The sequence below is a fragment of the Stutzerimonas stutzeri RCH2 genome, from assembly GCF_000327065.1.
Lineage (GTDB): Bacteria > Pseudomonadota > Gammaproteobacteria > Pseudomonadales > Pseudomonadaceae > Stutzerimonas > Stutzerimonas stutzeri_AE.
On sequence record NC_019936.1, the window covers coordinates 110118 to 337469 of the forward strand.

The 227352-nt window shown below is 64.0% G+C and carries 202 protein-coding genes, 1 tRNA gene and 1 other RNA gene (2 of these 204 running past the window's edge); 98 read left to right on the forward strand and 106 right to left on the reverse strand.

All coding sequences use genetic code 11. The features are described from left to right. Positions 1–347, forward strand: partial view of a D-amino acid dehydrogenase gene (locus tag PSEST_RS00555; protein WP_015275138.1) — the final stretch only. It extends 913 nt beyond the left edge of the window; the window shows 347 of its 1260 coding nt (coding positions 914–1260); its start codon lies off the left edge, out of view; the stop codon is at positions 345–347. 332 nt (positions 348–679) lie between these two features. Here the strand turns inward: PSEST_RS00555 and PSEST_RS00560 are convergent, their stop codons facing one another. The 3 genes from PSEST_RS00560 to PSEST_RS00570 are packed head-to-tail and all read right to left on the reverse strand — an operon-like array spanning position 680 to position 2863. After that, complete coding sequence (locus tag PSEST_RS00560; protein ID WP_015275139.1) at positions 680–1597, reverse strand: LysR substrate-binding domain-containing protein; 918 nt, start codon at positions 1595–1597, stop codon at positions 680–682. Between the two features lie 58 nt (positions 1598–1655). Beyond that, the gene (locus tag PSEST_RS00565; protein WP_015275140.1) at positions 1656–2297 is read right to left on the reverse strand and encodes a DUF1109 domain-containing protein; all 642 of its coding nucleotides are present in this window, start codon (positions 2295–2297) and stop codon (positions 1656–1658) included. Next, the gene (locus tag PSEST_RS00570) at positions 2294–2863 is read right to left on the reverse strand and encodes a sigma-70 family RNA polymerase sigma factor (protein WP_015275141.1); all 570 of its coding nucleotides are present in this window, start codon (positions 2861–2863) and stop codon (positions 2294–2296) included. The genes PSEST_RS00565 and PSEST_RS00570 overlap by 4 nt, the downstream gene beginning before the upstream one ends. Before the next feature lie 191 nt (positions 2864–3054). Here PSEST_RS00570 and PSEST_RS00575 point away from each other — a divergent pair, with 191 nt between their 5' ends. The 4 genes from PSEST_RS00575 to PSEST_RS00590 are packed head-to-tail and all read left to right on the forward strand — an operon-like array spanning position 3055 to position 5417. Next, positions 3055–3327, forward strand: coding sequence for a DUF2282 domain-containing protein (locus PSEST_RS00575; protein ID WP_014818595.1), 273 nt, complete (start codon positions 3055–3057; stop codon positions 3325–3327). 16 nt (positions 3328–3343) lie between these two features. Further along, positions 3344–4171, forward strand: coding sequence for a DUF692 domain-containing protein (locus PSEST_RS00580; RefSeq protein WP_015275142.1), 828 nt, complete (start codon positions 3344–3346; stop codon positions 4169–4171). Beyond that, positions 4168–4959 (forward strand): DNA-binding domain-containing protein, encoded by a 792-nt coding sequence (locus tag PSEST_RS00585; RefSeq protein ID WP_015275143.1) that lies wholly within the window; start codon positions 4168–4170, stop codon positions 4957–4959. Before PSEST_RS00580 ends, PSEST_RS00585 begins: the two co-directional genes overlap by 4 nt. Beyond that, positions 4956–5417, forward strand: a complete 462-nt coding sequence (locus tag PSEST_RS00590) for a DoxX family protein (RefSeq protein ID WP_015275144.1) — start codon at positions 4956–4958, stop codon at positions 5415–5417. Before PSEST_RS00585 ends, PSEST_RS00590 begins: the two co-directional genes overlap by 4 nt. A gap of 21 nt (positions 5418–5438) precedes the next feature. Here PSEST_RS00590 and PSEST_RS00595 read toward each other — a convergent pair whose 3' ends face one another. Further along, positions 5439–5645 carry a hypothetical protein gene (locus PSEST_RS00595; RefSeq protein WP_015275145.1) on the reverse strand — a complete coding sequence of 69 codons (207 nt, stop codon included), beginning with the start codon at positions 5643–5645 and terminating at the stop codon, positions 5439–5441. Positions 5646–5774: 129 nt separating this feature from the next. Between PSEST_RS00595 and PSEST_RS22000 the strand changes: the two genes are divergently transcribed. Further along, positions 5775–6152 (forward strand): hypothetical protein, encoded by a 378-nt coding sequence (locus PSEST_RS22000; RefSeq protein WP_157372357.1) that lies wholly within the window; start codon positions 5775–5777, stop codon positions 6150–6152. 52 nt (positions 6153–6204) lie between these two features. Here the strand turns inward: PSEST_RS22000 and PSEST_RS00605 are convergent, their stop codons facing one another. The 31 genes from PSEST_RS00605 to PSEST_RS00755 form a co-directional block, all read right to left on the reverse strand. Beyond that, positions 6205–7452: a LysM peptidoglycan-binding domain-containing protein gene (locus PSEST_RS00605; RefSeq protein WP_015275147.1), complete on the reverse strand. Its 1248-nt coding sequence runs from the start codon at positions 7450–7452 to the stop codon at positions 6205–6207. 5 nt (positions 7453–7457) lie between these two features. Then, positions 7458–8312, reverse strand: coding sequence for a DUF4123 domain-containing protein (locus PSEST_RS00610; RefSeq protein WP_015275148.1), 855 nt, complete (start codon positions 8310–8312; stop codon positions 7458–7460). Next, the gene (locus tag PSEST_RS00615; RefSeq protein WP_015275149.1) at positions 8285–10384 is read right to left on the reverse strand and encodes a type VI secretion system tip protein VgrG; all 2100 of its coding nucleotides are present in this window, start codon (positions 10382–10384) and stop codon (positions 8285–8287) included. The genes PSEST_RS00610 and PSEST_RS00615 overlap by 28 nt, the downstream gene beginning before the upstream one ends. Before the next feature lie 15 nt (positions 10385–10399). Next, positions 10400–11908, reverse strand: a complete 1509-nt coding sequence (locus PSEST_RS00620) for a sigma-54 interaction domain-containing protein (protein WP_041756856.1) — start codon at positions 11906–11908, stop codon at positions 10400–10402. A gap of 10 nt (positions 11909–11918) precedes the next feature. After that, positions 11919–14510, reverse strand: coding sequence for a type VI secretion system ATPase TssH (gene tssH / locus PSEST_RS00625; RefSeq protein WP_015275151.1), 2592 nt, complete (start codon positions 14508–14510; stop codon positions 11919–11921). A gap of 11 nt (positions 14511–14521) precedes the next feature. After that, positions 14522–15529 carry a type VI secretion system baseplate subunit TssG gene (gene tssG, locus PSEST_RS00630; RefSeq protein WP_015275152.1) on the reverse strand — a complete coding sequence of 336 codons (1008 nt, stop codon included), beginning with the start codon at positions 15527–15529 and terminating at the stop codon, positions 14522–14524. Further along, the gene (gene tssF / locus PSEST_RS00635) at positions 15493–17283 is read right to left on the reverse strand and encodes a type VI secretion system baseplate subunit TssF (protein ID WP_015275153.1); all 1791 of its coding nucleotides are present in this window, start codon (positions 17281–17283) and stop codon (positions 15493–15495) included. The genes tssG and tssF overlap by 37 nt, the downstream gene beginning before the upstream one ends. Before the next feature lie 52 nt (positions 17284–17335). Next, the gene (locus PSEST_RS00640) at positions 17336–17698 is read right to left on the reverse strand and encodes a hypothetical protein (RefSeq protein ID WP_015275154.1); all 363 of its coding nucleotides are present in this window, start codon (positions 17696–17698) and stop codon (positions 17336–17338) included. Then, positions 17685–18320, reverse strand: a complete 636-nt coding sequence (locus PSEST_RS00645; protein WP_015275155.1) for a DUF2931 family protein — start codon at positions 18318–18320, stop codon at positions 17685–17687. Before PSEST_RS00645 ends, PSEST_RS00640 begins: the two co-directional genes overlap by 14 nt. Next, a complete protein-coding gene (locus tag PSEST_RS00650; protein ID WP_015275156.1) occupies positions 18317–20239 on the reverse strand; it encodes a PAAR domain-containing protein in 1923 nt (640 codons plus the stop codon). Before PSEST_RS00650 ends, PSEST_RS00645 begins: the two co-directional genes overlap by 4 nt. A gap of 11 nt (positions 20240–20250) precedes the next feature. Beyond that, positions 20251–20658 (reverse strand): type VI secretion system baseplate subunit TssE, encoded by a 408-nt coding sequence (gene tssE / locus PSEST_RS00655; protein WP_015275157.1) that lies wholly within the window; start codon positions 20656–20658, stop codon positions 20251–20253. 4 nt (positions 20659–20662) lie between these two features. Next, positions 20663–22141 (reverse strand): type VI secretion system contractile sheath large subunit, encoded by a 1479-nt coding sequence (tssC, locus tag PSEST_RS00660; RefSeq protein WP_008567242.1) that lies wholly within the window; start codon positions 22139–22141, stop codon positions 20663–20665. 26 nt (positions 22142–22167) lie between these two features. Then, positions 22168–22674, reverse strand: coding sequence for a type VI secretion system contractile sheath small subunit (gene tssB, locus PSEST_RS00665; RefSeq protein WP_008567243.1), 507 nt, complete (start codon positions 22672–22674; stop codon positions 22168–22170). A gap of 16 nt (positions 22675–22690) precedes the next feature. Then, positions 22691–24253, reverse strand: a complete 1563-nt coding sequence (gene tssA, locus PSEST_RS00670) for a type VI secretion system protein TssA (protein WP_015275158.1) — start codon at positions 24251–24253, stop codon at positions 22691–22693. Positions 24254–24631: 378 nt separating this feature from the next. After that, complete coding sequence (locus PSEST_RS00675; RefSeq protein WP_015275159.1) at positions 24632–25534, reverse strand: D-hexose-6-phosphate mutarotase; 903 nt, start codon at positions 25532–25534, stop codon at positions 24632–24634. Between the two features lie 109 nt (positions 25535–25643). Continuing rightward, positions 25644–26333 carry an ABC transporter permease gene (locus PSEST_RS00680; protein WP_015275160.1) on the reverse strand — a complete coding sequence of 230 codons (690 nt, stop codon included), beginning with the start codon at positions 26331–26333 and terminating at the stop codon, positions 25644–25646. Then, positions 26330–27025, reverse strand: coding sequence for an ABC transporter permease (locus PSEST_RS00685; protein WP_003281309.1), 696 nt, complete (start codon positions 27023–27025; stop codon positions 26330–26332). The genes PSEST_RS00680 and PSEST_RS00685 overlap by 4 nt, the downstream gene beginning before the upstream one ends. 64 nt (positions 27026–27089) lie before the next feature. Beyond that, on the reverse strand, positions 27090–27845 hold the full coding sequence (locus tag PSEST_RS00690; protein WP_015275161.1) for an ABC transporter substrate-binding protein: 756 nt from the start codon (positions 27843–27845) through the stop codon (positions 27090–27092). Positions 27846–27860: 15 nt separating this feature from the next. After that, positions 27861–28634, reverse strand: a complete 774-nt coding sequence (locus PSEST_RS00695; protein WP_003281313.1) for an ABC transporter ATP-binding protein — start codon at positions 28632–28634, stop codon at positions 27861–27863. Positions 28635–28922: 288 nt separating this feature from the next. Continuing rightward, positions 28923–30980 (reverse strand): BCCT family transporter, encoded by a 2058-nt coding sequence (locus PSEST_RS00700; protein WP_015275162.1) that lies wholly within the window; start codon positions 30978–30980, stop codon positions 28923–28925. 154 nt (positions 30981–31134) lie between these two features. After that, on the reverse strand, positions 31135–31902 hold the full coding sequence (locus tag PSEST_RS00705) for a substrate-binding periplasmic protein (RefSeq protein WP_015275163.1): 768 nt from the start codon (positions 31900–31902) through the stop codon (positions 31135–31137). Positions 31903–32051: 149 nt separating this feature from the next. Beyond that, complete coding sequence (locus PSEST_RS00710) at positions 32052–32534, reverse strand: thermonuclease family protein (protein WP_015275164.1); 483 nt, start codon at positions 32532–32534, stop codon at positions 32052–32054. Between the two features lie 223 nt (positions 32535–32757). Further along, a tRNA-Phe gene (locus tag PSEST_RS00715) sits at positions 32758–32833 on the reverse strand. Between the two features lie 92 nt (positions 32834–32925). Further along, positions 32926–33198, reverse strand: a complete 273-nt coding sequence (locus PSEST_RS00720; protein ID WP_003280779.1) for an oxidative damage protection protein — start codon at positions 33196–33198, stop codon at positions 32926–32928. Next, entirely contained in the window at positions 33195–34262 is a 1068-nt protein-coding gene (mutY, locus tag PSEST_RS00725; RefSeq protein WP_015275165.1) for an A/G-specific adenine glycosylase, read from the reverse strand. The genes PSEST_RS00720 and mutY overlap by 4 nt, the downstream gene beginning before the upstream one ends. Next, entirely contained in the window at positions 34259–36484 is a 2226-nt protein-coding gene (locus tag PSEST_RS00730; protein WP_015275166.1) for an AsmA family protein, read from the reverse strand. The genes mutY and PSEST_RS00730 overlap by 4 nt, the downstream gene beginning before the upstream one ends. A 191-nt stretch (positions 36485–36675) precedes the next feature. Further along, positions 36676–37074, reverse strand: coding sequence for an aspartate 1-decarboxylase autocleavage activator PanM (gene panM, locus PSEST_RS00735; protein ID WP_015275167.1), 399 nt, complete (start codon positions 37072–37074; stop codon positions 36676–36678). An 88-nt stretch (positions 37075–37162) separates the two neighbouring features. Then, the gene (locus PSEST_RS00740; RefSeq protein ID WP_014818627.1) at positions 37163–37945 is read right to left on the reverse strand and encodes an ABC transporter ATP-binding protein; all 783 of its coding nucleotides are present in this window, start codon (positions 37943–37945) and stop codon (positions 37163–37165) included. Positions 37946–37956: 11 nt separating this feature from the next. Beyond that, complete coding sequence (gene ntrB / locus PSEST_RS00745; RefSeq protein ID WP_015275168.1) at positions 37957–38826, reverse strand: nitrate ABC transporter permease; 870 nt, start codon at positions 38824–38826, stop codon at positions 37957–37959. Positions 38827–38852: 26 nt separating this feature from the next. Continuing rightward, complete coding sequence (locus tag PSEST_RS00750; RefSeq protein ID WP_015275169.1) at positions 38853–40184, reverse strand: CmpA/NrtA family ABC transporter substrate-binding protein; 1332 nt, start codon at positions 40182–40184, stop codon at positions 38853–38855. A gap of 357 nt (positions 40185–40541) precedes the next feature. Beyond that, positions 40542–41852, reverse strand: coding sequence for a nitrate regulatory protein (locus PSEST_RS00755; protein WP_015275170.1), 1311 nt, complete (start codon positions 41850–41852; stop codon positions 40542–40544). A 129-nt stretch (positions 41853–41981) separates the two neighbouring features. Here PSEST_RS00755 and hisB point away from each other — a divergent pair, with 129 nt between their 5' ends. The 7 genes from hisB (at position 41982) to PSEST_RS00790 (ending at position 46936) form a co-directional block, all read left to right on the forward strand. Next, complete coding sequence (hisB, locus tag PSEST_RS00760; RefSeq protein WP_015275171.1) at positions 41982–42575, forward strand: imidazoleglycerol-phosphate dehydratase HisB; 594 nt, start codon at positions 41982–41984, stop codon at positions 42573–42575. Beyond that, a complete protein-coding gene (gene hisH, locus PSEST_RS00765; RefSeq protein ID WP_015275172.1) occupies positions 42575–43213 on the forward strand; it encodes an imidazole glycerol phosphate synthase subunit HisH in 639 nt (212 codons plus the stop codon). The genes hisB and hisH overlap by 1 nt, the downstream gene beginning before the upstream one ends. Beyond that, complete coding sequence (locus PSEST_RS00770; protein WP_015275173.1) at positions 43214–43474, forward strand: DUF2164 domain-containing protein; 261 nt, start codon at positions 43214–43216, stop codon at positions 43472–43474. Between the two features lie 36 nt (positions 43475–43510). Beyond that, positions 43511–44254: a 1-(5-phosphoribosyl)-5-[(5-phosphoribosylamino)methylideneamino]imidazole-4-carboxamide isomerase gene (hisA, locus tag PSEST_RS00775; RefSeq protein WP_014818633.1), complete on the forward strand. Its 744-nt coding sequence runs from the start codon at positions 43511–43513 to the stop codon at positions 44252–44254. A gap of 98 nt (positions 44255–44352) precedes the next feature. Further along, on the forward strand, positions 44353–45123 hold the full coding sequence (hisF, locus tag PSEST_RS00780) for an imidazole glycerol phosphate synthase subunit HisF (protein WP_014818634.1): 771 nt from the start codon (positions 44353–44355) through the stop codon (positions 45121–45123). 86 nt (positions 45124–45209) lie between these two features. Further along, positions 45210–45959: a substrate-binding periplasmic protein gene (locus tag PSEST_RS00785; RefSeq protein ID WP_015275174.1), complete on the forward strand. Its 750-nt coding sequence runs from the start codon at positions 45210–45212 to the stop codon at positions 45957–45959. Between the two features lie 230 nt (positions 45960–46189). Continuing rightward, complete coding sequence (locus PSEST_RS00790; RefSeq protein WP_015275175.1) at positions 46190–46936, forward strand: substrate-binding periplasmic protein; 747 nt, start codon at positions 46190–46192, stop codon at positions 46934–46936. A 3-nt stretch (positions 46937–46939) separates the two neighbouring features. On the opposite strand, the gene PSEST_RS00795 is transcribed toward PSEST_RS00790, so the two are convergent. From PSEST_RS00795 to gpmI, 4 genes are all read right to left on the reverse strand, one after another. Then, positions 46940–47731: a divergent polysaccharide deacetylase family protein gene (locus PSEST_RS00795; protein WP_015275176.1), complete on the reverse strand. Its 792-nt coding sequence runs from the start codon at positions 47729–47731 to the stop codon at positions 46940–46942. A 2-nt stretch (positions 47732–47733) separates the two neighbouring features. Continuing rightward, positions 47734–49053, reverse strand: coding sequence for a S41 family peptidase (locus PSEST_RS00800; RefSeq protein WP_015275177.1), 1320 nt, complete (start codon positions 49051–49053; stop codon positions 47734–47736). Positions 49054–49124: 71 nt separating this feature from the next. Beyond that, entirely contained in the window at positions 49125–50387 is a 1263-nt protein-coding gene (locus tag PSEST_RS00805; protein ID WP_015275178.1) for a murein hydrolase activator EnvC family protein, read from the reverse strand. 114 nt (positions 50388–50501) lie between these two features. Beyond that, complete coding sequence (gene gpmI / locus PSEST_RS00810) at positions 50502–52049, reverse strand: 2,3-bisphosphoglycerate-independent phosphoglycerate mutase (RefSeq protein ID WP_015275179.1); 1548 nt, start codon at positions 52047–52049, stop codon at positions 50502–50504. 140 nt (positions 52050–52189) lie between these two features. Between gpmI and PSEST_RS00815 the strand changes: the two genes are divergently transcribed. The 3 genes from PSEST_RS00815 to secB all read left to right on the forward strand — a co-directional run bounded on the left by PSEST_RS00815 (position 52190) and on the right by secB (position 53419). Further along, positions 52190–52603, forward strand: a complete 414-nt coding sequence (locus tag PSEST_RS00815; protein ID WP_014818641.1) for a rhodanese-like domain-containing protein — start codon at positions 52190–52192, stop codon at positions 52601–52603. Positions 52604–52605: 2 nt separating this feature from the next. Further along, positions 52606–52860 carry a glutaredoxin 3 gene (gene grxC, locus PSEST_RS00820; RefSeq protein WP_015275180.1) on the forward strand — a complete coding sequence of 85 codons (255 nt, stop codon included), beginning with the start codon at positions 52606–52608 and terminating at the stop codon, positions 52858–52860. A gap of 64 nt (positions 52861–52924) precedes the next feature. Beyond that, complete coding sequence (secB, locus tag PSEST_RS00825; RefSeq protein WP_003303313.1) at positions 52925–53419, forward strand: protein-export chaperone SecB; 495 nt, start codon at positions 52925–52927, stop codon at positions 53417–53419. Positions 53420–53470: 51 nt separating this feature from the next. Here secB and PSEST_RS00830 read toward each other — a convergent pair whose 3' ends face one another. Beyond that, a complete protein-coding gene (locus PSEST_RS00830; protein WP_015275181.1) occupies positions 53471–54451 on the reverse strand; it encodes an NADPH:quinone oxidoreductase family protein in 981 nt (326 codons plus the stop codon). Positions 54452–54664: 213 nt separating this feature from the next. On the opposite strand from PSEST_RS00830, the gene PSEST_RS00835 reads away from it, so the two are divergent. Continuing rightward, positions 54665–55066: a flagellar basal body-associated protein FliL gene (locus tag PSEST_RS00835; RefSeq protein WP_015275182.1), complete on the forward strand. Its 402-nt coding sequence runs from the start codon at positions 54665–54667 to the stop codon at positions 55064–55066. Position 55067: 1 nt separating this feature from the next. Here the strand turns inward: PSEST_RS00835 and PSEST_RS00840 are convergent, their stop codons facing one another. After that, positions 55068–55517 (reverse strand): EVE domain-containing protein, encoded by a 450-nt coding sequence (locus tag PSEST_RS00840; RefSeq protein WP_015275183.1) that lies wholly within the window; start codon positions 55515–55517, stop codon positions 55068–55070. 197 nt (positions 55518–55714) lie between these two features. On the opposite strand from PSEST_RS00840, the gene PSEST_RS22235 reads away from it, so the two are divergent. Then, on the forward strand, positions 55715–55867 hold the full coding sequence (locus tag PSEST_RS22235) for a hypothetical protein (protein ID WP_015275184.1): 153 nt from the start codon (positions 55715–55717) through the stop codon (positions 55865–55867). Between the two features lie 28 nt (positions 55868–55895). Here the strand turns inward: PSEST_RS22235 and PSEST_RS00845 are convergent, their stop codons facing one another. The 4 genes from PSEST_RS00845 to PSEST_RS00855 form a co-directional block, all read right to left on the reverse strand. After that, positions 55896–56498: a 5-formyltetrahydrofolate cyclo-ligase gene (locus tag PSEST_RS00845; protein ID WP_015275185.1), complete on the reverse strand. Its 603-nt coding sequence runs from the start codon at positions 56496–56498 to the stop codon at positions 55896–55898. 6 nt (positions 56499–56504) lie between these two features. Further along, positions 56505–56683, reverse strand: a non-coding RNA gene (ssrS, locus tag PSEST_RS21585) — 6S RNA. A gap of 33 nt (positions 56684–56716) precedes the next feature. After that, on the reverse strand, positions 56717–57031 hold the full coding sequence (locus PSEST_RS00850; protein WP_015275186.1) for a cell division protein ZapA: 315 nt from the start codon (positions 57029–57031) through the stop codon (positions 56717–56719). After that, on the reverse strand, positions 57028–57237 hold the full coding sequence (locus tag PSEST_RS00855; RefSeq protein ID WP_015275187.1) for a TIGR02449 family protein: 210 nt from the start codon (positions 57235–57237) through the stop codon (positions 57028–57030). Before PSEST_RS00855 ends, PSEST_RS00850 begins: the two co-directional genes overlap by 4 nt. A gap of 129 nt (positions 57238–57366) precedes the next feature. On the opposite strand from PSEST_RS00855, the gene PSEST_RS00860 reads away from it, so the two are divergent. The 10 genes from PSEST_RS00860 (at position 57367) to gcvP (ending at position 69706) form a co-directional block, all read left to right on the forward strand. Continuing rightward, a complete protein-coding gene (locus PSEST_RS00860) occupies positions 57367–57921 on the forward strand; it encodes a YecA family protein (protein WP_015275188.1) in 555 nt (184 codons plus the stop codon). 16 nt (positions 57922–57937) lie between these two features. After that, positions 57938–59272, forward strand: coding sequence for a Xaa-Pro aminopeptidase (pepP, locus tag PSEST_RS00865; protein ID WP_015275189.1), 1335 nt, complete (start codon positions 57938–57940; stop codon positions 59270–59272). Between the two features lies 1 nt (position 59273). Next, on the forward strand, positions 59274–60452 hold the full coding sequence (gene ubiH, locus PSEST_RS00870; protein ID WP_015275190.1) for a 2-octaprenyl-6-methoxyphenyl hydroxylase: 1179 nt from the start codon (positions 59274–59276) through the stop codon (positions 60450–60452). 23 nt (positions 60453–60475) lie between these two features. After that, positions 60476–60964 (forward strand): DUF4442 domain-containing protein, encoded by a 489-nt coding sequence (locus tag PSEST_RS00875; RefSeq protein WP_015275191.1) that lies wholly within the window; start codon positions 60476–60478, stop codon positions 60962–60964. After that, entirely contained in the window at positions 60964–62184 is a 1221-nt protein-coding gene (locus PSEST_RS00880; protein WP_015275192.1) for a 2-octaprenyl-3-methyl-6-methoxy-1,4-benzoquinol hydroxylase, read from the forward strand. The genes PSEST_RS00875 and PSEST_RS00880 overlap by 1 nt, the downstream gene beginning before the upstream one ends. 110 nt (positions 62185–62294) lie before the next feature. Then, a complete protein-coding gene (locus PSEST_RS00885; RefSeq protein ID WP_015275193.1) occupies positions 62295–63296 on the forward strand; it encodes an extracellular solute-binding protein in 1002 nt (333 codons plus the stop codon). 120 nt (positions 63297–63416) lie between these two features. Then, positions 63417–65033: an ABC transporter permease gene (locus tag PSEST_RS00890; RefSeq protein WP_015275194.1), complete on the forward strand. Its 1617-nt coding sequence runs from the start codon at positions 63417–63419 to the stop codon at positions 65031–65033. 212 nt (positions 65034–65245) lie between these two features. Then, positions 65246–66328, forward strand: a complete 1083-nt coding sequence (gcvT, locus tag PSEST_RS00895; protein ID WP_015275195.1) for a glycine cleavage system aminomethyltransferase GcvT — start codon at positions 65246–65248, stop codon at positions 66326–66328. Between the two features lie 52 nt (positions 66329–66380). Further along, complete coding sequence (gene gcvH, locus PSEST_RS00900; protein ID WP_015275196.1) at positions 66381–66770, forward strand: glycine cleavage system protein GcvH; 390 nt, start codon at positions 66381–66383, stop codon at positions 66768–66770. A 59-nt stretch (positions 66771–66829) separates the two neighbouring features. Further along, a complete protein-coding gene (gcvP, locus tag PSEST_RS00905) occupies positions 66830–69706 on the forward strand; it encodes an aminomethyl-transferring glycine dehydrogenase (protein WP_015275197.1) in 2877 nt (958 codons plus the stop codon). Between the two features lie 183 nt (positions 69707–69889). Here the strand turns inward: gcvP and yihA are convergent, their stop codons facing one another. Continuing rightward, entirely contained in the window at positions 69890–70543 is a 654-nt protein-coding gene (yihA, locus tag PSEST_RS00910; RefSeq protein WP_015275198.1) for a ribosome biogenesis GTP-binding protein YihA/YsxC, read from the reverse strand. Positions 70544–70808: 265 nt separating this feature from the next. Between yihA and PSEST_RS00915 the strand changes: the two genes are divergently transcribed. The 5 genes from PSEST_RS00915 to PSEST_RS00935 all read left to right on the forward strand — a co-directional run bounded on the left by PSEST_RS00915 (position 70809) and on the right by PSEST_RS00935 (position 75926). Next, positions 70809–71441 (forward strand): c-type cytochrome, encoded by a 633-nt coding sequence (locus tag PSEST_RS00915; RefSeq protein ID WP_015275199.1) that lies wholly within the window; start codon positions 70809–70811, stop codon positions 71439–71441. Positions 71442–71624: 183 nt separating this feature from the next. Further along, positions 71625–72254, forward strand: a complete 630-nt coding sequence (locus PSEST_RS00920; RefSeq protein WP_015275200.1) for a thiol:disulfide interchange protein DsbA/DsbL — start codon at positions 71625–71627, stop codon at positions 72252–72254. A 6-nt stretch (positions 72255–72260) separates the two neighbouring features. Continuing rightward, on the forward strand, positions 72261–73130 hold the full coding sequence (locus PSEST_RS00925) for an endonuclease/exonuclease/phosphatase family protein (RefSeq protein ID WP_015275201.1): 870 nt from the start codon (positions 72261–72263) through the stop codon (positions 73128–73130). Then, positions 73127–75025, forward strand: a complete 1899-nt coding sequence (locus PSEST_RS00930) for a GGDEF domain-containing protein (protein WP_015275202.1) — start codon at positions 73127–73129, stop codon at positions 75023–75025. The genes PSEST_RS00925 and PSEST_RS00930 overlap by 4 nt, the downstream gene beginning before the upstream one ends. Before the next feature lie 112 nt (positions 75026–75137). Continuing rightward, the gene (locus tag PSEST_RS00935) at positions 75138–75926 is read left to right on the forward strand and encodes an N-acetylmuramoyl-L-alanine amidase (protein ID WP_015275203.1); all 789 of its coding nucleotides are present in this window, start codon (positions 75138–75140) and stop codon (positions 75924–75926) included. Between the two features lie 2 nt (positions 75927–75928). Here PSEST_RS00935 and PSEST_RS00940 read toward each other — a convergent pair whose 3' ends face one another. From PSEST_RS00940 to algB, 3 genes are read right to left on the reverse strand one after another with little or no spacing between them, the layout of a single operon-like run. Then, positions 75929–76333, reverse strand: coding sequence for a DUF1330 domain-containing protein (locus PSEST_RS00940; protein ID WP_015275204.1), 405 nt, complete (start codon positions 76331–76333; stop codon positions 75929–75931). Positions 76334–76354: 21 nt separating this feature from the next. Then, positions 76355–78142: a KinB sensor domain-containing domain gene (locus PSEST_RS00945; RefSeq protein ID WP_015275205.1), complete on the reverse strand. Its 1788-nt coding sequence runs from the start codon at positions 78140–78142 to the stop codon at positions 76355–76357. Then, positions 78139–79485 carry a sigma-54-dependent response regulator transcription factor AlgB gene (gene algB / locus PSEST_RS00950; protein ID WP_015275206.1) on the reverse strand — a complete coding sequence of 449 codons (1347 nt, stop codon included), beginning with the start codon at positions 79483–79485 and terminating at the stop codon, positions 78139–78141. The genes PSEST_RS00945 and algB overlap by 4 nt, the downstream gene beginning before the upstream one ends. Before the next feature lie 307 nt (positions 79486–79792). On the opposite strand from algB, the gene PSEST_RS00955 reads away from it, so the two are divergent. From PSEST_RS00955 to PSEST_RS00970, 4 genes are all read left to right on the forward strand, one after another. Continuing rightward, a complete protein-coding gene (locus PSEST_RS00955) occupies positions 79793–80224 on the forward strand; it encodes a ferritin-like domain-containing protein (protein ID WP_015275207.1) in 432 nt (143 codons plus the stop codon). Positions 80225–80402: 178 nt separating this feature from the next. Continuing rightward, positions 80403–80639: a hypothetical protein gene (locus tag PSEST_RS00960; RefSeq protein WP_015275208.1), complete on the forward strand. Its 237-nt coding sequence runs from the start codon at positions 80403–80405 to the stop codon at positions 80637–80639. A 110-nt stretch (positions 80640–80749) separates the two neighbouring features. After that, positions 80750–80920, forward strand: a complete 171-nt coding sequence (locus PSEST_RS21590; protein ID WP_003282841.1) for a DUF1328 domain-containing protein — start codon at positions 80750–80752, stop codon at positions 80918–80920. A 390-nt stretch (positions 80921–81310) separates the two neighbouring features. After that, positions 81311–82540: a nucleoside recognition domain-containing protein gene (locus PSEST_RS00970; RefSeq protein WP_015275209.1), complete on the forward strand. Its 1230-nt coding sequence runs from the start codon at positions 81311–81313 to the stop codon at positions 82538–82540. 131 nt (positions 82541–82671) lie between these two features. Here PSEST_RS00970 and PSEST_RS00975 read toward each other — a convergent pair whose 3' ends face one another. Beyond that, positions 82672–85224: a TRAP transporter permease gene (locus PSEST_RS00975; RefSeq protein WP_015275210.1), complete on the reverse strand. Its 2553-nt coding sequence runs from the start codon at positions 85222–85224 to the stop codon at positions 82672–82674. Between the two features lie 121 nt (positions 85225–85345). Continuing rightward, positions 85346–86311 (reverse strand): TAXI family TRAP transporter solute-binding subunit, encoded by a 966-nt coding sequence (locus tag PSEST_RS00980; protein ID WP_015275211.1) that lies wholly within the window; start codon positions 86309–86311, stop codon positions 85346–85348. Positions 86312–86909: 598 nt separating this feature from the next. On the opposite strand from PSEST_RS00980, the gene PSEST_RS00985 reads away from it, so the two are divergent. The 4 genes from PSEST_RS00985 (at position 86910) to PSEST_RS00995 (ending at position 92706) form a co-directional block, all read left to right on the forward strand. Beyond that, the gene (locus tag PSEST_RS00985) at positions 86910–88496 is read left to right on the forward strand and encodes a PAS domain-containing methyl-accepting chemotaxis protein (protein ID WP_015275212.1); all 1587 of its coding nucleotides are present in this window, start codon (positions 86910–86912) and stop codon (positions 88494–88496) included. Positions 88497–88777: 281 nt separating this feature from the next. After that, the gene (locus PSEST_RS22240; protein WP_015275213.1) at positions 88778–88942 is read left to right on the forward strand and encodes a hypothetical protein; all 165 of its coding nucleotides are present in this window, start codon (positions 88778–88780) and stop codon (positions 88940–88942) included. A 120-nt stretch (positions 88943–89062) separates the two neighbouring features. Next, on the forward strand, positions 89063–90643 hold the full coding sequence (locus PSEST_RS00990) for a PAS domain-containing methyl-accepting chemotaxis protein (RefSeq protein WP_015275214.1): 1581 nt from the start codon (positions 89063–89065) through the stop codon (positions 90641–90643). 131 nt (positions 90644–90774) lie between these two features. After that, positions 90775–92706, forward strand: a complete 1932-nt coding sequence (locus PSEST_RS00995) for a sensor domain-containing diguanylate cyclase (RefSeq protein ID WP_015275215.1) — start codon at positions 90775–90777, stop codon at positions 92704–92706. On the opposite strand, the gene PSEST_RS01000 is transcribed toward PSEST_RS00995, so the two are convergent. Both PSEST_RS01000 and PSEST_RS01005 read right to left on the reverse strand, forming a co-directional pair. Then, on the reverse strand, positions 92687–94087 hold the full coding sequence (locus tag PSEST_RS01000) for a sensor histidine kinase (RefSeq protein WP_015275216.1): 1401 nt from the start codon (positions 94085–94087) through the stop codon (positions 92687–92689). The two genes, PSEST_RS00995 and PSEST_RS01000, sit on opposite strands and share 20 nt — an antisense overlap. After that, positions 94080–94751, reverse strand: a complete 672-nt coding sequence (locus tag PSEST_RS01005) for a response regulator (RefSeq protein ID WP_015275217.1) — start codon at positions 94749–94751, stop codon at positions 94080–94082. The genes PSEST_RS01000 and PSEST_RS01005 overlap by 8 nt, the downstream gene beginning before the upstream one ends. 182 nt (positions 94752–94933) lie before the next feature. Here PSEST_RS01005 and PSEST_RS01010 point away from each other — a divergent pair, with 182 nt between their 5' ends. The 5 genes from PSEST_RS01010 to PSEST_RS01030 all read left to right on the forward strand — a co-directional run bounded on the left by PSEST_RS01010 (position 94934) and on the right by PSEST_RS01030 (position 100266). Continuing rightward, positions 94934–96196 carry an OprD family porin gene (locus tag PSEST_RS01010; protein WP_015275218.1) on the forward strand — a complete coding sequence of 421 codons (1263 nt, stop codon included), beginning with the start codon at positions 94934–94936 and terminating at the stop codon, positions 96194–96196. Positions 96197–96223: 27 nt separating this feature from the next. Then, positions 96224–97198, forward strand: a complete 975-nt coding sequence (locus PSEST_RS01015; RefSeq protein ID WP_015275219.1) for a tripartite tricarboxylate transporter substrate binding protein — start codon at positions 96224–96226, stop codon at positions 97196–97198. Between the two features lie 78 nt (positions 97199–97276). Continuing rightward, on the forward strand, positions 97277–97720 hold the full coding sequence (locus PSEST_RS01020; protein ID WP_015275220.1) for a tripartite tricarboxylate transporter TctB family protein: 444 nt from the start codon (positions 97277–97279) through the stop codon (positions 97718–97720). A gap of 1 nt (position 97721) precedes the next feature. After that, positions 97722–99236, forward strand: coding sequence for a tripartite tricarboxylate transporter permease (locus tag PSEST_RS01025; RefSeq protein ID WP_015275221.1), 1515 nt, complete (start codon positions 97722–97724; stop codon positions 99234–99236). A gap of 1 nt (position 99237) precedes the next feature. After that, positions 99238–100266 (forward strand): AbrB family transcriptional regulator, encoded by a 1029-nt coding sequence (locus PSEST_RS01030; RefSeq protein WP_015275222.1) that lies wholly within the window; start codon positions 99238–99240, stop codon positions 100264–100266. Here the strand turns inward: PSEST_RS01030 and PSEST_RS01035 are convergent. Further along, a complete protein-coding gene (locus PSEST_RS01035; RefSeq protein WP_015275223.1) occupies positions 100263–101948 on the reverse strand; it encodes a Na/Pi cotransporter family protein in 1686 nt (561 codons plus the stop codon). The two genes, PSEST_RS01030 and PSEST_RS01035, sit on opposite strands and share 4 nt — an antisense overlap. Before the next feature lie 140 nt (positions 101949–102088). Next, the gene (locus PSEST_RS01040) at positions 102089–102985 is read right to left on the reverse strand and encodes a cache domain-containing protein (RefSeq protein ID WP_015275224.1); all 897 of its coding nucleotides are present in this window, start codon (positions 102983–102985) and stop codon (positions 102089–102091) included. A 226-nt stretch (positions 102986–103211) separates the two neighbouring features. Here PSEST_RS01040 and recC point away from each other — a divergent pair, with 226 nt between their 5' ends. From recC to PSEST_RS01060, 4 genes are all read left to right on the forward strand, one after another. After that, entirely contained in the window at positions 103212–106511 is a 3300-nt protein-coding gene (gene recC / locus PSEST_RS01045; RefSeq protein WP_015275225.1) for an exodeoxyribonuclease V subunit gamma, read from the forward strand. Beyond that, positions 106508–110056 (forward strand): exodeoxyribonuclease V subunit beta, encoded by a 3549-nt coding sequence (gene recB / locus PSEST_RS01050; RefSeq protein ID WP_015275226.1) that lies wholly within the window; start codon positions 106508–106510, stop codon positions 110054–110056. Before recC ends, recB begins: the two co-directional genes overlap by 4 nt. A 70-nt stretch (positions 110057–110126) precedes the next feature. Next, positions 110127–111974: an exodeoxyribonuclease V subunit alpha gene (gene recD / locus PSEST_RS01055; protein ID WP_015275227.1), complete on the forward strand. Its 1848-nt coding sequence runs from the start codon at positions 110127–110129 to the stop codon at positions 111972–111974. Between the two features lie 130 nt (positions 111975–112104). Then, positions 112105–112548 (forward strand): hypothetical protein, encoded by a 444-nt coding sequence (locus tag PSEST_RS01060; protein WP_015275228.1) that lies wholly within the window; start codon positions 112105–112107, stop codon positions 112546–112548. Here PSEST_RS01060 and PSEST_RS01065 read toward each other — a convergent pair whose 3' ends face one another. Further along, a complete protein-coding gene (locus PSEST_RS01065; RefSeq protein ID WP_015275229.1) occupies positions 112549–113457 on the reverse strand; it encodes an AEC family transporter in 909 nt (302 codons plus the stop codon). A 166-nt stretch (positions 113458–113623) separates the two neighbouring features. On the opposite strand from PSEST_RS01065, the gene PSEST_RS01070 reads away from it, so the two are divergent. Then, positions 113624–114838: a GGDEF domain-containing protein gene (locus PSEST_RS01070; protein WP_015275230.1), complete on the forward strand. Its 1215-nt coding sequence runs from the start codon at positions 113624–113626 to the stop codon at positions 114836–114838. A 9-nt stretch (positions 114839–114847) separates the two neighbouring features. Here PSEST_RS01070 and PSEST_RS01075 read toward each other — a convergent pair whose 3' ends face one another. Then, on the reverse strand, positions 114848–115249 hold the full coding sequence (locus tag PSEST_RS01075; RefSeq protein WP_003303235.1) for an acyl-CoA thioesterase: 402 nt from the start codon (positions 115247–115249) through the stop codon (positions 114848–114850). A gap of 223 nt (positions 115250–115472) precedes the next feature. Here PSEST_RS01075 and PSEST_RS01080 point away from each other — a divergent pair, with 223 nt between their 5' ends. The 5 genes from PSEST_RS01080 (at position 115473) to phoU (ending at position 122429) form a co-directional block, all read left to right on the forward strand. Beyond that, entirely contained in the window at positions 115473–116441 is a 969-nt protein-coding gene (locus PSEST_RS01080; RefSeq protein WP_015275231.1) for a PstS family phosphate ABC transporter substrate-binding protein, read from the forward strand. Between the two features lie 209 nt (positions 116442–116650). After that, complete coding sequence (locus PSEST_RS01085; RefSeq protein WP_015275232.1) at positions 116651–118927, forward strand: ABC transporter permease subunit; 2277 nt, start codon at positions 116651–116653, stop codon at positions 118925–118927. Between the two features lie 27 nt (positions 118928–118954). Further along, positions 118955–120625 carry a phosphate ABC transporter permease PstA gene (pstA, locus tag PSEST_RS01090; RefSeq protein WP_015275233.1) on the forward strand — a complete coding sequence of 557 codons (1671 nt, stop codon included), beginning with the start codon at positions 118955–118957 and terminating at the stop codon, positions 120623–120625. A gap of 101 nt (positions 120626–120726) precedes the next feature. Beyond that, positions 120727–121554, forward strand: a complete 828-nt coding sequence (gene pstB, locus PSEST_RS01095; protein WP_015275234.1) for a phosphate ABC transporter ATP-binding protein PstB — start codon at positions 120727–120729, stop codon at positions 121552–121554. Positions 121555–121700: 146 nt separating this feature from the next. Next, positions 121701–122429, forward strand: coding sequence for a phosphate signaling complex protein PhoU (phoU, locus tag PSEST_RS01100; protein WP_015275235.1), 729 nt, complete (start codon positions 121701–121703; stop codon positions 122427–122429). 123 nt (positions 122430–122552) lie between these two features. Here phoU and PSEST_RS01105 read toward each other — a convergent pair whose 3' ends face one another. Beyond that, the gene (locus PSEST_RS01105; protein ID WP_015275236.1) at positions 122553–123467 is read right to left on the reverse strand and encodes a LysR family transcriptional regulator; all 915 of its coding nucleotides are present in this window, start codon (positions 123465–123467) and stop codon (positions 122553–122555) included. 87 nt (positions 123468–123554) lie between these two features. On the opposite strand from PSEST_RS01105, the gene PSEST_RS01110 reads away from it, so the two are divergent. Further along, positions 123555–124466 (forward strand): DMT family transporter, encoded by a 912-nt coding sequence (locus PSEST_RS01110; RefSeq protein ID WP_015275237.1) that lies wholly within the window; start codon positions 123555–123557, stop codon positions 124464–124466. 29 nt (positions 124467–124495) lie between these two features. On the opposite strand, the gene PSEST_RS01115 is transcribed toward PSEST_RS01110, so the two are convergent. The 3 genes from PSEST_RS01115 to PSEST_RS01125 all read right to left on the reverse strand — a co-directional run bounded on the left by PSEST_RS01115 (position 124496) and on the right by PSEST_RS01125 (position 128464). Next, positions 124496–125869, reverse strand: coding sequence for a DUF3482 domain-containing protein (locus PSEST_RS01115; RefSeq protein WP_015275238.1), 1374 nt, complete (start codon positions 125867–125869; stop codon positions 124496–124498). Further along, on the reverse strand, positions 125862–127256 hold the full coding sequence (locus tag PSEST_RS01120) for a DUF2868 domain-containing protein (protein ID WP_015275239.1): 1395 nt from the start codon (positions 127254–127256) through the stop codon (positions 125862–125864). Before PSEST_RS01120 ends, PSEST_RS01115 begins: the two co-directional genes overlap by 8 nt. 92 nt (positions 127257–127348) lie before the next feature. Continuing rightward, positions 127349–128464, reverse strand: coding sequence for a glycerophosphodiester phosphodiesterase (locus PSEST_RS01125; protein WP_015275240.1), 1116 nt, complete (start codon positions 128462–128464; stop codon positions 127349–127351). A gap of 148 nt (positions 128465–128612) precedes the next feature. Between PSEST_RS01125 and PSEST_RS01130 the strand changes: the two genes are divergently transcribed. Together PSEST_RS01130 and PSEST_RS01135 are read left to right on the forward strand one after the other, a co-directional pair. Further along, positions 128613–129131 (forward strand): dihydrofolate reductase, encoded by a 519-nt coding sequence (locus PSEST_RS01130; protein WP_041756858.1) that lies wholly within the window; start codon positions 128613–128615, stop codon positions 129129–129131. A gap of 87 nt (positions 129132–129218) precedes the next feature. Then, complete coding sequence (locus tag PSEST_RS01135) at positions 129219–129866, forward strand: YitT family protein (RefSeq protein WP_015275242.1); 648 nt, start codon at positions 129219–129221, stop codon at positions 129864–129866. Here the strand turns inward: PSEST_RS01135 and PSEST_RS01140 are convergent. Further along, positions 129859–130314, reverse strand: coding sequence for a metallophosphoesterase family protein (locus PSEST_RS01140; RefSeq protein ID WP_015275243.1), 456 nt, complete (start codon positions 130312–130314; stop codon positions 129859–129861). The genes PSEST_RS01135 and PSEST_RS01140 overlap by 8 nt on opposite strands. 97 nt (positions 130315–130411) lie before the next feature. Here PSEST_RS01140 and PSEST_RS01145 point away from each other — a divergent pair, with 97 nt between their 5' ends. Beyond that, positions 130412–131530 (forward strand): NAD(P)/FAD-dependent oxidoreductase, encoded by a 1119-nt coding sequence (locus tag PSEST_RS01145; protein WP_015275244.1) that lies wholly within the window; start codon positions 130412–130414, stop codon positions 131528–131530. A gap of 98 nt (positions 131531–131628) precedes the next feature. Beyond that, positions 131629–133362 (forward strand): DUF4153 domain-containing protein, encoded by a 1734-nt coding sequence (locus PSEST_RS01150; protein ID WP_015275245.1) that lies wholly within the window; start codon positions 131629–131631, stop codon positions 133360–133362. A gap of 67 nt (positions 133363–133429) precedes the next feature. Here PSEST_RS01150 and ilvD read toward each other — a convergent pair whose 3' ends face one another. Continuing rightward, on the reverse strand, positions 133430–135268 hold the full coding sequence (gene ilvD / locus PSEST_RS01155) for a dihydroxy-acid dehydratase (protein WP_015275246.1): 1839 nt from the start codon (positions 135266–135268) through the stop codon (positions 133430–133432). Positions 135269–135768: 500 nt separating this feature from the next. Between ilvD and PSEST_RS01160 the strand changes: the two genes are divergently transcribed. Next, the gene (locus PSEST_RS01160) at positions 135769–136617 is read left to right on the forward strand and encodes a hypothetical protein (RefSeq protein WP_015275247.1); all 849 of its coding nucleotides are present in this window, start codon (positions 135769–135771) and stop codon (positions 136615–136617) included. Positions 136618–136679: 62 nt separating this feature from the next. On the opposite strand, the gene PSEST_RS01165 is transcribed toward PSEST_RS01160, so the two are convergent. Both PSEST_RS01165 and PSEST_RS01170 read right to left on the reverse strand, forming a co-directional pair. After that, a complete protein-coding gene (locus tag PSEST_RS01165) occupies positions 136680–137876 on the reverse strand; it encodes a class I SAM-dependent rRNA methyltransferase (RefSeq protein WP_015275248.1) in 1197 nt (398 codons plus the stop codon). 102 nt (positions 137877–137978) lie between these two features. Beyond that, positions 137979–138518: a type 1 glutamine amidotransferase domain-containing protein gene (locus PSEST_RS01170; protein WP_015275249.1), complete on the reverse strand. Its 540-nt coding sequence runs from the start codon at positions 138516–138518 to the stop codon at positions 137979–137981. A gap of 129 nt (positions 138519–138647) precedes the next feature. Between PSEST_RS01170 and PSEST_RS01175 the strand changes: the two genes are divergently transcribed. From PSEST_RS01175 to PSEST_RS01190, 4 genes are all read left to right on the forward strand, one after another. Beyond that, entirely contained in the window at positions 138648–139514 is an 867-nt protein-coding gene (locus PSEST_RS01175) for an HDOD domain-containing protein (protein ID WP_015275250.1), read from the forward strand. 56 nt (positions 139515–139570) lie between these two features. Next, positions 139571–140383, forward strand: coding sequence for a bifunctional DNA-formamidopyrimidine glycosylase/DNA-(apurinic or apyrimidinic site) lyase (mutM, locus tag PSEST_RS01180; RefSeq protein WP_015275251.1), 813 nt, complete (start codon positions 139571–139573; stop codon positions 140381–140383). 115 nt (positions 140384–140498) lie between these two features. Next, entirely contained in the window at positions 140499–140840 is a 342-nt protein-coding gene (locus PSEST_RS01185) for a hypothetical protein (protein WP_015275252.1), read from the forward strand. A 148-nt stretch (positions 140841–140988) separates the two neighbouring features. Beyond that, complete coding sequence (locus PSEST_RS01190; RefSeq protein WP_051035510.1) at positions 140989–142779, forward strand: Na/Pi cotransporter family protein; 1791 nt, start codon at positions 140989–140991, stop codon at positions 142777–142779. Here PSEST_RS01190 and ggt read toward each other — a convergent pair. From ggt to PSEST_RS01220, 6 genes are all read right to left on the reverse strand, one after another. Then, complete coding sequence (gene ggt / locus PSEST_RS01195; protein ID WP_015275254.1) at positions 142763–144496, reverse strand: gamma-glutamyltransferase; 1734 nt, start codon at positions 144494–144496, stop codon at positions 142763–142765. The two genes, PSEST_RS01190 and ggt, sit on opposite strands and share 17 nt — an antisense overlap. Then, a complete protein-coding gene (locus tag PSEST_RS01200) occupies positions 144496–144747 on the reverse strand; it encodes a YfhL family 4Fe-4S dicluster ferredoxin (protein WP_003303200.1) in 252 nt (83 codons plus the stop codon). Before PSEST_RS01200 ends, ggt begins: the two co-directional genes overlap by 1 nt. Before the next feature lie 107 nt (positions 144748–144854). Continuing rightward, entirely contained in the window at positions 144855–145337 is a 483-nt protein-coding gene (gene coaD / locus PSEST_RS01205; RefSeq protein WP_003303199.1) for a pantetheine-phosphate adenylyltransferase, read from the reverse strand. 105 nt (positions 145338–145442) lie between these two features. Next, on the reverse strand, positions 145443–147038 hold the full coding sequence (locus tag PSEST_RS01210) for a GMC family oxidoreductase (RefSeq protein ID WP_015275255.1): 1596 nt from the start codon (positions 147036–147038) through the stop codon (positions 145443–145445). A gap of 15 nt (positions 147039–147053) precedes the next feature. After that, positions 147054–147584, reverse strand: a complete 531-nt coding sequence (locus PSEST_RS01215; RefSeq protein ID WP_015275256.1) for a hypothetical protein — start codon at positions 147582–147584, stop codon at positions 147054–147056. A gap of 14 nt (positions 147585–147598) precedes the next feature. Further along, positions 147599–149011 (reverse strand): coniferyl aldehyde dehydrogenase, encoded by a 1413-nt coding sequence (locus PSEST_RS01220; protein WP_015275257.1) that lies wholly within the window; start codon positions 149009–149011, stop codon positions 147599–147601. 129 nt (positions 149012–149140) lie between these two features. Between PSEST_RS01220 and PSEST_RS01225 the strand changes: the two genes are divergently transcribed. The 5 genes from PSEST_RS01225 to PSEST_RS01245 all read left to right on the forward strand — a co-directional run bounded on the left by PSEST_RS01225 (position 149141) and on the right by PSEST_RS01245 (position 157166). Next, the gene (locus tag PSEST_RS01225; RefSeq protein WP_015275258.1) at positions 149141–149785 is read left to right on the forward strand and encodes a TetR/AcrR family transcriptional regulator; all 645 of its coding nucleotides are present in this window, start codon (positions 149141–149143) and stop codon (positions 149783–149785) included. A 175-nt stretch (positions 149786–149960) separates the two neighbouring features. Then, positions 149961–151151, forward strand: a complete 1191-nt coding sequence (gene wecB / locus PSEST_RS01230; RefSeq protein ID WP_015275259.1) for a non-hydrolyzing UDP-N-acetylglucosamine 2-epimerase — start codon at positions 149961–149963, stop codon at positions 151149–151151. Beyond that, positions 151148–153334 (forward strand): glycosyl transferase family protein, encoded by a 2187-nt coding sequence (locus PSEST_RS01235; RefSeq protein ID WP_015275260.1) that lies wholly within the window; start codon positions 151148–151150, stop codon positions 153332–153334. Before wecB ends, PSEST_RS01235 begins: the two co-directional genes overlap by 4 nt. A gap of 35 nt (positions 153335–153369) precedes the next feature. After that, complete coding sequence (locus PSEST_RS01240; RefSeq protein WP_157372360.1) at positions 153370–156336, forward strand: NfrA family protein; 2967 nt, start codon at positions 153370–153372, stop codon at positions 156334–156336. Positions 156337–156371: 35 nt separating this feature from the next. Further along, on the forward strand, positions 156372–157166 hold the full coding sequence (locus PSEST_RS01245) for a DUF4434 domain-containing protein (RefSeq protein WP_015275262.1): 795 nt from the start codon (positions 156372–156374) through the stop codon (positions 157164–157166). On the opposite strand, the gene PSEST_RS01250 is transcribed toward PSEST_RS01245, so the two are convergent. Continuing rightward, on the reverse strand, positions 157156–158142 hold the full coding sequence (locus tag PSEST_RS01250; protein WP_015275263.1) for a hydrolase: 987 nt from the start codon (positions 158140–158142) through the stop codon (positions 157156–157158). The genes PSEST_RS01245 and PSEST_RS01250 overlap by 11 nt on opposite strands. Before the next feature lie 173 nt (positions 158143–158315). On the opposite strand from PSEST_RS01250, the gene PSEST_RS01255 reads away from it, so the two are divergent. Beyond that, entirely contained in the window at positions 158316–158720 is a 405-nt protein-coding gene (locus tag PSEST_RS01255; RefSeq protein WP_015275264.1) for a hypothetical protein, read from the forward strand. A gap of 11 nt (positions 158721–158731) precedes the next feature. On the opposite strand, the gene rsmD is transcribed toward PSEST_RS01255, so the two are convergent. Genes rsmD through PSEST_RS01270 form a run of 3 tightly spaced genes read right to left on the reverse strand, consistent with a single transcriptional unit; the run spans position 158732 to position 162232 of the window. Beyond that, positions 158732–159346 carry a 16S rRNA (guanine(966)-N(2))-methyltransferase RsmD gene (gene rsmD, locus PSEST_RS01260; protein ID WP_015275265.1) on the reverse strand — a complete coding sequence of 205 codons (615 nt, stop codon included), beginning with the start codon at positions 159344–159346 and terminating at the stop codon, positions 158732–158734. Then, on the reverse strand, positions 159346–160887 hold the full coding sequence (locus PSEST_RS01265; protein ID WP_015275266.1) for a M16 family metallopeptidase: 1542 nt from the start codon (positions 160885–160887) through the stop codon (positions 159346–159348). Before PSEST_RS01265 ends, rsmD begins: the two co-directional genes overlap by 1 nt. After that, positions 160880–162232, reverse strand: coding sequence for a M16 family metallopeptidase (locus PSEST_RS01270; RefSeq protein WP_015275267.1), 1353 nt, complete (start codon positions 162230–162232; stop codon positions 160880–160882). The genes PSEST_RS01265 and PSEST_RS01270 overlap by 8 nt, the downstream gene beginning before the upstream one ends. A gap of 229 nt (positions 162233–162461) precedes the next feature. Here PSEST_RS01270 and ftsY point away from each other — a divergent pair, with 229 nt between their 5' ends. The 4 genes from ftsY (at position 162462) to rpoH (ending at position 166393) form a co-directional block, all read left to right on the forward strand. Further along, on the forward strand, positions 162462–163742 hold the full coding sequence (ftsY, locus tag PSEST_RS01275; protein WP_015275268.1) for a signal recognition particle-docking protein FtsY: 1281 nt from the start codon (positions 162462–162464) through the stop codon (positions 163740–163742). Then, positions 163739–164410 carry a cell division ATP-binding protein FtsE gene (gene ftsE / locus PSEST_RS01280; protein WP_015275269.1) on the forward strand — a complete coding sequence of 224 codons (672 nt, stop codon included), beginning with the start codon at positions 163739–163741 and terminating at the stop codon, positions 164408–164410. The genes ftsY and ftsE overlap by 4 nt, the downstream gene beginning before the upstream one ends. After that, a complete protein-coding gene (gene ftsX / locus PSEST_RS01285) occupies positions 164407–165426 on the forward strand; it encodes a permease-like cell division protein FtsX (RefSeq protein WP_015275270.1) in 1020 nt (339 codons plus the stop codon). The genes ftsE and ftsX overlap by 4 nt, the downstream gene beginning before the upstream one ends. A gap of 112 nt (positions 165427–165538) precedes the next feature. Continuing rightward, positions 165539–166393, forward strand: a complete 855-nt coding sequence (gene rpoH / locus PSEST_RS01290) for an RNA polymerase sigma factor RpoH (protein WP_015275271.1) — start codon at positions 165539–165541, stop codon at positions 166391–166393. A gap of 83 nt (positions 166394–166476) precedes the next feature. On the opposite strand, the gene PSEST_RS01295 is transcribed toward rpoH, so the two are convergent. From PSEST_RS01295 to mtgA, 3 genes are all read right to left on the reverse strand, one after another. Continuing rightward, positions 166477–169047 (reverse strand): CHASE domain-containing protein, encoded by a 2571-nt coding sequence (locus PSEST_RS01295; protein ID WP_015275272.1) that lies wholly within the window; start codon positions 169045–169047, stop codon positions 166477–166479. A gap of 185 nt (positions 169048–169232) precedes the next feature. Beyond that, on the reverse strand, positions 169233–171161 hold the full coding sequence (dibA, locus tag PSEST_RS01300) for a phosphodiesterase DibA (RefSeq protein ID WP_015275273.1): 1929 nt from the start codon (positions 171159–171161) through the stop codon (positions 169233–169235). Between the two features lie 120 nt (positions 171162–171281). Further along, positions 171282–172010, reverse strand: coding sequence for a monofunctional biosynthetic peptidoglycan transglycosylase (mtgA, locus tag PSEST_RS01305; protein WP_015275274.1), 729 nt, complete (start codon positions 172008–172010; stop codon positions 171282–171284). A 68-nt stretch (positions 172011–172078) separates the two neighbouring features. Here mtgA and PSEST_RS01310 point away from each other — a divergent pair, with 68 nt between their 5' ends. From PSEST_RS01310 to PSEST_RS01330, 5 genes are all read left to right on the forward strand, one after another. Further along, on the forward strand, positions 172079–172453 hold the full coding sequence (locus tag PSEST_RS01310) for a DUF423 domain-containing protein (RefSeq protein ID WP_015275275.1): 375 nt from the start codon (positions 172079–172081) through the stop codon (positions 172451–172453). 73 nt (positions 172454–172526) lie between these two features. Continuing rightward, the gene (thiS, locus tag PSEST_RS01315; RefSeq protein ID WP_256378042.1) at positions 172527–172742 is read left to right on the forward strand and encodes a sulfur carrier protein ThiS; all 216 of its coding nucleotides are present in this window, start codon (positions 172527–172529) and stop codon (positions 172740–172742) included. A 74-nt stretch (positions 172743–172816) separates the two neighbouring features. Beyond that, positions 172817–173611: a thiazole synthase gene (locus PSEST_RS01320; RefSeq protein WP_015275277.1), complete on the forward strand. Its 795-nt coding sequence runs from the start codon at positions 172817–172819 to the stop codon at positions 173609–173611. Between the two features lie 65 nt (positions 173612–173676). Further along, positions 173677–174393 carry a tRNA (guanosine(46)-N7)-methyltransferase TrmB gene (gene trmB, locus PSEST_RS01325; protein WP_015275278.1) on the forward strand — a complete coding sequence of 239 codons (717 nt, stop codon included), beginning with the start codon at positions 173677–173679 and terminating at the stop codon, positions 174391–174393. Positions 174394–174622: 229 nt separating this feature from the next. Further along, entirely contained in the window at positions 174623–175960 is a 1338-nt protein-coding gene (locus PSEST_RS01330; RefSeq protein ID WP_015275279.1) for a DUF1329 domain-containing protein, read from the forward strand. Positions 175961–176010: 50 nt separating this feature from the next. Here PSEST_RS01330 and arcC read toward each other — a convergent pair whose 3' ends face one another. The 4 genes from arcC to arcD form a co-directional block, all read right to left on the reverse strand. After that, positions 176011–176934, reverse strand: a complete 924-nt coding sequence (gene arcC / locus PSEST_RS01335) for a carbamate kinase (RefSeq protein WP_015275280.1) — start codon at positions 176932–176934, stop codon at positions 176011–176013. 29 nt (positions 176935–176963) lie between these two features. Beyond that, positions 176964–177974, reverse strand: coding sequence for an ornithine carbamoyltransferase (locus tag PSEST_RS01340; protein WP_015275281.1), 1011 nt, complete (start codon positions 177972–177974; stop codon positions 176964–176966). Between the two features lie 52 nt (positions 177975–178026). Continuing rightward, positions 178027–179283 (reverse strand): arginine deiminase, encoded by a 1257-nt coding sequence (gene arcA, locus PSEST_RS01345; RefSeq protein ID WP_041756401.1) that lies wholly within the window; start codon positions 179281–179283, stop codon positions 178027–178029. Positions 179284–179374: 91 nt separating this feature from the next. Next, a complete protein-coding gene (gene arcD / locus PSEST_RS01350) occupies positions 179375–180802 on the reverse strand; it encodes an arginine-ornithine antiporter (protein WP_015275283.1) in 1428 nt (475 codons plus the stop codon). A 133-nt stretch (positions 180803–180935) separates the two neighbouring features. Between arcD and PSEST_RS01355 the strand changes: the two genes are divergently transcribed. After that, the gene (locus PSEST_RS01355; protein WP_015275284.1) at positions 180936–181349 is read left to right on the forward strand and encodes a DUF5064 family protein; all 414 of its coding nucleotides are present in this window, start codon (positions 180936–180938) and stop codon (positions 181347–181349) included. Here the strand turns inward: PSEST_RS01355 and PSEST_RS01360 are convergent. From PSEST_RS01360 to PSEST_RS01405, 10 genes are all read right to left on the reverse strand, one after another. Further along, the gene (locus PSEST_RS01360) at positions 181346–181669 is read right to left on the reverse strand and encodes a DUF3392 domain-containing protein (protein WP_015275285.1); all 324 of its coding nucleotides are present in this window, start codon (positions 181667–181669) and stop codon (positions 181346–181348) included. The genes PSEST_RS01355 and PSEST_RS01360 overlap by 4 nt on opposite strands. Positions 181670–181678: 9 nt before the next feature. Further along, a complete protein-coding gene (hemW, locus tag PSEST_RS01365) occupies positions 181679–182881 on the reverse strand; it encodes a radical SAM family heme chaperone HemW (protein ID WP_080602162.1) in 1203 nt (400 codons plus the stop codon). Continuing rightward, positions 182878–183471 carry an RdgB/HAM1 family non-canonical purine NTP pyrophosphatase gene (rdgB, locus tag PSEST_RS01370; protein WP_015275287.1) on the reverse strand — a complete coding sequence of 198 codons (594 nt, stop codon included), beginning with the start codon at positions 183469–183471 and terminating at the stop codon, positions 182878–182880. Before rdgB ends, hemW begins: the two co-directional genes overlap by 4 nt. Next, entirely contained in the window at positions 183468–183890 is a 423-nt protein-coding gene (locus tag PSEST_RS01375; RefSeq protein WP_015275288.1) for a DUF4426 domain-containing protein, read from the reverse strand. The genes rdgB and PSEST_RS01375 overlap by 4 nt, the downstream gene beginning before the upstream one ends. A 26-nt stretch (positions 183891–183916) precedes the next feature. Beyond that, positions 183917–184516: a methionine biosynthesis protein MetW gene (metW, locus tag PSEST_RS01380; protein WP_015275289.1), complete on the reverse strand. Its 600-nt coding sequence runs from the start codon at positions 184514–184516 to the stop codon at positions 183917–183919. Positions 184517–184525: 9 nt separating this feature from the next. Then, positions 184526–185665: a homoserine O-succinyltransferase MetX gene (gene metX, locus PSEST_RS01385; protein WP_015275290.1), complete on the reverse strand. Its 1140-nt coding sequence runs from the start codon at positions 185663–185665 to the stop codon at positions 184526–184528. 128 nt (positions 185666–185793) lie between these two features. Then, positions 185794–187761: a dynamin-like GTPase family protein gene (locus PSEST_RS01390; protein WP_041756404.1), complete on the reverse strand. Its 1968-nt coding sequence runs from the start codon at positions 187759–187761 to the stop codon at positions 185794–185796. Positions 187762–188031: 270 nt separating this feature from the next. After that, on the reverse strand, positions 188032–188622 hold the full coding sequence (locus PSEST_RS01395; protein ID WP_015275292.1) for a YggT family protein: 591 nt from the start codon (positions 188620–188622) through the stop codon (positions 188032–188034). 9 nt (positions 188623–188631) lie between these two features. Beyond that, positions 188632–189456 carry a pyrroline-5-carboxylate reductase gene (gene proC, locus PSEST_RS01400; protein WP_015275293.1) on the reverse strand — a complete coding sequence of 275 codons (825 nt, stop codon included), beginning with the start codon at positions 189454–189456 and terminating at the stop codon, positions 188632–188634. Between the two features lie 10 nt (positions 189457–189466). Next, entirely contained in the window at positions 189467–190156 is a 690-nt protein-coding gene (locus PSEST_RS01405) for a YggS family pyridoxal phosphate-dependent enzyme (protein ID WP_015275294.1), read from the reverse strand. A gap of 66 nt (positions 190157–190222) precedes the next feature. Here PSEST_RS01405 and pilT point away from each other — a divergent pair, with 66 nt between their 5' ends. Together pilT and PSEST_RS01415 are read left to right on the forward strand one after the other, a co-directional pair. Then, on the forward strand, positions 190223–191257 hold the full coding sequence (gene pilT / locus PSEST_RS01410) for a type IV pilus twitching motility protein PilT (RefSeq protein ID WP_003303153.1): 1035 nt from the start codon (positions 190223–190225) through the stop codon (positions 191255–191257). A 59-nt stretch (positions 191258–191316) separates the two neighbouring features. Continuing rightward, the gene (locus PSEST_RS01415; RefSeq protein ID WP_015275295.1) at positions 191317–192462 is read left to right on the forward strand and encodes a PilT/PilU family type 4a pilus ATPase; all 1146 of its coding nucleotides are present in this window, start codon (positions 191317–191319) and stop codon (positions 192460–192462) included. Here PSEST_RS01415 and PSEST_RS01420 read toward each other — a convergent pair. Beyond that, positions 192459–193295: a TIGR03915 family putative DNA repair protein gene (locus tag PSEST_RS01420; RefSeq protein WP_015275296.1), complete on the reverse strand. Its 837-nt coding sequence runs from the start codon at positions 193293–193295 to the stop codon at positions 192459–192461. The genes PSEST_RS01415 and PSEST_RS01420 overlap by 4 nt on opposite strands. Then, positions 193295–194506, reverse strand: coding sequence for a putative DNA modification/repair radical SAM protein (locus PSEST_RS01425; protein WP_015275297.1), 1212 nt, complete (start codon positions 194504–194506; stop codon positions 193295–193297). Before PSEST_RS01425 ends, PSEST_RS01420 begins: the two co-directional genes overlap by 1 nt. A 133-nt stretch (positions 194507–194639) precedes the next feature. Here PSEST_RS01425 and PSEST_RS01430 point away from each other — a divergent pair, with 133 nt between their 5' ends. Further along, entirely contained in the window at positions 194640–195035 is a 396-nt protein-coding gene (locus PSEST_RS01430) for an NINE protein (RefSeq protein WP_003282737.1), read from the forward strand. A gap of 67 nt (positions 195036–195102) precedes the next feature. Here PSEST_RS01430 and PSEST_RS01435 read toward each other — a convergent pair whose 3' ends face one another. From PSEST_RS01435 to gshB, 7 genes are all read right to left on the reverse strand, one after another. Further along, positions 195103–196377, reverse strand: a complete 1275-nt coding sequence (locus PSEST_RS01435; RefSeq protein WP_015275298.1) for a dihydroorotase — start codon at positions 196375–196377, stop codon at positions 195103–195105. Beyond that, positions 196377–197393: an aspartate carbamoyltransferase catalytic subunit gene (locus PSEST_RS01440; RefSeq protein WP_015275299.1), complete on the reverse strand. Its 1017-nt coding sequence runs from the start codon at positions 197391–197393 to the stop codon at positions 196377–196379. The genes PSEST_RS01435 and PSEST_RS01440 overlap by 1 nt, the downstream gene beginning before the upstream one ends. Positions 197394–197450: 57 nt before the next feature. After that, positions 197451–197963 carry a bifunctional pyr operon transcriptional regulator/uracil phosphoribosyltransferase PyrR gene (gene pyrR, locus PSEST_RS01445; RefSeq protein WP_015275300.1) on the reverse strand — a complete coding sequence of 171 codons (513 nt, stop codon included), beginning with the start codon at positions 197961–197963 and terminating at the stop codon, positions 197451–197453. A 22-nt stretch (positions 197964–197985) separates the two neighbouring features. Next, a complete protein-coding gene (ruvX, locus tag PSEST_RS01450; RefSeq protein ID WP_015275301.1) occupies positions 197986–198414 on the reverse strand; it encodes a Holliday junction resolvase RuvX in 429 nt (142 codons plus the stop codon). Continuing rightward, positions 198411–198980 carry a YqgE/AlgH family protein gene (locus tag PSEST_RS01455; protein ID WP_015275302.1) on the reverse strand — a complete coding sequence of 190 codons (570 nt, stop codon included), beginning with the start codon at positions 198978–198980 and terminating at the stop codon, positions 198411–198413. The genes ruvX and PSEST_RS01455 overlap by 4 nt, the downstream gene beginning before the upstream one ends. Before the next feature lie 63 nt (positions 198981–199043). Further along, positions 199044–199937 carry an energy transducer TonB gene (locus PSEST_RS01460; RefSeq protein ID WP_015275303.1) on the reverse strand — a complete coding sequence of 298 codons (894 nt, stop codon included), beginning with the start codon at positions 199935–199937 and terminating at the stop codon, positions 199044–199046. Positions 199938–200024: 87 nt separating this feature from the next. Continuing rightward, a complete protein-coding gene (gshB, locus tag PSEST_RS01465; RefSeq protein WP_015275304.1) occupies positions 200025–200975 on the reverse strand; it encodes a glutathione synthase in 951 nt (316 codons plus the stop codon). Between the two features lie 236 nt (positions 200976–201211). On the opposite strand from gshB, the gene pilG reads away from it, so the two are divergent. From pilG to PSEST_RS01505, 8 genes are all read left to right on the forward strand, one after another. Further along, a complete protein-coding gene (pilG, locus tag PSEST_RS01470) occupies positions 201212–201619 on the forward strand; it encodes a twitching motility response regulator PilG (protein ID WP_003282729.1) in 408 nt (135 codons plus the stop codon). A gap of 43 nt (positions 201620–201662) precedes the next feature. Further along, positions 201663–202028 (forward strand): twitching motility response regulator PilH, encoded by a 366-nt coding sequence (gene pilH / locus PSEST_RS01475; protein WP_003297216.1) that lies wholly within the window; start codon positions 201663–201665, stop codon positions 202026–202028. Between the two features lie 41 nt (positions 202029–202069). Next, positions 202070–202606, forward strand: coding sequence for a chemotaxis protein CheW (locus tag PSEST_RS01480; RefSeq protein WP_015275305.1), 537 nt, complete (start codon positions 202070–202072; stop codon positions 202604–202606). Between the two features lie 76 nt (positions 202607–202682). Further along, positions 202683–204731, forward strand: a complete 2049-nt coding sequence (locus tag PSEST_RS01485; RefSeq protein ID WP_015275306.1) for a methyl-accepting chemotaxis protein — start codon at positions 202683–202685, stop codon at positions 204729–204731. Positions 204732–204791: 60 nt separating this feature from the next. Beyond that, positions 204792–205658, forward strand: coding sequence for a CheR family methyltransferase (locus PSEST_RS01490; protein WP_015275307.1), 867 nt, complete (start codon positions 204792–204794; stop codon positions 205656–205658). Between the two features lie 11 nt (positions 205659–205669). Continuing rightward, complete coding sequence (locus PSEST_RS01495) at positions 205670–212896, forward strand: Hpt domain-containing protein (protein WP_015275308.1); 7227 nt, start codon at positions 205670–205672, stop codon at positions 212894–212896. Next, positions 212889–213941, forward strand: a complete 1053-nt coding sequence (locus PSEST_RS01500) for a chemotaxis protein CheB (protein WP_015275309.1) — start codon at positions 212889–212891, stop codon at positions 213939–213941. The genes PSEST_RS01495 and PSEST_RS01500 overlap by 8 nt, the downstream gene beginning before the upstream one ends. After that, entirely contained in the window at positions 213938–214408 is a 471-nt protein-coding gene (locus PSEST_RS01505) for a chemotaxis protein CheW (RefSeq protein ID WP_015275310.1), read from the forward strand. Before PSEST_RS01500 ends, PSEST_RS01505 begins: the two co-directional genes overlap by 4 nt. Before the next feature lie 24 nt (positions 214409–214432). Here the strand turns inward: PSEST_RS01505 and PSEST_RS01510 are convergent, their stop codons facing one another. After that, a complete protein-coding gene (locus tag PSEST_RS01510) occupies positions 214433–215149 on the reverse strand; it encodes a 16S rRNA (uracil(1498)-N(3))-methyltransferase (RefSeq protein ID WP_015275311.1) in 717 nt (238 codons plus the stop codon). Positions 215150–215239: 90 nt separating this feature from the next. Further along, positions 215240–216643, reverse strand: a complete 1404-nt coding sequence (locus tag PSEST_RS01515; protein WP_015275312.1) for an adenosylmethionine--8-amino-7-oxononanoate transaminase — start codon at positions 216641–216643, stop codon at positions 215240–215242. A gap of 161 nt (positions 216644–216804) precedes the next feature. On the opposite strand from PSEST_RS01515, the gene PSEST_RS01520 reads away from it, so the two are divergent. The 5 genes from PSEST_RS01520 (at position 216805) to PSEST_RS01540 (ending at position 223938) form a co-directional block, all read left to right on the forward strand. Further along, complete coding sequence (locus PSEST_RS01520; RefSeq protein ID WP_015275313.1) at positions 216805–217359, forward strand: cytochrome b; 555 nt, start codon at positions 216805–216807, stop codon at positions 217357–217359. A gap of 25 nt (positions 217360–217384) precedes the next feature. Beyond that, entirely contained in the window at positions 217385–217960 is a 576-nt protein-coding gene (locus PSEST_RS01525; protein ID WP_015275314.1) for a YceI family protein, read from the forward strand. A 262-nt stretch (positions 217961–218222) separates the two neighbouring features. Next, positions 218223–219365, forward strand: coding sequence for an efflux RND transporter periplasmic adaptor subunit (locus PSEST_RS01530; protein WP_015275315.1), 1143 nt, complete (start codon positions 218223–218225; stop codon positions 219363–219365). A gap of 14 nt (positions 219366–219379) precedes the next feature. Further along, positions 219380–222517: an efflux RND transporter permease subunit gene (locus PSEST_RS01535; RefSeq protein WP_015275316.1), complete on the forward strand. Its 3138-nt coding sequence runs from the start codon at positions 219380–219382 to the stop codon at positions 222515–222517. Next, the gene (locus PSEST_RS01540; protein WP_015275317.1) at positions 222514–223938 is read left to right on the forward strand and encodes an AdeC/AdeK/OprM family multidrug efflux complex outer membrane factor; all 1425 of its coding nucleotides are present in this window, start codon (positions 222514–222516) and stop codon (positions 223936–223938) included. Before PSEST_RS01535 ends, PSEST_RS01540 begins: the two co-directional genes overlap by 4 nt. A 93-nt stretch (positions 223939–224031) precedes the next feature. On the opposite strand, the gene PSEST_RS01545 is transcribed toward PSEST_RS01540, so the two are convergent. The 3 genes from PSEST_RS01545 to ahcY form a co-directional block, all read right to left on the reverse strand. Further along, positions 224032–225849, reverse strand: a complete 1818-nt coding sequence (locus PSEST_RS01545) for a DEAD/DEAH box helicase (protein ID WP_015275318.1) — start codon at positions 225847–225849, stop codon at positions 224032–224034. 236 nt (positions 225850–226085) lie between these two features. Continuing rightward, positions 226086–226937, reverse strand: a complete 852-nt coding sequence (metF, locus tag PSEST_RS01550; RefSeq protein WP_041756405.1) for a methylenetetrahydrofolate reductase [NAD(P)H] — start codon at positions 226935–226937, stop codon at positions 226086–226088. A gap of 164 nt (positions 226938–227101) precedes the next feature. Next, positions 227102–227352 carry the 3' portion of an adenosylhomocysteinase gene (ahcY, locus tag PSEST_RS01555; RefSeq protein WP_015275320.1) on the reverse strand. It continues 1156 nt past the right edge of the window, so 251 of the gene's 1407 nt are visible here — the last part of the coding sequence; its start codon lies off the right edge, out of view; it ends in the stop codon at positions 227102–227104.

Sequence of the window (227352 nt, forward strand, 5' to 3'; positions counted from 1 at the left end):
GCCGCCTCGGCGACGACCGCTTCCGCGTCGCCGGCACCGCCGAGTTCAACGGCTACAACCGCGACATCCGTGCCGATCGTATCCGCCCGCTGGTGGACTGGGTCAACCAGTGCTTCCCTGGCGTCAACACCCGCAGCGTGGTGCCCTGGGCCGGCCTGCGGCCGATGATGCCGAACATGATGCCCAAGGTCGGCCGCGGCAGCGCGCCTTGCGTGTTCTACAACACCGGCCACGGCCACCTGGGCTGGACGCTGAGTGCGATCACCGCGGACATGATCGGTGACGTCGTGGCGCAAAGCCTGGGCCGCCCGGCTCCGGTAGCGTCCGGGCAAACAGCCGTCGCCTAGCGCAATCGGCGTAGGGTGGAAGACGGCGAAGCCTCTTCCACCGTTGCGTGCCCGATCGTCGCAGTGCCATGGCCGGCCTCACGCGAGGCGCAGGCATCTGCGTTCCGGCGTGCCGTTAGTGTCCGTGTGAGGCTTGGGCGCATGCAATCCGGCGGCGTCGTAAAAGATTGCGTGGATAAGCTTCGCGTTATCCAGCCTACGTTGCGCCAAACACAGTGGTCGTAGGGTGGAAGACGGCGAAGCCTCTTCCACCACTGCTGCGACGATCATCCGGCCCGTCTGGCCATATGCCGATGCGTGGAAAGCCGCTGCGCGGATTTCCCTACACCGCTTCAGCTCGGGTGTTTCAGGCTGTACATCCGGCATTCGGCGAGCAGCGCCAGCAGGTTGGGGTCGCGCTCCTTGGCCTTGAGGAACACCACGCCGATATGCTGTTGCAAGTGATAACGCGCCTGCAGCGGGATCAGCCGCACCCGCGATTCGTAGACCATGCCCACGCGCCCCGGCAGCAGCGCGTAGCCGACCCCGGAATTGACCATGCTGAGCAGGGTGAAGATGTCGTTCACCTGCATCGCCACCTTCGGCTCGAAACCCGCCAGCTGGAACACCCGGTTGCCGTCCTGATGGGTGGCGAAACCCTGCGACAGGGTGATGAAGGTGGCGTCGCGCAGGTCGCTGAGGTCCACTTCGCTCTGATTGGCGAAAGGCGAGTCGGCCGGCGCGGCGAGGAAGATGTCGTCGGAAAACAGCTGCACCTGGGCGCAGTCCGGGTCGGCCACGCTTTCGTTGAGCGACACCAGGATGGCGTCCAGCTCCATGTTCTTCAGCTTGTAGAGCAGGTCGACGTTGGAGCCGAGGATCAGGTCGATGTTGAGTTCGCTGCGGCGCAGTTTCAGACCCATGATCAGCTGCGGCACGGTCTTCACCGTCAGCGAATACAGCGCGCCGAGCTTGAAGCGCTCGGCCGAGAAACCGGCGGCCTCGCGGGTCTGGCGCACCGTCTCGAGCACGTCCTTGACCAGCTGCTGGGCGCGCTCTTCCAGCACATAGGCGCTTTCCAGCGGAATCAGGCTGCGCCCTTCGTGCTTGAACAGCGGGCAGCGCAGCGCGCTTTCCAGGGAGTGGATGGCGCGGTGCACGCTGACGTTGCTGGTGTTCAGCTCCACCGCCGCCTTGCCCAGATTGCCGCTGCGCATGAAGGCCAGAAACACTTCCAGCTTCTTCAGGGTCAGTTCTTCGTCGATCTGCATGGCGTTGGCTCCGCGGGCGGGTCGACGATTATGCCGGACGGGCGCGCACTGCGGCGCCTCACCAGCGCAGCAGGCGCGGCCCGAGGAGTGTACCGAGCACGCCGGGCAGCAAGATGCCGAGCAGGTACCAGAGCGCCCAGAACGGCACCGCCATCTCCGGGCAGTGCAGGCTGTAGGCGAGGGCTGCGATGCTACCGGCGAGCAGGCCGGCAGCGCCGCCGGCCAGGCGCGGGCGTGTCGGTGCCAGCCCGCGCAACGCCCAGAACGCGGCGATGAACGCGGGGATCGACAGCAGCGCGATGTTCGCCAGGCACTCGCGCCAGGTGTTGCCGAGCAGCAGCGGCATGCGTGCGTCGGCCGGGGCGGTAATCAGAATCGTCAGTGCGGCGACCCAGACGATCACCACCGGCGCCGCCAGCAGCGCCCAGCTGTGACCCACCGGCGTGCCGGGGCGGGCCATGCGCGTGGTCAGCAACAGCGCACCGAAGAGCAGGGTCGCCGGCAGTGCCAGCTTGGCCCAGAACAGTGGTGTCCCGGCGATGGTCGCCAGGTCGGCGCGAATGCCATAAGCGGTCACGATCAGCAACAGCGCGCCGGCCAGGCCGCACAGCAGCGCCGTGGCGAAGCGCTTGGCGACGACGTGCCGGTCTACCGGCGCAACCTCGCTGGCGAGCAGGGCAATCAGGTCATCGGTTTTCATGCGCCACCTCGAATCTTCGCCGCCAGGGCCTTGAGCCCGCGATGGATGCCGACCTTGATCGCCGAGCTGGAAAGCCCAGTCAGACGCGCGGTTTCTTCCACCGAGCGGCCCTCCAGTTTGACGTGAACGATGGGTAACCGCTGGCGTGGCGGCAGCTGCTCTAGCAGCTTGCCCAAGTCACGGCAGGCCTCGGCCTGCGCGTTGTCCTGTACGGCGAGCAGCTCGTCGGCCTCGTCCAGCCAGTCCATTTGCGCGGCCTGCCGGCCACGGGCGCGGTAGTGGTCGGCCAGCTTGTAGCGACAGATCGCCTGCACCCAGACCGTCAGCGGCTGCTCCGCGCGATAGGTCTGCCGCGCATTGTGCACCGCCAGCAGTACCTCCTGCAGAACGTCCTCCAGCTCGCTCGACTGCGACAGGCGGCGACGCAGAAAACCGCGCAGATGGCCGCCAAGCTGATCAAGGAATGCCCGATAGGCCCTCGCATCGCCATCGAGCCCGCGCAGCAGCAGCGCGCGCAGCTCGTTCTCGCGGGCCTGGAGTGTCTCCTGAGAGGTAGTTCGTTCCATCGGCTGCTCTGGTTACAGGTGGAACCGCGAAATGTCCGCCGCCCGTCGACCAGGGTCACGGTAGGGACGTCGCGAGGAAATCTCAAAATAATTTTTCGCTGGCTGTAACCACCACGACTGACGCAGCGAATTACCTGAAGAGCCATCTGCAGATTCGCCGATGGCCACTCAACGATTGCGGAGAATCCAACATGAAGGCTCTCAACCTTGCGGCTGCCGCCATTGCCCTGGCTTCGATCGCCGCTGGCGCTCAGGCAGGCGAGAACGACAAAGGCGACATGGAAAAATGCTACGGCGTCGCGCTGGCCGGACAGAACGATTGCAAGGCCGGTGCCGGCACCAGTTGCGCCGGCAGTTCCAAGCGCGATTACCAGGGCAACGCCTGGAAACTGGTGCCCGCTGGTACCTGCACCTCGATCGAGACGCCCAAGGGAATGGGCTCGCTGACGCCGGTCGAGCGCTGAGCCTAGCGTGCCGGCCATGCAGATCCTCGGAGCAGGACTAGGGCTGAAACCCGAGCATTACGCGGACGCCTGTGCCAGCGTGGCGGAGGGGCTGTGGTTCGAGGTCCATCCGGAAAACTACATGGTCGGCGGTGGCCCGCGGCTCGACTGGCTGGAGGCGGTGGGGGCACGGCACCCGCTGTCGCTGCATGGTGTGTCGCTGTCGCTGGCTGCCGACTGTGCACCGGACGAGACGCACCTGCAGCGACTCAAGGCGCTGGCCGAGCGTGTGCGGCCGGCGCTGATCTCCGAACACCTGGCCTGGTCGAGCTGGCGCGGCAACTACCATCCCGACCTGCTGCCATTTCCACGGACGACGGCGGCTTTGAGACGAATCGCAGCGAACATCGAGTGGACCCAGGAGGTGCTTGGGCAGCGCATCGCCATCGAGAATCCCAGCCACTATTTGCGCTTCGAGCAACATGAGTGGGACGAGATCGACTTTCTCGCCGAACTCAGCCAGCGCACCGGCTGCGGCCTGCTGCTGGACGTCAACAACGTGCAGGTCAGCGCACACAACCTGGGTTTCGATGCGGCCGCCTACCTGCGGCGCTTTCCGGCCGCGCCGATCATGGAGATCCACCTGGCCGGGCACAGCCGGGATGACGCGTCTTCGCTGCTGATCGACTCCCACGATGCGCCGGTGGACGCGGCGGTCTGGGCACTTTATCGGCAACTGATCGAGCGTATCGGCCCGCGCCCGACGCTGATCGAGCGCGACGACCAGCTGCCGGCTTTCGACACGCTAATGGTCGAGCGCGATCGTGCCCAGCAGACGCTCGATGAAGTGGCGGGCTGGCAATGAGCGGCTCGCTGGCTGCATTTCAGGACGCCTTCGTCGCGGCGCTGACCGGCGCGCCCGATAGTGCGGCGGGCGAGGTCGCTGCGCTGGTCGGGCAGCCGGGTTTCGCGGTGTATCGCAACACGCTGGCGAAGGGTTGTGTCGATGCGCTGCGCGCCAATTTCCCTGCCGTCGAACGGCTGGTGGGGGAGGAGTGGTTTGCCGCCGCCGCGACGCTGTACGCGCGCGCGATGCCGCCGCGCAGTGGCCCGCTGCTTGAGTACGGTGAAAATTTTCCGGCCTTTTTGCACGGTTTCGAACCGGCGCGCGAGCTGCCCTATCTGTCTGGTGTCGCGCAGCTGGACCGGCTATGGCTCGAGGCATTCAGCGCCGTGGAACAACCGGTTCTCGTCCTCGCTGCCCTGGCGACACAAACCCCGCAGCAGCTGGCCCGGCAGGCCCTGGTGCCGCGCGCGGCGCTGCGCTGGCAATGGTTCGCCGAGCTGCCGGTGTACAGCATCTGGAGTTGCACCCGCGAGCAGCGCGAGGTGCCGACGACGCTGGTCTGGCAGGGCGAAGGAGCACTGCTGAGCCGAAGCGCCAGCTGCATCGGCTGGCAGCCACTCGAACGCGGCGGCTGTGTATTTCTCGATGCCTGTGCCGCTGGCCGCTCGCTGGAGCAGGCCTCGGAACTGGCGCTAGCGGTCCAGCCGGAACTCGACTTCAACGACCTGCTCGGCCGGCTGCTGGCGGCAGGCGCGTTCGCCGCGCTGGTGCCGACGACGCAATCCACATTGAGGAAACCGTCATGAACGTCATGCACAACCTGCCGCTGCGTTTGCGTCAACAATGGAACGGGGTCGCGCAGCGGATGCAGCAATTGCTCGGCGATTCGCTGCTGCATCTGCTGGCACGCTTGGCCATCGCGGCGATCTTCCTGCTCTCCGGGCGCACCAAGGTGAGCGGGGTGTTGGACATCACCCCGGGCACGTTCGAGCTGTTTCGCAGCGAATACGCATTGCCGTTGCTACCGCCGCCTTTCGCGGCGCACCTGGCGACCTATGCAGAGCACCTGTTCCCGCTGTTGCTCGTGCTTGGCCTATTCACGCGGCTGTCGGCGCTGGCGCTGTTGCTGATGACACTGGTGATCCAGCTGTTCGTCTACCCGGACGCCTGGTCGACTCACCTGAGCTGGGCGGCGCTGCTGCTACTGCTGATAGGGCGCGGCGCCGGCCGGCTCTCGCTCGATCACCTGTTGGGGATTCGCTAGCGCCGGCCTGGAGTCGCCACGTCAGGCGGGCACGACGTCTTCATCCTCGGGAATCTCATCGGTGACGAACACAGTGGCGTGATCGCTCAGCGCGTCGTCGATGCGCAGGCCGAAGTAAAGGGCATCATTGGCGTCCCAGAACGCCTCGACCTGCTCAAGAGAGGCCTGCTCGAGCAGGACCTGGCCGGTGTGTTCGAGGATGATGGAATAGCGGCGATTGGCAGACATGAAAGTGACTCTGATCATCGGAAGAGCTGCACCCCGCAGCTGTGATGTCATTTTGTCACTTTGAAAGGCTTAATCCCTGCCCGTTCATCGCCCGAGCGCTTTTCTCTGCCGAACGGTTAGTGAGCGGTGGTGACCAACACCACTACATCCCGCTCATTGCCAGTTGGCTTATTTGTAGGCCCGAAAAGGATTGCAATCGAATGCAGTTTGCAATCAGGAGATAATATTTATATCGAATTGATGACGAAGGAAGCCGATAAACATACTGATCCAGTACACGGTAAGTGTTATGCAGGTGAAGTAAAGCCAAGCAGTTATAGGGCGGCTTACCTTTGGTCGAGTCACACCGAAGGCGTAAAGAAAACTATATCGGTGCATTCGGCAGAAGGTATCAAACGGACTATAGGATTCCCACTTGACATTGGGCAGCCGAGAGAAGTACGGGTCGAGCCGACGAATTCCGTGGAAGCAGATATAAATGCCATTAATGCCTCCGGCTACGAATAGTAGCAGCCATCCCAGATATAAGATTCGCTCAAGCACCAAGGCTGCGTTCATATCAGTAAATTCCCCGATAAATAATAGTGCCCACCTCTTCGCCAAAACTGCCGCCTTCAGACCCTCCGTAATAGGCGCCGGCAGCGGCGCCAGCGATTGCGATCACTGCGAGGACAGGAGCTCCAATCGTGACACCGAACGCAAGTGCAATTCCTCCCACCACGGCAGTCGCTACTTTGGCACCTGCGAAACCTCCTACGGCACCCCCTCCCGCACTGCCAAAGAATCCGGTTACCTGCTTGAAGCTAGTTTGAGTACAGACTTGGTCATTGCCCACCGTGCAGGCTTCTTGAATCGCATTCAATCGAACGCCTCCGTCGATGGCGATGCCCAAATAACCTAAGCGGCTAGCACCCTTCGCCCAATTCGAAACCGTATTGATGCGTTGCCCAAGCTGCGGAACTTCGCCTCTTTCAGTAATCGCAGAGGCGTTATGCAGGATCGATTTTGTAGATAGTCCGAGTGTGGTCTTGATGCTGTCGTAATTACGGATATTGATAGTTGAAAGGGTCAGACGGCCAAGGGAGTGATTTAGCTGGCCGAAGAGTTGCTGACGCTTTGCATAGAACTCCGGCGAAAATCGGTTGGGGTTTCCGGTGCGGCTGAGCTCGTCGACATACGCGACGTTGATCTTTTCCAGCGTGCTCCTGACGTTCCCTAGCTGGCGTCCGGCTGCGGCACTCAGTACACCCAGCGCGGTGCTCTGGTGGGATGCGACGGTTTCCAACGAGACGTAGTCCAGAACTTCCAGATGTCGCTTGACCGTCATGGCTTCGGCGGGTGTCAGCTGTTGGATGCCTTCACTTGCGAGCCGCGCCTGTGCCCTGAGGGCTTCCAGGCGTTGTCGGTCGGCGTCGGTGCGCGGCATGTTGGAGATGATGACGATCTCTCCAGGCAGTACCGTCTCGTTGAGATGCTCGTTGTTTCGCTGGAACAACGAGCGGTGGAGGAAGTGCATTTCACGTCCGTAGATCGCCTCATAGATCGCTTGGCGGCTCTGCACCTCTTCGTTCCAGTAGAAGGCGACGTCGAATGCAGCCCCGCTGCACTGGCTGTCCTGCATGATCTGTCCCGCGGTGCAGCCGGGGCGTGCCGGGCTGCTCGTTGCAGGCATGCGTAACATCTGGCCAGCCTGGATCTGGTTGGGGTCTTCAATCTGCGGGTTCAGGCGTAGCAGGCTGCTGACGGTGGTGCCGTGATCGCTGGCGATCCGGGTCAGGGTGTCGCCCCTCTGTATCGTGTATTCCATTCGCTTTATCCATGCAGTCCAAGCAAGCTGGCTTCGATTCGAGCCAGCCGGTGCTCGGCAGGTTCTTCCATGTTGGCCAGTCCGGTGCGTATCTCAGGTCTGTCGATGGTCTCAGGAAATTGCAGCGCCAACTCAACGTAGGCGAACAGCTGCTGTTCGGAGCTGATGCTGAGCGTCTCAGCTTCCGCTACGCGCTGATCAACGATCACTTCCAGTTCCGAGGCCGACTTTCCATGAAAGTCGTCTGCAGAAAAGTGGTTTACCAGGCGCTGGTTGAAGCGCTGTCGCTCCTGTTGTTGCCAATGAGCGAGGTGCTCGGGATGGATCGAAAACCAGCCCTCGTCGTCAGCAGTTCTGCCGGGAGAAATCTGGTTTGTGGTGAATCCTCGCCATTCGCTCTGCTCGGTGGTCAGCCAGATGCCGCTGATCGGGCCGAGCCAAGCGCCCAGCTCTTCTTGCGTAAGGCTGTCGAAGAAGCGCTCGCTCAAGGCCGGTTCGTAGAACCTGCAGAACGCCAGTTCACCGGAGGGCAATCTGACGCTGAGAAGGCTGCGCAAATGGTTCGCCAGATCATCGATGCTCGCCGCGCTTTCCAACAGCAGCCCTGCCGATTGCCAGCGCTCCCGGTTCTGCCACATCAGATGCTGCCCGGCGAGGCTGTACAGCACGGGGCTGCATTCCAGCATGGACTCATGACGCGTGCCTCGGTACAGCGGCTCCAGGCGGGGTTCGTCGTCGTGCTGGTAGATGATCTGCAGAGCCGGTAATGCGGCACCATCGAGCAGCAGGTAGAGGTCGTCTCGCTCGATATCCGGTTCTTCTACAGCCTGCATCAGACGGTGCTCGCGTTCTTGCCGCATGGGCAAACCTCCAACTGGCATGAGCCATCGGCTTGCATTCCGCACTGCTTGACCAACAGCAGCTTGGCGGCCGCGGCCTGTTTGAGTTGCCGCGACATGTTGATCAGGGCAGGCAAGGTGAGGCTGCCGGCAACGGCGCTGGTTGCCAGCCATGGCAATACCGGCGCCAGAATCTTCAGCCCCGACCCCTTTCCGGCAGCGCCACCCGAATTCATCCGGATCGTCGCACCGCTCAGCGTCACGCCGCTGGGGTCGAGCTTGAGAAAACTGCCGCCGCCGGAGGCGGTGAGTTCCATGCCAGCGTCGATGACGACCTTGCTGCCGGCGTAGTAGTGGATTTCGTTGCCCGCCTCGATGAATTGCCCGGTGCCGATCTTCAGGTGCTGGCTATTGCCCACGGTGAGGTGGTCGTTGGCGCGGATTTCGGTCTTGCGATCGGCGTGGGTGGTGCGGTGTTCTTCGGCCTTGAATTCGCTGTAGCTGTTGGCTTCCACCGTGTCGTGGCGTTCGTGACCGACGCGGATCTTCTGGTCGTGCTCGATGTTCTCGTCCCAGTCGCGCTGGGCGTGGAGGTAGATCTGTTCGGCGCCCTTGCGGTCTTCGATGCGCAGTTCGTTGTAGCCGCCACCGCCCGGGCTGCTCAGGGTCTTGAACACCGTGCGGGTCTTGTTCGCCGGCAGGTCGTAAGGAACCTGGTGGTCCTTGTGATACAGACAGCCGGTCACCAGCGGTTGGTCGGGGTCGCCTTCGAGAAAGGTCACCAGCACTTCCATGCCAACGCGCGGGATCGCGATGCCGCCGTAGCGGCCGCCGGCCCAGCTGGAGCTGACGCGCAGCCAGCAGCTGGTCTTGTCGTCGGCCTGGCCTTCGCGATCCCAATGAAATTGAACGCGTACGCGACCGTACTCGTCGCAATGGATTTCTTCGCCGACGGGGCCGGTGACCACGGCGGTCTGGCTGCCGAGCACCTTCGGTTTCGGATGCTTCAGAGCCGGGCGGAAGGGGATGTCCCAGGGCGTGGCGATGAAGTGGTTGCGGTAGCCCTGGATGAAGCCGTCACCGGTATCAACATGACTGGTGACCGATTCCTCCAGCACCTGTGGCTGCTTACCTTCATGCAGCACCTCGGTCAGCAGCCAGAGCTGGTTCCAGTCGCTGCGGGGGTGTTCGCCGAGCGGGAGGAAGTGCCCGCTCGCCAGTCGCGGCTGGTCGCTTTCGCCTTCGGCCAGTTCGTAGTCGTGGCGGTGGCGCTCCAGGGCGCGTTGCGACAGGTGCTTGCCGCGGGCGCGCTCGGTGAAGCGGCCGGGGTAATCGTAATCTTCAAGGTCGGGCTGGAAGTCGCTGTGGAACGAGGCTTCCATGGTCAGACGTGGCTTTTCGAAATCGTAATCGCGGCGCGTGACGCGGCTGGTGCGGGTTTCCAGGCGCAGGCCGAAGCGCTTGATCACCGGCTGGTCGGCGACCAGGCCGCTGTCCTGCTGGTAGGCGGTGGCGGCGAGCCTGGGGAAGACCGTCTGGTCGTCGCCGAAGACCAGGGCATGACCGGCCGCGCTGTGCTGGAAGTGATAGTGGATGCCCTCTTCCTCGCACAGGCGCTGGATGAAGTGCAGGTCCGATTCGTCGTACTGCACGCAATATTCGCGCGGCGGATAGATCACCGGGCCGAGCTGGAAGCGGTAGGCATCGGCCTGGATGCCATGCTCCTCGAGCACCTGGGCGATGATCTGCGGCACCGTCAGGTGCTGGAAGATGCGCTGGTTGGTGCGATGGGCAAGATAGGCCAGCTGCGGCACGAGCGTGAGCCGATAGCGGGTCAGGCGCTGGCCGGATTCACCCTGAGCGGCCTGATGTACCAGCCCATGAATACCGCTGCCGTCCGGCGCCAAGGCGAGGAAGGCCGGGCGATGCAGCAGGCTTTCCAGATCCAGGTCGGAGCGCTCGCTGACCAGTTCCAGGTCGAAACGATAGGGCTGGCTGATGGCCTCGCGGCCCTGGAATTCGAGCACCTTGAAGTCGTGCTCGACGCCTTCGAGGGAAAGTGTGAAGTGGGCCTGGTTGGCGGGGTTGAACATGGCGTCTTTCCTTCCTTAGAGATCGGCCGGGCTGATATTCAGCCGTTCCATGCGATACAGCAGGGTGCGCCGCGGCAGGCCGAGTTCGCGGGCAGCCTGGCTCTGGTTGCCGCCGTTCTTGCGCAGGCAATCCATGAGCAGGCTGCGTTCGACCCGCTCCATGCGTTCGCGCAGGTTCAGGCTGCTGTCCAGGCTTGCTTCCACATGCAGATTTAAGTGTTCCGGCAGCAGCTCACCGCCCTCGCAGAGCAGCACTGCACGCTCCACCAAGCCCTTCAATTCCCGCACGTTGCCGGGGAAGGCGTAGCCTGCCAGACGTTCGAGCGCGGCGTCGGACCAGCGACACAGATCGCGCTGCAGGAACGCGCAGGCCTTGTCGGCGAAATGCCGGGCCAGGCGCAGGATGTCCTCGTCGCGCTCGCGCAGCGGCGGCAGTTCGATGGGGAAGTGCGAGAGGCGGTAGAACAGATCCTCGCGAAACAGGCCGTTCTCCACCTGGCTGCGCAGGTCGCGGTGGGTGGCGGCGACGATGCGCACGTCGACCTTGTGGGTTTCGGTGGAGCCCAGCGGGCGCACTTCGCCTTCCTGCAGCACGCGCAACAGCTTGGCCTGCAGCAGCAGCGGCATGTCACCGATCTCGTCGAGAAACAGCGTGCCGCCGTTCGCCGCATCAAGCAGGCCGCTGCGGTCGCGGTCGGCACCGGTGAAGGCGCCCTTGCGGTAGCCGAACAGTTCGCTTTCCAACAGCTGCTCAGGCAGCGAGGCGCAGTTCTGTACGACGAAGGGCTTGCTGCGGCGAAACCCGCAATCGTGAATGGCACGCGCCACCAGTTCCTTGCCAGTGCCTGTTTCTCCCGTGAGCAGCACGTTGACCGGGCTGTGCAGCACCTTGCCGATCAACTGGTAGACCGCGCGCATGCGTGGGCTGTCGCCGATCAGGCCGTAACCGCTGGCGCAGGGGCTGACTGGCGCGGCAGGTGGCGTGGTGCTGCCGGGCGCGCGCAGGCGTTGGAGCAGATGCAGCTGGGTGAGGCCGAAAGCGCCGAGCTGGGACAGCGAACCGCTGAAGCCGTGCAGCTCGCGCGACTCGGTACTGGCCGTGAGCAGCAGGCCGGCGACGCGCTGCTGCTCGTCCTGCAGCGGCAGGCAGAGCAGGCTGCGCCACGGTTTCGGGCTATCCGGCAGGAAACCCGAAGCATGCAGGCTGCTGTCCAGTTCGCTGAGGCAGAGGGTCTGGTTCTGGCACAGACAATACTGCAGCAGCTGCTCGCCGTCGTAATCACTCGGCAGACTGGTGGCTTCGCGTGGCTGCAGCAGGCCGTTGTGCCATTCAGCGCAGAGCGTCAGGCGAGTGTGGGTGGCGTCCAGCAGATAGAGCTGGCTGAGCTGGCAATCGCTTAGCTGCGCTGCGGTTTCCACCAGCCCACCGAGCAGGCTGTCGGCATTCGCCGCGCGTGCCAGACCGGCGAAGCGACCGAGCAGGGCCTCGGCATAGCGCAGTGGTTGCGGCACCTGATTGAACATCGCGGACATCTCAGGCGAACTCACAGACCAGCGCGCCGTCGCCATTCAGCGTGGCATGCACCTGCTGCAGCGGCTCGCCACTGGCCATGGCATCGAGCAGACGGTCCACCACCAGCGGTTGCAGGTGCTGCTCGATCAGATGGTCGATCAGGCGCGCACCGCTGTCGCTGTCGTCGCAGCGCTCGGAAAGGTGCGTGACCAGCGCCGGGCAATGGCTGAACTGCAGCTGGCGCCGCTGCAACCGCTCACCGAAGCGCACAAGCTTGAGCGCGACCAATTCGTCGAGCACCGCGCCAGCGATAGGGTAGTAGGGGACCACCCGCATGCGCCCCAGCAGCGCCGGCTTGAAGTGCTGCGACAGCTGTGGGCGTATCGCCAGTTCCAGGTCCTCGGCAGTCGGCCGCTGCCCGGCGGTGCAGAAACTGGCGATGCGCTCGCTGGCGAGGTTGCTGGTCATCAGGATCAGGGTGTTGCGGAAGTTGATCTCGCGGCCTTCGCCGTCATTCGCCACGCCCTTGTCGAAGATCTGATAGAAGACGTTCATCACATCCGGATCGGCCTTCTCCACCTCGTCGAGCAGGATCACCGAGTAGGGTTTCTGCCGCACCGCTTCGGTGAGCATGCCGCCTTCGCCGTAGCCGACATAACCCGGAGGTGCGCCGATCAGGCGGGAAACACTGTGCTTCTCCTGGAACTCGGACATATTGATCACGGTGAGGAAGCGCTCGCCGCCGTACAGCAGGTCGGCCAGCGCCAGGGCGGTTTCGGTCTTGCCGACGCCGCTGGGGCCGACCAGCAGGAACACGCCCACCGGAGCGTCGGGCTTGTTCAGCCCGGCCGCTGCCGCGCGCATGGCGCGATCCAGCGCTTCCACAGCCTGTTCCTGCCCGCGCACGCGGGCGCGCAGGTCGGCGGCGAAGTTGGCGACCTGCGCGTTGTGTTCACGGGCCAGCTGCGCCAGCGGCACACCGGTCCAGTGGCTGATCACCTCGGCCACCAGGCGCGGACAGACCTCATGGCTGACCAGTCGCTGCTTGGCCTGGGCTGCGGCAAGTTCGGCCTGTACGGCGCGCAGTTCGGTCTCCAGCTCATCGAGCGATGGGACCTCGCCGTCCTCGTTTGCAGCGCTGCGGGCTTCGGCCGTGCGCTTGCGCAGGTCGAGCAGGCGCTCGGCGAGCAGGCGCTGCTTGGCCCAGCGGGTTTCCAGCTGCTCGATCTCGTCCCCCGCCGCGATCAGGCGCTGCTCCAGCCGCTCGAGGGCGGCCGCGTCGACCGGCAGGCCGACGGCCAGATCGCGGCGCATGGCTTCACGTTGACGCTCGCCTTCGGCGACCTCGCCACGCAGGCGTTCCAGCGCCTCGGGCGCGGCGGCGAGGCTGATGCGCACCCGTGCGCAGGCGGTATCCAGTACGTCCACTGCTTTGTCCGGCAGCTGTCGGCCAGCTAGGTAGCGAGCCGATAGCTCGGCGGCGGCCGCGACCGCATCGTCGCGCAGGTAGATGCCGTGGCTCTTTTCATAGACCGGCGCCAGCCCGCGCAGAATGGTGACGGCTTCCTGAACGCTCGGCTCGTGCAATTGCACCGGCTGGAAGCGCCGGGCCAGGGCCGGGTCCTTCTCGAAATATTTCTTGTACTCGCTCCAGGTCGTCGCAGCGATGGTGCGCAGCTCGCCGCGTGCCAGGGCCGGCTTGAGCAGGTTGGCCGCATCGCCACTGCCGGCCTGGCCACCGGCGCCGATCAGGGTGTGCGCCTCATCGATGAACAGGATGATCGGCTTGGGTGAGGCTTTCACTTCGTCGATAACGCCCTGCAGACGGCGTTCGAATTCGCCCTTCACGCTGGCACCGGCCTGCAGCAGGCCGAGGTCGAGGCAGAGCAGCTCGACGCCCTTGAGTGTCGCAGGCACTTCCCCGCTGGCGATGCGCAGCGCCAGGCCTTCGACGATGGCGGTCTTGCCGACCCCGGCCTCGCCGACCACGATCGGATTGTTCTTCCGCCGCCGGGCAAGGATGTCGATCATCTGGCGGATTGCCGAGTCGCGGCAGAGCACCGGGTCGAGCTTGCCGTCGCGGGCCTGCTGGGTGAAGTTGTGGGTAAAGCGCGCCAGGTTGGATTCGCCACCGGCGGCAGGTTTGCCCGTGCTGCCTTGCGGCTGCTGGCTGAGAGCGAAGTCGCGCAGGCGCTCGGCATCCAGCCGGGCCAGCAGTGGCTGGTAATGGCTGCCTGCATAGCGCAGCGGATTGCGCAGCAGCGCGAGGATCAGCGCAGCCTGGTCGATCTGGCTCTGCCCCAGCTCCAGGCTCGCCACCAGCAGGGCATCCTGCAGCCATTGCACCAGTTCGGTGGAGAACACCGGGTTGCGCGACTCGCTGTGCTCGCCTCGCGGCTGCAGCGCCTGAGCCAGTGCGCCGGCGTCCACCTCGGCATCCAGCAAGGCTCGCTTGAGCAATCCATCGGAACGCTCGAGCAGGCCAAGCAGCAGGTCCTCGACGAGAATCTTGCTGCCGCCACGCACCACGCAGCGTTCGGCGGCGCCTTCCAGATCGCGCTTGGTCTCGGCGTCCAGCGCCTGTACCAGCTGTTGCAGATCGACGTTGATCATTTTCATCTTCCTTAATGAGTCTGGCTGCCCAGGGTGACCAGGCCGTCGGCGCGTTCACGCCCGAGCCAGCTGGTCCAGCCGAGGCGGCAGTTGTTGTCGGCGCCGATGCGCAGTTCACGGATCTCGTCCGGGCGAAGCTCCAGGCGCAGGTCGTAATCCAGCGGATCGCGCAGGGTGAAGCGCACCAGCGCACAGAGCGGCTGGTAGCCGCTGCCGATGGGGAGGAATTCGTGGAAGCGGTTCCAGTCCAGCTGGCGGATATGGATGCGGAATTTGCCGCCGCGGTCGCGGACCCGCTCGCCGAGCACCAGGCTTTCGCCCAGCTGGCTGTTGGCCTGGCCGAGACGGTTGCGTTGCTCGCCGAGGATTTCCACCTGGCGCTCCAGACATTGCTCAATGTTCAGCTCGGCGTGCTTGAAGTAGTAGCGCAGCACCGATTCGATCAGTGCCGCCGAGTGCGCGCGCAAGCTCAGTAGGCCGAGATAGGGCAGCAGGCGCTTCCAGTTCAGCTCCGGCGCGTTGCGGATCGCCTCGCCGCTGAGCCCGACCAGGGCGAACAGCTGCTCCGAGAAGGGGTCATGGGCGCCGCTGGTGAAGCGGGCGCGGTAGCGGTACTTCTGCCAGATCGGCAGCAGCAGGCGCTGCAGGCGATTGTTGAACAGGTCGAGAAAGTCGCGGGTCGGGTTGCCGTCCTCGCTGTCGCCCAGTGCCTGTTCGCCATAGAAGGCTGGCAGCGGCGATCCGGCGCCGAACAGGCTGACCAGGTTGATGCGCAGGCGCGCGCGCCACTCGCCATGCTCCTGGAGGAACTGCACCTGCTCGATATCGCTGCCGGGAAAGCCCAGGCTCGGGTTGGCCTGAAACTCCAGGCGCTCGTAGAGCGCCTCGTCGTCCAGGCCGGGATTGAGCTGGCGCAGGCGATCGAGCACCAGCAGCACGCCCTGGAACAGGCTGTACTCGCGGATGCCGCGGTTGAGCGGTTTCAGAGCAGCGGTTGCTGACCCATGCGCGGCGTCCATTGGTACACCTCTCCCTGTGTGCTCTGCACGCGCAGCTCGTGATACGAGTTGAGGCTGGCGTAGAGAGCGAAGAATTCGTTGAGCACCGAGGCGAAGAGGAACAGATCGCCCTCACCGATGAAGCCGTCCTGGTTCATGGTCAGTTCGGTGCGTACGCCGCGCACCGGCAGCCCGCGATGCAGGCGATCGACGTGCTGGTGGGCGATGTGCGTCAGGCCGCCGAGGCGCCGCCGGCTGACGTTCTCGGCGTGCTTGTCGTAATAGCGCGGCAGGTCGTAGGTCTCGAGGATCACCTTGAGCGCCTCGACGTTGGCCAGCGACAGGTAGTTCAGCGACATGTTGCTGATCAGCTTCCACAGATAGTCGCGCTGCAGCGGAGGGGCGTAGCTCGGGGTGACCGCCGAGATGTTGCGGAAGCTGAGGAACTCCGGGGTGTCTTCGCTGGGCTTGCAGATGTCGCCGAGCTTCAGTTGGCGCGGCAGGTTCTGGTTGGTGCAGGTCAGCTCGATGGACAGCGTCTCGTGCTGGTCGAGGTTGCGCAGGCCGAAGCTGAGCCAGGTTTCCTGCCCTTCTCCGAGCAGCGAAGGCTGCTGGCGCACGCTGTAGTGCGGGCGGGCCACCGGCACATCGAAGCTGGCGTCATGTTCGAAGGATTCGAACGGCACGTATTCTTCGTAGCCCATGCCGCCGGGTTTCCAGCCGGTCACCCGATCCACCGAGAACACGCCGCATTGTTGCGTATCGTACTCGGCTGGCAGTAGCAGGTACTGGTCCTGCTTGCCGTCCAGGCGGATCGGGATGGCATCGTGCGGGAACAGGTTGACCACCGGTGTGCAGTACAGGCGCACGTTGTCCAGCGTCGGACGTATGCGCTGCACGCCGGCCTTGTGAATGTCGAAGCGCAGCTCCAGACCGCGGGCCTGCTTGAGCAGATCCTCGGGGATGCGCTGGATGACCTCCAGACCCTTGAGGTCGACGAAGAGGAACTTGTCCGGGAAGGCGAAATATTCCTGCAGGTAGCGATAGCCGCGGAAGGTGTTGAGCGGGTAGGGGATCAGCGCCTCATCCTCGGCGAATCCCACCGGTTCGACCTGCTTGGCGTTGAGCTGCAAGGGCGTCAGCGGTCGGCCATCGGAGCCGGTCAACGGTTTGCCCTGCTCGTTCAGCGGCACCAGCTCGATGCCGCCAAGGTGGCGTAACAGGCTGAGGTAGAGCAGCTGGCTGATATAGGGCTCGCCCGCCAGATGCAGGCGCAGATGGCTGAGTCCGATCTCGCCGAGATGGCCATCGGCGCTCATCTGCAGGCGCAGGCTGAGCAGCGCGCCGGTGCCCTTGACCGAATACTCCAGCGCCTGCAATGCCAGCGGCAGCACCTCGGTGGCGTAGGCGGTGCGAAAGCAGCAACTGACGCCCTGCACCGGATTGGATTCCACCGGCGTATTGCGCGGCACCGTCAGCGCCGGGCCGGGTCGTTTCAAAGTATCGAACTGCAGCATGCTGAAGGCCGGCAGCGGGCGCATGTAGTTCGGCCACAGCAGATGCATCAGCGAGTGGGTCAGCTCCGGCAGCTCGTCATCGAGCTTCTGCCGCAGCCGCCCGGTGAGAAAAGCGAAACCTTCGAGCAGACGCTCGACATCCGGGTCGCGCCCGGCCTGCCCGAGGAACGGCGCCAGTGCCGGACTGCGCTCGGCGAAGCGCTTGCCTAGTTGGCGCAGGGCGGTCAGTTCGCTCTGGTAGTAATGGTTGAAAGACATGTCTAACGATTCATCCTTGTCGTTCCGTGTCCGGCGCTTGCGCGGATTGCGTCTAGCGTCGGCGGTAGCATCCCGTGGAGGTATCCATATCCACGAGCAGGCAGTTGCCGCTTGGCACGAGTCTCATCCCGTCAAAAAACGCCCTCAGACCGCGTTCGCTCAACTCGATCTGCCCGTCCACCATTGCCCAGCGTCCTCGACCCTGGATGTCGAGGCTGCCGTAGTAGAGCACCGCCTCGAACGTGCCCTGTTCATGGAGCAGCAGCTGCGAGCCCATTTCCACCACGCCGACCAGTTCGTAGCGCCCGGCCAGTTCGCGCGGTGGTGGAGAGGTGCTGGTGCAGGCGGTCAAAGTCAGCGCGAGGGCTACCAGCGCCAGGCGGGCGCAGCGTGAGGAGGTTTTACCACGAGCCATAGGGCACCCCGTGTTGCTCGATATAGGCCTTGGCTTTGTCGGAGAGCGGACGATGTTCTCCGTTGGATTTCCCGCCGTACGGCCCGACCTTGCTGATGGCCGCTTCGAAGCGACCTATTTCGATGGATTGCAGGCAGGGACCGCCTACCCAGGCCTTGGCGATGCCTCCAGGGGCCACGCCGATGGTTATAACCCTGCGATACATCCCTTCGACGACTCTTTTCTCGCCACGGCAGTAAGGAGCCTGAGGCTTGAGCATCTCCTCACGCACCCATTCGGGAACATTGATGCGCACGTTATAGGTCTGCGGTTCGACCAGTGATTGCCAGCGCACAAAGATGATCTCCGGTAGGTCGATGCCACGTAGGCCCTTCCCGGCGGTTCCCGCCGGATGCGATGGCCATCCGGCTACGACGCTTGCATAGGATGGCACGCCGCCACCGACTCTTTCGTAAGCCAGTCCACGGCGGTCGATTACATCCACGCTCTCTACCCAGACTTCCATATAGTCGGGCGCGATAACGCCCGCATACCAAGTGTCGAAAGGCAGCCTGGGTTGGGCCTGGCTGCTCGCGCAGCCACTGAGCAGGACGAGTACGCAAGCGAGAAAGAGATTCTTCATTCGGGGTAGCCTTGCTGTGGCTGGTTGTTGTAGATCAGACGGACGTTGGGTGCAGGCTTGCTGATAAGCAGACCGCCAGAGGGCTTCCAGTTCGCTGACAGGTGGATGTAGTTTCTCCGAAGCAAGCGTTCTTCATTTTTATCCAGGTCGTAACGGCCTCCTTTGGAAAAAGCCATCAGCTTATCGGCAATTTTCTGAAGCTCCTTGGGCAGTGCGATTGCTCTTTCCCTTTCATCGATGAAGTCGAAAGGAACGTCTTGCTGCACTGCTAGTTCCCGCATCACACGCAAATACACCAGCGCCAACTCGCCGCGTATCTGACGGTCAATAGTTACCAGGCCTAATACCCAGTCCTCCGGTGGATGGTTGACGCCGCGGGGGTTGAGTTTGCGGATGCGGCGAACCTCTTTTTTAAGCTGATCTTCCGGTAGCCCGAGAGCCATCCACTTCTCGTATTGACGGCTGGTTTCACGCCAGGCGTGCGTGCTTTCAATAGGCGTACCAGCGGGCACCGTGGAGCTGACAGGACGACTCAAGATCAGCTTTTCCCGGGCAATCGGAAGATAGCCACCACCGATATCCGAGTGCGCGCCGGGAAGCGCTATCTCCTGGTGATGCGGAGCCACGCTATTGAGCGCGAAGTTCCAGCGCATCTCATCTCGAGCCGTGAGCTGGATTACCTTGCGTGCGCAACCCGGAGGCAGGTACAGGTTGATGCCTCGATTGAGATGGTCCGCAGGGCTGAAGTCCCACCCCATTGGGTCGACCACTGCTGCCACCGTATCGAACAGACCGATAAAGTTGATGCAGGCCTGGCCGCTCCATTCGAAGTCTTCTGACAGACCGAACTGGCCTGGCCGCAGGAGCTCAGCCAGCACCCCACCGTTGGCTTTGAGTACCTCATTGGCGAAGTGGCGGGCTGCTGCTGCACCGCGGCTAAATCCGAAAATATCGAACTCCAGCGCGTCGATCTGCACGTTGGGATTGCTTTCCGCAAATAGGCCCAGCTGTACGCGGATCGTGTTCGGGCTCTGGATCACCCGAGCCCCCACACCGGTATCGCCCATGCCTGTAGCCTGCCCGTATATCGAGTCCGCAGCACCGCTGCTGGTGCCGATGCCTTCGAGATAGGCCTTGATGCTGGCGCTACGCTCGTCCTTCGCCAAGCTCCGGGTCGCATCGTCCTGGTACAGGTCGAACAACTGCGCTACGTTGCTCGGCGCGTTGCCGTAGCTGTTGTCGGGCGTCTGGGTGAAGAAACCGTTGCCTTCGCTGCCGCCGAAGCCATGAGCCCGGCAGTAGTCGACGACTTCGCCAAGGGTGCGCTCGTCCAGCAATGTCAGGTCGTCGCGGCGGCACTTTTCGGTCACGGCAGCATTGGCCAGGTTGTTGCCGGTGCCGTCGAAGAACACGCCGATTCGCAGGGTGATGCCCTGGCGCGCCTGTTGCTGCGGCTGCTCGACCAGTTCCTCTTCCTCGTCTTCTTCTTCCAGGCCCAAAGGCGCTAGGTCCCCCGGCTCTTCCTGCCAGGCGCGGGCTAGCGGTGTGGCCGGAAGAAGGGACTTGACCGCGCTGGTTGCCGCAGCAATTGCAGCGGTCGCAATGCCAAGCGCTTCGGGTGCGAGGAAAGGCGCCGGGCTGTGACCGCTGCCGATGATCACCGTCCCCGAGCCTGCGGTGACGACATTGCCGTGGTTCCCCACACTGCCCACCACCGCCGCTGGTTTGCCATCAATCAGCACGTTGGGAATCACCGCGCTGGCCATCGCACCGCCGCAGGCGGAGGCGTCGCCTTGGCGCGCGGCCGGCAGGCCGTCGAACAGCACGTCGGGTGAGCCGACGGCAATGGGGTTGGTGCCATGGCCTGTCTTCGGACAGGCTGTGGGGTCGCCCAGGCGGGCTGCGGGTTTGCCGGACATCCGTTGTCTCCTTACTGGACCTTGACCTGTCCGCTGCCATCCAGGCTGGCGGAAAAGCTGACCTGGCGCTTGAGGCCATCGACCTCCAGCAGGCCTTCAATGGTGAAGGCGAGGCTCAGTGGGTCGTGGGTTCGCGGCAGTGACAGCACCCGCACCCGGGTCAGCCTGGGTTCGTACGCTTCGATGAAGCGTTCGATGGCGATACGCGCCTGCTGCAGCGAGTCGTGCAGCGACAGGCGCATATCGTTGAGATCGGGCAACCCGTAGTCGGGCAGCGTCTGCACGCTGCCCGCCCGGGTGCTGAGCATCTTGGCCAGATGGGCAGCCACCGAGGCCATTGCCGCGACTTCGCGGCTCCAGCCGGAACGCCGCGCGGCGTCGCCGCCGAGGCGTTCGAAAAGGCTGCCGTATCCGTTCAAGTGCTTATTCCTTGTCCAGCTTGCCGACCAGCGACAGGGTGAAATCCGCGCCCATGTACTTGAAGTGCGGACGCACGCTGAGGCTGACGCGGTACCAGCCCGGTTCGCCCTCGACGTCGCTGACGTTGACCTGGGCGGCGCGCAGCGGACGACGGCTACGTACTTCGGAGCTCGGGTTCTCCTGGTCGGCGACGAACTGGCGGATCCACTTGTTCAGTTCCAGTTCGAGGTCGGTGCGCTCCTTCCAGGCGCCGATCTGCTCGCGCTGCAGCACCTTCAGGTAGTGCGCCAGGCGGTTGACGATGAACAGGTAGGGCAGCTGGGTGCCGAGCTTGTAGTTCAGCTCGGCGGTCTTGCCTTCCTCGCTGTTGCCGAAGAACTTCGGCTTCTGCGCCGAGTTGGCGGAGAAGAACGCGGCGTTGTCGCTGCCCTTGCGCATGGTCAGGGCGATGAAGCCTTCCTCGGCCAGCTCGTACTCGCGGCGATCGGAAACCAGCACCTCGGTCGGGATCTTGGTCTCGATCTCGCCCATGCTCTCGAAGTGGTGCAGCGGCAGGTCTTCCACTGCGCCGCCGCTCTGCGGGCCGATGATGTTCGGGCACCAGCGGAACTTGGCGAAGCTGTCGGTCAGGCGGCTGGCGAAGGTGTAGGCGGTGTTGCCCCACAGGTAGTGCTCGTGGCTGCCGGCGACGTTTTCCTTGTAGACGAAGCTCTTCACCGGGTTGTCTTCCGGATCGTAGGGGTTGCGCAGCAGGAAGCGCGGCACGGTCAGGCCGACGTAGCGGGCATCCTCCTGCTCGCGGAAGCTCTGCCACTTGGTGAACTGCGGGCCCTCGAAGTGATCCTTGAGGTCCTTCAGGTCCGGCAGGCCGGTGAAGCTTTCCAGGCCGAAGAATTTCGGACCGGCCGCGGCAATGAATGGCGCGTGGGACATGCTGGCGACGCTGGCGACGTACTGCATGGTCTTGACGTCGGGCGCGCTGGGGTCGAAGAAATAGTTGGCGATCAGTGCGCCGACCGGCTGGCCACCGAACTGGCCGTACTCGGCGGTGTAGATGTGCTTGTACAGGCCGGACTGAACGATCTCCGGGCTGTCCTCGAAGTCATCCAGCAGGTCCTGCTTGGAGGCGTTGAGCAGCTCGAGCTTGATGTTCTCGCGGAAGTTGGTGCGATCGACCAGCAGCTTGAGGCCGCGCCAGGAGGATTCCAGCGCCTGGAACTGCGGGTGATGAAGGATCTCGTCCATCTGCTGGCTGAGCTTGGCGTCGATCTCCGCGATCATGCGGTCGACCATGGCCTTCTTCACCGGCTCGTTTTCGTTCTGCGGCTTGAGCAGTTCTTCGATAAAGGCCGAGACGCCGCGCTTGGCGATGTCGTAGGCCTCGTCGTCCGGGGTCAGGCGGGTTTCGGCGATGATGCGGTCGAGGATGCCGCCTTCGGCGAGGTGGTTGCCGTGCTCGACGGCGGCTGCGCTAGTGGTCATGTAGATGTGCTTCCTTGTCGGTGATATCAGGCGTCCAGCTTCTCTTTGGCCGCCAGGCCCAGTTCGCCGAGTACGCGGTCACGCGAATCGTCGTCGGCGAGTACGCTTTCGATGGCCTTGCGGAAGGCCGGAGCATTGCCCAGCGGGCCCTTGAGTGCGACCAGGGCGTCGCGCAGTTCCATCAGTTTCTTCAGCTCCGGAACCTGCTCGACCAGATTGGCCGGGTTGAAGTCCTTCATCGAATTGATGCGCAGCTGCACGGCCAGTTCGTCGTCGGTCTGCTCGTCCTGCAGACGGTTCGGCACGCCGAAGGTCAGGTTCAGCTCCTGCTTGGCCAGGACCTCGTCGAAGCTGTTCTTGTCGATGGCGATGGGCTTGCGGTCCTCGATCTTGCGGTCGTCGGCGCGCTGGGTGAAGTCGCCCAGCACCATCAGCTTGAGGGGCAGCTCGACCTCTTCCTGAGCGTTGCCGGTGGCCGGCTTGAACGTGACGTTGATGCGTTCCTTGGGTGCAACCGAGCCTTCTTTGGCCATGGTGTTCTCCTTTGCGTTAATCCAGCACCACTTCGAGATCGAGGTGGCACAGCCTGCGGTAAATCTCATCCTTGCTTTCACGCACGGCGTGGTTCTGCGGCAGCAGCTCGCAACAGCTGTGCAGCAGGCGCAGTACCTCGAGGGCGAGATCGGGTTCCCAGCTGCCCAGGCCGCTGGCCTCAAGCTGCTGGTCGAGTGCTTCGAGCTGGGTTTTGGCCAGCTCGTATTTCTTCGCCTGGTAGCAAAGGCGGGCGAGGCTCAGCTGCCAGAAGAAGCGCTCGCGGCCGCCACGGGCGCGAGCCAGGCCCTGCTTGAGCTGCTGCACGGCAGGTTTGAGCCCCTCCTTGCGCAACAGCGGCAGCGCTTCCTGCAATGCCAGCTCCCAGCTCGGCTGCACGCTGCCAGCAGCAGGCGGCTCTTCCTGTCTTGTGGTGGCGGCACGCTGCACATGGGGCATGACCTGGCCGCTGATCCAGGCGCGGGTTTCGGCATCGGCGAACGGGATGCCGTCGTGAAAGCGCAGCTCCTCCAGGCGCGGCAGCCGCTGCAGGAACAGCGCGAGCTGAATCTCCACTTCGCGCATGGCCTGTTCGGCCGCCAGCTCCTGCAGGCACTCCCAGGCCAGGCGCTGGCCGTCCAGCCAGAACGGGGCACGCGCGGTGCTGTTCTCCAGATCCACCAGCAGGTCCGCGTACAGACCCTGGGCGAAGCGTTCGCGGTAGTTGGCCAGCTTGTCGGCAGGTATCCCACGCAGGGCGGTGACCTGCTCGCCGTTGTGCTCCGGCAGGCTGTCGATACTCAGCCAGAGCAGGGTGCGTGAGAGGCGCAGCGGGCGCAGATCGCTGGTGCGCTGCTTGAGCCACCAGGCCGTCAGCGGGCGCGCCTGTTCCTGCAGGTTGCGCACCGCCTTGAGCGCTTCCTTGTCATTTTCGATCGGTGAGCCGGGGGCGAAGACCTGGCTGGCGACCTGCTTCACCTGGGCGATAGCCGCGCCGACCGTCCCGGGCTGGGCCTGCCCCTGACTGGCGCGCTTGACCATGCCGTCGAGTTGGCGGCACAGCGGCAGCAGCAGCGGTGCGTCTTCGCCCAGATGGCCGGACAGGCATTGTTCCAGTGCGTGCAGCTGCTCGGCGAGGCCACGGAACAGCGGTAGCTGTTCGCCGACAGGGACGTCTTCGGAAAAGGTCTGCTCCAGGCGCGGCAGCAACCAGTTGATCGCGGCGGCACGGGTGCGTGGCTTGCGCGGATGCAGCTCGGCCCAGTGATTGCTGCACAGGTACTGCAGAACGCTTAGACCGGCCTGCAAACCGGCGAAGGATTCACGCTGGAACAGGCTCCAGGTCAGCCAGGCGGCGGCGCGCAGGTCCTTGGACAGCGAGGTGAGCAGCATCTCGCTGCCTTCGCGGACCTTCTGCCAGTCGATACCGGTGGTCTGGTGCAGCGCCCCGGCCTTTGCCAGCTCGGTTTCCAGCAGTTCGAACTCGCTGCTGTAGCGAATATCGTCGCCAGCGAAATTGCTGTCATTGACCGGTTTTCTGGCAAGTTCCAGATAATGCTTGCTGAGTGCGCTGGCGTGCATTGGTCTTCCGTGACGCTCAAGTTCGATCCGTGAACTTTTGAAACAGCCGTAAATAATAAGAGCGGCATGTTTCGAGAAAGGAGTGCGCAACTTCTTGCGCACCTTCCCTGCGCAATAAATTGCACAGGGCCTTATGGGGTGGGCATCCTAGACGGGGGGTATGCCTCATTCAAGGCGAGAAGTGTGATCTCTGTTGCAGTGAGAAATATTAGCCGGCTATCGACGGAACTAATTCAAAAGTGCAGGGAAAGTTGCCTCTGCGATCTATTTAAGCGTGTGCGAAATAAGCCAGTTTCATGTAAGTCATCACTTACATACAACTATCTACTCGATCACAGAAAGATGATTGGTAGTGTTATAGCCGATAGCGGCGGCTGGTCAGTGCGCGGGGTCTGCGGTGATGGATACGCCTAACAGGTGCTGCTGGCCTGGCTGCAATACCACCACGTCGTCCAGCACGTTGGCCGTCTCGATGCAGGCCATGCGCTGCCAGGCGTCGTCGGCGTAGCTGGACAGGCGCTTGGCCTTGTCGATCCACGGGTTCCACAGTACGGCGGAGCGCGAGCCGCGAGTGGTCAGCCGGATGCTGCGTTTCCATGCCGGGTCGATGAGCTGCAGGGTTGTCGGAAGCTGCAAGTAGATGCGGTCGGTTTCGCCGTTGAACGCCAGGTCACCGTTCTGCTGCTGGCGCTGCTGCCAATCCAGCAGCGTATCGATGTAGGGGCAGCCGGCCAGGCCTTCGACGCGCACCTGATGGATGTCGCTGACAGCGAAGTAGCTGTGCAGGGCCTGGCTGATACTGATCGCCTCCACGCCGACGTTGCGGCTGCTGAGGCTGAGCTCAAGCTCATCGGCCAGACGGATCTGCAGCGTCAGTTCGACCCGATGCGGCAAGCCCGGCAGCTCGCCGAGCGCCTGCGGGCAGTGGAACTCGAGAATCGCCGTATCGCCTTCGCTGCGCTGCTCCCGCAATTGCCAGGGCAGGGCGCGTACCAGGCCGTGGAAGGGTGCGGGTTGCTCGCCGCTGTAATTCGCCTGCACCGCTTGCGGGTTGCGCGCCAGGTCGCCGAACCATGGCCAGCACACTGGCACACCGCCGCGTACCGATTGGCCCTGTTCGAAGGCGGCCTCCTCGCTGAGCCAGATGATCGGCGGCGCATCGCCCTGGCGATAGCTGAGGATCTGCGCGCCCTGTTCGGCGATCAGCAGTTCGTCCTCACCGCGACGTACTCGCCAGCAGACAAGCTGGTTCATTTCGATGCGTTGGATATCGACAGGCATGGGGAATCTCGTAAGGGTTCGGATTTGCGTCTGACCGCAGAGTGAAGGCGGGATTCAGCCGGAGCGGTCAAAGGGTCACTGCCTCCTTGCGCAGGAGGCAGTGCGGGAGTCAGCGTCCCTGGCAGGCGTCGACTCGCAGCCAGCGCTCAAGCAGCTTGAAGCCTTGCATGAGGATAAAGGCGATCAGCAGGTAGATCAGGCCGGCGGTGAGGAACATTTCCTCGTGCAGGTAGGTGCGTGCAGCGATCTTGCGCGCCATGCCGGTCAGTTCCAGCAAGGTGATGGTGCTGGCCAGCGCGCTGGCCTTGAGCATCAGGATCACTTCGTTGCTGTAGGCCGGCAGGCCGATGCGCGTGGCACGCGGCAGGATGATGTGCAGCAGTGCCTGGCTGCGCGACATGCCCAGCGCGCGGGCGGCTTCGATTTCGCCGTGAGGCACGTTCTGGATCGCGCCGCGGATGATCTCGGCGATATAGGCTGCGGTGTGCAGCGTCATGGTGATGATCGCGCACCAGTACGGGTCACGCAGGTATGGCCAGAGCGCGCTCTGGCGCACCACGTCGAACTGCGCCATGCCGTAGTAGACCAGGAACAGCTGGACCAGCAGCGGCGTGCCGCGGAAGAAGAAGATGTAGCCGTAAGGCAATGCACGCACCGCCAGGTGCCGGGACGAACGGGCTATGCCCAGTGGCACGGCGACGATCAGGCCGGCGATGACCGATACGCCGACCAGTTGCAGAGTCAGCCAGGCGCCGTCGATAAAGCTAGGCAGCCACTTGATGAAGATTTCCCAGGTCATGCTGCGCTCCGCACGAAGCCGCGGCCGGCACGTTTTTCAAGGAAGTGCATACCGACCATGGCGACGATGGTCAGGCACAGGTAGATGAAGGCCGCCACCAGGAAGAAGGTGAAGGGCTCCTTGCTGGCGGTCACGGCAATCTGCGAGCGGCGCATGATCTCTTCCAGGCCGATGACAGATACCAATGCCGTGTCCTTCATCAGGATCATGAACAGGTTGCCGAGGCCCGGCAGGGCCAGGCGCCACATCTGCGGCAGGATCAGGCGGGTGAAGATGCGCCGTTTGCCCAGGCCCAGCGCCAGGCCGGCTTCACGGTGGCCCTTGGGAATGGCCAGCAGTGCACCGCGGAACACCTCGGTGGCGTAGGCGCCGAAGCACAGACCCAGGGCGATGGTACCGGCGGCGAACGGGCTGAGCGCGAGGTTCTCGATGCCGAACAGCTCACCGATGCCGCGAATCATGCTGATGGTGCCGAAATAGATCAGCAGCACCCAGAGCAGTTCGGGTACACCGCGCACGATGGTCGAATAGGTACCGCCCAGCCAGCGCAGCGCGCTGTAGGGCGAGGTCTTGGCGAGTGCGCCGAGCAGACCGAGCACCAGCCCCAGCGCCAGGGAGGCGAGGGCCAGTTGGATGGTCATCCAGGTGCCGGCGATCAGGGCCGGACCGAATCCGTGAAGGTCAGGAATCATAGGAACTCAAACACCGAAGCCCGATCGGCCAGCAGGCTGGCGATCGGGCTTCGGTTCGGTTGGATCAGTAAATGCTGAACGGGAAGTACTTGTCGTTGATCTGCTTGTAGGTGCCGTCGGCGATGATTTCCGCTAGCGCCTTGTTCAGCCGTTCGCGCAGTTCATCGTTGCCCTTGCGTACGGCGATGGCGATCTTGTCGTCATCGAATACCGGCTCGCCCTTGAACTCGAAGTTCTTGCCGGCGTCGCTCTTGAGCCATTCCCACTGCACGAAGGTGTCGGCGAGGATGCCGTCGACGCGACCGGACGCCAGGTCCAGATAGGCGTTTTCCTGGGTGTCGTAGAGCTTGATGTCGACGACGCGGTCCAGGTTGTCTTCCAGCCAGGTGCCGGCGATGGTTGCGCGCTGCGCACCGATCACCTTGCCTTTCAGATAGCCTTCGTCAGTCTGGAACTCGACGTTCTTCGGCGCCACGAACTGCAGCTTGTTGGTGTAGTAATGGTCGGTGAAGTCGACGGCGTTCTTGCGTTCCTCGGTAACCGACATGGAAGCGGCGAGAAAGTCGAACTTGCCGGCGTTCAGCGCAGGGATGATGCCATCCCAGTCGGAAGTGACCACTTCGCACTCGACCTTCATCTTGGCGCACAGGGCGTGGGAGATATCCAGGTCGAAGCCGACCACCTTGCCGCTGGCGTCGATCAGGTTGAAGGGTGGGTAGGCGCCTTCGGTACCAATCCGTAGTTTTTCCGCCGCGAATGCCTGAGTGCCGATGATCAGCGAGGCAGCAGCGGTCAGCAGGATCTTCTTATAGCTCTTCATGCGGTGTTGCTCCATTTAGCGATGGCTGGACATGAATTGTTTACAGCGCGCCGATTGAGGATTGTCAAATACCTGCTCGGGCGTTCCCTGTTCCTCGACCAGACCCTGGTGGAGGAACACCACTTCGCTGGATACCTGCTTGGCGAAATTCATTTCGTGGGTGACGAGCAGCATAGTCCGGCCTTCCTCGGCGAGCGACCGGATCACTGCAAGCACTTCTTGTACCATTTCCGGGTCCAGCGCCGAGGTGGGCTCGTCGAACAGGATCACCTTGGGCTGCATCGCCAGCGTGCGGGCGATCGCCGCGCGCTGCTGCTGGCCACCGGAAAGCTGATTGGGGTAAACGTGGCGCTTGTCGGCGATGCCGACCTTGGCCAGCAGGGCTTCGGCCACCTCGGTGGCTTCGGCCTTGCTCTGGCCTAGCACGCGGCGCGGTGCCTCGATGATGTTGTCGAGGATGGTCATGTGCGGCCAGAGGTTGAAGTTCTGGAACACGAAGCCCAGCTCGCTGCGAATCCGGTTGAGCTGCTTGCCGTCGGCGGCGACCAGGTCACCCTGCTTGTCGCGCTTGAGCTTGAGCTGCTCACCAGCCACCAGAATCTCGCCCTCGTGGGGGTTTTCCAGAAGGTTGATACAGCGCAGGAAAGTGGATTTTCCGGAGCCTGAAGAGCCGAGGATGGAAATCACATCGCCGTCACGGGCGGTCAGCGAGATGCCTTTGAGAACTTCCAGATCGCCGTAGCGCTTGTGCAGGTTGCGGATTTCCAGTGCAGGGATGGCCTCGGCCATGAGGGGTCCTCTTACAGACCGGCGAAGGCCGCCATGGTCTAGATATCTGATGGTGCGCTCCGCGCGAACTGCTCGCCGTCCTGGCGAGGCGCAAACCTAGCATGCGATGCGGCATGCGCCAAGCGCGATGCGGCGTTGAGCGGTATGACCGATCGGTCACGTTTCCCTGGCCAACAATGCGATTCCATCTGTATAGATGAAATCGACGCTGCACGCGCAGGCGCATTCCGGTGCGTGGCGCAAATGGCAGGATCGGCCCGTTCCGTGCGGGCGGAAGCTGAAACGGTCTCAGCTCGCTTCCGGCTTCGGCGCGTCCTGTTCGTCGGAAAGCATTTCGTCGTGCTCGGCCATCTTCCACGGCAAGCTCCCCGGCGAGATGTGCAGGAAGTGCAGATACTTCTCGAACTGATCGAGTATGTCGCTAATGATGTCCGCCTGGTCGTATCCGTAGACGTCGTAATGCTGACCGCCGCGGCGCAGGAACACTTCGGCGCGGTAGTACTGCTCGTCGGTCTCCGGATCCTCGGTCAGCGCGAACGCTGGCATCGCGTAGCCGACCGCGCGGATCTCGTAGATGAAGTCCACCTGGTCGTCCTTGATGACCTCCAGGTAGAGCCGCGAATGGGCTTCATCGGTGTGCACTTCGGCAGCCCATTCCTGGCCGCTGAGTTCGCGCTGCACGCGGCGCATGGCTTTCAGTACCGTGGTGTTCATGAAGCCGTCGACCTCTTCCCGGCTGGGGAAGCTGACCATCCCAGCCAGGCGCTTCTTCCACAGCCCGGGTCCGGCGTTGCTCGCCAGCCGACTGCCCTGCATGTGGCTTTGCAGACTGGTTTCGTGGTGGCCTTCGATGACCAGTGCGCGCCACATGCCCAGCGCGGCGATCATCATGATGATCGCGAAGGGCAGCGCGCTGGCGATGGTCATGGTCTGCAGCGCGCTGAGGCCGCCGGCGAGGAGCAGTGTGGATGCCACGATGCCCTCGATGCTGGCCCAGAACACTCGTTGCCATACTGGCGTGTGCAGCGCGCCGCCTGCGGCCAGCGAGTCGATCACCAGAGAGCCGGAGTCCGACGAGGTGACGAAAAAGGTGATGATCAGCACCACCGCGAGGAACGAGGCGATGGACGTCAACGGCAGCAGTTCGAACAGTTTGAACAGCGCGATGGCGTTGTCCGCCTGCACATCCGAGATCAGCGAGGTATAGCCCTCGACCATGATCATGTGCAGTGCGGTGTCGCCGAACACCGAGAACCAGAGGAAGGTGAAGATGGTCGGCACGAACATCACGCCAAACACGAACTGGCGAATGGTCCGGCCACGGCTGATCTTGGCGATGAACAGGCCGACGAAGGGCGACCAGGCGATGGTCCAGCCGAAGATGAACAGCGTCCAGTTGCCGATCCAGTCGCTGCGGCTGTAAGCCTGCAGGTTGAAGGTGCGCTCGATGATGTTGTTCAGGTAGCTGCCGGTGTTCTGCAGGAAGGTTTCGAGAATGAAGATGCTCGGCCCGACCAGAAACACGAAGAGCATCAGGCCGATCGCCAGGACCATGTTCAACAGCGAAAGGTTCTTCACACCCTTGTCCAGGCCGGCGACCACCGAGCAGATCGCCAGGCCGGTGATGATCGCGATGGCGATGATCTGCACGTTGATGCTGATCGGTATCGACGGCCAGAGGTAGTTGATGCCCGCGTTGATCTGGGTAACCGACAGGCCCAGCGTGGTGGCAATACCGAACAGCGTGCCGAGAATGGCGAAGATGTCCACCACATGGCCAATCGGCCCGTGGATACGTTCGCCGATGATCGGGTACAGCGCCGAGCGCATCGACAGCGGCAGACCGTGGCGGAACGAGAAGTAAGCCAGCACCAGACCGGTAAGGCCATAGATGGCCCAGATATGAAAGCCCCAGTGGAAGAAGGCAATCTGCATCGCCTGCTTGGCCGCGTCGACGGTTTCTCCAGCTCCCGCGGGTGGCGAGGCGTAGTGCAGCACGGGTTCGGCCACGCCGAAGAACAGCAGGGCGATGCCGTAGCCGGCGGAAAAGAGCATGGCGAACCAGGCCGGGAAGCTGTATTGCGGCTCGGCGTGATCCGGGCCCAGCTTGATGCTGCCCCAGGGAGTCATGGCGATGCCGACGATGAACACCAGGAAAAAGGCCACCGAGAGCATGTAGAACCAACCGAAGTTGGTGGTGATGAAAGCCAGCGTCGAGCTGAACACTTCACCGGCCAGTTCCGGATTGCTGATGGTTCCGATCACCAGCAGCAGTGTGACGATCACTGCTGGAATGAACACGGGGAACAGAATGATGGCCTTGGGCAATTTCCTAGCGGCGTCCATGGGCGGTCAGCCTCCGTTTGCGCGGGTGATGAGCGGGATGTACGCGGCGAAACCTCCGGATTGCCCGAACGCTGCCTTCTGGGTAGACGGCCAGAGGCACGGAATGATTCAGAGAAAAGATGCGATGGGAAGTCGATCGGGCCAGCCGTAGCCGCTAGAAGGCGGGTTGCAGCCCGTATCGGCGCAGGATACGGGAGACCGTGCCGTCGGCGATCAGCGACTCCAGAGCCTGGTTGAAGCGCTTGAACTCAGCTTCGCTCACCGCTGCACGAGAAAGCCCGATGGCATAGGACACCGCTTGCAGTTCGCCTGCCTCGTGGATATCCGCCAGCCGCTCCTGCTCGATCAGGTGCCAGGCCACGTCCTGGTTGACCACCGCCACGCCCTGCTCGCCGAAGCGCCCAGCCTGCAGCATGCGCATCAGCCGGCGGTTGTCCGATTCAAGAATGAGCTCCACATCGGCCACTTTCGTCAGATGCTGGCCCAGCACGAACGAGGTACCGGACGGCCCGTAGACCGCCACGGTACGCCCGGCCAGATCCTCCGGGCGATGGAACACGAAGCGACTGGCCGAGCGCGCATAGACGCCATAGCGCGAGGTGACCAACATGCGGGTTAGGTGGAAGGCGCGTTCGCGTTCCGGTGAGCGGATCACAGTGAAGATGCCGTCCACCTCGCCGCCCTCGGCCAGCGCCAGTGCGCGGCGCCAGGGCAGCAGCTGGATCGGACAGTCGATTCGCAGCTGGGCGCATACCGCGCCAATGACGTCGACGAATGGGCCGGCAGGCGTATCAATTGGAGCAGTCGTCGCTGCGAAGGTGAACGGCGGGAAATCCTCGGTCACGAATCGCACTTGTTCGGCGTGGCTGTAGCCGACAGGCAGGGCGAGCGCCAGCAACATCGCAGTCCAGCGTACAGGCATGGTGATAGCTCCAGAGCGCGGCGACAGCTGCGGTCGCTTGTCCGTCATTGTTCCAGGCTAGCGCTTCGCTGGCGGCAACGCGACCCGGGCGTGGCAAACGCCTATGCGGTGCGGCTGAAATTGACGCCTTGAGCAGCGTCGAGACGTGGCTAACGAGCGGCGCTGCGCGTTTGCTTGCGCCACTCCCATGGTGGCTGCTGTTCCGATTTGTGCAGGGACCAGATGCCACGCTTGAACTCCCTTGCGACAGCCTCGAGATCGAGCAGGGTACGGTCATTCAGCTGGCCGCGGTATGCCCACGCCGTGCCGGTCCTGACCATGTCGGAATTGACGTCGACATCTCCGGCTCTGACGCGCGCCAGGGTTCGCCCCTGCTCGTCGCGGCCTTTGATCGTGAGAAAGACGTCCTTGCCGAATACATGGCTCGAAAGCGTCTGCCGGGCCTGGCTGCCGTACGGCTGTTTGAGATCGGGCGCGTCGATCTCCGCCATCCGCACCCTGAGCCTTTGGCCTTCGGCGGTGCGACAGCTGAAGGCGTTGCCATCGGCGATACCGATCACGCGACAGGTAATTACCTCGGCGCTGACGGGCATGGTTGTGATGAGCAAGGCGGCGAACAGATAGCGCTGCATGATGGCGTCCGTGCGGTTCAAAGGCAGGCGAGGGTAACAGCGCGCTTTTCCGTCGGACCGGAGCCAGGTCTCAGATGGCTCGCCTTGCTTCAACGAACGGGCAGGCGGTCACGTAGAGCGTTGCGGCGCCAGAGGAGAACAAATCGCAGGCAACAAAAAGCCCGCACTCGGCGGGCTTCTTGTGGGTTTTCAGGTAATGCTGACACCACCTGAAAACGAAAGGTGGTGCCCAGGGACGGAATCGAACCGCCGACACGGGGATTTTCAATCCCCTGCTCTACCGACTGAGCTACCTGGGCAACGGGGCGCTATTAGACGGATTTGGCTTTTGCCTGTCAAGCGCGCGCCGGAAAAATATTTAATCCGGACGGGCGCTTAGCGCAGCCGAAGGTCATTCACTCGGCGGTACGTAGCCTTCGGCCTTGGCGTAATCCTCGCCGGAGAAGAACTTGTCCATTTCGCCCTGGAGGAACTTGCGGTCCTCGGCGTTCATCATGTTCAGCCGGCGCTCGTTGATCAGCATGGTCTGGTGCTTCTGCCAGTCGTCCCAGGCCTGCTTGGAGATGTTGTTGTAGATGTCTTCGCCTTTCTGGCCGGGGAAAGGCGGGCGCTCAAGGCCGGGGAGTTCTTCGTTGTACTTGCGGCAATTCACGGTGCGGGTCATGGGTTTTCTCCTGCATGCAATTCAGCGGCGGCGCGCTTGAGCAGTGTCTTTACCGGCGCGGCAAGGCCGAGGCGCGGCGGGGTGGCGAGGTTATACCAGAGCCAGTCGGCCTCGGCCACGGCGTCAGGCGCGGACTTGACCCTGATCAGCCAGGGCTCGATAGCCAATTGGAAATGGCTGAAGGTGTGGGTCAGTCCGGGCAGCTCGCGGCGCTCTTCCAGCTGCAGCGCATGCCGTTCGGCCAGCGGATCGAGGGCGGCGAGGTCGTCCAGTTCCGGCAGGCTCCAGAGTCCGCCCCACAGGCCAGTGGATGGGCGCCGGTAGAGCAGGATGGCGCCGTCGCGATTGGCCAGCAGCGGCATCAGCGTGCGCTTCTGCGGCAGCGCCTTGCGTGGTTTGGGCACTGGAAAGTCGGTTTCGCGCCCGAGCAGATGGGCGCGGCAGCCGTCCTTGAGCGGGCAGAGCAGGCAGCTTGGGCGGCTGCGCGTGCACAGCGTGGCGCCGAGATCCATCATCGCCTGGGTGTAATGGTTGACGCGCTGCTGCGGGGTGAAGCGCTCGGCCACCTCCCACAGCTGGCGGGCCACTTTCGGCTCGCCGGGATAGCCTTGCTGGGCGACGTAGCGGGCCAGCACGCGCTTGACATTGCCGTCGAGGATCGGTGCCCTCAGGCCCAGGCTGATGCTGGCAATGGCGCCGGCCGTGGAGCGGCCAATTCCAGGCAGTTCGGCGAGTTTGTCGACGTCGGCCGGAAACACGCCGCCATGTTCGACGACGATCAGCTTGGCGGTCTTGTGCAGATTGCGTGCGCGGCTGTAGTAGCCGAGGCCGGTCCAAAGGTGCAGGACTTCATCTTCCTCGGCGGCGGCGAGCGCCTCGACGCTGGGCAGCGCGTCCATGAAACGGTCGAAATAGCCGAGCACGGTGCTGACCTGGGTCTGCTGCAGCATGATCTCCGACACCCACACCCGGTACGGCGTGATGCCCTGCTGCCAGGGCAGATCCTTGCGGCCGTGACTGTCGAACCAGTCGAGGACCGCTGTGCCGAACTGCTCCGGACTCATCGCTTGAACAGGCCCTTGAGCGCGTCCTTGAGTTCCGGGCTGACCTTGTCGCCGAGCTTCTCTTCGATCTTCTCGTTGAGTTTTTCCCCAGCCAGCCGCGCCGCGACCTTGCCTAGCGCGTCGTTGTCGAAGCGGCAGGCCTTGGCGCCCAGCTCCAGCGGGCCGCGGCAGCGCAGCGGCCATTCGATGCCGACGTAGCGCTCGTTGACCTGGCAGGCCGGGTCCGGCATGGCGCCCTTGTCGCCTTCGATGAGGATGCCGACGCGGTAGTCCATGCCCAGCACGCGCAGGTCGACATCGCCCTTGCCGTTGACGGTCAGGCCGGGAATGCTGGCCTTGAGGTCGGGGTTGCTGGCCACGCCGTTGCGTAGCGTCAGGTTGCCCTTGAGTTCGCGGAACGGCGTGTCCTTGCTGCGTGGGTCGCTGGCGAGTGGCTTGCGATTGAGCGTGGCGATGGCGCGGCACAGCTGCTGCTCGAGGTTGGCATCGACCAGCACACCGTTGTCGATGATGAAGCCGACCTTGCCGTTGAGGTTGTCGATCCAGGCCTTCTCGCTGTTGCCCTGGGTGCGCAGGTCGGCATCCAGGTTGAGCAGCCCCTTGACCACCACGTCCTCGCCCTGGCTTTCCAGCAGGCGCTCGACCGGCACGCCATTGAAGCGGTTCTGCACGGTCAGCAATGGCAGTGCCGGGCGTACGTCGAGACTGGCCGAGCCATCCAGGCGACCGCCATACAGGCCGGCGCGCATTTCCTGCAGGGTCAGCAAGCCGTTGCGGGTGCGTGCCTTGAGATTGAAGCCGTCCAGCGGGATTTTCATCGCGGTCAGGCTGCCGATGGCCAGGTTGACCTCGGTATCGAGCTTGCGCAGTTGCTCTAGCGGCAACACGGTCGCATCGCTCCAGGCCTGCTGGGTTGGCGCGTTGGGCAGTGGTGTGGTGCCGCTGCCGATTGCGCTGGCCTGGGTGCTCTTGACCTCGCTCTTGCGCGCTGCCTCGGCCGCCTGCTCCTTGCTCGGCGGCGGCAGGTAGCGATCCAGATTGAAGCGGTCGCCCTTGAGGTCGACGCGCAGCGCCTGGCGGGCGAAGTCGCTGACGGCGAGGCGGCCGGTGAAGGTGCTGTCGTCGAGTTTCAGGGTCAGCTCTTCCAGCGCGATGCTGTTCGGCGTGCCGCTCAGGCGGCTGACCAGTTCGGCTTTGCTCAGCGTTGCGCCATCGGCCATTGCCGGCAGTTTCTGGCCGGTGCCCTGGAGGAATTCGCGCAGGTTGAACTGCGCGACGGTCAGCGCGCCACTGATCTTCGCTTCCTTGTCCAGATCACGCGCCTTCAGTTCGCCCAGGCCGCGCAACTGGTTGGCGGTGAACTTGAGGCTGTTCCATTCGGCAATCTGCGCGGCAAGGTCGACCAGCAGCTGGCCCTGGGCGCTGAAGGTCAGCGTCTGGCCTTGCAGCGGTTCGCCGGAAGCCTCGCCGGACAGGCGCATGTCTTCGAACTGATAGCGTTTGAGCTGGTTGTCGAAGCGCAGCGCGCCCTGCAGTTCGGTACGTGCACGCATGACCGGTTGATTGCTGCCAAAGAAGGCGTTGAGCTTGACCGGGATCGAGCTGCCTTCGCGAATGGCGCCGGTCGTCAGCTCGATGCTTTCGGCGCTGTATTGCTGGCCGGTCTTGGCGTCGTGGTAGGTGACCCGCGCGTCGCTGACGGTCAGGCTGTCGATATCCAGCGTCAGCGGCTTGTTGCGCGAAGCTGGCGCTTGGTCGGCCTGTTCTGGGCTTGGCTCGCTGGCCTTCGGGGTTTGCGCGGGCTGCTCTGGTTGTTTGGCCGGCTGGCCGACGCCCTCCCAATTGCCGCGACCCTTTTCATCACGGTTCAGCGTCAGGTTGAGGCCGTTCACCTTGATATCGCTCATCTGCACTTCGCGGCTGAGCAGCGGCATTACTCGCACCGACAGGCCGAGCATGCGCAGGTCGGCGAAAGGCTGCTCCGGTGTCTGGGCGCTGGCCAGGGTGGTCTCGTGCAGCTCCAGACCGAGCCAGGGGAACAGGCTCCAGCCGATGTCGCCCTTGATGTCCAGTTCGAGGCCGGCTTTGCTGCGCGCCAGATCGCGGATCTCGTCCTTGTAGTCGTTGGGATCGAACAGGTGAGTCAGGGCGAAGCCTGCCGCCACCAGGATCAGCAACAGCCCGAGAAAGACCAGACCCAGGATTTTGCCGAGCGATTTCATGGACGAGTCCTTGTAGAAGAGCGATCTGAAAGGTGCCGAGTATAGCCCCGTGCCTGCGCTTGTCGGGAACGCGGTCGGCGTTGGAGTGGCATCAGGGGTGCGGGTTCCGCAGCTGGCCGCCGTACAGGGCAGCTGCGCCCTGTGGCAGTGAATCAGGCCGAGCGCGACGGTTGTGGTGCAGTCATGGGCAGTTAGAGCGAATCCAGCGGCAAATGGGTGCGCGCCGCCAGGGCGCTGGCTTCCAGATGCCCTGCAGGCGCGGCCAGGCGCAGTGGCTTGCCGGCTTCGCTGGCCTGACGCTGGGTTTCTTCCAGCAGGCGGCGGCCGACGCCGCGTTTGCGGGTGACTTTGCGTATGCACAGATGCGACAGGCGCCAGGCATCGTCGCCGCGCCGCAGCAGGGCGGCGCCGAGTAGGCGGTCATTGAAGCGACCGGCGATCAGGCTGCCATCGGCCAGAGCGGCCTCGATCAGCGCTTCAGCATTAGCGTAGGGCTCCAGCAACCACGCCGGTGCATCGGCGTAGATCTTCGCCAGATCGGTTAAATCCTGCGGGCTGGGCTGGGTGACGGATTCGACGTAGACGGGCATGGCGACCTTGCGACGGCTGAGCAGAAGTGCCGGCAAGGATACGCCGAACCGCCGCCAGCGCACGAGACGCCGGCGGTGGACGCGCCCGTCAATGCAGGCGGTGGCGCTCGTGGAGAAAGCTCAGCACTGCACGGCGGTAGTGGTTGTACTCCGGGTCGTCGGCCAGGGCGATGCGGTCGCGTGGGCGCGGCAGTTTCACCTCGAGGATTTCGCCGATGGTCGCCGAGGGGCCGTTGGTCATCATCACGATGCGGTCGGAGAGCAGCACGGCCTCGTCGACGTCGTGGGTGATCATCATCATGGTGTTGCCCAGGTCTTTCTGGATCTTCATCACCTCATCCTGCAGGTGCGCGCGGGTCAGTGCATCGAGGGCGCCGAACGGCTCGTCGAGCAGCAGCACCTTCGGTTTCATAGCCAGTGCACGGGCAATGCCGACGCGCTGCTTCATGCCGCCGGAAATTTCCTGCGGATACTTGTTCAGCGCATGCCCCATGTTCACCAGCGCCAGGTTGTGCTCGATCCACTCGCGCCGTTCGCGCTTGTTCATGCTGCGCTTGAACAGCTTGTTCACTGCGACTTCGACGTTCTCGTAGACGGTCAGCCAGGGCAGCAGCGAGTGGTTCTGGAACACCATGCTGCGGTCCGGGCCAGGGCCGCGGACTTCCTTGCCGTCGAGGATCACGCCGCCGAGGCTGGGGTCGAGCAGCCCGGCGACGATGTTCAGCACCGTCGACTTGCCGCAGCCGGAGTGGCCGATGATGGAGATGAACTCGCCCTTGGCGATGTTCAGGTTGATGTCCTTGAGCACCTGCGAGGCGAGGTTGCCGCGCACGAAACTCTTGTCCAGGTGTTCGATGGAGAGATAGCTCATGGCGTTGCTCCTCAGTTGGCCGGAATGCCGCGGGTGATGCGCTGGCCGACGAAGGCCACCAGGCGATCGAGCACGAAGCCGACCACGCCGATGTAGACGAGCGCGAGGATGATGTCGCTGATGCGCGAGGCGTTCCACGCATCCCAGATGAAGAACCCGATGCCGACGCCGCCGATGAGCATCTCCGCGGCGATGATCGCCAGCCACGACAGGCCGACGCCGATGCGTAGGCCGGTGAAGATGTACGGCGCGGCGGCCGGCAGCATGATGGTCTTGAAGTACTCGAAACCGTTGAGCTGCAGCACCTGAGCGACGTTGCGGTAGTCTTGCGGGATGTTGCGGATGCCCACTGCGGTATTGATGATGATCGGCCAGATCGCGGTGATGAAGATGACGAACAGCGCCGAGGGATGGCTGTCCTGGAAACCCGCCAGCGACAGCGGCAGCCAGGCCAGTGGCGGCACGGTGCGCAGCACCTGGAAGATCGGATCGAGGCCGCGCATGGCCCAGTCCGACTGGCCAATCAGCACGCCGAGGCCGACCCCAGCGACCACCGCCAGCAGATAACCCACCGCCACCCGCTGCAGGCTCGCCAGCAGTTGCCAGGCCAGGCCCACGTCATTGCCGCCATTGTCGTAGAACGGATCGATGATCAGCTCCCAGGTTTCCGCGACCACCTGCGAGGGCGGCGGCAGCGCGGCGTCCGCGCCGGAGCAGAGCATCTCCCAGATCACCCCGAGCACCAGCAGGATCACCAGCGGTGGCACCAGCTGCTGCACAGCGTAGCGGCCGCTGCGCCGAGCCAGTGCGGCGAGGCGGGAAGGGCGGACGATGGACACCGGCTCGGCGCTGGCGGGCTGCAGTTTGACGTTGGCATTCATGGGCTTTTCCTCGCGGGTTGCGGTTATCAGGCCATGGCCTTGATGGTCAGGCTGTCCAGGTAGGCTTGCGGGTTCTCGGGGTCGAAGACCTTGCCGTCGAAGAACTTCTCCACGCCGCGGGAGGTGGAGGTCGGTATCAGCTCAGCGGGCAAGTTCAGCTCGCCGGCGGCGGCACGCCAGATGTCTTCGCGGTTGACCTTGGCGATCAACGCCTGGCTGTCGAAGTCCGTTGGCAGGTAGCCCCAGCGCTTGTTCTCGGTGAGGAACCAGAGGTCGTGGCTCTGGAACGGATAGGACGCGTGGTCGTCCCAGTAGCGCATCTGCTCGGGATGGTTCTCGATGACTTTGCCGGTGCCGTAGGCGAAGTTGCCCTTCATGCGGTCGACGATGTCCTTGTAGGGCGCGCCGATCCACTTGCGCTGCGAGCAGATCTTCGCCACTTCCTCCTTGTTCTCGGCCTTCTCGCAGAACTGCTGGGCTTCCATGATCGCCATGGTCAGCGCCTTGGCCGCGTTGGGGTTGGTCGCCACGTAGTCGCTGCGCAGGGCAAAGGCCTTTTCCGGGTGGTTGTGCCACAGCTCGCCGGTGGTGTTGGCGGTGTAGCCGATCTTCTGGTTGATCAGCTGCGCGTTCCAAGGCTCGCAGACGCAGAAGGTGTCCATGCTGCCGACCTTCATGTTGGCGACCATCTGCGCTGGCGGCACGACGATGGTGTTGATGTCGGCATTCGGGTCGATGCCACCGGCCGCCAGCCAGTAGCGCATCCACAGGTCATGGGTGCCGCCGGGAAAGGTCATTGCTGCGCTGACTTTCTTGCCGCTGGCCTTCTTCGCTTCCAGTGCGGCTTTGAACGGTGTGCTGTCGAGGCCGATCTTCAGGTCGCGATATTCCTCGCCGACCGAAATGCACTGGCCGGCCAGGTTCAGCCGCGCGAGGATCGACATGGCCACCGGCTGGTTGTTCGGCGTGACGATGCCGGCACTGATCAGGTAGGGCATCGGCGTGAGGATGTGCGCGCCATCGATGCCGTTCTTCGCCGAACCGAGCACCAGGTTGTCGCGGGTGGTGCCCCAGGACGACTGCTTGAGTACTTCGACTTCGGTCATTCCGTACTTGGCGAAAAGGCCCTTCTCGGCGGCGACGAACAACGGTGCGGCGTCGGTCAGGGCGATAAAGCCGAGCTTGGCCTTGCTGGTTTCCACGTCACCGCCCGCCGCCCAGGCGGCCGAACGCATTCCCAGGGACATGCCGCCGAACAGGGCGACGCCGCTGGCGGCGATGATCGATTGCTTGAGAAAGCTGCGGCGCGAGGCCAGCGTTACGCTGCTGGGCTGGTCGTTGTTCGGCTTGTCGGTCATGGTCGGGTTTTCCTTTGGGCGAAAAAAAACGGCGCCACACCGCCCGGCTGGAGCCGGAGAGCGTGGACACCGTTGTCCTGATGAGGAGTTGTGAAAGCCGAAGGATCCGGCCTTGCCTGAGCTTTGCGAAAGCTGTGCCAGAACTGCTCCGGCGGCGCGGAGCGGGTGCTGCCGCGGCATGGAATCACCGGGTGGTCTCCATCGAATCAAGCACTTGCGGCGCAGCGCAGACCGAGCGCGCCCAGCTCGGTGATTGGCTTGATCAAGATGAATTGCGCTTGGCGATCCTGCGGGGCTGGCGGCGCATGCACATCCGCGGGGCAGGCATGCTGGTCCGATGGTGCGGCGTGCCTGTTTTCAGTGCCTGGAGCGCTGGCCCAGGGTGCGGGCTGGGGCGTGATCGGCGGGCTGTGCCAGTGCCAGTAGGCGCTGGGCGACCTCCTCCAGCCGCAGGCCCTGATTCATTGCCGCCTGACGCAGCCAGCTGTAAGCCTCGCCTTCGGAGAAGCCCTGCTGGCGCATCAGCTGCTGCTTGGCCCGCTCGACCTGTTTGCGCTCGTCCAGCGCCTGACGCGCCTCGCGCAATTCTTCATTGAGGCCCTGCAGGCGTACGCTCTGGGTGAGCAGCAGCTCAAGGGTCGAGCGCGCCACCATCGCGGTCATGCCGTCCGGCGGTGGCGCGTCAAGGTCGCTAGCCTGCACACTGAACAGCTTGGCCTGCTCGGCGGCGGCATGCATGTCGGCGATGCCGTCTAGCAGCTTGCGATGGCTCTGCAGGTCCTTGCGGATACGCTCGATGCTGTACCGGCACTGTTGCAACAGGTCCTGCTCCAGGCGCGTCTCGACCTGCTTCATTGCGTCGATGCGGTGCGTGTGCAGCTCGAACCAGAGCTCGCACAGCTGCGGTTCGACCGCCGCGCCGGGGCTGGTGCGGCGGGCGATGTCACGCAGGCGGCAGGCGTTGATGTTTGTCTCGCTGGCGCACAGTGCTTGCCATAGCGCCTGCGCTGCCGGGCTGGCGAAGCGGCTGAAGGTGGCGAAGCAGCGCTCCTGGCCTTCGAGCAGGTGCTCCAGACGCTCCAGCATGTCCGCGCGGAAATAGCCGCTGGCGAAGCCGACCACACCGAGCGCGCGCTCCTGGCCGGCCAGTTCCTTGCCCTGCATGAAATTGAACAGCGCCACCAGGCAGCGGGTGATGTCCGGATCGGCGGCGGTGTCGGCCGCCTCGAACACCACTGCCAGCAGCCCGCCGATCAGCCGCACCAGTGTCGCCGTGGCGTCCTGCATGCTGATGGCGTGCTCGCGGATGCGCCGGCGCAGCGCCGGCAGCTCGTCGAGGCTGTGCAGGGCATAGGCGATGCGGGTGAACAGGCGGGTCTTCTCGGCGCTGCTGACGGCGTCCAGATCGATGCGATCCAGATCCAGGCGGACGTCGCGCTCCAGCGCCTCGGCTTCCAGGCTGAGCACGTCCAACTGCTGGCGCTGATGGGCGGCGTTGCCGCTGAGGTAGATGTTCGAGTAGCCGCGCTCCTTCTGCAGCGCGTGCACCAGCTGGCTGATACGGGTGACCAGTTCGCAGGTGCGCGCCAGGTCCTCCAGGCCGAGCAGTTCGCTGCGCCGGGACGCCAGCATGAAGCGCAGGGTCGCAGGCATTTTCCGTCCGTGCATGGGCGGCACCTCCGCGGGTTGACGCGCAGGTTCCTGCAAGATGCAGTCCAGCGTGCCCTGCGCATATCCGCACTGCGGCGTTTGCGCCTATAATGTGCCCCTTTTCGCCCACGATCAGCGGAGCTGTTGATGTCCGAACGTACGGCTTACGTAGAGCGCAACACCCTGGAAACCCAGGTCAAGGTCACCATCAATCTGGATGGCACCGGCAAGGCGCGCTTCGCCATCGGCGTGCCCTTCCTGGAGCACATGCTCGACCAGATCGCCCGTCACGGGCTGATCGACCTGGATATCGAGTGCAACGGCGACCTGCACATCGACGACCACCACACCGTCGAGGACGTCGGCATCACCCTCGGCCAGGCCTTTATCAAGGCCATCGGCGACAAGAAGGGCATGACCCGCTACGGGCATTCCTACGTGCCGCTCGACGAGGCGCTGTCGCGCGTGGTGATCGACTTCTCCGGGCGCCCGGGGCTGACCATGAACGTGCCCTACACCCGCGCGGTGGTCGGCAAGTTCGACGTCGACCTGTTCCAGGAATTCTTCCAGGGCTTCGTCAATCACGCCCTGGTGACCCTGCATATCGACAACCTGCGCGGCATCAACACCCACCACCAGATCGAAACCGTGTTCAAGGCCTTCGGCCGCGCGCTGCGCATGGCTGTCGAACTCGATCCGCGCATGGCGGGGCAGATGCCTTCCACCAAAGGGTGCCTGTAATGCAGACCGTTGCCGTCATCGACTACGGCATGGGCAACCTGCATTCGGTGGCCAAGGCGCTGGAGCACGTCGGCGCTGGCCGCGTGCTGATCACCAGCGATGCGCAGGTCATCCGTGAGGCCGACCGCGTGGTGTTTCCCGGCGTCGGCGCGATTCGCGACTGCATGGCCGAGATCCGCCGGCTGGGCTTCGACGAACTGGTTCGTGAAGTCAGCCAGGATCGCCCCTTTCTCGGCATCTGCGTCGGCATGCAGGCGCTGATGGAGCGCAGCGAGGAGAACGAAGGTGTCGATTGCATCGGTCTGTTCCCCGGCCAGGTGCGCTTCTTCGGCAAGGACCTGCACGAGGACGGCGAGCACCTGAAGGTGCCGCACATGGGCTGGAACGAGGTCAAGCAGGTGGTCGACCACCCGCTCTGGCACGCGATTCCGGACAACGGGCGCTTCTATTTCGTGCACAGCTACTACATCGAGGCCGGCAATCCGCGTCAGGTGGTCGGTCGCGGCCACTACGGCAACGACTTCGCCGCCGCGCTGGCCGACGGTTCGCGCTTCGCCGTGCAGTTCCACCCGGAGAAGAGCCACACCCACGGCCTGCAGCTGCTGCAGAACTTCGCCGCCTGGGATGGTCGCTGGTAAATGAGCCGGGCCAAGCTCAAGCCGCCGGTCCTGACGCTGGATGCCGCTCAGGAGCAGGCGGCGCAACAGGTCATCAAGCGCTTTCTGCGAGACCGCTTCGAACTCGAGCTGGGCTCGTTCGAGGCGCAGGAAGTGCTCGATCTGTTCGCCCGGGAAATCGCGCCGCTGTATTACAACAAGGCGATCTTCGACGTGCAGAGCCACCTGAAGGAACGGTTCGAGAGCATCGAAAGCGACTTGTGGGCGCTCGAGAAGAGCTGACCCTTAACCGACACTTGATTTGAACAGGTTCAAGCCATGCTGATTATCCCCGCTATCGATCTCAAGGACGGCGCCTGCGTGCGTCTGCGTCAGGGTCTGATGGACGATGCCACGGTGTTTTCCGATGACCCGGTGGCCATGGCCGCCAAGTGGGTCGAGGCCGGCTGCCGCCGCCTGCATCTGGTCGACCTCAACGGCGCCTTCGAAGGCCAGCCGGTCAACGGCGAGGTGGTCACCGCCATCGCCAAGCGCTACCCGGACCTGCCGATCCAGATCGGTGGCGGCATCCGCACCCTGGAAACCATCGAGCACTACGTGCGCGCCGGCGTCAGCTACGTGATCATCGGCACCAAGGCGGTCAAAGAGCCGGGGTTCGTCACCGAGGCCTGCCGCGCTTTCCCGGGCAAGGTCATCGTTGGCCTTGATGCGAAGGACGGCTTTGTCGCCACCGATGGCTGGGCGGAAGTCTCCAGCGTGCAGGCGGTCGATCTGGCGCGCCGCTTCGAGGCCGATGGTGTCTCGGCGATCGTCTACACCGACATCGCCAAGGACGGCATGATGCAAGGCTGCAACGTCGAGGCCACCGTGGCGCTGGCTAACGCCAGCCGCATCCCGGTGATCGCTTCCGGGGGCATCCACAACATCGGCGACATCCAGAAGCTGCTCGATACCAACACGCCCGGGATCGTCGGCGCCATCACCGGGCGGGCGATCTACGAAGGCACGCTCGACGTGGCCGAGGCGCAGGCGCTCTGCGACCTGAAGTACAAGGACGAGTGATTCGCTGATCTGCGGTGGATCGGTGAAGCGTGATCCACCCTACACGCTACTTGCAGCTTGAAGCCTGCGGCTTGAAGAAGCTGCTTTCGGAGAAAGCCATGGCCCTGGCCAAACGCATCATTCCCTGCCTCGACGTGGACAACGGCCGCGTGGTCAAGGGCGTCCAGTTCGAGAACATTCGCGACGCCGGCGACCCGGTGGAGATCGCCCGCCGCTACGACGAGCAGGGCGCCGACGAGATCACCTTCCTCGACATCACCGCCAGCGTCGACAACCGTGACACCACCCTGCACACCGTAGAGCGCATGGCCAGCCAGGTGTTCATCCCGCTGACCGTCGGCGGTGGCGTGCGCAGCGTGCAGGACATCCGCAACCTGCTCAACGCCGGCGCGGACAAGGTCTCGATCAACACTGCCGCGGTGTTCAACCCGGATTTCGTCGGCGAGGCCGCGGACCGCTTCGGCTCACAGTGCATCGTCGTCGCCATCGACGCGAAGAAGGTGTCCGCGCCGGGCGAGCCGGGTCGCTGGGAGATCTTCACCCATGGCGGGCGCAAGCCCACCGGCCTGGATGCGGTGGCCTGGGCGAAGAAGATGGAAGACCTCGGCGCCGGCGAAATCCTGCTGACCAGCATGGATCAGGACGGCGTGAAGAGCGGCTACGACCTCGGCGTGACCCGTGCCATCAGCGAGGCGCTGTGCATTCCGGTGATCGCCTCCGGTGGCGTCGGCAACCTGCAGCACCTCGCCGATGGCATTCTCGAAGGCAAGGCCGACGCGGTGCTGGCCGCCAGCATCTTCCACTTCGGCGAATACACCATCCCGGAAGCCAAGGCCTACCTGGCCGCCCGCGGCATCGTGATGCGTTGATCTCAACGTGCAGCTGAACCAGGCTTAATGCCGAAATAAGGACATGTCCGCGGCTGTTGCGGACAGGCAATCAGGAGATTTCACGCATGCTCAAGACCATCGCTTCCCTCGCCGCTGCGGCGCTGCTATTCGGCGCCACGCTGGGCCATGCGCAGGCACCGGTGAAAATCGACCTGCTGACGGAGAACTTCCCGCCCTACAACATGGCGGCTGACGGCAAGAACTTCGCCCGCGACGAGCACATCAGCGGCATTGCCGTGGATATCGTGCGCGAGATGTTCAAGCGCGCCGGCATCGATTACAGCCTGACGCTGCGTTTTCCCTGGGAGCGCATCTACGGCATGGCGCTGGAGCAGGCCAACTATGGGGTGTTCGTCACCGCACGGCTGCCCGAGCGTGAAGAGCTGTTCAAGTGGGTCGGCCCCATCGGTCCGGACGACTGGGTGTTGCTGGCCCGCGGCGACAGCCCGATCAACCTGACCAGCCTGGAGCAGGCTAGCCAATACAACGTTGGTGCCTACAAGGGCGATGCGATCGCCGAGCATCTGGAAGGCCAGGGCCTGAAGCCGGTGCTTGCCCTGCGCGATCAGGAGAATGTGAAGAAGCTGATCGACGGCAAGATCGACCTCTGGGCCACCGGTGACCCCGCCGGCCGTTACCTGGCGCGTCTGGAAGGCGTAACGGGGCTCAAGCGCGTGCTGCGCTTCGATAATGCGGAGCTGTATCTGGCGCTGAACAAGCAGGTCGACGACGAGACGGTACAGAAGCTGCAACAGGCGCTCGATCAGATGCGCAGCGAAGGCCTGATCGACCAGATCAACGCACGCTACCTCTGAGCTGAGCCACCGGTCGGCGAGCATCCGCGCCCGACCTCTGTCGTGATGGCGGCGCGCCAGCTGGGTGCGTCGCGCATCCTTCTCGCGCCTTTCTGGCGCGCCCACCGCTTCGTGTTTTGGCCATCCCTGAGCTGCGCTGCCGCGCCGCTGCGCTGGTTCGCATCTTGCTTTCGACCGCTTCGGCCACGATCCGCGGAGGGGCGGGTCGTGAATCAGACAGGGAGCGAGCCATGCTGAAACGAATCCTAGCCGTCATCGTGCTGCTGCTATGCAGTCACGCCCGTGCCGAGCTACCCGACGACTATCGCGTCGTGTTGCTCACCGAGAACTTTCCGCCATTCAACATGGCCGAGGACAACAAGAACTACGCGGCCGATGCAAAGATCCACGGCATCAATGCCGATATCGTCCGCGAGATGTTCCGCCGGGCGAACATCCGCTATGAGCTGAGCCTGCGCTTTCCCTGGGATCGCATCTACAAGCAGGTGCTTGAACAGCCCGATCAGGGTCTGTTTTCCACAACCTTTACCGCCGAGCGTGAGCCGCAGTTCAAGTGGGTCGGCCCGCTGGCGAGTATCAGCTGGGTGCTGCTGGCGCCGTCGGATAGCCCGTTGCGTCTGACCGGTTTGGAGGAAGCACGCAATCTGCGCATCGGGGCCTACAAGAACGATGCCGTGAGTCAGCATCTGGAGAGCAAGGGGTTGGCGCCGATCAACTCGCTGCGCGACCAGGAGAACGTTGGCAAGCTGCTCAAGGGGCAGATCGACGTCTGGGCCACCGCCGATCCAGTCGGGCCCTATCTGGCCAAGCAGGAAGGCGTCACCGGTCTGAAGCCCGTGCTGCGTTTCAATGAGGCGCGATTGTTCCTGGCGCTAAACCGGGCGACGCCGGACGAAGTGGTCGAGCGCTTACAGCGGGCGCTGGACGCGATGCGCGCCGATGGCACGGTGGAGACGCTGCTGCAGCGCTATCTCTGATGCTTAGCGGTAGATGCCGCCGCGTCCGTGCGCGGCCATTGCCCGGTTGCTGCGGGTGGCGATCATCTGCCCGACATCGACCCATTCGATGCCCTGCGCCGAGAGGCGCGGCAGTTCGCGTTCGAGCACGGTCAGAGTGCTCTCATGAGGATGGCCGATGATGACTACCGAGCCCTGTTTGCGCGCCAGTGCGATCGCGGCTTGAAAGCGCTCGGCTACGGCAGTCGGGGATGGGTCATCGTCGAGGAAGATATCCCGCGACAGGCTGGCCAAAGCCGCGCGCTGCGCACTGGCCGCCGCCACGGTGCGCGGGCTGGTGCGGCTGTCGAGGAAGAACAGGTGGCGGCGCTGCAACTCGCCCATCAGCCAGCTCATCGGCTGTACCTGATCGGTCATGGCGCTGCCCATGTGGTTGTTCAGCCCGCTGGCATGTGGCACTGCCGCGAGCGCGGCGTCGAGCCGTCGTGCCAGTTCGTCATGGGGTAGCTGAGGATGCCAGGCGAAGCGACCCTGGGCGGGCGCCATCGGCATGTGCAGCATGACCGTCTTGCCGGCGCGATGGGCCTGCTCGGCAAGTTCACCGGCGTGGCGGGTATCGGGAAGAATCGCCAGGGCAACCGGCCCTGGCAGCTGCAGCACGCGCCGATCGCGTGCCGGGTTCTGCCCGAGGTCGTCGATTATCAGGGTCAACCGCGGTCGCGGGACATGGTCCGGCGTGGCCGCGGGCTCGTCGCCATATAGCGCCTGGCTGGCGAGCATCACCAGCGCTGCCAGGCCTGCCGCCCAGCCGGCCATCTTCACTGGCCGCGGGTGAGGTTCAATCCCTTGAGCAGATTCAAGGCCTGGCCGAGCTGGTAGTCGTCGTCCTGCGGTCGTGGCGAGTCGCTGGCGATCTGGGTGGCGGTCGGGCGGTCCGGGCCGCCGTTGCCGTTGCCCAGGTGGCCGGCCAGATCGGCTTCGCGGAAGCCGTCAGCAGCCTGTTCACGGGTCAGCTTGGCGCGTTCGACCTTGATGTCCGGCTCGATGCCCTGGGCCTGGATTGAGCGGCCGTTGGGGGTGTAGTAGAGCGCGGTGGTGAGCTTGAGCGCGCGATCATTGTTCAGCGGCAGCACGGTCTGTACCGAACCCTTGCCGAAACTGTCGGTGCCCATCACCACGCCGCGCTTGTGATCCTGCAGCGCGCCGGCAACGATCTCGGATGCCGAGGCGCTACCGCCGTTGATCAGCACGACCAGTGGCACACCTTCGCTGGCGTCGGCCGGGTCGGCATTGAAGCGCAGCTCGGAGTTGGCGATACGACCCTTGGTGTAGACGATCAGGCCCTTGGTGAGGAAGTGGTCGGAAATCTCCACTGCGGCCTGCAGCACGCCGCCCGGGTTGTTGCGCAGATCGAGGACCAGCCCGTTCAGTTTCTTGCCGTCGTTGTCCTTCTTCAGCTTGGCCAGCGCCTTGCCGACTTCCTCGCCGGAATTGACCTGGAACTGGGTGACGCGCAGGTAACCGTAGCCCGGCTCGAGGATCTGGCTGCGGACACTGCGTACCTTGATGACCGCGCGCTTCAGCTTCACATCGAACGGCTGGCCGCCCTCGCGCACCAGCGTCAGGCTGATGCTGCTGCCCGGCTTGCCGCGCATCTTGCCGATGGCGTCCATCATCGACAGGCCCTTGGTTGGCTGGCCGTCGATCTTGACGATCAGGTCGCCAGCTTCGATGCCGGCCTTCGATGCCGGGGTGTCGTCGATCGGCGAGACGACCTTGATGAAGCCATCTTCCATGCCGACCTCGATGCCGAGGCCGCCGAATTCACCGCTGGTGCTTTCCTGCAGTTCGGCGAATGCCTCGGGCTCCAGATAGGCCGAATGCGGATCGAGATTGCTGAGCATGCCTTTGATCGCATTCTCCAGCAGGGTCTTGTCATCCACCGGCTCGACATAGGCAGCCTTGATGCGGTCCAGCACCTCGGCGAAGGTGCGCAGCTCATCCAGTGGCAGGGGAGCTTTGGAGCTCGGCACCGCCGCTTCCGCCGGTGGCTGCTGGGCCCAGGCGCCGCCCTGCATCCCCAGCAATATGGCCAGAGCGAGCGTGGATGGGCGGGCGAAACGGCGCAGGTGCAACATGTCGAACTCCAGTTATGAGAGGGCGCGCTTGGCGATGCGGGCGGTTCGGCAAGCACCGAAGCCGCGGCTCGCTAGCCTTGCGCGCGACACCATTGGGCGGGGTCGCTGGGGCGGCCCTGCTGCCGAATGGCGAAATACAGTGCGGCGGTTTCCTGGCCGCCGCTGGTGCCTACTGTGGCGATCGGATCGCCGGCCTTGACGATGTCGCCGGCGTCACGCAGCAGGCTCTGGTTATGACCATACAGGCTCAGGTAACCATTTCCATGATCGAGTATCACCAGTAGTCCGGCGCCACGTAGCCAGTCGGCGAATACTACCCGGCCGCCATGCACGGCGCGGACCTGAGTGCCGACGCTGGCACCGATCAGTACGCCGTCCCACTTGGTTCGAGCGTCGCCGCCGCGCGGAGTGCCGTAGCGGGCGACGAGACGTCCGTCTACCGGCCAGGGCAGCTTGCCCTTGGCCTGGGAGAACGGCCCGCCGAAGTTGCCGCCGGCACTGGACACCAGCGGGCCGCTCGGCGCGGTGCTGGCGCCGGTCTGGGATTGTTGCTGCTGTTGCTGACGCTGGCGCTCGGCAAGCAATGCGCGCTGCCGTGCTTCCTCGGCCTCACGGGCCTGGCGAGCCAGGGTTTCTTCGATGGTCTTGAGCACGCGCTCGAACTGGGCCTGCTCCTGACGGCGCGCCTGCAGTTTCTGCTCGCGGCTGGAGAAATCGCTGTTGAGCTTGGCGAGGGTCTGCTGGCGTTCCTTGCGCACCTCGGCGAGTTGGTTGCGGCGTTCGAGCAGACCATCCTTCTTTTCTGCCAGCAGACTTTGCTGCGTGGCGATGTCGGCTTCGACGTTGGCCAGCTGGCGCAGCGTCTCGTTGAAGTTGTCGAGCTGCTCGAGACGCGCCTTGTTGAGGTAGTCGTAATAGGTGATGGTGCGGCTGAATTTTTCCGGATTCTGCTGGTTGAGCAGCAGCTTGAGGTACTCCTGCCGGCCATTCTGGTAGGCGGCACGGGCCTGCAGGCCGATCAGTCGTTGTTGTTCCAGGCGAGCACCTTCGAGCGTGGCCTTCTCGTCGTTCAGGCGCTCCAGCTCAGCCTCGCTGCGGTCGATTTCCTGTTGCAGGGTATCGACCTGCTTTTCCAGCTGGCCCATCTCGCTTTCGGTGGTCTTCAGCTGCTTCTGGACGCCGGATTTCTCCTGCTCGATCTGCTTGAGCAGCTTCTGCAGTTCGGCAACGTCCTGGCGAGCGGCTTCGATCTGCTGCCGCGCTGCGGCACGTTCGTCCGCCACGGCGGGACCGAGCAGGCAGAGGAAGGCTAGGGCGAGAAAAGTACGAGGCATTGGAGGGCGTCAACCGAGCGTTATGACCGACGTAGTATGCCTAAAAAGCAAGCTGGAAGCTTGAAGCCTGTAGCGGGAAACGGCGGCTGGCGCCATCCGCTTCCCGTCTGGCGATCAACTCAGCTCGACGATCGAGCGACCGGTCATCTCTGGCGGTACCGGCATGCCGAGCAGGGTCAGCATGGTCGGCGCGACATCGGCCAGCACGCCGCCCTGGCGGATGGTGACGTTGCGCTTGCCGATATAGACGAACGGCACCGGCTCGCAGGTATGCGCGGTGTGCGCCTGGCCGGTCATGACGTCTTCCATTTGCTCGACGTTGCCGTGGTCGGCGGTCAGCAGCGCTTCGCCGCCGACCTTGTCCAGCGCCTCGACGATGCGGCCGACACAGCTGTCCAGGCATTCCACTGCCTTGACCGCGGCTTCGAACACGCCGGTATGCCCGACCATGTCGCCGTTGGCATAGTTGACCACGATGACGTCGTAGCGCTGATTCTCGATGGCATCGACGATACGGTCAGTGACCTCGGGCGCGCTCATTTCCGGCTTGAGATCGTAGGTGGCGACCTGTGGCGACGGGATGAGGATGCGTTCCTCGCCGGGGAATGGTTCCTCGCGACCGCCGGAGAAGAAGAAGGTGACGTGCGCGTATTTCTCGGTTTCAGCGATACGCAGCTGGGTCTTGCCGTTGTTGGCCAGGTACTCGCCGAGCACGTTGGTCAGCGCCTCCGGGGCGAAGGCGGCCGGCGCGGGGATGCTTGCGGCGTACTGGGTGAGCATGACGAACTCGGCCAGTTGCGGCACGCGAGCGCGCTCGAATTCCTTGAAGCCGGGCTCGACGAAGCAGCGGGTCAGTTCGCGGGCGCGGTCGGCGCGGAAGTTCATGAATACCACGGCATCGCCATCCTCCACGCGCACCGGCTCGCCGATGCTGGTGGCCTTGACGAATTCGTCGCTTTCGCCGCGCTCGTAAGCGGCGATCAGACCATCCACGGCGTAGTCGGAGCGGTGCTCGGCCTTGCCGTTTACGATCAGCTCATAGGCCTGCTGCACACGGTCCCAGCGGTTGTCGCGGTCCATGGCGAAGTAGCGGCCGATCAGGCTGGCGATACGGCCCTTGCCCAGGCGGGTGAAGGTGGCCTGGAGCAGTTCGATGGAGTGCTGTGCGCTCTTCGGCGGGGTGTCGCGGCCGTCGAGGAAGGCGTGCAGGTAGATCTTCTCGGCGCCGCGCTGGGCAGCCAGTTCGGCCATGGCGACCAGATGATCCTGATGGCTGTGTACGCCACCGTCGGAGAGCAGGCCGAGGATGTGCACCGCCTTGCCGGCACCCACGGCCTTGTCGACTGCACCGCAGATGGTCGGGTTGGCGAAGAACTCGCCGTCGCGGATCGCCTTGGTCACCCGGGTGAAGTCCTGATACACCACGCGCCCGGCACCCAGGTTCATGTGGCCGACCTCGGAGTTGCCCATCTGCCCGTCCGGCAGGCCGACATCCATGCCGCTGCCAGAGATCAATCCGTGCGGCTGGCTGGCCAGCAGGCGATCGTAGACCGGCTTGCGCGCGGCGTGGATGGCGTTGAAGTCCGGGCTGTCGCTGTGCCCGAAGCCATCGAGAATGATCAGTACCAGAGGTTTGGGCGCGGCGGTGGGGGCGACGGACATGCTTTCGGGCTCCTTGCACGGGGGCGGAAAAGGGCGGCCAGTCTACTGGCTGGCCGGGGCGAGGTCACGAATCATCAGGGTTCAGCCGGTGGGAGGGGCTGTGTATACTGGCCCGCATTTTATCGTCCGGGTACCCGTTGATGCTCGCTAACCTGATTGAATTTGTCTCTAACCACTATGTACTCAGCAGCCTGTTCGTGGTGCTGTTGATCCTTCTGTTCATCACCGAGACACGCAAGGGTGGCAAGAGCCTGAGCAATCGCGAACTGACGGCACTGGTCAACAGTGGCGAGGGCGTGGTGTTGGACGTGCGCGTCAAGAAGGAGTTCGACGCCGGCCATATCGTCGATGCATTGAACATTCCCTACGAGAAGCTGGTCAGCCGCACAGGCGAGCTGGAAAAGCACAAGGCCAAGACCATCATCGTGGTCGACGCCATGGGGCAGCACGCCGGAACGGCCTGCCGTGAGTTGCAGAAGGCAGGCTTCACCGCCGCCAAGTTGTCGGGAGGGATTTCCAGCTGGCGCGGCGACAATCTGCCAGTGGTCAAGTAATCATGCCCAACGTCGTCATCTATACCACCGCCTGGTGCCCGTTCTGCATCCGCGCCAAGGCGCTGCTCGATCGCAGGGGTGTCGCCTACGAGGAGATCCCCGTGGATGGCAACCCGTCCCTGCGTGCCGAAATGGCCAGCAAGGCCGGACGCACCTCGGTACCGCAGATATGGATCGGCGATAAACACGTCGGCGGCTGCGACGAGCTGCACGCTCTGGAGCGCGCCGGACGTCTCGACCCGTTGCTGCAGGCCTGAGGCCGGCAGCGCGGGTCCGCGAACAACTCAAACGACACGCACAACTGGATAGAAGGTTGCAGAAATGACCGAACAAGCTAACAACGGCGGCGCAGCGTCGCAGAACGAACAGGGCGCGCAGTTCTCCCTGCAGCGCATCTACGTCCGTGACCTGTCCTTCGAAGCGCCGAAGAGCCCGGAAATTTTCCGTCAGGAATGGAATCCGAGTGTCGCGCTGGACCTGAACACCAAGCAGAAGGCGCTTGAGGGCGACTTCCATGAAGTCGTGCTGACCCTTTCGGTCACCGTGAAGACCGGCGAAGAAGTTGCCTTCATTGCCGAAGTGCAGCAGGCCGGGATCTTCCTGATCAAGGGTCTCGAAGCCGCCGCCATGAGTCACACCCTTGGCGCGTTCTGCCCGAACATCCTCTTCCCGTACGCCCGTGAGGCGCTGGACAGCCTGGTAACCCGCGGCTCGTTCCCGGCTCTGATGCTGGCTCCGGTGAACTTCGACGCACTCTACGCCCAGGAAATGGCGCGTATGCAGGGCGCGGGCGAAGCACCCAGCACCGCCCACTGATACGGATCGTGCAGGAAGCGTCTGACGCTTCCTGCATCCTCCTTCTGCGCGTCAGCGCACCTGCACCACCAGCTTGCCGACCGCCTTGCGCTGCCCCAGCGTGGCGATAGCCTTGCCGGTGTCCTGCAAGGCAAAGCGTTGCGATACCAGCGGCTTGAGCTTGCCTTCGGCGTGCCAGGCGAACAGCTGGCGGAAATTAGCCGCGTTGTCCTGCGGTTGACGCTGGGCGAAGGCGCCCCAGAACACACCGATCAGCGAAGCTCCTTTGAGCAGTGGCAGGTTCGCCGGCAGCGCCGGGATATCCCCGCCGGCAGCAAATCCCACCACCAGCATGCGGCCGTTCCAGGCGATGCTGCGGAAGGCTTCTTCGAACAGCTGGCCGCCCACCGGATCGTAGATCACATCCACGCCCTGGCCGCCGGTGAGTTCCTTCAGGCGCTCCTTCAGGCTGCCTTCGCTGTAGTTGATCAGCTCGTCGGCGCCGGCGTTCTTCGCTACCTCCAGCTTCTCGGCGCTGGAGGCGGCGGCGATGACTCGTGCGCCCATGGCCTTGCCGATCTCCACGGCAGCCAGGCCGACACCGCCAGAAGCGCCCAGCACCAGCAGAGTCTCTCCATGTTGCAGATTGGCGCGCTGGGTAAGCGCATGCATCGAGGTGCCGTAGGTCATGCTGAAGGCGGCGGCGGTGTCGAAGTCCATGCTCGGCGGAATCGGCAGCGCGTTGCCGCCAGCCACCGCAACCTGCTCGGCGAAGCTGCCCCAGCCGGTCAACGCCATGACCCGGTCGCCGACCTTGAGGTGGCTGACCTTCTCGCCGACCGCGGCGATGACGCCGGCCGCCTCGCCGCCGGGCGAGAACGGGAACGGCGGCTTGAACTGATACTTGCCCTCGATCATCAGCGTGTCAGGAAAATTGACCCCGGCGGCATGCACGTCGAGCAGGACTTCGCTCGGTTTGATCTGAGGGGAAGGGGCATCTTCGAGCACCAGGCTCTCGGGCGGACCGAAGCTTTTGCACAGGACGGCTTTCATCGTTTTTCCTTGTTCGACTGGTCGGACGCTTGCCGCCCGACGATGGATGGCTCGACTACTCAGGACTATCCAGTCTAGGAGCGCTGCGTAACGAGGCAATCAGCATCGTTCGCTGTAATGGCGGCGTATAAGCGGCGGGCAGTTGCGTGGTGGGCTTGGGTGCGCGGCGGCGACTGGTTATGCTGGCGCAGATTTTCCCTGGAGCACTGCCCCGTGAAGTACCTGATAACCCTGTTTCTTGGTTTCGCACTTGCCGGGCCGGTGCTCGCGCAAAACTCGGCTGACGAAGCGGCCCCGCAGACGCTCTACTACGCGCTGGTGCCCGCCATGGTCGGCAACTATGGTTCGGGTGAGCGGCTGAAGTACTACAAGGCTGATGTCGCGCTGCGCATCTCCAGCAAGGAGGTGGAAGATCGGGTCAAGCATCACGAGCCGCTGATCCGCCATCAGCTGGTGATGCTGTTTTCCCAGCAGACCGACGAGACCCTGAGCGGTCCCGAAGCCAAGGAGCAGCTGCGTCAGGAGGCCTTGCGCCAGGTGCGCGAGGTGCTGGAGCAGGAAGAAGGTAAGCCGTTGGTGGATGATCTGCTGTTCAACAATCTGATCATCCAGTAACTCAGCGCAGCGCCAGGATCGCCTGCCACTCGTCCATGCTGACCGGCATCACCGAAAGGCGGCTGCCTTTCTTCACCAGTGCCAGTTCGTGCAGCTCAGGCTGTGCTTTCAGGCGTGCCAGCTTCAGCGGCGACGCGAAGACTTCCACGAACTCGACATCGACTGCGCTCCACGGATTGGTCTCGTCGCTGGCCTTGCTATCGTGATAGGGGCTGGCGGGGTCGAGTGCGGCGGGATCGGGGTAGGCGCTACGAGTGACTCTGCCGATTCCGGCAATGCCGGGCTCCGCGCAACTGGAGTGATAGAAGAAGAACTGATCGCCTTCCTGCATATGCCGCAGGAAATTACGCGCCTGGTAATTGCGTACGCCGTCCCAGCGACCACGACCCAGTTTTTTCAGATCCTGGATGGAAAATTCATCCGGTTCGGACTTCATCAGCCAATAAGGCATGAACCTTGCTCTCCCGTCAGTCGGTTCGATCAGACCATGATGGCAAAATCTCCGACAGTCGGCTGCAATACCTGTTTGCGCGGTGCCGAAGCTTCACGGAAAATGCCGCGGCTGTATGGTGGCCTATCGAGTCCTAGAACGATAAATCACACCGACTCGACGCAAGCATTTCGCCTGGTAGGGGGAGGCGAACACAAATGAAACGTAAGCCCGATATTCTGTGGATTTTGGTCTTCATCTTTGGTCTCGGCGTAGTCACCACGGGCTATACGCAGAGTCTGTGGGAGCAGCAGGATGGCGCGGCCGGCATGGCCCCGGTCATTCAGGTGCAACAGGCTCAGCAGCGATGACCTCGTGCCGCATGGATGCGGCGCTTCATCATCCGACGTACCAGCCCTGGTCCGTCACCGTGCCCTGAATGGGTACATCCCAGCTTTCCAACGGTAATCGGTCGACCCGCTGACATTCGTGAGCGAGTCCCAATAACGTCGGTTTGTGACTTTTTTTGCGCATGGCGCGATACGCCAAGCTGCGATCATAGAAGCCGCCGCCCATACCCAGCCGCCCGCCATTGCCGTCGAAGCCCACCAGTGGCATCAGCAGCAGATCGAGCGCCCAGACGCGGCGTTGTCGAGCGGTCCGGATTACGGGTTCGGGAATGCCGAAACGGTTACGCCGCAGTCGCTCGCCGGGCTCGATGCGCTGAAAGACCATGCGCGTACGCGGCCATGGATTCAATACCGGGAGATAGGTCGCTTTGCCGCGGCGCTGAGCAGCGTGCAGTAGCGGACGTGGATCGATTTCACCGTCGTTGGGCAGGTACAGGGCGATATGCCGAGCGCGACGGAATAGCGGGTGCTGAGCCAACTGCCGGTAGAGTCGGCGAGCGGCCAGGCGTTGCTGCGCGGGTGTCAATTGGCGCCGGGCTTGGCGCAGCTTGCGACGTAGCGCTGGGCGCGAAAGGCCTTCGGCTACGATCATCAGAAGTGGCTCCCCAGCATGCCGCTGCCAGCGTAGGCCCTTGAACCCGAGAGTTCAAGGTGGCGACTACAGAGCACCTTAAGGCTTTCCGTCAGGCGGACATGCACACCGGCACTACGTGTAGCCTCCATGGTATTGCTTATCGGGAGAGGGTCATCGCCGACTGGCGAACATGCCAGGGAGTTGGCCGCAGTATAACGCAAACTGGCTACCGTTGATCAGTTGCCGGAAGGGTTTGGGTCGGGGGCCAGGGCGCTGTCGACGCGCTCCAGCAGCATGCGTACATGTTCGCGTGCGCTGTTGGCTTCGGCGTCGAGGCGATCATGCTTGTGCAGCAGTTCGTGAGTGATGTTCAGGGCAGCCATCACCGCCACGCGATCGGCACCGATGACTTTGCCGCTGCTGCGAATCTCGCGCATCTTGCGATCCAGGTAACGGGCCGCACCTTCCAGATTGCTGCGTTCCTCTGATGGACAGGCAATGCAGTATTCCTTGTCCATGATGTGCACGGTAACGGTGTTCGGCTGGGTCATGAGTCCTGCTCCAGGGCTTTCAGGCGCGAAATCATTGATTCGACCTTCAATCGGGCCATTTCGTTCTTTTCGATCAGATGAGCGCGCTCTTCACGCCACGCCCGCTCATTGGCCAGCAGCAGATGGTTCTGCGCCTTGAGCTGTTCGATGCGCTGAATCAACTGCTCCAGCCTGGTGGTCAGCGCTTTGAGATCGGCGTCTTCCATGGGATTCCTGTTGGGGCACTGCTGAAGACGGAGGCGATGGCCGGGGCCTTCGATGGTCTTGCCGCGGCCGCCGGTGCTAGGATACGAAGCCTTCATTCTAGTCATTGCGCCATCGTGCGCCTAGCCGCCATGTCCATTCAGAATTCCCCGTATGCCGCCTTCGCCACACTTCTGGCGGGCAGCCCGCAAACTGTTTCTCCCGCCGAATTGCACGGCCTGTTGCTCGGGCGCAGTTGCGCCGGCGCAGGTTTCGAGGTCGAGCCCTGGCTGACCGATGCGTCGGACCTGCTCGGCGAAGCACCGCAGGACAACATTCGTCAGGCATTGATCGGCCTTCAGGAAATGGTCAAGGGCGAGCTCGCCGGTGACGACATCGCCGTTGTCCTGCTGCTGCCCAGCGACGATGCGCCGCTCGCCGAACGCGCCGTGGCGCTGGGCCAGTGGTGCCAGGGCTTTCTTGCCGGCTTCGGCCTGGCCGCCGGTGATCGTGCGCTGAGTAGCGAAGCCATGGAGGTGCTGCAGGATCTGTCCGCTATCGCGCAGATCCAGGATTCGCTGGAAGAGTCCGAGGACGGCGAGACCGACTACATGGAAGTGATGGAGTACCTGCGCGTAGCGCCGCTGCTGCTGTTCACCGAATGCGCCAAACCGCTGCCCGCTGCCGCGAAACCTTCCCTGCATTGAGGACACCGTTGCGCCCATGACTCGCATCCCCAGATCGGAATACGCCCGTCGACGCAAGGCGCTGATGGAGCAGATGGAACCCAACAGCATCGCCATTCTGCCGGCGGCGCCGATGTACATCCGCAACCGCGATGTCGAGCATGTCTACCGCCAGGACAGCGACTTCCAGTACCTCTCCGGCTTCCCCGAGCCGGAAGCGGTGATCGCGCTGATTCCCGGGCGCGAGCATGGCGAGTACGTGCTGTTCTGCCGCGAGCGCGATCCCGAGCGCGAGCTCTGGGACGGCCTGCGTGCCGGGCAGGACGGAGCTATCGCTGAATACGGTGCCGACGACGCCTTTCCTATCGGTGATATCGACGACATCCTCCCGGGCCTGATCGAGGGCCGCGATCGGGTCTACTACGCCATCGGCACCAACGAAGCCTTCGATCATCGGCTGATGGAATGGATCAAGACCATCCGCGGCAAGGCGCGCCAGGGCGCACAGCCGCCCAGCGAATTCGTCGCGCTCGATCATCTGCTGCACGACATGCGCCTGTTCAAGTCGAGCAACGAGGTGAAGGTGATGAAGCATGCGGCGGAGATTTCCGCTCGTGCGCACATCCGTGCCATGCAGGCCAGCCGTGCCGGGCTGTTCGAGTACCACCTGGAAGCCGAACTGGATTACGAGTTCCGCAAGGGCGGCGCGAAGATGCCGGCTTACGGCAGCATCGTCGCCGTGGGTCGCAACGCCTGCATCCTGCATTACCGTGAGAACGATGCACCGTTGAAGGATGGAGATCTGGTGCTGATCGACGCCGGTTGTGAGATCGACTGCTACGCCAGCGACATTACCCGTACCTTCCCGGTCAACGGTCGCTTCTCACCGGAGCAGAAGGCCATTTACGAGTTGGTACTCAAGGCCAATGAAGAGGCCTTCAAGCATATCGCCCCGGGCAAGCACTGGAACGAGGCGCACGAAGCCACTGTTCGGGTGATTACCGCCGGGCTGGTCGAGCTGGGCCTGTTGCAGGGTGAGGTGGATGCGCTGATTGCCAGCGAAGCCTACAAGGCCTTCTACATGCACCGTGCCGGCCACTGGCTGGGCATGGATGTGCATGACGTCGGCGACTACAAGATCGGTGGCGAATGGCGTGTGCTCGAGCCGGGCATGGCGATGACCGTCGAACCGGGCATCTATATCGCTGTGGACAATCAGAGCGTGGCCAAGAAGTGGCGCGGTATCGGCGTGCGCATCGAGGACGATGTGGTGGTGACCCGGACCGGCTGCGAAATCCTCACTACTGGCGTGCCGAAGAGCGTCGCCGAGATCGAGGCGCTGATGGCCGCCGCTCGTGAGCAGGTCGCCTGACATGCAGAGCCTGGCGATCATCGGTGGTGGGCTGGTCGGGGCGAGTCTCGCGCTGGCATTGCAGGATGGCGCCCGTGAGCGCGGCTGGCGCATCCACCTGATCGAGCCGTTCGAACCCGGCCATGAGTACCAGCCCAGCTATGACGCGCGCTCGACTGCACTGTCCTACGGCACCCGGCTGATCTATCAGCGCCTCGGCTTGTGGGAGCGGATTGCCGAGCGTGCCGAACCGATTCTGCGCATCCACGTGTCTGAACGTGGCCGCTTCGGTGCTGCGCGGCTCGACTGCGCGAGTGAAGGCGTCGAGGCGCTGGGCTACGTGGTCGAGAACGCCTGGATCGGCCATTGCCTGTGGCAGGCGCTGGATGACGAGGTGGTGATCCGTCACTGCCCGGCGGAGATCGAGCGCCTGGAGCCCGGCGCCGCGGGCTATCGGTTGAGTTTCACCGACGGTCAGCGCCTGGAATGCGACCTCGCCGTGCTGGCCGATGGTGGTCGCTCCGGCCTGCGCGAGCAGCTCGGTATCCATGTTTCGCGCCGGCCCTACGGCCAGACCGCGCTGATCGCCAACATCACCCCGGGCAAGCCGCACGGCGGACTGGCGTTCGAGCGCTTCACCGAAGATGGCCCGATGGCGCTGCTGCCGCTGCAGGACAATCGCTGCGCGCTGGTATGGACGCGCGCCCAGGCCGACGCCGCGCGATTGGCGCAGGCGCATGAGGCGGCCTTTCTCGCCGAGCTGCAGGAAGCCTTCGGCTACCGTCTGGGCGCCTTGCAGCAGGTTGGTGCCCGGCATCTCTATCCGCTGACGCTGATCGAGGCCGAAGAACAGGTTCGCGCCGGACTGGTGGTGCTCGGCAATGCGGCGCACAGCCTGCACCCGATCGCCGGGCAGGGGTACAACCTGTCGCTGCGCGATGTGGAAGCGCTGAGTGAAGCCTTGCTGCACAGTGACGCCGCGCTGGGCGACCTTGCGGTGCTGCAGGCGTATGCGCACAGGCAGCGCCTGGACCAGCGCCTGACCGTCGGTTTTTCCGATCAGGTCACCCGGTTGTTCGTCGACTCCGGCCGGCTGGTCGCGGCGGGCCGCAACCTCGGCCTGCTCGGCCTGGATCTGACTCCTGCAGCCAAGCGCTGGTTCGCTCGGCAGGCCATGGGCCTCGGGACTCGCCTAGGCTGACGCCGCCACCAGAAGGACTCTGCATGAGTGGCTCCCGTTTGGCGCGCAAGGCGCGGTTCCTGCGCTGGGCTTTGAATTTCTACCCGCCGTACCTGGGAGCGGGCGTGCGGGTGCGACATATCAGTGCAGATCTGCGCCTGATTCAGGTAAAGATGGTGTTGCGCTGGTACAACCGCAACTATGTCGGCACGCAGTTCGGCGGCTCGTTGTACTCGATGGTCGATCCGTTCTTCGTGCTGATGCTCATGGAGAATCTGGGGCGCGACTACATCGTCTGGGACAAAGCGGCCAACATCGAATTCGTCACTCCGGGACGCGGTGCGGTGTACGCCGACTTTGCCATCAGCGACAAGCTGCTCGACGAGATTCGTGCGCACACTGCCGATGGCAGCCGCTACCTGCCGAAAATGCATGTCGAAGTGCGCGACGGCGAAGGCACGTTGGTGGCGCGGGTGCAAAAGACGCTCTACATACGACTCAAGCCGCGGGCGCGGCAGCCAGGAGAGAAATGATGCAAGCGGATCTGGTCATCGTTGGCGCCGGCATGGTTGGCAGTACTCTGGCGCTCGCCCTCGAAGGCTGCGGGCTGGACATCGTCGTGCTCGATGCGAGCCCGCTCGAAGTCGCCACCTTCGACCCGTCCGGCGACTTCGAGCCGCGGGTCAGCGCACTGTCCGCCGCCAGCCAGCGCATCCTGCAGCGGGTCGGCGCCTGGCCGGGCATGGCCGCACGGCGCGTCAGTCCCTACACCGACATGCACGTCTGGGATGGTTCCGGCACCGGCCAGATCCATTTTTCTGCCGAAACGGTGCATGCCGAGGTCCTCGGGCATATCGTCGAGAACCGCGTGGTGCAGGATGCGCTGTTGGAAACCATGCAGAGCCATGGTCAGGTGCGTTTGCTTGGCAACGCTCGCGTCGAACAACTGCTATGTACCACTGACGGCTGGCAGCTGACGCTCGTCGACGGCCGCGAGCTGCGCACGCCGTTGGTGATCGCAGCGGACGGCGCCAATTCGGCGATACGCCGCCTGGCAGGCTGCGAAACCCGTGAATGGGACTATCTGCACCAGGCCATCGTGACCAGCGTGCGCTGCCGCGATCCGCACCAGCGCACCGCCTGGCAGCGCTTTACCGATCACGGTCCGCTGGCCTTCCTGCCATTGGAGCGCGATGGCGACCGGCACTGGTGCTCCATCGTCTGCTCGGTTACCGAGGCCGAAGCCACGCGCTTGATGGCGCTGGATGATGTGGCCTTCCGTGCGGCGCTGGGGCGCGCCTTCGAGGAACGCCTGGGCGAGGTGCTCGAAGCCGATCCGCGGTTGTGCATACCGCTGCGCCAGCGCCACGCCAAGCGTTACGTGCAGCCGGGGCTGGCGTTGATCGGCGACGCCGCGCATACCATTCATCCGCTGGCGGGGCAGGGCGTTAACCTTGGTCTGCTGGATGCCGCCGTGCTGGCAGAAGTGCTCAGGGCGGCCATCGCGCGCGGCGAGCGGGTGGCCGATGTGCAGGTGCTTAGCCGTTTCGAGCGCCGCCGCATGCCCCACAACCTGGCGATGATGGCGGCCATGGAAGGCTTCGAGCGGCTGTTCGAGGCCGATCCACTGCCGCTGCGCTGGCTGCGCAACACCGGCTTGAAGGCGGTGCAGGCGCTGCCGGAAGCAAAGGCAGTTTTCGTTCGTCAGGCGCTCGGGCTGAGTGGCGATTTACCAAAGCTGGCGCGGCCCTAATAGCAAATTGATATTTACAAAACATTACCTGCACGATTTGTCGCATTGAGAAGGTAAATAACATTCACTACTATTCAGCCTCTGTTTCAACTCACCAAAGAGGCTGTTCCATGCAGGCAAGCAAAGGTTTACTCGCCGCCCTGGCGCTAACGGCGCTGTCGGGTGCTGTCCAGGCTGCCAACGAAGTAGTGGTTTACTCCTCGCGCATCGACGAGCTGATCAAGCCGGTGTTCGACGCTTACACCCAGAAAACCGGCGTCGCGATCAAGTTCATCACCGACAAGGAAGCCCCGCTGATGGCCCGCATCAAGGCCGAAGGCGCCAACACCCCGGCCGACCTGCTGCTGACCGTGGATGGTGGCAACCTCTGGCAGGCCGAAGAGATGGGCATCCTGCAGCCGCTGAACTCCCAGGTGGTCAAGGACAACATTCCGGCGCAATACCGCTCTTCCAGCGATGCCTGGACTGGCCTGTCGCTGCGTGCGCGGACCATCGTCTACTCGCCGGAGCGGGTCAAGGATGGTGAACTGAGCACTTATGAAGCGCTGGCCGACAAGAACTGGGACGGCCGTCTGTGCCTGCGCTCCAGCAAGAAGGTCTACAACCAGTCGCTGACCGCCACCATGATCGAGACTCATGGCGCTGAGAAGACCGAGCAGATCATCAAGGGCTGGGTCGGCAATCTCGCCACCGACGTGTTTGCTGACGATACGGCACTGGTCCAGGCCGTCGACGCCGGCCAGTGCGATGCCGGTATCGTCAACACCTACTACTTCGGTCGCCTGCATGCGCAGAACCCGCAGCTGAAGGCCAAGCTGTTCTGGCCGAACCAGAACGACCGTGGCGTGCACGTGAACCTGTCCGGCATCGGCCTGACCAAGCACGCGCCGAATCCGGACGCCGCGCGCAAGCTGGTGGAGTGGATGACCAGCGAAGAGGCGCAGAGCATCTTCGCCGATATCAACATGGAATACCCGGCCAACCCGAGCGTGAAGCCTTCGGCCGAAGTGGCGGCATGGGGCGAGTTCAAGGCCGATACCATTCCGGTGGAAGTGGCTGGCAAGCGCCAGGCCGAAGCCATCAAGCTGATGGATCGCGCCGGCTGGAACTGATCAGCCTGTCGCGCTTGTAGCGGTGACGTGCGGCACACCAGCCGCGACGTTTGCCGCTGCGGTTATACTCGGCGCCCCGGCCTGGTCCGGGGCGTTGTCTTTTTTGCTGTCGAGGCTTGAGTGTCCCATCCCGTCGAGCGCCGCTGGTATCCCATCACTTTTGCCGTCGCGGCGCTGGTCCTGCTGCCGCTGAGCATTCTGCTGTTCAGCTGGAGCAGTATCGATACCGAGATCTGGTCGCACCTGTGGGATACCCAGATGCCACGACTGCTCGGCAATACCCTGACGCTGCTGCTTTGGGTTGGAGTCGGTGTGGTGGTACTTGGCGTCAGCCTCGCCTGGCTGACCGCACTGTGCGAATTCCCCGGGCGCCGCTGGCTGGATTGGGCGCTGATGTTGCCATTCGCCATTCCCGCCTACGTCCTGGCCTTCGTCTTCATCGGCCTGCTGGACTTCGCCGGGCCGGTACAAAGCCTGGCGCGAGAATGGTTCGGCAGCGGTATACGCTTTCCACGGGTGCGCTCGACCGGTGGTGTCATCACCGTGCTGGTGTTGGTGTTCTACCCTTACGTCTATCTGCTGGCGCGCTCGGCATTCCTCGCTCAGGGCAAGGGATTGATGGAGGCGGCACGGGTGCTCGGGCAGTCACCCTGGCAGGCCTTCTGGCGGGTGGCATTGCCGATGGCGCGCCCCGCCGTCGGCGCCGGTCTGGCCCTGGCAATGATGGAAACCCTGGCCGATTTCGGCGCCGTGTCGGTGTTCAACTTCGATACCTTCACCACGGCGATCTACAAGACCTGGTACGGCTTCTTCAGCCTGACCAGCGCAACCCAGCTGGCCAGTTTGCTGCTGCTGGCAGTGATGCTGGTGCTCTACGGCGAGCGTCGCGCGCGTGGTGCGGCGCGCCCGGCCAACGAGCGGGCTCGCTCAGCGGCGCTCTACCGGCTGACAGGGGTGAAGGCGTTTGCGGCCAGCGCCTGGTGCGGCTTGGTATTTCTCTGTGCCTTCGTCATTCCGCTGCTGCAGTTGCTCGCCTGGCTGTGGCAGCGTGGCCGCTTCGACCTCGACGAGCGCTACGCCGGGCTGATCCTGCACACGCTCTATCTCGGCGGCATCGCCGCATTGATCGTGGTGACGGTGGCCTTGCTGCTGGCCTTCGCCAGGCGGCAGGCGCCGGTACGTTCGATCCGCAGTGCGGTGGGGCTGGCCAACCTCGGCTACGCCCTGCCGGGTTCGGTACTGGCGGTATCGATCATGCTGGCGTTCAGTTACCTCGACCAGAACCTGGTAATGCCGCTATCCAGCTGGCTTGGCGGCGCGGGCAAGCCGATCCTGCTCGGCAGTCTCGGGGCGCTGCTGCTGGCCTATCTGATTCGCTTCATGGCGGTTGCCTTCGGCCCGCTGGAAAATGCGCTGGTGCGGATTCGCCCGTCATTGCCGCAGGCGTCGCGCAGTCTGGGTGTCGGCGGCCCGGCGTTGTTCTTCCGGGTCTATCTGCCCTTGCTGCTGCCCGGCACGCTGAGCGCTGCATTGCTGGTATTCGTCGACGTGCTCAAGGAAATGCCGGCAACCTTGCTGATGCGCCCGTTTGGCTGGGACACCCTGGCCGTACGTATTTTCGAGATGACCAGCGAAGGGGAATGGGCTCGCGCCTCGCTGCCGGCGTTGACCCTGGTGCTGGTTGGACTGCTTCCGGTGGTGCTGCTGATTCGTCGCTCGGCACGGCGAATCGGCTAGCTGCACAAGCGATTGGCGCCGGCGCTGTAGCCAGCGGAGTGGCTGCTTCGGGCCACTGCGCGACCTCCAGTCTCCTGCTGCCTGATCCGCCGTGACCTGCCGCCACCTTGGGGCTACAATGCGCGCCATTCGAAAGTCGCCGGTCCCTGCAGGGCCCGGCTTTACTGACTTTTCCAATGCCGATTCGGCGACCTGCCCGGAAGGAGAAACCCATGGGTCAGCGTACTCCCCTCTACGATCAGCACCTTGCGCTTGGCGCCAAGATGGTCGACTTCGGTGGCTGGGACATGCCACTGCACTACGGCTCCCAGGTAGAAGAGCATCACCAGGTGCGACGTGATTGCGGAGTGTTCGACGTCTCGCACATGACCGTGGTCGATGTGGCCGGCGAACAGGCCACAGCCTATCTGCAACACCTGCTGGCCAACGACGTGACGCGCCTGAAAGGCACGGGTCGGGCGCTCTACACGGCGATGCTCAACGAGCGCGGCGGCGTGATCGATGACCTGATCGTCTACCTGAGCGAATGGGGCTACCGCCTGGTGGTCAACGCCAGCACCCGCGAAAAGGATCTGGCCTGGATGCAACAGCAGGCGGCCGGCTTCGCCGTCGAGGTCAAGGAGCGCCCCGAGCTGGCCATGCTGGCGATCCAGGGGCCGCATGCCCGTACGCGCACGGCCGAGCTGGTCAGCCAGGCGCGCGCCACGCTGATCCAGGAACTCAAACCATTCCAAGGCTTGGCCGAAGGCGACTGGTTCATCGGTCGTACCGGCTACACCGGTGAAGACGGCCTGGAAATCATCCTGCCGGCCGAACAGGCGCCTGACTTTCTCAGCGAGCTGGTCGGCGCCGGCATCCCGCCGATCGGCCTTGGTGCCCGCGACACGCTGCGTCTGGAGGCCGGTCTCAATCTTTACGGCCAGGACATGACCGAAGACGTCTCGCCGCTGGCGGCCAACATGGGTTGGACCGTGGCCTGGGAGCCGACCGAGCGCGACTTCGTCGGCCGTGCCGCACTGGAGCAGCAGCGTGCCCAGGGCGACCTGCCCAAGCTGGTCGGCCTGGTGCTGGAAGAGCGCGGCGTGTTGCGTGCCCATCAGGTGGTGCGGGTGAACGGCGTTGGCGACGGCGAAATCACCAGCGGCAGTTTTTCTCCTACGCTTGGCAAATCCATCGCCCTGGCACGCGTGCCGGCTGGTACAGGTGAGCGTGCGGAAGTGGAGATTCGTGGCAAGTGGTACCCGGTGCGGGTCGTGCAACCGACATTCGTGCGGCACGGCAAGGTACTGGTGTAAATTCGACCGACTGTTTTGCGCGACTGCTGTCAACAGCCTTGAGGATCCAACAATGAGCAATATCCCCAGCGATCTGCGTTACGCCGCCAGCCACGAGTGGGCCCGTCTCGAAGCGGACGGCAGCATCACCGTCGGTATCTCCGATCACGCCCAGGAAGCGCTGGGGGATGTGGTCTACGTCGAGCTGCCCGAGGTCGGGCGCCAGCTCAATGCCGGCCAGGAAGCCGGTGTGGTCGAGTCGGTGAAGGCCGCGTCCGACATCTACGCGCCGGTGTCCGGTGAGGTGGTCGCGATCAACGAGGCGCTTGCCGATTCGCCCGAGCTGGTCAACAGCGACGCCTATGGCAGCTGGTTCTTCCGCCTGCAGCCGAGCGACCCGGCGGAGCTGGACAAGCTCCTTGACGCAGCCGCCTACCAGGCCGCCTGCGACGCCGACGCCTAAGCATCATCCGCAAAAGCCCCGCTCTGTCGGGGCTTTTGTTTTTTCCGAGAGTAGCAGCCATGCCGTATATGCCGAGCCTTTCCCAACTCCAGCAACCCGATGCCTTCCTGCGCCGTCACCTCGGCCCGGATCAGGCCGAACAGCAGGCCATGCTCGACGCCCTGGGCCTGACCAGTCGCGAACAGCTGATCGAGCAGACCGTGCCGCCGGCGATTCGTCTGCAGGACGAGCTGGACCTGCCAGCGGCGCTGGACGAGCAGGCCGCGCTGGCCAAGCTGCGTGGCTATGCGGAGCAGAATCAGCTCTGGACCAGCCTGATCGGCATGGGCTACCACGGCACCATCACCCCGCCGGTGATCCTGCGCAACGTGCTGGAGAATCCGGGCTGGTACACCGCCTACACCCCCTATCAGCCGGAGATCGCCCAGGGTCGGCTGGAAGCGTTGCTGAACTATCAGCAGATGATCATCGACCTCACCGGTCTCGACCTGGCCAATGCCTCGTTGCTCGATGAGGCGACCGCAGCGGCCGAGGCCATGACCCTGGCCCGGCGCATGGCCAAGAGCAAGAGCAACCGCTTCTTCGTCGACGAGAACTGCCACCCGCAGACGCTCTCCGTGGTGCAGACCCGCGCCGAGGCGTTCGGCTTCGAACTGGTGGTCGGCACGCTGGACGAGCTGGCCGGGCAGGAGGTGTTCGGTGCACTGCTGCAGTACCCGGACACCCATGGCGAAATCCGTGACCTGCGTCCGGCCATCGAGCAGCTGCACGCGCAGCAGGCACTGGCCTGCGTCGCCGCCGATCTGCTCAGCCTGCTGTTGCTGACCCCGCCGGGCGAACTGGGCGCCGACGTGGTGCTCGGCTCGACCCAGCGCTTCGGTGTGCCGATGGGCTACGGTGGCCCGCATGCGGCCTATTTCGCCAGCCGCGACGAGTTCAAGCGCGGCATGCCGGGACGCATCATCGGCGTGTCCAAGGACGCCCGTGGCAACACCGCGCTGCGCATGGCACTGCAGACCCGCGAGCAGCACATCCGCCGCGAGAAAGCCAACTCCAACATCTGTACCGCGCAGGTGCTGCTGGCCAATATCGCCGGTTTCTACGCCGTCTACCACGGCCCGCAAGGCCTCAAGCGCATCGCCCAGCGCGTGCACCGGCTGACCGCGATCCTCGCTGCCGGACTGGAGCAGAAGGGCATCGTCCGCCTCAATCAACATTTCTTCGACACGCTGACTCTCGAAGTCGGTGGCGCGCAGACCGCGATCATCGAAAGTGCCGAAGCGGCGCAGATCAACCTGCGCATCCTCGGCCGCGGTCGTCTGGGCGTGAGCCTTGACGAGACCTGCGACGAGCGCACCGTCGAGCAGCTGCTGGCGATCTTCCTCGGTGCCGATCATGGACTCGATGTCGCCGCGCTGGATGCCGGTGAGCTGGCGGCGGGCATTCCCGCAGGGCTGCAACGCGAGAGCGGCTACCTGGAGCATCCGGTGTTCAACTCGCACCACAGCGAAACCGAGATGCTGCGCTACCTCAAGCAGCTGGAAAACAAGGATCTGGCGCTGAACCAGGCGATGATCCCGCTCGGCTCCTGCACCATGAAACTCAACGCCACCAGCGAGATGATTCCGATCACCTGGGCCGAGTTTGCCAACCTGCATCCGTTCGTCCCGCGCGTTCAGGCCCAGGGTTACAAGCTGATGATCGAAGAACTGGAAGCCTGGCTCTGCGCGATTACCGGCTTCGACGCGATCAGCATGCAGCCGAACTCCGGTGCCCAGGGCGAATACGCCGGCCTGGTCGCGATCCGCAAGTATCACGAGAGCCGCGGCGAAGGGCAGCGCGACATCTGCCTGATCCCGTCCTCGGCGCATGGCACCAACCCCGCCTCGGCGCAGATGGTCAGCATGCGTGTGGTCATCGTCGAGTGCGACAAGGGCGGCAACGTCGATCTGGAAGACCTCAAGCGCAAGGCCGCCGAAGCCGGTGACCGGCTGTCCTGCTTGATGATCACCTATCCGTCGACCCACGGCGTGTATGAAGAGAACGTGCGCGAAATCTGCGCGGCGATCCACGCCCACGGCGGTCAGGTGTACATGGACGGTGCCAACCTCAATGCCCAGGTCGGGCTGGCGCGGCCGGCGGATATCGGCGCCGACGTGTCGCACATGAACCTGCACAAGACCTTCTGCATCCCCCATGGCGGTGGCGGCCCGGGCATGGGGCCGATCGGCGTCAAGGCGCACCTGGCACCGTTCGTGGCCAACCATCCGGTGGTCGAGCTGGAAGGCCCGCAACCGGGCAACGGCGCGGTCAGCGCGGCGCCCTGGGGCAGTGCGAGCATCCTGCCGATCAGCTGGATGTATATCGCCATGATGGGGCCGCAGCTGCGCGACGCCACGGAAGTCGCCATTCTCGGTGCCAACTACCTGGCCAATCGCCTCGGCGATGCGTTTCCCGTCCTCTACGCCGGGCGCAACGGCCGCGTCGCCCACGAATGCATCCTCGACCTGCGCCCGCTCAAGGCGGCCAGCGGCATCAGCGAGGAGGATGTCGCCAAGCGCCTGATGGACTACGGCTTCCACGCGCCGACCATGTCCTTCCCCGTACCCGGCACGCTGATGATCGAGCCAACCGAGAGCGAGTCGAAGGCCGAGCTGGATCGCTTCGTCGAGGCGATGCTGAGCATCCGCGCGGAAATCGCCAAGGTGCAGGACGGCGAATGGCCGGCGGACAACAACCCGCTGGTACGTGCGCCGCATACCCTGGCTGACGTGATCGGCGAGTGGGACCGCCCCTACAGCATCGCCGAGGCGGTGACGCCGAGTGCCCACGCCCGTGCGCACAAGTACTGGCCGGCGGTGAACCGCGTGGACAACGTCTACGGTGACCGCAACCTGTTCTGCGCCTGCGTGCCGGTGGATGCGTATCGCGACTGAGTTGCGCTGATCGCAGGTGGATGTGGCTATTCACATCCATCTGCGCGGCGAATCGCTGAAACGTCATCCACTCTGTGGCGACCTGGGCGCTTCCAGCGATTGCAGGCGGGTTCATTGGAGGGTGGATGTCGCTCTTACATCCACCGGAAGCCCAGTTCGGTGGTGCGGTGACCCTGAATCATCCTACGCTTCAGGCGCTTGCTCTTCCTCGGACGCTTCGTCCAGCAAACCCAGCCAGCTCGCCAGTACCAGCTGCGCTTCTTCAACGCCCTGCCGCTTGGGCGCGGAGAACAGCTGAACGCTGACGTCAGCGCCCCAGCCTTTTTGAATGTCGCGCTGGATCGCCAGCAATGCATTCTTCGCGGCGCCAAAGGCCAGCTTGTCGGACTTGGTCAGCAGGATGTGCAGTGGCATCTGACTGGCGCTCGCCCAGTCCAGCATCATGCGGTCGAATTCGGTCAGCGGGTGGCGAATGTCCATCATCAGGAACACGCCGGCCAGGCTTTCACGACTGCCCAGGTAGGCTTCCAGATGGCGCTGCCAGTGCTGCTTGAGCGGAATCGGCACCTTGGCGTAGCCGTAACCGGGCAAGTCGACCAGTCGGCGCTCCTCATCGAGACGAAAGAAGTTGAGCAGCTGGGTGCGCCCGGGGGTTTTCGAGGTGCGCGCCAGATTGGCATGGGTCAGGGTGTTCAGCGCGCTCGACTTGCCCGCGTTGGAACGGCCGGCGAAGGCTACTTCCAGACCCTCGTCGGCCGGGCACTGATCGACCTTGGCGGCGCTGATCATGAAGGTGGCCTGTTGGCAAAGGCCGAGAATCGGGTTTTTCGGTAGCATGGTCGTTCCGGTGAGTGCCACGGGTGCGGCAATGGTTCGTTTCCGTTTCAGAAACGGGAGTATATAATGCCGCAGTTTTTATGTGCGCTTTGGCCTGATATCGTGCTGCGCGTAGGGTTCGGACGGATCCGGATGCCTGTGCGGCGGTAGCGCCGCCCTGATGCGAATGCCAAGCGTGCCACTATAACGAGCGTCGCCCGGCTCGATTGCCATGCGCGACCCGATGAATTCCCTTTCAAACCCTTAGCCGTAGTTGGATTAGCTGATGAACAAAGTACTCGTGAGTCTGCTGTTGACCCTTGGCATCACCGGTATGGCCCACGCGGCTGGAGACGCCGAAGCTGGTCAGGGCAAAGTTGCAATGTGTGGCGCCTGCCACGGTGCGGACGGCAACAGCCCGGCGCCGAACTTCCCGAAACTCGCCGGCCAGGGCGAGCGCTATCTGCTCAAGCAACTGCAGGACATCAAGGCCGGCAGCACCCCGGGTGCTCCGGAAGGCGTCGGCCGCAAGGTGCTGGAAATGACCGGCATGCTCGACCCGCTGAGCGATCAGGATCTGCAAGACATCGCCGCCTACTTCTCCAGCCAGAAGGGCAGCGTCGGCTATACCGATCCGGCTCTGGCAAAGCAGGGCGAGAAACTGTTCCGCGGCGGCAAGCTGGATCAGGGCATGCCGGCCTGCACCGGTTGCCACGCGCCCAACGGTGTCGGCAACGACCTGGCCGGTTTCCCCAAACTGGGTGGCCAGCATGCGGCTTACACTGCCAAGCAGCTGACCGATTTCCGTGAAGGCAACCGCACCAACGACGGCGACAGCATGATCATGCGTGGCGTTGCCGCCAAGCTGAGCAACAAGGACATCGAAGCGCTGTCCAGCTACATCCAGGGCCTGCACTGATCGCGACAGTAGGCTGATCGAGAAGGGCGTCCGGGCCAATAGTCCGGACGCCCTTCTGCGTTTAGGGGGCTGGCTACGCCACCTTCGTCACGGCGCGGCATGGGCAGATGAAAAACGCTGGCGAGTCCCGGCGTTTTGCTGCAGCCTGTTGCGCCATCGGTCCGTCGTAAACAGGAGTACTTCATGCGCAATTTCCTACTCACTGCCATTTTTGCCGCTGCCAGCCTGTTCGGTGCTGCAGCCCAGGCAGCGGAGTTTCAGGCCGGCAAGGAATATGTCGAGCTGAGCAGCCCGGTGCCAGTCGCCGACCCGAGCAAGATCGAGGTGGTCGAGCTGTTCTGGTACGGCTGCCCGCACTGCTACCAGTTCGAGCCGGTGATCAAGCCCTGGGTCGAGCAGCTGCCCGAGGACGTGCAGTTCAAGCGCATCCCGGCGATGTTTGGCGGGATCTGGAACGTACACGGACAATTGTTTATCGCGCTGGAATCGATGGGCGTGGAGCCGAAGGTCCACGATGCGGTCTTCGCTGCCTACCATCAGGAGCGCAAGAAGCTCGCCACGCCTGACGAAATGGCTGATTTCCTTGCCGGTCACGGCATCGACAAGCAGGCCTTTCTGAAAGCCTACAACTCGTTCGGTGTGCGTGGTCGCGTAGAGCAGGCCAAAAAACTCGGCATGGCGTATCAGATCACCGGTGTGCCGGTGATGATCGTCAACGGCAAGTATCGTTTCGATCTCGGCTCGTCCGGCGGCCCGGAGCGCACCTTGCAGGTGGCCGACTTCCTCATCGAAAAAGAACGCGCGGCGCGGTAAGCCGAAATGCTGCGTCGTTGGAGCGCGCCGCGCCATGCCGGACCCGGCAAGGCGCGCGTCAACGCGCACTGCCTGGCCAGTAGCGGTCTGCCGTCGGACGGGCGGTTGCGGCTGCTCAGCTTCAACATCCAGGTCGGCATCAGTACCGAGCGCTACCACCATTACCTGACGCGCAGCTGGCAGCATCTGCTGCCCCATCCGGGGCGGGCGGGCAATCTGCAGCGCATCGGTGAGGTGCTTGGCAACTACGATCTGGTGGCGCTGCAGGAGGCCGACGGCGGCAGCCTGCGTTCCGGCTACGTCAATCAGGTCGAGCACCTGGCTCATTTGGGTGCGTTTCCCTATTGGTATCAGCAGCTCAACCGCAATCTCGGGCGGTTCGCCCAGCACAGCAATGGTGTGCTCAGTCGTCTCGAACCTCAGGGTCTGGAAGATCATCCGTTGCCCGGGCCGTCGGGGCGTGGGGCGATCCTGCTGCGCTTCGGCGAGGGGCCGGACGCGCTGGTGGTGGTGATGATGCACCTGGCGCTGGGTGGCGGGGCGCGGACGCGCCAGCTGGCCTACATTCGCGAGCTGATCGGCGGCTACCGCCATCAGGTCCTGATGGGTGACATGAATACCCACGCCAACGATCTGCTGGAAAATTCGCCGCTGCGTGATCTCGGCCTTCTGGCGCCGCAGATCGAAGCGACCTTTCCGAGCTGGCGACCGCAGCGCTGTCTGGACCACATCCTGCTCAGCCCCAGCCTGACGCTCGAGCGCGTCGATGTGCTGGCATTGCCGATTTCCGATCACCTGCCGGTGGCCGTCGAGATCAGACTGCCTGATTCGCTGCAGGCCGATTCCTTGCCGGTTCAGGTGAAAGACACGAAATGAGCGAAGAAGCCGAACGCTGGAAGGAAAAGTATCTTCAGCTCGTCGAGCGCCAGGACCAGCTGGAAGCCCGCTGGGAACAGCGCGTGGATCTGCTACGGCGCAGTCTGGTGCGCAGCAGTCTGGCGGTGGAAGGTGCCGACCCCGCGGTCGAGCGCTGTCTGCATGCGATGCGTGAGGTGCTGCGCGAGGGCGATCTGGACGATGGCCTCAGCCAGTTGGTGCCGCGTCTGGAAAAGGCCGTACTCGATTCCGAGCGGTATCGGCAGGAGCGCGCGGTGCGGTTGACCGAGGCACTGCATCGCCTGGTCGCCCAGCTGCTGGCACTCTCGCCTCCGCCGGAACTGCGCAAGCCTATCAAGCGCTTTGCCAAACAGCTGGACCAGCGCGCCGCTCAGCTCCGCGAGCTGCCGGGGCTGCTTGGTGAGTTGAGTGTTTTGCAAGGCCAGGTGCTGACGCTGCAGGAGGATGCCGCGCCGCAGCAGGGTGGATTTCTGAAGCGCCTGTTCGGTGGCCGGGACAGCCAGTTGGCGGCGATCCCGCTCGAGACGGCGATTCCGGCTGGGCTGTCAGCTCCCGCAGAGGTGACGCTCGCGGCCGAGGCGGTTGTCGGTGGCGAGACGGCCGTTGCGTCCGCCGCGACCGAAGCGGTCGTGGCGGTCGTGGCGCCAATCTTGGCCGAGCCGGCGAACGACGAGCAGCAGGCAGTCGAGCCCGTTTCATCAGCGGCCGAGCCCGACGCGGACGCGGTCGAAGCTGGGGCCGATGCCGATGCCGATGCCGAGCTGGCGCCAGTGGCCGAGCCGCTGCCGCCGGAGTCCGCCTACGCTCTGCCGGACTCCCCCGAGCCGGCCTTCAGCGTTGTGGCTGATCGCGTGGAGGCGACGCTCAGCAATCTGCTCGACAATCTGCATCTGCCCGAACAACACCAGCCGCAGCTGCAGACGCTGCGTGCGCGTATCCAGCACGGACTGAACTGGTACGAGCTGGTGCCGGTGCTGGACGACCTGGCGATGCTGATGATTGCCTTCAGTGATCAGGGCCAGCGGGATTTCGAAAGCTATCTGCAGACGTTGAACGAGCGTCTCTCGGCAATGCAGGAGAATCTGCTCGCCGCGCACCAAGGCCACAGCGAAGGGCGCGATGCGGCGCAGGCGCTGGACGAGGAGCTGCGCGAGCAGGTGGGTGGTCTGCAGCACAGCATGCGTCAGGCCACTGATCTGACCAGTCTGAAGAAGGTGGTGGAGGCGCGCCTGGACGGGCTGCTGGATACGGTGGATACCTATCGCCAGCAGCGTAGCCAGCAGGAGCAGAAGCTCGGCGAGCGTCTGCAGCAACTGGTCAGTCGGGTCGGCAGTCTCGAACAGGCCGCGCGCGGCCTGCGCGGCCATCTGGAAGAGCAGCGGCAGAAGGCGCTGCAGGACCCGCTGACCGGGCTACCCAACCGTGCGGCCTGGAACGAGCGTCTGGATCTCGAGTTTGCCCGCTGGCAGCGCTACGGCGGCGACCTGCTGCTGGCCGTGCTGGACGTCGATCACTTCAAGCGGGTCAATGACGGCTACGGCCACCTGGCGGGTGACCGAGTGCTGAAGATCATCGGCAGTGAATTGCGCAAGCGCCTGCGCAAGACCGACTTCATCGCCCGCTTCGGTGGAGAGGAATTCGTCGTGCTGCTCCCCAACACCCCTTACGAGGCGGGGCAGCAGCTGATGGATGCGCTGCGCGATTCGATCAGCAATTGTCCGTTTCACTTCAAGGGCGAGCGCATCGTCATCACCCTGTCCGCTGGCCTAACCGCATTCGGCGAGGACGATACCACCGAGCGTGCATTCGAGCGGGCTGACGGCGCGCTTTACCGCGCCAAGAACGCGGGTCGCAATCGCGTCGAGCTGGCCTGACCGGCCGGCATGGCCACTGGCGGATCGCCCGGTATAATCACGACCCTTCTTCGCACTGGCCCGAGCTGCTGCGCATCTGCGTCATTTCGCCGTCGACACAGAGGTCGTCCCGATGAAAGCCATCACCGCCATCCTGATGCTCTTGCTGCTGGCCGGCTGCGCCAGTGGCCCGCGTATCGACACCAGTCATAGTTCGATCGGCCATGACAGCCGCAGCCAGTTCATCGTGCTGCACTACACCTCAGCCGATCTGCCGCGTTCGCTGGAGCTGCTCAGCGGTCGCGACGTCAGCAGTCACTACCTGATTGGCGAATCACCGGCGACCATTTACCGGCTGGTGGACGAGAACCGGCGTGCCTGGCATGCCGGTGAAAGCGAATGGAATGACCGCACCTGGCTCAACGCCACCTCGATCGGCATCGAACTGGTCAATCGCGGCTACGTCGAAAGCGCCGACGGACGCCGGCTCTGGCATCCCTACTCCGACGCACAGATCGACGCGCTGGTGGTTCTGCTCAAGGACATCATGGCGCGTCATGAACTCAAGCCGGGGGCCATCATCGGCCACAGCGACATTGCCCCGCAGCGCAAGGTCGATCCGGGGCCGCTGTTTCCGTGGAAGCGTCTCGCCGACGAAGGTCTGGTGCCCTGGCCCGAGGCTGGCGCGGTAGCCGTGGAACAGATGCGTTATGCATCCGAGGGCCTGCCGCCGGTCGTCTGGTATCAGGATGCCTTGGTTGCTCAGGGCTACCGGGTCCCACGGCACGGGCATCTGGATGCCGAAACGCGCAACGTCATCGCGGCCTTTCAGATGAAGTATCGGCCGGCGCGTTTCGACGGCGAGCCTGATGCCGAAACCGCTGCGATGTTGCAGGTGCTCGCCAACCAGGCGAAGCGCTGAGCTCAGTAGGCGGTGGTGCCGATCAGCCGGGAGTCTGCCAGCGCCGCGCTGCGATGCTCGGCAGCGGCCTGATAGTCGCGGTCACCGATCATCGCCAGAAAGGCTTCCTTGGATGGATAGCTGACCAGCAGCAGGTCATCCCATTGCTCGTCAGGCGGGGCGATCAGCGCCGCATGGGCCTTGGCGCGAACCTCGACCGCGCCGCCGCTGGCCTGCACCTTGGCCAGCGCCACCCGGCTGTAGCGCGCATAGGCTTCGCGGCCGCTGCAGGGGCTGTGCGGGCTGCCCGCCGGATAGGTTGCCTGGTCGTTATAGCGCAACAGGTTGAGCATCAGGATCGGAACCCCGGATGGCATCGACGCCGCGTAATCGGCGAGCTGCTCGGGGCTGGGGTTCAGGCTCGGCATGGGCTTTCCTCGAAGGTGCGCTCAGATCGGCAGCGCGACGTAGAAGATGGTGCCGTGGCCGATCCGCGAATGCACGCCGATGCGACCACCATGCAGCTGAGCGATCTCCTTGCATAAGGCAAGCCCCAGTCCGGCGCCGCCACGGCGTCGGCCGATCTGCACGAATGGCTCGAAGATTCTCGCCTGCTGGCTGTAGGGAATGCCCTCGCCGTTGTCCTCGACACTGAGGATCATCCGTTCGCCATGGTGGCGGGCCAGCAGTCGCACCTCGCCGCCCTTCGGCGTATGGCGCAGGGCATTGCTGAGCAGGTTGTCCATAACCCGTTCGATCTGCTGGCGGTCCAGCATCAGCGTTGGCAACGGTTGTTGCAGCTCCAGCTTGAGCTGCACGTCCTGCTCGTTGGCCGCCACCTCGAAGCGTTGACGGGCAGCCTCGAGCAGCTCGGGGATGTCGCACTGCTCCAGCTCGAGCTTCTGCTGGCCGCTCTGGTAGCGCGAGAAGTTCAGCAGGTCGTTGATCAGCCGCACCAGGCGCTGCATCTCCTCGTGCACGGTATCGAACAGGTCCGACTCGCGGCTGCCGGCCGGGTAGCGCAGGCGTTCGCGCAGCAGACTGAAGGCCATCTGCATGCCGGTGACCGGCGTGCGCAGTTCGTGGGAGGCGCGCAGCACGAATTCGTTGCGCACGCGCTCGAAGGTGCGCTGATCGGTGACATCGTGCAGAACCATGACCGCACCGCTGATGCTGCCGTCGTGATGGCTGACCGGGCTGATGCGCCAGGCCAGCAGGCGGCGTTCGCCGTCGGCTTCGATGATCAGATCCTCGGGTGGATCGGACAGCGACTTGTCGTCCAGCACCTGGCGCGCGGCGTTGTCCAGTTCCGGATGGCCCAGCGCTTCGCCCAGCGTGGAACCCAGGTGTTCGTTTTCCCAGGCGAGCTGGCGCTGCGCCACCGGGTTGGCGTGCTCCAGGCGTCCGTCACGGTCGATGATCAACAGGCCGTCGTCGATGCTGTCGAGCAGGGCCTGCAGACGCTGCTGGCCGTTGACCAGTGCTTCGACATTGGTTTGCTTGAACTCGTGCAGGGCCTGCGCCATCAGACCGAAGCGCCGGCTCAGGGACGACAGCTCGGCGATCGGCGGTGTCGGCAGGGAGATGTTGAAATCGCCGCGCCCGATCTGGTCGGCCGCTGCGGACAGCCGTTCGATCGGCTCGCCGAAGCGCCGCGCAAAACTGTGTGCGGTGATGAAGCCAATCAGCAGCACGGCAATCGCGGTCAGGCCCAGCAGTCCTGCCAGCAGCGAAGCGCGATCGCGGCTACGCAGCTCGGTGTCGCGAATCTTGTCGTAGGCCGCGCGCTGCATGTCGCTCATCAGGCTGCGTACCTGATTGAAGGCCTGGCTCAGCGAATTGTCCTCCAGCAGCGTCCAGCTCTGGTGTCGCGCTGCATCGAGCTCTTCGATGAATCTGGCGTAGGCGCTGGCAACTGCCTGGAAGGCCTGACGGTCGGTGTCGTCACTGGCTTCGGCGATGCCGCGCTCGAGGGTTTGCTGAAAGGTCTGACGCACTGCGTCCAACGCATCGAGGTTGTGATCCTCGGCCAGCATGACGATGAGGTGGTTGCCCAGCGCCTGACGTAGCTGCTGATTGATCTCGATGATGCTGAAGTTGTTGCGGATCAGCTGTTCCTGGCTCTTGGCCATCTGCATCACGCTGACCAGTGCCAGCAGCAGGCCGAGCAGGGCGACCGTCATCAAGGCCGAGAACCCGAGGAATAATCGGGTCCGCAGCTTCATCTGGAGTTTCATAGGCCGTACTGCTTGCGTTTTCGGTAGAGGGTTGAGGCGTCGATACCAAGGATGCGGGCAGCCTGCTCGAGCGTGTCGCTGGTGCTCAGCACGCCGGCGATATGCGCTTTTTCCAGTGCCTCCAGGCTCAGCGGTTCGCCGATGCGTGGCGCATTGCTGCCAACCTGCTCACCGAGGCCCAGGTGGCTGACCTCGATCATCTGCTGCGGGCAGATGATGCTCGCGCGCTCCACGACGTTACGCAGCTCGCGGACGTTGCCCGGCCAGCGATAGGTCTTCAGCGCCGCAATCGCGGCATCGCTGAAGCCACGTGCCGGGCGGCCGTAGTTTTTCACGAACGAAGCGAGGAAACGTTCGGCCAGGGCAAGCACATCCTCCGGCCGTTCGCGCATCGGCGGCAGATTGAGGGTGATGACGTTGAGGCGATAGAGCAGATCCTCGCGGAACTTGCCTTCGCGCACCATCTCTTCGAGGTTCAGGTTGGTCGCTGCGAGAATGCGCACGTCTGCGCGGCGCGTGACCGGATCGCCGACCCGTTCGTATTCCTTGTCCTGAATGAAGCGCAGCAGCTTGGGTTGCAGGGCCAGCGGGAAGTCGCCGATCTCGTCGAGAAACAGCGTGCCGCCGTCGGCCTGGTTGACCCGCCCCAAGGTGCTTTCGGTGGCTCCGGTGAAGGCACCGCGATTGTGTCCGAACAGCTCGCTTTCCATCAGGTCGGCTGATAGTGACGGGCAGTTGATGGTGACGAAGGCCTTCTTCGAACGTCGGCTCCAGGTGTGGATCGCGCGTGCCAGTTCGCCTTTGCCGGTGCCCGATTCGCCGAGGATCAGGATGTTGGCGTCGGTGTCGGCGACCTGGCGTGCGGTTTCCAGCACGGCCATCATCGCCGGACTGTGCGAGCCCAGAGCGTCGCTGCGCTGTTTGATCTCGCCTTCCAGCGCTTCCAGGCGGGCAGCCATCTGGCGCACTTCCAGCTGCTTGGCGGCGGACAGGCGAAGCTGTTCAGGACTGCAGGGCTTGAGCAGGTAATCGGCCGCGCCGGCCTGCATCGCATCGACGGCGGTGTCCACCGCCGAGTGGACGGTGACGATCACCACGCGCATCCAGGGCGCCAGCATGCGCATCTGCTGCAGTACATCCAGGCCGTTGTCTTCGCCCAGGCGCAGATCCAGAAAGCACAGATCGAACACCTGGCGCTGCAGGATGGCCTCGGCCTGGGCTGCGCTGGCTGCGGTCATCACCGTATAGCCACGGTCCTCCAGGCAGTAGCGGAAGGTACGCAGGATCGCCGCTTCGTCATCCACCAGAAGGATGCGTCCGCCGTTGTCCGTCGTTTGGTCCATGGATGCTCCCATCAAAAAAGGCGAATTCGGTCGCTGAAAATTTCGATTATGGCGTTTCGAGCGCTGGAACGCGCCGTTGCGTTGCTGGCGAGTGCTTTAGTCTCTGAAAAGCCTTGCAAGTTGCACGGTGCAGACACGGCTTTCCTGCATGCTGCATTCCGCCGCTATCGATGCCTCACTGCAAGTAGCTGATTTGCCTCCGTTTGCCTTGCAGGCCCCGCTGGCATGGGCCTTGCGACCCTAGGAAAAGCGCGTCGTTTCCCGCCTTGGGCCGCAGGCGCAGCCGCAAATTCAAGCAGGAGGTCCCATGAACCAGTCCATGAATCAGCTTAACGAGCTCATCGAACTGACCCGCGACGGGCAGCGTTTCTACCAGCACGCCGCCGAGGAAGCAAAGGACGTGCAGCTGCAGCACCTGTTTCGTGACCTGGCCCAGGCCAAGACACAGATCATCCAGGCGCTGAGCGTGAAAGTCGCTGCTCATCACGAGCAGCCGTCGCAAGGTGGAACCTTGACCGGCCGCATGCGCGAACTCTACGCCGACGCGCGCTCGCGCATCGGCGATCACGATACCGCCTACGTCGACCAGTTGGAGCAGACCGAAGCGCACATCCTGCGCGCCTTCGAGGACGCCATTGGCGCTGCCGAGCCGGATGTCCGCGCCTTGCTGGCCATCGAGCTGCCCAAGTTGCGAGCGTGCCATGAGCGGATGCGCCAGTTGAAGGACGCTCGCCATTAATGGTCGTGCAAAACGCCCGGGCCGCTGGGGGCTCTCATGCAAATTGAGTTGCGGGCGGCGCTTGTTAAATACTTAAGTAATTGATTTATAAGAATTTTATAGCGCCGTTCGGCTTGGCACGGCCCCTGCAATAACCCTAGCAACGAAACAATGTCGCCACGCTTAGAAGGAGTTGAGGATGAATCGCCAAGGCCGCTTTTCATTAGCCAGCAAGGGTTTCCTCTCGGCTGCGGTAGTCATGCTGATCATGGGGGCCGAGCGCCCAATGTCACAACCGCTCAGCCAGGCGCAACAGAATTCTGCGGAACGAATCGGCATGTATGACGCTCAACCTATTGAGCTCACGCGGACCGGCCAACAGCCGCAAACCATCGACTATCGCCAGGCGCCTGCCGAGCAGCGCTGGGTGTTTTGAGCAACGAAGGGGACGTGCAAGCGAGCCAGCAGGGATGCGTAAAGAAATCGATGCTGATCGGGCTGATCTGATCCGCTGAGAACCGTTCCTGAACCAAGAGGAGTCACACCATGCTGAGTTGGGCTATTACATTCCTGATCATCGCCATCATCGCTGCGGTACTGGGCTTCGGTGGTATCGCAGGCACCGCAACGGGTATCGCCAAGATCCTGTTCGTAGTCTTCCTGGTGCTGTTCGTGGCATCGCTGATCTTCGGCCGCGGTCGCGGACCGCGCGTTTGATGCATCGATGGCCGCCCGCAAGGGCGGCTGCATTCTGGAGAGGCAACGGCATAGGAAGCCATATTCGCCGGGTCATGTTCGGCAATCGAAGATGATCCAGAGCGGCGCAGAGCGTGAGGCTTTGCGCGCTCACCCCTCAGCGGGGGGAACCAGGGGGTCGGGTTGTTCTGCTTGCGGAGTGACCTAGGGGTACAGGGAGTACCCCCTTCATCGGACCGGGTTCTGTGTGGCTGCGGCCAGGGGTGGTTTCACCCCTGGCGTGCAGCAATAACCTCGACGCATTCCTATCGTCACACCTCCAACTCCCTTCTGCGATTGCTACCCGTTCTGCGGGTGACCCCTGCCGTCTGGCACCGCTATCATCGCGTCCAGCTTTGACGGGAGAACGACATGCTCAACGGCCTCTGGCTGGGCTTTTTTCTGGTTGCCGCGGTTGCCGCCCTGGGGCGCTGGCTGATCGGTGGCGATCCTGCTGTGTTTGCGGCATTGGTAGAAAGCCTGTTCGCCATGGCGAAACTGGCCGTGGAAGTGATGATCGTGCTGTTCGGCACGTTGACCCTGTGGCTGGGCTTTCTGCGTATCGCCGAAAAGGCCGGGCTGATCGAGCTGCTGGCGCGCCTGCTCGGGCCATTGTTCCGTCGTCTGATGCCTGAAGTGCCCGCAGGCCATCCGGCGCTGGGACTGATCACACTCAATTTCGCTGCCAACGGCCTGGGGCTGGACAATGCCGCCACGCCGATTGGTCTCAAGGCGATGCGCGCATTGCAGGAACTCAACCCACTGCCAAGCGTGGCCAGCAATGCGCAGATCCTGTTTCTGGTGCTCAATACCTCCTCGTTGACCCTGTTGCCCGTATCGATCTTCATGTATCGCGTGCAGCAGGGCGCGGACGATCCGACCCTGGTGTTTCTGCCGATTCTGCTGGCCACCAGTGCCTCATCGCTGGCGGGCCTGCTGGCCGTTGCGCTGATGCAGCGGTTGCGATTGTGGGACCCGGTGGTGCTGGCCTACTTCATCCCTGGCGCGTTGCTGCTCGGTGGCTTCATGGCGCTGCTCGCCGGGCTGTCGGCGACCGCCCTGGCCTCGCTGTCGTCGTTGCTCGGCAACCTGACCCTGTTCGGCCTGATCATCGCCTTCCTGGTCGTCGGCGCGCTGCGCAAGGTGCAGGTATACGAGGCGTTCGTCGAGGGGGCGAAGGAGGGCTTCGACGTCGCCAAAAGTCTTTTGCCCTATCTGATTGCCATGCTCTGCGCCATCGGCGCGCTGCGGGCATCCGGCGCGTTGGATCTTGGTCTTGAAGGCATCCGTTGGCTGGTCGAGGCGCTGGGTTGGGATACGCGCTTCGTCGATGCCTTGCCCACGGCGCTGGTCAAGCCGTTCTCGGGCAGTGCGGCACGGGCGATGCTGATCGAAACGATGCAAAGCCAGGGTGTGGATAGCTTCCCGGCGCTGGTGGCCGCGACGGTACAGGGCAGTACCGAAACCACCTTCTATGTGCTGGCGGTGTATTTCGGTGCGGTGGGCATCCAGCGGGCGCGTCATGCGGTGGGTTGCGCGCTGGTGGCGGATCTGGCCGGGATCATCGCGGCGATCAGCGTGTGCTACTGGTTCTTCGGCTAAGCGACCGGACGCCAGGACTGCGCCGTCCAGCGCGCGGCGGCGCTAGTCAGCGATAGCATTTTCCGGACAAAGAAAAACCCCGGCCACGCTTGTGCATGGCCGGGGTTTTCAGGTGCCTGGCGCCGACGGGATCAGCGTTGCCTGCGACGCCGCTGCATCCAGACGATCAGCGCGAACAGCAGGAAGCCCGGTGCCCACATGAGCTCCTTCGGCCAGCGATCGGTCGGTGCGCGCACCGAGAGGATCTGCTGATCGAACTCCAGACCGGCCTCGGCCGCCGGGCTGCCGAAGGTGACGCTGTCGACCAGCAGTTTGCCGTCCTCTTCGTAAGTCAGCAGGCCGATCTTCTCCAGCTTCTCCTCGCCCGAGGCGCCGTCCGGGATCGCCAGCAACAGGACGAATTCGCGCGGGTCACCCACGGCGTCTTCGCCCAGCACGCGCAGGCGCAGCTGACTGTCCTCGTCGACGTTGCCCAGGGCCTCGACCAGCTGCGCCGGCGGAATCTCCTGGTAAGGGTCGTGGATCATGTCCATCCAGAATCCCGGGCGGAACAACGTGAAGGCGACCAGCAACAGCAGCACGCTTTCGTACCAGCGGCTGCGCACCAGGAAGTAGCCTTGGGTGCCAGCGGCGAACACCAGCATGGCGATGGTCGCCACGATGAAGATCAGCACGCCGTGCCAGAAGTCCACGCCGATCAGCAGCAGGTCGGTGTTGAAGATGAACAGGAACGGCAGCGCCGCGGTGCGCAGGCTGTAGTAGAAAGCCGTCACCCCGGTTCGGATCGGGTCGCCCTTGGACACAGCCGCCGCTGCGAACGAGGCCAGGCCCACTGGTGGTGTCACGTCAGCCATGATGCCGAAATAGAAGACGAACAGATGCACCGCAATCAGCGGCACGATCAGGCCGTTCTGCTGCCCCAGCGCCACGATCACCGGCGCCAGCAGGCTGGACACCACGATGTAGTTGGCGGTGGTTGGCAGGCCCATGCCGAGGATCAGGCTGAGGAACGCGGTGAGCAGCAGCATCAGCAGCAGGTTGCCCATCGACAGCAGTTCGACCAGATCGGCGAGGACCAGGCCGACGCCGGTCTGCGACACGGCACCGACGATGATGCCGGCCGCTGCGGTGGCGATACCGATGCCGATCATGTTGCGTGCGCCGGCGATCAGGCCTTCGCGCAGGTCGATCACGCCGTCCATGAAGGTGCCGTCCGGGTGGCTGCGGTCATGGCGCATCCACGACAGCAGCGGGCGCTGGGTCAGCAGGATGATCACCAGCATCACCGAGCCCCAGAAGGCCGAGAGGCCGGGCGACAGACGCTCGATCATCAGGCACCAGACCAGCACCACCACCGGCAGCAGAAAATGCAGGCCGGAGAGCAGTACCGGACGGGTTTCCGGCAGCTTTTCCAGCGGCATGTTCGGGTCTTCATGAGGCAGCGGCGGGTTGCTCGCGGCGATCTTCAGCAGGCCGAGATAGACCACTGCCAGCAGCGCGCCGATTACCCACAGCGCCGAGTCGCCGAGCAGCGGCTTGAGCCAGCCGAGGCCGTAATAGACGCCCAGGGACAAGCCGGAAATCAACGCGGCGCCGAAGACGAAGCCGATCAGACGCTGCATCCAGGGTTTGGCGACGTTGGCTCGCGGTAGGGCCTGCAAGCCGAGTTTCATCGACTCCAGATGGACGATGTAGATCAGCGCGATGTAGGAGATCAGTGCCGGCAGGAAGGCATGCTTGATCACTTCCACATAGGGAATGCCAACGTACTCGACCATCAGGAACGCCGCGGCACCCATCACCGGCGGCATGATCTGGCCGTTGACCGAGGAGGCCACTTCCACTGCGCCGGCCTTTTCTGCCGAGAAGCCGGTGCGCTTCATCATCGGGATGGTGAAGGTACCGGTGGTCACCACGTTGGCGATCGACGAACCGGAGATCAGGCCGGTCATGCCGGAGGCCACCACGGCGGCCTTGGCCGGACCGCCACGGAAATGTCCGAGCATGCTGAAAGCCAGCTGGATGAAGTAATGCCCGGCTCCGGCGCGTTCGAGCAGGGCGCCGAACAGCACGAAGAGAAAGACGAAGCTGGTGGACACGCCCAGCGCGATGCCGAAGACGCCTTCGGTGGTGATCCACTGGTGGTTGGCCAGGGCGGTGAAGCTGACGCCGCGATGGGCCAGCAGGCCAGGCATCCACGGGCCGGCGACGCTATAGACGAGAAATACCAGGGCGATGATCGCCAAGGGTGGGCCGAGCGCACGGCGCGTGGCTTCCAGCAGCAGGGGAATACCGATGCAGGCGGTCACCAGATCCATGGTGGTCAGGTTGCCGGGGCGCTGCGCCAGCTGCGAATAGGCGATGAACAGGTAGGCCGCACTGGCTGCGGCGACCAGGCCAAGGGCGATGTCGACCAGCGGTACGCGATCACGCGGCGAACGTTTGAATGCGGGGTAGGCGAGAAAGGCCAGCAACAGGGCGAACGCCAAGTGAATCGAGCGGGTTTCGGTGTCGTTGAGCACGCCGAAGCCTAGGACGAACGGCAGTGGCGAGGCGATCCACAATTGGAACAGCGACCAGAGCAACGCAAGCCCGGCGATGACTGCGGCCATCGGCCCCGCAGGTGAGCGCGCGCCGACATCCTGGGCGATCAGTTCCTCGGTGGACAGTTGTTTGTCTTGCATGAAATGAGGCCTGTTTTTTCAGGTAACGGAACCGCGAAAACCCGTGGCCAACCGGCGCACGGGTTCTCAGCGTGGCATCGCAGCGATCAGGGCCGCCTCAGCGAGGCAGCCCTGGCGAGCCTTACAACCAGCCGCGTTCCTTGTAGTAACGCTCCGCGCCTTCATGCAGAGGCGCGCTCAGGCCGACTTCGATCATCTCTTCCGGCTTCAGATCCTTGAATGCCGGATGCAGGCGCTGGAAGCGCTCGATGTTCTCGAACACCGACTTGACCAGCTGGTAGACCACTTCGGCATCGACCTTGGAAGTGGTGGACAGCACGGCCTTGCCACCGATGGACTGGGTCGCCTGGTCGTTGCCCTTGTACAGGCCGCCCGGGATCTCGGCCTTGGTGTAGTAGCTCTTCTCTTCCAGCAGCTTGTCGATCTCAGGACCGGTAATCGGCACCAGCACCGCATCGGTGGTGGTGGTCGCTTCCTGGATCGCGCCATTGGGGTGGCCGACGAAGTAGGTCATGGCATCGATGTTGTTGTCGCCCAGCGCGCTGGCCTGTTCGGCCGGCTTCAGCTCGGCGGCCAGGGAGAACACCGACTGGTCCCAGCCTTTGACCTTCATGATCTCTTCGAGGGTGTCGCGCTGGCCGGAACCGGGGTTGCCGATGTTGACGCGCTTGCCCTTGAGGTCGTCGAGGCCCTTGATGTTGGCGCTGCGGCGGGCGAGTACGGTGAAAACCTCGCTCTGCAGGGAGAAGACTGCACGGATGTCGTCCATTTTCCCTTCTTTCTCGAAGGGGGCGACGCCTTCCATTGCCTTGTACTGGTGGTCGGACTGCATGATGCCGAAGTTGAATTCGCCACTGCGCAGGCCGTTGACGTTGGCTACGCCGCCGCCGCTGGCCGGGGCGTTGCACTTGATGTTTTCCGCATTGCGGTTGACGAAGCGGCAGATCGATTGCCCGGCAACGTAATAAACGCCGGTCTGGCCGCCAGTGCCGATGGTGACGAACTTCTCTTGCGCCTGTACCACTCCGCTCAGGCCGGTTCCCGCCAGAGCAGCGGTAAAGATCCATGCCAAGGATTTGCCTTTCATGGATGCACTCCTTTTTGGTTGTTTTCGGATTCCCGGGCATCCCTTGTGAGTCTGCGCGGAACTTGAGTCTAGCAGGCGCCCGGCTCGGGAACAGCCCGAAGCTTACGGACCCGTCTATCCGATCCGTTAGTTCCGCGCCCATTGCTAGGACCGGTTCGGTTGACAGTGGTTGCGTGCAGCAGTCCCGGATTTTATTGTTCAGAAATTGTGCATGATGATTCGGTTGTACAGGATCCGTGCCCCTCAATGGCCAGAAAAACCGACCAAAGGCCTAGGACTTCAGTCGCATTGTGGGTCGTCCTGCCTGATAGCATTATGGCACCAGTCTTCAGGCATGAAGGCATGCTGCTCGGACAGGGCCAGGGGCCTGACGAACGAAGCGCCAACAGGGATCACCGCAGGAGGTGAGTCGTTGCTGGCGCTTTTTTGTGCCCCGTCGCATAACAACAAAAACGATACAGAGACCCGCTTGGCCGTCTAGAGCAGGGACATCGTCGCAAGGCGAGCAAGGCAAGGAACGCACGAAGCACTGTGGTGCATCGATCGAGACGTCCTCGGCGGAACAGAACAACCGTTCGCCTTGCTCACGAGACCCGCCATGCGCATGAATCTTCCGGTCACCGGCCGCGACGTTTCCTTCAGCGAGACCGCCAATATCCTCTCCACCACGGATCTCAACGGTGACATCACCTATGTGAATCCGGATTTCATCAAGATCAGTGGCTTCGAAGAAAGCGAGCTGATCGGTCAGCACCACAACATCGTCCGGCATCCGGACATGCCCACCGAAGCCTTCGCCGATCTGTGGGGCAGCGTCCGTGGTGGCAGGTCCTGGATGGGCATGGTGAAGAACCGCTGCAAGAACGGTGATCACTACTGGGTCAGCGCGTTCGTCACGCCGATCAGCCGCAATGGCCGGGTCATGGAATACCAGTCGGTACGGACCAAGCCGCAGCCGGCCCAGATTGCCGCCGCCGAACGGTTGTATGCGCAGTTGCGCGACAAGCGCACACCGGTCGCATTGCGCCGCAAGCCGCTGAGTGCCCGCAGTCGGGTCGCATTGTTCGCCGCGTTGGGCGCAGCGCCATGCGTCGTTGCGGGCGGCCTGCTGGGCGGCGCTGGCGTCGCCATCGCCCTGGCTACCGCAGCGGCCGCCGCCTTGGGCGCCGGTGGCTTGGCGTATCTGGCGCTGGCGCCCTTGCAGCAGCTCGCCGAACAGGCGCGCCAGGTTGGTGACAACCCGGTGGGTCAGTTGATCTACGCCGGTCGCCGTGACGAGTACGGGCAGATCGCCTTTGCCATGAAAATGCTGGAAACCGAGGCCGGCGCCATGGTCGGCCGGATCGGCGACGCCTCGCGCCAGCTCAGCCAGCATGCCCATGAGCTGCTAGGCGCAATGGACAGCAGCACGCAAAGCGCGTCCCGTCAGCAGAGCGAAACCGATCAGGTGGCTACGGCGATCAACCAGATGGCCGCCAGCGTGCAGGAAGTGGCGAACAACGCCCAGCGCACCGCCGAAGCTGCCAGCCGTGCCGATAGTGAAACCGCAACCGGCACTGAGGTGGTCAATCGTACGGGGGCCGCCATCGGCCAGCTGGCCCAGGATATCCAGCAGGCCGGCGATGTGATCCACGAGCTTGAAGCGCACAGCAACGACATCACCAAGGTGTTGGACGTGATCCGTGGCATTGCCGAGCAGACCAACCTGTTGGCGCTGAACGCGGCGATCGAAGCGGCGCGTGCCGGCGAGCAAGGCAGGGGGTTCGCCGTGGTGGCCGATGAGGTACGCAATCTGGCCTCGCGTACCCAGCAGTCGACCCAGGAAATCAACGGCATGATCGGCGCGCTGCAGGGCGGGGCGCGCCAAGCAGTAGAAGTGATGCAGCGCAGCCGTGAGCAGGCTATGCAGAGCGTCGAACACGCCGCTCAGGCGGCGCGCTCTCTGCACGGCATCAACAGCCGGGTCACTGAGATCAGTGAAATGAGCCAGCAGATCGCCGCGGCGGTCGAGCAGCAGAGTGCGGTCAGCGAGAACATCAATCAGAACATCGTGAGCATCCGCGGCGGTTCCGATCATCACGTCGCCAACGGCTTGCGCAGTCGGCAGAGCGCATCGGGTGTCGCCGAACTGGCCAACAGCATGGAGGTACTGGTGCAGCAGTTCTGGACGCGCCGACGCAGCTGATGCACGCCGCGATGCACCGCAACGGTGCATTGGCGGAGCTAGCGTGTACGCCTGAATCGACAGGCTTGTTACGGCGATCAGGCGTAGGCAAAATGCCATCAGTTTCGCATTTTGCGAAAGTTGCTTTACCGCTCAGGACAACCGGACCTGATAGCTAAGGCGCCCGCCGTGACACCCGCAAGGGATGTACCACGCCGGGCGTCTTTTTTTTTGGCTTGAAATCAGCCGGTTCACACAGACGGAACCGGCACCCAACCTGCATATGAGTGCACGAAGAACCAATGCTGAGCGAACAAACCTTGCGCGATGCCCTGGAAGAAACCATCCAGGTACTGGAGCGTACCCGCCGTTCGTTCAAGTCGCGGGAGCTTGGGCAATTGCGCCGACGCCTGATCGATCTCCTTGAACAGCTGGAAACCGATGCGGGGGAAAAGGAGGAGGACTGAACGCCGATTCGTCACACCGCTGCTACAGGATGCTGACCGCATCCATCGAGAGCGCCGCCACTAGAAGCGGCGCCAACCCAGCCTTGCGTATTCAGACCCATTTCCAAGGAAGATCTGTCTATGCGTCTCAACCTACCCGTCAGCGGCCGCGAAGTCGTCGTTGGTGACACCGCGAATATTCTCTCCACCACCGACCTGAAGGGCACGATCACCTACGCCAACCCCGATTTCGTCGCGATATCCGGATTCAGCGAAGATGAGTTGCTTGGCCAACCGCACAACATCGTGCGTCATCCGGACATGCCCGAAGCGGCCTTCGCCGATCTCTGGCAAACGCTGCAGGCCAACCGCTCGTGGATGGGCATGGTGAAGAACCGCTGCAAGAACGGTGATCACTATTGGGTGAGTGCCTTTGCCACGCCGGTCAGCCGTAACGGCAAGGTGAAGGAATATCAGTCGGTACGCACCCGCCCGCAGCCCGAGCAGATTCGCGCGGCCGAGGCGCTTTACGCGCAGCTGCGTGACGGCCGCGGCGCACCGACGCTACGCAGCAGCGTTGGTCTGCGCGAACGGCTGGCGCTGCTCGCCGCCGCTGGCGCGGCCGGTGGAGTGGTCGTGGGCACCGTGCTGGCTGCGTCGCCAATCGCTGCAACGCTGGCAGGTCTTGCGCTTGGCGGTGCTGCCGCCGTGGCGGCGGCTACGGCGCTGCTACCGTTGTCGCGCCTGGCACGGCAGGCCCGACAAGTCGGCGACAACCCGGTCAGCCAACTGATCTATACCGGACGCAGGGACGAAATCGGCCAGATCGAATTTGCCATGAAAATGCTGGAAACCGAGGCCGGTGCCATGGTCGGTCGCATCGCCGACAGTAGCCGGCAGCTCAGCGACCACGCCCGCGACCTGCTCGGTGCCATGCATGGCAGCACCCAGAGCGCCGCGCGCCAGCAGCAGGAGACTGATTTGATCGCCACTGCCATCCAGCAGATGAGCGCCAGCGTGCAGGAGGTTGCGCTGAATGCGCAGCGCACCGCCGAGGTGGCTGCGCGTGCCGACAGCGAAGCGGCCAAGGGACGTGAGGTCGTCGGCCGCACCGGCAGCAGCATCACCCGGCTGGCCGCTGATATTCAGCAGGCCGCTGAGGTCATTCACCAGCTGGAAAACCACAGTCAGGAAATCAGCCGGGTACTCGACGTGATCCACGGCATCGCCGAGCAAACCAATCTGCTGGCGCTCAACGCAGCGATCGAAGCGGCGCGCGCTGGCGAACAGGGCCGTGGCTTTGCCGTTGTCGCCGACGAGGTGCGCCAGCTGGCCTCACGCACATCCCTGGCGACTACTGATATCCAGCGGATGATCGGCTCGTTGCAGACTGGCGCCCGCGAAGCCGTGGACGTGATGCAGCGCAGCCGCGAGCAGGCGGAGCACAGTGTCAGCCATGCTGATCAGGCCGAGCATTCGCTCAGTGGGATCAACAGCCGGGTCAACGAAATCAGTGCGATGAGCAGCCAGATCGCCGCGGCCGTCGACCAGCAGAGCTCGGTCGGTGAGGAGATCAGTCAGAGCATCGTCAGCATTCGCGGTAGCTCCGACGAGCATGTCGCCAGTGGGCTGCATAGCCAGCGCAACGCAACCGGTGTTGCCCTGCTGGCCGATGGAATGCTTGAGCTGGTTCAGCAGTTCTGGACTCGCCGACGGGGCTGAAGGAAGCAGTCTGTCGCTCGGGACAGGACAGCGTGATGGCTAGGTGGCATCATGCACGCATCGGTGCTTAATTAATGGCGCCGGTTGGCTGGCACTTTGCCGGCAGTGCAAGCGCCACGAGGCTCTCTCGCATGATTCGCACCTTCTTGCTGTTGCTAGCCTGCCTGACCACCTTGCCGTGGATCGCCAGCGTGTCGGCGGCCCCGCAGACGTCCGTGCTGCAGACTCGTACCGAAGCGGCGCTGCAGGTCGGCGTGGTGGAGTATCTGCTTGGCGAGCCAGCAGCGGATTTCGTCGACATCGCGGCGGCCGATCTGCAGTGGCAGGCGTTGACCAAGCCCAATCTCGGCAAGCAGCGCGACGGTGCCTGGCTGCGCTTCACCCTGTACAACGAGGGCGCCGAGGCTAAGCGCTGGTATCTGTTGCTGAAGTGGCCGGTGCTCGACCGCGTTGCGGTACGCCTGCACTACCCGGACAGCGACCGCTGGGGCCAGCCCATGCTGGCCGGCGATGCCCTGGCATTGAGCGTTCGTCCGCTGGCCGATCACCATTTCGTCTATCCGCTCGAGCTGCCTGCGGGTGAGCCGGTGGTGGTCTATATGCAGCTGCAGGCCAGAGAAATCCTCGCCTTGCCGCTGGAGCTGATCGACGATAAGCAGCTGATCGAAGGCAAGCTGCGCGATGTCACCCTGGTCAGTCTGTTCTTCGGCGGCATCCTGGTGATCGTGCTGTACAACTGCAGCCTGCTGATCTTCACCCGCGACCGCAGCTATTTTCTCTACGTGCTCTATCTGCTGAGCGCCGTGTTCTACGTGCTGACCATCACCGGTTTCGGTCAGCTCTACCTGTGGCCGGAGATCCCCGAGCTGTCGGCGCGTTTCTATGGGCTTTCCGCGGCGCTGTGCTTCTTCACGCCGATGCTCTTCGCGCTGCGCTTTCTCGGCATCCGCCGCTACGGCGGCTGGGTCTGGGCAGTGTCCATCACGCTGACCTGCTACTGGGGGCTGGTCGCCCTGACGATCCTGCTGGCGCCGACGCTGGCGCGTTACCTGTTCATGGAAAGCGTCGCGCTGCTGCACTGCGTGCTGACCATGGCGGTGACGCTCAATCTGTGGGCGCGCGGCAACCAGTCGGCGCGGCTGTTCAGCATCGCCTGGAGCACCTTGCTGGGATTCACGGTGATCAACCTCTTGGCACTCAACGGCACCCTGCCGCTCAATGCCTGGACGCTGAATGGCCAGCTGATCGGCATGTTCACCGAATTCGTCCTGCTCTCCATGGCGCTGGCCGAACGCATCAATGTCGAACGCAATCGGCGTATCGCCGCGCAGCAGCTGGCACTGCAGGCCTCGGAAACGCTTGCCGAGGAACGTGCCCTGCACCTGCAGGCCAAGCAGGAGGCGCTGGACCTGCAGCTGCACACCAATGAGGTGCTCGAGGCGCGGGTCTATGAGCGTACCCGCGCGCTGGAGGAGGTGAGGCAGGGGCTGGAGGCCGCCAATGCCGAACTGACGCGTCTGAGCACTACCGACGCGCTGACGCAGCTGGCCAACCGCCGACGTTTCGATCGTTTGCTCGACGAGGAGATACGCCGCGCCAGACGCAGCGGCAGCCCACTGTCGGTACTGCTGGCCGATATCGATCACTTCAAGCGGGTCAACGACGGCTATGGGCATCCTTTCGGCGACGAGTGCCTGCGGCAGGTGGCGGCGGTGCTCGCCGCGCATTGCCAGCGTGCCGGTGATCTCGCGGCGCGCTATGGGGGTGAGGAGTTCGTCGTGTTGCTGCCGGCGTCCGACCAGCGCCAGGCGTTTGTGCTGGCCGAGCGGATCCGCCAGAACATCGAGCGCCTGCAGCTGCGCTACGGCGACCAGGCGGTGGCGCTGACCATCAGCCTCGGCGTCGCCACGCTGGGGCCGACCGTCGCGTCGGCAGAGGCGCTGCTGGCCACTGCGGATGCGGCGCTGTATGCCGCCAAGCACGCCGGTCGCAACCAGGTGGTCTGTGCGCCTGAGGCGGCGATCGGCGAAACCGGCGCCGGTGTCAGCCCTCAGCCGGTATGAAGCGCACCCGCACCAGCAGCCCGCCCAGCGCACCCTGATCCAGGCTGATTTGGGCGCGGTGCGCACGAACGATTTCGCCGACGATGGCCAATCCCAGGCCGGCGCCATGGCCGCCGGTATCGCGGCGGTAGAAGCGCGCGAAGACGCGGTCATGCTCGGCGACCGGAATGCCGGGGCCGTCGTCCTCCACCTCCAGCACGGCACCCTCGAGCACCCGCAGCACCACGTTGCCGCCGTTCAAGGTATGCGCCAGCGCGTTGTCCAGCAGGTTGCTCAGCAGCTCGCTGATCAGCGTCGGCTCGCCGTCGATCCACACCGGCGCCTCGGCTTCCAGGGCCAGCGCAACGCCACGCTTGTGCGCCAGCGCCGCCATTGCCAGCCCCAGCTCACGGGCCAGCTGTGACAGGTCCAGGCGCTGCGCGCCGCCTTCGGCAATGGATTGCGCACCGCTTTCGATGCGCGCCAGCGAGAGCAGCTGGTTGGCCAGATGGATGACCTTGTCGGTGCTCTGCCCGGCGTCGTCCAGAGTGCTGCGCCAGGCAAGCGGATCCGCCTCGCGCAGGCCCAGCTCGATCCGCGCTTTCAGCGCCGCCAGCGGGGTGCGCAGCTCGTGGGAGGCATCGGCGATGAAGCGTGCCTGGCGTTCGAACTGGCCGCGCAGGCGTTCGGTGAAGCCATTGAGCGCGACCACCAGCGGGCGCAGTTCGCGCTGCACGCTGACCAGCGGTAGCGGCCTGAGATCATCCGGCGCACGCTCCTGCACCGCCTCGCTGAGCCGGCCCAGCGGCCGCAGCGCGGCGCTAACCGCCAGCCACACCAGCACCAGCGCGGCAATCGCCAGCAAGCCGACCCGCCACAGGGTATCGGTGAGCAGGCTGCGCGCCATGCGTTCGCGAGCGCCAAGGGTCTCGGCCACGCGGATCTCGGCGATGCCGTTGAGCTCCGGTTCGCTTACCGGTTGCAGCAGGCTCACCAGACGCACGCCCTGGCCCTGGAACTGGCCATCGTAGAAGCGCGCCAGCGCCGGGTAATCGTCGGTGCGCGGCGTATCGGCACGCGGTGCCGGCAGGTCCTCGTAGCCGCTGACCAGGCGCCCTTCGATATCCAGCACCTGGTAGTAGATGCGCCCGGCACTGTCGTAGGCAAAGGTGTCCAGCGCCACGTAGGGCACGTTCGCGCGCAGCTTGCCATCGTTGGCCACCAGGCCATCGGCAATCGCCCTGGCCGAGGCCAATAACGTGCGGTCGTAGGCGGTGTCGGCGGCAGCGCGGCCGTTCCAGTAGGCGCTCCAGCCACTGAAAAGCAATAGCAAAGCGAGCAGGACGGCCAGCCGGCGCAGCAGCCGGGCGCGCAGGCTGCCGGCGACTTCCGGCTCAGCCATCGAGCGCCTCGAGCATGTAGCCCAGACCGCGGAAGGTAACGATGCGCACCGGCTGGCCTTCGAGCTTCTTGCGCAGACGATGAATGTAGATCTCGATGGCCTCGGCGCTGGCGTCCTCGTCCAGGCCGAATACCTGGGCGGCCAGCTGATCCTTGCTCATCACCCGGCCGGGGCGGGCGATCAGCGCCTCGAGCACGCCCTGTTCGCGGGAGGTCAGCGTCAGCGGCTCCTCGGCCAGGCTGAAGCGCCGCGCATCCAGGTCATAGACCAGCGCACCGCAGCGCTGCTGGCGTTCGCCGCCGCCGACGCTGCGCCGCAGCAGCGCCTTGACCCGCGCCTCCAGCTCGGACAGCTCGAACGGCTTGGCCAGGTAATCGTCGGCACCGAGATTGAGCCCATGCACGCGGTCGCTGACCTCGCCGCGCGCGGTCAGCATCAGCACGGGCAGGGTCTTGCCGCGTTCGCGCAGGCGCGCCAGCACCTGAAAGCCATCCAGCCGCGGCAGGCCGACGTCGAGGATCGCCAGCGCGTAATCCTCGCTGGCCAGCGCCAGATCGGCGGCGATGCCGTCCTGCAGCAGGTCCACGGTCCAGCCGGCGGCGCGCAATGCCTGCGCCACGCTTTCGGCCAGCTGGGGATGGTCCTCGACCAGAAGAATTCGCATTGCCTGTCCTCTGCGATTGCGGCGGTGCGCCAGTGTAGCGGCAGAAATTTCACGCCGCTGCTGGCTTTCGCTGCTGAAAGGCTGGCGAAAGCTTGACGGCCTAGGATCGCTCCCAGGTGGCTCGAACCACCTCGCGCGGCGCACGTCGCCGTCACAACAAAAACAATAGTGGAGATACCCCGATGCTGACTGCTGTCAGACGCTCACCCGCTCCTGCACGTCTCGCTCTCGCCGTTGCCGCCGCCTCGCTGGCGCCGCTCGCCCAGGCTGCCTTCATCGAAGACAGCAGTGCGACCCTGCAGACCCAGAACATCTACCTGAACCGCGACTTCCGCGAAGGCAGCGGCCAGTCCAAGCGTGAAGAGTGGACCCAGGGCTTCATCCTCGATGTTCAGTCCGGCTTTACCGAAGGCACGGTCGGCGTTGGCCTCGATGCCCTGGGCATGCTCGGCATCAAGCTGGATTCCGGTGGCGGCCGCACCGGCACCGACCTCTTGCCGGTACACGACGACGGCAGCACGCCGGACGAATTCAGCCGCCTGGGCCTGACCGCCAAGGCGAAGATCGCCGAAACCGAACTGCGCTACGGCTCGCACATTCCGGAGATGCCGGTGGTCAAGGCCAGCGACAGCCGCACGCTGCCGCAGGTGTTCGAAGGCGGCACCGCCACCTCCAAGGACATCGAAGGCCTGACGCTGATCGGCGGGCGCCTGGACAAGGTCATCGACCGCGCCTCGACCAACTCCCAGGACTTGCAGCTGAACAACAAGAACAGCCGCTTCGCTGGCGCTGCCGAGGCCGATCACCTGACCTTTGCCGGTGCCGAATACGCCTTCAACAAGAACCTCACCGGCCGCTACTACTACGGCGAGCTGGATGACGTGTACCGCCAGCATTTCTTCGGCCTGCTGGCGGTCAAGCCGCTGACCGACAACTCCGCGCTGAGCGCCGACCTGCGTGTGATGTTCAGCGACGACACCGGCGCGGCCAATGCCGGCAAGATCGACAACCAGGCCTGGAACGGCATGCTTGGTTACAGCCTCGGCGGGCACAAGGTCAGCCTCGGCTACCAGCAGATGCGCGGCGACACCGGCTATGCCTACATCGATGGCAGCGATCCCTTCCTGGTCAACTTCGTGCAGATCAACGACTTCGCCAATGCCGACGAGCGCTCCTGGCAGGCCCGTTACGACTACAACTTCGCCGCCATGGGCATCCCCGGCCTGACCTTCCTGACCCGTTACGTTTCCGGCGACAACGCCGAATACAACGGCGGCAGCAACGGCAGCGAGTGGGAACGCGACATCGAGCTGAAGTACGTGGTGCAGAGCGGCCCGCTGAAGAACGTCGCGGTACGCATGCGCAATGCGATGTTCCGCTCCGACTTCGCCCGCGACGCCGACGAGAACCGTTTGATCGTCAGCTACAGCCTGCCGATCTGGTAAACAGAACAAGAACGCGAGGAACACCCGATGAAAACCAGACTCAGCCGTATCGCCCTGCTGTCGTCCTGCCTGCTGCTCTCCAGTCAGCTGCTGGCCGAACCCAAGCGCCCCGAGTGCATCGCCCCGGCCAAGCCCGGCGGCGGTTTCGACCTGACCTGCAAGCTGGCCCAGAGCGGCCTGAAGGACGCCGGCCTGCTCAAGGCGCCGATGCGCGTCACCTACATGCCCGGCGGCGTCGGCGCGGTGGCCTACAACGCCGTGGTCGCCCAGCGTGCGGCGGAGGCGGGGACCATCACCGCCTTTTCCAGCGGTTCGCTGCTCAACCTCGCGCAGGGCAAGTTCGGTCGTTATGACGAAAGCGCGGTGCGCTGGCTGGCCGCGGTCGGTACCGACTACGGCGCCATCTCGGTGCGTGCCGATGCGCCTTACCAGAACCTCGACGAGCTGATCGCGGCGGTGAAGAAGGACCCGGGCAGCGTGGTGTTCGGTGCCGGCGCCACCATCGGTGGGCAGGACTGGATGCAGACCGCGCTGATCGCCCGCGCCGCCGGGGTCGATCCGCAGAAGCTGCGTTACGTCGCCTTCGAGGGCGGCGGCGAGACGCTCACCGCCATGCTCGGCGGCCACGTGCAGGTCACTTCCAGTGGCCTCGGCGAAGTCACCCCGCAGCTCGACGCCGGCAAGATCCGCATCCTCGCCGTGCTCTCCGATGAGCGCCTGCCGGGCAAGCTGAACGGCATCCCCACCGCCAAGGAGCAGGGCTACGACATCAGCTGGCCGGTGATTCGCGGCTTCTACATGGGGCCGGAAGTCTCCGACGAGGATTTCAACTGGTGGAAGACCCAGTTCGACACGCTGCTCGGTGACGAGGACTTCGCCAAGCTGCGCGAGCAGCGCGACCTGTTCCCGCTGTCGATGACCGGCGATGAGCTCAAAGCCTTCGTCGAGAAGCAGGTGCAGGACTACAAGGCACTGGCCGGCGAGTTCGGTCTGGTCAAGTAACGCGAACCGGCCCGCGCCCGCGGGTCGTACGGCTGGCCCGGCAGCTGCCGGGTCGCCGAATCCCTGAGGTATCCCGTCATGTACGTACGTGTCTTCGCCGCGGTGTGGCTGCTCGCCTGCGCCGGCCTCGCCCTGCTCGCCTGGGGCTTCGAGGCGCCCTTCGCCTACGACCCGGTCGGGCCGCGCGCCTATCCGCTGCTGCTGCTGTTTCTGATGTTTTGCGGCGCGCTGTGGTTGCTGATCAAGCCGCACGGCGAGCCGACGCCGGCGTTCGATCGTGCCAAGGCCCAGCGGGCGGTGCTCTGCGTGCTGGCGCTGCTGACCTATGCGCTGCTGTTCGAAATCCTCGGTTTCGTCATCAGCACTGCCCTGGCCGGCTTCGCCCTTGGCCTGCTGTTCAACGGTCGCCTGTGGCCCAGCCTGATCAGCGGCGCGCTGCTTGGCGTGCTGCTCTACGGGCTGTTCGATTACCTGCTGGACGTGCCGCTGCCGCTTGGCCTGCTGCGTCTGCTGGAGAGCTGAAATGGAAACACTGAATTTCTTGATGCAGGGCTTCGACGTCGCCACCCGGCCGACCAACCTGCTGGTGGCGCTGTTCGGGGCGTTCGTCGGTACCATCGTCGGCCTCTTGCCCGGCCTCGGCCCGATCAACGGCGTGGCGCTGCTGCTGCCGCTGGCCTTCGCCCTCGGCCTGCCGCCGGAAACCGCGCTGATCCTGCTCGCTGCGGTGTACCTGGGCTGCGAATACGGCGGGCGCATCTCGGCGATCCTGCTCAACGTGCCGGGTGACGCCGCCGCGGTAATGACCACCCTCGACGGCTACCCGCTGGCGCGCCAGGGCAAGGCTGGCATCGCCCTGTCGCTGTCGGCGGTCAGTTCGTTCGTCGGCAGCACCATCGCCACCTGCGGCGTGGTCCTGTTCGCTCCGCTGCTGGCCAAGTGGGCGGTGGCCTTCGGCCCGGCGGAATACTTCGTGCTGATGATCTTCGCCATCGCCTGCCTTGGCGGCATGGTCGGCGACAAGCCGGTGAAGACCCTGATGGCCGCGCTGATGGGCCTGGCGCTGGCCACCGTCGGTGTCGATTCGACCACGGGCGTGTACCGCTTCACCTTCGGCAGCGTCAGCCTGTCCGACGGCATCCAATTCGTCATCGTGGTGATCGGCTTCTTCAGCGTCAGCGAGATCCTGCTGATGCTGGAGAAAACCCACAGCGGGCAGAAGGCGGTGAAGGCCAGTGGCCGGCTGCTGTTCAACTTCAAGGAGTTCTGCCTGACCTTCTGGACCATGGTGCGCAGCGCCGTGGCCGGCTTCGTCATCGGCACCCTGCCGGGCGCCGGGGCGACCATCGCCAGCGCCATGACCTACATGAGCGAGAAGCGCATGGCCGGCGACAAGGGCCGCTTCGGCGATGGCGATCTGCGCGGCCTGGCGGCACCGGAAGCGGCCAACAACGCCTCGGCCTGCGGTTCGCTGATCCCCATGCTGACCCTCGGCGTGCCGGGTTCTGGCACCACCGCGGTGATGATCGGCGCGCTGACGCTGTACAACATCACCCCAGGCCCGCTGCTGTTCGAACAACAGCCGGACGTGGTCTGGGGCCTGATCGCCTCGCTGTTCATCGGCAACGTGATCCTGCTGGTGATGAACATCCCGCTGGTCGGTCTGTTCTCGCGCATGCTCAGCGTGCCGAACTGGGTGCTGGTACCGACGATCACGGTGATCAGCATGGTCGGCGTGTATTCGGTGCACAGCACGGTGTTCGATCTGGTGCTGATGGTCGGCCTCGGCGTGTTCGGCTACCTCTTGCGCAAGCTGGACTTCCCGCTGTCGGCGCTGATTCTCGGCTTCGTCCTCGGCGAGATGATGGAAGACAACCTGCGCCGTGCGCTGTCGATCTCCAACGGTGAGCTGGGCATCCTCTATGGCAGCCCGATCACCCTGGCGCTGTGGGCGCTGACCGTGGCGATGCTGGCCATGCCGGGACTGCGCTGGTACCTCAAGCGCCGTCGCGGCAACGTGGTCGAGGCGCAGGCCTGATATGCGCCAGCGGCTGCCGGCCTGGTGGGCGACGCCGCTGATCGGTGCGCTCGGCGGCTGGCTGGCGAGCTTTGCCAACTGGCCGCTGCCGTGGATGGTCGGTTCGCTGCTGGCGGTGATCGCGGTGCGCTGCAGCGGCTGGCTGGTGAGCGAAGTACCGCGCGGCCGGCAGGTCGGGCAATGGATCGTCGCCAGCGCCATCGGCCTGCATTTCACCGGTGAGGTGATGCGCGAGGTGCTGGCGCATTTCGGCGTGATCCTCGCCGGCGCCGTCGGCACCCTGCTGCTGGGGCTGATCGGCATCGTCATCCTGCTGCGCAGCGGCACCGACCGCGCCACTGCGTTCTTCGCCAGCATGCCGGGCGGCGCCAGCGAGATGGTGGTGCTGGCCAACCGGCACCGGGCCGAGGCGGCCAGCGTGGCAGCGGCGCACAGCCTGCGCCTGCTGCTGGTGGTGCTAATCGTGCCGGCGTTGTTCACCTGGGGGTTGCCGACCGTCGCGGCGCCGCCCGCGGCCCCGGTGAGCTGGCCCTGGCTCACCGTGCTACTGCCAGGCGGTGGCCTGCTGGCGCTGCTCTGGAAGCGTCTCGGCCAGCCCAACCCCTGGATGCTCGGCCCGTTGACCGCCTGCGCGCTGGCCAGCGTGGCGTTCGACCTGCATATCGGCCTGCCGGGCTGGGCCGGCGCGCTCGGCCAGTGGTTGATCGGCTGTTCGCTGGCCTGTCATTTCGATCGGCCTTTCTTCCGCAGCGCGCCGGCCTTCCTGTTGCGCATCCTGCTGTTCACCCTGCTGGCCATGCTGGTCGCTGCCGCGCTGGGCGGCGCGCTGGGTTGGCTGACGGCGCTGGACGAGGTGTCGCTGATGCTCGGCATGATGCCCGGCGGCATCACCGAGCTGTGCCTGACCGCCGAAGCCCTGCAGCTGTCGGTGGCGCTGGTCACCGCGGTGCAGGTGCTCAGGCTGTTTCTGGTGATGTTTCTGGCCGAGCCGCTGTTCCGGGCGTGGCAGCGGCGAAGCCCGCCGCGTTAGGCCGGCTTGCCCGGCAGATGCTGCTCGTTGGCAGTGACATGGCGTGGATTGTCTGTCGAGACGCGTGGCTTGCTACCGCCCGGGCCTTCCAGCGCCGGATAGGCGGCGCTGCAGAACAGCGAATTGAGGCGTTTCATATCGGCGATCAGCTCCAGATGTGCGGCGCTGGTCTCGATGCTTTCCACTACCTGCTGATGCAGGCGCTGCACGTGGGAGTGCGCCAGCTCGCGCTCCAGCTTGCGGAACTGGCGCTTCTGCTGCAGCAGCTGGCGCGCGCTGTGGGAATCGCCGGAGATGAACACCGACAACCCTAGTTGCAGGTTGGTGGTGAGCTGGCCGTGCAGCTGGCCAAGCTCTTCCAGCCCGCTATCGGAGAACGAGCGACGTTTGGCGGTCTTGAGGTTCTGCACCTTGCTGGCCATGTGCTCGATGATGTCGCCGGCCTGCTCTAGGTTGATCGCCAGCTCAATGATCTCCGCCCAGCGCCGGCCTTCCTGCTCGGCTAGATCCTCGCGGGGCATCTGCGCCAGGTAGAGCTTGACCCCGCTGTAGAGCGCATCGACGTCGTCGTCCAGCCGGCGGATCTCCTCGCCCGGTTCGGCTCGGTCCTCGCGGAGCACCTCCAGTAGGCGCGCCAGCATCAGCTCCACCATATCGCCGATGCGCAGGGTTTCGCGGACCGCGTTGGCCAGCGCCAGGCTTGGGGTTTCCAGCGCCGCGAGGTCGAGGTGCCGCGGCTGCGCCACGCCGTTATCCAGCGCGCGCTCCGGCAGCAGGTATTCGCATAGCCGGCTCATGGGCTGCACGGTGGGCAGCAGGATCAGGCAGCGCAGGCTGTTGTAGACCAGATGGAAGCCGATCACCTGGGTCTGCGCGCTGTAGCCGAGGGTGTCCATCCAGGCCACCAGCGGCACCAGGAAAGGCAGCACGATGAGGCCGGCGAGCTTGTACAGCAGGTTGCCCAGCGCCACCCGCCGCGCCGAGGCCGGCTGCAGGCTGGCGTTGAACCAGGCGAGCAGGCCGCTGCCGATGTTGGCGCCGATCACCAGACCGAGCGCCACGGGCAGGCTGATCAGGCCGGCGCCGGCCAGCGTCGAGGTCAGCAGTACGGCGGCGAGGCTGGAATACGAGAGCACGGCGAACAGCGCACCCACCAGCACCGCGAGCAGGGTGTCGCCGGCCAGCGAAGAGAACAGCACCTGCATGCCGCGTGCCTCGGTAATCGGCTCGGCGGCGTGCACGATCAATTGCAAGGCGAGGATGATCAGCCCGAGGCCGATCAGCACGCGACCGATCTGGCCGCTGCGGCTCTGCTTACGTGAGAGGAACAGGCTTACGCCAACCAGGGTCAGCAGCGGCGACAACCAGGACAGGTCGAGGGTCAGTACGCGGGCCATCAGCGCGGTGCCGACATCCGCGCCGAGCATGATCGCCAGCGCAGTGGGCAGCGCCATCAGGCCTTGGGCAACGAAGGAGATGGCCAGTAGCGCGGTGGCATTGCTGCTCTGCACCAGCGCGGTGACGCCGATGCCGGCGCCGAACGCCAGCGGCGCATTGCCCATGCTCTGGCCGAGCATGCGCCGCAGGTGCGAGCCATACACCCGCATGATCCCGGTACGCACGATATGCGTACCCCAGACCAGCAGGGCAATGGACGACAGCAGGTGCAGCAGGGTCAGCATCGGTCGGGCTCCTGCCCCGGCGAGCAGCAACGACGAAAGTCTGCGTCGCAAGGACGCAGCGCTTTACCGGGGATACTCGATTGACCCTGGCCCGCCGGCCCCGTTCACCGAAACGTCATAAAGCCCGTTTCGCCCGATCCTCAGGGACGGGTGTAGTAGCCGACACCGAGCAGTACGTCGTCGACCCGCTGGATCAGCGTGTGCTTCTGCTCGACCGCGTTGGTCGCCGGGTTGCGCCAGACGTAGTCGACGCTGCCGGAGCCCTGCTTGCGGGCCAGCTCGATCATTTCCTTGAACAGCGGCTTGCCGGCGGCATCATTGACGTTGCGTACATCGACACCTACCAGGTTCGGCGAGCTGCCGCTGGCGCGATAGCGACCGTCGTCCAGACCGATGACGAAGACGTACTCGTCGTTGAAGACGAAGCCGCCACGCGGATCGTTGAAGTTGCGGAAGGCTGCCTCGGCGCCCTTGTCCTTGACCTGCTGCACGGCGCGATCGAGCAGCGCCTTGGCATGCTCGGCGGTAGCGCGCGGGATGTAGTAGCCGACGCAGAGCACGTGGTCGCCGACCTTGCGGAACTGGCTGAGCTTGTTCTCGACCTTGTTGTCGGCGGGGTTGAGCCACTTGTACTCGACTTCGCCGCTGTCCTGCTTGGCCGACTTGTCGAGAATTTCGCGCATGAACGATTTGCCGGCGGCATCCTTGAGCTCAGCGACGTTCAGTCCGACCAGGCTGGCGGAAGGGCCGCTGCTGGCCTGCATGGTGCCGTCCTCGCCGAGCACGAAGATGTAGTACTGGCCGTGAACGAATTCGCCGTTGCGGTCGTTGAAGGCGGCCAGTGCCTGCTCCGGGCCCTTGGCCTGGAAGGTCAGCACGGCGCTGTCGAGCAGGGCGCGTGCCTGGCTGGCGTGGCTGCGCTCCACCGAGCCGAGCGTCCGCTGCTGGGCTGGCTCCTGTGCGTGCAGCAGCAGCGGCACGGCGCCCAGCGTGGCAGATAGAGAGAGGGCGAGCAGCTTCTTGCGGTTCCGGTTCATGAACGACTCCTGACCTGATGGCGGGCGACTAAGCGGCCGCCCCGTTGCCCCATGCTAGGCAGCCGCGGCGTAATTGATATTGGTCGAGAGAAGCAAAAGGGCAGGGCGAAAGGAGGAGATGCGCTGCGACACGAGTTGTCGCATGGCGGGTGCAAGCTGAAATCGCCGGCTCGCTCCAGTTGGGGGCGGGCTGTAACCTAGCGACTTCTGTTCACGCGGTGCGCCCATGCTCAGCCTCTACCACGCCCCTGATCTGGAAACCCTCGGCGAACTGGCCACGCGCCTGCTCGCCCAGCCACTCGCCGATCCCTTCGCCCCGGCGTTGGTGGTGGTACCGAGCCAGGGCATGGGGCGCTGGCTGACGCTGGAGCTGGCGCGCAAGCAGGGCATCGCCATGCAGCTGGAGATACAGCTGCCGGCCAAGTTCGTCTGGGACCTGAGCCGCACCGTGCTGGGCAGTCTGCCGGAGCAATCGGCGTTTTCCCCGACGACCCTGACCTGGCGCCTTTATGGCTGGCTGTGCGAGCCGGCCAATCTCGAGCTGGCGCCGCGTCTGGCGCAGTACCTCGACGGTGGCGACGAGCGCCGGCGGCTGTCGCTGGCAGCGAAGATCGCCGACGTGTTCGACCAGTATCTGCTCTATCGTGACGACTGGCTGGCGGCCTGGGAGCGAGGCGAAACCTTCGATCTCGGCCCGGACGAAGCCTGGCAGGCGCTGCTCTGGCGCGAACTGACCAAGGACGGCCACCCGCACCGCGCACGGCTGCTCGGCGATCTGCTACAGCGGCTCTACAGCGACGAACCCTTGCCCGGTCTGCCCGAGCGCTTGCTGGTGTTCGGCATCAGTAGCCTGCCGCCGCACCATCTGCGCGTGCTCGACGGCCTGGCGCGGCATATCGACGTGGTGGTCTGCGCACTGAACCCCAGCCGCGAGGCCTGGGGCGAGATTCGCGATATCCGCGAGCTGGCGCGCCAGCCCGAGAGTGGGGCTGACGATTGGTATCTCGACGTGGGCCATCCGCTGCTGGCCAGTCTCGGCAAACAGGGCCGCGATTTCTTCGATTCCTTGTTCAGCCTGACCGCCAGCGAGGGCAGCCAGGAGTTCGGCCTGTATTCCGAAGACGAAGACCTGCGCGACGACAGCCTGCTGCACGCGCTGCAGAACGACATCCTGCGCCTGCGCACCCGACAACCCGATGAGCGCATCGTGCTCGCCGAGAATGACCGTTCGCTGGAAGTGCATATCGCCCATTCGCCGCTGCGCGAGGTAGAGATCCTGCATGACCAGCTGCTGGCGCGTTTCGCCACCAACCCGGCGCTGACGCCCGATCAGGTGGTGGTGCTGACGCCCGATATCGAGCGTTACGCGCCCTTTATCGAAGCCGTGTTCGCCCCGCGCGAGGGCAGCCCGCGGATTCCCTACAGCCTCGCCGACCGCAGCCTGCGCGCCGAAATGCCGCTGATCGAGGCCTTCCTCGAACTGCTGATGCTGGCGCAGAGCCGTTTCACCGCCGAGGAAGTCCTCGCCTGGCTGGAGCAGCCGGCCATTGCCCGGCGCGCCGGGATCGAAAGCGAAGACCTGCCGCTGCTGCGCGACTGGCTACGCGACGCCGGCGTGCGCTGGGGACGTGACGGCAGCCAGCGGGCGCGTCTCGGCCTGCCGGACGAATCGGCCTTTACCTGGCGCCAGGGGCTGGACCGCCTGCTGCTGGGCTTTGCCGCGCCGCCGCAACTGGCTGGCGACCACGCGCCACTGCTCGGCGAGCACTGGCCGCTGGACGCACTGGAAGGCGCGCGCGGGCAGTTGCTCGGGCGGCTGGTGGAGTTCGTCGAACGGCTCGGCGTCTTGGCCGATCAGCTGGCGCGGCCGCGTCCGTTGGCCGAGTGGGCCGATGACCTGCAAATCCTGATCGACACGCTGTTCGACGAGCGCGAAGCCGGCGACACGTTGCTCTTGTTGTCCCTGGCCTGCGCGGCGTTGCGCGATCAGGCCCAGGCCGCCGACCTGACGCGGCCCATCGAACTGGAACTGGTGCACCAGCAGCTCAGCGCCGCCTTGCAGCAGGGCGGCGGCGCCTCGGGCTTTCTCACCGGCGCGGTGACCTTCTGCACCATGGTGCCGATGCGCAGCTTGCCGTTCCGCGTGGTCTGCCTGCTCGGGCTGGACGACGGGGCGTTCCCCCGTCGTACGCCGCCCTCGGGTTTCGATCTGATCGGCCGGCATCCGCGCCGCGGCGACCGTGCGCGACGCCTCGATGATCGCTACCTGCTGCTGGAAACCCTGCTTTCGGCGCGCGAAGCGTTGTACCTGTCCTATGTCGGCCGCGACCCGCGCGACAACGCCGTGCTGCCGCCCTCGGTGCTGCTCAGCGAAGTGCTGGAGGCAGTGGACATGACCGCCGAACTGCCTGTTGCACAGGCTTCCGAGCATACAGGCGAGTCCGTACCCAAGACGGCCAGCCAGAAAATTCTCGTCGCCCACCCGCTGCAGCCCTTCTCGCCACGCAATTTTGGCGACGGGCTCTGCACCGGTTTCTCTTCGCCCTGGTTTCGCGCCGCCGGGCGTCTGGCCGAGCCACCGCAGACCCAGCCGCAACCCTTTGCCAGCCTGCTCGCCGAACCGGATGAGGCCTGGCTGACCATCGAGCCATCGCAGCTGCTGCAGTGCTTCCGCCACCCGGCACGCTTCCTGCTCGAACAACGCCTTGGTCTGCGTCTGGCCGACGACCAGGAGTCGCTCGCCAGCGACGAGCCGTTCGATCTGGAGATGCCGGCCTGGAATGGCCTGCGCCGTCTATCGCTGCAGGCCATGGAGCACGGCTGGAGCGATGACGATGAACGCCGCATGGCCTGTGCCGCCGGCTGGCTGCCGACCGGCGAGCTGGGCCAGGCGCTGTGGGGCAAGTTGCGCGGCCCGGTGCGTGCCTTTGCGCCGCGCCTGTTCGAACTGCGCCCGGACGACGTGCCCGAGCCGCTGCCGGTGGATATCACCCTGGCCGGCGTGCGCGTGCATGGCTGGCTCGACGGCGTGACCCCGGCCGGGCTGTTCGGCTGGAAGCTCGGCCGCCTCGGCGAATGGGACCTGCCACCATTCTGGCTGCGCCATCTGCTGCTCAACCTCTCCGCCACGCCCGGCATCGAGCGCCACAGCCTGATGCTATCGCCCGCCGGTGACTGGCAGCTGGGGCCGCTGGCGAATGCCGCCGGGTTGCTCGAACCCTGGCTTGAGGCCTATCGCTGTGCGATTCGTGAACCGCTGCCGTTGCTGCCACGCAGCAGCCACGCCTTTGCCAAGGGCTATCGTAAGCCGGCCCGCGGCAGCGAGCCGCTCGACTGTGGCCGCAAGCGCGCCCGTGAAGCCTGGCTCGGCGCCGAGTTCAGCCCCATCGCCGCCGAAGGCGAAGACCCCTGGAACATGCTGGCCTTCCGCGACCGCGATCCGCTGGACCAGCGTTTCGAAACCTTGGCGCAGGAATTGATCGGCCCTGCGCTCGATGCGCTGGCTGAAGACGAGGAGGAAGCATGAAACTCGACCTGCTCGATTCGCCCTTCGACGGCCGCTCGCTGATCGAAGCCAGCGCCGGCACCGGCAAGACCTGGACGCTCACCGCGCTGTATGCGCGTCTGCTGCTGGAGCGGCAGTTGTCGGTGGGGCAGATTTTGGTGGTCACCTACACCACCGCTGCCACCGCCGAGCTGCGCGAACGCATCCGCGCGCGCCTGGCCGATCTGCTGGCGGTTTATGACGGCACGCCGAGCACCGATGACTTCCTCAACCGCCTGCATGCGCGCTACCCGGATGAACCCTCGCGCCGCCGGCTGTTGCTGGCCGTGCATGGCTTCGACGAGGCTGCGATCTTCACCATCCACGGCTTCTGCCAGCGCGCCCTGCAGGATGCCGCCTTCGAGGCCGGTGGCGATTTCGACAGCGAGCTGACCGCCGATGACCGCGAGATCATCGACGCGCTGCTCGCCGACGCCTGGCGCAGCGAATTGGCTGATGCCGACCCGGCTTGGGCGCGCTTTCTGGCGAAGAGCCGGATCACGCCGGTGTGGTTACGTCAGCGCTTGCGCAGTCACCTGGGCAAGCCCTATCTGCGGGTCGAGCCGCAGGGTGCGCCGGTCGCCGCTGATCTGCGCCCGGTAGAAGCCGCCTGGCAGCGCGCCGCCGATTTGTGGAAGAGAGCTGGCAGCGCCTGGGTCGCCGAGCTGCTGGCCCATGGTGGACTCAGCCAGAGCACCCACAAAAGCATCAAATTTGCGTCCTGGCAGATGGATTTGGATGCCTATTTCGCCGATCCGGCGGTGATGTTCGACCTGCCCGAGGGTGCCGCCAAGTTCGGTGTCCGCGCGCTGACCAAAGCGTGCAAGAAGGGCCATGACGCGCCGGTCTGCGAGCTGGCCCATGCACTGGACGAGCTGGCCGATCAGGTCGCCGAGGCGCTGCCGGCCGGCAAGCAACGCCTGATCGCCCTGCAGGTGGCGCTGCTGGAGCGACTCAACCGCGAGCTGCCCGAGCGCAAGGCGGCGCAGCGGCTGCTGGCCTTCGATGATCTGCTCAATCGCCTGGATCAGGCGCTGCAAGGTCCGGTCGGCGAGGACCTGGCCGCCTCGTTGCGCGCCACCTACCCGCTGGCGCTGATCGACGAGTTCCAGGACACCGATCCGATCCAATACGCCATCTTCAACCGCATCTATGCCAAGGGCAGCGAGGCGTCGCTGTGTTTCGTCGGCGATCCGAAGCAGGCGATCTATGCCTTCCGCGGCGCAGATTTGGCGACTTACATGACCGCCAAGCAACAGGCTGATCGCGAGCCGTTCAACCTGCCGACCAATTACCGCTCGACCCCCGAGCTGATCGCCGCGCTGAACCAGCTGTTCGACCATCCGCAGCCGTTCGCCCAACCTGACCTGCGCTACCCGCCGGTGGGGGCCGCCGACAAGCCGCGTGCAGGCCTGCGTCTGCTGGAAGAGGGCGAGGCGGCGCCGCTGTCGCTGGTCTGGCTTGGCGACGATCCGCTGGGCAAGGGCGAGGCCGCGCAGCTGGCGGCGAGCGACACCGCACGGCGTATCGCCCTGCAACTGGCAGGCGCCGCCGAAGGACGTGCTGGTTTCGACAAGGACGGCGTGTTCACCCCGCTCAAGGGTGGTGACATTGCCGTGCTGGTGGCCAACCACCGCCAGGCAGGGATGATCGCCGATGAACTGGCCGCACGCGGTGTGCCCAGCGTGCGCCGTGGGCGCGACAGCGTCTGGCGCAGCGAGGAGGCCGGTGAGCTGGCCGCGGTGCTTGCCGCTTATGCCGAGCCCGGTCGTGAAGGCCTGCTGCGCTATGCGCTGGCCACGCGCCTGCTGGGCCGCAGCGCCGCCGACCTTGCCCGCTGCCAGGACGATCAGCAGCAGTGGGACGCCGAACGCGAGGCCGCCGAGCGCTATCACCAGCTCTGGCAGCAGCAGGGTTTCATGCGCGTGTTCCGTGCCTGGCTCGACGAGCAGGCGGTGGCCGAACGGCTGCTGGCACGGGTCGATGGCGAACGCCGGCTGACCAACCTGCTGCACCTTGGCGAACTGCTGCAAGCTGAAAGCCTGTTGCGACCGGGATTGGAACCGCTGCTGGCCTGGTTCAATGCCCAGCGCGGCAGCGAGGGTGCCGGTGAGGAAGCCCTGCTGCGTCTGGAAAGCGATGCCGAGCGGGTGCAGATCGTCACCATCCACACCAGCAAGGGCCTGGAATATCCGCTGGTGTTCTGCCCCTTTCTCTGGGACGGCAAGCTGCTCGGCAAGAACCGCGACAGCGCGCGTTGCCACGATGCGCAGGGCCAGCCGCTGCTGGATCTGGGCAGCGGCGAGCTGGAGGACAACCTCGAGCGCGCGCGCCAGGAAGTCTTCGCCGAGCAGCTGCGCCTGGCCTATGTCGCGCTGACCCGCGCCCGTGACCGGCTCTGGCTGCATTGGGGGCCGGTCAATCTGTGCAAACCGAAGAAGGACGGCAGCCTGGCCGATGAGGGCCTGCACAGCAGTGCCCTGGCCTGGCTGCTGCATGGGCGCGAACTCCCAGGCGAACAACCGCTGAGCGAGCTGGGCAACTACCTGGCTGACTTCAACGGCGGCAGCCTGCGCCTGGCCATCGAGCGACTGGTGCAGGGCAGCGACGGCCGAATGGCCTGCCTGCCGCTGGAGTCGCGCGAAGCCAGCGCGCAGGGTCCCGGCCGCGCCGTGCCGCCTCAGCAGTTGTCGCAGCTCAATCGCAACCTGCACAGCGCCTGGCGCATCGGCAGCTTCTCCGGCCTTGCCGCCGGCATGCACATGGAAGCGCCGGACCGCGACGCCCTGGCCATTCCCGATGCCGGCGAGCCGGGCAGCGGCTTCTTCGCCTTCCCCCGTGGCGCCCGCGCCGGTACTTGCCTGCACGCCGTCCTCGAAGACTGGGCGCGTGGCAAAGGCGAGCTGGAGGCGCTGGTCGAACCTGCGCTGCAAGCCTACGGGCTGCCGCTGGAGTGGCAGGAGATCGCCACGGCGCATCTGCAAAAGGTGCTGGAAACCGATATGGATGGCGGCGGCCTGACCCTCGCCGCGTTGCAGTCGGCCAGACGCCTGCCGGAACTGGGCTTCACCTTTCCGGTGCGGGATCTGGACGTGGCGCGGCTGCGCGCATTGCTCGTCGATCCGGCCAACGGCCTCGCCGAACCCTTGCGCGAAGCGGCGGCGCGGCTGGAATTCGACAGCCTAAAGGGCTTTCTCAAGGGCTTTATCGACTTGACCTTCGAACACGACGGCCGTTGGTACATCGCCGACTACAAATCCAACTGGCTAGGTCCGGATGCCAGCTACTACGGCGGTGAGCGGCTGCTGCAAGCATTGGCCGGCGAGCACTATTACCTGCAATACCTGATCTATCTGGTCGCCCTGCGGCGCTTCCTGCGCCAGCGCCTGGCGGACTTCCACGACGAGCAGCTCGGCGGTGCCTTCTACCTGTTCCTGCGCGGCATGCCCGAAGCCGGTGTGTATTTCGCCCGGCCGGACGATGCGCTGCTCGATGCATTGGATCGATTGTTCGAGGAGGGGCGGTGATGGCGCGCTTTAGCGGTCTTGACCGCGGATGTGGGCTTAGCGGCGCCTTCATGCATTTCAGGAGCGATATATGACCCTTGCCGATCTGCCCCTCGGCCCACTGGAGCGCGCCTTCGTCGCCAGCCTGCAGCGCCTCGACCCGCATGCGTCCGAGCCGGTGCTGCTCGCCGCCGCGCTCTGTTGCGAAGCGCTGGCCGATGGCGACGTCTGCTTGCCGCTGGGTCGGTTAGCCGGCAAGCGGCCATGGCCGGATCAGGATTTCAGCCTGCCGCCGCTTGCGACCTGGCGAGCGCAGTTGGATGCCTCAGAGCTGATCGGTGCGCCGGGGGATTACGCGCCGCTGATCCTGAGCGGAGAACGGCTCTACCTCGCCCGTTACCAGGCTTACGAACAACAACTGGCTGAGCAGCTTCTGACTCGCGCGGCGGACGCACCGGATGTTGATGAAGCTCAGCTGAGCGACAGCCTGGCGCGGTTGTTCGCCTTCAACCAACAGAGCCCAGACTGGCAACGGCTGGCAGCGGCTCAGGCGGTACGTCGTCGCTTGGCAGTAATCTCCGGTGGCCCCGGTACCGGCAAGACCACCACGGTGGTGCGCCTGTTGGCGGCGCTGCTGGAACAGCCCGGTGGCGAACGTCTGGCCATCGGCCTCGCGGCACCTACCGGCAAAGCGGCGGCGCGCATGGCCGAAGCGATCCGCAACGCCAAGGCCGAGCTGCCGGTCAGCGATGCCGTCAAGGACGCTCTGCCGGACGAAGCGCGCACATTGCACCGCCTGCTCGGCAGCCGCGGCGACAGCCCGCGCGTGCGCCACGACGCGGCCAACCCGCTGGCGCTGGACGTGCTGGTGGTGGACGAGGCGTCGATGGTCGACCTGGCGTTGATGGCCAAGCTGGTCGCCGCGCTGCCGCCGAAGGCGCGGCTGATCCTGCTCGGCGACAAGGACCAGCTGGCCGCCGTGGAAGCCGGCGCGGTGTTCGCCGAGCTCTGCGAAGGGCGCGGTTTCGATAGCCAAGAGGCCGCCGATCTGCAACGCATTACCGGGCAGAACGTACCGGTCGAGACGCCGCGCTCGCGCCTGGGCGATGCGGTGGTGCTGCTCACCCACAGCCATCGCTTCGCCGGCGACAGCGGCATCGGCGAACTGGCGCGGCGAATCAATGGTGGCGATGCCAAGGGCACCGTCGCGCTGCTGCAGGAAGGCCGGCCGGATCTGGCCTGGAACGCAGCACCCAGCCCCGCGGCGCTGATCGAACGGCTGGAGCAGGGCTACGCACCCTACCTGCAAGCCGTACGCCAGGCCGATCCATCCGCCGCGTTCGAGGCCTTCAATGGCTTTCGCGCGCTGACCGCCCAGCGCGAAGGCGCCTTTGGCGTCACGGGTATCAACGAGGCGCTGGAAGCGCGCTTCAAGCGTCGCCTCGGCGTGCCGGCGCGTGAACGCTGGTACCCTGGCCGCGCGGTGATGGTCCGGCAGAACGACTACGCCCTGGGCCTGTTCAACGGCGATATCGGCCTGTGTCTGAGGACCGAGCAGGGCCTGCGGGTGTTCTTCGAGGGCGACGACGGCTACCGCGGCTTCGCCCCGGCGCGACTGCCGAGCCATGACAGTGCCTTCGCCATGACCGTGCACAAAAGCCAGGGCTCGGAATTCGCCGAAGTGCTGCTGGCGTTGCCGGAGCAACCCAGCCCTCTGCTGACGCGCTCGCTGTTCTATACCGGTATCACCCGCGCCAAACGCAAGGTGGAGATCTGGGCACTGCCGGCGCGGCTGGCCGAGGCAGTCAATACCCGCGCCGAGCGCGCCGCCGGCTTGGCCGAGCGACTGGCGCTTCCCCGCGTGCCGGACAGGCCTGTCGAGGCATTGCCGGCGGCGAAGCCAGATGAGCCTAAAGGCGATCAGCTCAGCCTGTTCTGAACCGTGCGCGGCTACTCGAAGCCGGCACGTTCGCTGCTCATCGCCGCCTGTTTCGTGAAGCGGTTGTGCGTATGGCGCTCGGAATTCTGTTCCGATGCGCATTCGCCGAAAGCCGACACCGGGACTTGCGATGAGAACCTTCTTCCTTCTGCTATGGGGCGTGCTCAGCCTGACGATAAGCACCGCAGCGCTGCGTACGCTGTGGCTCGAGCCGTCCGTGGGCAGCGGATTTGCGCTGCTGCTGGTGGTCTATTACGTCGTCTGCTTCTTCCAGCTTATCCGCGCCGCCTACCTGCCGTGGGGGCTGCTGGGCGCGTACCGGCGCAGTGGCTACTGGCTGTGCCTGATCCTGCTGCCACTGACGCTGATCCCGCTGCACGCGGCGTATCAGATATGGGAGCAGGGCGGCTACGTGGCAGTCGAGGCCTCGTTGCACACCGAGTGGCTGCACCTGCTGCTCGGCTGGCTGCAGGATGCTCTTGGTTATCTCGGTCCGCTGTTGGTGCTCGGCGCGTTGGGCGTCGGTATGGCATTGATGCTGCTGCGTCTCTTGCGCGGTCAGGTCGCGCGCTGATCAGCCATTCAGCAGCGTCAGCACCAGCGGCAGGCTGGCCGCCGCGAGCAGCGTCTGCAGGGTGATGATGCCGGCCATCAGATGGCTGTCGCCGCCGAGCTGACGGGTCAGCACATAGGCGGTCGGGGCGGTCGGCAGGGCGAAGAACAGCACCAGAATGGTCGTTTCCATTGGCGGCAAGCCGAGCACCCGCGCCACGCCGTAGGCCAGCAGCGGCACGGCGAGCAGGCGCGCCGCGCAGTTCCAGCCCAGCGCGGGAATTTCACCGCCTAGTTCCTGTGGCTTGAGCGCCGCGCCGACGCAGAGCAGGCCCAACGGCAGGCTAGCCGCGGCGAGCAGGCTCAGCAGACGGTCGGTGCCGCCGGGCAAGCCCAGCCCGGACAGGTTCACCAGCGCGCCGGCGACGCAGGCGAGAATCAGCGGATTCTTGGCGATCGGCAGCAACAGGCCGCGCACGCTGAGGCCACGCTCGGCGGTCAGTGCCCAGACCGACATGACGTTCACTGTCGGCACCATCAAGGCCAGCATCAGTGCGGCCAGCGCCAGGCCTTCCTTGCCGAACAGACTGCCGACGGCGGCCAGGCCCAGATAGGTATTGAAACGCAGCACGCCCTGGGTGATGGCGCCGAAGCGGCCCGCGGGCCAGCCGCGCAGGCGCTTCATCAGCAGCAGGGCGATCCACGGCAGGCCAAGGCCGAGCATTACCGCGGCTGCCAGCTGCGGCAGTGCGGGATTGTCCAGCGGCGCGGTGGCTAGACTACTGAACAGCAGCGCGGGAAAGAGGACGAAGTAGTTGATGCGTTCGGCGCCTGGCCAGAACTCCACGCTGGGAAAGGCACGCAAGCGCAGACAATAGCCGGCAACGATAAGCGCGAAGAGGGGCCAGAGGGCCAGCAGAAGGGCTGTCACGGATACATCCAGCTATGCATGTGAAAGGGATCTTCAATGCTGGAAACGCCCAGTGCAAGTCTCCTGTCCAAGTTGCCGGTCTATGCAGGGGTTACGCCGGTCGGACTGTCGTCAACTCGGTGATGGCCTGGTGATATCATTTGAGCGCTCAAACGACGGGCTTCCGATGCCACATACCACCGATTACTCCTCTACCGAGGGCTTCCGCGATACGCCCTATGGCCGGCAACTGCATGCCGGCTTTCGGTTGCTTTGCTTCAAGTCGGAGCTGGAGCGGGAGTTTCGGCATTACCTGGACCGGCACGCCCGGGCCTCCCAGCGCCTTGCCGCGCTGCTGCTGATTCTCGTCGTTTCGGGCTATCTGTACTGCGAGCTGCGGCTGTTCGATCTGGCCGGTACGGGTTGGCTGACCACGCTGACCCTGTTGCGCGGTCTGCAGATTCTTCCCGGCGTCGTCGTGCTGGTGCTGACGTTCTACAGCCGCAGATTTCGCGCGCAGGCCAACCGCATTTTCCCGGTACTGCTGGTAACGGTCGGCATTCTCGCTGCGCTGATCGACATCCGTTTCGAGGCGCTACAAACCGAGCTGAACTTCCGCTACGGCGCCGGCCTGCTGATCGTCAGCTCGTTCTTCTTTCTGGGCGTGACCTTCTGGTGGGCGTTGCTCTGCGCGGTACTCATCGTGCTGGCCGATGTGTGCATGGCCAGTCTGATCCTCCCGGCGGAGCGGATGCCGGAGCACTGGATCGCGGTCAGCTATTACGTGCTGCTGCTGATCATCGGTGCCATCAGTCGCTACGTGCACGAGTATTCGCAGCGGGAACAGTTTCTGATGCGCAAGCTGCTGGGCTGGGTCGCCGAGCACGATGCCCTGAGCGGTCTGGCCAATCGGCGCAGTCATGACCTGGCGCTGCGTCAGCGGGTCGCCCAGGCGCGCCGGGACCGCCGGCCGTTGAGCCTGCTGCTGCTCGATCTGGATGATTTCAAGGCCTACAACGACACCTTCGGCCATCCGGCCGGTGATGCGTTGATCCGTACCTTTGCCGATCTGCTGGTCGGTTTCGCGCGGCGGCCGCTGGACCAAGCGGCGCGGGTGGGTGGCGAGGAATTCGCGCTGCTGCTGTACAACTGCGACAACGCTGCGGCGCAGCGTATTGCGCGACAGCTGATCAGCGCGTTGGCTGCGCTAGATATCAGGCACCCGCAGGAGGCCATCGCGCGGGTAGGGGTCAGCATCGGTATCGCCACGCTGCAGGAAGGTCAGCTGCCCGAGCAGCTCTACCATTGCGCCGATACCGCGCTGTACCAGGCCAAGACCAGCGGCAAGAATCGCTTCGCGGTGGCGGCGGCGCAGCCGCGTTCGGACCTGCCGGATCGCTAGCCGGTCGCGTCAGCGGCGCGGTGGGACCGAGCGGGTGCGGCCGCTGCCATCGATGGCGACGAAGACGAACACCGCTTCGGTGACCTTGCGCCATTCGCTGGACAGCGGATCGTCGCTCCAGACTTCCACCAGCATGCGGATCGAGCTGCGCCCGACCTCGAGCGTCTGGGTATAGAAGGACAGCTGCGCGCCGACGGCCACCGGAACCATGAACGCCATGCGATCGATGGACACCGTAGCGACCCGACCGGCCGCCACGCGGCTGGCCATTGCGGTGCCGGCCAGATCCATCTGCGACACCAGCCAACCGCCGTAGATATCGCCGAAACCGTTGGTCTCGCGCGGCAGGGCGGTGAGCTGCAGGGCCAGGTCACCCTGTGGAATCGGATCTTCCTGTTCGTACTCTTTCATTCGGTCTGACTCGCGGCGCGATTGTTGTTTTGGCGCGAAATGCCCGTACTAGCGCGGGCGACGGCGCCGAGTATAGCGGCTGTGCAGTCCCACAGCGACCGCGGCTGGTCAATGCGCCGCTCCGTAATCAGATTGTCACACTTTCTTCATAGAGTGTTCATACGGCCTGCAGATACTGGCCCCCGTTCCAACACACTCGAGACACACCTGCTAGGAGCAAGGTATGAAACTGAATCGTTTGATGGCGGCCCTGACCTTTGTAGCCGCTGGCGTTGGCGCTGCGAGCGCGGTCGCTGCTGTAGACCCGGCCCTGCCGAGCTACCAGAAGACCTCCGGCGTATCCGGCAACCTGTCCAGCGTTGGTTCCGACTCCCTGGCCAACCTGATGACCCTGTGGGCCGAAGAGTTCAAGCGCAGCTATCCGAACGTCAACATTCAGATCCAGGCTGCCGGTTCCTCCACTGCGCCGCCCGCTCTGACCGAAGGCACCTCCAACATGGGCCCGATGAGCCGCCCGATGAAGGACAACGAGATCCAGGCCTTCGAAGAGAAGTATGGCTACAAGCCGACGGCCGTTCCGGTGGCCATCGACGCCCTGGCGGTGTTCGTGCACAAGGACAACCCGATCAAGTCGCTGGATATCGAGCAGGTCGACGCGATCTTCTCCAGCACCCGCCTGTGCGGTGGCGAGAAGGACATCAAGACCTGGGGTGATCTGGGCATGACCGGCGAGTGGTCCAACAAGCCGATCCAGCTGTTCGGTCGTAACTCGGTATCCGGTACCTACGGCTACTTCAAGGAAGAAGCCCTGTGTAAAGGCGATTTCAAGTCCAACGTCAACGAGCAGCCGGGCTCCGCTTCGGTGGTGCAGTCGATCTCCAGCACCCTGAACGCCATCGGTTACTCCGGCATCGGCTACAAGACCTCCAGCGTCCGTGCCGTACCGCTGTCCAAGGGCGGCGAAGCCTTCGAGGCGAGCGAAGAGAACGCCCTGGCCGGCAAGTTCCCGCTGGCGCGCTTCTTCTACGTCTACGTCAACAAGGCGCCGAACAAGCCGCTGAGCCCGATCGACGCCGAGTTCCTCAAGCTGGTGCTGTCCAAGCAGGGTCAGGAAGTTGTGGTCAAGGACGGCTACATCCCGCTGCCGAAGAAGGTGGTCGACAAGACCATGACGGATCTGGGTCTCAACTGAGAGCAGAAGCCCGCCTCGCGATAAGTATCGCGAGCTGAGCAGACGCCCGCCACGCATGCGCGTTGGCGGGCGTCGTCGTGTCACCTCTATGTAATTTTTCTGTCACACGGCTGCAGTAAATTAGGCGCCGAACCGGCCACCAGGTCCGGAAGAGGCTCGCGCCAAGGCGGCGCGGCGGTTTAAACGGCCTGAGCGGCCAGGACCCTCGCATGAACGATATCGAGACCATGAGCGCGAATTCCGATGTGCAACGGCTGGACTTCAACACGCCGGCGCTGCAGCGCAAGCGTCGCATCCGCGCGCTGAAAGACCACCTGGCGCGCTGGTACGTATCCATCGGCGGTCTGGCGGTGCTGGGCGCCATCACCCTGATCTTCTTCTATCTGGCGCAGGTCGTGCTGCCGATGTTCCAGGGCGCCGAACTGGAGAGCCGCGCGGTCCAGCAGCCGGCATGGCTGGCTGAAGCCGGCGAGCCGCTGCTGTTGACCATCGAGGAGCAGAACCAGGTCGCCATGCGCCTGGGCAATGATGGTCAGGTGCGTTTCTTCGGCCTGCGCGACGGTGCGCTGCTGTCGAGCAAGGCCCTGCCGCTGCCGGAAGGCAGCCGCATCGTCTCGGTGGGTCAGGACACGCCCGGTACGCGCCGGCTGGTGCTGGGCCTGGATAATGGCCAGGCGCTGGTGGTCGAGCACAACTACAAGCTCACCTACCCGAACAACCAGAAGACCATCACGCCGGAGCTGGCCTATCCCTTCGGTGAAGAACCGTTGCAGCTCGACCCGGAAGGCCGCGCCATTGATCGCGCGGCGATCAGCATGAACGGCAAGACGCTGCTGGTTGCCGGCGCCACCGGCACCACACTGCATGCCCAGCGCATCGCCAGCAGCGAGAACCTGCTGACCGGTGAGGTGACCCTTGAACAGGAGCGCCTCGACCTGCCGCAGCTGGCCGAGCCGATTCGCCAGCTGCTGATCGACCCGCGGCATATGTGGCTTTACGCGATCAGCGGCAAGGCCAGCGCGGATGTCTTCGACCTGCGTCGCAAACAACTCAACGGCCGTTACAAGCTGGTCGGCGACGGCAGCGAAATCACCAGCGTCAGCCCGCTGCTGGGCGGCATCTCGCTGATGGTCGGCGACTCGAGGGGCACCATTGGTCAGTGGTTCATGGTTCGTGCGGCAGACGGCCAGGCCGAGCTGAAGAACGTCCGCAACTTCAAGTTGGGCAGCAGTGCGATCCGCCAGATCCTCCCGGAGGAGCGCCGCAAAGGCTTCCTCGCACTGGATGACAGCGGCAGCCTTGGCGTTTTCCACAGCACCGCGCATCGCACGCTGGTCAAGGAGCAGGTCGCCGAAGGCGCCGCCTTGACCGCCATGTCGCCGCGCGCTACCCGCTTGCTGGTGGAGTCAAAGCAGGGCCTGAAGCGTTTCGTCATCGATAACCCGCACCCGGAGATCTCCTGGAGCGCGTTGTGGGGCAAGGTCTGGTACGAAAGCTACCCGGAGCCGGACTACGTCTGGCAGTCGACGTCGGCCAACAGTGATTTCGAACCGAAGCTGAGCCTTGCACCGCTGGCATTCGGCACCCTCAAGGCAGCCTTCTACGCGATGCTGCTGGCCGCGCCACTGGCGATCTGCGCGGCGTTCTACACCGCCTACTTCATGGCGCCCAGGCTGCGCAGCAAGGTCAAGCCGGTGATCGAGCTGATGGAAGCGCTGCCGACGGTGATTCTCGGTTTCTTCGCCGGCCTGTTCCTCGCGCCGTTCCTGGAAAACCACCTGCCGGGCATCTTCGCCCTGCTGCTGCTGATGCCGGTGGGCATTCTGTTCGCCGCCTGGAGCTGGAGTCGTCTGCCGCAGAGCGTGCGTCTTGCCGTGCCGGATGGCTGGGAAGCCGTGCTGCTGATCCCGGTGATTCTCCTGATCGGCTATGGCTCGCTGGAAATCAGCGGTCATCTGGAGAACTGGTTCTTTGGCGGTGACATGCGCCTGTGGCTGTCCAACGACATGGGTATCCCGTTCGACCAGCGCAACGCCCTGGTGATCGGCCTGGCAATGGGCTTCGCAGTGATCCCGACCATCTACTCGATCGCCGAAGACGCCGTGTTCAGCGTGCCGCGCAGCCTCACCCTGGGCTCGTTGGCGCTCGGCGCGACGCCCTGGCAGACCCTCACTCGCGTGGTGCTGCTGACTGCCAGCCCGGGCATCTTCTCGGCGCTGATGATTGGCATGGGCCGCGCGGTGGGCGAGACGATGATCGTGCTGATGGCCACCGGCAACACGCCGATCATGGAAGCCAACATCTTCGAAGGCATGCGCACCCTGGCCGCCAACGTCGCCGTGGAGATGCCGGAATCCGAAGTCGGTGGCACCCATTACCGTGTGCTGTTCCTCGCCGCGATGGTGCTGCTGATGTTCACCTTCGTGATGAACACCCTCGCCGAGCTGATTCGTCAGCGTCTGCGTGGCAAGTACGCCAGCCTGTAAACCAGATTTCGCAGAAGGTATCGATCCGTGAAAAAGGATTCGTTGAACAGCTGGGTCAAGAGCGGCACACCCTGGATCTGGATGAACGCCGGTGCGGTGTCCATCGCCGTGATCATGACCCTGGGGCTGCTGGCGATCATCGCCGTGCGTGGCCTGGCGCACTTCTGGCCGGCCGATGTGATCGTCGCCGACTACAGCATGCCGGGCGCCGAGAAGCGCGTGCTGGCCGGTGAAGTGGTGCAGGCCGAGGAAGTACCGCGCGCGCGCCTGGCGGCCAGTGGCCTGCCGGTGAACGTCGAGGGCGGCGAGTTCATGACCCGCGAGCTGCTCAAGGTCGGCAACCGCGAGGTGTACGGTGCCGACTTCTCCTGGGTAGTCGGCGAGTGGCTGAGCAATCAGCACACGCCCGCCGAGCTGATGGTTCTGGAGCGTCGCGAGTGGGGCAACTTCTACGGTTACCTGCTCAACGTGAAGGAAGCCGGTCAGCTGGTTGCCGAGGGCGACAGTGCCTGGAACGAGCTGCAGACGCGCATCGATCGCGTCGATGAGCTGCACTCACGGATCTCGCGCATCGAGAAGGTCGAGATCGGCCGCATCAACCATGGCCTCGAGCGTCTGCGCCTGAAAACCCGTCAGCTGGAGCTGAACGATCGCCTGGATGCCGCTGCCCAGGCCGATCTGGATGCCGAGCGCGCGCAGTGGGACGCCGAGTACCGCGTGCTGGAAGACCAGCTGATCGCCCTGCAGCAGGAATTCAACCGCGACAGCATCACCGTGCGCACGGCCGATGGCCGCGAGCAGGAGATCACCCTGGGCAAGGTGGTGCGGGCCTTCCGGCCCAATGCCATGTCGACGCCACAGAAGCTGATGTTCTATTTCGCCAAGCTGTGGGAGTTCGTCAGCGACGAGCCGCGCGAAGCGAATACCGAGGGTGGCGTGTTCCCGGCGATCTTCGGCACCGTGCTGATGACCATGATCATGGCGGTGATCGTCACGCCGTTCGGCGTGATCGCCGCGGTCTACCTGCGCGAATACGCCAAGCAAGGCCTGCTCACCCGCATCATCCGCATCGCGGTGAACAACCTCGCCGGGGTGCCGTCGATCGTCTACGGCGTATTCGGTCTGGGCTTCTTCGTCTACGTGCTGGGCGGCTCGCTGGATCGCCTGTTCTACCCCGAGGCAGCGCCGGCACCGGTGTTCGGTACGCCGGGCCTGATGTGGGCCTCGCTGACCCTGGCGATCCTCACCCTGCCGGTGGTGATCGTGGCCACCGAGGAAGGCCTGGCGCGCATCCCGCGGATGATACGTGAAGGCTCGCTGGCCCTCGGTGCGACCAAGTCCGAGACGCTGTGGAAGGTCGTGCTGCCGATGGCCAGCCCGGCGATGATGACCGGCCTGATCCTCGCGGTGGCCCGCGCTGCCGGTGAAGTGGCGCCGCTGATGCTGGTCGGTGTGGTCAAGCTGGCACCGAACCTGCCGCTCAACGGCAACTACCCCTACCTGCATCTGGACCAGAAGATCATGCACCTGGGCTTCCATATCTACGACGTCGGCTTCCAGAGCCCCAACGTCGAGGCGGCGCGGCCGCTGGTCTATGCCACCGCACTGCTGCTGGTACTGGTGATCGCCACGCTCAACTTCAGCGCGATCTACATTCGCAACCACCTGCGCGAGAAGTACAAGGCGCTGGATCACTAATCGAAGCGGCGAGTTCAAGCCACCGGCCTCGGAAGAACGAGGCGCTGGCCTGGACTTGCAGCCTGTAGCTTGCAGCTGGCAGCTGCGAACGGAGCGAGCACATGCAAACCAACACGCATTCCATCGACATCTCGGCCCTCGGTCGTGACAAGCGCAGCCTGAACCTGGCCAAGGAGCCGGTGGCCATCGAAGTGCCGGATCTGAGCCTGTACTACGGCCAGAAGCAGGCGCTGTTCAACGTCAGCATGAACATCCCGCGCCAACGCGTGACCGCCTTTATCGGTCCGTCCGGCTGCGGCAAGTCGACCCTGCTGCGCTGCTTCAACCGTATGAACGATCTGGTCGACGGCTGCCGCATCGAAGGCGCGATCAACCTCGACGGCACCAATATCTACCGCAAGGGCGAGGACGTGGCCGACCTGCGTCGTCGCGTCGGCATGGTGTTCCAGAAGCCCAACCCGTTCCCCAAGAGCATCTACGAGAATGTGGTCTACGGTCTGCGTATCCAGGGCATCAAGCAGAAGCGCGTGCTCGACGAAACCGTCGAATGGGCCCTCAAGGGCGCGGCGCTGTGGGATGAGGTCAAGGATCGTCTGCACGAATCGGCCCTCGGCCTCTCCGGTGGTCAGCAGCAGCGTCTGGTGATCGCCCGCACCATCGCCGTTCAGCCGGAAGTGCTGTTGCTCGACGAGCCGAGTTCGGCGCTCGACCCGATCTCCTCGCTGAAGGTCGAGGAGCTGATCTACGAACTGAAGGCCAAATACACCATCGTCATCGTCACCCACAACATGCAGCAGGCCGCGCGGGTGTCCGACTACACGGCGTTCATGTACATGGGCAAACTGATCGAGTACGGCGACACCGATACGCTGTTCACCAACCCGGCCAAGAAGCAGACCGAAGACTACATCACCGGCCGCTACGGCTAGCCGGCTATGGCAAATCGCGCTGCGCGTTGTCGGCGGCGCTTGCCGTACCTGGTTCGTACTGTCTGCGCGTCGCCTCCTAGCGCAGCAGGATTTGCCAAAGGCCGGACCGTCCGGCGAGAGAACAACAGTTTCGCAAGGGTTCGCACATGATCAGCAAAGACAGCCACACCCAACACATCTCCCAGCAGTTCAACGCCGAGCTGGAGGAGGTGCGCAGCCACCTGCTGGCCATGGGCGGGCTGGTGGAGAAGCAGGTCAACGATGCGGTCACCGCGCTGATCCAGGCCGATTCGGGCCTCGCTCAGCAGGTGCGCGAAGTGGATGACCAGATCAACCAGATGGAGCGCAACATCGACGAGGAGTGCGTACGCATTCTCGCCCGGCGTCAGCCGGCGGCCTCCGACCTGCGCCTGATCATCAGCATTTCCAAGTCGGTGATCGATCTCGAGCGCATCGGTGACGAGGCGACCAAGATCGCCCGCCGCGCCATCCAGCTGTGCGAGGAAGGCGAGTCGCCCAAGGGCTACGTCGAGGTGCGCCACATCGGCGACCAAGTACGCAAGATGGTGCAGGAAGCGCTGGACGCCTTCGCCCGCTTCGATGCCGACCTGGCGCTGTCGGTGGCGCAGTACGACAAGACCGTCGACCGCGAATACAAGACCGCCTTGCGCGAACTGGTCACCTACATGATGGAAGACCCGCGCTCGATCTCCCGCGTGCTCAGCGTGATCTGGGCGCTGCGCTCGCTGGAACGCATCGGCGACCACGCACGCAACATCGCCGAACTGGTGATCTACCTGGTACGCGGCACCGACGTGCGCCACCTCGGCCTGGCGCGCATGGCCGAGGAAGTAGAAGGCACCAAAGAGCGCTGATCCGTATTGGCCGCAGGGCGGGCAGCGATGCCCGCCCTGCGTTCGAGGCTCCGGACACGAAATTCTACTGGCGCTGATGTGCACGATTATCTACCGGCATCGGTTCGCCGACACGAATGCCGCTCAGGTGCGGATCAGCGCCTCGCTCAGATAGTCGATCAGTGCCCGCGTCTTCGGTGGCAGATGATGATTCTGCCGCCACAGCAGCCAGGCCGCGCCCTGGTATGAACCGGTGTAGCGCCACTGCGGCAGCACTTCGCGCAAACGACCCTCAGCCAGCGCCTGGGCCGCGGTGAAGTGTGGCAGGCAGGTGATTCCCAGATGTTCCAGCGCCACCAGCAGCCGCGCCTCGCTATGGTTGCTGATGTAGCGACCGCGCACCGTCACCGTCTCCTGCAGCTCACCGCGGCGCAGGTGCCAGCGATTGTCTCCCGCCGTTTCTCCCAGATACAGACAGCTATGGCGCAGCAGGTCCTGCGGATGTTGCGGCTCGCCGTGACGCTGCAGGTATTCGGGGCTGGCGCAGAGCAGCTGGCGTACCGGTCCGAGTGGCTTGCCGGCCAGGCCTTCGGGTGGGTTGTCGGTGACCAGTACCAGCAGGTCGAAGCCGTCCTCGATCAGGTCCGGGCTCTGGTCGCTGATCCGCAGCTGCACATCGACCTCGGGGTAGCGCTGCAGAAAGGCCGGCATCAACGGCCCGACGACGAACTTGCCATAGGCCTTCGGTACGCTCAGGCGCACCAGCCCGCGCGGGCTGCGCATCAGCCGTTCGCCGATGGCGACGGCCGCGTCGGCCGCATCGAGCATATCCCGGCAATGCTGGTAGAACTCCGCCCCGGCCTCGTTCAGCCGCAGCTGGCGCGTCGTGCGTTCCAGCAGGCGCAGTGCCAGAGCCTGCTCCAGCCGGGCCACCTGGCGGCTTACCGCCGACGGTGTGCTGCCCAGCCGCCGCGCGGCGCCGGAGAAGCTGCCGGCCTCGACCACCCGCACGAACACGGCCATGTAGGGCAGCAGGGCTGCGCTGTCATTCGTTCCCATGCGGAACAGGTCCTGTGCTGTTTCGCTGGATTATCGACTTTGGCGGCAGGCCCGACAATCAGCGTCTGATTGGTGCGGAGACCGAGCATGAAAGGTACGTGGAGGCAGGGGCTGTGGCTGGCCGATGGCATGCTGCTGATGGTGGCGCTGATCTGGGGCAGCAGCTATGCAGTGGCCAAGCAGGCGCTGCTGTTCTATCCGGTGCTGGGTTTTCTGGCGATCCGCTTCGGTCTGACCTTTGTCCTGCTGCTGCCGCAACTGCGCGGTGCCGGTCGCCGGGCGCTGCGTCCCGGCCTGCCGCTGGGGCTGGTGATGCTGGCGATCTTTCTTTGCGAAACCTGGGGCGTGATGCTGACCAGCGCCAGCAATGCGGCGTTTCTGATCAGCCTGTGCGTGGTGATCACGCCGTTCATGGAATGGCTGCTGCTGCGCCAGCGGCCGCACAACACGCTGTTCCTCGCCTGCGGGCTGTCGCTGGCGGGCGTCTGGCTGCTGACCGGCGGCCCGCAGCTGTCGCTCAATCTAGGCGATGCGCTGATGCTGGCCGCCGCCTTGCTGCGCGCGGTGCTGGTTTGCCTGACCCGGCGAATGACGGCCGGCCGGGAAATCCCGGCACTGGCGCTGACCGCGGTGCAGAGCGGGGTCGTCGCGGCGGGCTGCATCCTGCTCGCCATGTTGCTGCCGGGTGGACTGCCGGCGCTGCCGGTGGAACCGGGCTTCTGGTTCGGCACGCTGTATCTGGTGCTGTTCGCGACGCTGTTCGCCATGTTTGCGCAGAACCGCGCGCTGGGGCGCAGCAGCGCAACGCGGGTGTCGCTGCTGATGGGCTCCGAACCGCTGTTCGGCGCGATCATCGCCGGTGTCTGGCTGGGTGAGCGGCTGGGGCCGATGGGCTGGGCGGGTGGGTTGCTGATCATGCTGGCAACGCTGTGCACCCTGGGCATCGGCCGCCAGCCGGCGCCGAGCATGGCCGGCGATGGTGCGCCGGCCCGAGCCTAGCGTGCAGGCACGGCGAAGCAGCAGGTCGGTCAGTCCTGCCGCAGTTCGGCCTGCAGCTCGTCCAGCGCCGCCTGGCGCTCGCCGTCCTGCAGGTGGGCGCCGGGGTTGAGCGAGGACCACTCGGGATGGGCGCGGCAGCGCTGCAGCGCATCGGGCAGCTTGCCCTCGCGCCAGCTCTGATCCTGCGGGGTGGCCAGGCGGATCGCTTCGGTGGCGGCGTGCCCGCGAGTCGCAAGCACGGCGAGCAGTTGGCGCTGGCGCAAGGCGAGCAGGCGCAGCACGGCGTCATCGACGCTCAGTTCACGCTGGCCCTTGAGCTTGCCCAGCAGGCGATTGCCATAGTGCCGCGCGGTCTGCGCGCCGCCGCCGGCGATGGCGCCGAGCAGCGCCGCGGCACCGAGGGTGATGCCGCCGACCATCAGGTCGACCCCGGCACCGGCGGCCGCGCCTGCGGCCATGCCACTGCCGATCTTCACACCCAGCTGCTTTAAGGTTTCCGGATTGAACAGATCGTCGCCCCAGCGGCCGTCGAGCAACGGCAGGTCGCTGGCCGCCGCCTGCTCCTTGCGGAAGGCGTACAGGCGCAGCAGGGCCTCGACGCAGCGCTGCTCGCGGCCACGCACGGCGTCATGCAGTTCACGAATGGCGCCGCGCTCCAGTTCCGGCTGTGCGGCCACGCTGCGGCGGCAAGCGGCGACGTCCACCAGCAGCTCGGCAATCAGCCGTTGCCCGCTGACCAGGCGCGCCGCAGCCTGCGCCTCATGGTCTTCGATCAGCCGCTGCAGCTTGGGCCGTGCCTGTTCCAGCAGCAGCGCCAGGCTTTCGTACAGGCGGCGCTCGCCATCCACGGGCGGTGCCACGCTGTCGAAGCGCACCAGTGCATGCAGGCCGAGACGGGCCAGCGCCTGACGCCATTCATCTTCACGATGCCCCGGCTGGGCAACGAAGTTGAGCACCGGCAGCAGCGGCTTGCCGCAACCGGCGAGCACCGCCAGCTCGTCCTTGTACTTGGCCAGCACCGGCTCGCGGGCGTCGATCACGTAGAGCCCGGCATCGCTGGCCAGCAGCTGGCGCAGCACCTTGGCTTCCTGCTCGAAACGCTGGCGCGCCTCGCTGCCGTCGAGAAAACGTGCGGTGCGCGCCGGGCCGTCGAGGCGCTCGCCGGGGCGCTCCACTCGCTCCAGGTAGTCGAGCAGGGCGATGGCATCTTCCAGGCCGGGTGTGTCGTACAGCTCCAGCAGCGCTTCGCCGTCCACCGACAGTCGTGCGCCTTCGACGTGGCGAGTGGTGCTGGGGCGGTGCGAAACCTCGCCGAAACCGGCATCGCGGGTCAGGGTGCGCAGCAGCGAGGTCTTGCCGACATTGGTGTGGCCGACCACGGCGAGCTTCAGGGCTTCAGTCATGTCCGCTCTCCAGCCAGCCCAGCGGCGCAGCGCTTGAGTGGGGAAGGCCAAGGCTGTCCAGTGCCTGGTGCCAGTCATCCAGACGCGCGCTGTCCAGCGCCTCGCCGGGTGGTGCCTGTAGCAGCCAGACGCGAGTGGCTGCGGCGCAGCGCGACAGTTCGCCGAGCAGCGCCAGGGTGCCGCGATCCGGCGAGCGTCGGGGATCACAGGCGATGGCCAGGCGCGCCGGGGGAAAGCGGGTGAGCTGATCGAGCAGGCGTCGGCGCCCCTCGCGATCGTCGAGGATGCCGGCATCGGCAATGCCCTTGGACAGAGCCGGCGGCCATGAGTGGCTGCCATCCAGCTCGATGGCGACCAGTACGGCGCCGGCGCTGCCATCGAGCTGAGCGCCGGCGCTGGGAGCGTGCAGTTGGGCGGGTGCTGCATCACTGATACCGAGTCGCTCGCTGGGCGGCTGCAGGCGTTCGCGCAGCAGGCGATAGGCCGGCAGGCTCAGGTCGAGCTTCAACGCGGCGCGGCCGCGGCGCCAGCGCCACAGGCTGAACCCCGCCAATAACAGCCGCGGTAGCAGACCGTAGATCAGCAGCACGCCGACCAGCCAGCCGGCCCAGTGTTGCCGGGCGCCTTCCAGATCGCCGCCAAGTGCGCCACTGGCGCGGATCTGCTCGACATCCGGCACGCTGAAGCCGAGCAGTGCCGGCAGCGCGCCGAGGGCCTGGGTCAGGCCGACAAACGCACTCTCGCCGAGGATGGTGGTCTCCCAGACGAAGCCGTAGCGCCGCGTTGCCAGCAGGGCGAGCAAGGTAAGCAGGGCGCTGGCCATGGCCAGCAGCCAGAGGCCGTGTACGCCGACGCCTAACAGCCAGCGGCCCAGCCGATGTCGGTGCAGGATGGTCAGCAAGGCCGGCGCCAGCTGCGCGGCGCGGGCATCGCGGGCGAGTTTTTCGCTGAGCCAAAGCCACAAGCGTCCCAACGCACCGCCACTGTCGCGCGCGAAAAGCAGGCCGAGCAGCCAGCCGAGCAGGGTCAGCAGATTCAGCCCAAGCAGGCTGCCGAGCGCCCAGAACACGTTGACCGGTCGCTGCCCGTCGCCGAGCGCGGCGAAGGCCAGCCCGGCACCGGTGAAGACCGCCAGCAGCGCCAGCACGAAGCCACCCAGGCGTGCGCCCTGACGCCAGTGCTCAAGCGCTTCGATCAGCCCGTCACGGCGCGCCAGCCACAGCGCCCGGCGCTCGATCAGCGCCGGCAGGTCGCCGCCTTGCGCCCGAGCCTGGCGGTTGGCCTCGTCGTCCTCCAGCGGTCCGGCATGTTCTTCGCGCAGGCGTACGGCTTCGGTCAGCCAGAGGCGGTCGAGCGTATCGAGATCAGGGGCGGGGCGGGCTATCACACGGCATCTCGCTGGCGGGTCGTGCCCTGAGGATAACCGCTGCCGTGGGGAACGGGAAAACGGGGAGCCGTTGCGGCTCCCCGCTGTGGCCGTCAGTCGGCGTTGCGCAGGCGCACGGCGATGTCCGGCTGGTCGATGAACAGCCCGTCGATACCGGCGTCGAGGAAGGCGCGGATCTCCGTTTCGCTGTCGCCGCGTTCGTGGCGCTTGTCGCTGCTGCGCAGGTTGGCCGGGAGGAAGGTGTTTTCCGCGCGGAATGTGTACGGGTGGACCTTGAGGCCGGCGGCGTGGGCGGCGGCGACGAAGCCGGTCGGCGTGCCGAGGTTGCCGTTGGCATCGCGCGGGATGATGTAGCTCTTCTCCGGACCGACGCCGGCGGCGTAGCGGGAGATATCCTTGAGCCCGGCCGGCGTCGCCATCTGTGCGTAGGTCAGCTTGCTGCCGCGGACTTGCTGGTCATACGGCTGCCCCGAGCTGAACAGCTGCACCAGGCGCAGCTGTGTGAGGCGGCTGAGGGTCTTGAGGTTGTCCACCTCGAACGACTGGATATACACCGGCGCCTGCCGCCCGACGTAGCCGTTACGGGTGAGGATGCGCACCAGCGGCTTTTCCATGGCCAGGCCGAGCTGCTGGAAGTGTGTCGGGTGCTTGGTTTCCGGGTACAGGCCGATGCGCCGGCCCTGGCTGAGCTGCAGGGTTTTCACCAGATCGATGATCTCCTGCAGGGTCGGAATTTCCAGGCTGCCGTCGACCCGCGCGTTGCCCGGGCGGATATCCGGAATGCGCTCGATGGCGCGCAGGGTCTTCAGTTCGGCGAGGGTGAAATCTTCGCTGAACCAGCCGGTGAGGGTGACCCCATCGACCTGCTGGGTGCGCTTGCGATCGGCGAATTCGGGATGCTGCGAAACGTCCGTGGTCAGGCCCAGCTCATTGTCGTGACGAGCAACGATCTGCCCGTCGCGAGTCATCACCAGGTCCGGCTCGATGTAGTCGGCACCCTGGAAAACGGCCAGCGCATAGGCGGCCAGGGTGTGTTCCGGCAGGTAGCCACTGGCGCCGCGGTGCGCGATCACCAGCGGCGACGGCTCGCCACGGGCGGCCTGGTGTTTCACAGCATGTTCATCCGGCGCGGCGAAGCCCGCCAGTGGAAGCAGCAGGCTGCAGGCGGTCAGCCAGCGGCGAAGGGAAGCGGTGGTCTTGCGGGCCATTTCGGCATCTCCTCGGTTTGGATGTCACAGCCTGAGCCACTTGCATGACCGGATGTTGACGCTGCGTTGCTGCTTGTATTGCAAGACGATGAAGCCGACGAACGGCTGGCGCTTCGGCAAGCTGCGCTGCTCTGCTATTCTCGCCGCCATGAATCAGACCCGCCTTCCCCTCGCCATGATCGCCGCCCTCGCGCAGAACCGCGTGATCGGCCTCGACAATCGCATGCCCTGGCATCTGCCCGCCGATCTCAAGCATTTCAAGGCCATGACCCTCGGCAAGCCGATCATCATGGGCCGCAAGACTTGGGATTCGCTCGGTCGCCCGCTGCCGGGCCGGCTCAATCTGGTGGTCAGTCGGCAGGCGGATCTGCAGCTCGACGGGGCGGAAACCTTCACCGACCTGGACGCCGCGCTGGTGCGTGCCGAGCAGTGGGCGCGTGAGCAGGGCGTCGACGAGCTGATGCTGATTGGCGGTGCGCAGCTGTACGCCCAGGCGCTGGGGCAGGCGCAGCGGCTTTACCTGACACGAATCGATGCGGCTCCCGAAGGCGATGCATTCTTTCCGGCCTTCGACGAGGCTGAGTGGCAGTGCGTCGAAAGCCAGCCACATCCGGCCGAGGGCGAGGCACCAGCCTACCGCTTCGAAACCTGGCAAAAACAGCGCTGACCGGCACCTTCCTCGCTTGATCGGCGCCAAATCTTTCGCGGGCCGCAGCTTCTATGCTGGCCCGTCGCTGTCGTAACGAGAAATCTCATGCAACCTGACAAATCCGACGCCGCGGAAGCCGAGCGCGTTGCCGCGATCTTCGTCCGCCACCCGTTGTGGGAGGACGGCCTGGCGCTGCTCACTGGCACCGCGCTGGTCGCCCTTGGCATTGCCTTCTACAGCCATGCCGGGCTGCTGACCGGCGGCACCGTGGGCCTGGCCTTCCTGCTCAAGTACCTGGCGGGCTGGTCGTTCGGCCCGGCGTTCTTCCTGCTCAACCTGCCGTTCTATGCACTGGCGATCTGGCGTATGGGCTGGAAGTTCACTCTGCGCACCGTCTGCGCGGTGGGCCTGGTCTCGCTGTTTGCCGAGCTGACCCCGCAGTGGGTGCGCTTCGCCGAGCTGAACGTGATCTACGCCGCGGTGTTCGGCGGTTTCGCCATCGGCATCGGCCTGCTGATCCTGTTCCGCCACCGCGCCAGCCTTGGCGGGGTGAACATTCTCGCGCTGTTCCTGCAGGAGCGTTTCGGCCTGCGCGCCGGCACCTTCCAGATGGGCATCGACGCGTTGATCGTCATGGCCGCGGTGTTCGTCGTGCCGGCGGACAAGGTGCTGCTGTCGGTACTCGGCGCCGTGGCGCTGAATCTGGTGCTGGCGATCAATCACCGCGCCGATCGCTACATGGGCGTTAGCTGAGGCTGATCAGCTCGACCTGTGCATCACCGTCGTTCAACTCCAGCAGCGCCAGGCTGATCGGCAGGCTGAAGCGTCGTGGCCCGGCGCTGCCAGGGTTCACGTAGAGCACGCCGTCGCGCCGCTCGACCTTCGGTTTATGCGAGTGGCCGGCGATCACCACGTCGATGCCGGCGACGAGCGGGTCGATGTCCAGCTGCTTGAGGTCGTGCAGCACGTGCAGGCTGAGACCGCCGATTCGCAGATCCAGTCGCTCGGGTAGCTCCCGTGCCCATTCGGCCGTATCGATATTGCCGCGAATCGCCTCCAGCGGCGCGATGGCGCGCAGCCCGTCGAGCACCTGTGGTTTGCCGATATCGCCGGCGTGAATGATCTGTGCGCAGCCCTGCAGTGCCGCTGCTGCCTCGGGGCGGAGCAGGCCGTGGGTGTCGGAGATCAGGCCGATGCGCATGCCGGTGTTCCCTTTAACTGCTTCGTCAGGTCATCCGACCCTTGGCCGACCGCTGTGGTTGCGGCAGGCTTGGGCTGTTCGGGTCGAGGAGTCTGGCATGGATCGGGTGGATTGCGTGGTGGTGGGTGCGGGAGTGGTCGGGCTGGCGGTGGCATGTGCGCTGGCGCTGGCCGGCCGCGAGGTGCTGGTTCTGGAAGCCGAGGCGGCCTTTGGCACCGCCACCAGCGCGCGCAACAGCGAAGTCATCCACGCCGGCATCTATTACCCGCAGGGCTCGCTCAAAGGCCGGCTGTGCGTCGCCGGGCGCCGCCAGCTCTACGATTTCTGCGACAGTCACGGCGTGGCCTATCGCCGCTGTGGCAAGCTGATCGTCGCCACCGACGAGGCCCAGATCGCTGCGCTGGAGCAATTGCAGCGGCACGCGCAGGCCAATGGGGTCGACGATCTGCAGCGTCTGGATGGCCACGAGGTGCTGGCGCTGGAACCGCAGCTACATGCGGTGGCTGGGCTGCTTTCGCCAAGCACCGGCATCATCGACAGCCACGCGCTGATGCTGGCACTGCTGGGCGATGCCGAGCGCCACGGTGCGGTGCTGGCGCTGAACGCGCCGGTGGCGGATATCGTGGCCGCCAGCGACGGTTTGCGGGTCGAGGTAGGCGGCGCCGATCCACTGCAGCTGCTGGCACGCACAGTGGTGAATTGCGCCGGGCATGGCGCCCCGGTACTTGCCGCGCGCACTCAGGGCCTGAGCGATGCCGCGCGGCCGCGGCAGTTCTTCGCCAAGGGCAGCTACTTCAGCCTGAGCGGGTGCACGCCATTTCGCCATCTGGTTTATCCGCTGCCCGAGCCCGGCGGCCTCGGCGTGCACCTGACCCTGGACCTGGCGGGGCAGGCGCGTTTCGGCCCGGATGTGCAGTGGGTCGATGACCTGGATTACCGCATCGAGCCGGCACGGGCCGAGGGCTTCTACGCCGCGATCCGTCGCTACTGGCCAGGGCTGCCGGACGATGCCTTGCAACCGGCCTACACCGGCATCCGGCCGAAGATCAGCGGGCCTGGCGAGGCGGCCGCGGACTTTCGCATCGATGGCCCGGCGCAGCACGGTATCGCCGGCCTGGTGAACCTGTTCGGCATCGAATCGCCGGGCCTGACCGCGTGCCTGGCGATTGCCGAACACGTCTGCGGGCTGCTCGAACACAAGGCACTGGCGACCTGATCACGGGCTGTCACGCTCGCATTGCGGCCCATCCGGGCGGGTAGCACACTGCAACCCGCCGCGATCGGACGGCGCAATCACCGGCAAAAGGAACATGCATGGAACAGACAGGCGAAGCCCGGCCACTGAAGATCTACCTGGCTGTTGGGGTGCTACAGGGTTTGGTCCTTTGGGCAGCCAGTGAGGCGTGGCCACACTCCACGGGCTGGCGGGTCCTGTGCTCGGCACTGCTGGCGTTCACGGTGATTGGCGGCTGGCAGGTGCAGCTGCTCTGGGGCGGGCTGCGCGAGGCCGGACGCTGGCGTCTGGTGCTTGCCGCTGCCGTGTTGCCGGCCGTGCTGGCGGGTGGTCTCGCACTGCAATTCGACCAGCCGCGCTGGTATTACCTGGGTGAATCCGTCGGCACCCTGCTGCTCTGGAGCAACCTGATCCTGGCTTATGTGCTGACACCCTTCATCCAGGCGCGGGATGCCGATCATCGCTGGCGTGTCGACTACGCCGCGCTGTATCGGCATGCCATCAACAACGGGCTATTGCTGTTCATGGCGCTGCTGATGCTGGCGGCGTTCTGGCTGCTGATCTGGCTCTGGGCCGGCTTGTTCAAGCTGGTCGGCATCAGGATCTTCGCAACGCTGTTCGAGTCCTCCGGCTTTATCTGGATTGCCAGCGCGACGGTGGTCGCCATTGGACTGTGGATCGGCCTGGAACGCGGTCAGGTGGTCGATGCGCTGCGCAACGTGCTGCAGGCGATGTGTCGCTTCCTGCTGCCGCTGACGGTGCTGATCCTGCTGATCTTCGTGGTTTGCCTGCCGTTCACCGGCCTGCAGCCGTTGTGGGAAACCCGCCATGCGACGCCGATCCTGCTGGCCATGGTGTTCGCTCATGTCGCGCTGTTGAACGGCGTCGTTCAGGATGGCCGGCAAGCGGTGCATTACCCACGGGCGCTGCGCGTGCTGGTCGACGCCAGCTCCCTGTGCCTGCCGCTGCTGGCTGCTCTTGCGGTGTACGCGCTCTGGCTGCGGATCGATCAATACGGGCTCACGCCTGATCGAGTGGTGGCGGTCGGGGCGACGCTGGTTGCGCTGCTGCACGCGCTGGCGCTGATGGCGGCGGTGCTGCAACGGCGGGATGGCTGGTTGGCCGGCTTGCGCCGGAGCAACCCGCTGCTGGCGCTGATTTCGGTGGCGCTGTTGCTGCTCATGCATCTGCCACCGTTGAGCCCGTTGCAGCTCAGCGCGGCCAACCAGTACCAGCGCCTGCTCGACGAGCGGGTGCCGACAGAACGCACCGACCTTGGCGCATTACGCTTCCAGCTGGGACAACCCGGCCGCGACCATCTGGAAAAGCTGCGCCAGCGCCTGGCCGAGCCTGGCCTCGCAGACGCGCATCGGGAGCAACTGCAGGCAGACCTGCAGCGATTGGACAAGGCCGACAGCTACTGGAACTGGCGACACGAGCACGATATGGCCAATACCGCACCGGTGCCCTGGATCGGCGAGCCTCTCGAGGAGGCCGGTGGCGAGTTGTCACAGGCCATCGCGACCCAGGGCTGTGACGGGGACTGCACCCTGTTTGCCGTCGATCTAGATGACGACAGCCAGCCTGAGGTGCTTTTGTTGCGCGGTGCACGGCCGCGGGTCGTGACGGTGCTGGGGCGTGGCGATACCGGCGGCTGGCGCTGGATCGGGCACCTGCGCACGACCGATCAGCAAACGCTCGACGGCGAGACGCTCAGGCAGCAGATCGAGCGTGGCGCTTTACAGGTGGTAGCGCCGCGCTTCAAGGCGCTGGAGATCGACGGCATTCGGCTGGAGCCGGCAATCACCGAATAGTCTGCTGAGCATGAAAAAGCCCGACGCGAAGGTCGGGCTTTTCATTTACAGCGAGCAAGTCTGGCGATCAGCCGTCCAGCAGCGCCTTGTTGCGCACCGCACCCTTGTCGGCACTGGTAGCCAGCAGGGCGTACGCCTTGAGCGCCGTGGTCACCTTGCGGGTGCGCGGCTGGGCGGGTTTCCAGCCCTTCTTGTCCTGCTCGATGCGGCGGTGGGACAGCTCTTCATCGCTGACCTGCAGCTGGATGCTGCGGTTGGGGATGTCGATCAGCACCTTGTCGCCATCGCGCACCAGGCCAATGGCGCCGCCCGCCGCCGCTTCCGGCGAGGCGTGGCCGATGGACAGGCCCGAGGTGCCGCCGGAGAAACGGCCGTCGGTGAGCAGGGCGCAATCCTTGCCCAGCCCTTTGGACTTGAGGTACGAGGTCGGATAGAGCATTTCTTGCATGCCGGGGCCGCCTTTCGGGCCTTCGTAGCGAATGATGACGATGTCGCCGGCCTTCACCTCGTCAGCGAGGATGCCCTTCACGGCGCTGTCCTGGCTTTCGTAGATCTTCGCCGTGCCTTCGAAGACGTGGATGGATTCGTCCACGCCCGCGGTCTTCACCACGCAGCCATCCAGCGCGATGTTGCCGTACAGCACAGCCAGACCGCCTTCCTGCGAGTAGGCGTGCTCGACGCTGCGGATGCAGCCGTTTTCGCGGTCGTCATCCAGGCTGTCCCAGCGGGTCGACTGGCTGAATGCCGTTTGCGTCGGAATACCGGCCGGGCCGGCCTTGAAGAAGGTGTGTACCGCTTCGTCCTGGGTCTGGGTGATGTCCCATTGGGCGATGCCTTCAGCAAGGGTCCGGCTATGCACGGTGGGTACGTCAGTGTGCAGCAGGCCGCCACGGGCCAGTTCGCCAAGGATGGAGAAGATGCCGCCGGCGCGGTGCACGTCTTCCATGTGGTATTTCTGGATGTTCGGCGCGACTTTGCACAGCTGCGGCACCTTGCGTGACAGGGCGTCGATGGCGCGCAGGTCGAAATCGACCTCGGCTTCCTGAGCGGCGGCCAGCAGGTGAAGAATGGTGTTGGTCGAGCCACCCATGGCGATATCGAGCGTCATGGCATTCTCGAACGCGCGGCGGCTGGCGATGTTGCGCGGCAGGACCGATTCGTCGCCCTCGCCGTAATAGCGCTTGCACAGCTCGACGACGGTGCGGCCGGCGCGCAGGAACAGCTGCTCGCGGTCGCTGTGGGTGGCCAGGGTCGAACCGTTGCCGGGCAGGGCCAGGCCCAGGGCTTCGGCCAAACAGTTCATCGAGTTGGCGGTGAACATGCCGGAGCAGCTGCCGCACGTCGGGCAGGCGCTGCGCTCGTATTCGGCGACCTTTTCATCGGACGCGCTTTCATCGGCAGCGATGACCATGGCGTCGACCAGATCCAGGCCGTGGCTGGCCAGCTTGGTCTTGCCGGCTTCCATCGGGCCGCCGGAGACGAACACCACCGGGATGTTCAGGCGCAGGGCGGCCATCAGCATGCCGGGGGTGATCTTGTCGCAGTTGGAGATGCAGACGATGGCGTCGGCGCAATGCGCGTTGACCATGTATTCCACCGAGTCGGCGATGATTTCGCGCGAGGGCAGCGAATAGAGCATGCCGTCGTGGCCCATGGCGATGCCGTCATCGACCGCGATGGTGTTGAATTCCTTGGCGACGCCGCCGTGCTTCTCGATCTCGCGAGCGACCAGCTGACCGAGGTCCTTCAGATGCACGTGACCGGGGACGAACTGGGTGAACGAGTTGGCGATGGCGATGATCGGCTTCTTGAAGTCTTCGTCCTTCATGCCGGTGGCACGCCACAGCGCGCGGGCACCGGCCATGTTGCGGCCGTGCGTGGAGGTTTTCGAACGGTAATCAGGCATGACGGTTCCTGCGGCTAATCAGGTAATCGGAGGTATGCGTATGGTGAGCAACGCCTGTGCCGGATGCAACGGAGGATGACCGTGCGTTCGGAAGGGGCCGGGTCGAGGCGGGTAGACGCTCGTAGGGCCTGGGCTCAGAGTCCGCCGTGTGGTGAATGGCGAGATATCACCGATTCTACGCACGTTCCCGTGCGCGAGCCAGGCGGGACGATTGCCGGTCTCGCGCCAGCCCGCGTGCTAGCCGGCCGGCGCTGCACGGAGCGCCGTTACTGCTGTCTTTCAGAACCTTTTTCCGGTCCATGACCGCCGGTCCGCTTGGCTGGCGGGTCAGAGATCGCTCGCTAGAGTCCATTTCCGACCGTAGTGCCAGCTGAGGCAGCCTTCAAGGCTGCTCAGCCACGGCGCGTGGTCACTCGCCAGGAGCACCCGTTTTGCGGAGGTAGCGGTTAGCGCTTGCTGGCGTTTAGTCCTTATACCAATGACAAGAACGAGGAAGACAGATGCACACATTCGCACGTGGATACTTAGGGGCTGCCGCTCTGCTGGTCCTGTCCGCTTCCGCCATGGCTGCGCCATTGCCGGACACGCCCGGTACGGCATTCCCCGCGGTTTCGAGCTTCGACAACTCCGGCCCATATGCGGTCAGCAGCCAGAGCGAGGGGCCGAACTGCCGGGTCTACCGGCCGCGCACCCTCGGCCAGAACGGAGTCCGGCACCCGATCATCCTCTGGGGTAATGGCACCGGTACCGGGCCGACCACCTATTCCGGACTGCTGACTCACTGGGCCAGCCATGGCTTCGTGGTCGCCGCGGCGGAAACCTCCAACGCCGGGACCGGCCGGGAAATGCTGGCCTGTCTGGACTATCTGGTGCAGGAGAGCAATCGCACGTACGGCACCTACGTTGGCGTGCTGAACACCGGGCGGGTCGCTACATCGGGCCATTCCCAGGGCGGTGGCGGGTCGATCATGGCCGGCCAGGACGACCGCGTGCGGGTGACCGCGCCGATCCAGCCCTACACCATCGGTCTCGGGCATGACTCGTCGTCGCAGCGCAATCAGCGCGGACCGATGTTCCTGATGTCCGGAGGGGCCGACACCATCGCGGTTCCCTATCTGAACGCCCAGCCGGTCTACACCCGCGCCAATGTCCCGATCTTCTGGGGTGAGCGGCGCTACGTCAGCCACTTCGAACCGGTCGGCAGCGGCGGCGAGTATCGTGGACCGACTACCGCCTGGTTCCGCTATCACCTGATGGACGACCAGTCGGCGCGGAGCACCTTCTACGGGCGTCTCTGCCGGCTGTGCACCAGCCTGCTCTGGAGTGTAGAGCGCAAGGGCATCGAATAGCGGCGTGAGTCGTGCGCAAGGCGACGGCTCGCCGTCGTCTTGCGCATCTGGGGGGATGCGGATCAGCTGTTGGGCAGGATGCGGCAGGTCAGGCTCTTGATGTAGCGTGTCTCGGGTATTGCCGGATGCACCGGATGATCCGGGCCCTGGGCGCCGCGCTCGAGCAGCTGGATGTTGCGGTCCAGATGGCGCGCGCTGCCGAGCAGGATGTTCTGCAGGTCGTCCTCGGGCAGATGCATCGAGCAACTGGCGCTGACCAGAATGCCGTCCTTGTTCAGCAGACGCATGGCTGCTTCGTTGAGGCGACGGTAGGCGGCCTCACCGTTCTTCAGGTCCTTCTTGCGCTTGATGAAGGCCGGCGGATCGGTGATCACCACCTCGAAGCGCTCTTCCGCGTTCTTCAGTTCCTTCATCGCCTCGAAGGCATCGCCCTCGACGCAGGTCATCTTCTCGGCCACGCCATTGAGCGCGGCGTTACGCTCGACACCATCCAGCGCGAACGCTGAGGCATCGACGCAGAACACTTCGCTGGCGCCGAAGGCCGCCGCCTGTACGCCCCAGCCACCGATGTAGCTGAACAGGTCGAGCACGCGCTTGCCCTTGACGTAAGGCGCCAGGCGCGCGCGGTTCATGCGGTGGTCATAGAACCAGCCAGTCTTCTGGCCCTGCATGACCGGCGCCTCGAACTTCACGCCGTTCTCTTCCAGTGCCACCCATTCCGGGACCACACCGAACGCAGTATCGACGTAGCGCTCGAGGCCCTCGGCGTCACGGGCGCTGGAGTCGTTCTTCCACAGTACGCCGCTGGGCTTGAGCACCTGTACCAGCGCTTCGAGCACGGCGTCCTTGTTGCGCTCCATGGTGGCCGAGGCGAGCTGCACGACGAGGATGTCGAAGAAACGGTCGACGACCAGCCCCGGCAGCAGGTCGGAATCGCCGTAGACCAGGCGGTAGCAGGGCTGCTCGAACAGTCGCTCGCGCAGGCTCAGGGCAACCTTGATGCGATGCACCAGCAGCGACTTGTCCAGGCTGTGCTTGAGGTCGCGCGACAGCAACCGCGCACAGATCAGATTGTTCGGCGATACCCCGACGATGCCCAGCGGCTTGCCGCCGGCCGCTTCGAGCACAGCCTGGTCCCCTGCGACGAAGCCGGCCAGCGGCGTGGCCGCGGTGTCGACTTCGTTGCTGTAGACCCAGAGGTGGCCGGCGCGCAGGCGGCGATCGGCGTTGGCTTTGAGGCGCAGGCTGGGCAGGGTCATCGGCAGGGCTCCGGGAAAAAGACGGGCATTCTAAACGAGCCGCAGGTCACGCGCGCCGGCGCTGCGGGAAAATCCTCGCAGCGCCTGCCGCGCATCGTCCGCTCAGGCGGACAGGGCCTCGACCAGCGCCTGGCTGAACGCCGGGATGTCATCCGGTTTGCGGCTGCTGATCAGCTGACCGTCCACCACCACCTCCTGGTCCACCCATTCGGCGCCGGCGTTCTTCAGGTCGTCGGTAAGCGAGGGCCAGCTGGTCATGCGCTTGCCCTTGACCAGGCCGGCCGAGATCAGCAGCCAGCCGCCATGGCAGATCACCGCGATCGGCTTGTTCGCCGCGGCGGCATCGCGCACCAGCTGTTGTGCGGTTTCGTCGGTGCGAATGGTGTCGGAATTGACCACGCCACCGGGCAGCAGCAGCGCGTCGTAGTCATTCATATCGAGGCCGTCGAAGGTCTTGTCTACGTGAAACTTGCTGGCCGGCGTGGTGTGGTTCCATCCGGTCACCTCGCCATTCTTGGCCGAAACGATCTCCGCGGTCGCTCCGGCATTTTCCAACGCCTCCTTCGGCCCGGTCAGCTCGACCTGCTCGAAGCCGTCGGTCACCAGTATTGCCACGCGCTTGCCAGCGAGAGATTGGCTCATCAGCATTGCCTCCTTCTGTCCTGTCGGTCGCCCCGCGGAATGCGGGTCACTTGAAATGTGACCCGCATCTCAGCCAAAGTTCGCCTTTTGGTGCCGATGGCACTTTGCCCTCTCCTTGAGCGTCCCTTCATGGCCGTTGACCTCTCCGCCGAACAGATTAGCCGGGTGCTGCAAGGCATCAGCGTGCCTCCGCAACCGCAAATCATGGTCGACCTGCAGATGGAGCAGGTCATGCCCGTTCCGGATCTGAAGGCCATCTCGCGGCTGATCAGCCAGGACCCGGGACTGTCCGGCGCATTGCTGAAGATCGTCAATTCGCCATATTTCGGCCTCGCCAACCGCATCGCTTCCATTCAGCAGGCAGTGAATCTGCTGGGCTGCAATTCGGTGATCAACCTGATCAATGCCCAGTCGATCAAGGGCGAGATGAGTGACGAAACCATCGTCACCCTCAGCCGATTCTGGGATACCGCACAGGATGTCGCGATGGCCTGCCTGACCCTTGCCAAGCGCATCGGCTACCAGTCGCCGGATGAGGCATACACCCTGGGCCTGTTCCATAACTGCGGTATCCCGTTGATGCTCAAGCGCTTCCCCGGCTACATGGCGGTGCTGGAGGAGGCCTATGCAAGCGCCGGGACTGAACAGCGCATCGTCGACATCGAGAACCGCGTGCTCAGCACCAACCATGCGGTGGTTGGTTACTTCACCGCCAAGTCGTGGAACCTGCCGTTGCACCTGTGCGATGCCATCGCCAATCACCACAACGCCCTGTCGTTGTTCTCCGACGACTCGGGACGCGATGCACCGATCAAGACGCTGCTGGCGATCCTCAAGATGGCCGAGCACATCTGTGCCTGCCATCGCGTGCTCGGCGCTCAGCCGGATGATCATGAGTGGGAAAGCATCTCCCAGCTGGTGCTCGAATATGTCGGGCTCTCGGAATACGATTTTCTCTGCCTCAAGGAAAGCATCCGCGAGCTGGGCGTGGGCTGACGCCCCGGCGTCGGCCTGCTAAGGTCGGCATCCCTTCGCTGTATCCAACGTCTGCCATGCCCGAACTCCCAGAAGTTGAAACTACCCGTCGTGGCATCGAGCCGCACCTGCTCGGTCAGCGCGTCGACCGCGTGCTGGTGCGCGACCGGCGCCTGCGCTGGCCGGTTCCGGAGGACCTTGATGTGCGCCTGTCCGGCCAGCGTATCGATGCCGTCGAGCGGCGCGCCAAGTACCTGCTGATCAAGGCCGAAACCGGCACATTGATCGTCCATCTGGGTATGTCAGGCAGCCTGCGCCTGGTGGACGCGGCGCAGCCGGTGGGCAAGCACGATCACGTCGATATTCTGCTGGAGTCCGGCCAGGCACTGCGCTACACCGACCCGCGGCGTTTCGGCGCGATGCTCTGGAGCGAGGAGCCTCTCGCCCATGTGCTGCTGGCGAGCCTCGGACCCGAGCCGCTGGGTGAGGATTTCGACGGCGACCGGCTGTATCGGCTGTCCCGCGGGCGGAGCATGGCGGTCAAGCCGTTCATCATGGACAACGCCGTGGTGGTGGGCGTCGGCAATATCTATGCGAGCGAGGCGCTGTTCGCCGCCGGCATCGACCCGCGGCGCCCGGCAGGAAGCATCTCGCGAGCGCGTTACCTGAAACTGGGCGAGGAAGTCCGACGGATACTGGCGATGGCCATCGAGCGCGGCGGCACGACCCTGCGCGACTTCGTCGGCGGCGACGGCAAGCCCGGTTACTTCCAGCAGGAGCTGTTCGTCTACGGACGGGCCGGCGAATTCTGCAAGAGCTGCGGCTCGACCCTGCGCGAGATTCGTCTCGGTCAGCGCGCCAGTGTCTATTGCAGCCGTTGCCAGCGTTGAGCGCTCGCAGACTGCGCGTGCATTGACGGCGTTCACGCTCAGCTTGCCCCGGCCACTGCTATAGTGGCCGCCACAACTAAAATTGCCGCGTTTCGCACAGCTGAAGGACCACACCATGAACCTGTTCCGCTCTACCGCTGCTGTCTTGGCACTGACCACTGGCCTGCTGGCGCTGCCGGCGCATGCGGAATCGGTTCCGCAGAATGTCAGCGGCGATCCGATGTACGCCGTTGAGGCACCCAAGGCCTACTCGATGATCGGCGATCTGGTCATCGCCCGTCCGCTGCTGATCGGCGCGACCGTGCTGGGCGCCGCCGCTTTCGTCGTCAGCCTGCCGTTCACCGCGCTGGGCGGTAACGTCGGCGAGGCTGGCAAGGCATTGGTGGTCGAGCCCGGCAAGGCGGCCTTCGTCCGTTGCCTGGGTTGCACCACCAGTGGCTATGGCGCCCAGAATTGATCGACATCATCCGCGCCGCGACTCGCCAGGCATGAGCCTTTCGGTCGCGGTGCTGCTGCAGTAGGCTTCGCCTCCCATTCCGCACCGCGAAGCCCAACGCTTGAACAATCGCTACTTCAAGATCCTTCTGCCGATCGTCGGCGTGCTGATGTTGTCCTGGTCGTTCTGGGCCAATGACGGCTGGCTCGAGCTTTGCGCGGGGCTCGCGCTTTTCCTGTTTGGCATGCAGTGCCTGGAGGAGGGGTTACGTCAGCTGGCCGGTAGCAAGCTCGAGCAGCTGCTGGCGCGTAGCACGGCAACCCCGCTCAAGGGGCTGCTGTTCGGAATCAGCGGCACCATGCTGCTGCAATCCAGCACGCTGGTTTCGCTACTCACTATCGCCTTTATCAGTACCGGACTGATCAAGCTAGCGGGCGGCATCGCGATTTTGTTCGGCGCCAATCTGGGCTCTACGACGGGCATCTGGTTGCTCGCCCTGGCCGGGCAGAACGTCAGTCTCAGCCCGCTCGCCTTGCCTCTGCTGGTATTCGGTGTGCTGGCCAGCTTCACCGGCGACAAGGGCAAGGCAGCCGGGCGCATCGTGCTTGGCATCGCCTTCATCTTTCTCGGAATCGACCAGATCAAGGACGGCTTTTCCAGCTTCGGCAGCCTCGACCTGTCGCACTACCATGCGGGGGGACTGAAGGGGCAACTGCTGTTCGTCGCGATCGGGCTGCTCGCCACCGTGGTGCTGCAGTCCAGTCATGCCACGCTGATGCTGACGCTGACAGCGTTGGCGGCCGGGCAGCTGGATCTCGGGCAGGCGCTGGCGACCGCCATCGGTGCCAATGTGGGAACCACGGTGACCGCTGCCCTGGTCGGCTCGCTCGGCGGCAATCGGAGCGCCCAGCGGCTGGCGCTGGCGCACGTATTGTTCAACGTGGTGACCGCGCTACTGGCGCTGGTTCTGCTGCTGCCGCTGACCGATCTGGTGCGCTGGGTCACCGCGCCCCTGGGGCTGGGTGGCAACACGCTGATTCAGCTGGCACTGTTCCATTCGTTGTTCAACGCCATGGGCGTCGCCCTGTTCTGGCCGTTTCAGCGGCAGCTGGCCGAGTTGCTGCAGCGGGTGCTGCCCGATCGTGTCGAACCGACGGTACTGATTACCGAGCTTGCCCAGGCGATGCCGGCAGAGCCGCTGACCCATGCGCGTTACCTCAACGATCGTGCGCTGGATTCGGCAGATGCTGCAGCCAGCGCGGTGGCGCAGGAGCTGCAGCACCTGGCGCGGTTGAGCCTGGAGGTGATCTGTCATGCGACCTACTTGCCGGTTGATCAGCTGCGGCAACAGGGCAAGATCGACGAAGCGCTGATCAACGCGAAACCCGAAGCGCAGGCGCTGGACGCCGAGCGGCTTTATCAGCGGCATATCAAGGGCGTGTATTCCGATCTGCTGGCCTTCATGGGCCGCCTGGAGCTGCCCTTGGACGAAAGCCACCAGGCGTTCTGGCTGAGCTGTCAGGTGGCGGCTTTGCAACTGGTCGATGCAGTCAAGGATGCCAAGCACCTGCAAAAGAACCTCGGGCACTATCTGCGCACCGATGAATCTGCCGCGCGCCAGGCCTATGTCGAGTTGCGCCGGCATCTCTTGGAATCCCTACGGGAGATTCGTGCACTGAACCACTCGGAATTGCCCGATGAGCTCTGGCGCGAGCGGCTGAACTGGCTGGACGAGCGCGCGGCGCAATTCGATACCGAGTTCCGCCGCCGCCTGTTCGAGTCGATCCGCAACCACAAGCTGGATGGCCTGCAGACCAGTTCGCTGATGAACGATCTCGGCTATGCCAGTCGTATCATCCAGAGCCTGCGCAATGCGCTGCTGCTCGGCGAGGGGCATGAGCTGACGCGGCAGCTGCGTCAGCTCGCCGAGGACGACGGCCCGGTCATTCTGCAGCTGTAACCGGTTCGCGGCCTGCCGGCACTTTCAGGGCTCGGCCGATGCCGCGTGGGTCGCTGGCCGCCTCGACCGTGCCGCTCGGCTTGTGCCAATAGAGGACCTGCTGGTTGCCGTAGTCGCGCTCGATCAGTTTCGGCTGGTGGCCACGCTCGCGCAGGGCATCGAGCTGAGTCGGGGTGAAGGCATCGGCCTCGTACTGCAGTACGTCCGGCAGGTATTGGTGGTGATAACGCGGCACCGCCGGCCAGGCCTGCACCGGCTCGCCATCCAGATAAGACAGTGCCGAAAGCAGCACCATGCTCGGGATGCGGCTGCCGCCGGGCGTGCCGAAGGCGGCGAACTCCTCGGCGCTTTCGATGAAGGTCGGACTCATGCTCGACAGCGGACGCTTGCCGCCGGAGATGGCGTTGGCACTGCTGCCTTTCAGGCCATAGGCATTGCTGCCGTCGATGTCGGCGGCGAAATCGTCCATCTCGTCATTGAGCAGCACGCCGGTGCCGGGCACGGTGAAGGCGGCACCGAACATCATGTTCAGCGACAGCGTCGCGGCCACCGCATTGCCTTCGGCATCGATCACCGCGAAATGCGTAGTGTGCTCGCCCTCGCGCCAGCGCGGCGCTGGCGGCAGCGCGATGCTGGGCGTCGCCCGGTCGGGGTCGATGGAGCTGGCGAGCTGCTCAAGGTACTGGTCTGAAAGCAGATGTGGCAGCGGTGACGCGACGAAGTCCGGATCGCCCAGCAGGCCGCGGTCGCGATAGGCCCGGCGCAGCGCCTCGACCACCAGATGACTGCGTTGCAGCGGTTCGGCGTCGCGCCAGGCCAGACGTTCGAGGATGCCGAGGCTCTGCGCGAGGATCATGCCGCCGGCCGAGGGCGGCGGCGCGCCGATCAGCTCGCGGCCATTGGCGAGGGCGAAGCGCAGCGGCTCGCGCTCGGCGGTGTGATAGTCGGCCAGATCCTGCAGTGTCCAGATGCCGCCGGCTGCTCGCACCCCTTGTACCAACCGCTCGGCCACCTCGCCGCGGTAGAAGCCATCACGGCCCTGGCTGGCGAGGCGCTCCAGGGTGTCGGCCAGTTCCGCCTGGCGCAGCAGATGGCCTTCGGCTGGCAGGTCCCCGTCGTGGAGAAACAGCCGCGCGCTCTCCGGGTCATTGCGCAGCGCCGCGAGGCGCCAGCTAGCGCGCTGGCGATAGACCGCATCCACGGCAAAGCCATCGCGGGCCAGGGCGATGGCCGGCGCCAGGGAGGTCTTCAGGGGCAGGCGGCCGCGCTTCTCGGCGAGTTCGACCAGCGCTGCCGGAATGCCGGGAATCGCGGCGGCCAGCGGGCCGTTCAACGAGAGCTCGCGCTGGATCTCGCCATCGCGCAGGTACATGTCCGGCGTGGCAGCAGCGGGTGCGCGCTCGCGGGCATCGAGAAAAATGTGGCGGGCCGGGTCGTCGGCCTCGCGCAGCAGGAAGAAACCACCGCCACCGAGCCCGGCCCCGTATGGCTCGACCACTGCCAGGGCCGCGCTGACCGCAACGGTGGCGTCAAAGGCATTGCCGCCTGATTCAAGAATGTGCCGGCCGACTTCGCTGGCCAGCGGATGGGCCGTGGCCACGGCACCATTGGTGAGGGCGCTGCCCTGGGCCGCGCAGGCCAGCAGCAGGAGGGCGGCGAGACAACCCTGGAAGCCCTTGAGCAGGTTTTTCCGCAGGGTCGGTCGCCGCAGGATCATCACGCCTTGCCGGTGATGATCAGGTACTTCTGCATCAGTTCGTCCTTGCTCTCGACGTTGTTTTCGTCGAGCGGGATGCAGTCCACCGGACAGACCTGCTGACACTGCGGCTCATCGTAATGGCCGACGCACTCGGTGCAGAGGTTGGGGTCGATGACGTAGATTTCCTCACCCTGGGAAATGGCGCTGTTCGGGCACTCCGGCTCGCACACATCGCAGTTGATGCAGTCATCGGTGATTTTCAGGGACATCCAGCTAACTCCTGCCATGGCTCTGACCACGGCACAGCAATATTACGACCGGGCAATTGTGCCGCATCGCCGGCCCGCGTGCACCCGACGGGTACCGGCGGGCAGCGTCAGTTCTGGCCGAAGCGCTCGTGCAGCGCGCTCATCACCGCCGGGTGGACGAACTTGGATACGTCACCCTTGAGCGAGGCGATTTCGCGCACCAGTGTCGAGGAAATGTAGGAATACTTTTCCGACGGCGTGAGGAACAGGCTTTCCACATCGGGCGCCAGCTGGCGATTCATGTTGGCCAGCTGGAATTCGTACTCGAAGTCCGATACCGCGCGCAGGCCGCGCAACAGGATATTGGCCTGCTGCTCCTTGACGAAGTGCGCCAGCAAGGTCGAAAAGCCCATGACTTTTACGTTCGGCAAGTGCTTGGTGACTTCGCGAGCCAGCGCCACACGTTGCTCGAGCGGGAACAGCGGGTTCTTCTTGGGGTTGGCCGCCACGGCGATGATGACCTCGTCGAACAGGCGCGAGGCGCGTTCCACCAGATCGGCGTGGCCCATGGTGATGGGATCGAAGGTTCCCGGATACAACACTCGATTCATCGCGGCGTCCTGACGCATGCGTGGGGGTGTGGATGGTAGCGGCTCGGTGTCGACAGCGTAAAGCCTGAATGCCGTGCGGCGATCTGACGTGAATGGGAGTCAATCTCAGGACTTCTTCAGCCGATCATCCAAATCCGACGCCAATTTCGCGCACAGCGCGTAGATCGAGAGCTGGGGGTTGGCGCCGATGCTGGTGGGAAACAGCGAGCCGTCGTGTATGGAAAGGTTTGCCAGCTGGTGGTGCCGTCCCAGGCTGTCGGTCACCGCCTGGCGCGGGTCTTCGCCCATGGCGCAGCCGCCCATGACGTGGGCGCTGCCAAGGTGGGTGCGGTACAGCGCGAGGTCCAGACCTTCGATCAGCTCGCGGGCGGCACGCGGCGTACGTACGTAGCGGGCGTCGCCATGCAATGGCAGCACGGCACGGGCGCCGGCGGCGAACTGGATCTCGGCCATGCTGTGAAAGGCGCGGCGGATGCCGTTCCAGGCATAGTCGGTCATGCGGTAGTCGAGCACCGGACTGCCGTCGCTGCGCAGCTCGACCGTGCCCTCGGCGCTGTCCGGATGAAAGCCGTCGCGCTGCAGGGCGATCATCGCGTGGGTATGCGGCAGCGCGGCCATGCGCTGGGCATTCTGCGGGCCGAAGCCGCCAAGCAGGGTAGTCGCGAGCGCGGGATGGATGGGCGGAACTTCGAGCTTGTAGCCGGCCGGCCCGGTAACCCCGTCGTGCCACTGGAAGTGGTCGGAATAGATCGACTGTGGTGCGCCGCTGAAGGCATCGATGCGCTCGTCGAATTGCGCCGCGGAGAAGTTGGTCAGGTGTAGGAAGGTGCGTTTGCCGACGCGTTGGTGCGGGTCGGGAGCGTTCGAGCGCAGCAGCAAACCCGGCGTGTTGATGCCGCCGCCGGCCAGAATGTAGTGCCTGGCGACGACGCGGATGCGGTGTCCGTTCGGCTCTACGCCGCGTTCGTCCATGCCCAGGCAGTCCAGGCCGACGACCCGTTCGCCCTGCATCAACAAGCGCTCGGCGCGGCTGAGGTAGAGCAGTTCACCGCCGTTTTCCAGCATTGCGGGAATGCTGGTGACCAGCATCGACTGTTTGGCGTTGGTCGGGCAGCCCATGCCGCAGTAGCCGAGGTTCCAGCAGCCACGCACGTTGCGCGGGATCACCGCCCAGTGCTGGCCAAGGCTTTCGCAGCCGCGCTGTAGTACCGCGTTGTTGGCATTCGGCGGCACGGTCCAGGGCGCGATGCCGAGGCGCTGCTCCATGCGTTCGAACCAGGGCTGCAGCGTTTCGGCCGAAAGCCCGCTGACGCCGTGCTCACTGGCCCAATGCTGCAGGGTCTGCGGCGGTGTGCGAAAGCTCGAAGTCCAGTTCACCAGCGTGGTGCCGCCGACGGCGCGACCCTGCAGGATGGTGATGGCGCCGTCCTTGCTGGTGCGGCCGATGGCTTCCTGATAGAGCGAGCGGTAGGCGCGGCCCTCCTGCATGTCGAAGTCGCCGCTGGTGCGCAGCGGGCCTTCCTCGATAAGCAACACCTTGTAGCCGGCTGCGCTCAGCACTTCGGCGCTGGTGGCACCGCCTGCGCCGCTGCCGACGATGGCGATGTCGGTTTCCAGGGTCAGGTCGCGTTGCAGTCGCGAGCCGTCGTGGGTCGTCCAGCCGCGGGCGAGGCCTTCGGCAAACAGATCGGCAACAGGCACGCAGGCCTCCTTTGGTCAGACTTTGGGCGGGCCGGGGTAACCGCAGCGCGCCCAGGAGGCGGGGCTGGCGTACCAGGCCATGAGGATCATCTGCAATAACGAGGCGTGGCCCTGACGCAAAAGGGCCAGCGAGCTGTTCTGCCAGCGCTGCAGGAATGCCCGCAGCTCGTCATCCGAGGCGTGGCTCCAGTCGCCCCAGACGCCAGTCAACGGACCGCGGGTCAGCGGCAGGCTGAGCACATCGAACAGCTGCCGCACCTGCTGCGCCAGGGCCGGCGACAGGTGCCGCAGCCCCAGGTCGAGACTGGCGAGGGTATCCTGCACGGCTTGTGGCATGGCCTCCCCGGGCGCCGCTCCTTGCAGCAGCAGCGACGTCAGGCGATTGAGCAGCGGCAGATCGCTTTCGCGCAGCATGGTGAAGCCGCTCGCCGGACCGTCGGCAGCGGCACTGAACGTTCGGCTGAGCAGGCCGCCTCCGGCCAGCACCGCGCTGCCGAGCAGGCCGATCTTGAGCAGCTGGCGGCGGTTGACGGAGAGATCGGGCATCGTGACGTCGTGCTTCAGCGGATGAACAGAGCGTAGATCAGCTTCTGCCACCACCTGCCGTAGGGCGGGTAGATCAGCCGGGCGGCGTTGAAGCGCTGTTTGATGAACAGGCTCTTGGCCTTGCTGAAGGTGAGGAAGCCTTCGCGCCCGTGGTACTGCCCCATGCCTGAAGGGCCGATGCCACCGAACGGCAGGTCATCCTGCGCGACATGCAGCAGGGTGTCGTTCAGGCATACCCCGCCGGAGTGGGTCTTGTCCAGTACGCGCTGCTGTTCAGCGCGGTCGTAGCCGAAGTAGTACAGCGCCAGCGGCCGCGGCCGCGCGTTGACGTACGCCAGTGCTTCATCCAGGTCGCCGTAGGGCACGACCGGCAGCAGTGGACCGAAGATCTCCTCGTGCATCACCCGCATGTGCTCGTTGACCTCGAGCAACAGGCAATGCGGCATGCGTCGCTGCTGTGCTTCGGCAAACAGCGGCATGATTCGCGCGCCCTTGGCCTGGGCATCGTCCAGATAGTCCTGCAGCCGCGCCAGCTGGCGGTCGTTGATGATCGAGCTGTAGTCGGGATTGTCCGCGAGGCTCGGATACTGGCGCTGTACGGCCTCGCGGTACGCCGTAACGAAGCCTTCGATGCGAGCCTGCGGCACCAGCACATAGTCTGGCGCGACACAGGTCTGCCCGGCGTTCATGCACTTGCCGAAGGCGATGCGTTCGGCGGCGTCGGTCAATGGAACGCTGGCCGAGACGATGGCCGGCGACTTGCCGCCGAGTTCGAGTGTCACCGGTGTGAGGTTCTCGGCCGCCGCACGCATCACGTCGCGGCCGATATGGGTTGCGCCGGTGAACAGCAGGTGGTCGAAGGGTAGCCGGGCGAAGGCGCGTCCCACCTCTACGTCACCGAGTACCACCGCCACCTGCTCCTCGGGAAATATCTGCGCCAGCAGAGCCCTGAGCAGCTGGCCGGTGGCCGGCGTCGACTCGCTCATCTTCAGCATTACCCGATTGCCCGCCGCCAAAGCGCCGATCAGCGGTCCGATGGCGAGATAGAGCGGGTAGTTCCACGGCACGATGATGCCGACGACGCCCAGCGGCTGATAGACCACCCGAGCGCTGGCCGGTTGGAAGGCCAGGCCGACACGCCGGCGCGAGGGTTTCATCCAACGGCGCAGGTGACGACAGGCGTAGCGGATGCCGTGCAGGCTGGGCATGATTTCCGCCAGCAGGGTTTCGTCAGCCGAGCGATGACCGAAATCGGCGCTGATCGCTTCGATCAGCGCCGGCTGGTGGGTTGCCAGCACGTCGCGCAGGGCGTCCAACCCGCGTACCCGGTCTTCCTCCGAGGGCATGGGCGCGGCGAGAAACGCTGAGCGCTGACGCTGGAACAAGGCCTCCATGGTGGCAAGCGCTTGGGGGATGTCGGCAGACATGGAAGCTCCGGATAGTCGTGGCTGGAAGATTTCTAGAGTAATTGCTCTAAACTGTCAACGAAACGTGCTTACCTGCCTGCCGGCGTGTACCGTTGCTTTCTTCGTTTCGCCGCCGAGAACCGCTGCCTCATGGCACCCCGCACCAAGACCCGTGACCGCATCATCGAAGCCAGCCTGGAGCTGTTCAACGCCGAGGGCGAGCGGAACGTCACGACCAACCACATCGCCGCCCACCTCGGCATCTCGCCGGGAAATCTCTATTACCACTTCCCCAACAAGCAGGCGATCGTGGCCGAGTTGTTCATGCGCTACGAGGCGAGGGTCGATGGGTTTCTGCAGCTGCCGCTGCAGCGACCGATGCAGGTCCAGGACAAGGCGGTGTATCTCGAGGCACTGCTCGGTGCGATGTGGGACTACCGCTTTCTGCATCGGGATCTGGAGCATCTGTTGGAGACAGATGCTCAGCTTGCTGAGCGTTACCGGTCGTTCTCAGATCGTTGCCTGAAAAATGCCCAAGCGATTTATCAGGGGTTTGTTGATGCGGGCATCCTGCGCATGGAAGCAGCAGAGATTGAGGCGTTGACCTTAAATGCCTGGATCGTGGCAACGTCTTGGGTGCGTTTTCTCGGTACGCACGGCAAACGTGATTTGGATCTTCTTGCTCTGCGCCAAGGTGTTTATCAAATGCTCGCGCTGGAGTTTGGATACCTCGCGGATGACGTGAAAGATCAGGTAACAGTAATTGCTGGCAGCTTCATGACGCGCCCTGCGTGACATTAAATTGACTCTTTAATCCTTTCGTCGAATAAAAACAAAATATTGGCACCCATGATGGCCTTTTGATACTTTAGTGATATCAACAAGCATCCATGGAGGGTTGCTGATCTCTCGTCACACCCTCCCTGCTTTCCTCCCGAATACGCGCAAACACAAGCGCCGCTGAGAAACCATGAGCATCAATTCGTTGATCGTGTCTAACGAGGGCTCCTCTCGGCCGTCCTTTCGGCCAAAAGTCATGCTGGTGTTTGGCACCAGGCCCGAAGCTATCAAAATGGCACCCCTGGCACGGGCGCTGCGTGACGCAGAAGATCTTGAGCTTTGCCTGTGCGTCACGGGACAGCATCGGCAGATGCTTGATGATGTGTTGCGCCTGTTTGCACTCACCCCAGACCATGACCTCGCGGTCATGACACCCGGGCAAACGCTTAACGGTTTGAGTGCTGCGATAGTTTCCCGGCTCGATCCTGTACTCGAGGCGGAACAGCCCGATATGGTGCTCGTGCACGGTGACACCACGACCTCGTTCGCCGCAGCGCTGGCGGCATTCCACCGCTCAATTCCAGTAGGGCATGTGGAAGCGGGACTGCGCACCGGTAATCTCTACGCGCCATGGCCGGAAGAAGCCAATCGACGCTTGACCAGCGTTCTGGCCGAGCTGCATTTCGCCCCCACCGCAACCTCCCGCGACAACCTGCTTGGTGAGGGTGTTCCCGCGGCCAGGATCGATGTCACTGGTAACACGGTCATCGATGCCTTGCTGTGGATGCGTAAAACGCTTCATGAGAGCGGCTGGAAGCCCGAAGACCCAGCACTGGCGTCCTTGCCAGAGCGCGCGCGGGTCGTCTTGGTTACCGGCCATCGGCGGGAAAATTTTGGCGACGGTTTCCTGCGCATCTGTCGTGCCCTTCGTCACCTTGCGCTGCGTCATCCAGACGTTCGCTTCATCTACCCGGTACATCTCAATCCGAACGTTCAAGAGCCGGTTTATCGACTGTTGGATGGCTTGCCCAACCTGATTCTGATCCCCCCGCTGAGTTATCAGGCGTTCGTCTATCTGATGGATCGGGCGACCGTGATCCTTACCGATTCCGGAGGGGTGCAGGAAGAAGCGCCCTCGCTTGGCAAACCGGTGTTGGTAATGCGCGACACCACCGAGCGGCCTGAGGCCGTGGCGGCTGGTACGGTGCGGCTCGTTGGTACAGACGAGGAGCGGATCATCGAAGAAGTGTCACGCCTTCTGGATGACTCGGCGGCGTACGAGCAGATGCAACACGCCCACAACCCCTATGGGGATGGCAATGCCTGCGCACATATCCTTGATCGGTTGCGGAAGCGGCTTATCTCAGGATGCGCAGAATGACGCCGGATTACGTCTATCTGCTGATCGAAGCTGTTTCTTATTACTTGTACGCGTTGAAATGGGTCACGCTGGTTCTGGCTTCCTTGATGCTTGTGCTGGGGTTGGATGACCTGTTCATCGACCTCGTTTACTGGGGCCGCACCACGTGGCGCAATCTCGGCCTTTTCCGCCGCGTCGAGCGAGCGGACGAGTCTCTGCTCTATTCGGTACCTGAGAAGCCGCTGGCGATCATGGTTCCCGCCTGGCGCGAGGTGGGCGTAGTTGGTGCCATGGCTCATCTGGCGGCTTCCACGCTGGATTACGAGAACTACCAGATATTCGTGGGTACTTACCCCAACGATCCCGAAACCCAGGCCGATGTGGATGCGGTGTGCATGCGCTACCCCAACGTGCACAAGGTTGTCTGCGCCCGACCTGGCCCCACCAGTAAGGCCGATTGCCTTAACAACATCATCGACGCGATATTGCGCTTTGAAAGCCAGGCCAAGCTCAATTTCGCCGGCTTTATCCTGCACGACGCAGAAGACGTCATCTCTCCGCTCGAGCTGCGTTTGTTCAATTACCTGCTACCGCGCAAGGACCTCATCCAGGTCCCGGTCTATCCATACGTCAAACGGTGGTGGAATTTCACCACTGGCCACTATGCGGACGAGTTTGCCGAACTCCATGGCAAGGATGTTGTGGTGCGTGAGGCGCTGGTCGGCCAGGTGCCGAGCGCTGGGGTGGGAACCTGCTTCAGTCGTCGGGCTGTCGTTGCGTTGCTTGAGGACGGCGACGGTATTGCCTTCGACGTACAGAGTCTGACAGAGGACTACGACATCGGTTTTCGTCTCAAGAACAAAGGGATGACCGAGATATTTGCGCGCTTCAGTGTCCGGGATGAACGCCTGTCGCCGCTGGGCGAGCGCAACATCGGCGTTAGCAAGCGATCAGCAGGCGTAATCTGTGTACGGGAACACTTTCCGGAAACCATGGAGACGGCCATACGGCAAAAAGCCCGCTGGATAACCGGTATCGTTTATCAGGGGACCCGCACGCTGGGTTGGAGCAGCCATCCTTTCCTCAATTATTTCCTGTGGCGAGACCGTCGCGGTGCGATCAGCAACGCGGTCGGCCTGCTGGGCTCGCTGGTCTTTGTGCAACTGCTGCTGGTTTGGTCTGTGAGCCTTATTTTGCCGGATGCGTGGCATTTCCCTTCGGTTTTGGGGGATAGCGCCGCCTTGCATGTGCTCCTCGTGGTCAATGGTGTACTGCTGCTCAATCGGCTGATCCAGCGTTGCTACTTCGCAGGCTCGTTCTATGGCGTTATGCAGGGCGCGCTCGCGGCGCCAAGGATGCTTTGGAGTAATTGGGTCAACTTCTTTGCCAACCTGCGAGCGCTCAAGCAGGTGCTGGCGATGGGCGACTCCCGGAGAGTCGCCTGGGACAAGACGTCCCATGAGTTTCCCGCATTGGTGGACTCGCCGCGCCGCGAGCCTATCGGTCGCCGCTTGCTCAATGCTGGCGCCATCACGGCCGAGCAGCTTGAGGAGGCATTGACATCTACCCGGCATCGGCGAATCGGCCGGGAACTGCTGGCGCGCGGATGGATTAATAGCCTGCAGCTTGCGCAGGCCCTGGCCGCACAGGCTGATCTGGAATGGACACCGCTAAACCCTTTCACTATCGACGCGCAACTCATCGAGCAGCTGCCTGCAAGATTAGCGTTGCGCTACTCGGTTCTACCGATCGCGGAGCTTGATGGAACGCTTGTCATCGCCTCCGAGCGCGAACTGAGTCAGGTGAGCCTCGGCGCCATGTCACGTCAGCTGGGCCGGAAGATCATCTGCAAGATTGCTCCCCAGGGAAGGGTGACCGTCGGGCTGCGCTACTGGTACTTGCGCCATACATCGGACAGCTCCCGTGAATTGATCGAACAGTTGGCAAGTCGTCGGAATGAACCGGAGCTCATGGAGCAAGTATGTCGACATCAAGTCCTGCTCGGTGACGTGATCCAGGAAGTAGGCATGTTGTCGAGTACGCTCATGGCTCAAGCGTTGATTGACTTCGAACCGGAGGAAGAGAGCCTAGGCGCTTCTCTTGTTCGACGCGGTTTGGTCAGCGAGGCGGTGATCCAGAGCGCTTTGAAAGAGCAGCGAGCGGAACAGCGAGCCGGGTTTGAACTGCTGATGGAGTACGCGTGATGCGGGTATCTCCACCAGTAGTGAAGAGTATTGCGATGGCGCTGCTGCTCGGACCGATTTCAGCTCTGGCTGCGCAAGGCAATCCGCTTAGCGAGGTGCAGCGCTTTCGCAGCTACCCATTCATCGACAAGGCCTATCAGGCGCTACGTAATGATGAGCCTGTCGAGGCAGAGAAGCTTGCGCGCCACGTACTCGATGAGATCTCTCCGCATGTCATCGAAGCGCGTGTGATAGTTGTGCAAGCGCTTGACCAGCAAGGGCGGTACGAAGAGGCGCTGGATATGGCGGCTTCCTTGCCGCCAGGGGATCAGGCTGCGCTTGTGCAGTCATTGCGTTTGAACTGGATCAACCAAGGAGATCTCTCGGCCGCGATTGTGGAAGGTTGGTTGGCTGAGGAAGCAGACGCAGCTCAGCGCGAGCAGATGCTGCGAAGCTATGCACAGCGGCTGCATGAACTGCACGGTCCCGTTGCTGCCCTTCGTTGGCTGCAGGGGCGACCCGCCAGCGAGCTGACCGTTACCGCGCTGTTAGAGAGAGCGGTCTTCGCCGAGCAGGCAGAGCAATGGATGGCGGTAATTAGCGACTTGGAGCCGTTGGCTGCGGATGGGGTGTTGCCTGCCGACAGCTGGCGTCGCCTTGGCCTCGCCTATGTAATGACCGACAACGACAGATTGCCTGCTTATCTGCAGTCCGCGCCGTCGAATGAGGATGGCGTTAGCGTGCGGCTGTCAGCAGCCGAACGGGCGATAGGCCAAGGCCAGGCTAGGCAGGCCAAACAGCTGCTCCTGCCTTTGGAAAGGGCGCAAGCACTCTCGATGCCGCAGCGGGCGCTGCTGCTACAGGCTGCGCGTGACGACGGTGACGTGGCCTTGGCCGCGGAGCTGGCCGTCCGTTTGGATCGGCCATGTCTGGAATCAATCGAGTGGCTATCGGTTGCGGCGCCGCAGCTGGCCCGCGAGGCGCTTGGTGATTGTTCCCCAGCAACAGATCCGCGTCATTGGCTCATTCTGGCTCAGCGCCTCGAGGCGGAACATGCACTGATGTCGGCGATCCTGCCCGAGCCGTGGAACACGCAGCGGCAGGACTACCTGCTGGCCCGGTGGCTACCCCGTAACGAGTTTGTGAAAGCCCGCGATTGGTTGCAGCAGCAGGCACCGTCACCACGACGCACTGCGCGACTGGCGCAGATTGCTCAGTCCATCGGTGACAAGAGTGCCGCGGCAAGCGAATGGCGAGAGCATTACCGTGCGACAGGAGAGCTCCGTTCGGCCGATCTGGCCAGCTTCCTATGGCTGCAGGCGGATCGACCGGTAGAAGCACGTGCTTTTCTCACGGATGTTTGGCGGCGTCGCGGCGAATTGCCGGAACCTCTGTTGAGTCGCCTGGTTGACCTCTACGTGCAGGCCCCGGATCTGAAAGTCTCGCAGCTCGACGAGTTCGCCAAGCAGTTGCCGCCTTCGGCTCGTGGTCGACTGTACGGGGCGCTTGCGGCGGAAGGGCGTTGTGGCGTTGTTGCGCAATTGCCGGTCAACGCGCCGACGGACGTCGATGAATTGCGTGCGCTGGGCGTTTGTTCGCTTCCCCAACAGCCTGGGCAGGCTGTGGTCTATCTCCAGCTCGCGGCCGGCGCAGGGGACGTTCAGAGCCGGGGGCAATTGGCCTATGCGTTAGCAGCGGCTGGGCTTCCTGAGGATGCCTATGCTCAGTGGAACTCCATGCCGGCTGACGAACTCGACATCGAAGCGCATCTGGCGTTGTCTCGTGTCGCTTTGACACTCGGTCACCTGGATGCCGCCGAGCAGCATTGGCAAGACGCGCAATCGCTCACGTCGGAAGGCTGGAGACTGGGCGCTTTGATCTCCGAAGGCCGTGGACGTGACGACGAAGCTCTGGAGCGATACCGTCAGGCGCAGGCGTTGGGTGAGCAGCCAGCGGATTACTATCAGGGTGCTGTGGTTGCATTCCGCGCTGGCCGGGAAGAGCTCGGGATGCAATGGCTGCGTCGCGCGACCGAACTCGCCCCGGAGAATGGCCTGTTTCTGCAGGAATATGGAATGCGCCTGGCCGCCGCAGCCACGCCAGTGGAACGTGCCCAGGCGGTTGCTCCGCTTAGCAAGGCTGCCAGGTTGTTGCCGGAGAGTACCGATCTGGCGCAGGCGCTTGCCTTTCGCCTCATCGAGACGGGAGAACCCGAAGAAGCGCGCGCGCAACTCCGCCGTAGCATCGACTTGTTGCCTGTCGAGGCTTCAGCGGAAGCTCAGCGTTTCGCAGCGCGGCGGCAACACGAGAGCCTGGAGCGCCGCAATCGCCTCAGTCTCGCTACCAGCTGGTCGCCAGATGGTGTAAGGCGCAGTGCAGGACAGCGTCGAAACGATGAGTTTTCCCATGGTGTCCTTTTGGATCACCCCCTGGACGGCCCGTTGGCGAACAGGCTTTCGGCTTACGGTCGAATCATGGCTTCCGGTAAGGACGGCGATGCGCTGGATACAGTCGGCGGAGGGGTAGGGTTGCGCTATATGCCGTTCCAGTCGATCAATCTGAATCTCTACGGCGAATTCTTTAGGGAAGACAAGCGCGTTGCTGACAATGATCTGATGCTTCGCGCCAGTGCTTCCTTCCTTGATCAGGGTGAGTATCGGAATGATTGGCGCGTGGACCAGAACCACTGGCCGGAGCGCTCGTTGTACCTGGACGCCGCTTGGTGGGTGGACGAGTCGGAGCGCTTGCTGGTAACGAGGTTCACTCGTGGTCATGCATTCAAGTTGCCCACCTCCTCAGCCCAGACGCTGAGCCCGTATCTGGTCGGCCAAGGCACCGAGCAGGACCGCCAACAGGATCTGCGGGTCGGTGCGGGCCTGCGCTGGCAGCTTTGGTTCGATGATGACCGCTATAACGCCTACCGCCGTCGGCTTAGCATGAGTGTGGAGTATCAACAGGCTCTGGGTGGGAACCTATACGAGCGTGCCAACGGCCTGCAGATCGGCATCGAGTTGGCATTGTGAGGCGTTTGCTCATTGGAATTCTGCTGAGTTGTGTAATGCGCGGCGTGGCTGCTGATGCACTTTTCTACCAACCGCAGACCAGCGATGCGGTTGTTGAGCCGGATCAGTGGGCTGAAATCTGGCGGCAGAGCAAAGCGCACGGATTTGATCGAGTCATCGTTCAATGGACCCGTTATGGCGACGAGGATTTCGGTGGTGATCATGGCTGGCTGCGCAACGCGTTGCGCCAGGCACGACAGGCAGGGCTTGGACTTGTGGTGGGGCTCTATCAAGACCCTGACTATTTTTCGCGACTCAACGACCTCTCCAGGCTATCGCGCTACTGGAAACAGTTGTTCGATCAAACGCTGTTACAGCAGCGTCTATTGTTAAGTGAGGGCGTGGTCGCCGATGCGTGGTACCTCCCTGCCGAACTGTCTGACCGGACGTTTAACGATCAGGGTCGTCGCAAGGATCTACTCGAACAACTAAACGGCCTGATGCAGCACCTGCAGCAGCCGTTACAACTAAGTGCATATAGCACCGGCCAGCTGGCCCCAGCGGCAAATGCTCGGTGGTTGGATGAGCTGCATGGCGTCGGAGCGATGGTCTGGTGGCAGGATGGCGTTGGGGTCGCGGAATTGCCAACGCTGGTGAGAACGGCGTACGTGCAGGCCTTGTCCTGCGAGACGGGAATCGTTAGTGAGGCGTTCAGACGAACTAGCGTCGGTAATGAGCCGTTTACAGCCGTTCCGGCTGATCCACAGCGTTATTCGTCGTGCCACCCGTCAGCAGTTTTTTCGTTGCGCTATATGCCATGGGGCGCTGCCCTGCTAAGGGCTACGCCGTAGCTTCCGCCAGCCACTGCGGAATCCGCTGCTCCAGGTAGTATCGCGGCCGCCGTGGCGAGCCTTCGATAAAGCCGACATGCCCGCCGCGGGGGTGCAGTTCGAGGGTCGTGGTGGCGGACAGCTCGGCCGCATCCGGCACGCTGTGGCGGAATACGAAAGGATCGTCCTCGGCCTGGATCAGCAGGGTTGGCGTCGTGATCGTCGGCAGGTAGTAGCGGCTGGAGGCGCGGCGGTAGTAGTCCTGGGCGTCGCTGTAGCCATGCAGTGGCGCGGTGAAGCGGCCATCGAAGTCCCAGAAGGTACGCATGCCGTGCAGTGGCCCGAGGCTCTGCAGCGCACCGAGGTGCTCCTGCAGGCCCTCGCGCTGGAAGCGCTGTTGCTTGTCCTTCACATAGGCGACCATCGCTTTCATGAAATGCGCCTGGTAGATGCGGGAGAAGCCGAGGCCGATACGGTCGGCGCACTGGTCCAGGCGGAACGGCACGGACACTGCCACCGCTTTGCGCAGCGGACTACTGGCTGCCGTTTCGCCGAGATACTTGAGCAGTACGTTGCCTCCTAGCGAGTAACCCACCGCATACAGCGGCGCCAGCGGCCGGGATGCCTGCAGATGCCCGATCACTTCGGCGAGATCGTCGCTGGCGCCGGAATGATAGGCGCGCGGCAGCAGGTTGGGCTCGCCCGAGCAACCGCGCCAGTTGATGGCAACGCTGGCCCAGCCGCGCGCCGCCAGCTGCTGCTGCAGTCCAAGCACGTAAAGCGAATTCGATGAGCCGGTCAGCCCGTGCAACACCAGCACCAGTGGCGCCGTTGCTTCATGCGGGCCGTGCCAGTCCAGGTCGATGAAGTCGCCATCGGCCAGCCACAGCCGTTCGCGCTGGCGCTCAAGACGCGGCGGCTTGCGAAAGAACGGGTTCCATAGGGTCTGCAGGTGCGCTCCGGGGAGCCACCAGGCGGGTTGGAAGGTGTCGGGCACGATCGCTCGGGTTCCTCTGTTTGGCCTGACGTTAGAGCGTCGGCGCCAGGAAGAAAAGCACGATGCAGGCCTTGAATGGTGCCTGCCGCTCGGCGACTTATGCCTTTAGGGATATGGTCAGGACCGCTTAAGCGGTGGACAGTGACGCGATAGCCTTATCCGGAACCCTGCCCATGATGCCAACCCCCTTCGATCAACTGCTGGCCGCTGCGCGCGAGGAGCGCGAACCTCAGCGGCTGCTGTTCGTTTTCGTCAGTGCCGAACTGCCGGACGATGCCACCGAGGCCGAGCGCCAGCGCTTCGAGGAAAACGCCGGCGGCTCGCTGAAGCCGGTGCTCTGCGTCGACAAGCTGCCCGAGGAGCTGAGCGACTTCGCCGCGTTGCGCGACGAATCCGCGCGCACCGGGGTGGCCTGGGACCTGCTGTTCGCCGCCGCGCTGCCGGGGCAGGGCGGCATTACGCCGAACGCCGATGACGCCGAGCAGCCGCTGAAGATGATGGTCAGCGCCATCGAGACCGGCAATATCGGCCGCTTTCTCGCCTTCGATTGCAACGGTCAGACCGTCGATTTCTATTGAGGCCTTCGGCTTCAGCTCGAGGCGGAGCCGGACGGCACGCTGCGCTCCCATAGCGCGTAATGCACCTTGCCGGCTTTCTTTTCCCGGTGCAGTCGCCAGTTGCCTGGCAGGCCGAGGCTGGAGGGCACCGCTTCGCTTTCCGTGTAGATCCAGGCGTGTTCGGCCAGCCAGCCTTTCGTTTCCAGCAGCTCGCAGGCCGGCTGCAGCAGGTTCTTGTTGAATGGCGGGTCGAGGAATACCAGGTCGAAGGGTGTCGGCGACTGCGTATCCAGGTAGCGCAGGGCATCGCTCTGCAGCAACTGGCCATGGCCGCAGTTGAGCGTATCCAGATGCTTGCGCAAGCTGGCGATGGCGTTGGCGTTCACGTCCAGCGCCAGGGCCATGCTGGCGCCGCGTGACAGCGCCTCGAGATAGATCGCGCCACTGCCGGTGAACGGGTCGAGCACCCGTGCGCCGGAGAGGTACGGTGCGATCCAGTTGAACAGGGTTTCGCGCACCCGGTCCGGCGTCGGCCGCAGGCCCTCGGCATCGGGGAAGCTGAAGCGGCGCGAGCGCCATTCGCCACCGATGATGCGCAACTGGCCCTGGCCGCCGTGGGCGCCGGGTCGAATGGGTGGATTGGCCATCAGTGCTCCGGAACGCCGCTGGGCTGTTCGACTGGTTTATCGGTGGGCGGCGGCAGCGGTTGTTGTTCGACGCTGGGGCCGGCGGTGACGATGACGAAGGCATCTTCCTGCAGGTGTTTGTTCATCGCCGTCTTGACCTGTTCGACGGTCAGCGCCTGCACCTCGCCCATGAAATCCTCCAGGTAGGTCAGCGGCAGGTCGTAGAAGCCGATGCTGCCGAGCTGACCGACGATGTCGGCGTTGCTGGCGGTGGACAGCGGGAAGCTGCCGGCGATTTCGCGTTTGCTGCGCTGCAGTTCGGCCTCGCTGGGGCCCTCGGCGAGATAGTCGCGGACCAGCTGCTGCACCAGTTCCAGCGCACCGTCGGTGAGTTCGGCACGGGTCTGCATGCTGATCATGAATGGCCCTTCGGCGCGCATCGGGCTGAAGCCGGAATAGATGCCGTAGGTCAGGCCGCGCTTCTCGCGCACCTCTTCCATCAGCCGCGTACCGAAACCGCCACCACCGAGGATCTGATTGCCCAGGTACAGCGCTGCGTAGTCCGGGTGACCGCGCGGGATGCCGAGCTGGGCCAGCATCAGGTGGCTCTGGTTGGACGGGAAGTCGATATGGTGCTTGCCGGCCACGGGTGCCTTGGGCGTCGGCGTTGCGGGCAGCGCTGGGCCTTCTGGCAGGGCTGCGGAAACTTCGGCAGCGAGTGCTTCGGCTTCTTCACGGGAAAGGTCGCCGACCAGCGCGATCACCGCATTGCCTGCCGCATAGGCACGGGCGTGAAATTCGCGTAGCTGCTCGACGCTGATCCCGGGCACCGACTCTGGCGTGCCTTCGCTCGGGTGCGCGTAGGGGTGGTCGCCATAGAGCTGCTCGAACAGCTCCAGGCTGGCCAGCTTGCCGGGGTTCTGCTTCTGGAATTCGAAGCCGGCGAGCAGCTGGTTCTTGATCCGTTGCAGCGAGTCGGCCGGGAAGGTCGGCTGCCCGATGACCTGATTGAACAGCGCCAGGGCCGGCTCACGCTTGTCCGGCGCGCTCAGGCTGCGCAGGCTGACCACCGCCATGTCGCGGTAGGAACCGTTGCCGAAGTCGGCGCCGAGGCCTTCGAAGCCGCGAGCGATGGCGCTGACATCCTTGCCCTCGACACCCTCGTTGAGCATGGCGTTGGTCAGCAGCGCCAGGCCGGGTACTTCGCCATCCTGGCTGCTGCCGGCGGAAAAGGTCAGGCGCAGGTCGAACATCGGCAGCTCGCGAGCCTCGACGAACAGTACCTTGGCGCCCTCTGCGGTTTGCCAGCTCTGGATGTCCAGCTTGCGCCGGGCGAGCGGCTGGTCGCCGAGCTCGGCAAGCGACTCCAGGCGTGGCTTCTCAGACGTTGCGGGTTCCTCGGTCGGCACGGCCGGCTGGGCGGCTTCGCGCGCGACGTCCTGCTTCACCGGTTCGCCGGGTTGGGGCAGGGCCTTGGAGCCTTCATCGCAGCCCGCAAGCCCGAAACTGGCCACCAGCAGCAGGCCGAGCAGGCCATTGCGCAGGGCACTGAAATCATTCATCACGGGCTTCCTCGGGCAGTACATGGGCGACGCTCAGGCGGGAGCGGGTGAAGTAGGTGCTGGCGGCCTGCTGGATGTCTTCGGGCGTGACGGCTTCCAAGGCATTCAGCTCCTCGTCCATCAGGCGCCAGGAAAGCCCGACGGTTTCCAGCTTGCCGATGGTGGTGGCCTGCTGGGTGATGGAGTCACGCTCGTAGACCAGGCCGGCGATGACCTGAGCACGCACGCGCTCGAGCTCGTCTGCCGACGGAGGGCTCTGCTTGAGCGCATCTAGTTCCTGCCAGAGGCCGGCTTCGACTTCTTCCAGCGTACGGCCCTTCTGCATGTTCGGTGCGGCGCTGAGGACGAACAGGCTGTCGCCACGGGCATAGGCGTCGTACCAGGCCGAGGCGCTGGTGACCAATTCTTCGCCGCGCTCCAGCCGCTCTGGCAGACGCGCGCTGTAGCCACCGTCGAGCAGGGCAGAGATCAACCGCAGCGCATGGACCTGGCGGGCGTTCTCCTCGGTCGCCAGGCTCGGCGTATTGAAGGCCATCATCAGCGTCGGCAGCTGCGTCTTCACGTGCAGCCTGAGGCGCCGTTCGCCCGGTTCGGCCAGTTCCAGCGGGCGCTTGGCTGCCGGTACTTCACGTTTCTCGATGGCGCCGAAGAAGCGCTCGGCCAGCCCGCGGACCTCATCGGCGGTCACGTCGCCGACCACCACCAGGGTAGCGTTGTTCGGTGCGTACCACTGTTCGTACCAGGCGCGCAGCTCGTCGGCCTGCATGCGGTTGAGGTCGGCCATCCAGCCAATGGTCGGGTTGCGGTAGCCGCTGGCGGGGTAGGCGATGGTCTTGAAGCGCTCATAGGCCAGCGAGCTGGGCTTGTCGTCCGTGCGCAGGCGACGTTCTTCCTTGATCACCTCGATCTCGCGGGCGAACTCTTCCGGCGGCAGCTTGAGGCTGGCCAGGCGGTCGGCTTCGAGCTCGAAGGCCACGGCCAGGCGGTCACGTGCCAGGACCTGGTAGTAGGCGGTGTAGTCGTCGCTGGTGAAGGCATTTTCCTCGGCGCCAAGCTCGCGCAGGATGCGCGAGGCTTCGCCGGCATCGAGCTTGCGGCTGCCCTTGAACATCATGTGCTCGAGGGCGTGGGAGAGGCCGGTCTGGCCAGCCGTCTCGTAGCTGGAGCCAACCTTGTACCAGAGCTGTGACACCACCACGGGGGCGCGATGGTCCTCGCGAACGATCACTTTCAGCCCGTTGTCGAGGAAGAACTCGTGGGTTGGCTGGTTGTCTGCTGCTGCCAGCAGGGGCAGATAAAGCGCTCCGAGCAGCAGGGCGGCGGCGCGGCGTAACATCAGAGGCATAGTCGGGACTCGTCCAGTTGGTGTCCGCCACGGCAGACTGGCAGGGCGGCAACACGGCAGCCATGGTACTGGTGCGTGCGGATCAGGCAAAGCCGGGATATCCGCTGCCTAACCGGCCCTGATAGAGGAGTCCGTGCTTAGCGCACCCGCTTTGCGAGGTGCTAGGATAGAGCCCGTTTGGCCGGCAGCGTGGCTGCCGGCGTATCGCACCCTTGAGAATACCTTCTCCATGTTTGGTTCCAACGACGACAAGAAGACGCCGGCCGAGCCCGGTGAAAAGAAAGGCCTGTTTGGCTGGCTGCGCAAGAAGCCGCAGCAGCCGGTGGCCGAGCAGCCCGCCGCCGAGCCGCAGGAAGACAGCCTGCCGCATGCCGAGCAGCCTGAGACCGAAATCGAACAGCCGGTAATCGATGCCCCTGCGGTATTGTCCGAGCGGGCAGTCGAAGCCGAAATACTCCCAGAGCCAGAGCCAGAGCCAGAGCCAGAGCCAGAGCCAGAGCCAGAGCCAGAGCCAGAGCCAGAGCTGGTAATTGCACCTGTGCCGGTAGTGGCGGCTGCGCCCGCCCAAGCGCCGGCCAAGCTCGGCTTCTTCGCGCGCCTCAAGCAGGGTCTGTCCAAGACCAGCTCCAGTATCGGCGAAGGCATGGCCAGCCTGTTTCTCGGCAAGAAGGCCATCGACGACGACCTGCTCGACGAGCTGGAAACCCGTTTGCTCACCGCCGACGTCGGTGTCGAGGCGACCACCGCGATCATGCAGAACCTCACCCGGCGTGTGTCGCGCAAGGAGCTGGCCGACAGCGGCGCGCTCTACACGGCACTGCAGGAAGAGCTCGCTGGCCTGCTCAAGCCTGTCGAGCAACCGCTCGTGGTCGACAGCGGCAAGCGCCCCTACGTGATCCTTGTGGTTGGCGTTAATGGCGTCGGCAAGACCACCACGATCGGCAAGCTGGCCAAGAAGCTGCAGCTCGAAGGCAAGAAAGTCATGCTCGCCGCCGGCGACACCTTCCGCGCCGCGGCGGTCGAGCAGCTGCAGGTATGGGGCGAGCGCAACAGCATTCCGGTGATCGCCCAGCACACCGGCGCCGACTCCGCCTCGGTGATCTTCGATGCCGTGCAGGCCGCCAAGGCGCGTGGCATCGACGTGCTGATCGCTGACACCGCGGGCCGTCTGCATACCAAGGACAACCTGATGGAGGAGCTGAAGAAGGTCCGTCGGGTGATGGGCAAGCTCGACGATTCCGCCCCCCATGAAGTGCTGCTGGTGCTCGACGCCGGCACCGGCCAGAACGCCATCAACCAGACCCGGCAGTTCAATCAATCGGTCGAGTTGACCGGCCTGGTGTTGACCAAGCTCGATGGCACCGCCAAGGGCGGGGTCATCTTCGCCCTGGCCAAGCAGTTCGGCACGCCGATCCGTTACATCGGTGTGGGCGAGGGGATCGACGATCTGCGCACCTTCGAGGCCGATGCCTTCGTCAAAGCGCTTTTCGCTCAGCGGGAAGACGCATGATCCGTTTCGAACAGGTCGGCAAACGCTATCCCAACGGCCACGTCGGGTTGCACGAGCTTTCCTTCCAGGTGCGTCGCGGCGAATTCCTCTTCGTCACCGGCCACTCCGGCGCCGGTAAAAGCACACTGCTGCGCCTGCTGCTGGCTATGGAGCGCCCTACCAGCGGCAAGCTGCTGCTGGCCGGGCAGGATCTGTCGCGGATCACCAATTCGCAGATTCCGTTCCTGCGCCGGCAGATCGGCGTGGTGTTCCAGAACCATCAGCTGCTGTTCGATCGAACCGTGTTCGATAACGTCGGCCTGCCGCTGCAGATTCTCGGGCTCAACAAGCGCGAGATCGGCCAGCGGGTGATGACCGCGCTCGAGCGCGTCAGCCTCAAGGACAAGGCGCTGCAGTACCCGGCCGATCTTTCCACCGGTCAGCAGCAGCGTGTCGGCATCGCCCGCGCCGTGGTACATCGCCCGGCCCTGCTGCTGGCGGACGAACCTACCGGCAACCTCGACCCGCGGCTGGCGGCGGAGATCATGGGCGTTTTCGAAGACATCAATCGCCTCGGCACCACCGTTCTGATCGCCAGTCACGACCTGGCGCTGATCGCGCGGATGCGTCATCGCATGCTGACCCTGCAGCGCGGTCGCCTGATCGGTGATGGGGAGGCCAGCCGATGAGCAGCGAACGCAATCCCAAGACCACCCCGAGCACGGCCGAGCGTGTCGGTGGCTCGGTGAAGAAGCCCGAGCAACCGCATAGTGACGAGCCGGACTTCAAGACGTTGTTCCACGCCTGGCTGGAAAGCCACCGGGCCAGCCTGGTCGACAGCCTCGGTCGTCTGCTCAAGCAGCCGATCGGCAGCTTCTTCACCTGCCTGGTGATGGCCGTGGCGCTGAGCCTGCCGATGGGCCTGGCGTTGCTGCTGGACAATGTCGAGCGACTTGGCGGCTCCTGGCAGCGCGCAGCGCAGATTTCCCTGTTCATGCAACTGGATGTGGACGCAGGTGCGGGTGAGCGCTTGCGCGACGAGGTCGCCGACATGCCAGATGTGGCAACGGCGGACTGGGTCAGCCGTGAGCAGGCTCTGGAAGAGTTTCAGCAGCTTTCCGGACTCGGCGAAGCGCTCAAGGAACTGCCGGAGAATCCGCTGCCGGGCGTGATCGTGGTGACGCCCAATGAAGTCGACAAGGACAAGCTCGAAGCGCTGCGCCTGCAGCTGGCCGAGCTGCCTGGCGTGCAGCAGGCCCAGCTGGATCTGCTCTGGGTCGAACGTCTGACGGCGATTCTCAAGCTCGGCGACCGCTTCGTCTTCGGTCTGACCCTGTTGCTGATCGCCACGCTGCTGCTGGTGATCGGCAACACCATTCGCCTGCATATCGAGAACCGCCGCACCGAGATCGAGGTGGTCAAGCTGGTCGGCGGCACCGACGGTTACGTGCGCCGGCCTTTCCTTTACATGGGCGCCATTTACGGGCTGGGCGCGGGGCTGATCGCCTGGCTGCTGCTGGCTTACGGCTTGGGTTGGCTGAACGAGGCGGTGGTGAGTCTGGCCGGTCTCTACGGCAGCGATTTCGGTCTGGAAGGCGTTCCGGCTGGTGATGCACTGTCGCTGGTGATCGGTGCCGTGCTGCTCGGATACATAGGCGCCTGGCTGGCTGTTGCGAGGCACCTCAGTGAACTTGCTCCTCGATAAAAAACTCCTTTAATAACAATGACTTGACAGGTCCCCTGTGGAACTTTTCCACAGGCTTGCAGTCTCATGCGGCAATGCTAAACTGCTGCAGCTTCGTCATTGGAGGTACTGCATGACAACTACTCTGCAACCTGTTCAAGCGCTAGTCCCGGGAGCCAATCTCGAGGCCTACGTGCAGACCGTGAACAGCCTCCCGCTGCTCACCGTCGAGCAGGAGCGCGAGCTGGCCGGGCGCCTCTTTTATCATCAGGATCTCGAAGCAGCCCGGCAAATGGTGCTGGCGCACCTGCGTTTCGTCGTTCATATCGCTCGCAGCTACTCCGGCTACGGACTGGCCCAGGCCGACCTTATCCAGGAAGGCAACGTCGGCTTGATGAAGGCGGTCAAGCGTTTCAATCCGGAGATGGGCGTGCGGTTGGTGTCGTTCGCCGTGCACTGGATTCGCGCCGAGATTCACGAGTTCATCCTGCGCAACTGGCGCATCGTCAAGGTCGCGACCACCAAGGCGCAGCGCAAGCTGTTCTTCAATCTGCGCAGCCAGAAGAAGCGTCTGGCCTGGCTGAACAACGATGAAGTGACCGCCGTGGCTGATAGCCTGGGCGTCGAGCCGCATGAAGTGCGCGAGATGGAAAGCCGTCTGACCGGCCACGACATGGCCTTCGATCCGGCGGCTGATGCCGACGACGACAGCGCGTACCAGTCGCCGGCGCATTATCTGGAAGATCATCGCTACGACCCGGCCCGTCAGCTGGAAGATGCCGACTGGAGCGACAGCTCCACTTCCAGTCTGCATACGGCGCTCGAGGGTCTTGATGAGCGCAGCCGGGACATTCTCCAGCAGCGCTGGCTGAACGAGGACAAGGCCACCCTGCATGACTTGGCGGCCAAGTACAACGTGTCGGCCGAGCGCATTCGTCAGCTGGAAAAGAATGCGATGAACAAACTCAAGGGCTCGATTCAGGCCTGACGCGCGGCAGCGTAGAAAAGCGAAACGCGGGATGCCATTGGCTCCCGCGTTTTTTGTTGCCCGCCGTTCACCACGGGTGCCGCCTAGGCCTTCCCGCTATTGGCTTGGCGAACGTTGTCTCGCGCTTTCTCTACTGCCGTCAGCAGCTGGACGTTGGTAATCGGCTTGTGCAGCCAGACGATCCGCTCGGGGAACTGCGCCTGGTCGAACTGATGTGCCGCGGAAATGACGACGATAGGCAGGTTCTGCATGGCCGGCTTTTCGCGCAGCTCATCGATCAGCTGCATGCCGCTGCCGTCGGGAAGGTGCAGGTCGAGCGTCATGGCCTCGTAACGGCCAGCAGCGAGCTTTTCTCGAGCCTGGTGCAGGCTCTGGACGCGCTCCACGCCGTAACCGCCTTCGCGCAGCATCATATGCAGCAGGCGCCCGGTATCCGGCTCGTCCTCGACTACCAGGATGCGCGGCAGGTCGTCGCGGCTGTCTGTTTCGCTGGCCAATTGCTGAATCGGAAGCTCGCACCAGAAGGTAGTGCCCTGGCCGGGAGGGCAATCGAAGCCGACCGTACCACCCATGCGCTCGATCAGCTCCTTGGTGATCGCAAGGCCGAGACCGGTACCGGACTTCTGCCGGCTATCGGATGCGTCTGCCTGGGCGAACTTCTCGAATACGCGCGAGCGAAACGCCTCGGGAATGCCCGGGCCCTGGTCGGTGACGCTGATGCGTACCCGTGGTCCACGCAGACTGCTGTGCAGGCGGATCTCGCCACCCTGCGGGGTGAACTTGACGGCATTGGACAGAAAATTGCCGAGGACCTGTTGCAGGCGCATACCGTCTACCCAGACGAGCACGTCGACCGGGTGATCGAGGCTGCAACGTATGCCGTGCTGCTCGCACAGCGCCTGATTGCTTGCCAGTGATTCCTCGAGCAGATCGCCAAGGGAGTGCTCGCGCAGTTCGAAGGACATCTTGCCGGCGGCGATCTTCTCCATGTCCAGCAGGTCGTTGATCAGATGACCCAGGCGCAGGCTGTTGCGGTAGGCGATCTCGAGCATCTGTTGCATGGACGCAGGTGCGCTGCCGAGCGCGCCGCCGACAATCAGGCCAAGCGCGCCGCTGATGGAGGTCAGTGGGGTGCGCAACTCATGGCTGACCGTGGACACGAAGTCGTTCTTCATCTGCTCGACGCGCTTGCGCTCGGTCAGGTCCATCAGCGTGCCGCTGATGCGTTGCGCCATGCCCTGTGCATCGCGCTGGATGTAGCCGCGCAGCAACACGGGTACGACGTGGCCGTGCTTGTGCTGCAGGCGCAGTTCGGTGGTGAAGTGATCGACATTGGACAGCATGGTTTGCGCCAGGCGCGCCTTCTGCTGCGCCAGGTCTTCGGCAACAGTCACGCGTTCCCACAGCTTGAGGTCGCAGGTCAGTTCGTTGGGGCGGTAACCGAGAATCTCCCAGGCGCGGGGCGAAGCGTACATGCTGCCGGCATCCAGATCGAGATCCCAAAGGCCATCGTTACTTCCTTTGAGCGCCAGTGACAGGCGCTCCTCGCTCAAGCGCAGGTCGTGTCTGCTCTGGCGGATGTGTCGGGTCATCTCCTCGGCCATCGCCTGTGCTCGGCTGTGACGCAGCGCCAGCGACGAGGTCAGGAAGAACACCAGCAGGCTGAGGCCAAGCCCCAGCGCCATGACCAATGCCTCGTTGGAGTGGAAGCGGTTGTCGAACTCCGGCAGGCTGTCCAGGCGCAGTGTCCAGGTCTGCCCGTAGAGGTTCAGCTGCTGAACCTGACTGTAACGCGAGTGGTCAGGACTGACGGTTTCCCTGGATGCATAGATCAGCTGTTCGGCCTGCTCGCCGTCGCTGGCATAGATATGCAATGCCAGTGGCAGATCGGCGGCGCGCAGAATGCCGCGCATCAGGTCTTCGACCCGATAGGGGCTGTAGACGAAGCCGATCAGCGCCTGCATGCGCTGCTTCGGCGTCAACAGCGACGCGCCTGGCTGGTACACCGGTACATAAAGCAGTACCCCGGCCTGCACCTTGCCGTGGGTCTCCTGCATAAGCGTCACCTTGCCGGTGATGCTCGTTTCGCCTAGCTGCGCAGCGCGGCGCATGGCACGCCGGCGGGTCGGCTCGGAATACATGTCGTAGCCGAAGGCTGCCAGGTTGCGGCCGACGAAGGGCTCGAGAAAGATGATCGAGGTATAGAAGTCGCGTGGGCCGGGCGGGTAGATGTCGTAATCCGGAAAGCCCTGCGCGCGAATGCGCGCAACATGCGCATCCCGCGAGGCGGCTGGAATGGCCTGGGTGAACCCCACCCCCTGGATACCGGGGTAACGGTCCGGTAGCAGCAAGCGTTCGACATAGGCATGCCATTGCTCGCGGCTGACCTGCTCGACGGCATCGAACAGGCCCGCTCCGCCCAAGAGGATCTGCTCGTGGTCGCGCAGGCGTTTGCGAATCGCTTCGGTGACCTTCTCGCTGAGCATCTCGAACTGCTGCTCGGCGGCGCGATTCTCGCTGCTGCGCAGGTTGTGCCAGACCACCAGTTGCACCAACAGGGTGAATAGCAGCATCGCCCAGGCGATGCCGTTGCGTCGGCTGAAGAGCTGCCGGAGACCCTGGATCGGTCTTTGCTGATTCACGGGATCGCTCATGCCTTCACTGCGGTGTGCTGTGCGTGGATCGGTTGAGTGGCAGGTTAGCCAGCCGCTGCTGGTCCGTCACTGAAGTGGGCCAGTATGCCGTAACGCCGTCGTTTCGGGCGGGTGCGGTAGGCAGGTTCGCCCGGAAAGTTGTGTCAGCTTAACTCCGGTAATGGCCTATTGATATACGCCCGTCGTCACCGTCCGGATGAGCGGCAGGCCTGGCCATGACAGAGTGCGCTGGGGCTCCAGTCGATCGCATCGGCAGGCTGCGGACGGGCAAAGCCATAGCCCTGGCCGTAGTCGCAGTTCTGCGCAAGCAGGAATGCCGCCTGCTCGGCGGTCTCGATGCCTTCGGCAACTACTTTCAGGCCCAGGTTGTGCGCCAGGCCGATGACTGAGCGGGTAATGGCTGCGTCGTCGCGGTCGTCGGGCAGGCCGCGGACGAAGCCCTGATCGATCTTCAGCTTATGCACATTCATGCGCTTGAGGCGCTGAAGGGACGAATAGCCGGTGCCGAAGTCGTCGATCGCCAGCTGCACGCCGAGTGCGCGCAGGCGCTGCAGCAGCTCCAGCGCGGCATCAGGGTCCTGCATCACCGCGCTTTCGGTGATTTCCAGCTCCAGATGACGAGCCTCCAGGCCGCTTCTGGCGAGAATAGTGGCGACCTGCAGATCGAGTTCGCCGTTGCCGAACAGCCGGCTGGAAATGTTCACCGCGATGAATCCGAGCGGATGGCCCTGGCCGAGCCACTCGCGCGCCTGGTTGCAGGCCTGCTCCAGCACCCAGTGATCGATGGCGCTGATAAGTCCGGTTTCCTCGGCAATCGGGATGAAGACTCCCGGTGCGATCAAACCTTTTTCCGGGTGCTGCCAACGCACCAGGGCTTCGAAACCGCTGATCGTGCCCTGCCGCAGATCGTAGATCGGCTGGTAATGCAGACGCAGCTGGCCCTGCTCCAGCGCCTGTCGCAGTGCCGTTACCAGCTCGACACGCTGACGCGCCTGGCTGGTCAGTTCCTCGGAGTAGAACGCATAGGTCGAGCGGCCGCTGCTCTTGGCCTTGAACAGCGCCGAGTCGGCATTGCGCATCAGCTGCTCGGCATTCTGCACGTCAGTCGGATAGGGGTAGAGCACGATGCCGATGCTCGCGCTGCTGAACAGCTCCTGATCACCGATATGAAAAGACTCGTTGAGGCGGTCGAGGATGCGTAATGCCAGCGCGGTGGCCTTTTCGGCGCCGTAGCCTTCGCAGAGCAGGGCGAATTCGTCGCCACCGAGCCGGCCGAGTGTCATGCCTTTTTCCAGATGCTCGCTCAGGCGCGTGCTCACGGCCTGCAACAAGGCATCGCCCAGGCTGTGGCCAAGGCTCTCGTTGATGTCCTTGAAATGGTCGAGATCGATCAGCAGCAGCGCGCCGCTGCGTTTGTGGGCGCGCGCGCGCTCGAGGTCCTGCTTGGCGCGTTCGGTAAACAGCAGGCGGTTCGGCAGGTTGACCAGCGGATCGTAGTGGGCGAGCTGGTCGAGTTCTTCGCGGGAGCGCTTCAGCGCCGAGAGGTCTGAGAACACGGCCACGTAATGGCTGAGCTGGCCCTGGTTGTCATGAATGCAGCGCAGGTTCTGCCATTGCGGGTACACCTCGCCATTTTTGCGGCGGTTCCAGATTTCGCCGCTCCACTCACCCTTGTCCTTTAGTGCCAGCCACATCTGCTGATAGAACTCTGCGTCGTGCTTGCCCGAGGCGAAGAGTTTCGGTGTCTGCCCGAGCACCTCCTCCGTGCTGTAACCGGTGATACGGCTGAAGGCCGGATTGACGTGCACGATGCGCTGCCTGGGATCGGTCACCAGCACGCCTTCCTGGGTGCTGTCGAATACCGCAGCCGCCTGCTTCAGGCTGGTTTCCTGCACATGCTGGGCGCGCTGTTGCTCATCGAAGCGGCGAAAATGCTGGCGGCCGAGCAGAAATATCAGCGCGCTGGTCAGCGCCACGAACAGGGCACCCTTGCCCATTTGCCAGGCCTGGCTGTCGCCCGCGGCCAGATGATTAACCAGCGTGTCGCCAAGCAGGATCCACAGCATGGCCAGGCTGAAATAGCCCAGGCTCAGCCGGACGAGATATGTGTTCATCGTTGCTCTTGGGTCCGATCGAATACTGCACAGTCAAACCCCATCGCACTGGGCGAGCGGGCGGTACGTTTTGCACCGGTGGAGCCGCATCCTGCTGCGCCAGTCGTCTTGTATGCCGGCTTACAGCCAGCTTGGCCACCAGTCCGGGTGGTCGGGTTTGATTCGCTGCAGGTAGTGGCTGCCACCCAGCTGGCGCATCTGCTGGCGAATCCACGCCGCGCGATTGTGCACATAGCTGCTCGGCTTGCCAGCGCTCCATTGTCGTGGGTTGGGCAGTACCGCAGCCAGCAGGCTGGCCTGGCGGGTCGACAGGTACGGCGCGCCAGTGCCGAAGTGATGCTGCGCCGCGGCCTGCGCGCCGAAGATGCCATCGCCCCACTCGACGCTATTGAGATACACCTCGAGGATGCGCTGCTTCGGCCACAACAGCTCGATCAGTCCCGTGAACCAGGCTTCCAGGGCCTTGCGTGGCCAGCTGCGACCCGACCAGAGGAACAGGTTCTTCGCCACCTGCTGACTCAGGGTGCTCGCACCGCGCAGCGAACCACCGCGCTCATTGTGGCTAAGGGCGGCACGGATCGCGGCGACATCGAAGCCCCAGTGGTCGGCGAATTTCTGATCCTCGGCGGCGATCACGGCCATCTTCAGATCGTCCGGCAGCTCGCGCCAGGGACGCCAATCTCGCGTCAGGTCGATAGTTTCACCTGTGCGCCACGACTCGATCTTGCGCTCGATCATCAAAGCGGTGAATGGCGGTGGCACCCAGCGGAACAGCAGTACCAGCAGCACCGATAGACCGATCAGCCAGAGCAGCAGTTTGGACAGGCGCAGCAGCAGGTTTCGCAACATGTCACTTGGTCGTCGGCGAAAAGAGCGGGCATTATAACGGCCGCTTGGGCCATCGACCGGAAAAGGCAATGATTCGTTGTTATCTCGTGCTGGCTGCCGTGTTCGGTTTCACCGGTGTCGCGCTTGGTGCGTTCGCTTCGCACGGCCTCAGGGGTCAGCTCAGCCCTGCCTATCTCGCCGTTTTCCAGACGGGCGTGCAGTACCAGCTGATTCATGCGCTGGCGCTGTTCGGCGTTGCGCTGCTGGCGTTGTTGCGTCCTGGCCGGCTGCTGAACGCGGTCGGTGCGCTGTTCACCGCCGGCATCCTGTTGTTTTCCGGCAGCCTTTATCTGCTGACCCTGAGCGGGATCGGCAAGCTGGGCATGATCACGCCGATAGGTGGCACGGCCTTCCTCGCAGGCTGGCTATGCCTGGCGCTGGCCGGCTGGCGCATACGCGGCTGACCGGGACGAACGGCCGCGGCCTTCGCGTTGGTCGCGTGGGTGATTCGGGCTAGAATGCCGTCCCCTTTTCGCAATGGCGGCGAACAGCATGCAGATTCAGTTGAATGGCGAACCCTATGAGCTGCCAGCCGGCGAAACGGTCGCCGACCTGCTGGTACGTCTCGAACTGAGCGGCCGCCGCCTGGCTGTCGAACTCAACCGGGACATCGTGCCGCGTAGTGCGCACGCGTCGACCGCGCTCAGCGAAGGCGATTACGTCGAGGTGGTACATGCCATCGGCGGCGGCTAGCCGGTAACACCTGTCCCGAATATGCCGCCTATACGGCCCCAGCCCGCTGTATCAAGTCCGAACGAGGATCTCCCATGCGCCCAGTTCCGAACAACAAGCCCTTCATCCTGGCCGGTCGCACCTATCAATCGCGCCTGCTGGTAGGCACCGGCAAGTACAAGGATCTCGAAGAAACCCGCGCGGCCATCGAGGCCTCCGGTGCCGAGATCGTTACCGTCGCGGTGCGCCGCACCAACATCGGCCAGAATCCTGGCGAGCCCAACCTGCTCGATGTGATCAGTCCGGAGCGCTACACCATCCTGCCGAACACCGCCGGCTGCTTCACCGCCGAGGATGCGGTGCGCACTTGCCGCCTGGCGCGCGAACTGCTCGACGGTCACAAGCTGGTCAAGCTGGAAGTGCTGGCCGACCAGAAGACCCTATTCCCCAACGTGATCGAAACGCTGAAGGCGGCCGAGGTGCTGGTCAAGGATGGTTTCGACGTCATGGTGTACACCAGCGACGATCCGATCATCGCCCGTCAGCTGGCCGAGATGGGCTGCATCGCGGTGATGCCGCTGGCCGGTCTGATCGGCACCGGATTGGGCATCTGCAACCCGTACAACCTGCGCATCATCCTTGAGGAAGCCACCGTGCCGGTGCTGGTGGATGCCGGGGTCGGTACCGCCTCGGACGCGACCATCGCCATGGAGCTGGGCTGCGAAGCGGTGCTGATGAACAGCGCCATCGCCCATGCGCAGAATCCGGTGCTGATGGCCGAAGCGATGAAGTACGCCATCGAGGCGGGTCGCCTGGCCTATCTCGCCGGCCGCATGCCGAAGAAGCTCTATGCCAGCGCCTCGTCGCCGCTGGATGGGCTGATTCGCTGAAACGATTCGTGGCCGGCCCTGACCTTGCGTCTGGGGCCGGCTTTTTTATTTCTCGCAGGTAGACCATGACAGAGCAGAACCCCGCGGCCGAAGAGCAGCAAACCGAGCACCGCCGTACCATCAAGAGTTTCGTGATGCGTGCCGGGCGCATGACCGAAGGCCAGCAGCGTGGTCTGGAGCAAGGCTGGCCGAAGTTCGGTCTGGCGCTGGAGGACGGTCTGCGCGACTTCGACGAGGTGTTCGGCCGCAGCGCGCCGCGCACCTTCGAAATCGGTTTCGGCATGGGCCACTCCACGCTGGAAATGGCCGCAGCGGCGCCGGATCAGGATTTCATCGGCGTGGAAGTGCATAAACCCGGCGTCGGCGCGTTGCTGAGCGGACTTCTGTCACAGAAATTGAACAACGTGATGGTCTACAGTTGCGACGCCTTGGAGGTGCTGCGCGATTGCGTGGCCGATGCCAGTCTGGACCGCGTGCTGCTGTTCTTTCCGGACCCATGGCACAAGAGCCGCCACCACAAGCGCCGCATCGTGCAGCCGGCCTTCGCCGAGCTGATACGCAGCAAGTTGAAGGTTGGCGGCGTGCTGCATATGGCGACCGACTGGGAGCCCTATGCCGAGTACATGCTCGAGGTGATGAATGTCGCCCCGGGCTATCGCAATCTGGCTGAGGACGGGCGCTGCGTGCCGCGTCCGGCAGAGCGGCCGGTAACCAAGTTCGAACGCCGTGGTGAGCGACTCGGCCATGGCGTATGGGATCTGAAGTTCCAGCGCATCGACTGAGCGAGACTGCGGCAAGCCGCACCGCTATAACGCGCCCGCCGCCTGCAGGCCTTCATCGAAGAGCCCGGCCGGTGGGACGCTTGCGCCACATCCATTCTAGAGCCGCAGCAGCGGCCAGGGACGAGCACCTGCCAGGAAGGCATGCCTGCCCACACCGTATAACAATGCAACGCCGACAGCCGGGCTAGCCAAGCGGTGCCCAGCGTCGTGCGCAATGGGGGAGTAGACGATGTACGGAAAGATCGGAATTCTGTTGTTGGCGGCCTGTGCCGCTTTGCCGGTCCAGGCGAAGGTAGACAGCACCCAGGCAGCGCGGCTGGGGCAGGACCTGACACCGTTGGGAGCGGAGCGTGCCGGCAATCCGGCTGGAACCATTCCGCCCTGGACCGGTGGCGTGGCGCCGCCGGCCGGTTACGAGCCGGGCATGCACCACCCCGATCCATTTGCGGGCGACTCGGTGATCTACCGTGTCGATCGCAACAACCTGGGCGAACACGGCGATCGGCTTTCAGAAGGCATGAAGGCTCTACTGGAGCGCTATCCGGACTACCACCTGCGCGTCTTCCCGACCCGTCGCAGTGCTTCGGTGCCGCAGCGCATCTACGATGCCACTCGCTACAACGCGGTGAGCGCCGAACTGATCGCCAACGGCAACGGCATCCAGGGTGCTGCGGCCGGGATTCCCTTCCCGATCCCGCAGAGCGGCATCGAGGTCATCTGGAACCATATCCTGCATTACAAGGGTGACCAGAGCCACATGATCAACAACCAGGCGGTGGTGATCGGTGGCCGGGCCAACTACATCAAGCGCGACCGCCACGTGTACTACGTCTACAACCGCGAGGGGATGACTTACGGTGATCTGGACAACACGGTTCTGTACTACAAGTACCGCGTGACCGCGCCGGCCAAGCTGTCCGGCACTGCACTGGTGGTGCAGGACCCGATCGACCAGGTGCTGACGACGCGCAAGGCCTGGCGCTACAGCCCCGATGATCGCCGTGTACGCCGTCTGCCATCGCTGGCCTACGATTCCCTGCAGCCGGATACCAGCGGCCTGGCCACCGCCGATGTGGTGGACTCCTTCAACGGCGCTCCGGACCGCTACGACTGGCAGCTGATCGGCAAGCGCGAAATGCTCATGCCCTACAACAGCTACGCCGTGCACCAGAAGGGCATTGCCTACGACACCATCGTCCAGTCGCGCACCCTGAACCCCGACCTGCTGCGCTACGAGCTGCACCGCGTCTGGGTGGTCGAGGCCACGCTGCGCAAGGGCTTCAGTCATCTGTACGACAAACGCCGCTTCTACATCGACGAGGACAGCTGGGCGATCCTGGCGGTCGATCTGTATGACGAGAAAGGCCAGCTGATCGGCCTGCAGGAAAGCCATCCGATCAGCTACTACGACGTGCCGATGTTCAACAGTACGCTGGAAACGCTCTATCACCTGAAGGATGGCAACTACTTCGTCGACGGCCTGGACAACAACGAGCCGATGTACGATTTCGATGTGAAGCTCGGACCACGCGATTTCTCGCCGCAGGCGCTGCGTCGCGGCAACTGAGTTAGTGCAGGTCAATGCAAAGGGCGCCGATGGCGCCCTTTGTTCATCTGCTATACGAGTCCTGCGGCTTCAAGGCTCACCCGCGTGCCGGCCTGGCCCTTGATGATGGCCTCGATCTGTTCCAGCGAGCCGATCACCGCGACGTTGCCGGTGTTGCGCGCGAACTCGCAGGCCGCCTGAACCTTGGGTCCCATGGAGCCGGCGGCAAAGCCACGGGATTGCAGCTGGTCGGGATGCGCCTCGCTGATGCGCCGCTGCTGCGGCGTGCCCCAGTCCAGGTAGGCGCCGTCGACATCGGTCGCGATCACCAGCAGGTCCGCCTTCAGCTGTTCGGCGAGCAGTGCCGAGCACAGGTCCTTGTCGATCACCGCCTCGACCCCCTGCAGTCGACCGCTCTGGTCATATACCGTCGGGATGCCTCCGCCGCCGGCGCAGATCACCACGCTGCCTTTATCCAAAAGCCAGCCGATCGGCCTGATCTCGAAAATGCGCTTCGGTCGCGGGCTTGGCACCACCCGACGAAACCGGTCGCCATCCGCTGCGATGGCCCAGCCTTTTTCCTCTGCCAGGCGCTCGGCTTCTTCGCGGCTGTAAACCGGGCCAATCGGCTTGCTGGGCTGCTTGAACGCTGGATCCTCGGGGTCGACCTCAACCTGAGTCAGCAGGGTAGCCATGGGCACCTCGAACGGCAGCAGGTTGCCCAGCTCCTGTTCGATGATGTAGCCAATCATGCCTTCGGTTTCCGCACCGAGCACATCCAGTGGGTAGACGGGTACATCCTTGTAGGCGGCTCCCTGCAGAGCCAGCAGTCCGACCTGGGGGCCGTTGCCGTGGGCCACCACCAGTTCGTTTCCCGCCGCGATGCGGGCGATCTGCATGCAGGCGGTTCGGACATTCTCGCGCTGGTTGTCCGCACTCAAAGGCTCCCCGCGACGAAGCAGGGCGTTGCCGCCCAGGGCTATGACGATACGCATGCTGCGTTTCTCCGAATCAGATGTGCGGCTCAGATGCCGGCCAGCGTCGAGACGAGGATTGCCTTGATCGTGTGCATGCGATTCTCGGCCTGCTCGAAGGCGATACAGGCCGGCGACTCGAATACCTCCTCGGTGACTTCGATGCCATTGGCCAGATGCGGATAGCTCGCGGCGATCTCCTTGCCGATCTTGGTCTCGCAGTTGTGAAACGCCGGTAGGCAGTGCATGAACTTGCAGCGCGGATTGCCGGTTGCCTGCATCAGCTGCGGGTTCACCTGGTAGGGCAGCAGCAGCTGGATTCGCTCGGCCCAGGCTTCCAGCGGTTCGCCCATCGACACCCATACATCGGTATGGACGAAATCGACGCCTTGCACGGCTGCTCGTGGGTCTTCGGTGAGCGTCAGGCGTGCGCCGCTGGCCTTGGCGAATGCCTCGCAGGCGGCGACGTGTTCCGCACTCGGCCAGAGTGCGCGAGGTGCGGCGATGCGCACATCCATGCCGAGCTTGGCGCCGATCAGCAGCAGCGAGTTACCCATGTTGTTGCGCGCGTCGCCCAGGTAGGCGTAGCTGATCTGCTGCAGCGGCTTGTCGCTGTGTTCGCGCATGGTCATGACGTCGGCAATCATCTGGGTCGGGTGATACTCGTCGGTCAGGCCGTTGAATACCGGAACGCCGGCATAGCGCGCGAGCTCCTCGACGATCTCCTGCTTGAAGCCACGGTACTCAATGGCGTCGTACATGCGCCCGAGTACCCGCGCGGTGTCCTTCATGCTCTCCTTGTGGCCGATCTGCGAGGAGTTGGGGTCGATATAGGTGACGTTGGCGCCCTGATCGTAGGCGGCTACCTCAAAGGCGCAGCGGGTGCGCGTCGAGGTCTTCTCGAAGATCAGCGCGATGTTCTTGCCCTTGAGGTGCTGGCGCTCGGTACCGGTGTACTTGGCGCGCTTGAGATCGCGGGACAGATCGAGCAGGTAGCGCAACTCGCGCTCGCTGTGGTGCATCAGGCTGAGCAGGCTGCGGTTGTGCGTATTGAACGGCATGATTCGCTTCCTCTTTTCACGAGGCGGCGTGGGAGCACGCCGCCTCGTGCTGTCAGTAGTCGATGGCGTCGCGGATGATCGGGCAGGTCATGCAATGCCCGCCGCCGCGGCCACGGCCCAGCTCGCTGGCGCTGATGGTAATGACCTCGACCCCGGCCTTGCGCAGCATGGTGTTGGTGAAGGTGTTGCGGTCGTAGCCGATGACGACGCCGGGCTCAAGGGCGACCACGTTGTTGCCGTCGTCCCACTGCTCGCGTTCGACTTCATAGCTGTCGCCACCGGTTTCCACTACCCGCAGCGCCGTCAGGCCGAGCGCCTCGGCCACGACGTCGAGAAACGGCGCTTGCTCGCGGCGCAGATCGATGCCGTCCGGCTTGCGCTCATCGGGCCGCAGGCTGAAGGCGGTAATGCCGTGCACCACCTCCGGGAAGATGGTCACCAGGTCGCGATCACAGAAGCTGAACACCGTATCCAGGTGCATGGCCGAGCGGGAGCGGGGCAGGCCGGCGACGATCACCCGCTCGGCGGCGCCGTGGCGGAACAGCGACTGGGCCAACTGGCCGATCGCCTGCCGCGAGCTGCGCTCACCCATGCCGATCAGCACTACCCCCTTGCCGATCGGCATCACATCCCCGCCTTCCAGTGTGGCCAGGCCATGATCGAGCTCGGGGTCGCCGTACCAGACCTTGAAATCCTGGTCGCGGAACTGCGGGTGGAAGCGGTAGATGGCGGCAGTGAGCAGGGTTTCCTGACGCCGCGCGGTCCAGTGCATCGGGTTGAGCGAAACGCCGCCGTAGATCCAGCAGGTGGTGTCACGGGTGAACAGGGTGTTCGGCAACGGCGGCAGGATGAAGCTCGAGTGGCCCAGGTAGTCGCGGAACATGCGGACAATCTCGCCACCTTCGCTGCCAGGCAGATCGCTGCCGGATACGCCGCCGATGAGGAACTCCGCCAGCTGGCGTCGCTCCAGGCCTTCCAGCCAGCTGCGTACTTCGCCCTGCAGGCCGAGTCCGACCTGGTTGGCGGTGATCTTGCGGTCGAGGAGCCATTTCAACGCTTCCGGATCGCTCAGCGTCTCGGTCAACAGGTTGTGCATCTCCAGCACCTCGACGCCGCGCTCGCGCATCTTGCTGACGAAGTCGAAGTGGTCGCGTTTGGCCTGGCTCACCCAGAGCACGTCATCGAACAGCAGCTCGTCGCAGTTGCTGGGAGTCAGGCGCTGATGGGCCAGGCCCGGCGAGCAGACCATTACCTTGCGCAGCTTGCCTGCCTCGGAGTGAACGCCCAGCTTCGGTGATTGCAACATCATTTAATGCCTCCTTGGTCGTCGCACCTGTTGGTGCTTCGGTGACTGGCCACGACTCGTGATCGTGGCCAGTGGATACGGCAGGGTTATCGCCTCAGAGTGAAAGGAACCCGTCATAGAGCCCATAGGCGGCGATCGCCGCACCTATCAGCACCGCCGCGAAAATCAGCCTCTCGATGGCGGTAAAGACCGGCTGCCCGAGCTCATGCTTGGCCTTGGCGAAGAACAGCACCCCGGGGGCGTAGAGCAGCGCCGACAGCAGTACGTACTGCATGCCACCGGCGTACACCAGCCACATCGCATAGAGCGTGGCGATGGCTGCGTTCAGCAGATCCTTGCGGCGCTCACGGGGGGCGCCCTCATATCCTTCGCCACGCAGACCAAGCAGCAGTCCATAGGCGGCCGACCAGAAGTAGGGCACCAGGATCATCGAGGTGGCGAGGTAGAGCAGGCTCAGATAGGTCGAGGCGTTGAACAGGGTGATGATCAGGAACAGCTGGATCAGCCCGTTGGACAGCCACAGCGCGTTGACCGGAACGTGCTTGGCGTTCTCCTTGCGCAGGAACTGCGGCATGGTGTGATCGCGCGCCGCGGCGAAGAGAATCTCGGCGCACAGCAGCGTCCAGGACAGCAGGGCGCCCGCGAGGGAAACCACCAGCCCGACGCTGATCAGTACGGCTCCCCAGCGCCCGACGACCTGTTCCAGCACGCCCGCCATGGACGGGTTCTTCAGGCCCGCCAGCTCGGCCTGGCTCATGATGCCCATCGACAACACGTTCACCAGCACCAGCAAGGCCAGCACGCTGCAGAAGCCAATCACCGTGGCGCGGCCGACATCGCTGCGCCGTTCGGCGCGGGCCGAGAAAATGCTGGCGCCTTCGATGCCGATGAATACCCACACCGTCACCAGCATCATGTTGCGCACCTGCTGCATGACACCGCCTAGCTCGATGTTGCCGCGACCCCAGAAGTCGGCGGTGAACACCTCCAGGCGGAACGCCACCGCTGTGATCACGATGAACAGGATCAGCGGCACGATCTTGGCGATCGTGGTGACAAGATTGATGAAGGCTGCTTCGCGAATGCCGCGCAGCACGAGGAAATGCACACCCCACAGCACCAGCGATGCACCGATCACCGCCGGCAGGGTGTTGCCCTCGCCGAACATCGGCACGAAGTAGCCCAGGGTGCTGAACAGCAGCACGAAGTAACTGACGTTGCCGATCCAGGCGCTGATCCAGTAACCCCATGCCGAAGAGAAGCCCATATAGTCGCCGAAACCCGCCTTGGCGTAGGCGTAGACGCCCGCATCCAGCTCCGGCTTGCGGTTGGCCAGGCTCTGGAAGACGAACGCCAGGGTCAGCATGCCCACGGCCGTGATCGCCCAGCCAATCAGAATCCCGCCGGCGCTGGCACTGGCGGCCATGTTCTGCGGCAGGGAGAAGATCCCGCCGCCAATCATCGAGCCCACGACGAGCGCTACCAATGCTCCTAGCTTGAGTTGCTTCGAATTTGCGGCCATGGCTATCTCCAGGAAGTTCGTGGCACTTGCTGGATTAAAGTACCGGGCGAACCGCTACGTAATGATTTCGCTCAAGCCGTCACCGGTTAGTTGCTGGGATGATTAGCTCGAACCGTCGTGAAAGGTGTTGAAAATGCAGCCAGACGGCATGTCTCGTGGGGTAGCAGAGGAGGCGTTTGTGTTCAGGCCTGGTAATCTGCAGGTACGTGACCTGCCTTCGGCGGACCGACCTGCTTATCGCTTGTTGCTTGATTATCGAGTGGAAGATGGCGTGGCGGTGCCACGCTGGGCGTACTTCCACCTACGCGGCGAGGTCGGCCAGATAGTAGTAGACGAGCAATTTCGGATGCATCGGGACGTCGCCTGCAATTTCCTGCAGAAGATCCGTCAGTGCCTGCGCCAGCACGGCGCGCCTGTGCGTTCGGATGTCGTGTTCGGTTTTCACCGCCTGTACGACCCGCTGTTTGAGGATTTGCGCCGACAGCTGCGCATCCGGTCAGGCGAGCCCGTCGACCTCGAGCGCTTTCTGCGTGATGAACGGGGCTAGTTGCGGTCGGCGATCACGCCGATGAGGAAGAAGATCAGCAGCAGTACCGGTGCCAGGCTGTAGTTGTTCAGGTGCGCCAGTCCCTGGGTCATCCACGGCGTGAGGAAGACGATCGCCAAGCCATAGCCCACCGCGCAGACCAGCACGAAGATCAGCGTGCGCAGGAAGAAGTTGAGGTTGCTCACGGTGTTCTTCACCCAGGCGTTGAGCGCCGGGCCGAACAGCACGAACAGCGTCGCCATCAACGCCAGCGAAATATCGGACAGGTGGCTGCGGCTCCAGCGCGACAGCGTGACGATCAGGTCGAGTAGCAAATCCATGCGGTGTCCTTAAGGCAGGAAGCTCTGTAGCAGGTCATTGAGAAACAGCTGGCCTTTGGGCGTCGCCACCAGGCGCTCAGGGTCAGCCGCCAGAAGGCCGCGGGCTTCGGCCTCGCGCCTTGGGTTGGCGAGCAGGTCCAGTGGTAGCCCGGTGCGCTGAGTGAACAGCATGGCCGGTACGCCGTCGGTGAGGCGCAGCACATTCATCAGGAATTCGAAGGGCAACTCATCGGCCGTGAGCTGCTTTTCACCGGCACGAAAGGCCTTTGCCGGGTCCAGGTAGTCCTTGGGCAGGCGGGTCTTCCAGCTGCGCAGGATGTAGCCGTCGGCGTGGCTGAGTTTGGCGTGGGCCCCAGCGCCGATGCCGAGGAAATCGCCGAAGGTCCAGTAATTCAGGTTGTGCCGTGCCTGCCGCCCCGGTTGCGCGTAAGCCGAGGTCTCGTACTGGCGATAGCCGTGTTCGGCGAGCAGCGCCTGGCCGGCTTCCTGAATGTCCCAGAGGATGTCGTCTTCGGGCAGCTGCGGCGGCTGGCTCCAGAACACCGTGTTTGGCTCCAGCGTCAGCTGATACCAGGACAGGTGTGTCGGCTGCTGCGCGATGGCGATGCGCAGGTCGCTCAGCGCGTCCTCCAGACTCTGGTCCGGCAGGCCATGCATGAGGTCGAGGTTGAAGTTTTCGAAGCCGGCGGCACGGGCCATGTCGGCGGCGCGAATGGCTTCATCGCCGTCATGGATGCGCCCGAGCGCCTTGAGTTTGTCGGCCTGGAAACTCTGCACACCGATGGACAGCCGGTTGATGCCGAGTTGGCGATAGTCGCGGAACTTGGCCTGCTCGAAGGTCCCGGGGTTGGCTTCCAGGGTGATCTCGATGTCGTCGGCGAAGCCAACCAGCCGCTCCAGGTCGTCGACGATCGCAGCCAGTGCCTGGGCGGAAAACAGGCTTGGCGTGCCGCCGCCGAAGAACATCGAGCTCAGTCGGCGACCCTGGACATGCTCGAGGTCATCCCGCAGGTCGGCCAGCAGCGCGGCGACGTAGGCCTCCTCGGGCAGCTCGGGGCCGGCCGTATGGGAGTTGAAGTCGCAGTAGGGGCACTTTCGCACGCACCAGGGGATATGAACATAGGCCGCCAGCGGCGGCAGCACGAAGCCGGCCCCTCGCGTAATGCTGCTATCACCGCTACTGGCCGGGAGGGCTGGGTGTGCTGCTTTCATATCCCCAGCCGCTGCTTGAGCAGGGCCATGGCACGTGCACGGTGGCTGAGCTGGTTTTTCTGTGCGGCCGGCAGCTCGGCACTGGAGCACTCACATTCCGGCACCCAGAACAGCGGGTCGTAGCCGAAACCATGCTCACCGCGCGCCGCATGCAGGATGCGACCCTGCCAGAGGCCCTCGCAGATGATCGGCAGCGGGTCGTTAGCGTGCCGCACCAGGGCCAGGGCGCAGACGAACTGTGCGCCGCGCTCGGCGTCCGGCACGTCGCGCAAGACTTGCAACAGCTTGGCATTGTTGGCCGCGTCGCCCTGGCCGTCGGCATAGCGCGCTGAGTAGATGCCCGGTGCGCCGCCCAGGGCATCGACCGCCAGACCGGAGTCGTCAGCAAGCGCGGGCAAACCGGACAGCCGGGCCGCGTTACGCGCTTTGAGAATGGCATTCTCGATGAACGACAGGCCGGTTTCCTCAGGCTCGATATCGCTGAACTCGGCAACCGATCGCACGCGTACGGCGTTGCCGAGCATGGCCTGGAGTTCCTTGAGTTTGCCGGCGTTATGACTGGCCAGCACCAGTTCGGAAAAAGGCATCATCGGTCGGGAAAGAATTCCTGGTTGAAGTCGAAGCTGATTGGCTCAGCCCCGCTCGGCTGTACGGTGAGGCGAAAGCGCAGGGTTTCCTGGGAATCGAACGGAAACTGGGCGAGGTAGTAGATCGCCTCGTCGCCTTCCTTGAGCTGCTTGAAGCTCAGCGCGCGGTCCTGGCCGAGCAGGTTCTTCACCTCGCCGCTGACCTGCGCGGCGACCGGCTTGCCGCCCTTGAGCACCGAGACATTGACCACACCCTGGGTCTTGCTCCGTACCAGCCCTGCCGCAGCGGCGATATCCGGCTGCAGGAAGCCGGAGTTGAAGGCGATGTAGTGGATGTCGTATTCGCCGACGCTGTGCTTGCGTTCAGCTAGGGCCGGCAATGTGAGGAGCGCGGCCAAAAGGCCGATCAGGACGTGTTTCATAAGCTTACCTCCAGCGTTGAAGCCGCTCAGCGGGATGGCCCGGTGACGCGGTAGATGCCGATTTCGCCCAGCAGATTCGGCCATAGTCGACTGGCCCAGCCATGCCGATGGTCGCGGTCCACTGCCAAGCGCTCGAGCACCCTGGCACCGCTTTCCTGGCACAACCGCTCGAAGTCCTCGAACGTGCAGAAGTGAATGTTCGGCGTGTTGTACCAAGTGTAGGGGAGGAACTCCGACACCGGCATGCGGCCCTTGCTCGCCAGGTACCAGCGGCAACGCCAGTGGCCGAAATTGGGGAAGGTGATGATGCACTGGCGGCCAACGCGCAGCATTTCCTTCATCAGCTGGTCGGGGTAGTGCACGGCCTGCAGCGCCTGGGTCATCACCACCATGTCGAAGCTGTCGCTGGCGAAGTTGCCCAGGCCCAGGTCGAGGTTCTGCTCGATGACATTGACGCCCTTGTCGATGCAGGCGGCGATGTTGTCCGGGTCGATCTCCAGCCCGTAGCCGCTGACCTGTTTGTGGTCGCGCAGCCAGGCCAGCAGCTCGCCGTTGCCGCAGCCGAGGTCGAGGACTCGGCTGCCGGCCGGGATCCAGTCTTGGATGATGTCCAGATCGGCGCGCATCTTCGTTCCTTATACGGCTATGCGGTTCATGTAACCGCGGAAGGCTTGCAGGTAGCGGGGATTGGGGATCAGGAACGCATCGTGGCCCTGCGGTGCATCGATCTCCAGGTAGCAGACGTTCTTGCGAGCGGCGAGCAGGGCATCGACGATTTCCCGCGAGCGCTCCGGCGAGAAGCGCCAGTCGGTGGTGAAGGACATCACGCAGAAATCCGCCTTGGCGACCTCGAAAGTCTTGGCCAGATCATCATCGTTGGCCGCCGCCGGGTCGAAGTAGTCCAGCGCCTTGGTCATCAGCAGGTAGGTATTGGCGTCGAAGCGCCCGGAAAATTCCTCGCCCTGATAGCGCAGATAGCTTTCGACCTGAAACTCGACGCTGTTGAAGTCGTAGTTGAGCTTCTCGCTCTTCAGCCCACGGCCGAATTTGGTGCCCATGGCGTCATCGGACAGGTAGGTGATGTGGCCGACCATGCGCGCCAGCATCAGGCCGCGCTTGGGAATCACGCCCATCTCCTGGAAATGCCCGCCGTGGAACTCGGGGTCGGAGAGAATCGCCTGGCGCGCGACTTCGTTGAAGGCGATGTTCTGCGCCGACAGCTTCGGCGCCGAGGCGATGGCCAGGCAGTGACGCACGCGCTCGGGGTAGCTGATGGTCCATTGCAACGCCTGCATGCCGCCCAGGCTGCCACCGACCACCGCTGCCCACTGGGCGATGCCGAGCCGATCGGCCAGGCGTGCCTGGCTGTGCACCCAGTCTTCCACGGTGACCACCGGGAAGTCGGCGCCGTAGGGCTTGCCGCTGGCCGGGTTGGTGCTGCTCGGGCCGGTCGAGCCGTTGCAGCCGCCAAGATTGTTCAGGCTGACGACGAAGAAGCGGTTGGTATCTATGGCCTTACCCGGGCCGATACACGAATCCCACCAGCCGGGCTTACGGTCGTCCTCGCTGTGATAGCCGGCGGCATGATGATGACCGGACAGCGCATGGCAGATCAGCACGGCGTTGCTGCGTGCGGCGTTCAGCTCACCATAGGTTTCGTAGATCAGCTGGTAATCGGCCAGCGTGCGGCCGCAGGCGAGTGTCAATGGCTCGGCAAAGTGCGCGATCTGCGGACTCACCAGGCCAACGGAATCGGCGGGAATGGCAGTGGGCATCGACCCTGGCTCTTGCTTGAAGAAGGCGGCAAAGTCTAAAGGTAAGCGCGCTGCAATTCATCCTGAAATGCAACGGCGGGCGGGTCGCTTGCCATTTCGACGCTTGCGCGGCGGAAATGGCAAGCGGATCAACTGCTCTGAACGCTGGCCAGGCTGACCACTTTGCCTTGGCGTCGCAGCGGTGCTGGCCGACGCAGTGCGCGCAGCATTTCCGCGGCTTGTGCCAGTTGTTGCTCCAGTTCGCCGCTGTAGCGGGTCAGCAGCTGCCCGCGCTGGCTGTTCTGCTGGCTTTCCTGGGCGAGGCTCTTGAGCCGCAGAATGTGTGTTTCCAGCTGCTGCTTGTGCTCCAGCGAAAACTGCAGCAGCGGTGTCAGCGCGTCGCCAGCCCATTGCTCGGCTTCCTGACGCAGCCGCTGGTGCATGCCGATGACTTCCTGCACCAGGGTGGCGAAGAAACGCCGGGTCAGCGTGCGCTGCTCGGTGAGCAGCGTCTTGAGCTGCAGACGGAACTGGTCGGCCTTGCCTTGCAGGCTGCGCAGCTCGCGCTGGTAGGGCAGCAGCTGGAACAGCGGTGGGTCGATGCCATTCAACGGGTTTTCTTCGCTGTGCCGGCGGTAGATCGCCGAAACCATCTTGTTGGCGCGCTCGGCCTCCTGTTCGAGGATGCCCAGGTCCTGCTCCACCGAGCGGAAGAAGTGCAGGATGGCCAGGTTGATGCCCAGCGTGGTCAGGCTACCGGTCAGGCTTCGCCGCAGTCGCGTCAGGTGTTCTTCAAGACGTTCTGCACGGATGGCTGCGCGCAGCAGCTCGCCCTGGCGTTGCAGCAGACGCTGATTGGTCTTCAGGTCCAGCAGGCGCTTGTGATGACGATTGTGGTCATGCCGGGTGCGCGCGGTGAGTTCCAGCAGCATCTGCCCGCTGCCTTCCTGATGACTGGCCAGCACGTCGCGCTGTTCGATGACCTTTTCCAGACGTAGCTTGAGCGCGTGCTGGCTGTTCTGCACCAGCGCCAGTACCTGTAGCACCACCTGGTCTTCCAGCAAGCGCTCTTTCTGCGCCAGGATGCGCTGGCTGAGCAGCTGCTCCAGCTGCTCCAGTTGACTGCGTTCGAGCAGTACCTGGTCGCCGCGGATCTTCGCCATCAGCGCCTGCTTGGCCGACAGCGGCAGTACGTCGGCACAGTCGATGCCGAGCTGCTGTGCTGTGGTTGCGCGAATGTCTTCGATAGCCTTCTGGACGAAGGTTTCGCCGGCGACATCGTCCCAGAGCACATCAATCTTGTTGAGCACGGCGAACAGGCTGCTCTGGGTGTCTTCGTCAAGCTGACGGATATGCTGCTGCCAGATCTGCATATCGCTGGCGGTAACGCCGGTGTCGGCGGAGAGCAGGAAAATGATCGCCTGAGCGTTGGGCAGCATCGACAGGGTCAGTTCCGGTTCGCTGCCTAGCGCGTTCAGCCCGGGCGTATCGAGAATGCGCAGGCCCTGGCGCAGCAGGGGATGATCGAAGTTGACCATGGCGTGCCGCCAGGCCGGCACCAGCACGGTGTTGGCGCTACCGGCGCTTTCCAGGCTGGCTGGGTCGAAACCCAGCTGGATCGCCTGCTCTACCGGCATGGCTTTGGTCAGCGCCACCTGGGCGAAGGCTTCAGCCATGCTTACAGGGTCGTGCGGATCGAGTGGCAGGTTCAGCCAGAGGCGCGGTGTGCGCTTGAGCTGCGCGATGCTGGTGTCTTCAAGGCGCGACTCGATGGGCAGCAGGCGGATGTAGGAGCGTTCCGAACGCGGATCGAACAGCAGTTCGGTGGGGCACATGGTGGTGCGGCCAGCCCGCGAAGGCAGGATGCGCTGACCGTAGTTGGAGAAGAACAGGCTGTTGATCAGCTCGGTCTTGCCGCGCGAATACTCGCCGACGAACGCCAGGGTGATGTGATCGGTGCGTAACACCCGCAGCGCTCGCTCCAGGCGCGCTTCCACGGCCTCGCTGCTGAGCCGGTTGTGCGCCAGCCAGCTGCGATAACGGGTGATCTCGCGAATGAGGTCGCGCTTCCAGGTGACGTAGGCGTCCACTTGTCGATCGAGGCGTTCCATGCTCATCCAACTCCTGGAAGTGTGTTCGGCGAATTATCGGACCCGTCGGTGCAAGGTCAATTCAATCGAAGCCTGGCGTGACCGAGCGGCCACGATCACGGCATGGACGGTCATGATCGGCTCAAGTTCGAGCCGATGTCCTCGTTCATACCCCGCAGCTGAGTACGAGACTGGATGGAAACAGCCGAGAAAGTGCAGTCTACGTACTGCCGTGCGGCATTCCGAGGCGCTTTTTGCTCCTCGGTGCCGCTTTGGCAGCAAAGCATGAACGGCGTCTCAGATAAGCATGCGCAGGATGTTGGGCATGTGGGTCATGGTGGCCAGGTTGTTCACCACCAGCATGTCCAGCAGCTTGATCGTCAGGAAAGCGAAGATCGGCGAGATATCCAGCCCGCCGAGGTTCGGCAGCAGGCGGCGGAACGGCGCCAGGACCGGTTCGCAGAGTTGGCTGACCAGCTGTGCTCCCGGGTTGTGGCTGCCGGGTGCTACCCAGGACAGGATGACGCTGATGATCAGCGCCCAGAAGAAGATGTTGAGGAACAGGCCGGTGATGCCGATCAGCGCCCAGACCAACAGCAGCAACGGATTGCCGGTGGTGCCGTAGGCGATCAGCAGAATCAGCGTCATCAGCACCATCTGCACGATCAGCGCCAGGATCAGCGAGGAAAGGTCCAGCGTGCCCATGCTCGGAATGATGCGGCGCATCGGCCGCAGCAGCGGATGGGTCGCCTTGACGATGAACTGGCTCAGCGGGTTGTAAAAGTCGGCGCGTACCAGTTGCAGGATGAAGCGCAGCAGCACGATCAGCAGGTAAAGGCTGCCCAAGGTCTGGATGACGAGGATCAGGGCTTGCGAGAGTTGGGACATGAATGCTCCTTATTGGCCCAGTTGTTCGGCCAGCTCGGCCGAGCGTTGTGCGGCGGCGTTTAGCGCCTGCTGCACCAGTCGCTCGAAGCCGCCGGCCTGGAAGGCTTTGATCGCCGCTTCGGTGGTTCCGTTCGGCGAGGTGACGCGACGCCGCAGTTCGGCGGCATCGACATCGCTTTCGCAAGCCATGCGCGCTGCGCCCAGCGCGGTTTGCATGGTCAGTTGCGCGGCGGTATCGCGGGGCAGCCCGAGCTGCTCGCCGGCGGCGGTCATCGCTTCGATCAGCAGGAAGAAATAGGCCGGGCCGCTACCGGAAACTGCCGTCACTGCGTCGATCAGGCGTTCCTCTTCGAGCCACAGCGCAATGCCGACGGCCGACAGCAGTTGCTCGGCCTGCTGCTTTTGCTCGGCGCTGACCTGGGCATTGGCGAAGAGGCCGCTTACTCCTTGGCGCAGCAATGCCGGGGTGTTCGGCATGCAGCGCACGATCGCCTGCGGACGCGGCCCCAGCCAGCGCTGCAAGCTGTCGCAGCTGATGCCAGCGGCGATCGAGACGATCAAGGGGGCGTGATCCAGATGGGGAACCAGATCGCGGCAGACGCTCTGCATGACCTGAGGTTTGACCGAAAGCACCACCACATCGGCGCCGGCCAGCGCGTCGGCGTTTTGCGCGAAGGTCTGGATGCCATGCTCGGCGCTGATCTTCGCGCGCTGCTCGGCGCCTGGATCGCTGGCGCGGATGGCTTCAGCGGCGACACCTTGGGCGCGCAGCCCGCCGATCAGGCTGGCGGCCATGTTGCCGGCGCCGATGAAGGCGATGCGGGGAGAGATCATAGCAATTCCTTTATTGAGGGCGCCCGTAATCACGAGCACCGAACAGTGCGGTACCGATGCGGACCCAGGTCGCGCCTTCGGCGATCGCCGCTTCGAGATCCTGGCTCATGCCCATGGACAGCGTATCCAGCGTCAGTGGCAGTTCATCGCGCAATGCGCGCAGGCGGGCGAAGGCGGCGCGCTGCTCGGCGGGGTCTTCGCTCGGTGCGGGAATGCACATCAGGCCACGCAGGCGCAGCTGCGGCATCGCGGCGACGGCCTGCGCCAGCTGTAGCAACTCTTCTGGCGCGCAGCCGGACTTGCTCGCCTCGCCGCTGACATTCACCTGCAGGCATATATTCAGCGGTGGTAGTTCGGCTGGACGTTGATCGGACAGGCGCTGGGCGATCTTCAGGCGATCCACCGAGTGCACCCAGTCGAAGCGCTCGGCGATGGATTTGGTCTTGTTCGACTGGATGGGACCGATGAAATGCCAGGCCAGCGACAGGTCGCTCAGCTCGGCCTGCTTGTCCAGCGCTTCCTGCAGATAGTTCTCGCCGAAATCGAGGATGCCGCCAGCCGCAGCTTCGCGAATGGCGGCGGCCGGCTGGGTCTTGCTCACTGCCAGCAGCCCGACCGTGGCCGGGTCGCGATCCACAGCTTGCGCCGCCTCACGGATGCGCGCTGCGACCTTTGCAATATTCTTCTCTATCGTGGACATTACTTGCGCCCGCCGCCTTGGGGTCTGCGCGGCATTCTACCTGCTTGCTTGTAATTGGGGAGTCCCATGGATATCACAGAACTGCTGGCCTTCAGTGCCAAGCAGGGTGCGTCGGATTTGCACCTTTCCGCCGGCCTGCCGCCGATGATCCGCGTCGATGGCGACGTGCGGCGCATCAACCTGCCGGCCATGGACCACAAGCAGGTGCATGCGCTGATCTACGACATCATGAACGACAAGCAGCGCAAGGATTTCGAGGAGTTCCTCGAAACCGACTTCTCCTTCGAAGTGCCGGGCGTGGCGCGCTTCCGGGTCAACGCCTTCAACCAGAACCGTGGTTCCGGCGCGGTGTTCCGGACCATTCCCTCCAAGGTGCTGACAATGGAAGACCTGGGAATGGGCGAGGTGTTCCGCAAGATCACCGATGTGCCGCGCGGGCTGGTACTGGTCACCGGGCCGACCGGTTCGGGCAAGTCGACCACTCTGGCGGCGATGCTCGATTACCTGAATAACACCAAGTATCACCACATCCTCACCATCGAAGACCCCATCGAATTCGTCCACGAGTCGAAGAAGTGCCTGGTCAACCAGCGTGAGGTCCATCGCGACACCCTGGGCTTCTCCGAGGCGCTGCGTTCGGCACTGCGTGAAGACCCGGACATCATTCTCGTCGGCGAAATGCGCGACCTGGAAACCATCCGCCTGGCGCTGACCGCTGCGGAAACCGGTCACCTGGTGTTCGGCACCCTGCACACCACCTCAGCGGCGAAGACCATCGACCGCGTGGTCGACGTGTTCCCGGCCGAAGAGAAGTCCATGGTCCGCTCGATGCTTTCCGAATCGCTGCAGGCGGTGATCTCGCAGACGCTGCTGAAGAAGGTCGGCGGCGGCCGTGTGGCGGCTCACGAGATCATGATCGGCACGCCGGCGATCCGTAACCTGATCCGCGAGGACAAGGTGGCGCAGATGTATTCCTCGATCCAGACCGGTGGCTCGCTGGGCATGCAGACCCTCGACTCATGCCTCAAGGGACTGCTCGCCAAAGGGCTTATCTCGCGAGACAGCGCGAAGGAAAAGGCCAAGCAGCCAGAGAACTTCTAAACGCCTGACAACCCCTGGCGCCGCCCGACGCGGCGCTTGCCACGATTGCGAGTAAAACGATGGAATTCGAGAAACTTCTGCGCCTGATGGTGGAAAAGGGCGGCTCCGATCTGTTCATCACGGCAGGCGTACCGCCTTCGATGAAGGTCAACGGCAAGATCATGCCGGTGAGCAAGACGGCGATGTCGCCGGAAATGACCCGCGAGACCGTGCACGGCGTGATGAACGAGCAGCAGCGCCGCGAGTTCACCGAGAACCACGAGTGCAACTTCGCCATCAGCGCCCGCGGTATCGGCCGTTTCCGGGTCAGCGCCTTCTACCAGCGCAACCTCGCCGGCATGGTGCTGCGGCGTATCGAAACCAACATTCCGACCATCGAAGAACTCAAGCTGCCGGACGTCCTCAAGAAGCTGTCGATGACCAAGCGCGGGCTGGTGCTGTTCGTCGGTGCCACCGGTACCGGCAAGTCGACCTCGCTGGCCTCGATGATCGGCTACCGCAACAAGAATTCCAGCGGGCACATCATCTCCATCGAAGACCCGATCGAATTCATCCACCAGCATCAGAGCTGCATCGTCACCCAGCGCGAGGTCGGTATCGACACCAGCTCGTTCGAGGTGGCCTTGAAGAACACCCTGCGCCAGGCGCCGGACGTGATCCTCATCGGCGAGATCCGCACCCGTGAAACCATGGACTACGCCGTAGCGTTCGCCGAAACCGGTCACCTGTGCCTGGCGACCCTGCACGCCAACAACGCCAACCAGGCGCTGGATCGCATCATCAACTTCTTCCCGCCTGACCGGCACAACCAGGTGTGGATGGATCTGTCGCTCAACCTCAAGGCCATCGTCGCCCAGCAGCTGGTGCCGACGCCTGACGGCAAGGGGCGCCGTGCGGTGATCGAGGTGCTGATCAATACGCCGCTGGCGGCCGATCTGATCCGCAAGGGCGAGGTGCATGAGCTCAAGTCGCTGATGAAGCGTTCCACCGAGCTGGGTATGCAGACCTTCGACCAGGCGCTGTACAACCTCTATGTGCAGGGCGAGATCACCTACGAAGATGCGTTGCTGCACGCCGATTCGGCCAACGACCTGCGGCTGCTGATCAAGCTGGGATCGGAAACCGATGGCGAACATCTGACCAGCGTGTCGCAAGGCCTGAGCCTCGAGGTCAGTGACGACGATCCGGGCCGCAGCTTCCGCTAGTCGGCCGGTTTTGCATCCCGGCCGATGCGCTTGCCGCTTCTCGCGGCGACGCGCTCGGCCTGGCCATCACGCTGCGCACCGGCCCGCGCGCGGCTCATCAACTGCGGGATCAACATGCCTTCGGGTAGATTCTTCCAGAAACGCACCGGCAGGTTGCTCTCCAGTACGCCGCGGTTCAATCGGGCCGGGTTGAACGTGCTTTCGTAATATGCCTTCCATAGCTCGCCGCCCGGGTCCGCGGCGCTCTGCGCCAACTGCCGCCATTGTGGTGGGCAGGGTCGGGTGTAGTACATCTGCTGGCCGTCCCAGCAAACAGCTTCTTCCGGGGTCGCGATCAGCCAGCGGTTGCCACCCATCCGTTCGGCGAAATGCCCGGCCGCCCAGGGCAGTACGTCGTGCGCGGGCTCGAACCAGGCGACGTGCTGCGGTCCATCACTGGTCTGCAGTGGGCTGAAGCGCAGAAAGGCATGCAGATGATGGGCCTCACGGCGGACTGCCTTGATTCGCCCATGTAGCTCGCTGCCATCGATGTCGCCGACCATTCGCGCACTCGAATCGCCCTGGGCGACCCGCCAAAGCACGCGATACAGCAGGCTCCAGCGCTGCTCGGTGCGATAGCGTGCCGCCAGTTCGAGCTCGTCCAGCAGTTGCCTCGGGACGCGAATCCGCGGTCCGCATTCCGTTGACGGTGCAGGCGAAGGATCGTCGAACAACCCCGTCGATTCATCGTCGCTGGCCCAGTTCACTTCATGTGGTGCGACGTGGCTCTGCAGCAGCGTCCGAGCGCGACTTCGCCACGCCTGGAAGCTTCCATCGAAGCGCACCGTGAGCATTACCAGAGCGCCAGTTGTGCGGGCGTGTCGCGCAGGTGCTGGCGCAGCATGGCCGACTCCTGTCCTGCCAGGCTTGGCCGGTAATCCTGAGTGATGACGAAGGGTTTGGCTTTCTCGAGCGAGCAGCGTAGACGGGTCAGATCCTCGAAGCGGATGCGCTTCTGCCGGCGCAGATCCACCAGCCGTTTCGCGCTGAGCATGCCGATTCCGGGAATGCGCGCGATCATCGTCGGTTCGGCGCGGTTGAGGTCCACTGGAAACTGGTCGCGATGCGCCAGCGCCCAGGCCAGCTTCGGATCGATATCCAGCGCGAGGTTGCCTGGGCCAGCGAGGAGTTCGCCGGCCTTGAAGCCGTAGCCCCGCATAAGGAAGTCGGCCTGATACAGCCGGTGCTCACGCATCAGCGGTGGTGCCGCGAAGGGCACGGTGTTGGGGCTGTGCGGAATCGGGCTGAAGGCCGAATAGTAGACCCGGCGCAGGCGATAGCTGCCGTACAGCGACTGGGCGGTGTGCAGGATGGTGCTGTCGTCGGTGTTGTCGGCGCCAACGATCATCTGCGTGCTCTGCCCGGCGGGTGCGAAGCGCGGCGCGCGCTTCTCCGCGCTGGCTTCGGTTTCGCCCTGGTGAATGGTGTGCATGGCCTGTTTGATGGTCAGCACCTGCTTTTCCGGTGCCAGGCGGATCAGGCTGGTTTCGGTTGGCAGCTCGATATTCACGCTGAGCCGATCGGCGTAGCGGCCGGCTTCGGCAATCAGCAGCGGGTCGGCGTCGGGAATGGTCTTGAGGTGGATGTAACCGCGAAACTCGTGCTCCTCTCGCAGCAGCCTGGCAACCCGCACCAGCTGTTCCATGGTGTAGTCCGCCGAGCGGATGATGCCGGAGCTGAGGAACAGGCCGCTGATGCAGTTGCGCCGGTAGAAGTCGAGCGTCAGGCTGACCACCTCTTCCGGCGTGAAGCGCGCCCGCGGCACATCGCTGGAGCGGCGATTGACGCAGTATTGGCAGTCGTACAGGCAGAAGTTGGTCAGCAGGATCTTCAGCAGCGCCACGCAGCGCCCATCTGGCGTGAAGCTGTGACAGATGCCCATGCCATTGGTAGCGCCGAGTCCGCTCTTGCCCTTCGAGCTGCGCTTCGGCGCGCCGCTACTGGCACAGGAGACGTCGTACTTGGCGGCGTCGGCAAGCACGCTGAGTTTGTCGATCAATTGCATGACGGTGACCGTTATACTGTTCGCATATACAGTATCACGTCGATGCATTGCAGCAAGGGCCGTCTGGCGGGGCGGTTCAGGCGCATTATCGGATAAGCTGGACGTCACTCATCAAGCGCACATCGAGGTTCGGATGCAGCAGAACACCCATAGCACGCTGATCGGCTATCTCCTGTGGATATTCGGTTTTCTCGGTTCCCATCGCTTCTACTACGGCAAACCCATCACCGGCACCATCTGGTTCTTCACCCTCGGCCTGTTCTTCGTCGGCTGGATCATCGACCTGTTTCTGATCCCATCGATGGATCGTGAAGCGGACATGCGCTTCCAGCCGGGGCCCATCGACTACACGGTCGGCTGGATACTGCTGACCTTTCTCGGTGTGTTCGGCGTACACCGCATGTATCAGGGCAAGTGGATCACGGGGATCCTCTACCTGTTTACCGGCGGTTTGTTTTTCATCGGTGTGCTTTACGACTTCTGGACGCTGAATTCGCAAATATCCGAGCGCAACCTGGCGCGGAGCTGAAGGAGTAGGGCAGAAACTTCTGGCAGGCATGGACGTATCGATGTCCAGCCTGCACAGATCTGGCGCTTCAGCCTTCGAAGCTGACGTGGCCGTCGACGATGGTGTAGCGCACCGAGCCCGGCAGGCAGTGGCCCATGAACGGGCAATTGCGGCCTTTGGAATACCAGCGCTCGCCAACCAGGGTCGAGCTGTGTCGATCGAACAGCACCAGGTCGGCGGCCTGACCGGCCTGCAGCCTGCCGGCGGGCAGTTGCAGCGCGGCGGCGGGGCCGTTGGTCAGGCGCGCCAGCAGGGTCGGCAGGTCGAGCAGGCCGTCGTCCACCAACGTCAGCGCCAGTGGCAGCAGGATCTCGGCACTGCTGATACCCGGTTCGGTTTCGCCGAACGGGGCCAGCTTGGCGTCGGTTTCGTGTGGCTGGTGATGGCTGGAAATCGCCGAGATCACGCCGGCCTTGACCGCCTCGCGCAGACCATCGCGATCCGCTGCGCTGCGCAGCGGCGGCTGTACGTGATACAGGCTGGAGAATCCATGCAGCGCTTCGTCGGTGAGGATCAGTTGATACATCGCCACGTCGGCGGTTACCGGCAGGCCGCGAGCCTGTGCCTGAGCGATCATTTCCGCGCCACGGGCGCTGGTCAGCTGGGCGAAATGAGCGCGAACGCCGGACTTTTCCACCAGTAGCAGATTGCGCGCCAGCGCTACGGTCTCCGCGGTTTCGGGGATTCCCGACAGGCCGAGGAAACTGGCGGTGGCGCCTTCGTGGGCAAGCCCACCTTCGGCCAGGTCGCGGTCCTGAGAGTGGAAGATCACCGTCAGATCGAAGGTGGCGGCATATTCCAAGGCGCGGCGCAGGTTGCGATTGCTGGCAAATTCGGTGAGGCCGTTACCGAAAGCGACGCAGCCGGCTTCGCGCAACGCGACCAGTTCCGACAGCTGCTCGCCAGCCAGATTGCGCGTCAGCGCGCCGATGGGAAATACCTTGGCGTGGCCCGACTCGCGGGCACGATCGAGGATCAGCTCGGTGACTGCCGCAGTGTCCAGGACCGGGCGCGTCTGCGGCGGGCAGCACAGGCTGGTGATGCCGCCGGCCGCTGCTGCGAGGGTCTCGCTGGCAATGCTGCCCTTGCGGCTGTAGCCAGGCTCGCGCAGCGCCACGGCGAGATCGACCAGGCCGGGTGCGGCGATCAGCCCCTGGCCATCGATCGTCCGTTGCGCTTCGAAACCAGCCGGGGCCTGGCCGATGGCGGCGATCTTGCCATGTTGCAGGAAAATATCGGCGACTTCGTCACGCCCGCTGACGGGGTCGATCACGCGCGCGCCGAGGATTCGAATTGCCACCATCACTGCTGCTCCTCGGATACGGATTCGGAATCGATCTGGCGCTGCGCAGTCTGGCCGCTCATTGCCATGGACAGCACCGCCATGCGGATGGCGATACCGTAAGTGACCTGGTTGAGGATCACCGATTGCGGGCCGTCTGCCACCGCCGACTCGATTTCCACGCCGCGGTTGATTGGGCCAGGGTGCATGACGATGGCGTCGGGCTTGGCCAACGCCAGGCGCTGAGTGTTCAGGCCATAGAGTTTGTAGAACTCGCCTTCGCTGGGCAGCAGGCCGCCCTGCATGCGCTCACGCTGCAGGCGCAGCATGATCACCACATCGACGTCACGCAGGCCTTCGTTCATGTCGGTGAACACGCGCACGCCGTACTGTTCGATGCCCTCGGGAAGCAGGGTTTTCGGTGCGATGACGCGGATATCCGGGCAGCCAAGCGTCTTCAGCGCCAGCATGTTCGAGCGCGCCACCCGCGAGTGCAGGATGTCGCCGACGATGGCGACCGAGAGGTTCTCGAAGCTGCCTTTGTGCCGGCGGATGGTGAGCATGTCGAGCATGCCCTGGGTCGGGTGTGCATGGCGCCCGTCGCCGCCATTGATGACCGCAACCTGGGGGCTGACATGCTCGGCGATGAAGTGCGCGGCACCAGAATCGGCGTGGCGCACCACGAACATGTCCGCGGCCATGGCTTCCAGGTTGCGCAAGGTGTCGGTCAGGGTCTCGCCCTTGCTGGTGGAGGAGGTCGACACGTTCAACGTGATCACGTCTGCCGACAAGCGCTGGGCCGCCAGTTCGAAGGTCGTGCGGGTGCGTGTGGAGTTCTCGAAGAACACATTGCAGACCGTCTTGCCGCGCAACAGCGGAACCTTCTTCACGGCCCGGGCGCCGACCTCGAGGAAAGAGTCAGCAGTGTCGAGGATCTCCGTGAGCAGCTCGCGGGGCAGGCCGTCGAGGGAGAGGAAGTGGCGCAGCTGGCCTTGGTCGTTCAGCTGTAGCGGGCGCTTGGCGTCGGTGGGCGTCATCGCAGGATCTCGGTGGGCGGCTAGAGATGGACTGTAGTGCGGAAGCTACCGACTCGCTCAGGAGGGGCTGGTTTCCGTCTGTTGCTCGAGGGCCAGGGGCTCCGGCCCGATCAGCTTGATGCGCTGCTCCGGCGCCAACGACAGAGTGGCGCCGACTACGTCTGGGCGAATCGGCAGTTCGCGGGCGTTCAGGTCGAGCAGGCAGACCAGCGTCACGCTGGCGGGGCGACCGTAATCGAACAGTTCGTTGAGCGCGGCTCGGATGGTGCGGCCGGTCATCAGCACATCGTCGATCAGTACCAGGTGCTGCCCTTCGATCTCGAATGGCAGTTCCGATGGCTGAACCTGGGGGTGCAAACCCTTCTGGGTGAAGTCATCGCGATAAAAGGAAACGTCGAGGATGCCGAGCGGTTCGTTCTGCGCTCGCGCCGCTAGGATCGCCTGGGCGACCCAGACGCCGCCGGTACGAATGCCGATGAAACGTGGCTCCTGGATGTCACGGTCGCTCAGGTACTGCTTCAGTGCGGCGACCATCTCGGGCAGCAGCTGTTCGGGGTTGGGCAGGATCATGAGATCTCCTTCAGGGTCCGGATCAGGCGGCGGGGTGATCGCTCAGCCAGCCTTCCAGTAGTAGAGCTGCGGCCAGGGCATCCACCGGGCGGTCGCGGTAGCCGCCGTGCTGGCCTTGGCGCAGGCGCTCGCCTTTGGCTTCGAACGTGGTCAGGCGCTCGTCGTGGGTGTGTACCGGCAGGTTGAAGCGTCCATGGAGCCGGCGCGCAAACTTTTCGGCTCGGGCGCTCATGTCGCTTGGCGTACCATCCATATTAAGGGGCAGGCCGACGACCAGCGCATCCGGCTGCCACTCACGCATCAAGGCCTCGATCTGCTGCCAGTCCGGCACGCCATTCTGCGCCTTGAGCACGCAGAGCTCGCGCGCCTGCCCGGTGATCATCTGGCCGACGGCGACGCCGATCTGTTTGGTGCCGTAATCGAAGCCGAGCAGCAGGCGAGGCGCGCTCATGCGTGGCCGACCTGGGTACTGAGCAGGCGCAGGTCGACGCCCAGCGATGCGGCCGCTGCGTTCAGGCGCTGGTCGTAGGGCAGATCGAAGAGGATTTCCGTGCTCGCCGGGCAGCTGAGCCAGGCGTTGTCAGCCAGTTCGGCCTCCAGCTGCCCTGCTTCCCAGCCGGCGTAGCCCAGGGCGATGAAATGCCGGGCGGGGCCTTGGCCATCGGCGATGGCGAACAGCACGTCCTGTGACGTGGACATGCCGAGCGGGCCGAGCGCCAGCGTGGCCTGAAATTGATGATCGGCAGAATGCAGGACGAAACCGCGGTCTGTCTGCACCGGGCCGCCGGAAAAGATCGGCAGGCTCTGGCACAGCGATGGAATCGGCCCGTCTGGGCGCAACTGTTCCAGAACATCGGCCAGACTGAGTCCGTTCGGTCGATTGATGATCAGGCCCATGGCGCCCTCTGCGCCGTGCTCGATGAGGTAGATCAGCGTTTGGGCAAAGTTCGGATCGGCCATCTGGGGCATGGCGATCAGAAAGTGATGCTTGAGGTAACTGGGCGCGGTGCTTTTCATGCGCGCTAGCTTAAGCGTTGCTCTGCTTTCCGGCTACAGGTGCGACGGTTGGTCCAGCGATGGTCAGCGGCTGGAAAGCTTGTCGCCGCGCTCGAAGCGCCAGGTGCGAATGATCTCGACCTGATCGAATTTCTGTGCCAGTTCGCCGGTGAAGGGCGCAAAAGGCGCTGCCAGTCGCACGATGCGCAGCGCGGCATCATCTAGCACCGGCTGGCCGGAGGACTCGATCACGCGCAACTCTTGTACGGTGCCGTCACGGTTGATGGTCACTAGCATGCGCAGGCTGCCGTAGATCTGCTGGCGACGCGCTTCGTCCGGGTAGTTGAGATTGCCGATGCGCTCGACCTTCTTGCGCCATTCATCGCGGTACCAGGCGCTGATATCGCGCATGGTGGCAGCGCTATTCTGCCGGCTGACCCTTGGCCGTTTGGCGTAGCGCTCGACGTCATGTGCCAGCTCAGCTTCGAGGCTGGCGATTTCGGCGCTCAGCTGAGAGCTGTCGAACGCCGGAGCGGCCTGCGGTTCGGGCTGCGGCTGGGTCTGCTGCTTGGTATCAGCCTTGTCCGGCTGCCGGCTGCGGGTGGTGACGACTGTTTTCGCCGGTTCCGGTTGCGTGCTGCGCGGTGGTGCTGCCGGTGGCGTCACCTTGCGCACCTCGGTGTCCTGAAAGGGCGCCTGCTCGGTGGTTTTTGGCGACGCCTTGTGCTCCAGCGTGCCGCTGCCCTGCTGGTTGTCCTGGGCGAGAAAGTCTGCTTCCTTGGGCTTTTCCTCGCTCTTGAACGTTGACAGAGTGATTTCCAGCGTCTTGCTGATCTGTTTCGGTTCGGACAGCGTGAAGCCCAGGCCGAGAATTAGGGCCAGGTGCAATGCGGCAGCTAAAAAAAGCGTGAAGCCGAGCCGGTCCGCCGGGCGGACTCGGGTGGTTTCAGGCGCAGGTTGGCGGATAGCGGCGTTCATCGCAGGTCGGGTCGGCTCGAAGTGCCGCGCAGTCTGCCGGCTTTGAGCTGGGAGCCGCAAGCTCCAAGCTCAAAGCTGTTAGCTGGTTCAAGCTTGCAGCTTGCCCGCGATCGCGTCCATGAGGCGCTCGCCGATTCGGGTATCGAAGGCGTTGTCGATTTCGCGGATGCAGGTGGGGCTGGTGATGTTGATTTCGGTGAGGTAGTCACCGATTACGTCCAGGCCGACAAACAGCAGACCGCGCTTGCGCAACTCCGGGCCGACGATTGCTGCGATCTCACGATCACGATCGGATAGCGGTTGTGCCACACCTCGGCCGCCCGCGGCGAGATTGCCACGCGTTTCACCCGCTGCGGGAATTCGTGCCAAGCAATACGGAATCGGCTCTCCGTCGATCATCAGGATGCGTTTGTCGCCGTCCTTGATAGCCGGGACGTAGCGCTGCGCCATGATCTGCCTGCTGCCGTGTTCGGTCAGCACTTCGAGAATGACGGACAGGTTGGGGTCGCCTTCGCGATGACGGAAGATCGAGGCGCCGCCCATCTCGTCGAGGGGTTTGAGAATGATGTCACGGTGCTCGCGGGCGAACTCGCGGAGAATGTCCGAGCGCCGACTGACCAGTGTCGGAGGCGTGCATTGCGGAAATTGCGTGGCGAAAAATTTCTCGTTGCAGTCGCGCAGGCTCTGCGGGCGGTTGACTACCAGCGTTCCGGCCTTTTCCGCCAGCTCCAGCAGATAGGTTGCGTAGATGTACTCGCTGTTGAAGGGCGGATCCTTGCGCATGAGGATCACGTCCAGGTCAGCTAGGGCTGCGTCGATTTCCTCATCCGTCTCGAACCAGTGCTGCGGGTCGTTGAATACCCGTAGCGGGCACATGCGTGCACGAGCCTGGTCGCCGAGCTGATAAAGGTCGCGTTGCTCCATATAGAACAGTGTCCAGTCGCGCGCCTGAGCCGCCAGCAGCATGGCCAGCGAGCTGTCCTTCTTGAAGGCGATCTGCGCGATAGGGTCCATGATGATCCCGACGCGAACGGTCATGAGGTGTTCTCCGGCAGTGGGCGGCAGCGGGCCGCCAGTGGCTCAAAATGTCGCTGCAGATTGGCCGTGGTTGTGCACTGGGTCAAGGAAAATCCGGATGCTTTTCCGGTTGATAGCGCGTGCATGAGGAGTGTGCTAAAAAGGTCCGGCGATTGGGTGCAGCCCATCGGTGGCAGGGCCTCCGGCGCACTGACATAACGATAAACTACGACTCACCGAGGCGATGGTAGGGCGAAATGGAACAGCACTCCGAGGGCTTGAAGGTCATGGTGATCGACGATTCGAAAACGATTCGTCGTACCGCTGAAACCCTGCTGAAGAAAGTAGGATGCGATGTCATCACCGCAGTGGACGGTTTCGATGCGCTCGCCAAGATTGCGGATACTCATCCCCGCATCATCTTCGTCGATATTATGATGCCCAGGCTGGACGGATATCAGACCTGCGCATTGATCAAGAACAACAGCTCCTTCAAGTCGACGCCAGTCATCATGCTGTCTTCCAAAGATGGCCTGTTCGACAAGGCGAAAGGGCGTATTGTCGGCTCCGATCAATACCTTACCAAGCCGTTCAGCAAAGAAGAGCTGCTCGGTGCGATCAAGGCTCATGTCCCTGACTTCGCGCCGGTGGAGCAAGCATCCTGAAGTTCGGCATTGTTTGCCGCTGAAGCCTTCCTATGGAGAAATCATGGCTCGCGTTCTGATTGTTGATGATTCGCCGACCGAAATGTACAAGCTCACCGCCATGCTGGAGAAGCACGGCCATGTGGTGCTGAAAGCCGAGAACGGTGCCGATGGCGTTGCGCTGGCGCGCCAGGAAAAACCGGACGCCGTACTGATGGATATCGTCATGCCGGGGCTGAATGGTTTCCAGGCCACGCGTCAGCTGACCAAAGATTCTGAAACCAGTCACATTCCGGTGATCATCGTTACCACCAAGGATCAGGAAACCGATAAGGTCTGGGGCAAGCGCCAAGGGGCGAAGGATTACCTGACCAAGCCGGTGGACGAAGCCACATTGCTGAAAACCCTGAATGCCGTTCTGGCGGGCTGACGCCGGGGTAGCCAACACTCGGACAAAGGGACGTGGCCAGCATGGCTGACATGCAAACGCCGTTTCAGCAGCTGCTGGAGCTTGATAAGCGATGCCGCCGGTACGCGGCGGGCCTGCCTTCTCAACAGGAAGCCGTACAGACCTGGGGAGGGATCGGCTTCCGAATGGGAGGGCGTTTGTTCGTCGCTCCAATGGGCGAGGTCGGTGAAATTCTTCATGAGCCTCGTTACACCCTGCTTCCAGGCGTCAAGAGCTGGGTCAAGGGGGTGGCAAACGTCCGCGGCAGGCTATTGCCGGTGATGGATCTTTGCGGCTATTTCGGCTTGGAGCTTTCACCTTTGCGCAAGCAGCGCAGGGTGCTGGTGGTCGATCATCAGGAAGTGTTTGCCGGCCTTACCGTTGACGAAGTCTTCGGCATGCAACACTTCCCGGTAGAAGCTTTTTCGGAGGAGTTGCCTCCGATCGAAGCATCGATTCAGCCATTTATTCATGGTGTGTTTCAGCGCGAGCAGCCCTGGCTGGTCTTCAGCCCGCACGCGCTGGCGACGCATCAGGCGTTTTTAGACGTCGCTTTTTAGTTGTAGGTGGGTCGACCGAGGTCGGCCTTTTGGTTCTTGGATGGAAGCGCACGGGGGTCCAGGCGGGGGCCGGATAATGATCAAAATAAATGCTAATGCTCTACTGAGCGGGGTGCGCAGCAACACGCTGACCACCGGTTTGTTCGTCGTGTTGGTCGTTTCGATCGTATTGCTGTTCGCGAACTTCGCGTACGTCAATACGCAGGCGGATCACGACAACGAATACATTGCTCACGCGGGAGAGCTGCGCGTACTGTCCCAGCAGATCGCCAAGGATGCCGTGGAAGCGGCAACGGGCACCCAGGAAGCGTTCGCTTCTCTGAAGCAGGCCCGTAACGACTTCAACCAGCGTTGGGGCTATCTGGCGCAAGGCAACGAAAGCATCGGCCTGCCCGCCGTGCCCGAGTCGCTGCGCACGGAAGTGAACGCGGTGGAGCAGGACTGGAACACGCTGCGTCGAGATACCGACGCCATCCTTTCCAGCGAACAGACCGTACTTTCGTTGCACCAGGTAGCCAGTACTCTGGCCGAAACCATTCCCCAGCTGCAGGTCGAGTACGAGGAAGTCGTCGATATTCTGTTGGAAAGTGGTGCGCCAGCTGCTCAGGTTTCGGTGGCCCAGCGCCAGTCGTTGCTGGCCGAACGTATTCTCGGCTCGGTAAACAAGGTCCTTTCCGGTGACCAGGACTCGGTTCAGGCGGCGGATATGTTCGGCCGTGATGCCAGTTTGTTCGGTCGCGTATTGAACGCGATGATCGAAGGCAACGTCGCCATGGGGATCACCGCTGTAGCCGATGACGAGGCACGGGATCGTCTCTCCGAGATTGCCGAACTCTTCCAGTTCGTATCTGGCTCGGTGGATGAGATTCTCGAAACGTCACCCGAGCTGTTCCAGGTGCGCGAGTCGGCGAACAGTATCTTCGAAGTCTCTCAGACCCTGCTGGACAAGACCTCCGCGCTGTCTCAAGGCCTGCAGAACCGTGCCGATGCCCGTTACCTGAACACCATTCTCGGTTATGTGCTCGGTGCCCTGGCGCTGGCTTCCATCATCCTGATCGGTCTGGTGATGGTTCAGGAGGCGCGTCGCCGCCTTAGCGAAACTGCGGAGAAAAACGAGCGTAACCAGGCCGCGATTCTGCGACTGCTCGACGAAATCGGCGATCTCGCTGACGGTGACCTGACAGTAGCCGCCACGGTAACCGAAGACTTCACCGGTGCGATCGCTGACTCGATCAACTACTCCATCGACCAGCTGCGCGAACTGGTAGCCACCATTAACCAGACCGCGGTTCAGGTCTCGGGTGCAGCCCAGGAAACCCAGGCGACAGCCATGCATCTTGCTGAGGCCTCCGAACATCAGGCCCAGGAGATCGCCGGCGCCTCTGCGGCAATCAACGAAATGGCCGTTTCCATTGACCAGGTATCGGCCAACGCCGCGGAATCCTCGGCGGTAGCGGAGCGCTCCGTAGCAATCGCTAACAAGGGTAATGAGGTGGTGCACAACACCATCACCGGCATGGACAACATCCGCGAGCAGATTCAGGACACCTCCAAGCGAATCAAGCGTCTTGGTGAATCGTCTCAGGAGATCGGTGACATCGTTAGCCTGATTAACGACATTGCTGACCAGACCAACATCCTCGCACTTAACGCGGCAATCCAGGCATCCATGGCTGGCGACGCAGGTCGAGGCTTCGCGGTGGTAGCCGACGAAGTTCAGCGCCTTGCAGAGCGTTCTTCGGCCGCGACCAAGCAGATCGAGGCGCTGGTGAAGACCATTCAGACCGACACCAACGAGGCGGTCATCTCGATGGAACAGACCACCTCGGAAGTAGTGCGCGGTGCGCGTCTGGCGCAGGACGCCGGTGTGGCACTGGAAGAGATCGAAAAGGTATCCAAGACGCTTGCGGCACTGATCCAGAACATCTCCAACGCGGCCCGCCAGCAGGCTTCGTCGGCTGGTCACATCTCCAACACCATGAACGTGATCCAGGAGATCACCTCGCAGACCTCATCGGGTACTACCGCAACGGCGAAAAGCATCGGTAATTTGGCCAAGATGGCCAACGAGATGCGCCATTCCGTTTCCGGCTTTACCCTGCCGGATGCTCCGGATCAGGCCTGATTTGAGGGTGCGGCAGTCATTTGATGGCTGCCGCCGATGATCACGAGCGAGGGGCAGGGCATGCAGCCGAGGTTTGACTGGGCATTGGAGCCCTTGGCCGATATGTCGCCGACGGAGTTCCATGACTGGCAGACGCTCCTCGAAGAGCGCTCCGGCATGGTCGTTAGCGAACGCAGGCGCAGCTTCCTGCAGACCAATCTGAGTGCTCGCATGCGCGAGGTCGGTGCTCCCGACTACGCCAGCTATTACCGGCAGGTCACCTCTGGTCCTCGTGGTGCGGTTGAGTGGTCGACGCTCATGGACAGGTTGACCGTGCAGGAAACACGTTTCTTTCGGCACCCTGCTTCTTTTGAACTACTCGACGCCTATCTACGGCGGCGCGTGGCGCAGAGCACGCTCGAGCGACCCCTGGCCTTGTGGAGTGTAGGTTGCGCTAGCGGCGAAGAAACCTTTTCGCTGGCCATGGCGACTGCGGAGGTACTGACCGGATGCGAGTTCAATGGTGGCTTCGGCGTTACCGGAACCGATATCAGTCTGAGCGCCCTGGCCAAGTCCCGTGCCGGAATCTACGGCGCTCGCAAACTGGAGCAGGTCGAGACGCCGCTGCGTGAGCGCTATTTCCTACCGCTGCCCGATGCCCGTTTTCAAATCATTCCCGGCCTGGCTGCGCGTGTGTGCTTTGCCAGGCTCAATGTGCTGGAGCTGGCCAACTCGCCAGTGTCCGGCATGGACGTCATTTTTTGTCAGAACTTGCTGATCTACTTCCGCCGCTGGCGTCGCCGAGAAATCCTCAATCGCCTGGCGGATTGCCTGGCCCCGGGGGGATTACTGGTGATTGGCGTAGGTGAAGTGGTTGGTTGGCAGCATCCGGAATTGCTTCCGGTGGCCAACGATCAGGTTCTGGCTTTTACCCGGAAAAGTTTATGAGCGGAGTCGCTATGGGTGATCGGCACGATTATGTCGCCCTGGAGTGGGTGAAAGGCGAAATTGCCGAGACGCTTAAGCAGGCGCGTCAGGCCTTGGAGGCGTTCGTCGAGAACCCTCAGGACCCAACTCGGATGCGCTTTTGCCTGACCTACGTGCACCAGGTCCATGGCACTCTGCAGATGGTTGAGTTCTTTGGTGCAGCCTTGCTCGCCGAGGAAATGGAGCAGCTGGCCCGCGCGCTGTTGGAGGGCCGCGTCACGAACCAGGGCGAAGCGCTCGAGGTCATGATGCAGGCGATCCTGCAGTTGCCTGTCTATCTGGATCGCATTCAGAGCGCCCGGCGCGACCTGCCGATGGTGGTCCTTCCGCTACTAAACGATCTTCGTGCCGCTCGCGGCGAGAAGCTTCTTTCCGAAACCAGTCTTTTTTCCCCTGACCTTTCCGGGCGAGCTCCAGCGCTGCCCCAGGAATCGGTCGAACGTCTGCGCACCAATGAGCTGCCGGCGCTGCTGCGCAAGTTGCGGCAGATGCTGCAGGTGGCTCTGGTCGGAGTGATCCGTAATCAGGACATGCCGACCAACCTGGGCTACATGGCCCGGGTATTCGCGCGACTGGAAGTGCTCTGCAAGGATGCGCCACTGGAAGCGTTATGGCAGATCGCGTCAGGTATGGTCGAGGGCCTGGCCAGCGGAGAGGTAAGCCACGGGACTTCGGTTCGCACCCTGTTGCGCCAGGTCGACAAGCAGCTCAAGCGGCTGGTCGAGGAAGGTGCCGATGGCCTGAATCAGGCTGCTCCCGATGAACTGATCAAGAACCTGCTGTTCTACGTCGCCAAGGCGCCGGGGCAGACGCCGCGTATCCAGTCGCTCAAGCAGCAATATCGCCTCGACGAAGCTCTGCCAGACAGTGCCGTGGTCGATCAGGAGCGTGCCCAGCTGGCAGGCCCGGACCGCGGTGCGATGCGCTCGGTGGTGGCTGCGCTTTGTGAAGAACTGGTGCGGGTGAAGGACAGTCTTGATCTGTTCGTGCGCAGCGATCGCAAGATCATTGGCGATCTCGCCAGCCTTGAAGTGCCGCTCAAGCAGATCGCCGACACCTTGGCTGTTCTTGGCTTCGCACAACCACGCAAGATCGTGCTCGACCAGATCGTCCTCGTGCAGTCCGTCGCACAGGGTAGGCAGGCGCCTGATGACGCTGTGCTGATGGATATCGCCGGAGCCCTGCTGTACGTAGAAGCGACCTTGGCTGGCATGGTTGGAGGCCCGGTTGAGGAACGCAACGAAGCCAGTCAACTGCCGACCACCGATGTCGCTCAGATCCACCAACTGGTGATTCGTGAGGCGCGTAATGGCCTGGAGCAGGCCAAGGACGCGATCATCGAATTCATCGCGTCCCAGTGGAACCATGAGCATCTTGCACGGGTGCCGGAGCTGCTGACGCAGGTTCGTGGCGGTCTGGCGATGATCCCCCTGGAGCGCGCCGCTGCGTTGCTGCAGGCCTGCAATGGTTATATCCAGGACCAGCTCCTGGCCCGTAAGGCTGTACCAGATTGGCAGAGTCTGGATACCCTGGCTGATGCAATTACCAGCGTCGAGTATTACCTCGAGCGCCTGTCCGAGGATTGCGGTACCCAAGGTGACCTGATTCTGGATGTGGCGGAAGAAAGCCTGCAGAACCTTGGCTATTCGCTTGGAAGTGCACGGTCTGTTGGCGCTGAGGCTGCGCCGGTGGCGGCCGATCTGGTCGAACCGCTGGATGAAATAGAAGTGCTACCCGAAGACCCGGCTCTGGATGAGTTCGAGTTCGCCCCGGCCGCTCAGGATGAGTTTCAGCCTGTTACACAGCCCGAGCTTGCGAGCGAGCCGCACGCACTGTTTGGAGTTGATGCGCACCCCGACGTCGTCGACGAAGCAACTGAAACCGGCTCCGAATGGACGCTGGAAGAGCTGCCTGATGATGAAGAAATCATCTTCAGGCTGCCTGACGACGTCCAGGCGCCTGGGCCGCTGCCCATGGATGATGAGCCCGTCCTGAGTGACTGGAGCGAGGCACAGGTCGCCGAGCTCGATCTACCTGACGTGACGCTGCCGGAATATTGCGAAGCTGAGCCTTCGTCGGTTGCTAAGCCCGAGCCCGCGCTCAGCCTGGAACAGGTCATGGCGGCACCGGTCGCCGCCATAAATCCACCAGCCCAGGATGTCCCGCCCAGCCTCTTGCCGCCACCCGACGACGAGGAGCCGGTCGACGAGGATCTGCTCGAGGTTTTCATCGAGGAAGCTGCGGAGGTACTGGAGACCATTGGCGAACAGTTGCCGCGCTGGTTTGCCGATACTGAAGACAAGGAGGCGCTGGGTGAAGTCCGCCGCGCCTTCCATACGCTCAAAGGCAGTGGGCGAATGGTGCGTGCGCTGATCATTGGCGAGCTTGCCTGGTCTATCGAGAATCTGCTCAACCGTGTTCTGGATCGCAGCATCCAGGTCACCGATCCAGTCAAGCAGGTGGTGACCGGGGTCATCGCGCTGATGCCTGCCCTGGTCGATGAGTTTGCGGCCAAGGCACAGCGTCAGCGTGACGATGTCGATCAACTGGCCGCGGCTGCGCATGCGCTGGCAAAGGGGCAGCCGGCGATGCTGTCACAGCCTGCGGTGATGCCTGCGACGCCAGCGGAAGACTCGTCCCCAGAGACCTTTTCGGCCGACGATGACGCACTCGACCCTCAGTTGCTGGAAATCTTCCGCAACGAAGCCGAGGCGCATTTGACTACGCTGGTCAGTTTCCTTGCCGATTGCGCTCAGCGACTCCCTCAGCCGGTTACCGATGCGCTGCAGCGCGCATTGCATACGCTCAAGGGCAGTGCGCACATGGCCGGCATTCTGCCGGTCGCGGAGATTGCAACGCCGCTGGAGAAGATGGCCAAGGAGTTCAAAACCAACCTGATTCAGATGGATCTGGCTGAAGCTGAACTGCTGCATGAAGCCGAGCTGCTGCTGCGCAAAGGGCTGACCAATCTCGACCATGAGCCGTTGGCGCCGATCGAGGGGGCCGCGGAATTTCTGCTCAAGGTCCATACGCTGCATCAGGCAAGGCTGGTGGAAGCCGGTGCCCGTCAGCACAACGATGCGGGTGAGACTCGCGATCCGAACATGATTGCGCTGTTCCTCTCCGAAGGCATGGATATCCTGCTGGATGCTGAAGATTTGCTGCGCAGCTGGCGCGAGCATCCGGCCGAGCGTCAGGAGCTATCGGCGCTGCTACAGGAGCTGACGACGCTCGGGCAGGGCGCGAAGATGGCCGATCTGCCGCAGATGGAGGCGCTGTGTCAGGTGCTGCTGCGTTTGTACGCCGTGGTGGAGGAGGGTCGGCTGGCGGTCAGTGAACGATTCTTCGACGATGTCGAACAAGGGCACGAGGCACTGGTCGGCATGATGGACCAGGTCGCTGCCGCGCTGCAGGTCAGCGAACAGTCGGAACTGGTCGCGCGGCTTGAGGCGCTGCTTGCCGAAGCCATTGATCCGTTGTCGCTGGAGCAACCTTTTGAGCGATCAGTCGAGCCGGATCAGGTTGCAGTAGCGATCGAAGCGCCACTGACACTGTTGCCGGCCGAAGCCGAAGCCGAAGCCGAAGCCGAAGCCGAAGCCGAAGCCGAAGCCGAAGCCGAAGCCGAAGCTTGGCCGATGGAAGATGCGCCCGCTGACGAGGCGCAGGACGAGCTGGACCATGAGATGGTCGAGATTTTCCTCGACGAAGCGGTCGATCTGATGGAGAGCGCTGGCCATGCGCTCGATCGCTGGCTTGCTGACCCAGCCAATCAAATGGCGCTATCAGCTCTGCTGCGGGATCTGCATACCCTCAAAGGTGGTGCCCGCATGGCTGCCATTCGCCCCATCGGCGATTTGGCGCATGAGCTGGAATCGCTTTACGAAGGGCTTTCTGACGGTCGCTACGTCCATTCGCAAGAACTCGCGACTCTGCTACAGCGAAGCCATGACCACCTGGCATTGCAGCTAGAGCAGTTGCAGCGCGAAACGCCCATGAGTTGCGCCGATGCGCTGATCGAATCGATGCAAGCCTTTCGCCAAGGCGTCCTGCCGGTATTCGAGTCTGTGGAGGAGGACGACGCCAGTCAGCCCCTTCCTGTCGATGATCCGATCCTGAACGAAGAACTGCTCACGATCGAATACCAGGCCGACCAGCCGCAGGACGAGCCGCTTTCTTCTGACTCGCTTGATATTTCGCTGGTGGAAATCGAGGACGATTTACCTGAGGCGCAGGAGAAAGCCGTAGCGGAAGAAATTAACGCTGTCGATGTTCCGCTCGCCGAAGACCTCGATGAAATCGAATTCAGCCTTCCAGGCGTGGAGGAGACGCCGGCGTCGTTCGACGACATTTCGAGTCCGGTACAGAACGACGTCGAGCGTGATCCCGAGCTGGTGGAGATATTCCTCGAAGAAGGTTTCGATCTCATCGAAAGCGCTGCAGGTGGTTTGCAGCGGTGGATGGCGGACGTCGATAACAGCTTCGAGCTCGAGGCGCTGCAGCGGGATCTGCATACCCTCAAAGGCGGCGCGCGGATGGCGGATATCCGCGAAATCGGCGATCTGTCCCATGAACTCGAGTTCCTCTACGAAGGCTTGTGTGCAGGTAACTACCGTGCCAGTCCTGAGTTGTTCGGCTTGCTGCAGGCCTGTCAGGACCGCCTGGCGGAAATGCTCGAAGCCGTGCGTGCGCACCAGCCAGTTCCTAGCGGTGAAGCCCTGATCGAAACGATCCGGCGTTTTCGCAACAACCCCGAAGAGCAGTTGAGCATTCCCAGCAGCGTTTCGCTGAAGGCGGCTCAGGACGATGCACAGCAGTCCGCCGAAGCTGAAATCCTCGATATTTTCGTCGAGGAAGCCGACGATCTGCTGGAGGAAATGGAGTCGGCGCTCGGTCGTTGGGATGCCGGCCGTGAAGACGCAGCGCCCCTGGCTGACATGCTGCGCGTGCTGCACACGTTGAAGGGCGGAGCGCGCCTGGCTGGGCAGACTGACCTGGGCAACATGGCCCATGATCTGGAGCAGATGCTTGGTGAGGCTCAGCAGCAAGGCGCTCCCTGGCCGGACAGTCTGTTCCTTGATGTCCAGCAGGGTTACGACGCGCTGCTGAAAGATGTCGAGCAGCTTCGCGCGAACCTGGCGAGTGACGGTGAGACACGCAGCGATAGCAGCGAAGCGTCGCAGCCAGAAGCGCAGGACCTCGAGCCGCAACTGCCGAGCGAGCCGCTGATGTTGGCGCAGCCGATCGTCGCAGCCAGCACCCAGCCCGCGCCGAGCAGCAGCCCGGCCAAGGTGTTGCCGTTCATTCGACGTGCACAGCTGGCAGCCCAGGAGGCGGCAGCGCGCCGCGCGCCGCAGGAGTTGGTCAAGGTTCCTGCAGAACTGTTGGAAGGTCTGGTCAACTTGGCCGGTGAGACATCGATCTTCCGCGGGCGGGTCGAGCAGCAGGTCAGTGACGTGGGTTTCACCCTCGGTGAGATGGAGGCAACCATCGAGCGGGTGCGCGACCAACTGCGTCGTTTGGATACCGAAACCCAGGCGCAGATCCTCAGTCGTTATCAGGCCGAGGCCGAACGTGCCGGTTATGACGATTTCGATCCGTTGGAAATGGACCGCCACTCACAGTTGCAGCAGCTCTCGCGCGCACTGTTCGAGTCGGCGTCCGACTTGCTCGACCTGAAAGAAACCCTGGCTGCGCGTAACCGCGACGCCGAAACCCTGCTGCTGCAGCAGGCGCGGGTCAATACCGAGCTGCAGGAAGGCCTCATGCGTACCCGCATGGTGCCGTTCGAGCGGCTGGTTCCGCGTCTGCGGCGTATCGTGCGGCAGGTTGCGGGTGAGCTCGGCAAACAGGTCGAATTCATGGTCGGCAATGCCACCGGTGAAATGGACCGCAGCGTACTCGAGCGAATCGTCGCGCCGCTGGAGCACATGCTGCGTAACGCCGTCGATCATGGCATCGAGTCGGTGGAGCGCCGTCGGGCTGTCGGCAAGCCCGAGCAGGGCACCATCCGCCTGGATCTGGCGCGCGAGGGGGGCGATATCGTCCTGACGCTGGCCGATGACGGCGCCGGTATCAATCTGGACGCGGTACGGCGCAAGGCGATCGAACGCGGTTTGATGGTGGCCGATAGCGACCTTTCCGAGCACGAGATTCTGCAGTTCATCCTGGAAGCCGGTTTCTCCACGGCGGAGCGTGTTACCCAGATATCCGGGCGTGGCGTGGGCATGGACGTGGTGCACTCGGAGGTCAAGCAACTCGGCGGCTCGATGACCATCGAGTCGACCCTGGGCCAGGGCACGCGCTTCCTGATTCGCCTGCCGTTCACGGTGTCCGTCAACCGGGCGCTGATGGTGTATTCCGGCGAGGATCTCTATGCGATTCCGCTGAATACCATCGAAGGTATCGTGCGTGTCTCGCCCTACGAGCTGGAGGCCTACTACCAGCCGGACGCGCCACGCTTCGAATATGCCGGGCAGGCATACGAGCTGCGTTATCTCGGCGATCTCTTGAATAACGGGCAGAAGCCGAAGTTGGTCGGGCAGAGCCTGCCCTTGCCGGTGATCCTGGTTCGTTCGAAGGAGCACAGCGTTGCGGTGCAGGTCGACAGCCTTGCCGGCTCTCGCGAGATCGTGGTGAAGAGCCTCGGCCCGCAGTTCGCCGGCGTCCACGGGATCTCCGGTGCGACGATCCTCGGCGACGGTCGCGTGGTGGTGATTCTCGACCTGCTGGCGACCATTCGTGTGCTGCATGCGTATCAACTCACTCAGCTGCAACAGCCGCGCTTGTTCGATCAGACTCATGAGCCGGTCGAGGTGGAAAGCGAGCGGCCGACACTGGTCATGGTGGTCGATGATTCGGTCACCGTGCGCAAGGTCACCAGTCGCCTACTGGAGCGCAACGGCATGAACGTGCTGACTGCCAAGGACGGTGTGGATGCCATTACGCAACTGCAGGAGCGCAAGCCGGACATCATGCTGCTGGACATCGAAATGCCACGCATGGACGGCTTCGAAGTCGCCACGCTGGTACGTCACGATGAACGCCTGAAGGATCTGCCGATCGTCATGATCACCTCGCGTACCGGCGAGAAGCACCGCGATCGCGCGTTGAGCATTGGCGTCAATGAGTACCTCGGCAAGCCGTACCAGGAGTCGGTGTTGCTCGAGGCGATTCAGCGGCTGGTGCATGCCGATGTCTGAAGTCCTCTGCGCACGTATAGCGGTCCTGGCCGATACCTCGCTGCAGCGCCACGTGCTGCAGCAGGCGTTGACTGGCAGCGGTTATCAGGTGGTGCTGAACAACGACCCGGCGCGCCTTGAGCCTGCCGATCTGGACAGCACCGAAGCTGATCTGTGGCTGGTCGATCTGGCGCAGACCGAGGACTCGCCATTGGTGGATGCGCTGCTTGAGCGAGACACCACGCGGGTGCTGTTCGGTGAAGGGCATGCGCCGGAGCGGCATTCGGAATTCTATCCACGCTGGGAACGCAGCCTTTTCAGCAAGTTGAAGCGTCTGGTGGGCGATCCATCGCGCGCGGTGGGTCCGCGTCTGGATGTGCTGCAGGGCGAAGGGCAACGCCCGGAACGCCTGACGCTCCCGCCACTATTGGCCGATACCGCCTTGCTGGCCGGTGAGCCAGCCAGTCAGGTATGGCTGCTGGCGGCTTCGCTGGGCGGGCCGGAGGCGGTGAAGGCGTTTCTCGATGCGCTGCCCGGCGGTCTTCCGGTGGGCTTCATCTATGCCCAGCACATCGAAGCCAGTTTCGAATCGGCGCTGTCCCAGGCCGTCGGGCGGCACAGTCAGTGGCAGGTTCGCCAGGTCAGGGCAGGGGAGCCAGTGCGTTGTGGCGAAGTGGTCATCGCGCCCATCGCCGAGGAGCTTGGATTCGACAGCGATGGCAATGCAAGACTGAATGGTCGCTGCTGGCCGGAGCCGTACAGTCCCTCGATCGATCAGATGATGCTGAATCTGGCTCAGCAGTTTGGCGAGCGGTGCGGCGTCATCGCGTTCAGCGGCATGGGCAGCGACGGCAGTGCCGCTGCCGCCTATGTGCTGCGCCAGGGCGGCAAGGTCTGGACCCAGCGTGCCGACTCCTGTGCCTGCTCGAGCATGCCGGACAACCTTCGCGAAGGCGGCTACAGCTCCTACAGCGGTGATTCGCGCGAGTTGGCTCAGGCATTGGTCAATCATTTGGTCAATCAGGTCGGCACGCCCACCACGTCTTTTAAACGGGATAACTCATGAGTCAGATGGTCGTTTCTCAGGATGTGGAAAGCCTTACCGGGCTGCTGATGCCACTTGCCGATCGGATGCTGTTGATGCCCAACGTGGCCGTCGCCGAGTTGATTCCCTATCGCGCGCCACAGGCGGTGCAGGGAATGCCGGCATGGTTTCTCGGGCAGGTGCAATGGCGCGACCTGAGCCTTCCGCTGCTTTCGTTCGAAGCCGCGTCCAACGGCCAGGCGCAGCCGGTGAGCAACACTGCCCGGGTGGCCGTGCTCAATGCGGTTGGCGGGCGTGATCACGTGAAGTTCATTGCGTTGCTGGTGCAGGGCATTCCGCACTCGATCAAGGTCGATGCCAGCCTGGCGCGTGCGGATGTGGCGCTTGCGCCGCTGGAGCTCGATGCCGTCAACCTCGGTGATGTGCAGGCGCGCATACCCGATCTGGTCGGCCTGGAACAGAAGCTGGCCGATGCCGGCCTGATCTGATCACGCCTGGTTGCCAGCGCCCCGCTAGAAATCCCCCCACAACTGCTGCGCCACGCTCAAGGCCACTACCGGTGCGGTCTCGGTGCGCAGCACCCGCGGGCCGAGCCTGGCGGGCAGGAACCCCTGCACGGCGGCCTGCTCGACTTCGTTTTCGCTCAAGCCGCCTTCCGGACCGATCAGAAACGCCAGCGTCCGCGGCTTCGCATGGCTCGCCAGCGGCTCGGCTATCGGGTGAAGCACCAACTTCAGCTCTGCTTCGACAGCCAGCCAGTCGCGAAGGCTGACGGGCGCGTGAATGATCGGCAGAACCGACCGGCCACATTGCTCGCAGGCGCTGATCGCGATCTGCCGCCAGTGCGCCAGGCGCTTGTCGGCACGCTCGTCGTTGAGGCGCACTTCGCAGCGCTCGCTGATGATCGGAGTGATCTGCGCGACGCCCAGCTCGGTGGCTTTCTGGATTGCCCAATCCATCCGCTCGCCGCGCGACAGTCCCTGGCCCAGATGAATCTGTAGCGCCGACTCCGGCATACCTTTCAGGTGCTCGTGCAGTTCGACGGTGACCGTCTTCTTGCCGACCTCCAGCAGTTCGCCGCGAAACTCGTCGCCGCTGCCGTCGAACAGTTGCACTGCGCTGCCGGCGGTAAGGCGCAGCACCCGACCGATGTAGTGGGCCGATGCTTCAGGCAGCGGATGCTGGCCGAGAGAAAGCGGAGCGTCGATGAAGAAGCGGGATAGGCGCATAGGGCAGCTACAGGCGGGAAGTCGGAGGCGACAGTCTAAAGCATCGGCAGCCCGGCTCGCAGGCTACCTCGCTTGGATACCTTGTCAGCATCAGCCCGGATCGCGGAACCCTGGGTAGCTGCCACTTGCTACGGATACCGAAGTTTCTCGTGTAGCGATGTCGATGCCTTCGGTGGCGACAGCGGCGAGAAAGTCGATCTGCTCCTCGGTGATGCAATACGGCGGCAGGAAATACACCACGCTGCCGAGCGGCCGCAACAACGCGCCGCGTTCCAGGGCGTGCTGGTAGACCTTCAGGCCGCGCCGCTCCTGCCAGGGATACGCGGTGCGGCTGGCCTTGTCCTGAACCATTTCGATGGCCAGCGCCATGCCGGTCTGACGGACCTCTGCCACATGCGGGTGGTCGACCAGGTGTGCGGTGGCGCTGGCCATGCGCGCGGCTAACGGCTTGTTCGCCTCGATGACATTGTCCTCGGCAAAGATATCCAGCGTTGCCAGCGCTGCGGCGCACGCCAGCGGGTTGCCGGTGTAGGTGTGCGAGTGGAGGAAGGCCCGCAGCGTCGAATAGTCGTCGTAGAACGCCTGATAGATCCTGTCCGTAGTCAGCACCGCGGCCATGGGCAGGTAGCCGCCTGTGAGGGCTTTGGACAGACAGAGGAAGTCGGGCGTGATGCCGGCCTGCTCGCAGGCGAACATGGTGCCGGTGCGGCCGAAACCAACGGCGATCTCGTCGTGGATGAGATGCACCTCGTAGCGGTCGCAGGCTTCACGCAGCAGCTTGAGGTAGACCGGGTGATACATGCGCATGCCGCCGGCGCCCTGGATCAGTGGCTCGACGATGACTGCGGCGATGTCCTGGTGATGCTCGGCCAGCGTCTGCTCCATATGCGCGAACATCTGTCGCGAGTGTTCTTCCCAGCTCACGCCGTCGGGCCGCAGGTAGCAGTCCGGGCTCGGTACCTTGAAGGTGTCCAGCAGCAGCGGCTTGTAGGTGTCGGTGAAGAGCGCGACATCGCCTACCGACATCGCCGCGACAGTTTCGCCGTGGTAGCTGTTGGTCAGGGTGACGAAGCGCTGCTTCTGCCCGCGACCGCTGTTGCGCCAATAGTGAAAGCTCATCTTCAGCGCTACTTCGATGCCGGTCGAGCCATTGTCGGTATAGAAGACGCGATCCAGCCCGGCTGGTGTCAGTGCAACGAGTCGTTCCGACAGTTCGACTACAGGCTGATGGCTGAAGCCGGCGAGCATCACATGCTCGAGCTGATCTACCTGATCCTTGATGCGCTGATTGATACGCGGGTTGGCGTGGCCGAATACATTGACCCACCAGGAACTGACGGCGTCGAGGTAGCGCTTGCCGTCGAAGTCCTCCAGCCATACGCCGTCGCCGCGGCGGATTGGAATCAGCGGCAGCTGTTCGTGATCTTTCATCTGGGTGCAGGGGTGCCAGAGCACGGCGAGGTCGCGTTGCATCCAGCTGTCGTTCAGGCTCATCGTTACTCCTCCGCAATGAGTCGCGAAGCCTAGCAGAAGCGTCCGGGCAAGACTTGATGCGTCTTTTATCGATTTACTCGATGCTTCAGAGCGAAAAAATGCGCTCTATTCCGATAGGTAACCGGCTAGGCTTCTAGGCCTGAAATTCAAAGGATGAATCAATGCGCTGGCGTAACTCCTCCACCAACTACGGGCTGACCAGTATCGCGCTGCACTGGCTGGTCGCCGCGGCCGTGTTCGGTCTGTTCGGTCTGGGCTACTGGATGGTGGGGCTGACCTACTACAGCAGCTGGTATCGCACCGCGCCGGATCTGCACAAGAGCATCGGCCTGGTGTTGTTCCTGATCATGCTGTTGCGGGTGCTCTGGCGTTTTATCAGTCCTGCGCCGGCGCCGCTCGCCAGCCAGGGGCGGCTGACGCAAATGGCGGCGAAGTTGGGCCACAGCGTGCTGTATCTGGGGCTGTTCCTGGTGATGATGTCGGGCTACCTGATATCCACCGCCGATGGCCGAGCGATCAGCGTGTTCGGCCTGTTCGACGTGCCCGCGTTGATCACATCCATTCCCAACCAGGCCGACAGTGCCGGACTGGTCCACGAGTACGCCGCCTGGGCATTGGTGATCTTCGCCGTCGTACATGCGCTGGCCGCACTCAAACATCACTTCATCGACCGCGACGCGACGCTCAAGCGCATGCTCGGTCGTAATCCCGGTTAATCACCATCCGATAGGAGACTCATCGATGCTCAAGAAAACGCTCGCGGCACTGGTTCTCGGCTCTGCCCTGGCAGGCGGCCAGGTCTTCGCTGCCGATTACGCCATCGACAAGGAAGGCCAGCACGCCTTCGTCAACTTCAAGATCAGCCACCTTGGCTACAGCTGGCTGTGGGGCACCTTCAAGGACTTCGACGGCGCGTTCAGCTTCGATGCGGCCAAGCCGGAAGAGAGCAAGGTCAATGTCACGCTGAAGACTGCCAGCGTCGACACCAACCATGCCGAGCGTGACAAGCACCTGCGCAGCGACGACTTCCTCAATGTCGCCAAGCACCCGACGGCAACCTTCGAGTCGACCTCGGTGAAGCCTACCGGCGACGGCACAGCCGATATCGCCGGCAACCTTACCCTCAATGGTGTGACCAAGCCGGTGGTGATTGCCGCCAAGTTCATTGGTGAGGGCAAGGACCCGTGGGGTGGCTATCGCGCCGGCTTCGAGGGCAGCACCACGCTGACGCTCAAGGACTTCGACATCAAGATGGATCTGGGCCCGGCCTCGCAGACGGTCGAGCTGATCATCTCGGTCGAAGGTGTGCGTAAGTAAGAAGGTCCTAGCGGATCAGGAACGCCGGCAGTTAGCCGGCGTTCTGCGTTGCAGGGGGCGAATGTGGGAAGTTCCGCGCAGCGGTTGAGCGTCTATGCAGAGGTCTGCGGTGCATGTTTCGCAACATTTTATATGGGAGCGATAAGCGTTTGCCGGTTTACAGACAGTCATGGATGTAAGTATATTTCGGCTCATCCCGCACTCCGTGTCCGCGGCGCACTGTTGCTCAATCCCGCCTGCCAGGTTTTCAAGAGGTCTATCCATGCCAATCAAGTCAGCCAATGCTGCCCTGATGTCCATTCTCGCCATGGCTGTTTTCCTGGCCGGCTGTCAGGAAGAAGCCGCCCCTCCGGCCCAGCAGAAGCCCAAGGTGGGTATCGTGACCCTGCAGGCAGAGCCGTTCGCGGTGACCACCGAGCTGCCCGGACGTACCCGTGCCTACCGCATCGCCGAGGTGCGGCCGCAGGTCAACGGCATCATCCAGAAGCGCCTGTTCACCGAAGGCAGCGACGTCAAGGCCGGGCAGCAGCTGTATCAGATCGATGCGTCGGTCTACGAGGCGACGCTGAAGAGCGCCCAGGCGAGCGTCGCGTCCAGCAAGTCGCTGGCCGACCGCTATGCCGAGCTGGTCAAGGACCAGGCCGTCAGCAAACAGGCTTATGACGAGGCGCGGGCCGCCAGTCTGCAAGCCGAGGCGGAGCTGGAGCGAGCGCGGATCGACGTGCGGTACACCAAGGTGCTGGCGCCGATCTCCGGGCGCGTTGGCCGTTCTGCCGTCACCGAAGGTGCGCTGGTGAGCAATGGCCAAGCGCAGGAACTGGCGACGATCCAGCAGCTCGACCCGATCTATGTCGACGTGACTCAGCCGGCCCGTGATCTGCTCGCCTTGCGCCGTGACCTGGCCGAAGGGCGTCTGCAGAAGTCCGGCGACAACGCGGCAAAGGTCACCCTCAAGCTTGAGGATGGCAGCGACTACGCCCATGAAGGCAAGCTCGAGTTCAGTGAGGTGACGGTGGATGCCGGCACCGGATCGGTGACCCTGCGCGCTGTGTTCCCGAATCCGGACAAGGATCTGCTGCCGGGTATGTTCGTGCATGCGCAACTGGTGGCGGGGATGAAGAGCGAGGCGATCCTGGTGCCCCAGCAGGGTGTGACGCGCAACACCAAGGGCGATCCGACCGCGATGGTGGTCAATGCCGAGAGCAAGGTTGAGGTGCGGCCGATCAAGACCGAACGTGCCGTGGGCAATCGCTGGTTGGTCGGCGAAGGCCTGCAGCCGGGTGATCGCGTGATCACCGAAGGCCTGCAGTTCATCCAGCCGGGAGTGGAGGTCGAAGCGGTCCCGGCGACCAATGTCGATAATCGCGGTGGGGTGCCAGCACAGCCCCAAGGCCAAGAAGGCTGAGGGGTTTCTAGTCCATGTCCAGATTCTTTATCGACCGGCCGATCTTCGCCTGGGTGATTGCCCTGGTGATCATGCTCGCCGGCGGCCTGTCCATTCTCAAGTTGCCGGTCAACCAGTACCCGAGCATTGCCGCACCTGCCGTTGGCATTTCGGTGAGCTATCCGGGCGCTTCGGCGCAGACGGTGCAGGACACCGTGGTGCAGGTCATCGAGCAGCAGCTCAACGGCATCGACGGGCTGCGCTACATCTCCTCGGAGAGCAACTCCGACGGCAGCATGACGATTACCGTGACCTTCGACCAGGGCACCAACCCGGATATCGCCCAGGTCCAGGTGCAGAACAAGCTGCAGCTGGCAACGCCGCTGCTGCCGCAAGAGGTTCAGCAACAGGGCATCCGTGTCACCAAGGCCGTGCGCAACTTCCTCATCGTCATCGGCCTGGTGTCCACGGACGGCAGCCTGGACCAGCGTGACCTGGCCAACTACATCGTCGCCAATATGCAGGACCCGATCTCCCGCACCAAGGGCGTCGGTGACTTCCAGGTGTTCGGTGCCCAGTACGCGATGCGCATCTGGCTCGATCCGGCCAAGCTGAACAGTTTCAGCATGACGCCGGTGGATGTAAGCACGGCGATTCAGGCGCAGAACGTGCAGATTTCCTCCGGTCAGCTTGGCGGACTGCCGGCACTGCCCGGGCAGCAGCTCAACGCGACCGTGATCGGCAAGACTCGTCTGCAGACGCCGGAGCAGTTCCGCAACATTCTGCTCAAGGTCAACAGCGATGGCTCCCAGGTGCGCCTGGGCGACGTCGCCAGGGTCGAGCTGGGCGGCGAAACCTATGCCGTCAGTGCCCATTTCAACGGCAAGCCGGCCGCCGGTCTGGCGCTGAAGCTGGCCACCGGTGCCAACGCGCTGGATACCGTCGAAGGTGTACGCAAGACCATCGAAGAGCTCAAGCCGTTCTTCCCGCCGGGTGTCGAAGTGGTCTATCCATACGACACCACGCCGGTCATCTCTGCGTCCATCACTGGGGTGATGCACACGCTACTCGAGGCGTTCGTGCTGGTGTTCCTGGTGATGTACCTGTTCCTGCAGAACTTCCGCGCGACCTTGGTTCCGACGCTGGCGGTGCCGGTGGTGCTGCTGGGTACCTTCGGCGTCCTGGCGGTGTTCGGCTTCAGCATCAATACCCTGACCATGTTCGCCATGATTCTGGCCATCGGCCTGCTGGTGGACGATGCCATCGTGGTGGTGGAGAACGTCGAGCGGGTGATGCGCGAGGAAGGGCTCTCGCCACTGGAAGCGACGCGCAAGTCCATGGGGCAGATCCAGGGTGCGCTGATCGGCATTGGTGTGGTGTTGTCTGCGGTACTGCTGCCGATGGCCTTCTTCGGTGGCTCGACAGGGGTCATCTACCGGCAGTTCTCGATCACCATCGTCTCGGCGATGGTGCTCTCGGTGCTGATGGCACTGATCTTCACCCCGGCACTGTGCGCGACACTGCTCAAACCCATCGACAAGGACGACCATCACGAAAAGCGTGGCTTCTTCGGCTGGTTCAACCGCACCTTCGAGCGCAGCGTCAATGGCTATGAGCGCGGTGTGAAAGCCGTGCTCAAGCGCAAGGCACCGTTCCTGTTGCTCTATGTGCTGATCGTTGGCGTCATGGTGGTGCTCTTCACCCGCATCCCCTCGGCGTTCCTGCCGGAGGAAGATCAGGGCGTGCTGTTTGCCCAGGTGATGACGCCTTCGGGGTCGACCGCCGAGCGCACCCAGCAGAGCATCGATGCAATGCGCAGCTATCTGCTGGAAGAAGAGGGCGACATCGTCCGTTCCGTGTTCACCGTGACCGGCTTCAGCTTCGCCGGCCGCGGTCAGAGCTCGGGTATCGCCTTTATCGGTCTAAAGCCCTGGAGCGAACGGACCAACAAGGAAGACAGCGTCTTCGCCCTCGCCCAGCGTGCGCAACAGCATTTCGCCAGCTTCCGCGACGCTCAGGTATTCGCCTTCGCGCCGCCAGCGGTGATGGAGTTGGGTAATGCCACAGGCTTCAATTTCTTCCTGCAGGACCGCGCTGGCGTTGGCCAGCAGGTGCTGCAGCAAGCGCGTGACAAGTTCATGCAGCTGGCCAGCCAGAGTCCGGTGCTGACCCGTGTGCGGCCGAACACCTTGCGCGACGAACCGCAGTATCAGGTGCTTATCGACGATGAAAAGGCGCGGGTACTCGGCATTTCGCTGGCGGAAATCAACAGCACGCTGTCGATTGCCTGGGGTGGGCGCTACGTCAATGACTTCATTGATCGTGGTCGGGTCAAGAAGGTCTATCTGCAGGGCGTCGCCGATGCCCGCATGAACCCCGAAGACCTGGCGAAGTGGTATGTGCGCAACGATGCCGGCGAGATGGTGCCGTTCAGCGCCTTCGCCAGCGGCGAATGGACTTACGGTTCGCCGAAGCTGTCCCGCTACAACGGCGTCAGCGCGATCGAGATGCTCGGTGAACCGGCGCCTGGCTACAGCTCCGGTGATGCCATGGCCGAGGTGGAACGCATCGTCGCCCAGCTGCCGCCAGGCGTGGGTTATTCCTGGACTGGCCAGTCCTACGAGGAACGGCTGGCGGGCTCGCAGACGCTGGCGCTCTACGCCTTGTCGCTGTTGGTGGTGTTCCTCTGCCTGGCGGCGCTGTACGAGAGCTGGTCGATTCCGTTCTCAGTCATGCTCGTCGTGCCGCTGGGTATCGTTGGTGCGCTGGCGTTCACCATGCTGCGCGGACTGTCCAATGAGGTGTTCTTCCAGGTTGGCCTGGTCACCACCATCGGTCTGTCGGCACGTAACGCGATCCTTATCGTCGAGTTCGCCAAGGCACTGCACGAACAGGGCATGAGCTACGCCGATGCGGCGCTGCAGGCTTGTCGCATGCGTCTGCGGCCGATCATCATGACCTCGCTGGCGTTCATCCTCGGCGTGGTGCCGCTGGCCGTTGCGTCTGGCGCCGGTGCGGGCAGCAAGCATGCCATCGGTACTGGTGTGATCGGCGGCATGTTGACCGCTGCGGTGTTGGCAATCTTCTGGATTCCGCTGTTCTACGTGATGATCTGTACGTTCTTCGATCGCACGAAGCCCGCCAACCAGGCCGCGAAGGAGGAGTCGCTGTGAACAAGTCTCTATTGGCCCTCGCCCTAGCGGCGGCCCTGGGTGGCTGCTCGCTGATACCGGAGTATCAGCGTCCCGACGCCCCGGTGGCCGGCGATTGGCCGCAGGGCGAGGCCTACCCGCAGGGCGCGGCGCAGGCCTCCGAGCGGGCGCTTGGCTGGCGCGAGTTCTTCCGCGATCCGGCGTTGCAGCAATTGATCGAAGTCGCGCTGGAAAACAACCGCGACCTGCGCGTTGCGGCGCTGAATGTCGATGCGTACCGCGCGCTGTATCGCGTACAGCGTGCCGATGTGCTGCCGGCAGTGAGTGCCGATGGCTCGGGCACGCGCAGCCGTACGCCGGGAGACATGAACATGACCGGCGAGCCGGCCATCAGCAGTCAGTACAGCGCAACGTTCGGCGTGTCCTGGGAACTCGATCTGTTCGGTCGCCTGCGCAGTCTCCGCGACCAGGCGCTGGAAGAGTACTTTGCCAGCGAGGCTGCGCAGCGCAGCACCCAGATCAGCCTGATCGCCAGTGTTGCCAATGCCTGGCTGACACTGCAGGCCGATCAGGCGCTGCTGCAGGTCACGCGGGACACGCTCAAGACCTACGAGGAAAGCCTGGGTCTGACGCAGCGCAGTTTCGATGTCGGCGTCGCCTCGGCACTGGAGCTGCGCCAGGCGCGCAGTGCCGTCGACAGTGCGCGGGTGAGCATCGAGCAGTACACGCGCCTGGTGGCGCAGGACCGCAACGCGCTGACACTGCTGCTGGGTCAGAGCCTGCCGGCCGGGTTGCCGTCTGGCGATGGTTTGGAGCGGACCCAGCTCGCGGCACTGCCGATCGGTCTGCCTTCGGATCTACTGCAGCAGCGGCCGGACATCCTGCAGGCGGAGTACCAGCTGCGGGCGGTCAACGCCAGCATCGGTGCGGCGCGCGCGGCGTTTTTTCCGCGTATCAGCCTGACCGGTGCGGCGGGTACCGCCAGCAGCGAGTTGTCCGGGTTGTTCGACGGCGGCTCCGGTTACTGGAGTTTCTCGCCGAGCATCAGCGTGCCGATCTTCAACGCCGGCCAGCTGCGGGCGAACCTGGATTACGCGCAGATCAGCAAGAACATCCAGGTCGCGCAGTATGAGAAAGCCATCCAGACGGCCTTCCGCGAAGTGGCCGACGGGCTGGCCGCCCAGGCTACCTACACGCGCCAGGTGCAGGCGCAGCGTGATCTGCTGCAGACCAGCGAGGACTACTACAACCTTGCCGAGCGCCGCTATCGCACTGGGGTGGATAGCTACCTGACTGTGCTCGATGCACAGCGTCAGCTGTTCAACGTGCAGCAGCAACTGATTGGCGACCGCCTGGCGCAGATGACCAGCGAGGTCAATCTGTTCAAGGCGCTTGGTGGTGGCTGGCAGGAGGCTGGTCAGACGCAGCCGTCCGGCGGTTGACCTGAGTCGCCGCGGTGTTCGTCTGATCACCGCGGCGCTGCCGGTATGCAGAAACGAAAACGCCGCCCAATGGGCGGCGTTTTCATCTGTGGCTCAGGCTTCGCGGTTACGCGTCAGCAGGGCCGGCTTCTCGCCCCGTGGACGCGTTGGTAGCTGCTCGAGCTGATCCAGGCTGGGCAGACGATCGATCTTCGACTCCTTGTGAATGATCACCGGCTGCTTTTCGCGAGGCTTGGCGGCCTCCTGTCGCGAAACGACAGGCTCGTCGATACGACGGCTTTCGTTCTTGCGCCGTGGCTGGCCGTTGCGTGGCTGACCACTGCGTGCGCCCTGGGCCTGGCCTGGGCGTTTGCCCTTGGCAGCAGGCGCGCCGGCACCGGCGGCACCAGTACGCGCGGCTCCGGCTGCGCGTGGCGCGCTACCAGGCTGAGCCGGGGCGCCGGGACGGCGGCCGCGGTTCTGCTTGTTCTGGTACGGGCTGACGTAATCGACGCGATTGCCGAAGTTGTCCAGCTCATCATCGCGGAACTCGTCCGGAGCGCGATCCGGCGGCAGCTGCGGCGGACGCGCGACGACCTGCGCTTCGCCGCTGGCGCTATCGCGCGCAGGCTTGCGGGACTTGCTCTGGCTACGACGATTACGCTCCTTCTGCTCGGCACCTTTTTCGGCAGGCTTGTTACGCTCGCCGCGTGCCTTGCCTTCGCCGCGCTGCGGACGCGGCTGGCGCGGTTCGCGCACCTCCGGCTTTTCCGCCTCGATGGCACTGGCATCGAAGCCCATCAGATCGCCTTCGGGAATGCGCTGCTTGGTCATGCGCTCGATGCCCTTGAGCAACTTTTCCTCGTCTGGCGCGACCAGCGAAATGGCTTCACCGCTGCGCCCGGCACGGCCGGTACGACCGATGCGGTGCACATAGTCTTCTTCGACGTTGGGCAGCTCGAAGTTGACCACGTGCGGCAGCTGATCGATATCCAGACCGCGGGCGGCGATATCGGTGGCGACCAGGATGCGCACCTGGTTGGCCTTGAAGTCGGCCAGGGCCTTGGTCCGTGCATTCTGGCTCTTGTTGCCATGGATCGCGGCAGCCGGCAGGCCGTGCTTTTCCAGATACTCGGCCAGGCGGTTGGCGCCGTGCTTGGTACGGGTGAAAACCAGTACCTGTTCCCAGGCACCCTGGGTGATCAGGTGAGCGAGCAGGGCGCGCTTGTGGCTGGCGGCTACGCGGAACATGCGCTGCTCGATACGCTCGACGGTGGTGTTCGGCGGCGTAACCTCGATGCGCTCGGGGTTGTGCAGCAGCTTGCCGGCGAGATCGGTGATGTCCTTGGAGAAGGTTGCCGAGAACAGCAAGTTCTGGCGCTTGGCCGGCAGCTTGGCCAGGACCTTCTTGACGTCATGGATGAAACCCATGTCGAGCATGCGGTCGGCTTCGTCGAGGACGAGGATTTCCACATGGGAGAGGTCGATGGCTTTCTGGTTGGCCAGGTCGAGCAGGCGGCCGGGGCAGGCGACCAGCACGTCGAGACCCTTGGCTACCGCCTGGATCTGCGGGTTCATGCCGACGCCACCAAAGATGCAGGTGCTCTTCAGGGGCAGGTCACGGGCATAGACCTTGAAGCTTTCGTGAACCTGGGCGGCGAGCTCGCGGGTCGGTGTCAGCACCAGCACGCGCGGCTGTTTCGGGCCGTAGCGGTGTTCACGGTCCGGGTGGCCACCCGGAAACAGGAGTTCGAGGACCGGCAGGGCGAAACCGCCTGTCTTACCGGTTCCGGTCTGGGCGGCAACCATCAGGTCGCGGCCTTGCAACACGGCGGGAATGGCCCGCTGTTGCACGGGGGTAGGCTGGGTGTAACCGGCAGCCTCGACGGCACCGGCCAAAGCCTCGGAGAGACCGAGGGAAGCAAAGGACATGAGTAATCCTGTCTTGTTAGGGGCGAGGCCCTGGGATGATCATGCCTGGCTCGAATCGCGACTGGCGTGCGATCCCGTCCGGTCCTGCCGCAGATAAATATAAGAGCGGCATCCGGGCGTAAGCCTGGCGGAAGCGCGGAGTATAACAGAGCCTGTTAACGCCGCATTGCTCTGACAGTGTCGCAGGTCACGGGTTCATTAGCCAGCTCCGTATTTCTACGGAGCTGGCGGGAGGCTCAGCGTGACAGCCCGAGGTTGTTCCAGATCGCCAGGCTCGGCTCGGCCTGGTTCAGCGTGTAGAAGTGCAGGCCGGGCGCGTCGCCGGCCAGCAGCTTCTGGCACATTTCGGTGATCACCTGCTCGCCGAAGGCCTGGATGCTCTGCATGTCGTCGCCATAGGCTTCGAGCTGCTTGCGCACCCAGCGTGGGATCTCCGCGCCACAGGCATCGGAGAAGCGGGCCAGCTTGCTGTAATTGGTGATCGGCATGATGCCCGGCACGATCGGTGTGTCCACACCGAGCTTGCGCACGCGCTCGACGAAGTAGAAGTAGCAGTCGGCGTTGAAGAAGTACTGGGTGATCGCACTGTTCGCGCCAGCCTTGGCCTTGCGCACGAAATTGGCGAGGTCGTCTTCGAAATTGCGCGCCTGCGGGTGCATTTCCGGGTAGGCGGCAACTTCGATGTGGAAGTGGTCGCCGGTCTCGCTGCGGATGAACTCCACCAGCTCGTTGGCGTAGCGCAGCTCGCCGCTGGCCATGCCCATGCCGGAGGGCAGGTCGCCGCGTAGGGCAACGATGCGCTGGATGCCGGCATCCTTGTAGATGTTCAGCAGTTCGCGCAATTCAGCCTTGGTGTCGCCGACGCAGGACAGGTGCGGCGCGGTCGGCACCTTTACCTCGCCGTCGAGCTGCAGCACGGTGTTCAGCGTGCGGTCACGGGTCGAGCCACCGGCACCGTAGGTGCAGGAGAAGAAATCGGGTTGATAGCCGGCCAGCTGGCGGGCCACGTTCAGCAGTTTTTCATGCCCGGCATCGGTCTTGGTCGGGAAGAACTCGAAGCTGATGGAGGGGCGTGGGGATGTGCTCATGGGCGAATCCAGGGTTGTCGGGCGCGGCGCGCCCAGGACGTCCTCTAAACGCTGGAGGTCGGAGCGGGACGCTAACATGCTTGCGTCCCGCTTCGGCTTGGCCTCCTGCGCTTAATCGGCAGGGTCGGGTGGCAATGCGCTGCTAGCGATTGCCACTCCGCGCATCAGTAACGGTAGCTGTCCGGCTTGAACGGGCCTTCGACGGTCACGCCGATGTACTCCGCCTGCTTGGCGGTCAGCTGGGTGACCACGCCACCGAAGCCCTTGACCATTTCCAGCGCCACTTCCTCGTCGAGCTTCTTCGGCAGCACCATGACGGTGACGTTCTTGCTCTTCTCGGCGACCGGCAGGTCGGCGAACTTCTCGTTGTACAGGTGGATCTGCGCCAGCACCTGGTTGGCGAAGGAGCCGTCCA

Coding starts and splice junctions, on each gene's coding strand:
- PSEST_RS00560 (WP_015275139.1), bottom strand. CDS start 1,597: ATGCAGATCGACGAAGAACTGACCCTGAAGAAGCTGGAAGTGTTTCTG.
- PSEST_RS00565 (WP_015275140.1), bottom strand. CDS start 2,297: ATGAAAACCGATGACCTGATTGCCCTGCTCGCCAGCGAGGTTGCGCCG.
- PSEST_RS00570 (WP_015275141.1), bottom strand. CDS start 2,863: ATGGAACGAACTACCTCTCAGGAGACACTCCAGGCCCGCGAGAACGAG.
- PSEST_RS00575 (WP_014818595.1), top strand. CDS start 3,055: ATGAAGGCTCTCAACCTTGCGGCTGCCGCCATTGCCCTGGCTTCGATC.
- PSEST_RS00580 (WP_015275142.1), top strand. CDS start 3,344: ATGCAGATCCTCGGAGCAGGACTAGGGCTGAAACCCGAGCATTACGCG.
- PSEST_RS00585 (WP_015275143.1), top strand. CDS start 4,168: ATGAGCGGCTCGCTGGCTGCATTTCAGGACGCCTTCGTCGCGGCGCTG.
- PSEST_RS00590 (WP_015275144.1), top strand. CDS start 4,956: ATGAACGTCATGCACAACCTGCCGCTGCGTTTGCGTCAACAATGGAAC.
- PSEST_RS00595 (WP_015275145.1), bottom strand. CDS start 5,645: ATGTCTGCCAATCGCCGCTATTCCATCATCCTCGAACACACCGGCCAG.
- PSEST_RS00605 (WP_015275147.1), bottom strand. CDS start 7,452: ATGGAATACACGATACAGAGGGGCGACACCCTGACCCGGATCGCCAGC.
- PSEST_RS00610 (WP_015275148.1), bottom strand. CDS start 8,312: ATGCGGCAAGAACGCGAGCACCGTCTGATGCAGGCTGTAGAAGAACCG.
- PSEST_RS00615 (WP_015275149.1), bottom strand. CDS start 10,384: ATGTTCAACCCCGCCAACCAGGCCCACTTCACACTTTCCCTCGAAGGC.
- PSEST_RS00620 (WP_041756856.1), bottom strand. CDS start 11,908: ATGTTCAATCAGGTGCCGCAACCACTGCGCTATGCCGAGGCCCTGCTC.
- tssH (WP_015275151.1), bottom strand. CDS start 14,510: ATGATCAACGTCGATCTGCAACAGCTGGTACAGGCGCTGGACGCCGAG.
- tssG (WP_015275152.1), bottom strand. CDS start 15,529: ATGGACGCCGCGCATGGGTCAGCAACCGCTGCTCTGAAACCGCTCAAC.
- tssF (WP_015275153.1), bottom strand. CDS start 17,283: ATGTCTTTCAACCATTACTACCAGAGCGAACTGACCGCCCTGCGCCAA.
- PSEST_RS00640 (WP_015275154.1), bottom strand. CDS start 17,698: ATGGCTCGTGGTAAAACCTCCTCACGCTGCGCCCGCCTGGCGCTGGTA.
- PSEST_RS00645 (WP_015275155.1), bottom strand. CDS start 18,320: ATGAAGAATCTCTTTCTCGCTTGCGTACTCGTCCTGCTCAGTGGCTGC.
- PSEST_RS00650 (WP_015275156.1), bottom strand. CDS start 20,239: ATGTCCGGCAAACCCGCAGCCCGCCTGGGCGACCCCACAGCCTGTCCG.
- tssC (WP_008567242.1), bottom strand. CDS start 22,141: ATGACCACTAGCGCAGCCGCCGTCGAGCACGGCAACCACCTCGCCGAA.
- tssB (WP_008567243.1), bottom strand. CDS start 22,674: ATGGCCAAAGAAGGCTCGGTTGCACCCAAGGAACGCATCAACGTCACG.
- tssA (WP_015275158.1), bottom strand. CDS start 24,253: ATGCACGCCAGCGCACTCAGCAAGCATTATCTGGAACTTGCCAGAAAA.
- PSEST_RS00675 (WP_015275159.1), bottom strand. CDS start 25,534: ATGCCTGTCGATATCCAACGCATCGAAATGAACCAGCTTGTCTGCTGG.
- PSEST_RS00680 (WP_015275160.1), bottom strand. CDS start 26,333: ATGACCTGGGAAATCTTCATCAAGTGGCTGCCTAGCTTTATCGACGGC.
- PSEST_RS00685 (WP_003281309.1), bottom strand. CDS start 27,025: ATGATTCCTGACCTTCACGGATTCGGTCCGGCCCTGATCGCCGGCACC.
- PSEST_RS00690 (WP_015275161.1), bottom strand. CDS start 27,845: ATGAAGAGCTATAAGAAGATCCTGCTGACCGCTGCTGCCTCGCTGATC.
- PSEST_RS00695 (WP_003281313.1), bottom strand. CDS start 28,634: ATGGCCGAGGCCATCCCTGCACTGGAAATCCGCAACCTGCACAAGCGC.
- PSEST_RS00700 (WP_015275162.1), bottom strand. CDS start 30,980: ATGGACGCCGCTAGGAAATTGCCCAAGGCCATCATTCTGTTCCCCGTG.
- PSEST_RS00705 (WP_015275163.1), bottom strand. CDS start 31,902: ATGCCTGTACGCTGGACTGCGATGTTGCTGGCGCTCGCCCTGCCTGTC.
- PSEST_RS00710 (WP_015275164.1), bottom strand. CDS start 32,534: ATGCAGCGCTATCTGTTCGCCGCCTTGCTCATCACAACCATGCCCGTC.
- PSEST_RS00720 (WP_003280779.1), bottom strand. CDS start 33,198: ATGACCCGCACCGTGAATTGCCGCAAGTACAACGAAGAACTCCCCGGC.
- mutY (WP_015275165.1), bottom strand. CDS start 34,262: ATGAGTCCGGAGCAGTTCGGCACAGCGGTCCTCGACTGGTTCGACAGT.
- PSEST_RS00730 (WP_015275166.1), bottom strand. CDS start 36,484: ATGAAATCGCTCGGCAAAATCCTGGGTCTGGTCTTTCTCGGGCTGTTG.
- panM (WP_015275167.1), bottom strand. CDS start 37,074: ATGCCCGTCTACGTCGAATCCGTCACCCAGCCCAGCCCGCAGGATTTA.
- PSEST_RS00740 (WP_014818627.1), bottom strand. CDS start 37,945: ATGAGCTATCTCTCCATCGAACACCTGGACAAGAGTTTCGTGCGCGGC.
- ntrB (WP_015275168.1), bottom strand. CDS start 38,826: ATGAATGCCAACGTCAAACTGCAGCCCGCCAGCGCCGAGCCGGTGTCC.
- PSEST_RS00750 (WP_015275169.1), bottom strand. CDS start 40,184: ATGACCGACAAGCCGAACAACGACCAGCCCAGCAGCGTAACGCTGGCC.
- PSEST_RS00755 (WP_015275170.1), bottom strand. CDS start 41,852: ATGCACGGACGGAAAATGCCTGCGACCCTGCGCTTCATGCTGGCGTCC.
- hisB (WP_015275171.1), top strand. CDS start 41,982: ATGTCCGAACGTACGGCTTACGTAGAGCGCAACACCCTGGAAACCCAG.
- hisH (WP_015275172.1), top strand. CDS start 42,575: ATGCAGACCGTTGCCGTCATCGACTACGGCATGGGCAACCTGCATTCG.
- PSEST_RS00770 (WP_015275173.1), top strand. CDS start 43,214: ATGAGCCGGGCCAAGCTCAAGCCGCCGGTCCTGACGCTGGATGCCGCT.
- hisA (WP_014818633.1), top strand. CDS start 43,511: ATGCTGATTATCCCCGCTATCGATCTCAAGGACGGCGCCTGCGTGCGT.
- hisF (WP_014818634.1), top strand. CDS start 44,353: ATGGCCCTGGCCAAACGCATCATTCCCTGCCTCGACGTGGACAACGGC.
- PSEST_RS00785 (WP_015275174.1), top strand. CDS start 45,210: ATGCTCAAGACCATCGCTTCCCTCGCCGCTGCGGCGCTGCTATTCGGC.
- PSEST_RS00790 (WP_015275175.1), top strand. CDS start 46,190: ATGCTGAAACGAATCCTAGCCGTCATCGTGCTGCTGCTATGCAGTCAC.
- PSEST_RS00795 (WP_015275176.1), bottom strand. CDS start 47,731: ATGGCCGGCTGGGCGGCAGGCCTGGCAGCGCTGGTGATGCTCGCCAGC.
- PSEST_RS00800 (WP_015275177.1), bottom strand. CDS start 49,053: ATGTTGCACCTGCGCCGTTTCGCCCGCCCATCCACGCTCGCTCTGGCC.
- PSEST_RS00805 (WP_015275178.1), bottom strand. CDS start 50,387: ATGCCTCGTACTTTTCTCGCCCTAGCCTTCCTCTGCCTGCTCGGTCCC.
- gpmI (WP_015275179.1), bottom strand. CDS start 52,049: ATGTCCGTCGCCCCCACCGCCGCGCCCAAACCTCTGGTACTGATCATT.
- PSEST_RS00815 (WP_014818641.1), top strand. CDS start 52,190: ATGCTCGCTAACCTGATTGAATTTGTCTCTAACCACTATGTACTCAGC.
- grxC (WP_015275180.1), top strand. CDS start 52,606: ATGCCCAACGTCGTCATCTATACCACCGCCTGGTGCCCGTTCTGCATC.
- secB (WP_003303313.1), top strand. CDS start 52,925: ATGACCGAACAAGCTAACAACGGCGGCGCAGCGTCGCAGAACGAACAG.
- PSEST_RS00830 (WP_015275181.1), bottom strand. CDS start 54,451: ATGAAAGCCGTCCTGTGCAAAAGCTTCGGTCCGCCCGAGAGCCTGGTG.
- PSEST_RS00840 (WP_015275183.1), bottom strand. CDS start 55,517: ATGCCTTATTGGCTGATGAAGTCCGAACCGGATGAATTTTCCATCCAG.
- PSEST_RS22235 (WP_015275184.1), top strand. CDS start 55,715: ATGAAACGTAAGCCCGATATTCTGTGGATTTTGGTCTTCATCTTTGGT.
- PSEST_RS00845 (WP_015275185.1), bottom strand. CDS start 56,498: ATGATCGTAGCCGAAGGCCTTTCGCGCCCAGCGCTACGTCGCAAGCTG.
- PSEST_RS00850 (WP_015275186.1), bottom strand. CDS start 57,031: ATGACCCAGCCGAACACCGTTACCGTGCACATCATGGACAAGGAATAC.
- PSEST_RS00855 (WP_015275187.1), bottom strand. CDS start 57,237: ATGGAAGACGCCGATCTCAAAGCGCTGACCACCAGGCTGGAGCAGTTG.
- PSEST_RS00860 (WP_015275188.1), top strand. CDS start 57,367: ATGTCCATTCAGAATTCCCCGTATGCCGCCTTCGCCACACTTCTGGCG.
- pepP (WP_015275189.1), top strand. CDS start 57,938: ATGACTCGCATCCCCAGATCGGAATACGCCCGTCGACGCAAGGCGCTG.
- ubiH (WP_015275190.1), top strand. CDS start 59,274: ATGCAGAGCCTGGCGATCATCGGTGGTGGGCTGGTCGGGGCGAGTCTC.
- PSEST_RS00875 (WP_015275191.1), top strand. CDS start 60,476: ATGAGTGGCTCCCGTTTGGCGCGCAAGGCGCGGTTCCTGCGCTGGGCT.
- PSEST_RS00880 (WP_015275192.1), top strand. CDS start 60,964: ATGCAAGCGGATCTGGTCATCGTTGGCGCCGGCATGGTTGGCAGTACT.
- PSEST_RS00885 (WP_015275193.1), top strand. CDS start 62,295: ATGCAGGCAAGCAAAGGTTTACTCGCCGCCCTGGCGCTAACGGCGCTG.
- gcvT (WP_015275195.1), top strand. CDS start 65,246: ATGGGTCAGCGTACTCCCCTCTACGATCAGCACCTTGCGCTTGGCGCC.
- gcvH (WP_015275196.1), top strand. CDS start 66,381: ATGAGCAATATCCCCAGCGATCTGCGTTACGCCGCCAGCCACGAGTGG.
- gcvP (WP_015275197.1), top strand. CDS start 66,830: ATGCCGTATATGCCGAGCCTTTCCCAACTCCAGCAACCCGATGCCTTC.
- yihA (WP_015275198.1), bottom strand. CDS start 70,543: ATGCTACCGAAAAACCCGATTCTCGGCCTTTGCCAACAGGCCACCTTC.
- PSEST_RS00915 (WP_015275199.1), top strand. CDS start 70,809: ATGAACAAAGTACTCGTGAGTCTGCTGTTGACCCTTGGCATCACCGGT.
- PSEST_RS00920 (WP_015275200.1), top strand. CDS start 71,625: ATGCGCAATTTCCTACTCACTGCCATTTTTGCCGCTGCCAGCCTGTTC.
- PSEST_RS00925 (WP_015275201.1), top strand. CDS start 72,261: ATGCTGCGTCGTTGGAGCGCGCCGCGCCATGCCGGACCCGGCAAGGCG.
- PSEST_RS00930 (WP_015275202.1), top strand. CDS start 73,127: ATGAGCGAAGAAGCCGAACGCTGGAAGGAAAAGTATCTTCAGCTCGTC.
- PSEST_RS00935 (WP_015275203.1), top strand. CDS start 75,138: ATGAAAGCCATCACCGCCATCCTGATGCTCTTGCTGCTGGCCGGCTGC.
- PSEST_RS00940 (WP_015275204.1), bottom strand. CDS start 76,333: ATGCCGAGCCTGAACCCCAGCCCCGAGCAGCTCGCCGATTACGCGGCG.
- PSEST_RS00945 (WP_015275205.1), bottom strand. CDS start 78,142: ATGAAACTCCAGATGAAGCTGCGGACCCGATTATTCCTCGGGTTCTCG.
- algB (WP_015275206.1), bottom strand. CDS start 79,485: ATGGACCAAACGACGGACAACGGCGGACGCATCCTTCTGGTGGATGAC.
- PSEST_RS00955 (WP_015275207.1), top strand. CDS start 79,793: ATGAACCAGTCCATGAATCAGCTTAACGAGCTCATCGAACTGACCCGC.
- PSEST_RS00960 (WP_015275208.1), top strand. CDS start 80,403: ATGAATCGCCAAGGCCGCTTTTCATTAGCCAGCAAGGGTTTCCTCTCG.
- PSEST_RS21590 (WP_003282841.1), top strand. CDS start 80,750: ATGCTGAGTTGGGCTATTACATTCCTGATCATCGCCATCATCGCTGCG.
- PSEST_RS00970 (WP_015275209.1), top strand. CDS start 81,311: ATGCTCAACGGCCTCTGGCTGGGCTTTTTTCTGGTTGCCGCGGTTGCC.
- PSEST_RS00975 (WP_015275210.1), bottom strand. CDS start 85,224: ATGCAAGACAAACAACTGTCCACCGAGGAACTGATCGCCCAGGATGTC.
- PSEST_RS00980 (WP_015275211.1), bottom strand. CDS start 86,311: ATGAAAGGCAAATCCTTGGCATGGATCTTTACCGCTGCTCTGGCGGGA.
- PSEST_RS00985 (WP_015275212.1), top strand. CDS start 86,910: ATGCGCATGAATCTTCCGGTCACCGGCCGCGACGTTTCCTTCAGCGAG.
- PSEST_RS22240 (WP_015275213.1), top strand. CDS start 88,778: ATGCTGAGCGAACAAACCTTGCGCGATGCCCTGGAAGAAACCATCCAG.
- PSEST_RS00990 (WP_015275214.1), top strand. CDS start 89,063: ATGCGTCTCAACCTACCCGTCAGCGGCCGCGAAGTCGTCGTTGGTGAC.
- PSEST_RS00995 (WP_015275215.1), top strand. CDS start 90,775: ATGATTCGCACCTTCTTGCTGTTGCTAGCCTGCCTGACCACCTTGCCG.
- PSEST_RS01000 (WP_015275216.1), bottom strand. CDS start 94,087: ATGGCTGAGCCGGAAGTCGCCGGCAGCCTGCGCGCCCGGCTGCTGCGC.
- PSEST_RS01005 (WP_015275217.1), bottom strand. CDS start 94,751: ATGCGAATTCTTCTGGTCGAGGACCATCCCCAGCTGGCCGAAAGCGTG.
- PSEST_RS01010 (WP_015275218.1), top strand. CDS start 94,934: ATGCTGACTGCTGTCAGACGCTCACCCGCTCCTGCACGTCTCGCTCTC.
- PSEST_RS01015 (WP_015275219.1), top strand. CDS start 96,224: ATGAAAACCAGACTCAGCCGTATCGCCCTGCTGTCGTCCTGCCTGCTG.
- PSEST_RS01020 (WP_015275220.1), top strand. CDS start 97,277: ATGTACGTACGTGTCTTCGCCGCGGTGTGGCTGCTCGCCTGCGCCGGC.
- PSEST_RS01025 (WP_015275221.1), top strand. CDS start 97,722: ATGGAAACACTGAATTTCTTGATGCAGGGCTTCGACGTCGCCACCCGG.
- PSEST_RS01030 (WP_015275222.1), top strand. CDS start 99,238: ATGCGCCAGCGGCTGCCGGCCTGGTGGGCGACGCCGCTGATCGGTGCG.
- PSEST_RS01035 (WP_015275223.1), bottom strand. CDS start 101,948: ATGCTGACCCTGCTGCACCTGCTGTCGTCCATTGCCCTGCTGGTCTGG.
- PSEST_RS01040 (WP_015275224.1), bottom strand. CDS start 102,985: ATGAACCGGAACCGCAAGAAGCTGCTCGCCCTCTCTCTATCTGCCACG.
- recC (WP_015275225.1), top strand. CDS start 103,212: ATGCTCAGCCTCTACCACGCCCCTGATCTGGAAACCCTCGGCGAACTG.
- recB (WP_015275226.1), top strand. CDS start 106,508: ATGAAACTCGACCTGCTCGATTCGCCCTTCGACGGCCGCTCGCTGATC.
- recD (WP_015275227.1), top strand. CDS start 110,127: ATGACCCTTGCCGATCTGCCCCTCGGCCCACTGGAGCGCGCCTTCGTC.
- PSEST_RS01060 (WP_015275228.1), top strand. CDS start 112,105: ATGAGAACCTTCTTCCTTCTGCTATGGGGCGTGCTCAGCCTGACGATA.
- PSEST_RS01070 (WP_015275230.1), top strand. CDS start 113,624: ATGCCACATACCACCGATTACTCCTCTACCGAGGGCTTCCGCGATACG.
- PSEST_RS01075 (WP_003303235.1), bottom strand. CDS start 115,249: ATGAAAGAGTACGAACAGGAAGATCCGATTCCACAGGGTGACCTGGCC.
- PSEST_RS01080 (WP_015275231.1), top strand. CDS start 115,473: ATGAAACTGAATCGTTTGATGGCGGCCCTGACCTTTGTAGCCGCTGGC.
- PSEST_RS01085 (WP_015275232.1), top strand. CDS start 116,651: ATGAACGATATCGAGACCATGAGCGCGAATTCCGATGTGCAACGGCTG.
- pstB (WP_015275234.1), top strand. CDS start 120,727: ATGCAAACCAACACGCATTCCATCGACATCTCGGCCCTCGGTCGTGAC.
- phoU (WP_015275235.1), top strand. CDS start 121,701: ATGATCAGCAAAGACAGCCACACCCAACACATCTCCCAGCAGTTCAAC.
- PSEST_RS01105 (WP_015275236.1), bottom strand. CDS start 123,467: ATGGGAACGAATGACAGCGCAGCCCTGCTGCCCTACATGGCCGTGTTC.
- PSEST_RS01110 (WP_015275237.1), top strand. CDS start 123,555: ATGAAAGGTACGTGGAGGCAGGGGCTGTGGCTGGCCGATGGCATGCTG.
- PSEST_RS01115 (WP_015275238.1), bottom strand. CDS start 125,869: ATGACTGAAGCCCTGAAGCTCGCCGTGGTCGGCCACACCAATGTCGGC.
- PSEST_RS01125 (WP_015275240.1), bottom strand. CDS start 128,464: ATGGCCCGCAAGACCACCGCTTCCCTTCGCCGCTGGCTGACCGCCTGC.
- PSEST_RS01130 (WP_041756858.1), top strand. CDS start 128,613: ATGAATCAGACCCGCCTTCCCCTCGCCATGATCGCCGCCCTCGCGCAG.
- PSEST_RS01135 (WP_015275242.1), top strand. CDS start 129,219: ATGCAACCTGACAAATCCGACGCCGCGGAAGCCGAGCGCGTTGCCGCG.
- PSEST_RS01140 (WP_015275243.1), bottom strand. CDS start 130,314: ATGCGCATCGGCCTGATCTCCGACACCCACGGCCTGCTCCGCCCCGAG.
- PSEST_RS01145 (WP_015275244.1), top strand. CDS start 130,412: ATGGATCGGGTGGATTGCGTGGTGGTGGGTGCGGGAGTGGTCGGGCTG.
- PSEST_RS01150 (WP_015275245.1), top strand. CDS start 131,629: ATGGAACAGACAGGCGAAGCCCGGCCACTGAAGATCTACCTGGCTGTT.
- ilvD (WP_015275246.1), bottom strand. CDS start 135,268: ATGCCTGATTACCGTTCGAAAACCTCCACGCACGGCCGCAACATGGCC.
- PSEST_RS01160 (WP_015275247.1), top strand. CDS start 135,769: ATGCACACATTCGCACGTGGATACTTAGGGGCTGCCGCTCTGCTGGTC.
- PSEST_RS01165 (WP_015275248.1), bottom strand. CDS start 137,876: ATGACCCTGCCCAGCCTGCGCCTCAAAGCCAACGCCGATCGCCGCCTG.
- PSEST_RS01170 (WP_015275249.1), bottom strand. CDS start 138,518: ATGAGCCAATCTCTCGCTGGCAAGCGCGTGGCAATACTGGTGACCGAC.
- PSEST_RS01175 (WP_015275250.1), top strand. CDS start 138,648: ATGGCCGTTGACCTCTCCGCCGAACAGATTAGCCGGGTGCTGCAAGGC.
- mutM (WP_015275251.1), top strand. CDS start 139,571: ATGCCCGAACTCCCAGAAGTTGAAACTACCCGTCGTGGCATCGAGCCG.
- PSEST_RS01185 (WP_015275252.1), top strand. CDS start 140,499: ATGAACCTGTTCCGCTCTACCGCTGCTGTCTTGGCACTGACCACTGGC.
- PSEST_RS01190 (WP_051035510.1), top strand. CDS start 140,989: ATGTTGTCCTGGTCGTTCTGGGCCAATGACGGCTGGCTCGAGCTTTGC.
- ggt (WP_015275254.1), bottom strand. CDS start 144,496: ATGATCCTGCGGCGACCGACCCTGCGGAAAAACCTGCTCAAGGGCTTC.
- PSEST_RS01200 (WP_003303200.1), bottom strand. CDS start 144,747: ATGTCCCTGAAAATCACCGATGACTGCATCAACTGCGATGTGTGCGAG.
- coaD (WP_003303199.1), bottom strand. CDS start 145,337: ATGAATCGAGTGTTGTATCCGGGAACCTTCGATCCCATCACCATGGGC.
- PSEST_RS01215 (WP_015275256.1), bottom strand. CDS start 147,584: ATGCCCGATCTCTCCGTCAACCGCCGCCAGCTGCTCAAGATCGGCCTG.
- PSEST_RS01220 (WP_015275257.1), bottom strand. CDS start 149,011: ATGTCTGCCGACATCCCCCAAGCGCTTGCCACCATGGAGGCCTTGTTC.
- PSEST_RS01225 (WP_015275258.1), top strand. CDS start 149,141: ATGGCACCCCGCACCAAGACCCGTGACCGCATCATCGAAGCCAGCCTG.
- wecB (WP_015275259.1), top strand. CDS start 149,961: ATGAGCATCAATTCGTTGATCGTGTCTAACGAGGGCTCCTCTCGGCCG.
- PSEST_RS01235 (WP_015275260.1), top strand. CDS start 151,148: ATGACGCCGGATTACGTCTATCTGCTGATCGAAGCTGTTTCTTATTAC.
- PSEST_RS01240 (WP_157372360.1), top strand. CDS start 153,370: ATGGCGCTGCTGCTCGGACCGATTTCAGCTCTGGCTGCGCAAGGCAAT.
- PSEST_RS01245 (WP_015275262.1), top strand. CDS start 156,372: ATGCGCGGCGTGGCTGCTGATGCACTTTTCTACCAACCGCAGACCAGC.
- PSEST_RS01255 (WP_015275264.1), top strand. CDS start 158,316: ATGATGCCAACCCCCTTCGATCAACTGCTGGCCGCTGCGCGCGAGGAG.
- rsmD (WP_015275265.1), bottom strand. CDS start 159,346: ATGGCCAATCCACCCATTCGACCCGGCGCCCACGGCGGCCAGGGCCAG.
- PSEST_RS01265 (WP_015275266.1), bottom strand. CDS start 160,887: ATGAATGATTTCAGTGCCCTGCGCAATGGCCTGCTCGGCCTGCTGCTG.
- PSEST_RS01270 (WP_015275267.1), bottom strand. CDS start 162,232: ATGCCTCTGATGTTACGCCGCGCCGCCGCCCTGCTGCTCGGAGCGCTT.
- ftsY (WP_015275268.1), top strand. CDS start 162,462: ATGTTTGGTTCCAACGACGACAAGAAGACGCCGGCCGAGCCCGGTGAA.
- ftsE (WP_015275269.1), top strand. CDS start 163,739: ATGATCCGTTTCGAACAGGTCGGCAAACGCTATCCCAACGGCCACGTC.
- ftsX (WP_015275270.1), top strand. CDS start 164,407: ATGAGCAGCGAACGCAATCCCAAGACCACCCCGAGCACGGCCGAGCGT.
- rpoH (WP_015275271.1), top strand. CDS start 165,539: ATGACAACTACTCTGCAACCTGTTCAAGCGCTAGTCCCGGGAGCCAAT.
- PSEST_RS01295 (WP_015275272.1), bottom strand. CDS start 169,047: ATGAGCGATCCCGTGAATCAGCAAAGACCGATCCAGGGTCTCCGGCAG.
- dibA (WP_015275273.1), bottom strand. CDS start 171,161: ATGAACACATATCTCGTCCGGCTGAGCCTGGGCTATTTCAGCCTGGCC.
- mtgA (WP_015275274.1), bottom strand. CDS start 172,010: ATGTTGCGAAACCTGCTGCTGCGCCTGTCCAAACTGCTGCTCTGGCTG.
- PSEST_RS01310 (WP_015275275.1), top strand. CDS start 172,079: ATGATTCGTTGTTATCTCGTGCTGGCTGCCGTGTTCGGTTTCACCGGT.
- thiS (WP_256378042.1), top strand. CDS start 172,527: ATGGCGGCGAACAGCATGCAGATTCAGTTGAATGGCGAACCCTATGAG.
- PSEST_RS01320 (WP_015275277.1), top strand. CDS start 172,817: ATGCGCCCAGTTCCGAACAACAAGCCCTTCATCCTGGCCGGTCGCACC.
- trmB (WP_015275278.1), top strand. CDS start 173,677: ATGACAGAGCAGAACCCCGCGGCCGAAGAGCAGCAAACCGAGCACCGC.
- PSEST_RS01330 (WP_015275279.1), top strand. CDS start 174,623: ATGTACGGAAAGATCGGAATTCTGTTGTTGGCGGCCTGTGCCGCTTTG.
- arcC (WP_015275280.1), bottom strand. CDS start 176,934: ATGCGTATCGTCATAGCCCTGGGCGGCAACGCCCTGCTTCGTCGCGGG.
- PSEST_RS01340 (WP_015275281.1), bottom strand. CDS start 177,974: ATGCCGTTCAATACGCACAACCGCAGCCTGCTCAGCCTGATGCACCAC.
- arcA (WP_041756401.1), bottom strand. CDS start 179,283: ATGATGTTGCAATCACCGAAGCTGGGCGTTCACTCCGAGGCAGGCAAG.
- arcD (WP_015275283.1), bottom strand. CDS start 180,802: ATGGCCGCAAATTCGAAGCAACTCAAGCTAGGAGCATTGGTAGCGCTC.
- PSEST_RS01355 (WP_015275284.1), top strand. CDS start 180,936: ATGCAGCCAGACGGCATGTCTCGTGGGGTAGCAGAGGAGGCGTTTGTG.
- PSEST_RS01360 (WP_015275285.1), bottom strand. CDS start 181,669: ATGGATTTGCTACTCGACCTGATCGTCACGCTGTCGCGCTGGAGCCGC.
- hemW (WP_080602162.1), bottom strand. CDS start 182,881: ATGAAAGCAGCACACCCAGCCCTCCCGGCCAGTAGCGGTGATAGCAGC.
- rdgB (WP_015275287.1), bottom strand. CDS start 183,471: ATGATGCCTTTTTCCGAACTGGTGCTGGCCAGTCATAACGCCGGCAAA.
- PSEST_RS01375 (WP_015275288.1), bottom strand. CDS start 183,890: ATGAAACACGTCCTGATCGGCCTTTTGGCCGCGCTCCTCACATTGCCG.
- metW (WP_015275289.1), bottom strand. CDS start 184,516: ATGCGCGCCGATCTGGACATCATCCAAGACTGGATCCCGGCCGGCAGC.
- metX (WP_015275290.1), bottom strand. CDS start 185,665: ATGCCCACTGCCATTCCCGCCGATTCCGTTGGCCTGGTGAGTCCGCAG.
- PSEST_RS01390 (WP_041756404.1), bottom strand. CDS start 187,761: ATGAGCATGGAACGCCTCGATCGACAAGTGGACGCCTACGTCACCTGG.
- PSEST_RS01395 (WP_015275292.1), bottom strand. CDS start 188,622: ATGTCCCAACTCTCGCAAGCCCTGATCCTCGTCATCCAGACCTTGGGC.
- proC (WP_015275293.1), bottom strand. CDS start 189,456: ATGATCTCTCCCCGCATCGCCTTCATCGGCGCCGGCAACATGGCCGCC.
- PSEST_RS01405 (WP_015275294.1), bottom strand. CDS start 190,156: ATGTCCACGATAGAGAAGAATATTGCAAAGGTCGCAGCGCGCATCCGT.
- pilT (WP_003303153.1), top strand. CDS start 190,223: ATGGATATCACAGAACTGCTGGCCTTCAGTGCCAAGCAGGGTGCGTCG.
- PSEST_RS01415 (WP_015275295.1), top strand. CDS start 191,317: ATGGAATTCGAGAAACTTCTGCGCCTGATGGTGGAAAAGGGCGGCTCC.
- PSEST_RS01420 (WP_015275296.1), bottom strand. CDS start 193,295: ATGCTCACGGTGCGCTTCGATGGAAGCTTCCAGGCGTGGCGAAGTCGC.
- PSEST_RS01425 (WP_015275297.1), bottom strand. CDS start 194,506: ATGCAATTGATCGACAAACTCAGCGTGCTTGCCGACGCCGCCAAGTAC.
- PSEST_RS01430 (WP_003282737.1), top strand. CDS start 194,640: ATGCAGCAGAACACCCATAGCACGCTGATCGGCTATCTCCTGTGGATA.
- PSEST_RS01435 (WP_015275298.1), bottom strand. CDS start 196,377: ATGGTGGCAATTCGAATCCTCGGCGCGCGCGTGATCGACCCCGTCAGC.
- PSEST_RS01440 (WP_015275299.1), bottom strand. CDS start 197,393: ATGACGCCCACCGACGCCAAGCGCCCGCTACAGCTGAACGACCAAGGC.
- pyrR (WP_015275300.1), bottom strand. CDS start 197,963: ATGATCCTGCCCAACCCCGAACAGCTGCTGCCCGAGATGGTCGCCGCA.
- ruvX (WP_015275301.1), bottom strand. CDS start 198,414: ATGAGCGCGCCTCGCCTGCTGCTCGGCTTCGATTACGGCACCAAACAG.
- PSEST_RS01455 (WP_015275302.1), bottom strand. CDS start 198,980: ATGAAAAGCACCGCGCCCAGTTACCTCAAGCATCACTTTCTGATCGCC.
- PSEST_RS01460 (WP_015275303.1), bottom strand. CDS start 199,937: ATGAACGCCGCTATCCGCCAACCTGCGCCTGAAACCACCCGAGTCCGC.
- gshB (WP_015275304.1), bottom strand. CDS start 200,975: ATGACCGTTCGCGTCGGGATCATCATGGACCCTATCGCGCAGATCGCC.
- pilG (WP_003282729.1), top strand. CDS start 201,212: ATGGAACAGCACTCCGAGGGCTTGAAGGTCATGGTGATCGACGATTCG.
- pilH (WP_003297216.1), top strand. CDS start 201,663: ATGGCTCGCGTTCTGATTGTTGATGATTCGCCGACCGAAATGTACAAG.
- PSEST_RS01480 (WP_015275305.1), top strand. CDS start 202,070: ATGGCTGACATGCAAACGCCGTTTCAGCAGCTGCTGGAGCTTGATAAG.
- PSEST_RS01485 (WP_015275306.1), top strand. CDS start 202,683: ATGATCAAAATAAATGCTAATGCTCTACTGAGCGGGGTGCGCAGCAAC.
- PSEST_RS01490 (WP_015275307.1), top strand. CDS start 204,792: ATGCAGCCGAGGTTTGACTGGGCATTGGAGCCCTTGGCCGATATGTCG.
- PSEST_RS01495 (WP_015275308.1), top strand. CDS start 205,670: ATGGGTGATCGGCACGATTATGTCGCCCTGGAGTGGGTGAAAGGCGAA.
- PSEST_RS01500 (WP_015275309.1), top strand. CDS start 212,889: ATGTCTGAAGTCCTCTGCGCACGTATAGCGGTCCTGGCCGATACCTCG.
- PSEST_RS01505 (WP_015275310.1), top strand. CDS start 213,938: ATGAGTCAGATGGTCGTTTCTCAGGATGTGGAAAGCCTTACCGGGCTG.
- PSEST_RS01510 (WP_015275311.1), bottom strand. CDS start 215,149: ATGCGCCTATCCCGCTTCTTCATCGACGCTCCGCTTTCTCTCGGCCAG.
- PSEST_RS01515 (WP_015275312.1), bottom strand. CDS start 216,643: ATGAGCCTGAACGACAGCTGGATGCAACGCGACCTCGCCGTGCTCTGG.
- PSEST_RS01520 (WP_015275313.1), top strand. CDS start 216,805: ATGCGCTGGCGTAACTCCTCCACCAACTACGGGCTGACCAGTATCGCG.
- PSEST_RS01525 (WP_015275314.1), top strand. CDS start 217,385: ATGCTCAAGAAAACGCTCGCGGCACTGGTTCTCGGCTCTGCCCTGGCA.
- PSEST_RS01530 (WP_015275315.1), top strand. CDS start 218,223: ATGCCAATCAAGTCAGCCAATGCTGCCCTGATGTCCATTCTCGCCATG.
- PSEST_RS01535 (WP_015275316.1), top strand. CDS start 219,380: ATGTCCAGATTCTTTATCGACCGGCCGATCTTCGCCTGGGTGATTGCC.
- PSEST_RS01545 (WP_015275318.1), bottom strand. CDS start 225,849: ATGTCCTTTGCTTCCCTCGGTCTCTCCGAGGCTTTGGCCGGTGCCGTC.
- metF (WP_041756405.1), bottom strand. CDS start 226,937: ATGAGCACATCCCCACGCCCCTCCATCAGCTTCGAGTTCTTCCCGACC.